This window comes from Halococcus dombrowskii (assembly GCF_022870485.1).
GTDB classification, from domain to species: Archaea; Halobacteriota; Halobacteria; order Halobacteriales; family Halococcaceae; genus Halococcus; species Halococcus morrhuae.
Genome location: NZ_CP095005.1, coordinates 944,343 through 1,167,803 on the forward strand (window position 1 = coordinate 944,343; position 223,461 = coordinate 1,167,803).

The 223,461-nt window shown below is 65.6% G+C and carries 234 protein-coding genes, 4 tRNA genes and 3 pseudogenes (1 of these 241 cut by a window edge); 133 read left to right on the forward strand and 108 right to left on the reverse strand.

All coding sequences use genetic code 11. From position 1 onward, the window contains the following. A protein-coding gene (locus MUK72_RS05080) for a glycosyltransferase family 2 protein (protein ID WP_004051081.1) crosses the window boundary here: on the reverse strand, positions 1-337 show its 5' portion. It extends 650 nt beyond the left edge of the window; only the first 337 of its 987 coding nucleotides appear in the window; the start codon lies at positions 335-337; its stop codon lies beyond the left edge, outside the window. 165 nt (positions 338-502) lie between these two features. Further along, positions 503-1,216 carry a class I SAM-dependent methyltransferase gene (locus MUK72_RS05085; RefSeq protein WP_244704509.1) on the reverse strand — a complete coding sequence of 238 codons (714 nt, stop codon included), beginning with the start codon at positions 1,214-1,216 and terminating at the stop codon, positions 503-505. Between the two features lie 240 nt (positions 1,217-1,456). On the opposite strand from MUK72_RS05085, the gene MUK72_RS05090 reads away from it, so the two are divergent. The 3 genes from MUK72_RS05090 to MUK72_RS05100 are packed head-to-tail and all read left to right on the forward strand — an operon-like array spanning position 1,457 to position 3,227. Beyond that, positions 1,457-1,729 (forward strand): MarR family transcriptional regulator, encoded by a 273-nt coding sequence (locus MUK72_RS05090; protein WP_004051079.1) that lies wholly within the window; start codon positions 1,457-1,459, stop codon positions 1,727-1,729. A gap of 34 nt (positions 1,730-1,763) precedes the next feature. After that, complete coding sequence (locus MUK72_RS05095; RefSeq protein ID WP_244704511.1) at positions 1,764-2,525, forward strand: MBL fold metallo-hydrolase; 762 nt, start codon at positions 1,764-1,766, stop codon at positions 2,523-2,525. A 36-nt stretch (positions 2,526-2,561) separates the two neighbouring features. Then, the gene (locus tag MUK72_RS05100) at positions 2,562-3,227 is read left to right on the forward strand and encodes a YkgJ family cysteine cluster protein (protein ID WP_244704513.1); all 666 of its coding nucleotides are present in this window, start codon (positions 2,562-2,564) and stop codon (positions 3,225-3,227) included. A gap of 593 nt (positions 3,228-3,820) precedes the next feature. On the opposite strand, the gene MUK72_RS05105 is transcribed toward MUK72_RS05100, so the two are convergent. Then, positions 3,821-4,219 (reverse strand): TRAM domain-containing protein, encoded by a 399-nt coding sequence (locus MUK72_RS05105; protein WP_004051076.1) that lies wholly within the window; start codon positions 4,217-4,219, stop codon positions 3,821-3,823. A gap of 215 nt (positions 4,220-4,434) precedes the next feature. Between MUK72_RS05105 and MUK72_RS05110 the strand changes: the two genes are divergently transcribed. Further along, positions 4,435-4,674, forward strand: a complete 240-nt coding sequence (locus MUK72_RS05110) for a DUF7123 family protein (RefSeq protein WP_049915992.1) — start codon at positions 4,435-4,437, stop codon at positions 4,672-4,674. Here the strand turns inward: MUK72_RS05110 and MUK72_RS05115 are convergent, their stop codons facing one another. The 8 genes from MUK72_RS05115 to ppsA all read right to left on the reverse strand — a co-directional run bounded on the left by MUK72_RS05115 (position 4,675) and on the right by ppsA (position 13,607). Further along, on the reverse strand, positions 4,675-5,268 hold the full coding sequence (locus tag MUK72_RS05115; protein ID WP_244704515.1) for a winged helix-turn-helix transcriptional regulator: 594 nt from the start codon (positions 5,266-5,268) through the stop codon (positions 4,675-4,677). Positions 5,269-5,343: 75 nt separating this feature from the next. Next, positions 5,344-6,528, reverse strand: coding sequence for an SPFH domain-containing protein (locus MUK72_RS05120; protein ID WP_244704517.1), 1,185 nt, complete (start codon positions 6,526-6,528; stop codon positions 5,344-5,346). 52 nt (positions 6,529-6,580) lie between these two features. Continuing rightward, on the reverse strand, positions 6,581-7,183 hold the full coding sequence (locus MUK72_RS05125) for an NfeD family protein (protein WP_244704519.1): 603 nt from the start codon (positions 7,181-7,183) through the stop codon (positions 6,581-6,583). Between the two features lie 41 nt (positions 7,184-7,224). Further along, positions 7,225-7,419 (reverse strand): DUF7312 domain-containing protein, encoded by a 195-nt coding sequence (locus MUK72_RS05130; protein ID WP_244704521.1) that lies wholly within the window; start codon positions 7,417-7,419, stop codon positions 7,225-7,227. 41 nt (positions 7,420-7,460) lie between these two features. Then, positions 7,461-9,521 (reverse strand): methionine--tRNA ligase, encoded by a 2,061-nt coding sequence (gene metG / locus MUK72_RS05135; RefSeq protein WP_244704523.1) that lies wholly within the window; start codon positions 9,519-9,521, stop codon positions 7,461-7,463. Positions 9,522-9,584: 63 nt separating this feature from the next. After that, entirely contained in the window at positions 9,585-10,166 is a 582-nt protein-coding gene (locus tag MUK72_RS05140; RefSeq protein ID WP_425311079.1) for a YqaA family protein, read from the reverse strand. Positions 10,167-10,202: 36 nt separating this feature from the next. Beyond that, positions 10,203-11,258, reverse strand: a complete 1,056-nt coding sequence (gene mfnA / locus MUK72_RS05145) for a tyrosine decarboxylase MfnA (RefSeq protein WP_244704525.1) — start codon at positions 11,256-11,258, stop codon at positions 10,203-10,205. 81 nt (positions 11,259-11,339) lie between these two features. Further along, positions 11,340-13,607 (reverse strand): pyruvate, water dikinase, encoded by a 2,268-nt coding sequence (gene ppsA, locus MUK72_RS05150; protein WP_244704528.1) that lies wholly within the window; start codon positions 13,605-13,607, stop codon positions 11,340-11,342. 217 nt (positions 13,608-13,824) lie between these two features. Here ppsA and MUK72_RS05155 point away from each other — a divergent pair, with 217 nt between their 5' ends. The 3 genes from MUK72_RS05155 to mtnP all read left to right on the forward strand — a co-directional run bounded on the left by MUK72_RS05155 (position 13,825) and on the right by mtnP (position 16,239). Continuing rightward, a complete protein-coding gene (locus tag MUK72_RS05155) occupies positions 13,825-14,580 on the forward strand; it encodes an SDR family NAD(P)-dependent oxidoreductase (protein WP_244704530.1) in 756 nt (251 codons plus the stop codon). Between the two features lie 94 nt (positions 14,581-14,674). Beyond that, positions 14,675-15,364 (forward strand): phosphoribosyltransferase, encoded by a 690-nt coding sequence (locus MUK72_RS05160; protein WP_244704532.1) that lies wholly within the window; start codon positions 14,675-14,677, stop codon positions 15,362-15,364. Next, a complete protein-coding gene (mtnP, locus tag MUK72_RS05165) occupies positions 15,361-16,239 on the forward strand; it encodes an S-methyl-5'-thioadenosine phosphorylase (RefSeq protein WP_244704535.1) in 879 nt (292 codons plus the stop codon). Before MUK72_RS05160 ends, mtnP begins: the two co-directional genes overlap by 4 nt. A 352-nt stretch (positions 16,240-16,591) precedes the next feature. Here the strand turns inward: mtnP and MUK72_RS05170 are convergent, their stop codons facing one another. The 4 genes from MUK72_RS05170 to MUK72_RS05185 form a co-directional block, all read right to left on the reverse strand. Continuing rightward, entirely contained in the window at positions 16,592-17,308 is a 717-nt protein-coding gene (locus tag MUK72_RS05170; protein WP_244704537.1) for a class I SAM-dependent methyltransferase, read from the reverse strand. Positions 17,309-17,369: 61 nt separating this feature from the next. Next, entirely contained in the window at positions 17,370-18,188 is an 819-nt protein-coding gene (locus tag MUK72_RS05175) for a segregation and condensation protein A (RefSeq protein ID WP_244704538.1), read from the reverse strand. Beyond that, positions 18,181-21,753, reverse strand: a complete 3,573-nt coding sequence (gene smc, locus MUK72_RS05180) for a chromosome segregation protein SMC (protein ID WP_244704540.1) — start codon at positions 21,751-21,753, stop codon at positions 18,181-18,183. The genes MUK72_RS05175 and smc overlap by 8 nt, the downstream gene beginning before the upstream one ends. Before the next feature lie 18 nt (positions 21,754-21,771). Continuing rightward, positions 21,772-22,032 carry a DUF7518 family protein gene (locus tag MUK72_RS05185; RefSeq protein WP_004051059.1) on the reverse strand — a complete coding sequence of 87 codons (261 nt, stop codon included), beginning with the start codon at positions 22,030-22,032 and terminating at the stop codon, positions 21,772-21,774. A 130-nt stretch (positions 22,033-22,162) separates the two neighbouring features. On the opposite strand from MUK72_RS05185, the gene gatB reads away from it, so the two are divergent. From gatB to MUK72_RS05245, 12 genes are all read left to right on the forward strand, one after another. Then, positions 22,163-23,656, forward strand: a complete 1,494-nt coding sequence (gene gatB, locus MUK72_RS05190) for an Asp-tRNA(Asn)/Glu-tRNA(Gln) amidotransferase subunit GatB (RefSeq protein WP_244704542.1) — start codon at positions 22,163-22,165, stop codon at positions 23,654-23,656. Between the two features lie 64 nt (positions 23,657-23,720). Further along, a complete protein-coding gene (gene trpB / locus MUK72_RS05195; protein ID WP_244704544.1) occupies positions 23,721-24,887 on the forward strand; it encodes a tryptophan synthase subunit beta in 1,167 nt (388 codons plus the stop codon). A gap of 70 nt (positions 24,888-24,957) precedes the next feature. Next, a complete protein-coding gene (locus MUK72_RS05200; RefSeq protein WP_244704546.1) occupies positions 24,958-27,441 on the forward strand; it encodes a DNA topoisomerase I in 2,484 nt (827 codons plus the stop codon). Between the two features lie 54 nt (positions 27,442-27,495). Beyond that, a complete protein-coding gene (locus MUK72_RS05205; protein ID WP_244704548.1) occupies positions 27,496-28,200 on the forward strand; it encodes a phosphoglycerol geranylgeranyltransferase in 705 nt (234 codons plus the stop codon). 54 nt (positions 28,201-28,254) lie between these two features. After that, positions 28,255-29,556 (forward strand): aspartate--tRNA(Asn) ligase, encoded by a 1,302-nt coding sequence (gene aspS, locus MUK72_RS05210; RefSeq protein ID WP_244704550.1) that lies wholly within the window; start codon positions 28,255-28,257, stop codon positions 29,554-29,556. Between the two features lie 183 nt (positions 29,557-29,739). After that, positions 29,740-30,930: an inorganic phosphate transporter gene (locus MUK72_RS05215; protein ID WP_244704552.1), complete on the forward strand. Its 1,191-nt coding sequence runs from the start codon at positions 29,740-29,742 to the stop codon at positions 30,928-30,930. Between the two features lie 151 nt (positions 30,931-31,081). Continuing rightward, complete coding sequence (locus tag MUK72_RS05220) at positions 31,082-31,939, forward strand: pantoate kinase (RefSeq protein ID WP_244704554.1); 858 nt, start codon at positions 31,082-31,084, stop codon at positions 31,937-31,939. Between the two features lie 32 nt (positions 31,940-31,971). After that, complete coding sequence (locus MUK72_RS05225; protein WP_244704556.1) at positions 31,972-32,718, forward strand: 4-phosphopantoate--beta-alanine ligase; 747 nt, start codon at positions 31,972-31,974, stop codon at positions 32,716-32,718. A 181-nt stretch (positions 32,719-32,899) separates the two neighbouring features. Continuing rightward, positions 32,900-34,120, forward strand: coding sequence for an ABC transporter substrate-binding protein (locus MUK72_RS05230; RefSeq protein ID WP_244704558.1), 1,221 nt, complete (start codon positions 32,900-32,902; stop codon positions 34,118-34,120). Then, positions 34,117-34,965, forward strand: a complete 849-nt coding sequence (locus MUK72_RS05235; protein ID WP_244704560.1) for an ABC transporter permease — start codon at positions 34,117-34,119, stop codon at positions 34,963-34,965. The genes MUK72_RS05230 and MUK72_RS05235 overlap by 4 nt, the downstream gene beginning before the upstream one ends. Before the next feature lie 3 nt (positions 34,966-34,968). Beyond that, entirely contained in the window at positions 34,969-35,841 is an 873-nt protein-coding gene (locus MUK72_RS05240; protein ID WP_004051372.1) for an ABC transporter ATP-binding protein, read from the forward strand. Beyond that, positions 35,841-36,596, forward strand: coding sequence for an ABC transporter permease (locus MUK72_RS05245; RefSeq protein ID WP_244704562.1), 756 nt, complete (start codon positions 35,841-35,843; stop codon positions 36,594-36,596). The genes MUK72_RS05240 and MUK72_RS05245 overlap by 1 nt, the downstream gene beginning before the upstream one ends. A 6-nt stretch (positions 36,597-36,602) precedes the next feature. On the opposite strand, the gene MUK72_RS05250 is transcribed toward MUK72_RS05245, so the two are convergent. Beyond that, complete coding sequence (locus MUK72_RS05250; protein WP_244704564.1) at positions 36,603-38,912, reverse strand: DUF2298 domain-containing protein; 2,310 nt, start codon at positions 38,910-38,912, stop codon at positions 36,603-36,605. Positions 38,913-39,015: 103 nt separating this feature from the next. Between MUK72_RS05250 and MUK72_RS05255 the strand changes: the two genes are divergently transcribed. Continuing rightward, positions 39,016-39,432: a VanZ family protein gene (locus tag MUK72_RS05255; protein WP_244704566.1), complete on the forward strand. Its 417-nt coding sequence runs from the start codon at positions 39,016-39,018 to the stop codon at positions 39,430-39,432. A 51-nt stretch (positions 39,433-39,483) separates the two neighbouring features. Here the strand turns inward: MUK72_RS05255 and MUK72_RS05260 are convergent, their stop codons facing one another. Genes MUK72_RS05260 through gvpA form a run of 5 tightly spaced genes read right to left on the reverse strand, consistent with a single transcriptional unit; the run spans position 39,484 to position 42,707 of the window. Further along, a complete protein-coding gene (locus tag MUK72_RS05260) occupies positions 39,484-40,182 on the reverse strand; it encodes a class I SAM-dependent methyltransferase (RefSeq protein ID WP_244704569.1) in 699 nt (232 codons plus the stop codon). Between the two features lie 2 nt (positions 40,183-40,184). Beyond that, a complete protein-coding gene (locus MUK72_RS05265; protein WP_244704571.1) occupies positions 40,185-41,072 on the reverse strand; it encodes a thiamine-phosphate synthase family protein in 888 nt (295 codons plus the stop codon). After that, positions 41,069-41,728 (reverse strand): dCTP deaminase, encoded by a 660-nt coding sequence (gene dcd / locus MUK72_RS05270; RefSeq protein ID WP_244704574.1) that lies wholly within the window; start codon positions 41,726-41,728, stop codon positions 41,069-41,071. Before dcd ends, MUK72_RS05265 begins: the two co-directional genes overlap by 4 nt. Before the next feature lie 53 nt (positions 41,729-41,781). Continuing rightward, positions 41,782-42,342 (reverse strand): gas vesicle protein GvpO, encoded by a 561-nt coding sequence (locus MUK72_RS05275; RefSeq protein ID WP_244704576.1) that lies wholly within the window; start codon positions 42,340-42,342, stop codon positions 41,782-41,784. Positions 42,343-42,398: 56 nt separating this feature from the next. Then, positions 42,399-42,707 carry a gas vesicle protein GvpA gene (gvpA, locus tag MUK72_RS05280; protein WP_244704578.1) on the reverse strand — a complete coding sequence of 103 codons (309 nt, stop codon included), beginning with the start codon at positions 42,705-42,707 and terminating at the stop codon, positions 42,399-42,401. A gap of 178 nt (positions 42,708-42,885) precedes the next feature. On the opposite strand from gvpA, the gene MUK72_RS05285 reads away from it, so the two are divergent. From MUK72_RS05285 to MUK72_RS05375, 19 genes are all read left to right on the forward strand, one after another. Further along, positions 42,886-43,515, forward strand: coding sequence for a GvpL/GvpF family gas vesicle protein (locus tag MUK72_RS05285; RefSeq protein WP_244704580.1), 630 nt, complete (start codon positions 42,886-42,888; stop codon positions 43,513-43,515). After that, positions 43,515-43,766, forward strand: coding sequence for a gas vesicle protein GvpG (gene gvpG, locus MUK72_RS05290; RefSeq protein ID WP_007739250.1), 252 nt, complete (start codon positions 43,515-43,517; stop codon positions 43,764-43,766). Before MUK72_RS05285 ends, gvpG begins: the two co-directional genes overlap by 1 nt. After that, entirely contained in the window at positions 43,763-44,239 is a 477-nt protein-coding gene (gvpH, locus tag MUK72_RS05295; protein ID WP_244704582.1) for a gas vesicle protein GvpH, read from the forward strand. The genes gvpG and gvpH overlap by 4 nt, the downstream gene beginning before the upstream one ends. Then, entirely contained in the window at positions 44,232-45,206 is a 975-nt protein-coding gene (locus MUK72_RS05300; protein WP_244704584.1) for a hypothetical protein, read from the forward strand. Before gvpH ends, MUK72_RS05300 begins: the two co-directional genes overlap by 8 nt. Beyond that, positions 45,199-45,741, forward strand: coding sequence for a gas vesicle protein GvpJ (gvpJ, locus tag MUK72_RS05305; protein ID WP_244704585.1), 543 nt, complete (start codon positions 45,199-45,201; stop codon positions 45,739-45,741). Before MUK72_RS05300 ends, gvpJ begins: the two co-directional genes overlap by 8 nt. Then, positions 45,728-46,045, forward strand: coding sequence for a gas vesicle protein GvpK (gene gvpK, locus MUK72_RS05310; protein WP_244704587.1), 318 nt, complete (start codon positions 45,728-45,730; stop codon positions 46,043-46,045). The genes gvpJ and gvpK overlap by 14 nt, the downstream gene beginning before the upstream one ends. Then, positions 46,045-46,872 carry a gas vesicle protein GvpL gene (gvpL, locus tag MUK72_RS05315; RefSeq protein WP_244704590.1) on the forward strand — a complete coding sequence of 276 codons (828 nt, stop codon included), beginning with the start codon at positions 46,045-46,047 and terminating at the stop codon, positions 46,870-46,872. The genes gvpK and gvpL overlap by 1 nt, the downstream gene beginning before the upstream one ends. Further along, positions 46,850-47,137, forward strand: a complete 288-nt coding sequence (gvpM, locus tag MUK72_RS05320) for a gas vesicle protein GvpM (protein WP_004051399.1) — start codon at positions 46,850-46,852, stop codon at positions 47,135-47,137. Before gvpL ends, gvpM begins: the two co-directional genes overlap by 23 nt. Positions 47,138-47,278: 141 nt before the next feature. Continuing rightward, on the forward strand, positions 47,279-47,692 hold the full coding sequence (locus MUK72_RS05325) for a hypothetical protein (protein ID WP_244704592.1): 414 nt from the start codon (positions 47,279-47,281) through the stop codon (positions 47,690-47,692). A 77-nt stretch (positions 47,693-47,769) separates the two neighbouring features. Next, positions 47,770-48,108: a peptidyl-tRNA hydrolase Pth2 gene (gene pth2 / locus MUK72_RS05330; RefSeq protein ID WP_004051403.1), complete on the forward strand. Its 339-nt coding sequence runs from the start codon at positions 47,770-47,772 to the stop codon at positions 48,106-48,108. Positions 48,109-48,454: 346 nt separating this feature from the next. Then, positions 48,455-49,786 (forward strand): Trk system potassium transporter TrkA, encoded by a 1,332-nt coding sequence (gene trkA, locus MUK72_RS05335; protein WP_244704595.1) that lies wholly within the window; start codon positions 48,455-48,457, stop codon positions 49,784-49,786. Between the two features lie 43 nt (positions 49,787-49,829). Then, a complete protein-coding gene (truD, locus tag MUK72_RS05340) occupies positions 49,830-51,212 on the forward strand; it encodes a tRNA pseudouridine(13) synthase TruD (RefSeq protein WP_244704596.1) in 1,383 nt (460 codons plus the stop codon). Positions 51,213-51,293: 81 nt separating this feature from the next. Beyond that, a complete protein-coding gene (locus MUK72_RS05345) occupies positions 51,294-52,019 on the forward strand; it encodes a DUF2103 domain-containing protein (RefSeq protein WP_244704598.1) in 726 nt (241 codons plus the stop codon). A 44-nt stretch (positions 52,020-52,063) separates the two neighbouring features. Next, positions 52,064-52,342, forward strand: coding sequence for a 50S ribosomal protein L37ae (locus tag MUK72_RS05350; protein ID WP_004051413.1), 279 nt, complete (start codon positions 52,064-52,066; stop codon positions 52,340-52,342). Further along, positions 52,339-52,473, forward strand: a complete 135-nt coding sequence (locus MUK72_RS05355) for a DNA-directed RNA polymerase subunit P (RefSeq protein WP_004051415.1) — start codon at positions 52,339-52,341, stop codon at positions 52,471-52,473. Before MUK72_RS05350 ends, MUK72_RS05355 begins: the two co-directional genes overlap by 4 nt. Continuing rightward, positions 52,473-52,769 carry a KEOPS complex subunit Pcc1 gene (locus MUK72_RS05360; RefSeq protein ID WP_244704600.1) on the forward strand — a complete coding sequence of 99 codons (297 nt, stop codon included), beginning with the start codon at positions 52,473-52,475 and terminating at the stop codon, positions 52,767-52,769. Before MUK72_RS05355 ends, MUK72_RS05360 begins: the two co-directional genes overlap by 1 nt. Before the next feature lie 58 nt (positions 52,770-52,827). Further along, positions 52,828-54,207 (forward strand): TIGR00341 family protein, encoded by a 1,380-nt coding sequence (locus MUK72_RS05365; RefSeq protein ID WP_244704602.1) that lies wholly within the window; start codon positions 52,828-52,830, stop codon positions 54,205-54,207. A gap of 71 nt (positions 54,208-54,278) precedes the next feature. Next, positions 54,279-54,689, forward strand: coding sequence for a prefoldin subunit beta (locus tag MUK72_RS05370; protein WP_244704604.1), 411 nt, complete (start codon positions 54,279-54,281; stop codon positions 54,687-54,689). Continuing rightward, positions 54,690-54,926, forward strand: a complete 237-nt coding sequence (locus MUK72_RS05375) for a DUF3194 domain-containing protein (RefSeq protein ID WP_004051423.1) — start codon at positions 54,690-54,692, stop codon at positions 54,924-54,926. A 320-nt stretch (positions 54,927-55,246) separates the two neighbouring features. On the opposite strand, the gene engB is transcribed toward MUK72_RS05375, so the two are convergent. Continuing rightward, a complete protein-coding gene (gene engB / locus MUK72_RS05380) occupies positions 55,247-55,864 on the reverse strand; it encodes a GTP-binding protein EngB (RefSeq protein ID WP_244704606.1) in 618 nt (205 codons plus the stop codon). Between the two features lie 119 nt (positions 55,865-55,983). On the opposite strand from engB, the gene MUK72_RS05385 reads away from it, so the two are divergent. Continuing rightward, a complete protein-coding gene (locus MUK72_RS05385; RefSeq protein ID WP_244704608.1) occupies positions 55,984-57,309 on the forward strand; it encodes a TIGR00341 family protein in 1,326 nt (441 codons plus the stop codon). A 34-nt stretch (positions 57,310-57,343) separates the two neighbouring features. Here MUK72_RS05385 and MUK72_RS05390 read toward each other — a convergent pair whose 3' ends face one another. Next, positions 57,344-57,493, reverse strand: coding sequence for a hypothetical protein (locus MUK72_RS05390; RefSeq protein ID WP_244704610.1), 150 nt, complete (start codon positions 57,491-57,493; stop codon positions 57,344-57,346). A gap of 127 nt (positions 57,494-57,620) precedes the next feature. Here MUK72_RS05390 and MUK72_RS05395 point away from each other — a divergent pair, with 127 nt between their 5' ends. After that, the gene (locus MUK72_RS05395) at positions 57,621-58,613 is read left to right on the forward strand and encodes a PrsW family intramembrane metalloprotease (RefSeq protein WP_244704612.1); all 993 of its coding nucleotides are present in this window, start codon (positions 57,621-57,623) and stop codon (positions 58,611-58,613) included. Positions 58,614-58,699: 86 nt separating this feature from the next. Then, positions 58,700-61,144, forward strand: coding sequence for an amino acid permease (locus tag MUK72_RS05400; protein WP_244704614.1), 2,445 nt, complete (start codon positions 58,700-58,702; stop codon positions 61,142-61,144). 23 nt (positions 61,145-61,167) lie between these two features. On the opposite strand, the gene uvrA is transcribed toward MUK72_RS05400, so the two are convergent. Beyond that, entirely contained in the window at positions 61,168-64,107 is a 2,940-nt protein-coding gene (gene uvrA, locus MUK72_RS05405; protein ID WP_244704616.1) for an excinuclease ABC subunit UvrA, read from the reverse strand. Between the two features lie 539 nt (positions 64,108-64,646). Between uvrA and MUK72_RS05410 the strand changes: the two genes are divergently transcribed. Genes MUK72_RS05410 through MUK72_RS05420 form a run of 3 tightly spaced genes read left to right on the forward strand, consistent with a single transcriptional unit; the run spans position 64,647 to position 67,214 of the window. Next, positions 64,647-66,155, forward strand: a complete 1,509-nt coding sequence (locus MUK72_RS05410; protein ID WP_244704618.1) for an alpha,alpha-trehalose-phosphate synthase (UDP-forming) — start codon at positions 64,647-64,649, stop codon at positions 66,153-66,155. Then, positions 66,145-66,957, forward strand: coding sequence for a trehalose-phosphatase (otsB, locus tag MUK72_RS05415; RefSeq protein WP_244704620.1), 813 nt, complete (start codon positions 66,145-66,147; stop codon positions 66,955-66,957). Before MUK72_RS05410 ends, otsB begins: the two co-directional genes overlap by 11 nt. A gap of 53 nt (positions 66,958-67,010) precedes the next feature. Further along, positions 67,011-67,214, forward strand: a complete 204-nt coding sequence (locus MUK72_RS05420; protein WP_004051436.1) for a hypothetical protein — start codon at positions 67,011-67,013, stop codon at positions 67,212-67,214. A gap of 135 nt (positions 67,215-67,349) precedes the next feature. On the opposite strand, the gene trxA is transcribed toward MUK72_RS05420, so the two are convergent. Next, the gene (gene trxA, locus MUK72_RS05425) at positions 67,350-67,619 is read right to left on the reverse strand and encodes a thioredoxin (protein WP_244704622.1); all 270 of its coding nucleotides are present in this window, start codon (positions 67,617-67,619) and stop codon (positions 67,350-67,352) included. Positions 67,620-67,713: 94 nt separating this feature from the next. Here trxA and MUK72_RS05430 point away from each other — a divergent pair, with 94 nt between their 5' ends. Genes MUK72_RS05430 through hisE form a run of 4 tightly spaced genes read left to right on the forward strand, consistent with a single transcriptional unit; the run spans position 67,714 to position 69,300 of the window. Continuing rightward, complete coding sequence (locus tag MUK72_RS05430) at positions 67,714-67,872, forward strand: preprotein translocase subunit Sec61beta (RefSeq protein WP_049916018.1); 159 nt, start codon at positions 67,714-67,716, stop codon at positions 67,870-67,872. Positions 67,873-67,908: 36 nt separating this feature from the next. After that, entirely contained in the window at positions 67,909-68,499 is a 591-nt protein-coding gene (gene pdxT, locus MUK72_RS05435) for a pyridoxal 5'-phosphate synthase glutaminase subunit PdxT (RefSeq protein ID WP_244704625.1), read from the forward strand. A 37-nt stretch (positions 68,500-68,536) separates the two neighbouring features. Further along, a complete protein-coding gene (locus tag MUK72_RS05440) occupies positions 68,537-68,995 on the forward strand; it encodes a bifunctional nuclease family protein (protein ID WP_244704627.1) in 459 nt (152 codons plus the stop codon). Further along, complete coding sequence (gene hisE, locus MUK72_RS05445; protein ID WP_244704629.1) at positions 68,992-69,300, forward strand: phosphoribosyl-ATP diphosphatase; 309 nt, start codon at positions 68,992-68,994, stop codon at positions 69,298-69,300. The genes MUK72_RS05440 and hisE overlap by 4 nt, the downstream gene beginning before the upstream one ends. Positions 69,301-69,304: 4 nt before the next feature. On the opposite strand, the gene MUK72_RS05450 is transcribed toward hisE, so the two are convergent. Further along, positions 69,305-69,655 (reverse strand): DUF5518 domain-containing protein, encoded by a 351-nt coding sequence (locus MUK72_RS05450; protein ID WP_244704631.1) that lies wholly within the window; start codon positions 69,653-69,655, stop codon positions 69,305-69,307. A 94-nt stretch (positions 69,656-69,749) separates the two neighbouring features. Between MUK72_RS05450 and MUK72_RS05455 the strand changes: the two genes are divergently transcribed. The 3 genes from MUK72_RS05455 (at position 69,750) to MUK72_RS05465 (ending at position 72,504) form a co-directional block, all read left to right on the forward strand. Next, entirely contained in the window at positions 69,750-70,697 is a 948-nt protein-coding gene (locus MUK72_RS05455) for an NOG1 family protein (protein WP_244704632.1), read from the forward strand. A gap of 74 nt (positions 70,698-70,771) precedes the next feature. Further along, the gene (locus tag MUK72_RS05460) at positions 70,772-72,076 is read left to right on the forward strand and encodes an APC family permease (RefSeq protein WP_244704634.1); all 1,305 of its coding nucleotides are present in this window, start codon (positions 70,772-70,774) and stop codon (positions 72,074-72,076) included. Positions 72,077-72,126: 50 nt separating this feature from the next. Further along, positions 72,127-72,504, forward strand: coding sequence for a DUF7532 family protein (locus tag MUK72_RS05465; RefSeq protein WP_244704636.1), 378 nt, complete (start codon positions 72,127-72,129; stop codon positions 72,502-72,504). A gap of 45 nt (positions 72,505-72,549) precedes the next feature. Here the strand turns inward: MUK72_RS05465 and MUK72_RS05470 are convergent, their stop codons facing one another. After that, positions 72,550-73,515, reverse strand: a complete 966-nt coding sequence (locus MUK72_RS05470) for an ROK family protein (protein ID WP_244704638.1) — start codon at positions 73,513-73,515, stop codon at positions 72,550-72,552. 88 nt (positions 73,516-73,603) lie between these two features. Between MUK72_RS05470 and MUK72_RS05475 the strand changes: the two genes are divergently transcribed. Beyond that, entirely contained in the window at positions 73,604-74,341 is a 738-nt protein-coding gene (locus tag MUK72_RS05475; RefSeq protein WP_244704640.1) for an SDR family NAD(P)-dependent oxidoreductase, read from the forward strand. Here MUK72_RS05475 and MUK72_RS05480 read toward each other — a convergent pair whose 3' ends face one another. The 4 genes from MUK72_RS05480 to MUK72_RS05495 form a co-directional block, all read right to left on the reverse strand. Beyond that, complete coding sequence (locus tag MUK72_RS05480; protein WP_244704642.1) at positions 74,342-74,497, reverse strand: hypothetical protein; 156 nt, start codon at positions 74,495-74,497, stop codon at positions 74,342-74,344. It lies immediately after the preceding gene. A 358-nt stretch (positions 74,498-74,855) separates the two neighbouring features. Continuing rightward, complete coding sequence (gene npdG / locus MUK72_RS05485; RefSeq protein ID WP_244704644.1) at positions 74,856-75,521, reverse strand: NADPH-dependent F420 reductase; 666 nt, start codon at positions 75,519-75,521, stop codon at positions 74,856-74,858. 42 nt (positions 75,522-75,563) lie between these two features. After that, positions 75,564-76,439 carry a TIGR01548 family HAD-type hydrolase gene (locus MUK72_RS05490; protein WP_244704646.1) on the reverse strand — a complete coding sequence of 292 codons (876 nt, stop codon included), beginning with the start codon at positions 76,437-76,439 and terminating at the stop codon, positions 75,564-75,566. Next, positions 76,436-76,837, reverse strand: a complete 402-nt coding sequence (locus MUK72_RS05495) for a UPF0146 family protein (RefSeq protein ID WP_244704648.1) — start codon at positions 76,835-76,837, stop codon at positions 76,436-76,438. Before MUK72_RS05495 ends, MUK72_RS05490 begins: the two co-directional genes overlap by 4 nt. A 66-nt stretch (positions 76,838-76,903) precedes the next feature. On the opposite strand from MUK72_RS05495, the gene MUK72_RS05500 reads away from it, so the two are divergent. Then, positions 76,904-77,422 carry an archaemetzincin family Zn-dependent metalloprotease gene (locus tag MUK72_RS05500; RefSeq protein ID WP_244704649.1) on the forward strand — a complete coding sequence of 173 codons (519 nt, stop codon included), beginning with the start codon at positions 76,904-76,906 and terminating at the stop codon, positions 77,420-77,422. 31 nt (positions 77,423-77,453) lie between these two features. On the opposite strand, the gene MUK72_RS05505 is transcribed toward MUK72_RS05500, so the two are convergent. Genes MUK72_RS05505 through MUK72_RS05515 form a run of 3 tightly spaced genes read right to left on the reverse strand, consistent with a single transcriptional unit; the run spans position 77,454 to position 80,873 of the window. Continuing rightward, on the reverse strand, positions 77,454-78,746 hold the full coding sequence (locus MUK72_RS05505; RefSeq protein WP_244704651.1) for a hypothetical protein: 1,293 nt from the start codon (positions 78,744-78,746) through the stop codon (positions 77,454-77,456). A 1-nt stretch (position 78,747) separates the two neighbouring features. Then, positions 78,748-80,571, reverse strand: a complete 1,824-nt coding sequence (locus MUK72_RS05510) for a ribosome biogenesis/translation initiation ATPase RLI (RefSeq protein WP_244704654.1) — start codon at positions 80,569-80,571, stop codon at positions 78,748-78,750. Beyond that, positions 80,571-80,873, reverse strand: coding sequence for an EMC6-like membrane protein (locus tag MUK72_RS05515; protein WP_004051485.1), 303 nt, complete (start codon positions 80,871-80,873; stop codon positions 80,571-80,573). Before MUK72_RS05515 ends, MUK72_RS05510 begins: the two co-directional genes overlap by 1 nt. Before the next feature lie 166 nt (positions 80,874-81,039). On the opposite strand from MUK72_RS05515, the gene MUK72_RS05520 reads away from it, so the two are divergent. Next, complete coding sequence (locus tag MUK72_RS05520) at positions 81,040-81,312, forward strand: winged helix-turn-helix domain-containing protein (RefSeq protein WP_004051487.1); 273 nt, start codon at positions 81,040-81,042, stop codon at positions 81,310-81,312. Between the two features lie 41 nt (positions 81,313-81,353). Here the strand turns inward: MUK72_RS05520 and MUK72_RS05525 are convergent, their stop codons facing one another. From MUK72_RS05525 to MUK72_RS05535, 3 genes are read right to left on the reverse strand one after another with little or no spacing between them, the layout of a single operon-like run. After that, complete coding sequence (locus MUK72_RS05525; protein WP_004051490.1) at positions 81,354-82,346, reverse strand: mechanosensitive ion channel family protein; 993 nt, start codon at positions 82,344-82,346, stop codon at positions 81,354-81,356. Then, a complete protein-coding gene (locus MUK72_RS05530) occupies positions 82,346-82,594 on the reverse strand; it encodes a YhbY family RNA-binding protein (RefSeq protein WP_004051491.1) in 249 nt (82 codons plus the stop codon). The genes MUK72_RS05525 and MUK72_RS05530 overlap by 1 nt, the downstream gene beginning before the upstream one ends. Before the next feature lie 31 nt (positions 82,595-82,625). After that, the gene (locus tag MUK72_RS05535) at positions 82,626-82,901 is read right to left on the reverse strand and encodes a ribonuclease P protein component 4 (RefSeq protein WP_244704655.1); all 276 of its coding nucleotides are present in this window, start codon (positions 82,899-82,901) and stop codon (positions 82,626-82,628) included. 88 nt (positions 82,902-82,989) lie between these two features. Here MUK72_RS05535 and MUK72_RS05540 point away from each other — a divergent pair, with 88 nt between their 5' ends. The 4 genes from MUK72_RS05540 (at position 82,990) to MUK72_RS05555 (ending at position 86,155) form a co-directional block, all read left to right on the forward strand. Then, positions 82,990-84,036 (forward strand): glycosyltransferase family 4 protein, encoded by a 1,047-nt coding sequence (locus MUK72_RS05540; RefSeq protein ID WP_244704657.1) that lies wholly within the window; start codon positions 82,990-82,992, stop codon positions 84,034-84,036. A 162-nt stretch (positions 84,037-84,198) separates the two neighbouring features. Next, positions 84,199-84,519 (forward strand): toxin-antitoxin system TumE family protein, encoded by a 321-nt coding sequence (locus MUK72_RS05545; protein ID WP_244704659.1) that lies wholly within the window; start codon positions 84,199-84,201, stop codon positions 84,517-84,519. Next, positions 84,500-84,928: an HVO_A0114 family putative DNA-binding protein gene (locus MUK72_RS05550; RefSeq protein WP_244704661.1), complete on the forward strand. Its 429-nt coding sequence runs from the start codon at positions 84,500-84,502 to the stop codon at positions 84,926-84,928. Before MUK72_RS05545 ends, MUK72_RS05550 begins: the two co-directional genes overlap by 20 nt. A gap of 135 nt (positions 84,929-85,063) precedes the next feature. Continuing rightward, complete coding sequence (locus MUK72_RS05555) at positions 85,064-86,155, forward strand: glycosyltransferase (RefSeq protein ID WP_244704663.1); 1,092 nt, start codon at positions 85,064-85,066, stop codon at positions 86,153-86,155. A gap of 23 nt (positions 86,156-86,178) precedes the next feature. Here the strand turns inward: MUK72_RS05555 and MUK72_RS05560 are convergent, their stop codons facing one another. The 4 genes from MUK72_RS05560 to MUK72_RS05575 all read right to left on the reverse strand — a co-directional run bounded on the left by MUK72_RS05560 (position 86,179) and on the right by MUK72_RS05575 (position 90,447). Then, positions 86,179-86,922 (reverse strand): hypothetical protein, encoded by a 744-nt coding sequence (locus MUK72_RS05560; RefSeq protein ID WP_244704665.1) that lies wholly within the window; start codon positions 86,920-86,922, stop codon positions 86,179-86,181. Between the two features lie 45 nt (positions 86,923-86,967). Continuing rightward, the gene (locus MUK72_RS05565; protein WP_244704667.1) at positions 86,968-87,828 is read right to left on the reverse strand and encodes a 3-hydroxyacyl-CoA dehydrogenase family protein; all 861 of its coding nucleotides are present in this window, start codon (positions 87,826-87,828) and stop codon (positions 86,968-86,970) included. A gap of 177 nt (positions 87,829-88,005) precedes the next feature. Beyond that, positions 88,006-89,514, reverse strand: a complete 1,509-nt coding sequence (locus MUK72_RS05570) for a 2-isopropylmalate synthase (protein ID WP_244704669.1) — start codon at positions 89,512-89,514, stop codon at positions 88,006-88,008. A 168-nt stretch (positions 89,515-89,682) separates the two neighbouring features. Continuing rightward, entirely contained in the window at positions 89,683-90,447 is a 765-nt protein-coding gene (locus MUK72_RS05575; protein WP_244704670.1) for a PGF-CTERM sorting domain-containing protein, read from the reverse strand. A gap of 188 nt (positions 90,448-90,635) precedes the next feature. On the opposite strand from MUK72_RS05575, the gene tnpC reads away from it, so the two are divergent. From tnpC to MUK72_RS05615, 8 genes are all read left to right on the forward strand, one after another. After that, positions 90,636-92,054, forward strand: a complete 1,419-nt coding sequence (tnpC, locus tag MUK72_RS05580; protein WP_244699194.1) for an IS66 family transposase — start codon at positions 90,636-90,638, stop codon at positions 92,052-92,054. 198 nt (positions 92,055-92,252) lie between these two features. After that, the gene (locus MUK72_RS05585) at positions 92,253-92,417 is read left to right on the forward strand and encodes a hypothetical protein (protein ID WP_244704671.1); all 165 of its coding nucleotides are present in this window, start codon (positions 92,253-92,255) and stop codon (positions 92,415-92,417) included. A gap of 25 nt (positions 92,418-92,442) precedes the next feature. After that, a complete protein-coding gene (locus MUK72_RS05590) occupies positions 92,443-92,967 on the forward strand; it encodes a DUF7097 family protein (RefSeq protein ID WP_244704673.1) in 525 nt (174 codons plus the stop codon). A gap of 54 nt (positions 92,968-93,021) precedes the next feature. After that, positions 93,022-93,579 (forward strand): GMP synthase subunit A, encoded by a 558-nt coding sequence (locus tag MUK72_RS05595; protein WP_244704675.1) that lies wholly within the window; start codon positions 93,022-93,024, stop codon positions 93,577-93,579. 36 nt (positions 93,580-93,615) lie between these two features. Then, entirely contained in the window at positions 93,616-95,472 is a 1,857-nt protein-coding gene (locus MUK72_RS05600) for a DUF2070 family protein (RefSeq protein ID WP_244704677.1), read from the forward strand. Positions 95,473-95,619: 147 nt separating this feature from the next. Then, positions 95,620-95,775 (forward strand): 60S ribosomal export protein NMD3, encoded by a 156-nt coding sequence (locus tag MUK72_RS05605; RefSeq protein WP_244704679.1) that lies wholly within the window; start codon positions 95,620-95,622, stop codon positions 95,773-95,775. 119 nt (positions 95,776-95,894) lie between these two features. Beyond that, entirely contained in the window at positions 95,895-96,152 is a 258-nt protein-coding gene (locus tag MUK72_RS05610; RefSeq protein ID WP_244704681.1) for a DUF8081 domain-containing protein, read from the forward strand. A gap of 41 nt (positions 96,153-96,193) precedes the next feature. Further along, a complete protein-coding gene (locus MUK72_RS05615; protein ID WP_244704683.1) occupies positions 96,194-96,427 on the forward strand; it encodes a DUF8142 family protein in 234 nt (77 codons plus the stop codon). 249 nt (positions 96,428-96,676) lie between these two features. On the opposite strand, the gene MUK72_RS05620 is transcribed toward MUK72_RS05615, so the two are convergent. Next, positions 96,677-96,761, reverse strand: a tRNA-Ser gene (locus tag MUK72_RS05620). An 84-nt stretch (positions 96,762-96,845) separates the two neighbouring features. On the opposite strand from MUK72_RS05620, the gene MUK72_RS05625 reads away from it, so the two are divergent. Next, positions 96,846-97,793, forward strand: coding sequence for an AAA family ATPase (locus tag MUK72_RS05625; protein WP_244704685.1), 948 nt, complete (start codon positions 96,846-96,848; stop codon positions 97,791-97,793). Position 97,794: 1 nt separating this feature from the next. Here the strand turns inward: MUK72_RS05625 and MUK72_RS05630 are convergent, their stop codons facing one another. From MUK72_RS05630 to MUK72_RS05660, 7 genes are all read right to left on the reverse strand, one after another. Next, complete coding sequence (locus MUK72_RS05630; protein ID WP_244704687.1) at positions 97,795-97,986, reverse strand: hypothetical protein; 192 nt, start codon at positions 97,984-97,986, stop codon at positions 97,795-97,797. 143 nt (positions 97,987-98,129) lie between these two features. Further along, positions 98,130-98,627, reverse strand: coding sequence for a DUF7519 family protein (locus tag MUK72_RS05635; RefSeq protein WP_244704689.1), 498 nt, complete (start codon positions 98,625-98,627; stop codon positions 98,130-98,132). Continuing rightward, positions 98,624-99,931, reverse strand: a complete 1,308-nt coding sequence (locus MUK72_RS05640; RefSeq protein WP_244704692.1) for a DUF58 domain-containing protein — start codon at positions 99,929-99,931, stop codon at positions 98,624-98,626. The genes MUK72_RS05635 and MUK72_RS05640 overlap by 4 nt, the downstream gene beginning before the upstream one ends. Next, the gene (locus MUK72_RS05645) at positions 99,928-100,503 is read right to left on the reverse strand and encodes a DUF7269 family protein (RefSeq protein WP_244704694.1); all 576 of its coding nucleotides are present in this window, start codon (positions 100,501-100,503) and stop codon (positions 99,928-99,930) included. The genes MUK72_RS05640 and MUK72_RS05645 overlap by 4 nt, the downstream gene beginning before the upstream one ends. Beyond that, positions 100,500-101,432: a DUF4129 domain-containing protein gene (locus MUK72_RS05650; protein WP_244704696.1), complete on the reverse strand. Its 933-nt coding sequence runs from the start codon at positions 101,430-101,432 to the stop codon at positions 100,500-100,502. The genes MUK72_RS05645 and MUK72_RS05650 overlap by 4 nt, the downstream gene beginning before the upstream one ends. Before the next feature lie 96 nt (positions 101,433-101,528). Further along, a complete protein-coding gene (locus tag MUK72_RS05655) occupies positions 101,529-101,879 on the reverse strand; it encodes a DUF5789 family protein (RefSeq protein ID WP_244704698.1) in 351 nt (116 codons plus the stop codon). 99 nt (positions 101,880-101,978) lie between these two features. After that, positions 101,979-102,052 (reverse strand) — tRNA-Tyr (locus tag MUK72_RS05660). Positions 102,053-102,247: 195 nt separating this feature from the next. On the opposite strand from MUK72_RS05660, the gene MUK72_RS05665 reads away from it, so the two are divergent. From MUK72_RS05665 to MUK72_RS05680, 4 genes are all read left to right on the forward strand, one after another. After that, positions 102,248-102,748, forward strand: a complete 501-nt coding sequence (locus MUK72_RS05665; protein ID WP_004055849.1) for a zinc ribbon domain-containing protein — start codon at positions 102,248-102,250, stop codon at positions 102,746-102,748. A gap of 197 nt (positions 102,749-102,945) precedes the next feature. Then, positions 102,946-103,119, forward strand: a complete 174-nt coding sequence (locus MUK72_RS05670) for a ribbon-helix-helix domain-containing protein (RefSeq protein WP_004055850.1) — start codon at positions 102,946-102,948, stop codon at positions 103,117-103,119. A gap of 1 nt (position 103,120) precedes the next feature. Then, positions 103,121-104,260 carry a cell division protein FtsZ gene (gene ftsZ, locus MUK72_RS05675; protein WP_244704700.1) on the forward strand — a complete coding sequence of 380 codons (1,140 nt, stop codon included), beginning with the start codon at positions 103,121-103,123 and terminating at the stop codon, positions 104,258-104,260. Between the two features lie 247 nt (positions 104,261-104,507). After that, entirely contained in the window at positions 104,508-105,500 is a 993-nt protein-coding gene (locus tag MUK72_RS05680; protein WP_244704702.1) for a hypothetical protein, read from the forward strand. Positions 105,501-105,539: 39 nt separating this feature from the next. On the opposite strand, the gene ncsA is transcribed toward MUK72_RS05680, so the two are convergent. Both ncsA and MUK72_RS05690 read right to left on the reverse strand, forming a co-directional pair. Beyond that, complete coding sequence (gene ncsA / locus MUK72_RS05685) at positions 105,540-106,502, reverse strand: tRNA 2-thiolation protein NcsA (RefSeq protein ID WP_244705278.1); 963 nt, start codon at positions 106,500-106,502, stop codon at positions 105,540-105,542. Positions 106,503-106,586: 84 nt separating this feature from the next. Then, on the reverse strand, positions 106,587-106,769 hold the full coding sequence (locus MUK72_RS05690) for a DUF7576 family protein (protein WP_244704705.1): 183 nt from the start codon (positions 106,767-106,769) through the stop codon (positions 106,587-106,589). Between the two features lie 112 nt (positions 106,770-106,881). On the opposite strand from MUK72_RS05690, the gene MUK72_RS05695 reads away from it, so the two are divergent. Next, positions 106,882-107,658: an SDR family NAD(P)-dependent oxidoreductase gene (locus MUK72_RS05695; protein ID WP_244704706.1), complete on the forward strand. Its 777-nt coding sequence runs from the start codon at positions 106,882-106,884 to the stop codon at positions 107,656-107,658. 6 nt (positions 107,659-107,664) lie between these two features. Here the strand turns inward: MUK72_RS05695 and MUK72_RS05700 are convergent, their stop codons facing one another. Continuing rightward, positions 107,665-108,201: an SCP2 sterol-binding domain-containing protein gene (locus MUK72_RS05700; protein ID WP_244704708.1), complete on the reverse strand. Its 537-nt coding sequence runs from the start codon at positions 108,199-108,201 to the stop codon at positions 107,665-107,667. A gap of 123 nt (positions 108,202-108,324) precedes the next feature. Here MUK72_RS05700 and MUK72_RS05705 point away from each other — a divergent pair, with 123 nt between their 5' ends. After that, positions 108,325-108,975 carry a helix-turn-helix domain-containing protein gene (locus MUK72_RS05705; RefSeq protein ID WP_244704710.1) on the forward strand — a complete coding sequence of 217 codons (651 nt, stop codon included), beginning with the start codon at positions 108,325-108,327 and terminating at the stop codon, positions 108,973-108,975. Between the two features lie 68 nt (positions 108,976-109,043). On the opposite strand, the pseudogene MUK72_RS05710 reads toward MUK72_RS05705, so the two are convergent. After that, positions 109,044-109,652 (reverse strand): annotated as a pseudogene (locus MUK72_RS05710) (LLM class flavin-dependent oxidoreductase); the annotation flags it as partial. 68 nt (positions 109,653-109,720) lie between these two features. Between MUK72_RS05710 and MUK72_RS05715 the strand changes: the two are divergent. Beyond that, positions 109,721-111,097 (forward strand): IS4 family transposase, encoded by a 1,377-nt coding sequence (locus tag MUK72_RS05715; protein WP_244698251.1) that lies wholly within the window; start codon positions 109,721-109,723, stop codon positions 111,095-111,097. Positions 111,098-111,308: 211 nt separating this feature from the next. On the opposite strand, the pseudogene MUK72_RS05720 reads toward MUK72_RS05715, so the two are convergent. Further along, positions 111,309-111,737 (reverse strand): annotated as a pseudogene (locus MUK72_RS05720) (MsnO8 family LLM class oxidoreductase); the annotation flags it as partial. A gap of 400 nt (positions 111,738-112,137) precedes the next feature. Here MUK72_RS05720 and gdhB point away from each other — a divergent pair. Further along, positions 112,138-113,436 carry a glutamate dehydrogenase GdhB gene (gdhB, locus tag MUK72_RS05725; RefSeq protein WP_244704712.1) on the forward strand — a complete coding sequence of 433 codons (1,299 nt, stop codon included), beginning with the start codon at positions 112,138-112,140 and terminating at the stop codon, positions 113,434-113,436. Positions 113,437-113,549: 113 nt separating this feature from the next. Here the strand turns inward: gdhB and MUK72_RS05730 are convergent, their stop codons facing one another. The 5 genes from MUK72_RS05730 to MUK72_RS05750 form a co-directional block, all read right to left on the reverse strand. Continuing rightward, positions 113,550-115,943 (reverse strand): amino acid permease, encoded by a 2,394-nt coding sequence (locus MUK72_RS05730; protein WP_342346233.1) that lies wholly within the window; start codon positions 115,941-115,943, stop codon positions 113,550-113,552. A 140-nt stretch (positions 115,944-116,083) separates the two neighbouring features. Continuing rightward, positions 116,084-117,538 (reverse strand): Kelch repeat-containing protein, encoded by a 1,455-nt coding sequence (locus MUK72_RS05735; RefSeq protein WP_244704715.1) that lies wholly within the window; start codon positions 117,536-117,538, stop codon positions 116,084-116,086. A gap of 2 nt (positions 117,539-117,540) precedes the next feature. Then, positions 117,541-118,131, reverse strand: a complete 591-nt coding sequence (locus MUK72_RS05740; protein WP_244704717.1) for a DUF2150 family protein — start codon at positions 118,129-118,131, stop codon at positions 117,541-117,543. Between the two features lie 38 nt (positions 118,132-118,169). Further along, positions 118,170-118,997, reverse strand: coding sequence for a TatD family hydrolase (locus MUK72_RS05745; protein WP_244704719.1), 828 nt, complete (start codon positions 118,995-118,997; stop codon positions 118,170-118,172). Between the two features lie 125 nt (positions 118,998-119,122). Then, positions 119,123-120,391 (reverse strand): RNA-guided endonuclease InsQ/TnpB family protein, encoded by a 1,269-nt coding sequence (locus tag MUK72_RS05750; RefSeq protein WP_244704721.1) that lies wholly within the window; start codon positions 120,389-120,391, stop codon positions 119,123-119,125. A gap of 56 nt (positions 120,392-120,447) precedes the next feature. On the opposite strand from MUK72_RS05750, the gene MUK72_RS20180 reads away from it, so the two are divergent. Next, positions 120,448-120,576: a hypothetical protein gene (locus tag MUK72_RS20180; protein WP_275039136.1), complete on the forward strand. Its 129-nt coding sequence runs from the start codon at positions 120,448-120,450 to the stop codon at positions 120,574-120,576. 69 nt (positions 120,577-120,645) lie between these two features. Here the strand turns inward: MUK72_RS20180 and MUK72_RS05755 are convergent, their stop codons facing one another. After that, entirely contained in the window at positions 120,646-121,092 is a 447-nt protein-coding gene (locus tag MUK72_RS05755; protein WP_004055864.1) for an NYN domain-containing protein, read from the reverse strand. A 105-nt stretch (positions 121,093-121,197) separates the two neighbouring features. Between MUK72_RS05755 and MUK72_RS05760 the strand changes: the two genes are divergently transcribed. After that, the gene (locus MUK72_RS05760) at positions 121,198-121,428 is read left to right on the forward strand and encodes a hypothetical protein (RefSeq protein WP_244704723.1); all 231 of its coding nucleotides are present in this window, start codon (positions 121,198-121,200) and stop codon (positions 121,426-121,428) included. 25 nt (positions 121,429-121,453) lie between these two features. Here MUK72_RS05760 and MUK72_RS05765 read toward each other — a convergent pair whose 3' ends face one another. Then, positions 121,454-122,233, reverse strand: a complete 780-nt coding sequence (locus tag MUK72_RS05765) for an inositol monophosphatase family protein (RefSeq protein WP_244704725.1) — start codon at positions 122,231-122,233, stop codon at positions 121,454-121,456. Positions 122,234-122,311: 78 nt separating this feature from the next. Between MUK72_RS05765 and gcvT the strand changes: the two genes are divergently transcribed. From gcvT to MUK72_RS20185, 7 genes are all read left to right on the forward strand, one after another. Then, positions 122,312-123,406: a glycine cleavage system aminomethyltransferase GcvT gene (gcvT, locus tag MUK72_RS05770; protein ID WP_244704727.1), complete on the forward strand. Its 1,095-nt coding sequence runs from the start codon at positions 122,312-122,314 to the stop codon at positions 123,404-123,406. Then, complete coding sequence (gene gcvH, locus MUK72_RS05775; RefSeq protein WP_244704729.1) at positions 123,403-123,786, forward strand: glycine cleavage system protein GcvH; 384 nt, start codon at positions 123,403-123,405, stop codon at positions 123,784-123,786. The genes gcvT and gcvH overlap by 4 nt, the downstream gene beginning before the upstream one ends. An 84-nt stretch (positions 123,787-123,870) precedes the next feature. Beyond that, positions 123,871-125,199, forward strand: coding sequence for an aminomethyl-transferring glycine dehydrogenase subunit GcvPA (gene gcvPA / locus MUK72_RS05780; protein ID WP_244704731.1), 1,329 nt, complete (start codon positions 123,871-123,873; stop codon positions 125,197-125,199). Next, positions 125,196-126,623, forward strand: a complete 1,428-nt coding sequence (gene gcvPB / locus MUK72_RS05785; protein ID WP_244704732.1) for an aminomethyl-transferring glycine dehydrogenase subunit GcvPB — start codon at positions 125,196-125,198, stop codon at positions 126,621-126,623. The genes gcvPA and gcvPB overlap by 4 nt, the downstream gene beginning before the upstream one ends. 70 nt (positions 126,624-126,693) lie before the next feature. Next, on the forward strand, positions 126,694-127,125 hold the full coding sequence (locus MUK72_RS05790; RefSeq protein WP_244704734.1) for a CopG family ribbon-helix-helix protein: 432 nt from the start codon (positions 126,694-126,696) through the stop codon (positions 127,123-127,125). 83 nt (positions 127,126-127,208) lie between these two features. After that, entirely contained in the window at positions 127,209-127,400 is a 192-nt protein-coding gene (locus tag MUK72_RS05795) for a hypothetical protein (RefSeq protein WP_244704736.1), read from the forward strand. Between the two features lie 269 nt (positions 127,401-127,669). After that, the gene (locus tag MUK72_RS20185) at positions 127,670-127,801 is read left to right on the forward strand and encodes a DUF7503 family protein (protein ID WP_280518316.1); all 132 of its coding nucleotides are present in this window, start codon (positions 127,670-127,672) and stop codon (positions 127,799-127,801) included. 1 nt (position 127,802) lies between these two features. On the opposite strand, the gene MUK72_RS05800 is transcribed toward MUK72_RS20185, so the two are convergent. From MUK72_RS05800 to MUK72_RS05815, 4 genes are all read right to left on the reverse strand, one after another. Beyond that, positions 127,803-129,842 (reverse strand): hypothetical protein, encoded by a 2,040-nt coding sequence (locus MUK72_RS05800; RefSeq protein WP_244704738.1) that lies wholly within the window; start codon positions 129,840-129,842, stop codon positions 127,803-127,805. Between the two features lie 106 nt (positions 129,843-129,948). After that, positions 129,949-130,119, reverse strand: coding sequence for a DUF7838 family putative zinc beta-ribbon protein (locus MUK72_RS05805; protein ID WP_244704740.1), 171 nt, complete (start codon positions 130,117-130,119; stop codon positions 129,949-129,951). Positions 130,120-130,171: 52 nt separating this feature from the next. Further along, positions 130,172-130,312: a rubrerythrin-like domain-containing protein gene (locus MUK72_RS05810; RefSeq protein ID WP_004055875.1), complete on the reverse strand. Its 141-nt coding sequence runs from the start codon at positions 130,310-130,312 to the stop codon at positions 130,172-130,174. 132 nt (positions 130,313-130,444) lie between these two features. After that, positions 130,445-131,257: a helix-turn-helix transcriptional regulator gene (locus tag MUK72_RS05815; RefSeq protein ID WP_244704742.1), complete on the reverse strand. Its 813-nt coding sequence runs from the start codon at positions 131,255-131,257 to the stop codon at positions 130,445-130,447. 208 nt (positions 131,258-131,465) lie between these two features. On the opposite strand from MUK72_RS05815, the gene MUK72_RS05820 reads away from it, so the two are divergent. The 8 genes from MUK72_RS05820 to MUK72_RS05855 all read left to right on the forward strand — a co-directional run bounded on the left by MUK72_RS05820 (position 131,466) and on the right by MUK72_RS05855 (position 139,563). After that, a complete protein-coding gene (locus tag MUK72_RS05820) occupies positions 131,466-131,627 on the forward strand; it encodes a hypothetical protein (protein ID WP_244704744.1) in 162 nt (53 codons plus the stop codon). Then, a complete protein-coding gene (locus tag MUK72_RS05825) occupies positions 131,621-132,625 on the forward strand; it encodes a YeiH family protein (RefSeq protein WP_244704746.1) in 1,005 nt (334 codons plus the stop codon). The genes MUK72_RS05820 and MUK72_RS05825 overlap by 7 nt, the downstream gene beginning before the upstream one ends. A gap of 51 nt (positions 132,626-132,676) precedes the next feature. Beyond that, positions 132,677-133,414, forward strand: coding sequence for a helix-turn-helix domain-containing protein (locus MUK72_RS05830; RefSeq protein ID WP_244704748.1), 738 nt, complete (start codon positions 132,677-132,679; stop codon positions 133,412-133,414). Positions 133,415-133,510: 96 nt separating this feature from the next. After that, positions 133,511-134,380: a sulfurtransferase gene (locus MUK72_RS05835; RefSeq protein WP_244704750.1), complete on the forward strand. Its 870-nt coding sequence runs from the start codon at positions 133,511-133,513 to the stop codon at positions 134,378-134,380. A 134-nt stretch (positions 134,381-134,514) separates the two neighbouring features. Beyond that, the gene (locus tag MUK72_RS05840; protein ID WP_244704752.1) at positions 134,515-135,057 is read left to right on the forward strand and encodes a plastocyanin/azurin family copper-binding protein; all 543 of its coding nucleotides are present in this window, start codon (positions 134,515-134,517) and stop codon (positions 135,055-135,057) included. A 79-nt stretch (positions 135,058-135,136) separates the two neighbouring features. Beyond that, positions 135,137-136,471, forward strand: coding sequence for a Trk system potassium transporter TrkA (trkA, locus tag MUK72_RS05845; RefSeq protein ID WP_244704754.1), 1,335 nt, complete (start codon positions 135,137-135,139; stop codon positions 136,469-136,471). After that, complete coding sequence (locus tag MUK72_RS05850) at positions 136,471-137,961, forward strand: TrkH family potassium uptake protein (protein WP_244704756.1); 1,491 nt, start codon at positions 136,471-136,473, stop codon at positions 137,959-137,961. Before trkA (MUK72_RS05845) ends, MUK72_RS05850 begins: the two co-directional genes overlap by 1 nt. A gap of 39 nt (positions 137,962-138,000) precedes the next feature. Further along, positions 138,001-139,563, forward strand: a complete 1,563-nt coding sequence (locus MUK72_RS05855) for a TrkH family potassium uptake protein (RefSeq protein ID WP_244704758.1) — start codon at positions 138,001-138,003, stop codon at positions 139,561-139,563. 331 nt (positions 139,564-139,894) lie between these two features. Here MUK72_RS05855 and MUK72_RS05860 read toward each other — a convergent pair whose 3' ends face one another. Beyond that, positions 139,895-141,772, reverse strand: a complete 1,878-nt coding sequence (locus MUK72_RS05860) for a PINc/VapC family ATPase (RefSeq protein ID WP_244704760.1) — start codon at positions 141,770-141,772, stop codon at positions 139,895-139,897. An 81-nt stretch (positions 141,773-141,853) separates the two neighbouring features. On the opposite strand from MUK72_RS05860, the gene MUK72_RS05865 reads away from it, so the two are divergent. From MUK72_RS05865 to MUK72_RS05880, 4 genes are all read left to right on the forward strand, one after another. Continuing rightward, positions 141,854-142,972: a M20 family metallopeptidase gene (locus tag MUK72_RS05865; RefSeq protein ID WP_244704762.1), complete on the forward strand. Its 1,119-nt coding sequence runs from the start codon at positions 141,854-141,856 to the stop codon at positions 142,970-142,972. Between the two features lie 25 nt (positions 142,973-142,997). Next, positions 142,998-144,503 (forward strand): carboxypeptidase M32, encoded by a 1,506-nt coding sequence (locus MUK72_RS05870; protein ID WP_244704765.1) that lies wholly within the window; start codon positions 142,998-143,000, stop codon positions 144,501-144,503. A gap of 104 nt (positions 144,504-144,607) precedes the next feature. Next, positions 144,608-144,787 carry an HVO_0416 family zinc finger protein gene (locus MUK72_RS05875; protein ID WP_004055889.1) on the forward strand — a complete coding sequence of 60 codons (180 nt, stop codon included), beginning with the start codon at positions 144,608-144,610 and terminating at the stop codon, positions 144,785-144,787. A 49-nt stretch (positions 144,788-144,836) separates the two neighbouring features. Further along, positions 144,837-145,067: a DUF7533 family protein gene (locus MUK72_RS05880; RefSeq protein WP_244704767.1), complete on the forward strand. Its 231-nt coding sequence runs from the start codon at positions 144,837-144,839 to the stop codon at positions 145,065-145,067. Here the strand turns inward: MUK72_RS05880 and MUK72_RS05885 are convergent. Then, positions 145,064-146,890: a UvrD-helicase domain-containing protein gene (locus tag MUK72_RS05885; protein ID WP_244704769.1), complete on the reverse strand. Its 1,827-nt coding sequence runs from the start codon at positions 146,888-146,890 to the stop codon at positions 145,064-145,066. The genes MUK72_RS05880 and MUK72_RS05885 overlap by 4 nt on opposite strands. 82 nt (positions 146,891-146,972) lie before the next feature. On the opposite strand from MUK72_RS05885, the gene MUK72_RS05890 reads away from it, so the two are divergent. The 4 genes from MUK72_RS05890 (at position 146,973) to MUK72_RS05905 (ending at position 150,167) form a co-directional block, all read left to right on the forward strand. After that, positions 146,973-147,557, forward strand: a complete 585-nt coding sequence (locus tag MUK72_RS05890) for a riboflavin synthase (protein WP_244704771.1) — start codon at positions 146,973-146,975, stop codon at positions 147,555-147,557. Positions 147,558-147,882: 325 nt separating this feature from the next. After that, a complete protein-coding gene (locus tag MUK72_RS05895; protein WP_244704773.1) occupies positions 147,883-148,395 on the forward strand; it encodes a helix-turn-helix domain-containing protein in 513 nt (170 codons plus the stop codon). A gap of 55 nt (positions 148,396-148,450) precedes the next feature. Beyond that, entirely contained in the window at positions 148,451-149,578 is a 1,128-nt protein-coding gene (locus MUK72_RS05900) for an acyl-CoA dehydrogenase family protein (protein WP_244704775.1), read from the forward strand. A 37-nt stretch (positions 149,579-149,615) separates the two neighbouring features. Further along, the gene (locus MUK72_RS05905; RefSeq protein ID WP_244704777.1) at positions 149,616-150,167 is read left to right on the forward strand and encodes an HAD family hydrolase; all 552 of its coding nucleotides are present in this window, start codon (positions 149,616-149,618) and stop codon (positions 150,165-150,167) included. Here MUK72_RS05905 and MUK72_RS05910 read toward each other — a convergent pair. From MUK72_RS05910 to psmA, 4 genes are all read right to left on the reverse strand, one after another. Then, the gene (locus MUK72_RS05910) at positions 150,161-150,397 is read right to left on the reverse strand and encodes a DUF5822 domain-containing protein (RefSeq protein WP_004055896.1); all 237 of its coding nucleotides are present in this window, start codon (positions 150,395-150,397) and stop codon (positions 150,161-150,163) included. The two genes, MUK72_RS05905 and MUK72_RS05910, sit on opposite strands and share 7 nt — an antisense overlap. A 104-nt stretch (positions 150,398-150,501) precedes the next feature. Next, on the reverse strand, positions 150,502-151,536 hold the full coding sequence (locus MUK72_RS05915) for an LLM class flavin-dependent oxidoreductase (RefSeq protein WP_244704779.1): 1,035 nt from the start codon (positions 151,534-151,536) through the stop codon (positions 150,502-150,504). Between the two features lie 79 nt (positions 151,537-151,615). After that, positions 151,616-152,290, reverse strand: a complete 675-nt coding sequence (locus MUK72_RS05920) for an Ntn hydrolase family protein (RefSeq protein WP_244704781.1) — start codon at positions 152,288-152,290, stop codon at positions 151,616-151,618. 13 nt (positions 152,291-152,303) lie between these two features. Next, positions 152,304-153,041, reverse strand: coding sequence for an archaeal proteasome endopeptidase complex subunit alpha (psmA, locus tag MUK72_RS05925; RefSeq protein WP_244704783.1), 738 nt, complete (start codon positions 153,039-153,041; stop codon positions 152,304-152,306). A 154-nt stretch (positions 153,042-153,195) separates the two neighbouring features. On the opposite strand from psmA, the gene panB reads away from it, so the two are divergent. Then, positions 153,196-154,005, forward strand: coding sequence for a 3-methyl-2-oxobutanoate hydroxymethyltransferase (panB, locus tag MUK72_RS05930; protein ID WP_244704785.1), 810 nt, complete (start codon positions 153,196-153,198; stop codon positions 154,003-154,005). A gap of 334 nt (positions 154,006-154,339) precedes the next feature. Here the strand turns inward: panB and MUK72_RS05935 are convergent, their stop codons facing one another. From MUK72_RS05935 to MUK72_RS05975, 9 genes are all read right to left on the reverse strand, one after another. Continuing rightward, positions 154,340-155,311 carry a phosphoadenosine phosphosulfate reductase family protein gene (locus MUK72_RS05935; protein WP_004055901.1) on the reverse strand — a complete coding sequence of 324 codons (972 nt, stop codon included), beginning with the start codon at positions 155,309-155,311 and terminating at the stop codon, positions 154,340-154,342. Positions 155,312-155,383: 72 nt separating this feature from the next. Continuing rightward, complete coding sequence (locus MUK72_RS05940) at positions 155,384-155,569, reverse strand: DUF7333 family protein (RefSeq protein WP_004055902.1); 186 nt, start codon at positions 155,567-155,569, stop codon at positions 155,384-155,386. 63 nt (positions 155,570-155,632) lie between these two features. Continuing rightward, the gene (locus tag MUK72_RS05945) at positions 155,633-156,463 is read right to left on the reverse strand and encodes an aldo/keto reductase (RefSeq protein ID WP_343750012.1); all 831 of its coding nucleotides are present in this window, start codon (positions 156,461-156,463) and stop codon (positions 155,633-155,635) included. A gap of 80 nt (positions 156,464-156,543) precedes the next feature. Further along, positions 156,544-157,188, reverse strand: a complete 645-nt coding sequence (locus MUK72_RS05950; protein WP_244704787.1) for an SdpI family protein — start codon at positions 157,186-157,188, stop codon at positions 156,544-156,546. A gap of 85 nt (positions 157,189-157,273) precedes the next feature. Continuing rightward, positions 157,274-158,200, reverse strand: a complete 927-nt coding sequence (locus MUK72_RS05955) for a PLP-dependent cysteine synthase family protein (protein ID WP_244704789.1) — start codon at positions 158,198-158,200, stop codon at positions 157,274-157,276. Positions 158,201-158,241: 41 nt separating this feature from the next. Then, on the reverse strand, positions 158,242-159,276 hold the full coding sequence (locus MUK72_RS05960; RefSeq protein ID WP_004055906.1) for a phosphate signaling complex PhoU family protein: 1,035 nt from the start codon (positions 159,274-159,276) through the stop codon (positions 158,242-158,244). Positions 159,277-159,355: 79 nt separating this feature from the next. Further along, positions 159,356-160,432 (reverse strand): ATP-NAD kinase family protein, encoded by a 1,077-nt coding sequence (locus MUK72_RS05965; RefSeq protein WP_244704791.1) that lies wholly within the window; start codon positions 160,430-160,432, stop codon positions 159,356-159,358. A gap of 185 nt (positions 160,433-160,617) precedes the next feature. After that, on the reverse strand, positions 160,618-161,316 hold the full coding sequence (locus MUK72_RS05970; RefSeq protein ID WP_244704793.1) for a competence/damage-inducible protein A: 699 nt from the start codon (positions 161,314-161,316) through the stop codon (positions 160,618-160,620). A gap of 51 nt (positions 161,317-161,367) precedes the next feature. Continuing rightward, positions 161,368-162,522, reverse strand: coding sequence for an NAD(P)/FAD-dependent oxidoreductase (locus MUK72_RS05975; protein WP_004055909.1), 1,155 nt, complete (start codon positions 162,520-162,522; stop codon positions 161,368-161,370). Between the two features lie 141 nt (positions 162,523-162,663). Here MUK72_RS05975 and MUK72_RS05980 point away from each other — a divergent pair, with 141 nt between their 5' ends. From MUK72_RS05980 to acs, 4 genes are all read left to right on the forward strand, one after another. Then, positions 162,664-164,133, forward strand: a complete 1,470-nt coding sequence (locus tag MUK72_RS05980) for a DHH family phosphoesterase (protein WP_244704796.1) — start codon at positions 162,664-162,666, stop codon at positions 164,131-164,133. Positions 164,134-164,171: 38 nt separating this feature from the next. Next, on the forward strand, positions 164,172-164,975 hold the full coding sequence (locus tag MUK72_RS05985; protein ID WP_244704798.1) for a CBS pair associated ParBc domain-containing protein: 804 nt from the start codon (positions 164,172-164,174) through the stop codon (positions 164,973-164,975). Between the two features lie 56 nt (positions 164,976-165,031). Further along, entirely contained in the window at positions 165,032-166,732 is a 1,701-nt protein-coding gene (locus MUK72_RS05990) for an acyl-CoA mutase large subunit family protein (RefSeq protein ID WP_244704800.1), read from the forward strand. Positions 166,733-166,843: 111 nt separating this feature from the next. Next, positions 166,844-168,823 (forward strand): acetate--CoA ligase, encoded by a 1,980-nt coding sequence (acs, locus tag MUK72_RS05995; RefSeq protein ID WP_244704802.1) that lies wholly within the window; start codon positions 166,844-166,846, stop codon positions 168,821-168,823. A 174-nt stretch (positions 168,824-168,997) separates the two neighbouring features. On the opposite strand, the gene MUK72_RS06000 is transcribed toward acs, so the two are convergent. The 5 genes from MUK72_RS06000 to MUK72_RS06020 form a co-directional block, all read right to left on the reverse strand. Next, on the reverse strand, positions 168,998-169,369 hold the full coding sequence (locus tag MUK72_RS06000; RefSeq protein WP_244704804.1) for a universal stress protein: 372 nt from the start codon (positions 169,367-169,369) through the stop codon (positions 168,998-169,000). A gap of 24 nt (positions 169,370-169,393) precedes the next feature. Further along, positions 169,394-169,678, reverse strand: a complete 285-nt coding sequence (locus MUK72_RS06005) for a DUF7520 family protein (RefSeq protein ID WP_049916382.1) — start codon at positions 169,676-169,678, stop codon at positions 169,394-169,396. A 346-nt stretch (positions 169,679-170,024) separates the two neighbouring features. After that, the gene (locus tag MUK72_RS06010) at positions 170,025-171,806 is read right to left on the reverse strand and encodes a cbb3-type cytochrome c oxidase subunit I (protein WP_004055916.1); all 1,782 of its coding nucleotides are present in this window, start codon (positions 171,804-171,806) and stop codon (positions 170,025-170,027) included. Positions 171,807-171,936: 130 nt separating this feature from the next. Further along, positions 171,937-172,323, reverse strand: a complete 387-nt coding sequence (locus MUK72_RS06015) for a DUF6684 family protein (RefSeq protein WP_244704806.1) — start codon at positions 172,321-172,323, stop codon at positions 171,937-171,939. Between the two features lie 69 nt (positions 172,324-172,392). After that, entirely contained in the window at positions 172,393-172,797 is a 405-nt protein-coding gene (locus MUK72_RS06020) for a DUF7541 family protein (RefSeq protein ID WP_004055918.1), read from the reverse strand. A gap of 124 nt (positions 172,798-172,921) precedes the next feature. Here MUK72_RS06020 and MUK72_RS06025 point away from each other — a divergent pair, with 124 nt between their 5' ends. After that, on the forward strand, positions 172,922-173,773 hold the full coding sequence (locus tag MUK72_RS06025) for a cytochrome c oxidase subunit 3 (protein ID WP_004055919.1): 852 nt from the start codon (positions 172,922-172,924) through the stop codon (positions 173,771-173,773). Positions 173,774-173,869: 96 nt separating this feature from the next. On the opposite strand, the gene MUK72_RS06030 is transcribed toward MUK72_RS06025, so the two are convergent. Continuing rightward, complete coding sequence (locus MUK72_RS06030) at positions 173,870-175,012, reverse strand: CBS domain-containing protein (RefSeq protein WP_244704808.1); 1,143 nt, start codon at positions 175,010-175,012, stop codon at positions 173,870-173,872. 137 nt (positions 175,013-175,149) lie between these two features. On the opposite strand from MUK72_RS06030, the gene MUK72_RS06035 reads away from it, so the two are divergent. After that, positions 175,150-175,503, forward strand: coding sequence for a lycopene cyclase domain-containing protein (locus MUK72_RS06035; protein WP_244705284.1), 354 nt, complete (start codon positions 175,150-175,152; stop codon positions 175,501-175,503). A gap of 40 nt (positions 175,504-175,543) precedes the next feature. On the opposite strand, the gene MUK72_RS06040 is transcribed toward MUK72_RS06035, so the two are convergent. From MUK72_RS06040 to lplB, 4 genes are all read right to left on the reverse strand, one after another. Next, positions 175,544-176,791 (reverse strand): iron-containing alcohol dehydrogenase family protein, encoded by a 1,248-nt coding sequence (locus tag MUK72_RS06040; protein ID WP_244704811.1) that lies wholly within the window; start codon positions 176,789-176,791, stop codon positions 175,544-175,546. Positions 176,792-176,893: 102 nt separating this feature from the next. Continuing rightward, a complete protein-coding gene (locus MUK72_RS06045; protein ID WP_244704813.1) occupies positions 176,894-178,258 on the reverse strand; it encodes a uracil-xanthine permease family protein in 1,365 nt (454 codons plus the stop codon). 276 nt (positions 178,259-178,534) lie between these two features. Then, positions 178,535-179,308, reverse strand: coding sequence for a lipoate--protein ligase family protein (locus MUK72_RS06050; protein WP_244704815.1), 774 nt, complete (start codon positions 179,306-179,308; stop codon positions 178,535-178,537). After that, the gene (lplB, locus tag MUK72_RS06055; protein ID WP_244704816.1) at positions 179,305-179,577 is read right to left on the reverse strand and encodes a lipoate-protein ligase small subunit; all 273 of its coding nucleotides are present in this window, start codon (positions 179,575-179,577) and stop codon (positions 179,305-179,307) included. Before lplB ends, MUK72_RS06050 begins: the two co-directional genes overlap by 4 nt. A gap of 234 nt (positions 179,578-179,811) precedes the next feature. Between lplB and MUK72_RS06060 the strand changes: the two genes are divergently transcribed. After that, positions 179,812-179,991 (forward strand): cold-shock protein, encoded by a 180-nt coding sequence (locus MUK72_RS06060; RefSeq protein ID WP_244704818.1) that lies wholly within the window; start codon positions 179,812-179,814, stop codon positions 179,989-179,991. 134 nt (positions 179,992-180,125) lie between these two features. Next, the gene (locus MUK72_RS06065) at positions 180,126-181,343 is read left to right on the forward strand and encodes an acyl-CoA dehydrogenase family protein (RefSeq protein WP_244704820.1); all 1,218 of its coding nucleotides are present in this window, start codon (positions 180,126-180,128) and stop codon (positions 181,341-181,343) included. A gap of 111 nt (positions 181,344-181,454) precedes the next feature. On the opposite strand, the gene MUK72_RS06070 is transcribed toward MUK72_RS06065, so the two are convergent. The 3 genes from MUK72_RS06070 to MUK72_RS06080 all read right to left on the reverse strand — a co-directional run bounded on the left by MUK72_RS06070 (position 181,455) and on the right by MUK72_RS06080 (position 182,910). Next, positions 181,455-182,606 (reverse strand): thiolase family protein, encoded by a 1,152-nt coding sequence (locus tag MUK72_RS06070; RefSeq protein WP_244704822.1) that lies wholly within the window; start codon positions 182,604-182,606, stop codon positions 181,455-181,457. A gap of 47 nt (positions 182,607-182,653) precedes the next feature. Beyond that, positions 182,654-182,872 (reverse strand): hypothetical protein, encoded by a 219-nt coding sequence (locus MUK72_RS06075; RefSeq protein ID WP_244704825.1) that lies wholly within the window; start codon positions 182,870-182,872, stop codon positions 182,654-182,656. Beyond that, positions 182,836-182,910, reverse strand: a tRNA-Val gene (locus MUK72_RS06080). Before MUK72_RS06080 ends, MUK72_RS06075 begins: the two co-directional genes overlap by 37 nt. A 132-nt stretch (positions 182,911-183,042) precedes the next feature. Here MUK72_RS06080 and trpD point away from each other — a divergent pair. From trpD to MUK72_RS06110, 6 genes are all read left to right on the forward strand, one after another. Beyond that, positions 183,043-184,062 carry an anthranilate phosphoribosyltransferase gene (gene trpD, locus MUK72_RS06085; protein ID WP_244704827.1) on the forward strand — a complete coding sequence of 340 codons (1,020 nt, stop codon included), beginning with the start codon at positions 183,043-183,045 and terminating at the stop codon, positions 184,060-184,062. After that, positions 184,059-184,703, forward strand: a complete 645-nt coding sequence (locus MUK72_RS06090) for a phosphoribosylanthranilate isomerase (protein ID WP_244704828.1) — start codon at positions 184,059-184,061, stop codon at positions 184,701-184,703. Before trpD ends, MUK72_RS06090 begins: the two co-directional genes overlap by 4 nt. Continuing rightward, positions 184,700-186,292, forward strand: a complete 1,593-nt coding sequence (gene trpE, locus MUK72_RS06095) for an anthranilate synthase component I (protein ID WP_244704830.1) — start codon at positions 184,700-184,702, stop codon at positions 186,290-186,292. Before MUK72_RS06090 ends, trpE begins: the two co-directional genes overlap by 4 nt. After that, a complete protein-coding gene (gene trpG, locus MUK72_RS06100) occupies positions 186,289-186,924 on the forward strand; it encodes an anthranilate synthase component II (RefSeq protein ID WP_244704832.1) in 636 nt (211 codons plus the stop codon). The genes trpE and trpG overlap by 4 nt, the downstream gene beginning before the upstream one ends. Positions 186,925-186,959: 35 nt before the next feature. Beyond that, positions 186,960-188,273 carry an NHL repeat-containing protein gene (locus MUK72_RS06105; RefSeq protein ID WP_244704834.1) on the forward strand — a complete coding sequence of 438 codons (1,314 nt, stop codon included), beginning with the start codon at positions 186,960-186,962 and terminating at the stop codon, positions 188,271-188,273. 1,017 nt (positions 188,274-189,290) lie between these two features. Next, positions 189,291-192,362 (forward strand): adenosylcobalamin-dependent ribonucleoside-diphosphate reductase, encoded by a 3,072-nt coding sequence (locus MUK72_RS06110; protein WP_244704836.1) that lies wholly within the window; start codon positions 189,291-189,293, stop codon positions 192,360-192,362. Between the two features lie 26 nt (positions 192,363-192,388). Here MUK72_RS06110 and MUK72_RS06115 read toward each other — a convergent pair whose 3' ends face one another. Then, entirely contained in the window at positions 192,389-193,975 is a 1,587-nt protein-coding gene (locus MUK72_RS06115) for a molybdopterin-dependent oxidoreductase (RefSeq protein ID WP_244704839.1), read from the reverse strand. Positions 193,976-194,074: 99 nt separating this feature from the next. On the opposite strand from MUK72_RS06115, the gene MUK72_RS20190 reads away from it, so the two are divergent. Next, positions 194,075-194,197, forward strand: a complete 123-nt coding sequence (locus MUK72_RS20190; protein WP_275039137.1) for an HVO_2523 family zinc finger protein — start codon at positions 194,075-194,077, stop codon at positions 194,195-194,197. On the opposite strand, the gene MUK72_RS06120 is transcribed toward MUK72_RS20190, so the two are convergent. Next, a complete protein-coding gene (locus tag MUK72_RS06120) occupies positions 194,170-194,838 on the reverse strand; it encodes a TVP38/TMEM64 family protein (protein WP_244704841.1) in 669 nt (222 codons plus the stop codon). The two genes, MUK72_RS20190 and MUK72_RS06120, sit on opposite strands and share 28 nt — an antisense overlap. An 80-nt stretch (positions 194,839-194,918) precedes the next feature. Between MUK72_RS06120 and MUK72_RS06125 the strand changes: the two genes are divergently transcribed. Beyond that, positions 194,919-195,272, forward strand: a complete 354-nt coding sequence (locus MUK72_RS06125; RefSeq protein WP_244704844.1) for a DUF5830 family protein — start codon at positions 194,919-194,921, stop codon at positions 195,270-195,272. Here MUK72_RS06125 and MUK72_RS06130 read toward each other — a convergent pair. Further along, on the reverse strand, positions 195,256-196,431 hold the full coding sequence (locus MUK72_RS06130; RefSeq protein ID WP_244704846.1) for a DUF7115 domain-containing protein: 1,176 nt from the start codon (positions 196,429-196,431) through the stop codon (positions 195,256-195,258). The two genes, MUK72_RS06125 and MUK72_RS06130, sit on opposite strands and share 17 nt — an antisense overlap. 84 nt (positions 196,432-196,515) lie before the next feature. On the opposite strand from MUK72_RS06130, the gene MUK72_RS06135 reads away from it, so the two are divergent. Continuing rightward, positions 196,516-196,638: transfer RNA gene (locus MUK72_RS06135), tRNA-Met, on the forward strand. Between the two features lie 161 nt (positions 196,639-196,799). Here the strand turns inward: MUK72_RS06135 and MUK72_RS06140 are convergent. From MUK72_RS06140 to MUK72_RS06150, 3 genes are all read right to left on the reverse strand, one after another. Then, positions 196,800-197,669, reverse strand: a complete 870-nt coding sequence (locus MUK72_RS06140) for an FxLYD domain-containing protein (protein WP_160162799.1) — start codon at positions 197,667-197,669, stop codon at positions 196,800-196,802. A 105-nt stretch (positions 197,670-197,774) separates the two neighbouring features. Continuing rightward, positions 197,775-199,982 carry an LUD domain-containing protein gene (locus tag MUK72_RS06145; RefSeq protein WP_244704851.1) on the reverse strand — a complete coding sequence of 736 codons (2,208 nt, stop codon included), beginning with the start codon at positions 199,980-199,982 and terminating at the stop codon, positions 197,775-197,777. Beyond that, positions 199,979-200,482 (reverse strand): LUD domain-containing protein, encoded by a 504-nt coding sequence (locus MUK72_RS06150; protein WP_244704853.1) that lies wholly within the window; start codon positions 200,480-200,482, stop codon positions 199,979-199,981. Before MUK72_RS06150 ends, MUK72_RS06145 begins: the two co-directional genes overlap by 4 nt. 168 nt (positions 200,483-200,650) lie before the next feature. Between MUK72_RS06150 and MUK72_RS06155 the strand changes: the two genes are divergently transcribed. From MUK72_RS06155 to MUK72_RS06170, 4 genes are all read left to right on the forward strand, one after another. Then, a complete protein-coding gene (locus tag MUK72_RS06155) occupies positions 200,651-203,779 on the forward strand; it encodes an FAD-binding and (Fe-S)-binding domain-containing protein (protein WP_244704856.1) in 3,129 nt (1,042 codons plus the stop codon). Between the two features lie 147 nt (positions 203,780-203,926). Next, positions 203,927-205,672, forward strand: coding sequence for an Nramp family divalent metal transporter (locus tag MUK72_RS06160; RefSeq protein WP_244704859.1), 1,746 nt, complete (start codon positions 203,927-203,929; stop codon positions 205,670-205,672). Positions 205,673-205,711: 39 nt separating this feature from the next. Beyond that, positions 205,712-206,125, forward strand: coding sequence for a hypothetical protein (locus MUK72_RS06165; RefSeq protein ID WP_244704862.1), 414 nt, complete (start codon positions 205,712-205,714; stop codon positions 206,123-206,125). After that, positions 206,122-206,634, forward strand: coding sequence for a hypothetical protein (locus MUK72_RS06170; protein ID WP_244704864.1), 513 nt, complete (start codon positions 206,122-206,124; stop codon positions 206,632-206,634). Before MUK72_RS06165 ends, MUK72_RS06170 begins: the two co-directional genes overlap by 4 nt. Here MUK72_RS06170 and MUK72_RS06175 read toward each other — a convergent pair. Both MUK72_RS06175 and MUK72_RS06180 read right to left on the reverse strand, forming a co-directional pair. Beyond that, complete coding sequence (locus tag MUK72_RS06175) at positions 206,631-207,266, reverse strand: FUSC family protein (RefSeq protein ID WP_244704865.1); 636 nt, start codon at positions 207,264-207,266, stop codon at positions 206,631-206,633. The genes MUK72_RS06170 and MUK72_RS06175 overlap by 4 nt on opposite strands. 106 nt (positions 207,267-207,372) lie before the next feature. After that, the gene (locus MUK72_RS06180; protein ID WP_244704866.1) at positions 207,373-207,567 is read right to left on the reverse strand and encodes a hypothetical protein; all 195 of its coding nucleotides are present in this window, start codon (positions 207,565-207,567) and stop codon (positions 207,373-207,375) included. 113 nt (positions 207,568-207,680) lie between these two features. On the opposite strand from MUK72_RS06180, the gene MUK72_RS06185 reads away from it, so the two are divergent. The 5 genes from MUK72_RS06185 to MUK72_RS06205 all read left to right on the forward strand — a co-directional run bounded on the left by MUK72_RS06185 (position 207,681) and on the right by MUK72_RS06205 (position 213,614). Beyond that, positions 207,681-208,382: an SDR family oxidoreductase gene (locus tag MUK72_RS06185; RefSeq protein WP_244704868.1), complete on the forward strand. Its 702-nt coding sequence runs from the start codon at positions 207,681-207,683 to the stop codon at positions 208,380-208,382. Positions 208,383-208,447: 65 nt separating this feature from the next. Continuing rightward, positions 208,448-209,806 carry a sodium-dependent transporter gene (locus MUK72_RS06190; RefSeq protein ID WP_244704870.1) on the forward strand — a complete coding sequence of 453 codons (1,359 nt, stop codon included), beginning with the start codon at positions 208,448-208,450 and terminating at the stop codon, positions 209,804-209,806. Between the two features lie 72 nt (positions 209,807-209,878). Beyond that, positions 209,879-211,438 carry an acyl-CoA carboxylase subunit beta gene (locus MUK72_RS06195; protein ID WP_244704872.1) on the forward strand — a complete coding sequence of 520 codons (1,560 nt, stop codon included), beginning with the start codon at positions 209,879-209,881 and terminating at the stop codon, positions 211,436-211,438. Continuing rightward, entirely contained in the window at positions 211,438-211,710 is a 273-nt protein-coding gene (locus tag MUK72_RS06200; RefSeq protein WP_244704874.1) for a DUF8022 family protein, read from the forward strand. Before MUK72_RS06195 ends, MUK72_RS06200 begins: the two co-directional genes overlap by 1 nt. Positions 211,711-211,775: 65 nt before the next feature. Further along, the gene (locus tag MUK72_RS06205) at positions 211,776-213,614 is read left to right on the forward strand and encodes an acetyl-CoA carboxylase biotin carboxylase subunit (RefSeq protein ID WP_244704876.1); all 1,839 of its coding nucleotides are present in this window, start codon (positions 211,776-211,778) and stop codon (positions 213,612-213,614) included. Between the two features lie 48 nt (positions 213,615-213,662). Here MUK72_RS06205 and MUK72_RS06210 read toward each other — a convergent pair whose 3' ends face one another. Both MUK72_RS06210 and MUK72_RS06215 read right to left on the reverse strand, forming a co-directional pair. Further along, positions 213,663-215,927: an NADP-dependent malic enzyme gene (locus tag MUK72_RS06210; RefSeq protein ID WP_244704878.1), complete on the reverse strand. Its 2,265-nt coding sequence runs from the start codon at positions 215,925-215,927 to the stop codon at positions 213,663-213,665. 71 nt (positions 215,928-215,998) lie between these two features. Beyond that, positions 215,999-217,072 carry a M24 family metallopeptidase gene (locus tag MUK72_RS06215; protein WP_244704880.1) on the reverse strand — a complete coding sequence of 358 codons (1,074 nt, stop codon included), beginning with the start codon at positions 217,070-217,072 and terminating at the stop codon, positions 215,999-216,001. Positions 217,073-217,158: 86 nt separating this feature from the next. On the opposite strand from MUK72_RS06215, the gene MUK72_RS06220 reads away from it, so the two are divergent. Next, positions 217,159-217,638: a COX15/CtaA family protein gene (locus tag MUK72_RS06220; RefSeq protein ID WP_244704882.1), complete on the forward strand. Its 480-nt coding sequence runs from the start codon at positions 217,159-217,161 to the stop codon at positions 217,636-217,638. Between the two features lie 121 nt (positions 217,639-217,759). Here the strand turns inward: MUK72_RS06220 and MUK72_RS06225 are convergent, their stop codons facing one another. From MUK72_RS06225 to MUK72_RS06235, 3 genes are all read right to left on the reverse strand, one after another. Further along, positions 217,760-219,229, reverse strand: a complete 1,470-nt coding sequence (locus MUK72_RS06225; RefSeq protein ID WP_244704885.1) for a replication factor C large subunit — start codon at positions 219,227-219,229, stop codon at positions 217,760-217,762. A 63-nt stretch (positions 219,230-219,292) separates the two neighbouring features. Next, a complete protein-coding gene (locus MUK72_RS06230; protein WP_244704889.1) occupies positions 219,293-219,598 on the reverse strand; it encodes a DUF5615 family PIN-like protein in 306 nt (101 codons plus the stop codon). Between the two features lie 19 nt (positions 219,599-219,617). Then, positions 219,618-219,926 carry a DUF433 domain-containing protein gene (locus MUK72_RS06235; protein ID WP_244704891.1) on the reverse strand — a complete coding sequence of 103 codons (309 nt, stop codon included), beginning with the start codon at positions 219,924-219,926 and terminating at the stop codon, positions 219,618-219,620. A gap of 92 nt (positions 219,927-220,018) precedes the next feature. Between MUK72_RS06235 and MUK72_RS06240 the strand changes: the two genes are divergently transcribed. Further along, entirely contained in the window at positions 220,019-220,618 is a 600-nt protein-coding gene (locus MUK72_RS06240) for a GNAT family N-acetyltransferase (protein ID WP_244704893.1), read from the forward strand. Between the two features lie 55 nt (positions 220,619-220,673). After that, the gene (locus tag MUK72_RS06245) at positions 220,674-221,288 is read left to right on the forward strand and encodes a DUF7978 family protein (protein WP_244704895.1); all 615 of its coding nucleotides are present in this window, start codon (positions 220,674-220,676) and stop codon (positions 221,286-221,288) included. Here MUK72_RS06245 and MUK72_RS06250 read toward each other — a convergent pair. Both MUK72_RS06250 and MUK72_RS06255 read right to left on the reverse strand, forming a co-directional pair. Beyond that, on the reverse strand, positions 221,243-221,728 hold the full coding sequence (locus MUK72_RS06250) for a GNAT family N-acetyltransferase (RefSeq protein ID WP_244704897.1): 486 nt from the start codon (positions 221,726-221,728) through the stop codon (positions 221,243-221,245). The two genes, MUK72_RS06245 and MUK72_RS06250, sit on opposite strands and share 46 nt — an antisense overlap. A 65-nt stretch (positions 221,729-221,793) precedes the next feature. After that, on the reverse strand, positions 221,794-222,426 hold the full coding sequence (locus MUK72_RS06255) for a metal-dependent hydrolase (RefSeq protein ID WP_244704899.1): 633 nt from the start codon (positions 222,424-222,426) through the stop codon (positions 221,794-221,796). Positions 222,427-222,505: 79 nt separating this feature from the next. Here MUK72_RS06255 and MUK72_RS06260 point away from each other — a divergent pair, with 79 nt between their 5' ends. Next, positions 222,506-223,213, forward strand: coding sequence for a helix-turn-helix domain-containing protein (locus tag MUK72_RS06260; RefSeq protein ID WP_244704902.1), 708 nt, complete (start codon positions 222,506-222,508; stop codon positions 223,211-223,213). A gap of 54 nt (positions 223,214-223,267) precedes the next feature. Then, positions 223,268-223,369, forward strand: a pseudogene (locus tag MUK72_RS06265) (maltose acetyltransferase domain-containing protein); the annotation flags it as partial. Positions 223,370-223,461 lie beyond the last annotated feature (92 nt).

Consider the following 223,461-nt stretch of genomic DNA (forward strand, 5'->3'; position numbering starts at 1 on the left):
CGTGCGCACGCCCGTCGCCGTGGCTGTCGGTGTCGAAGCCCGCCGCGAGCGCGTCCTCCCAGCCCGGCTCCACGGTTCGATCGTAGCCGACGAACGCGACGTGCTCGCCGGTCGTGTGTTCGATCCCGGCGTTGCGCGCGACGTTCAGGTTGCGGTCGGCGACCTCGACGAGCACGTCGACGTCGTCGCGTTCGCTGACCATGCCGGTGGTACCGTCCGCGGAGGGGCCGTTGACGACGACCACCTCACTCTCGGGGGCCACCGCCGCGAGCGCGTCGAGACACGCCACGAGTTGGGTTCGGCCGTTGAGGGTCGGCACGACCACCGAGAGCTGCATACCGACCGAATAGCGCCGCTCGACATAAAAACAACCGCTTTATCGCCGAGCCGCTGCCGATCCTCCCGACGACCGACGAAACGGTCGCTCGCGGACGATCGTGCGCCAGTCAGTTCATTACCAACGAAAGCTCGCCCCAGCGGGCGACAGCACGGCGACCGGTTCTCACTCCTCTTGCAACCGTGCGTCCCAGTACGACACCGACGCCACGTACTCGCCGATCGGCGAGTCCATGATCACGTCGTCGAGTTCGCGCACGCGGGTGGCCATCGCGTCGGGGAGCTGGCGATAGAGGCCGTACGGGAAGAAGAAGTCGTGTTCCTCGCCGACCAGCTGCAGTCCGGCTCCGTCGAGCAGCTCCTCGATCTCAGCGCGGGCGTACAGCCGCGAGCCCATCGGCAGCAGCCAGTTGTAGATGCTGCGGGTGCTGAACCGACGGAAGGTGTCGAAAACGACCTGCTTGCGGGCGACGCGGCGTAGCTCGGCGAGAAACGAGGCGGGCGTATCTGCGAGATGGAAAAACCGCATCGCGATGACGGTCTCGAAGTGGTCGTCGGGGAAGGGCAGGCGGGCGGCGTCGCCGCGCATGAACTCCAGATGGTCGTCGACGCCCGCTGCGCGCGCCTTTTTGCGACCCTCTTGGAGCATCGCGGGCGAGATATCGAGGCCGACGATATCAGCGCCACGCTGGGCGAGCATCGTCGTGAATCGCCCCGTTCCGCAGGCGATCTCCAGGACGCGTTTGTCGTCGACGGGGCCGACTGCCGAGAGCACGGCCTCCTTCTCCCGCTCGTCGATGAGCCGGCCGCCGTCGGAGAACCGCTTGGTGTCGTACTCCTCGGCGACCTCGGCGGTCTGGTACCACTCCTGTCCCTTCACGCTACCCGTGGTTTTCGGTCGAGGAATAAAACCGTACGGATATGGCGCGCTGCCCGTCAGTGGCGACCGTCGAGCGCACCGACCGTGGCACGATCCAACTGCTCACCGCCATCCGTGGCCCGGCCATGCGGTGCGCGCCACACCACGAAATATAAGGACAAGGGTATTCATTCATGCGGTAGTAGTATACATTCCCATATATGGGCAAGTTTTACCATAGCCCGTCGAAGAGTGGTGGGCATGAGCGCCACCACGGACCGCACACAGCCCGACGACCCGTTGACCGAGACCGAGTTCCGCGATCGCCTGCGCGAGCTCCCCCCGAGCGCGAAGCTCGTCGCCAAAGTGCTCGAATCGGAGACGCCGCTCTCGCAGGGCCAGCTCGCCGACGAATCGCTGCTGCCCGATCGTACCGTCCGCTACGCGCTGAACCGCCTCGAAGACGACGATCTCGTCGGCTCGCGCTACAGCTTTCGCGACGCCAGAAAGCAGGTCTACTTCCTGAACCAATAACTGGCCTTTTGGGCCGCGAGCGTCACCACTCGTCGTGAGTCCGACCCGTGTTCCGATTCCTGTCGAGACGGCCGCACCCGGCGGCAAGACGAACGCCTATCTCGTCGGGAGCGAGCGGGCGTTGCTCGTCGATCCGGCAGCCGCGACGCCCCGCCTCGACGACGTGATCGACGGCGTCGCAAACCTGCTCGTGACCCACACCCACCCCGATCACGTGGGCGGCGTCGAAGCGTATGCCGATCGGACGACCGTCTGGGCGCGCGCCGGCTACGCGGACCGATTCGAGCGCGCGACCGGCATCACGCCCGATCGCGTGTTCGGCCCGGGAACGCGCATCGACACCGACGCGGGGACCGTCGAGCTGCTCGCGACGCCGGGACACGCCCCCGACCACGTCGCGCTCGCCATCGACGACGAGCTGCTGGTCGGCGATCTCGCCGTCGCGAGCGGCAGCGTCGTCGTGGGCAACGAAGACGGCGACATGCGTGGCTATCTCACCGCGCTTCGGCGGCTCCACGCTCGGAACCCGGCACGGCTGTATCCGGGTCACGGACCGGTCGTCGAGGAGCCACGGGCGGTGATCGAACGACTCATTTCCCATCGACTGCGCCGCGAGCGAGCGGTTCTGCGGGCGGTGCGCGATGGCGCGCGGACGGTCGCCGCGGTGACCGACGCGGCCTACGAGAAGGAGCTTGCGGGAGTGCGAGGGCTGGCCGAGCGCACGGTGGCGGCCCATCTCGACAAACTCGCCGTCGAGGGACACGTCGAGTGGGACGGCGAACGGGTCCGTTCCTGACGACGGTCTTTTTGCGCGGCGGCGGGAAGGGGGCGTGTGAGTTTCGAGGACGAACTCGTCCGTGCGCGCGATCTCGATGTCGAGGTGCTGGCCGACGCCATCGAGGAAATCGGCTTCGAGTGTACGCGCTGTGGGGCCTGCTGCAAGGCGGCGACGGGTCCGGACGGGCGCGAGGAGCACACCGCGACGATATTCCCCGACGAGATACGCGAGCTGCAGGACTCCACCGAGTACGATCACCGGGACGTCGCCCGGCCGATGCCCTACGGACTCAGCGAGGGAGAGGACGGATTGGAGGGCGAGACCTTCGAGTGGGCGCTCGAAACGACCGACTGTGGCGACTGTACTTTCTACGCTGAGGAGGACGGTGTCGGGGCGTGTACCGTCCACGAGGATCGGCCACTCATCTGTCGCACCTATCCGTTCAGTGTCGCTCTCGACGGGTCGAGCCAGCCGATGGGCGCGGCCGTCGACCAGGTCGGCGACGTGCGCGCCCACGAGTGCGAGGGGCTCGGGCGCGACATCGACCGCGAGCACGCCGAAGAACTGGCCGGTGCGCTCAAAGAACGCGCGATCCGCGAACTCGAAGAGGCCATCGCCGTCAGCGAACGCTACGAATCGGCAAATCCCGATTCCGGCGAAGTCGTCGTTCACGACTCCGAGGGTGCGAAACGGCCGGACGGAACCCCGATAGACGGGTAGTCGCCGGCCCTGCCGGCGGTGCGGTTGCGGTGCGGCGACGGTTTGCGGTCCTGGTGTCTCGGCGAGTCAAGCGAGCCGAGGCTCAGGAGAGTGGTTCGAAAGACGCGAAGCGTCTTTCGTCATTGTCGAGCAAAGCTCGACTTGCAGTCAGAACGTATCACGTTCTGACGACATCACGAGAGAGCTTCGCTCTCTTGAACGACTATGCTCTCCTGGTGGATGAAGGGCGAGTAGCGAGGGACCGGAGGTCCCTCGTACCGTGCGAGCGGGCCTCCGGCCCGCGAGCAGACGACCGGAGGGAGCGAGGGCTTCTGCCGTGCTGTGCAGTTGGAGGGTGGTGTAGAGAGTCCGCGCGAGTGAAACGAGCGCGGTTCACGAGAGACGCGAAGCGTCTCTCTGGCTCTCGTTCACTCCCTGCGGTCGTTCACGAGAACACCGCTCGCGCGGTTTGCGAGCGGGAGTTTTTAGCGTAGCTTTTTGCGAGCCGAGCGGGACCGAAGGTCCCGCTGGCCGTGCGAACGGGCGGCTTCGCCGCCCGTGAGCAGAGAGAGGTGGCCGACCGCAGGGAGGCCACCCGACGAAGTAAAAAGGTACTAATCGATGATTTCGCCGACGGCGAAGTTCGATTTCACCTCGGTGATCTCGACTTTGACGCGTTCGCCGATCTCGGCACCGGGGACGATGATAACGTAGCCACGTTCGACGCGGGCGATGCCGTCGCCCTGCTTGCCGATGTCCTCGACCTCGACGTAGCGCATCTCGCCGACGTCGACGGGCGGCTGTGGTTCCGAGGAGGGTGTGCTCGACCGCGAGCGCGAACTGCTCGATGATTCCTCGGTCGGTTCGCGCGAGACGAGTGCCACACGATAGGTATCGCCGGGCTCGATCGACCCGTTCTCGACCTCGCGGCGCGGTATCTCGACGGTGTAGCTGTCTTCGGATTCGGTGACGTCGGCGTTGAACAGACACAGGAGTTTATCAGATATTTCCATCGCGTAGTCCTCCATCCGCCGCTACCGTGGCCGAGAAATAAAGAACTACCGCCCGCTCGCGCCGTACCCGTCCGTACCACCCCCGACTCGAACGGGCGTCGACGAGCCACGATGGGCCCGATCGACATGGTGAATACGACCGAAATCGCCCGATAGCGCCCGGATTAGCCCATCGCACCAAACCCGCTATGTGTGACGCGCCGTTCGGATCGTGTATGGCCGCACGCAGCGCACCGATGCAGACACTCAGTGAGAAACAGCGCCGCATCCTCTCGTATCTCCGCGAGCACGCCGACAGCAAGACCTACTTCAAATCCCGCCTCATCGGCGACGCACTCGGACTGTCGCCGAAGGAGGTCGGCACGAACATGAACGCCATCCGCAAGACCGATGGCGTGCTCTCGGTCGAGAAGTGGGGCTACTCTTCGAGCACGACCTGGAAAGTCACTCAGTAATCAGGCGTCGACGCTGATGAACTGGTCGGCCTCGCGGGCGAACCGGACCGTCGCGGCGTCGAAGGAGTCGGCGTAGCTCACCAGCAGCGTCAGCAGTCGTTCCGGGCGGACGAGCGAGTAGCCGTCCTCACGCGAGAGCAGGCCCGCCGCGTCGAGATCGGCGGCGTGATTGCTTATCGTCGGCCGTGACACGCCCACGTCCGCTGCGAGATCGCTCGCGGTCGCGTCGCCGTCGCGCAACAGCGCGATAACCATCCCGCGCGGTGTCTCGCGGCGAAGGAAGCCGAGCGCCGTGCGCTCGAACGCGTCGAACTCGCGGGCGGGGAAGTAGCGTCGGTAGTCGCCGTCGCGGTGGCTCTCGACCGTGCCGTCCCGTTCGAGTCGTTTGAGGTGATGCTGTGTCTCGCCGGTGGCCAGATCGAGATCGTCACGGATCTTCGAGAAGTGTGCGCCCGGCGTCGTCGCGAGATAGCCAGCGATCGTCTCGCGGATCCCGCTATCGTCCTCTGCGAGGCCGGCGAACGGTCCGACGGCACCCAGCGCGGCGACTCGCCGGAGCGTCGCCCGTCGTCCCTCGTCGACCCCGTCGCCCATTGCTCCCTCTGGGGCAAACGCAGGTAAAACCCCTTCGGCCCGGTCAGCTCGTCGCTCGTTCGGGCCGTCGCTCGTTCAGTTCGTCTCCGGTTCGAGTTCGTCCTCTCCGTCGGTGGCCGACGTTTCCGTCGTCGACGTGCTTCCGTCGATGGTTTCGTCGGCATCCATCTCGGTGATGACCTCGTCGGGATCCTGAATGTCGGTCGTCGCCTCGCCGGTCTTGATGGCTTCGGCCTCCTGTTCCATCTCCTCGACGTCGATCTCGGCCTCCTCGTCGATGTTGCCGAGGATCTCGTCGATGTTGTCGAGCCCGATGAGCTCGCGCGTCTCCTCGTCGAAATCGAGACTCTCCAGGTCGTGGCCGTCCTCCTTGATGTCGCTGCCCGTGAGGTGCTTGCCGTACCGGCCGAGCATCGACGACAGCTCCTGGGGGAGGACGAACGTCGTCGACTCGCCCTGACCGATGGATTCGAGCGTGTCCATCCCGCGCTCGATGACCGCGCGCTCGCCCATCGATTCGGCGGATTTCGCTCGCAGCACCGTCGAAACGGCGTCACCCTGCGATTCGAGGATCTGACTCTGCTTTTCACCCTGTGCGCGGATGATGTTCGACCGTTTCTCACCCTCCGCTGCCTCGACCGCGCTCCGCCGTTCACCCTGCGCTTCGAGGATCATCGCGCGGCGTTTGCGCTCGGCGGAGGTCTGCTGCTCCATCGCCTGCTGGACGTCGGGCGAGGGGTTGACCTCGCGGACCTCAACGGACTCGACGCGGATCCCCCACTCGTCGGTCGGCTCGTCGAGCTCCTTGCGGATGCGCTCGTTTATCTCCTGGCGTTTGCTCAGCGTGTCGTCGAGATCCATGTCGCCGAGCACGGCACGGAGCGTGGTCTGTGCGAGGTTCGAGACCGCGCGCTTGTAGTCGTCGACCTCCAGAAATGCCTTTTTGGCGTCCATCACTTTGATGTAGACCACCGCATCCGCCGTCACGGGCGAGTTGTCCCGCGTGATGGCTTCCTGGCGCGCGACATCGAGCGTCTGGGTCCGCATGTCGAACGGATAGGTCTTGTTGACGAACGGCGGGACGAAGTTGATGCCCGGTTCGAGCAGTTTGCGGTAGTCGCCGAAGACGGTGAGCGCACGCTTCTCGTACGCGTTGACGATTTCGATGGCGCTATAGACGGTGATGATCGCGACGGCCAGCACCAACAGCACGACGATGGCCGGCGCGAGCGTGAGCGCCTGGAGCGGAACGAGTGTCATCTATCGAGAGTTCGGATGTTGGGAACATAAGGCTTCGGTCGAGTGGGTTCCGTCACGCGGTTTCGCGCTCGCGATCGTCGGTGTCGCGCCCGCGGGCGAGCGCGCGGTCGATGTCGTCCTCCACGGCCGAGAGCGCCTCGACGGTGAGGACGTTGCCGCCGCCGGGGTCGGTCACCACTATCGGCTCCTCTTCGGGGATCTCGCCGTCGAGCGTGCGGGCGCTGTAGTTGGGGTTGAAGCCGCCACCGTCGAGTTTCACCTTCCCGTTCGTCGGCGTCACGCGCTCGGTGACGCGTCCAGTCGTCCCCTTGAGCGAGGCCGAGTCGCTCGTCCTGCCGGCTCCCTTCCCGCCGTAGAAATCGAACTGTCGGTAGGCGTAGAGCGTTCCCGCACCGCTGGCGAGCACGAGCACCGAGAGAACGACGGCGAGCACGATCGGGCCGAGAAAACTCCCGATCAACAAACCGACCAGCCCGGCGAACAGCAGCGCGACCCCCAGAACGATGAAGTGCGCGCCGGGCGCGAGCGCCTCGGCACCCATCAGTCCGAGCCCGGCGACCACGAGCACCAGCGGGAGCTGCTCCAGCAGGAGATCGCTCATCTGGAGGGCCGGGAGCGCGGCCGCAATCGGCGCGCCACCGAGTGCCAGCGTCATGGTCGTATGTTAGCCCGCAGCGGGATTAACTGTTGGGTCTGCTAGATCCCGAGGACGACCACCAGCGCGATGGCGACGCCGAGCAGAACGAAGACGACGTTCTCGAACGACGGCGATCCCGGTTCGAGGTCTCCCGGCTCGTCCTCCCCGAAGACGTCGGTCGCGCGTGCGCCGTCCGCACTCTCGTCGCCGTCGTCTTCGAGATCCTCGACGGCGTATTTCCAGTCGTCCGCCATACCCCATCGTGGGCGTCCAGCCAGAAATGGCTGCCGCTCGGTCAGCGCACCCTCGTTCCCGGCGGGCTGTCGCCGTGGGTGGTCAGCAGATCGGCCTCCTCGCCGGCCGCGAGCACCATCCCGTTGCTCTCGACGCCGAACAGCTCCGTCTTCTCGATGTTCGCCAACACGACCACCCGCTCGCCCGGGAGCTCGTCGAGATCGTGGAGCTGTTTGATCCCGGCGACGATCTGGCGCGTCTCGACGCCGAGATCGACCTCCAGACGAGCCAGATCGTCGGCCCCGTCGATCCCCTCGGCGGCGAGTACCTCGCCAACTCGTACGTCGAGCTCCTGGAACCCCTCGAAGCCGATACGGTCGTCGGCGAGCGCTTCGAGGTCGGCCTCCACGGCCTCGGCAGCGTCATCCTCCGTGGCCGCGCTGCTCTCACCGCCCTCGCTCGCGGCGGCGATCTGCGCCTCCAGTTTCTCGTTCAGCTCGGCGACGCGCTCGTCCTCGATGCCCTCGAACGGTTCGTCGGGCGCGTCGAACTCGGCGGACGGTGCGTCGAGTGCCGCGTTCAGGAGAACCTCGTGGACCGAACCCGTTTCGTCGAGCTGGCTCCAGAGCCGTTCGGCCATGCCGGGCATGATGGGCTCGGCGAGCACCGTGACCGCCTTCGAGAGCTGCACGCAGTCGCGGATGACCGCTGCCCGCTTGGGGTCCTCGGCGTTCCACGGCTCGTGGCGCTGGATGTACTCGTTGCCGAACTGGGCGAGTTCGACGGCCGACTCCCCGACCGCCCGCACGGAGTAGTCGTTGACGCCGTCCTGGAACTCGTCGATCGCTTGCTCGATGCGCTCGCGGACCTCCTGAGAGACCTCGCCGTCGGGCGTTCCCCCGTAGTTGCGGTGGGCGAACAGCAGCGATCGGTAGAGGAAGTTCCCTACCGTGCCGACGAGTTCGCCGTTGACGCGCTTGGCGAACCGTTCCCATGAGAAGTCGATGTCCTGCTGGAAACCGGTACCCGTCGTGATGTAGTAGCGATAGAGATCCGGATCGAACCCCTCGTCGAGATAGTCGTCGACCCACACCGCGCGATCGCGGCTGGTCGAAAAGCCCTTGCCGTCGAGGTTGACGAACCCGCTCGCGAGCACCGCCCGCGGCTCCTGATAGTCCACCCCGTGGAGCATCGCGGGCCAGAACACGGTGTGATGCTGGATGATGTCCCGCCCGATGACGTGGACGAGCTCGCCCGACTCCTGCCACGCCTGCTCCCAGTCGAATCCGTCCTGTCCGACGCGCTCGCTGTACTGCTTCGTGCTCGAAACGTACTCGATCGGCGCGTCGACCCAGACGTAGAGCACGAGCTCCTCGTCGCCGGGATACTCGATCCCCCAGTCCAAATCTCGCGTAATGCACCAGTCCTGAAGCTCGCCTTCGATCCATTCACGGGGCTGGTTGCGCGCGTTCGCCGTCCCATCCATCCGATCGATGAACTCACCGAGGTAGTCCTGGAACTCCGAGAGATGCAGGAACTCGTGCTCCCGGGTGCGGTACTCGGCGGGGTTGCCCGTGATCACGCTCGTGGGTTCCTCGATCTCGCCCGGTTCGAGGTGGCGGCCACAGCCCTCGTCGCACTCGTCGCCGCGGGCGTGCTCGCCGCAGTACGGACAGGTCCCCTCGACGTATCTGTCGGGCAGGGCCTGTCCCTCCTCGGGGTCCCATGCGACCTCGATCTCCTGCTCGTAGACGTACCCCTTCTCGTCGAGTTCGCGGACGAACTGCTGGGTGAGTTCGACGTTCTGCTCTTCGGCCGTGTGGCCGTAGTTGTCGAACTCGATATCGAACGTCGGGAACGTTTCTTCATACTTCTCGTGGTGGCGCAGCGCGAACTCCTCGGGTGTGACGCCCTCTTCCCAGGCGTTGACCGCGACGGGCGTGCCGTGCATGTCCGACCCCGAGACGAACGCCGTCTCCTGGCCGAGCTTGCGGAGCGCACGCGTGAACGCGTCGCCGCCGACGTAGGTCCGGAGATGGCCCACGTGCAGGTCGCCGTTGGCGTACGGCAGCCCGCAGGTGACGACCGCCGGGTTCTCCGTGGGGAACTCCTCGTGGCTCATGGCCATCGCTACCGGGATGGGAGCCTAAAGCCCGCCGCTTTCCGCTCGCGGGTAGCCGTCCCGTCAGAGCCCGAACAGCGAGGTGACCGGCGCGAAGACGCCAGCGACGACCAGCAGCCGCCCGGCGCTGCCGACGAACGTCGCCGCGGCGAACTTCAGGTAGTCCTCCTCCAGAATGGTGAAGGCGTAGATCGACAGCGTGTCCGGGAAGAACGGCACCGAGAGTGCGATCGCCAGCCCGATGTAGCCGTATCGGCGCGCGAGCTGTATCGTCCGCCGTTCGGACCATTCGACGATGTCGAACTGCGAGTCGCGCAGCCATTCGACGAGTCGCCCGGACCGGTGTCTGGCCTCGTGACCGAGGCGGAAGGCGACGACGCTACCGGCGGCCTTTCCGATGCCGCTGACGAGCGTGATCAGGACGAAATCACCCGTCTCGGAGATTCCGAGATCCAGCGGCGCGACGAGGACGATCTCGCTCGGCAGCGGCAGCGCGATCGCGATGAGAAACGAGTAGCCCGCGATGATGAGCAGCCCGAGCGGCCCGGTCGCCGTCTCGACGAGACTTTCGAGCGTGTCGAGCTGCAGCGGCGCAGACACGGTTCCGACCGTCCCCGCGACGAGGGCCGACAGAAGCGGCGTCACTGCCGGAAATCGCTGCGTCGCACGCCTAAGTGTTGTCTATTCCAGTCGGTCGAGATCGTCGACGAACGCCTGAAGCGTCTCGCGGGTGACGTGTGGCATACAGACGACGCGGAGCGCACCGTTTCCCGTTCGAGAGATCCGCCAGTCCATCCCCCTCAGTGCCTCGAACGTCTTCTCGGGGACCTCGGCGGCGACGAGCGGGAGTTCGGGTTCGACGACCGAATAGCCCCGGTCTTCGAGCGCGGCGGCGAGCCAGTCGGCGTTCGCCTGGCCGCGCTCGGCCTGGTCGCGATAGCCGTCGGGCCACAGCGCATCGAGCGCGGCGCGGGCGCTCGCCACGCCCGCCCCGCTTCGCGTGCCCGTCAGCGTCGCCTGCGAGCGTGATTCGAGATACGGCGTCTCGACCGCGAGCGCGTCGAGCAGTTCGTCCGAACGGGCGAGCAGCCCGCCGGCGGGCACGACTGCCCGCCCGAGCTTGTGCGGGTCGATCGTCATCGTGTCGATCGGCGCGTCGGCGAAATCCCACTCGTGATCGGTGAACGGCAGATGGAAGCCGCCCCACGCGGCGTCGACGTGGCAGAGTGCGCTCACCTCGTCGGCGATGGCGGCGATCTCGGGGATCGGATCGACGCGCCCGTGTTCGGTGGTGCCGGCGACGCCGACGACCGCGACGGTGTCCTCGTCGGCCAGTTCGACCATCGCCGTCGTGTTCGCCTGATATTCGTCGTCGAGCGGTGCGGTACGGAGTTCGAGCCCGAGCATGCCGGCGGCCTTGTGGAAACTGAAGTGGGCGCTCGCGGGCGCGACCACGTTCGGCTCGTCCGTGTCGGCGCGGTTGCGCGCGATGCGCAGCGCCTGGATGTTCGCCTCGCTGCCGCCGCTGGTGACGTAGCCCGCCGGTTCCGGCAGCGAGACCATCTCTCCCAGTTGTGCGACGACCTCGTGCTCGATGTCGGCGATCGTCTCGTACGTCCCTGGATCGCCGGGGTTGGTCGCGAGAAAGCGCTCGGCGGCCGCACGTGCGTCGGGATGTGGCTCCGTACACATCGAGGAGAGAACGCGGGAGAACTCCTGTGGCGTGGCCCGCTGCATGATCAGAACTGAGCACTCACGCTGTTAGCCGTTGTGCATCTCCCCGCAGATCGCGTGCGATCGTGATTGAGCATCGGAGCCCTACCTGACAGTATCGAGGACGAGTTTCTGTTCGACGCGCTTGACCTCGTGCTGGACGTCGCGCACGGCGTCGATGTTCGCCGAGATCGAGGAGATGCCCTCGTTGACGAGGAACTGCACCATCTGTGGTTTCGAGCCGGCCTGCCCGCAGATGCTGGTCGCGACGTCGTTCTCGCGGCAGGTCTCGATCGTCTGCCCGATGAGTTCGAGGACGGCGGGATGGAGTTCGTCGAAGCGATCGGCGACCTGGCCGTTGTTTCGGTCGACGGCGAGGGTGTACTGGGTGAGATCGTTCGTCCCGAAGGAGGCGAAGTCGATGCCCGCGTCGGCCATCTCCTCGATGCGCAGCGCCGAGGCGGGCGTCTCGACCATCACGCCCCAGGAGCGCTTGTCGGGATCGATGCCGGCGTCCTGCATGAGATTCTTGGCCTGGAGGACGTCCTCGACGTCGTTGACGAGCGGCAGCATGATCTCGACGTTGTCGTAACCCATCCCGTAGAGCTGGCGGAAGGCTTCGAGCTCGTGGACGAACACGTCGGGACGGTCGAGGCTGCGCCGGATGCCACGGTAGCCGAGCATCGGGTTGTGTTCGTCGGGTTCGCTCTCGCCGCCCTCCAGCTGGCGGAACTCGTCGGTGGGGGCGTCGAGCGTGCGCACGCGCACCGGTCGTGGGTAGAACTCCTCGGCGACGTTTCTGACTCCCTCGACGATCTCCTCGATGTAGGCGTCCTCGCCGTGGTCGTCGATGTACTTCTCGGGGGTCTTGTTCGTCGAGAGGATCATGTGCTCCATCCGGAGCAGTCCCACGCCATCCGCGCCGGTCGCGGCGGCGCGTTCGGCGGCCTCGGGGATCGAGACGTTGACCTTCACCTCGGTGGCGGTCATCGGCTTGACGGGCGACTGCGGGCGGACTTCCTCGACGGCGTCGCGCTCGCCGTCGTCGGCCTCGCCCTCGCGGATCGTCCCCTTGTCGCCGTCGATGGTGATGTGCCGCCCGTCGGCGAGCGTGCTGGTCGCACTCTGCGAGCCGACCACGGCCGGGACACCCAGTTCCCTGGAGACGATCGCCGCGTGGGAGGTCATCCCGCCCTCGTCGGTGACGATGCCGCTCGCGCGCTTCATCGCCGGCACCATGTCCGGCGTCGTCATCTCGGTGACGATGACGTCACCCTCCTCCACTTTGTCGAGCTGGTCGAGCTTGCCGACGATCGCCACCGCGCCGCTGGCGATGCCCGGGCTCGCGCCGAGCCCCGTGAGCAGCACGTCGTCGCTCGCTCCGGACTCGTCGCCGCCGTTGGCGACGCTTGCCTGCTCGCCCCCGTCGTCGGCGATCGTCGTGATGGGGCGCGATTGGAGCATGTAGACGTCGCCCTCGAAGATCGCCCACTCGACGTCTTGGGGCTCGCCGTAGTGCTCCTCGACCTGCTCGCCGATCTCGACTAAACTGTCGAGTTCGTCCTCGTCGAGCACCTGTGCCTCGCGTTTCTCGCCCGGGACGTCGACCATCGTCGTCTCGCCCGTCTCGGGCTCCTTGACGCACATCGTCTTCTTGTCGGCCACGGTGACGGAGTCGAGTTCGTGGCTGTCGCGGTCGACGACGTAGTTGTCGGGCGAGACTTCGCCGGCGACGACCGCCTCGCCGAGCCCCCACGCGGCCTCGACGATGAGCTCCGGCGCGCCCGTCGAGGGATGGGAGGTGAACATCACGCCCGATTTCTCGGCGTCGACCATCCGCTGGACGACGACCGCGATGTCGACGCTCCGGTGGTCGAACCCCTGCTGTTCGCGGTAGTAGATCGCTCGCTGGGTGAAGAGCGAGGCCCAACACTCCTTGACGCGCTGGACGAGGTTTTCTCCTGTGACGTTGAGGAACGTCTCCTGCTGGCCGGCAAACGAGGCGTCTGGCAGGTCCTCGGCGGTCGCCGACGAGCGTACCGCGACGAACGCTTCGCCGTCGTCGAGGTTCCCGTAGGTTTCGAGGATCTCCTCACGCAGCTCGTCGGGCATCTCCGTCCCCAGAATGAGGTCCTCGGCTTCGGCCGTGGCGGCGGCGAGCGCGCTCGAATCGTCGGGATCGACATCGACGGCGTCGAACAGCGCTTCGTCGATGCCGGTTTCCTCGATGAACGAGCGGTACGTTCCGGCCGTGACGACGAACGCCGGCGGGACGGGCAGGCCGGCACCAGCGAGTTCGCCCAACGACGCGCCCTTGCCGCCGACGGCGTCGATGTCGTCCTTGCCTACATCGTCCAGCCAGAGTACAGCCATCGTGGACGTATAATCACGAACGTCAATAAAGAAGGTTCCGAACCGACCGGCTTCGTGCGGTAGCGTCACAGTCAGCCACGCCAAACCGACCGCTGTCACGCGGTTTCGCTTGCCGAAGCACCGTCCGAAACGAAACGGTTATGCGTCGGGCTGAACAAATATTCAGTGTTCGCACGAGGCGGGACGACGCTCGCCCCGCGACGGACGGAAAACCACTATGAACGGACTCAACGACAAAACGGTAGCCGTTACGGGTGCCGGCGCGGGCATCGGTCGTGCGTCGGCGCTGCGTTTCGCCGAGGAAGGGGCCAACGTCATCGTCACGGACATCGCCGAGGATGCCGGCCGGGAGACCGTCGAACTGATCGAGGACGACGGCGGCGAGGCGCTGTTCCTCACCGTCGACATCACCAGCCAGTCGGACATCACCGCGATGATCGAGGAAGCGGTCGACAGCTACGGCGGCCTCGACATCGCTCACAACAACGCCGCCGGTGCCGCGGGCGAGATGGTGCCGACGGCGGAGGTCTCCGAGGACGACTGGGACAAGGAACTCGACATCACGCTCAAATCCACGTGGCGGTGCATGCGCCACGAGATCGACGCGATGCTCGAACAGGGCGGCGGTGCGATCGTCAACACCTCCTCCGGCGCGGGCCTGAAGGGCCAGCGCAACGTCGCGCCCTATTCGGCGGGCAAACACGGCGTCGTCGGCCTCACACGGACCGCCGCGCTCGAATACGCCGAGGACGGCATCCGCATCAACGCCGTCTGCCCCGGGCCGGTCGACACGCCCGGCTACAGCCAGATGCCCGACGAGATGCGCGAGAAACTCAAATCGAGCGTTCCGATGCGGCGGCTCGGGGACCCCGAGGAGATGGCCAACGCGGCCGTCTGGCTCTGTTCGGACGACGCCTCGTACGTCACCGGCATGCCGCTCTCGGTCGACGGCGGCATCATGGCCGGTCGCTGATCGGAAACTGACCCTTCGTTCTCACTGATCACTGCTCCGCCGACCGGAGAGACACAACGACTTAACGCATGCCGCCATCCCACACAACTGAGCCATGACCGAGCGCGACGATTTCACCTGCACCGTCACCAACTGGGAGTACATCTACGGCCGCTGTCGGTCGGTCGCCGATCAGGTCAGACGCACCGAGTTCGAGCCGGAGGTCGTCGTCGCGCTCGCGCGCGGCGGCTGGTTCGCCGGGCGCTGTCTCTGTGACTTCCTGGGGCTCGACGATCTCACGAGCCTGAAGATGGAACATTACGTGGGAACCGCGGCGAAGACTGGCGAGCCGGAGATCCGCTATCCGATGCCCGAGGGGAGCGTCGAGGGCAAGGACGTCCTCATCATCGACGACATCGCCGACACCGGGGGGAGCATCGAGCGTGCCCACGAATACGTCACCGACCGCGATCCGAACGACGTCCGCACCGCGACCGTCCAACTGCTCGGGACGAGCGAGTTCGAACCCGACTACCTCGGCGAGCATCTCGACAGCTGGACGTGGGTGATCTACCCCTGGAACTTCATCGAGGACATGACCGATCTCGTGAGCGGCGTCCTGGAGCCCGACACGACGATGACGATGGAGGAGATCCGCCATCTGCTCGCCGAGCATCACGGCATCGACCGCATCGAGATGGAGATCGCCCAACCCGATCGGATGGACGAAGTGCTCGCTGAGATGGAACGGCGAGGGATCGTCGCACGCGAGGGCGAGGGCTGGATGCTGCTGGAGGAACCATGATCGGTCTCATCGGCGGCAGCGGCATCTACGAGGCGCTCGATCTCGACGCGGGCCACGAGGAGACCGTCGAGACGCCGTTCGGCGCGCCGAGCGGTTCCGTCACGGTCGGCGAACTCGATGGCCGGGAGATCGCCTTCCTCCCGCGACACGGGCCGGACCACGAGCTCTCGCCGACGGAGGTGCCCTACCGGGCGAACATCTACGCGCTGAAGCAGCTCGGTGTCGATCGCGTTCTCGCGACCAACGCGGTCGGGAGCCTGCGTGAGGAGCTCCCGCCGCAGACGCTCGTCGTCCCCGACCAGCTGTTCGATCGGACGCGCCACCGGACGACCTCGTTCTTCGGCGACGGGATGGTCGTCCACATGGGCTTCGCCGAGCCGTACTGCCCCCATATGACCAGCCATCTCGCCGCTGCGGCCGAGACGGTCGACGATGGGGCGGGTGCGGGTAGCGGGGCAGAAGCGGGCGTCGAGGAGGGCGGCACCTACGTCTGCATCGAGGGACCACAGTATTCCACCCGAGCGGAAAGCGAGTTCTACCGCGCACAGGGCTGGGATATCGTCGGGATGACCGCCGTGCCGGAGGCGAAACTCGCCCGCGAAGCCGAACTCTGCTACGCGACCGTCGCCGGCGTCACCGACTACGACGTCTGGAAGGAAGACAGCGAGGTGAGCCTCCAGGAGGTGCTCGACAACGCCGCCGCGAACGAGGAGCGCATCAACGCGACGATCCGGCGTGCCATCGAGACGATGCCCGACGAGCGCGACTGTGACTGCGCGCACGCGCTCGACGGGACGATCAACACCGCGGCCGAGGCGATCCCCGACGAGACCCGCGAGCGCCTCACATTGCTGGCTGGCGACTATCTCGACTGAATCGTTGCGAGAACACGCCGACGATTTATCAAAACAGCGACGACTTCCGAGCGACGCTCACGAACCGGTTTTCACGTGCGACTCTCCGACCCCGCCGAACCGATACTGACCCGCGTACTTCTCGCGCGTGGACGCCGCGGGCTATCGTCTCACCGTCGCCCGTCGTCGCGGACGTATTCGAGCGCGCTGACGAACGCCTCGACATCGACTCGTCCTTCGGTCTCCTCCAGCCGCTCCCTGATGCGTTCCGGTGTCATGGTACGAGATACCATACATCACGACATGGTATCAACCTTTCGGCGAGCGGAAACACTTGCCGGCGGACGATCGCGCGGTGACGATCCGCAGCAGGCTACGCCTTCGTCAGCGCTGCCTGGTAGTGAGCCGACTCCGCGGCATCGTAGCTGTGGGCAGCGACTTCCCAGTCGGTCTCGGCTGCGGCCTCGCGCAGTCGATCGGGGCCGAACAGTCGGAACAGGAGCGTCTCGCCGACATCACCCTCGTATTCGAACTGCATCACGCGGTGGGCGAGTCCGGGTGTCGGGTCGGCCCGATAGCCGAGCATCTCGTCCGCCACGATCCGCTCCGGATCGTGACAGTCGAGCGTCGCCGCTCCGTCGGGCGCGGTGACGAACGCGAGGTCGTCGAGGAACTCCCGGAGTCCCCGCATCGAGGCCGCGAGCTCGACCTGTGTCCCCCACGCGAACGCCGACTGGAACCGATCGCGCTCGAACGACTCCCGAAGTGCGAACATGTCTGCACGACGCGCGTCCTGGACACCGCGCTCGCGCATCGTCTCGATGAGATGGTCGCTCACTTCGATGGCGACCGTCTCGAACTGATCCTGGAAGTAGAGCGTGTCGCGACCCGCGCCCGCACCCATATCGAGCAGCGGGCCATCGACCCAGGACGTGAGGAACTCGCCACGATCACTGTCAGGGTCGAAATCGCCGAAATAGAACGCCTCGATCGGGTGTTCGCGCGCCCATTCACCGTCACGCTGGATGAGGGGTGCGTCCTGTTCGCCCTGATGGAAGTCGCGGACCGCGCGGCCGAACGGATCGGTCATGGACTATCGTTCGTTCCGAGCGCAATAATGTTGGTCCGAACCACGATAGCACGTCCCGGCCTCAGTCAGCGATCGCTTCGGTCGAGGCCGACTCCGTGTTCGGGTTCTGCACCCAGAGATCGCCGAACAGCTCGTCCTGCTGGAGGCGGATGTGGCCGCGGTGTGAGAGAAAGAGAACTGCGAGGAATGTCTCGACGCGCGAGCCGCCCGCCGTGTCGATCTCGGCGTAGAGCACCTCCTCGCGCCCGGCGTCGTACTGCTTGCGGAGTACCCGTTGAACGTCCGCGATGATGGCCTCGATGTCCTCGCCGTGGGCCGTGCCCGTCACGTCGGCCTCGGTCGGCTCGTCGTCGACGCGCAGATCGTCGCCCGAGCGGTAATCCAGGGTTTGCGTTCCCCGCTGGAACCCCTTCGGCGAGCCGCTCGTGTCGTAGGTCCTGGACTCCTTCCACCACGAATCGCGCTCTGCCTCGCGGAGTTCGCGCACGAGTTCGTCGAGCGTCTCCGGCGTGCCGCGCGCGCCCTTCCGGTCGAGCCGGCGATCCATCTCGTCTTCGAGCGCCGCCACCGGATCCGGCCCGAACTCATCGGGCGGTTGCTCGTAGCCTTCCTCCCAGGGTTCGGGGTCGGGTTCCGGTTCTTCCTCGGGTTCGAGCAGCGCCTCGCTCTTCATTCGGAGGAGTACGCTCGCGTAGAAGAGCGCCCGACCCGAAGTGCGCAGATCCGCCGCGTCGAGCCGTTCGAGGAAGGCGTCGGTCACGTCGACGACGTCAATATCCCAGGGCTCGATCTCGCCCTCTTCGGCGAGCCTCACGAGTAGTTCGACCGGCTCGACCTCATCGTCCTCCCCGTTTGCCGTTGCACCATCTGCCTCAGTCATCGGCGGGCACCTCCTGTGCTCCGAGATCGATCCCCGTGACCGCCGAGACGTTGTCGCCCTGCATCGTGACGCCGATCGCGCGCTCGGAGCGTTCGAGCATCGCCGAGCGATGACTGACGACGATGAACTGCGCGTCGGCGGCGAGTTCGTCGACCAGCTCGCCCACCCGCTCGGCGTTGGCCGCATCGAGGAAGGCGTCCACCTCGTCGAGTGCGTAGAACGGCGCAGGGTTGTGGCGCTGGATGGCGAAAATAAAGGCGAGCGCCGTCAGTGACTTCTCGCCGCCGCTCATCGCGTCCAGCCGCTGGATCGGCTTGTCGCCCGGCTGGGCCTTCATCGTCAGCCCGCCCTCGAAGGGGTCCTCGGGGTCCTCCAGATGGAGCGTTCCCGACCCCGCGGAGAGGCGCTCGAAGATGGACTCGAACTGCTCGTTGATCGTCTCGTAGGAGTCCATGAACGTCTCCTTTTTCTGAGCCTCGTAGGAGTCGATGCGCTCCTCGATGCCGTCGCGCTCGTCGACGAGGGTCGCCCGCTTGTCGGTGAGATCGTCGAGATCCGCCTCGACCGTGTCGCACTCCTCGATGGCGAGCATGTTGACCGGCTCCAGCTCCTCCATCTCCCCCTCCAATCGCGCGATCTCGTCTTCGACCTCGTCGTGATCGGGAATCTCGTCGGGGTCGTACTCGCCGACGACCGATTCGAGCTCGTCGATCTCCCACTCCAGCCGTTCCCGGCGCTCGCGGCGGCTCTCCAGTTCGCTTTCGGTCTCGTTCACCCGCTCGCGCTGCTCGTCGCGTGACTCTTTCGCGGCGGCGAGTTCCTCCTTCAGATCCGTGCGTTCATCCTTGAGATCGGCGAGTTCGTCCTCGAGATCGGCGACGGCCGCCTCGCGCTCGTCGAGTTTTTCCTCCTGTTCGTCGATCTTCCCGTCGAACTCCTCGATGCGCTCCTCGCCCTCCGCCTTGCGATTTTGGGCGCTTTCGAGCGTCTCGTGGAGTTCGTCGATCGACTCCTCGGCGTACTGTTTTTCGAGCTGGAGCTCGTTCAGCTCGCCGTCGAGATCGTCCATCCGGTCGTCGAGTTCGTCGATATCGTCCTGAATCGCGTCGGCCTCGTTCGTGAGCTCCGGGATGGCCGAGTCCGCGAGTTCGTCCTCCAGCGCTTCGATATCGGCCTCGATGGCTGCGGTCTCGTCGTCGTGGTCGGAAATCTCGGTCTCCAGGCTCTGCATCTCCGCGTCGACCTCCTCGCGGGCCGCCTCGATCTCCGCGATATCCGCTTCGAGCTCGTCGATGCGCTCGTCGATCTCCTCGCGCTCGCGCTCTTTCTGCTCGATATCGTTCTCGATGTCGCGGACCTGCTCGGCGGCCGCCGACCGACGCTCGCGCGCGTCGTCGAGGCGCTCCTCGATCTCCCGAACGTCCTCCTGAACCTCGCGCCGGCGCTCTTCGAGCTCGGTGATGCGATCGGCGACGCGTTCTAGCTGGCCCGCGCTCGACTCGAAGGAGTAGCGCGACCCGCTGCGCGACCCACCTGTCATCGCGCCGCTTTTCTCGACGAGTTCGCCCTCCAGGGTGACGAGCCGGTAGTCACCCATCAGTTCGCGGGCAGTCTCCATTTCCTCGACGACGAGGGTGCTGCCGAGCACGTACGAGAAGACGCCCGCGTATTTCTCGGGGAAGTCCACGAGATTGTAGGCGAAATCCACGACGCCCGTCTCGTTGGGCCGGTTCGGCACCGACCGGCGCTGCATCTTCGTCATCGGCAGGAAGGTCGCCCGCCCCGCGTTCCTGGATTTCAGATACTCGATGGCCTGCTGGCCTACCCCGTCGTCGCCGACGACGACGTGGGCGAGCCGTCCGCCCGCCGCCGTCTCGCACGCCGTCGCGTACTCGCTCGCCACGCCTCCCAACTGCGCGATCGTGCCGTGCACCCCGTCGAGATCGGCGTTCAAAACTGTCGAAACCGCTCGCCCGTACGACGAGCCGCTGTCGTCGGTTTTGGCTTCGAGGCTCGCGTACTCGTCCTTCGCGGCGCGGAGCTCCTCCTCGATCTCGTCGAGCTCCTCGGTCCGTTCGCGCTTGTCGGCCTTGAGGTCCGAGACGACGTCCTCGATGTTCGCCTCGTTCTGCTCGGCCTTCGCCAACTCGTCCTCCAGATCCTCGATCGCGGCCTCGATCTCGGGGATCCGCTCGCGGGTCTCGTCGAGATCGCTCTCTTTCTCGCTCTGTTCGGTCGAGCGCCGCCGGGCCGCGTCCAGTAGCCTGTCCTGCTCGCGCTGTTTCTCGTTTTTCGCGCTCTTTTCGGCTTCGAGCGCCTCCCGCCGCTCTTCGAGGTCGGCTTTCACCTCGTCGTACTCCGTGTCGCTCGCCTCGATCTCCGCCTCGACCTCGGCCAGTTCGTCCTCCTGGTCCTCGATATCAGCAGTGATGGAGGACTTCTCGACTTTCACGCTCCGAATGTCGCCGTCGAGATCGTCGACGGTCTCCTGTTTCTTGTCGAGTTCGACGAACGCCTGCCGGCGCTCGTTTTCGGCTTCGTCGATGCGCTCCTCGGTGTTCTCGATCTTGTCTTCGAGCCGACTCTTCTCACCTTTGATCTCCTCGATCTCGCGCTTGATGGCGAGCTGTTCGTCCTCGCCCTTGCGCTCGATCTCGTCGTTGAGTTCGTCGAGATCGGTTTCGAGTCGCGAGACCTTGCCCTGGCGTTCGTCGAGTTCGCGCTGACGTTCGTCGAGTTCGTCGTCGAGCTCGTCGATCTTCTCGACTGCCGATGTGAGGCTCGCGCGCTTGTCCTCCAGCTCGGCGGCCTTGCGGTAGGTCTCGTACTCTTCCTTGTCCTCGCGCAGCGACTGATATTCGAGCGCCGTCTCGCGCTCGTCGTTCAACTGTTCGAGCCGCTCTTCTTTCTCCTCGATGCGGAGTTCGGCCTCGTCGATGCGCTCCTCGACGACTTCGAGCTCCTCGAAGGCGTCCTCCTTCTTCGCGTCGAAGGCGGCCACGCCGGCGATCTCGTCGATGATCTCGCGGCGCTCGCCCGCAGTCATGTTGATGATCCCCGTGACGTCGCCCTGCATCACGACGTTGTAGCCCTCGGGCGTGACGCCCGCCCCCGCGAGCAGATCCTGAATATCGGAGAGGTTGACCGAGCGCTCGTTGAGATAGTAGTAGGAGTAGTAGTTGTCCTCGGTCTGTTTGACCCGGCGTTTGATGACGATCTCGTCGACGTCGCCGACGTTCTCGGTGCCGGCGGCGCTCTCGATCTCGGCGCGCGGGAGCGTCCGTTCGGCGTTGTCGAGCACCACTTCGACGCTCGCCTCCCGGACACCGCCGCCGGCCGATTCGCCACCCTCCTCGTGACCGGGATTGTAGATAAGGTCGGTGAGCTTTCTGGCGCGGATCCCGCGCGTGCGGGCGAGCCCGAGACAGAACAGGATCGCGTCGATGATGTTCGACTTGCCGGAGCCGTTCGGCCCGCTCACGGTCGTGAAATCCTCGTAGAACGGGATCTCCGTTCGACGGCCGAAACTCTTGAAGTTCTCTAGGACGAGCGATTTGATATGCATGGGGTGCTCGTGGACGGCCTACGCGACGATGATGTCGTCGGCCGATGAATCGTCAGTAGAATCGTCCTCGTCCGGGTTAGCTTCTTCGTTTGCGCTCGATTCCTCGGTCCCGTCGTCGGTGACGGCCCCGACGCCGGCCTCGATATACTCGTCCGAGGATTCGTCTTCGAGTTCGGCGAGTCGAGCTTTCGTCTCCATCAGTTCGTCGGTCAGGCCGGAGAGGGAGGCTTCGAGTTCTTCGACGCGCGATTCGAGCTCCTCGACGCGGTTGCCGCTCATGGCTGATGGCGGCGTTCCGCGGACATAAACGTGCGTCAGACACGTTTCCGAGAGTTGGTAGGTGTGGCCACCGTGCCGTGCGACGGCGATGGCGTCATGTTTTAGCGGTCGCGGCCGGATAGAGGCGACAATGAGCGCCCGCGCCGTCAGTGCCAGCGACCACCGCGTCGTCATCGGGCTGGAGGTCCACGTCCAGCTCGAAACCGAGACCAAGGTGTTCTGTGGCTGTAGTACGGATTTCGAGGACAGCGAGCCGAACTCCCATACGTGTCCGACCTGTCTCGGCCTGCCGGGTGCGCTCCCGACGCTGAACGAGGCGGCCGTCGAGGGCGCGCTCAAGCTCGCGGCGGCGATCGACGCCGACGTGCCCGACGAGAGCCACTTCCACCGGAAGAACTACTACTATCCCGATCTCCCGAAGAACTTCCAGATCACCCAGTACGACTCGCCGCTCTGTCAGGATGGCGAACTCACGGTCACGGTCGAAAACGACGAACGGACCATCGCCATCGAGCGCGCCCATCTGGAGGAAGATCCCGGCAGCCTCCAGCACGCCGGCGGGGGTGGCGGCATCGACAGCGCCGAATACACCAGAGTCGACTACAACCGCGCGGGCGTTCCGCTGATGGAGATCGTCACCGAACCCGACTTCAGGAGTCCCGACGAGGTCCGCGCCTTCCTCGCCAAACTGGAGGAGGTGCTCGACTATCTCGGCATCTTCGACAGTTCCAGAGATGGGTCGCTGCGCATCGACGCGAACATCTCGCTCGTGCCCGAGGCGGAAGTCGACGCCGACGGGAGAATCGGCCCGGACGCGCTCGCGGCCGCCAACCGTACCGAGGTGAAGAACATCTCCAGTCACAAGGGGGCCGAGCAGGCGCTCGCCTACGAGGTGACGCGACAGAAAAACGCCCTCCAGCGCGATCGGACGATCGAACAGGAGACCCGCCACTGGGACGAGTCCAGGGGTGTGACCGTCTCGATGCGCTCGAAGGAAGAGGAGAAGGACTATCGGTACTTCTCCGAGGCAGACCTCCCCGTGCTCCGCGTCAGCGACTGGGCCGAGGCAATCGAGATCCCCGAACTCCCCGACGCCCGCCGCGAGCGCTTCGCCGAGGAGTACGGCCTGAGTTCGTCCGAAGCCCGCAAACTCACCTCCACCCGTGAGATCGCGGATTTCTACGAGCAGGTGGCCGACCGCTTCGATCCCGACGTGGCGGCGTCGTGGGTCGCCGACAGCCTCCTCGGCGAACTCAACTACCGCGACATGGCCATCGCTGACGTCGAGGATCGACTCGACGAGTTCCTCCATCTCATCGAACTCGCCGAGACGGACGAGATCACCGCAAAGAACGCCGAGGAGATCGTCCTGCGCGCGATGCTCGACGACGGACGCTCGCCGGACGAGGTGGTCGAGTGCGAGGGGCTCGGCACCACGGGCGAGGACGAGATCGAGAGCGCGGTCGCGACCGCGATCGACGAGAATCCGGACGCGGTCGAGGATTACCATACGGGCGAGGACGGCGCACTCAACTTCCTCGTCGGACAGGTGATGCAGTCCACAGGGGGAAGTGCCGACCCTGGAACGGTGAACGAACTGCTCCGGGCGGCACTCGACGGCTGACCAGGGGGCCGACTGCCGAACAGTCGGTACACATTTGTGCGTTACTGCGTACTGTTGAGACACGATGAGCAACGATGACGCGGAGCACGCCGGCGAGTTCGAGGGCTACGGAGGCCGACACGTGCCCGAGCCGCTCGTGGAACCGCTCCAAGAGCTCGCCGACGCGTTCGACAACATCGCCACGTCCGACGACTTCCGCGCGGAGTTCCGCTCGATCCTCGAAAAGTTCGCGGGGCGACCGACACCGCTCTTCCACGCCGAGCGTCTCTCGGAGCGCTACGGAACCGAGATCTATCTCAAGCGTGAGGACCTCCTGCACGGCGGTGCGCACAAGATCAACAACGCCGTCGGCCAGGCGCTGCTCGCCGAGCGGGCGGGCAAGTCCCGACTGATCGCCGAGACCGGCGCGGGCCAGCACGGCACCGCGACCGCGATGGTCGGTGCGCTGTTCGATATGGACACCGAGATCTACATGGGCGAAAAGGACATCGAGCGCCAGCGGATGAACGTCTTCAGGATGCGGCTGATGGGCGCGGAGGTCAACGAGGTCACGCGCGGCGGGGCCGGCCTCGCGGACGCGGTCGATGCCGCCCTGGAGGATTTCGCCGCGAACGTCGACGACACCCACTACCTGGTTGGATCGGTCGTCGGCCCGGACCCGTTCCCAAGGATGGTGCGGGAGTTCCAGTCGATCATCGGCCGCGAGGCACGCGACCAGTTCCGCGAGCGAACGGGCGAACTGCCGGACGCGGCGGTCGCCTGCGTCGGCGGCGGATCGAACGCGATGGGACTGTTCGACGCCTTCCGTGACGATCCCGTGCAGTTCTACGGTGCGGAGGGCGGTGGCGAGGGCAGTGACTCGACCCGTCACGCCGCACCGCTCGCGGCGGGCACCGACGGCTCGCTCCACGGGATGGAGACGAGAATACTCGATGACGAGACGGAGGTCCACTCGATCTCTGCCGGACTCGACTACCCCGGTGTCGGCCCCGAACACGCGATGTTCCGCGCGGTCGGGCGTTGCGAGTATCGCGCGATCCCCGACGAGGACGCGCTCGCTGCCTTTCGCGAGTTGAGCGAGACTGAAGGAATCATCCCGGCGCTCGAAACCGCTCACGCGCTCGCGCTCACACGGGAAGTCGCCGACGACCACGATTCGATCCTGGTGAATCTGAGCGGGCGCGGCGACAAGGACATGCGAACGGCGGCCGAGCAGTTCGACCTCGGCTGACGCCGGACGGCTGCGAAAGGTTTAGAAGCCGTATCGACCTACCGCGGCCAATGAAGATGGGTGGTGTCCGGTGGAGCTGTTGATAACCGAGAAGGAGACCGCCGCGAGCAACATCGCCGAGATCCTGAGCGAGGGCAGCGCCGACGTCGAGCGACGAAACGGCGTCAACGTCTACAAGTGGGGTGGACGACGCTGTGTCGGCCTCTCGGGCCACGTCGTCGAGAACGACTTCCCGCCCGAATACGCGAACTGGCGCGACGTCGAACCGGTCGAACTGCTCGATGCCGACGTGGTGGTCGAGCCACACGAGAGCCGCGAGAACATCGTCCGCACGCTCAGGCTGCTCGCGAGGGATGCCAACGGCGTCATCATCGCCACCGACTACGACCGCGAGGGCGAACTGATCGGCAAGGAGGCCGCCGACATCGTTCGCGAGGTCTCCGACGCGCCGATCAAGCGTGCACGGTTTTCGTCCTTTGCCGAGCGCGAGGTGCGCGAGGCGTTCCACAATCTCGACGACCTGGATTACGACCTCGCGGCGGCGGGCGAAGCCCGCCAGGAGATCGACCTCGTGTGGGGCGCGGCGCTGACCCGATTCCTCTCGTTGACCGCCAAACAGCGCGGCAACGACTTCATCAGCGTCGGCCGGGTCCAGTCGCCGACCCTCAAACTCATCGTCGATCGCGAGCGGAAGATCCAGGCGTTCGATCCCGAGACCTACTGGGAACTGTTCAGCGACCTTCTCAAGGACGAAACCACCTTCGAGGTCCAGTATTTCGACCGCGAGGACGGTCGCGGTACCGACCGCCTCTGGGACGAATCGGTTGCGGCGGAGGTCTACGACGCTCTCGGCGAGGCGAGTGCGGCGACGGTCCAAGAGGTCAGCCGGCGCACCCGTGCCGACGACCCGCCCCATCCGTTCAACACGACCCAGTACATCCGTGCGGCGAGTTCACTCGGCTACTCCGCACAGCGCGCGATGAGCCTCGCCGAGGAGCTCTACACGGCGGGCTACATCACCTATCCGCGAACCGATAATACCGTCTACCCCGACGATCTCGACATCGAGGAGCTCTTAGAGGAGTTCACGAACCACCGCGAGTTCGGCGACGATGCAGAGGCCCTGCTGGAAGCCGAGGAGCTTTCGGCCACCGAGGGCGACGAGGAGACGACTGACCACCCGCCGATCCATCCAACGGGCGAGCTCCCGTCGGCGTCCGAACTCGGCGACGACGAACGCGAGATCTACGAGCTGGTCGTCAGGCGCTTTTTCGCGACGGTGGCCGATCCCGCCAAGTGGGAGCATCTCCGCGTGACCGCCGCCATCGACGAGCACCACCTGAAGGCCAACGGCAAGCGACTCGTCGATCCGGGCTACCACGCCGTCTATCCGTATTTCAATACCTCGGAGAACCACGTGCCGGAACTCGACGAGGGCGAGGAGCTCCCGATCGAGGACGTGCGCTCCGAGGAGAAGGAGACCCAGCCACCGCGTCGGCGCGGCCAGTCCAGACTCATCGAGCGCATGGAGACGATGGGCATCGGCACGAAGGCGACCCGTCACAACACGATCGAGAAGCTCTACGATCGGGGCTACATCGAGAGCGACCCGCCCCGCCCGACGAAACTCGCCGAGGCGGTCGTCGAGGCGGCCGAGCAGTACGCCGACCGCGTGGTGAGCGAGGAGATGACGAGCCAGCTCGAAACCGACATGGCCGCCATCGCCGACGGTGAGACGGCTCTCGACGACGTCACCCAGGAATCGCGCGAGATGCTCGAAACCGTGTTCGACACGCTCCGCGACTCGCGCGAGGAGGTCGGCGAACATCTCCGCAAGTCGCTCAAAGCCGACAAAACGCTGGGGCCGTGTCCCGACTGTGGCGCGGACCTGCTCGTGCGAAAGAGTCGTCACGGCTCCTCGTTCGTCGGCTGTGACGGCTATCCCGACTGCGAGTTCACGCTGCCGCTCCCCTCGGCTGGCGAGCCGCTGATCCTCGACGAAACCTGCGACGAGCACGACCTGCGGAACGTGAAGATGCTCGACGGTCGGAGCACGTTCGTGCATGGCTGTCCGCTCTGTGCCGCCGAGGAGGCCGACGCCGAGGCCGACCGCGTCATCGGGGACTGCCCCGAGTGCGGCTCGGAGCACGGTGGCGAACTCGCGATCAAGACCCTCAGGACCGGTTCGCGGCTCGTCGGCTGCACGCGCTACCCCGACTGCGAGTATTCGCTCCCGCTCCCGCGCCGGGGCGAGATCGAGGTCACCGACGAGTTCTGCGACGAGCACGACCTGCCCGAACTCGTCGTCCACAGCGGCGACGAGCCCTGGGAGCTCGGCTGTCCGATCTGTAACTACCACGAGTATCAGGCCCGGCAGTCGGTCGGCGACCTCGTGGATCTCGATGGGGTCGGCGAGAAGACCGTCGAGAAACTGGCGGCGGTCGGCGTCGAGAGCCTCGACGATCTGCGCGAAAGCGAGGCCGATTCGATCGCCGAATCGGTCCAGGGCGTGAGCGCCGAGAACGTCCGTAGCTGGCAAGCGAAGGCCGACTGACGGAAATCGACCGATTACGGAAGACGTTTAGGCGGCGCTCGGATTCCTGTTGCTATGAGCGCGCCGTGGACCGAGTGGGATCACATCGTGAAAATCGACCCGGACAAAAGCCTCGTCGACGGCGAGAGCTACGAGGACGTCTGCCGGACGGGCACGGACGCCATCGAGGTCGGCGGGACGACCGGGATGACCGAGGAGAAGATGCAGGCGGTCGTCGATGCGTGCAGCGAGCACGATGTCCCCCTCTACATCGAACCCGGCGTCGACGCGACCGTCGTCCACACCGACTCGCTCGACGGCTATCTCATCCCGATCGTGTTCAACGCCGGTGACGTCTCCTGGATGACCGGCGCACACAAGGAGTGGGTGCGCATCGACGACGGCATCGACTGGGCGCGCACCAACACCGAGGCGTACATCGTTCTCAACCCCGATTCGTCGGTGGCGACGTACACGCAGGCGAACTGCGATCTCGACGCCGAGGACGTCGCGGCCTACGCCACGATCGCCGAGCGGATGTTCGGCCAGGAGATCGTCTACGTCGAATACTCGGGCACGTTCGGCGATCCCGAGATCGTGGCCGCTGCCGGCGACGCGCTCGACGAGGCGACCCTCTTCTACGGTGGCGGCATCCACGACTACGATTCGGCCCACGAGATGGGCGAACGGGCAGACACGGTCGTCGTCGGCGATCTCGTCCACGACGAGGGCGTCGATGCGGTCCGGGAGACCGTTCGCGGCGCGACGGACGCGAACTGAGTCGCCGACGCGCGAAACGACGGCGTTTAAGACCGCCGCTCTACATCGTCGTGTATGAACGATCGCACGACCACTGCGAGCGCCGAACCGGGCGACGACGTCACGGTCGCCGGCTGGGCACACGAGATCCGCGATCTGGGTGGAATTGCCTTCCTCATCGTCCGCGACAGGACTGGGAAGATCCAAGTCAAGTTCGAGAAGGACGCGATGGATGACGAACTCGTCGAAACCGGCACCGAAGTGGCCCGCGAGAGCGTCGTGTCGGTCTCCGGCGCGGTCGAGGAGGAGGAGCGTGCTCCGACTGGCGTCGAGATCGTTCCCGATAGTGTTGAGGTGATCGCACCCGCCGATCCCGAACTCCCGCTCGATCCGTCCGGCAAGGTCGACGCCGAGCTTCCGACCCGGCTCGACAACCGCACGCTCGATCTCCGGCGCGAGGAGGCGAAGGCGATCTTCGAGATCCGCGCCGAGGTCCTCCGGAGCGCGCGCGAGGCGTTCCGCGAACTCGGATCGACGGAGATCACGACGCCGAAGATCGTCGCCACGGGCACCGAGGGTGGGACCGAGCTGTTCCCGATCACCTACTTCGGTCAGGAGGCGTTCATGAACCAGTCACCGCAGCTGTTCAAGCAGCTGATGGTCGGCAGCGGGCTCGAACGTGTCTTCGAGATCGGCCCGATCTTCCGTGCCGAGGAGCACAACACGCCCCGTCACCTGAACGAGGCGACCTCGATCGACTTCGAGAGCGCGTTCATCGACCACGAGGAGGCGATGGACGCCTGCGAACGGGTCGTCCAAGCGGCCTACGAGGGCGTCGCCGGGAACTGCGCCGACCAGCTCGACACTCTCGGCTACGACGACTTCGAAGTGCCCGACGAGGCGTTCCCGCGACTCACCTACGAGGAGGCGATCGAGCGGATCAACGCCACCGGCGAGCTAGACACCCAGCTCGTCTGGGGCGACGATCTGCCGACCGAGGGCGAGAAAGCGCTCGGTGACGACGTCGGCGGTCACTATTTCGTCACCGACTGGCCGAGCGAGATCAAGCCGTTCTACATCAAAGATTACGACGACGATGCGGAGCTCTCGACGGGCTTCGACCTGATGGCCCCCGACATGGAGCTCGTCTCGGGCGGCCAGCGTGAACACCGCTACGACCAGCTCGTCGAGGGGTTCGAAGCGCAGGGACTCGATCCCGAGGCGTTCGACTACTACACGAAGATGTTCAGATACGGGATGCCGCCCCACGCCGGCTGGGCGATCGGTGGCGAGCGCCTCGTGATGACGATGCTCGATCTACCGAACATCCGTGAAGCCGTTCTGTTCCCGCGAGACAGGCAACGCCTGTCGCCGTAGGCGACGACGTTTCTATCGATCGCTTGTGGGAAACGGAACCGCTCCGATCGAGAGCAGGCGTGTGCCGGACGCAACCGTTTATCCGATGGGGTCGTGGAGGGATGGTATGATCACCATGTACGCCGGCGGAAAACGGTTGCATCGACGGAAGACAGCGCCTCGCAGGCGGTGGATCGCTGACTGATGGTGGCGTTCGGAACGCTCGCGATCCTCATCGTCGCGACGCTCGCGAGCCTGTTCATGGCCTGGACGATCGGTGCCGGCTCGTCGGGCTCGACGCCGTTCGCGCCCGCAGTCGGTGCGCGCGCGATCTCTGTGATGCGTGCGGGCTTTCTCGTCGGTATTCTCGGGCTGCTCGGCGCGATCCTCCAGGGCGCGAACGTCGCCGACGCGGTGGGGACGGGACTCGTGGGCGGGCTCACGCTCTCGCCGACTGCGGCCACGGTACTGCTGCTGCTCGCGGCCGGACTGGTCGCGGTCGGCATCTTCACCGGCTATCCGATCGCGACGGCGTTCACGGTGACGGGCGCGGTCGTCGGCGTCGGGCTCGGACTCGGCGGCAGCCCGGTCTGGCCGAAATACGCCGAAATCGGTACGCTGTGGCTGCTCGTCCCGTTCGTCGGCGGCGGCATCGCGTACGTCACCGCGCGTGTCCTCCGTCACGAGTCGATCCCCGAGCGATACACGATCCCGGCGCTCGGGGCCATCATCGGCCTCATCGTCGCCAACATCCCGTTCACGCTGCTCGGGTCGGGTTCGAGCGGCGCGTCGATCGCCGCGGCAGCGACGGCGGAGCTGCCCCTTCCGTCGGCAATCGGCCAGGCGCTCGTCTCGCTGCTCGTCGCCGTGGCGGCCGCGGGCGCGCTCGTCTGGGATCTCGATTCGAGCGTCGAGGGGGCCGAACGCCACTTCCTGCTCGCGCTCGGCGGTCTGGTGGCGTTTTCGGCCGGCGGGAGTCAGGTCGGACTGGCCGTCGGACCGCTGCTCGCGGCGGTCAACGGGATCGCGCTTCCGATCACGATATCGCTGTTCGCACTGCTCGTCTTCGGCGGGATCGGCCTGCTCGCGGGTTCTTGGATGGGTGCGCCGCGGATGATCAAGGCGATCGCCCAGGACTACTCCTCGCTCGGCCCGCGGCGGTCGATCGCGGCACTTATTCCGTCGTTTGCCATCGCCCAGACCGCCGTCGTCTTCGGCATTCCCGTCTCGTTCAACGAGATCATCGTCAGCGCGGTCGTCGGCAGCGGCTTTGCGGCCGGCGGGGCCGGCGTCAGCACGCGCAAGATGGCGAACACGGTGCTCGCGTGGATCGGCTCGCTCGCGCTGGCACTCGCGCTCGGCTACGGACTGATAACCGTCATTCAACTGTTCTGATCGATCGTTCGCCGGGGCAGCCGGACAGTCGGGCGAACACGCCGTTCTGGGGTGGGGATGGATGGTTCGGCACGACGGCGCTGGCGGTTTTTTCTCACCGACGCGGACCCCGAACGGCCGGGTTTATGTTGTCGGTCGCCGAGAAACCCGTATGGCGTCTCCTGAACGCCGACGGGGATCGAACGCCGAGCCGCAGGCATTCGTTCCGGGGCACGTCACGGGGCTGTTCAGCGTCCATCCAGCCGACGATCCCCGAAAGGCGGGATCGCGGGGTGCGGGTCTCGCACTGTCGGCGGGGGTGACGGTGACGGTCGCGCCGGCCGACGAGCCCACCGTCGAACTCGATGGCGAGACAGTCGGGATGGAGGCCGTGACGGGCATGCTCGATCGGCTCGACGTGAGTGCTGCGGTGCGCGTCGAGAGCGACCTCCCGGTGAGCGCCGGCTTCGGCGTCTCGGGCGGGGCGGCGCTCGGCACGGCGCTTACAGCGAACGAACGGTTCGATCTCGGCCACACGGAAAACGAACTCGTCAGCGTCGCCCACGCCGCGGAGGTCGAAGCGGGGACCGGTCTCGGCGACGTGGTTGCCCAGGCCCGTGGCGGCGTGGCGCTCAGATACGAACCGGGCGCACCAGGCTACGGAGAACTCGACGGGATTTCTACACCACCGACACGCATCGAGTACGTCTCCTTCGGCGGGCGCTCGACGGGCGAGATCATCGGCGGCGATGTCGAGACGCTCACGCAGGCCGGCGAGCGGGCACTCGCGGAGCTGTGCGACGCACCGACGCTCCCGAAACTGTTCGCCTGCTCACGGGCGTTCGCCGCGGATGCCGATCTACTCACCCCGCCCGTCGAGCAGGCTATCGACGCCGTCCGGGAGGCGGGCGGTGAGGCGGCGATGGCGATGCTCGGCGAGACGGTGATCGCCCTCGGCGACGGGCTGACGCGGGCCGGCTATGAGCCCGCGATCTGCGAGATCGATCGCGCGGGCGCGAGACTGGTGTAAGGTTTTTCCCGGATGGCCGCACAGTGGTGGCCATGACGATCGAGGTGCCAGACGATCACCCTCGCAGCGAATCCCTCCACACGCGCCACCGGATCGAGGACGGCGTCGATGCCGGCCTCACCCACAAGCAGGGACTCATCGCCGAGGGTCGCGGCGAGGCCTTCGACTATCTGCTGGGCGAACGGACGATCCCGAGCGCCGACCGTGCCGAGCGCGCCGCCGCCGCCCACCTCCTCCGCGCCGACCACCCTGTGCTCTCGATCAACGGCAACGCCGCGGCGCTCGTTCCCGACGAGATCGTCGCCCTCGCCGACGCGACCGGTGCGGCAATCGAGGTCAACCTGTTCAATCGCACCGACGAGCGCATCGCCGCCATCGCTGATCATCTCCACGATCACGGGGCCACGGACGTCAAGGGCCGGACGGCCGACGCCCGGATCCCGGGTCTCACGAGCGAGCGTGCGAAGGTCGCCGCCGACGGCATCCACGCCGCCGACGTCGTGCTCGTCCCGCTGGAGGACGGCGACCGTGCCGAGGCGCTCGGTGAGATGGGAAAGACGGAGATCGTCGTCGACCTCAACCCGCTCTCGCGCTCGCCACAGGTGGCCGCCGTCCCCGTCGTCGACAACCTCGTCCGCGCGATCCCGAACATCACCGCCCACGCCCACGATCTCGCCGACCGCTCCGACGACGAACGCGAGCAGTCCATCGATGCGTTCGATCGTGAGACGGCGCTCGACGCGGCGGAAACGGCGATCCGCTCCGGCGAACTCGACTGAGCGAGGACGGCGTTTCAGTTTTGATATCTTGCATACGAAAGCAACAGCTTCAGGGGCGGTCAACTGAATAATATCACATAGATAACTTACGAGGCGTGGTGGGTCGGTTCTTTCCCACTCGACACGAGCCGGCACGAATGCCGGCGACGGCGTATCGGGGCGCGAACGACGACGATGAATCATGAATCGGAACCAACAACGACGACGACCAGAGGCATCGACGACCAGCTCTCGGCGGCGGTTCCTCGGGACGGCGGCCATCGGTACCACCGGGCTGCTGGCCGGCTGTCTCGGTTCGGCCAGCGGCACCACGATGACGCTGACGATGGGCTATCAGCCGTTCTCGGCGCACGCCTGGGAGGCGCTGGTGATGAAACACAGCGACATCCCCGGGAAGTATCTCCCGGACGGCTACTCGCTGGAGTGGCAGTCGGCGCTTCAGGGGGCGGTCATCGGCAACCGGATCAGCGTCGGCAAGAACCAGGCCGGCTGGATGGGCGACATGCCGGCGTTGACGACGATCGCCCAGACGGAGACCCCCGCGAGCCTCGTCGGGCTCGCTAACTGGTCGCACGGCCAGCAGTGCAACCTCCTCATCGTGCCGAAGGATTCGGATATCCAGCAGATTTCCGACATCGCCGGCAAATCCGTCGGCGTCACCAAGGGGTCGTGCACACATCGCTATCTCCTCCGGCTGCTCGACGCCGAGGGGATCGACACGAACACGGTCGAGATGGTCGATACGGGGATCTCGACCATCCTCGCGAACCTCCGGGAGGGGCGCATCGCGGCGGGGCTCGGCTGGGAACCCTCGATCGCGAAGTCGGTCTTCGAGGACGATCTCACCAAGTACGTCTCGACCGGCGCGGAGTACGACATCATCGACGCCGGCGGCCTTCCGATGACCGATACCCTCATCGAGAACCACCGCGAGGCGGCGAAGGCGATCCTGAAGGCCGAGCTCGAAGCGACGCGCGTCTTCGAGCGCAACCCCGAACGAACGCTCGATCTGGTCGAACAGGAACAGGACCTGCGCTACTTCGACCGCTCGACGCTGCGCTGGGGTGCCTACCGCGATCCGCCGATCGGCGAGGACGTCCAGCGACTCGAGTTCGCGACCGACTACGAGCGAGCCAAAGAGCCGGGCAAGCTGATGAAGGAGACCGGACCGAAGTTCCTCACGCGTCAGGGCGCGCTCGAATCGCCACCGTCGGCGGATCGCTACAAACCCGAAATCCTCGACGAGGCGGCGGCCGAGCTCGGTGACAGCGTCGGGTGGGCACCGCGCTCGGCCGGCGGCTCCGGTAACGGCTCCGCGAACGGTTCCGGCGGAAACGCATCGGCTGCGAACGCCTCGACCGGAAATGGCTCGACCGGCAACGGCTCGGGAGGCACACGATGAGCACCGGCTCGATGAGCGACCGGCTCGTCGAGGGGTTCACCGGGAGCCTGCCGTCACCGACGCGCGGCGTTCGAAAGCTCGTCTCGCTGGTCGGCTTCGTCGCGGTCTGGTGGCTGTTCTACGAGTTCGGCGTGCTCAACTTCGAGCACTTCGTCAGCCCCGTGACGACGATCGTCGAGTTCGCCGGCGCGCTCGCCGGCCAGCCGCTGACCGAGGGTGGCGACACGATCTATCTCCACGCCGTCTACTCTGGCGCGCGGGTCGCGGTCGGAGTCGTCGCGGCGGCGCTGCTGGCCATCCCGCTCGGGCTCGTCGTCGGGACGAGCGATCGCTGGGAGAACCTCCTCTATCCGGCGCTCGAAGCGCTGCGCCCGATCCCGCCGATCGCGTGGCTGCCGATCGCCATCATCGTCTTTCCGGCGCTCGCGCTCGGCTCGGTGTCGGTACCGCTGCCAGCGCTGTTCGTCGTGTTCATCGGGTCGTTCTTCCCGATCTTCACGAACACGATCGAGGGCGCACGCACCATCGAGACGGAGTACGGCCAGGCCGCCCGCTCGCTCGGGGCCGGTTCGGGCGACGTCTTCCGGCACGTCGTGCTGCCGGCGACGCTCCCCTCGATCATCACCGGGCTGTCGCTCGGCGTCGGTCTCGGCTGGATCACGGTCGTCGCCGCCGAACTGCTCACCGGCGGCCCCGGACTCGGCTACATCATCATCCAGGGGTCGCGACTGCTACAGAACCAGGTCGTCGTCATCGGCATGCTCGCCGTCGGCGCGCTCGGCTACGCCACCTCGGCGCTCGTCGAGGCGCTCGGCAACTGGCTGATGCCCTGGTCCACGGAGTAATCCATGAGTGAACCCAACACAGACACCACGACGCGTTCCGACATCGACGAACAGTCCGACGAACAGTTCCGCTCGTGGACCGAATCGAGCGGCACCGGTACGGTCAACATCCAGGACCTGAGGAAGGTCTACGGCGACGACGGGGACGAACTGGTCGCCGTCGACGGGATGGATCTCCACATCGAGGCCGAGGAGTTCGTCACCGTGCTCGGTCCCTCGGGCTGTGGGAAGTCCACCGTGATGGAATGCATCGCGGGCTATCTCGATCCCACCGAGGGCGAGGTGCTGGTCAACGACGAACCGGTCGAGGGGCCCGATCCCTCGCGCGGCGTCGTCTTCCAGGAGAACCGACTGTTCCCCTGGAAGACGATCAGCGAGAACGTCCGCTTCGGCCCGCAGATGCGCGACGACGTCGACGAGAGCCGCGTCGCGTCGCTGTTCGATCAGATGGGACTCGAAGGATTTGAAGACGCGTACCCGAACGAGCTCTCCGGCGGGATGCAACAGCGTGCCGAGCTCGCCAGGCTGCTCGCGAACGATCCGGACATCATGCTGATGGACGAGCCGTTCAGCGGGCTCGACGCGATGACCAAGGAGCTGATGCAGGAGAAACTGCTCGACGTCTGGGAGGACGACGACAGGACCGTGCTCTTCATCACCCACGACGTCGAGGAGGCCATCCTGCTCGCCGACCGCGTCGTCGTGATGACCGCCCGCCCGGGCCAGGTCAAGGACGTCATCGACGTCGATCTCGAACGGCCGCGAAGCACCGACATGGTCACGACCGATCGGTTCAACGAGCTCCAGCGCCGCGCCAGCGAGAGCATCCACGACGAGGCCGAGCGCGCGATGGAGCAGGCGGAGGGTCGTGCCTGATGGCGTACGCACAGCGACTCGAACAGTCGGCGTCGCTGCTGGCGGTGCTCGCCATCTGGGCGGTCGCGACGATGTTCGTCGGGGCGGTCCCGAGCCTCCCCTCGCCGGTCGAAGTGGCGGTCGCGTTCGTCGACGCGGCCGCGAGCAGTTCCTTCTGGCAGGAGGTCGGCCGGAGCACGTTCCGGGTGTATCTCTCCTTCGCCATCGCGACGGTCGTCGCGATCCCGCTCGGGCTGCTCATCGGTCGGAGCGAGGTTTTCTCGGATCTGACGTTTCCGGCGCTCGAAGTGCTGCGCCCGATCCCGCCGATCGCGTGGTATCCCGCGCTGACGATCATCCTGCTGACGCCCGCGAACATCGTCCGGTTCATCATCTTCCTGGCGGCGTTCTTCCCAATCTTGCTCAACACCATCGAGGGCGTTCGCGGCGTCGAGGAGGAGTATCCGCAGGCGGCGCGCTCGCTCGGTGCCAGCCCGTTCCAGACGATGCGACACGTGGTGTTGCCCGGCGCGCTACCGTCGATCTATACCGGACTCGTCAACGCGATGGGGCTCGCGTGGGTGAGCCTCGTCGCCGCCGAGCTGCTGTCGAGCAGCGGGCTCGGCTACTTCATCTGGAACGCCTTCACCGCCGGCGAGTATCCCAACATCGTCGTCGGGATGATCGCGGTCGGCGTGCTGGGTTACGGCTCCTCGGCACTGCTCCGCCGTCTCGGCGCGCGTGCCATCCCGTGGCTGTCGGCCGCCAACGCCTGAACCGACTCACGTCTCTTCCGGGGGCGCTTCCAACCGTTCCTGATCGACCGCGTAGATCGTCACGTTGTCGGCGGCGAACGCCACAGTAACGCCTTGCAGCTCGGAGAACGGGCGGATGTCGCCGTATCGATCGCGCTCTGTCGGCCCCACGTAGACGTATCTCGCGTCGTATCGTTCGAGCAGCGCGGCGCGGCGCTCGGCCGAGCCGAGATAGATGGTGTTGACGGCGTACACCCGGTCGAGATACGTCTGCCGGCCGCGATACTGCGCCTCGTGAGAGACGCCGACGACCGTCGGGACGCCCGTGAGGCTGGCGGCCGGGCTCGCGCTCCAGCGATAGACGTAGCGGCTGGGTGCCGAGACGATCGCCGGCCGGCCGGACCGGTTGTCGAGCCAGCGGATGGCCGCGACCTGGCCCGGAACGTTCTCCTCGGCGGCGGCCAGCCCGTCGAGCGTCGGTTCCTCGACGTTCGGGTCAGCGAAATGGCGCTGGACGGCGACGCCGCCGAACGCGGCCGTCGAGAGCACGAGCACGGCGGCGAGAACGCCCGCGACCTGTTGGCGGCGCGTCCAGTTCCACGGGCCGCGACCGCGGACGAGTCGCGGGAGGACGACGCCGGCGGCGCTCGCCCAGAGGATCCACGTCGGCATGTACGTCTTCACGACGGTGTTGAACCGCCCGTCGCCGCCCTCGGCGAGAAAGCCGAGTTCGGGGAGCACGAGCAGTCCGAACCCGGCGACGACGAGGACGCCCACGAAGCCGATGCGGTCGGTCGCGAGGAGATACCAGCAGAGCACGAGCGGCACCGCGAACAGCGCGATCGGCGCGAGCGTGCTCGGGACAAGCGCGACGAGGGCGACGAACCCGAGCCCGCCGGCGACGGCGACGGTCGACGACCAGCGCCGGCGACTGCGGGCGAGCAGGAGAGTGAGGAAGATCGCGAGGAACGCGCCGTGGACGAGCAGCAACGAGCCGATCGAACTGCGTGCGGCGGCGTCGAGAACCGTCAGCGACGTGCTCGGTCCGGCTTGCACCGGTCCGAGAAAGAAGGGGAGCGCGGCGAGAACGCCGATCACGCCGACGACCGCCGAGAGTCCGGCCGCGCCGGCCGTTCGCACGAGCGCACCCCGCGGCCTGTCGGTCGTTGGGTGGCCCACGACGTGGTCGATGCGGGCGGCGAGACGGGCCGGGACGAGCGAGCGCAGATCGGTGGGGGCGAACGTCAGCGTCAGCCACGTCACCCCGAGGACGATGGCCAGACTCCAGGTGTTGACGAGCGCCATGAACCCGCCGACGACCGGTACGGCACCGAAGACGAGCGCGCGCCGGCGACGGACTGACGCGGCGGGCGAGCGGTAGTAGGCGTAACACAGCCCGACCACGCAGAGCAGGAACGGCGTGCTCGTGAAGTACGGGCGGATGTCGCCCCGAATCGCGCCGAACAGCGGGAACGGGTCGTACGTTTCGGGGATGATGCGCCCGGCGACCTTGTACTGGTAGTCCCTCGGGATCGGCCGGAGCACCTGATAGTCCGGAAGCTTGGAGTGTGCCGCCGCGAACGCGTCGGCGGCTCCCTCGCCGACCGACGCCGGCAGTCGCCTGATGAGGAGGCGCACCGCCGTCGAGGGGTTGCTCGCGAAGATCGTGAAGAAGACCGCTGTCGCGCCGGCGATCCGGCGTGTTCGAGCGCTGTACGAGCGGACCGTCCGGCGGGCGCGTCGCCCGACCGCGACCGCGCCGGCGAGTTCGTACGCACCGGCCGCGAGCGATCCGAACAGTCCCGCCATCGCGAGGTTGAACGCCGTCCACGGGACCGTATCGGTCAGGCGGGCCAGCAGCGTGACGACGAAGTGGCCGCCGTAGTAGTAGATCATCGACTCGCCGGCGAACCAGAAGTCCTCGATCGGCAGGCTCCCGGCACGATGCAGCGACGCCACCAGGCCGAAATCGAGGAACTTCTCGCCGCCCGGCGTGATGCCCGGCTCGACCGATCGGAGCGCGATGACGAACAGGTAGACGAGCGTGAACACCGCCACTGCCTCGACGGTCGCCCGCCGATCGATCTCGACGCCCGACCGGGCCGCGAGCACCGCACAGATCGCGAGCGCGCCGAGCCCCGCGAACAGGGCGACCCAGCCGAGCGAGAGGAAGCCGACCCAGAAGGCGACGAGGGTCATGATCGTCAGCGAGATGGCGAACGAAAAGCCCGCACCGCGGCCCGGCAGCGACGAGCACAGCCGCGCGGCCACCGGCAGGCCGAACAGCGCGAGACCGACGAACGTCAGCCACCACAGTGCGACGAGACCGTACTCCATCCGTTGATTTTTCCGAGAACATCCGTTATACACCTTTGGATGTCCGATCGCACGACTCGACCGCCATCGCACCGCTTTTGACGCCGGTCGCCGATCCCGTCCCATGAGGCCGTCCGTCCCGCTCGTCGATCGCCGGGTTCGCTACGCGCTCGTCGTACTGGTCGCCGGGATCGTCCTCGTCGCCTCGGTCGTCGAGACGAGCGGGACGCCGACCGTCGGGCCGTTCGGACTCGTCGGGATGGATAAGTGGACGCACGCGCTCGCCTACGCAGGGGTGACGGCAACGCTCGCGTACGCCTCGATCGAGAACGGTCACGCCCGGCTGGCGCTCGCGGTCGGGCTGGCCATCGCCTTTGGCATCGGTATCGAGATCGTTCAGTGGCCGATCGTCTATCGGACTGCGAGCGTCGCCGACGCGCTCGCCGATGCGGTCGGGGCCTGTCTGCTCGCACTCGGCTGGCGCACATTCTCGCGCTACGTACGGTTCGTCCCCACCGACGAGCCGGGAACCGTGCGCTGACCGTGATCGAACCGGGACGAACCCGAACGAGAATTGGCGGGGTGTGGAATATCAGGGAACGCGACCGCTCGCCAGACGGACGAAGCCGAGCGCGAACTCCGTACTGTCGTAGTCCTCGGCACGCTCTTCGAGCGGCCGGCGAGCAGCAGTGACGCGCTCGTCGAGCGGTTTCCACGGCGGCGTCGAATAGTGCAACTGTCGGGTCGGCGGCGCGCTCGCGGCGACGAACAGGCGAAAGGCGGCGTCGAGCGGTTTCGCGCTCGTGCGGGTGCTGCGCGTGGCGTCGAGCAGCGCGACGCGTCCGTCCGAGCGCACGAGGGCGAGCCAGTCCTCGACGACCGCGGCCGGGTCGGCGAGCATGCCGACGACGAAGCTCGCGAGCACCGCGTCGGCGCGCTCGATCGGCGGTGCGGTGGCGTCACCGTGGACGAGATGCACGTTCGTCCAGCCGGCGGCCGCGATGCGTTTGCGAGCGCGATCAAGCATCCCACGCGTGAAGTCGACGCCGACGATCGTTCCCTCGGAGCCGACCGCTTCGCGCAGATACGGGAGATTTGCGCCCGTTCCACAGCCCATCTCGACGACCGTATCGCCGGGCGAGAGTGCCAAACCCTCGATGGCGCGTTCGCGCCACGATCCGATTCCTGGAAGGGTGGCGATGGTGTCGTAGAGGCGTGCCCAGCGGCCGTAGAAATTCTGTGCCTCGCTCGCGCCATCTCCTCCCTCCCCGCTTGCGCGCTCATCGGTCATCGTCAGAGGAGATCGCGGACGCGTGCGGCGGCGTCGGCGGCGCTCGGCGCGAGCAGGTAGACGTTGGCCTCGACACCGAACCCGCCGGTGTGATAGAGTGCGTCGGCATCCGCGGCGTCGACGGCGGCGATCGCCTCGTCGGTGTCGCGTTCGCCGTCGAACTCCACCGTCGAGAGATCGAACGATTCGAGCCGATCGACGAGGTCTGCGTCGTAGGCGAGGTTGAGTGCGGCGAGCGCGTCGTTGCCGTTGTCGCGCGCGGCGAGCAGGACGCCGGCGACGTGGCCCGAGACGCCGAACTCGGGATCGCCGGGCACAGTCGTGCGTCCCTTGACGTCGAAGATGCGACCGGGGACGCCCGCCACGTCGTCGATATCGGTGGCGTCGGGAACGCACTCGACGAGGTTCGAGCCGACGTTCGGAATCAGTCCGGCGAAACCGCTCGTGGCTTCGAGCGTGCCGATCCCGCGGCGCACGGACGAGCGGGCGCGCTCGGCCGCCCGGAGGCTGCTGTCCGGATCGTGGACGTCGAAGCCGTCGTATTCGTTGAGGCCGGGCATCGCCGCGGCGTGGAGCTCCGAGAGCAGGTCGTCGCGTTCGAGCTGACGGATCAGGATCTCGCTCTCGACGAGCGCGCCGACGCTCGTCAGTTCGTCGTTGGCGAGCCCCTCGGCGAGGTCTTCAGCGAGCCCGGCGACGCGCTCGTCGTCGAGCACGCGCTCGTTGCGCGCGACCTCGCCGTGGGCGTATTTCGACACCGCCGATTGGCTGATGCCGAGGATGTCGGCGACCTCGCTCTGGGTGAGATCGCGCTCGCGCAGGCGCTCGGCCAGCAGCGAGCGGAACGTGGGCAGGAACTCGTCGACGACGATCTCCTCGATGAATCTCATCGCTCGTCCTCCTTCTCGTTTGCCCGATCTGCCTCGCCCGAGCGCCGGTCAGGGTTCCCCCGCTCGGGTCGCTGGCTGCCGCCGAACTCGTCGTCGTTGCCGATCTTCGAGGCCTGCGGGCCGACCTGACCCTGGTATTTCGAGCCGCGCTCGTCGCCGTAGGGCACTTCGGCGGCGTTTTTGAGTTCGGTGAAGATGACCTGCGAGATGCGCATTCCCGGAGTGAGCGCGACGGGTGCGGTGCCGAGATTCGAGAGTTCGAGCGTGACCTGGCCCTGATAGCCGGGATCGACGATGCCCGCCGTCGCGTGGATGACGATCGCGAGCCGCCCGAGCGACGACCGGCCCTCGACGCGCGCGATGAGATCGTCGGGCACCCCGACGTGCTCGACGGTCGTCCCGAGCACGAAATCACCGGGATGTAGAATGAACTCCCCGCCCTCGTCGACCACCGTCTCGGTGACGTATTCGTCGACTTCGTTTTCCGAATTGGGATGGATACAGGGAATGTTCGTCCGCTGGAATTCGAGGAACTCGCGGCCGAGCCGGAGATCGACGCTCGCTGGTTGGATCTGGAGCTCGGGGTCCGCGAGCGGCTCGATGACCAACTCGCCCGCATCGAGCCGCCGCCGGATGTCCCCATCGGCGAGTATCATACCCGTTCGTGCCGGCGATTCGCCTAAAACCCACGGTTCCACATCGACGGCGGTCAGCGACCGCCCGCGGGCGCTTCTTCGTCGCGTTTGGTGTCGCCGCGGCGATAGCGCTCCAGTCGCCGATAGCCGGTGATGTGTCCCGCGTCGTCGAGTTCGAGCGCGTAGCGCCCGAGGATGTCCTGAGTGTCGGGCACCGAGCGTCGCTCGATGATCTCGGTCAGCGCGCGCCAGCCGTCGTCGTTGCGCTCGATCTCGACGATGCCGTCGAGCGGGCGACCGATGAGGTCGCTGGCGTTCTGTTGGACGTGATCGCGGATGTCGACGATGCCGACCGTGTCGCCGTCTTGCTCGCCTCCCGTATTCTCGTCGCCCTCGCTCTCCTCGTCCTCATCGCTCCCGTCGTCGCCGCTCTCGCTTCCGTCTCCGTCGTCACCGTTGCCGTCGTCGTCGGTAACGGTATCGAGGCGCTCGTCGATGGCCTCTTTCGCGCCGGCGCGGTCCTCGCCGTCGGTTTCGGCCTCGCGAAGCTCTTCGAGCGTCTCGGGGTCGTCGATATCGTCGAGTTCGTCGCGCAGTTCGTCTATCGTGTGTTCGCCTGGATCGAGATCGGCCATGATGTCCTACGTATTCGGCGTCGTGAATAAATTACCGCTCGGTGCCCCGGGCGCGACTACTGCTCGGCGTCCTCTTCGATGCGGACCTCCGGCTCGTCGGGTTCGGGCTGGGTCATCGGCGACGTGCCGAACTCGAGGTCCTGAAGGTCCTCCAGGTCGCCCGACTCGGTCGCCATCTCCAACTTCGATATCTCCTTTGCGTAGTGGAGGAACGTGTCGACGGATGCGGCGACGATCCGTGCCTCGACGGTGAGGATCTCGATCCCGACGACGGACACCCGTGCCCAGATGTCGATGACGATCCCCTTGTCGAGGATGCGGTCGAGCACTTCGGCCAGACTGTCGCTTGAGGGTCGTGCGCTCATCGTGTTTTCCCACACTCCGCCCGGTATAATATCCTTTGGGCCAGCAGAGGCAGGCAACCCAGGTGTGAGCCGGAGAGCGGGGTGGTCGGGGAGGGGTTGGCTGCGTGTGCCGGCGACACGCCTATTAGCGCGACCACCGAACCCGGGCCACGACGCGCAGTACGTCCATACTCAGATCATGAGCGATCATCTCTACGCCTACGGCGTCGTCGAGGACGCCGATATCGAACTCGCTGTCGAGGGTGTTGATGGAGCGACGCACGCATACACGGTGAGTCACGGGCCGTTCGCGGCCGTCGTGACCGATATCGACACGCTCGAACCCGAGCTCACCGACGAGAACGCCCGCGCGCACGACGACGTGCTCCAGGACGTGCTGCTCGATGCGGGCGGCCGAACCGTGGTCCCGATGCAGTTCGGTTCGGTGTTCAAGAACGCGCGCACGCTCAAGAACGTCCTCCGAGGCGGGCGGCGCGCGTTCACGAAGTCGTTGCGCGAGATCGAAGGACTGGCCGAGTTCGGCGTCAAACTCGTCGTCGACGAGGACGCGACGGTCGACGCCGACGAGATCCGCGAAACGGCGGGCGAACGTCTCGCTGCCGCGAGCGTCCAGGAAGAGGAGAACGATCGCTTCAGCGACCGACTCGTGATGAACCGCTCGTATCTCATCGACCGCGACGAACGAGCCGCCTTCGACGAGGCGGTCGATGCCGTCACCGACGACTACGGCGATGTCCTCACGGTCCAGTATACGGGGCCGTGGCCGCCGTACAACTTCGTGGACATCGAGATCGGCACCCAACAGTAATGTTCATCATCGACGATCTACTGCTCCGGCCGATCGTCGCGGTCGGCAACGTCATCCACTCGATGGCCGTCGAGGAGCTGTATGACGTCGAAGCGATCCGCGACGAGATCAAGGAGAACCGACTGCTGTTCGAGATCGGCGACCGCTCGGAAGAGGAGTACGAGCGTCGCCGCGAGGAACTGCGGACGCAACTGGACGTGGCGCGCGAGGCGCGCGAGACGCTGACGAACAAAGTGGAGGTCAAACAATGACAGACAAGAAGGACACCGGCGTCGTTCGGACGATCCTCTCGGGGCTGTTCGAGACCCTCGCCGAGATGGACGAGAACGACCGACGCCAGCGATCGAGAACCGGGAGCGCACGCAGCGGGCGGAAACGACTCGACTACGGTCTCAGCGTCGGCATCGGTCCGCAGTCCGGGATCGACGGGCGCGACGGAACCGAGGTCGGGGACGACGACAGCGTCGAGCCCATCACGGGAACCGATCACGCTGCGACCGTCAGCCCGACCGAGGAGGGACAGGTCGTGACGATCGATCTGTCCGACGTCGATCCGCGCGAGCTCTCGGCGGGCGTCGGCGGGGACGGACGAACGCTCCTGGTCGCCGACGACGAGGGCGTCGTCGAGCGCGTCCCGCTCCCGCAGGCGGGGCTCGCCGTCGCCGACGCGTCGTTCAACAACGGAATTTTGGACGTGTGGCTGCAGGGAGAACGGGATGAGTGACGATAGCGAACCGATGGCCGAGGCCGCCGACAAGCTCGATTCGGCGCTCGAAAGCTCACAGTCCACGGATGAGGGCGAGAACGGTAGCGACGGCAGCAACGGGAACGACGGCGATGGCGGGGACGATGGGGGTAGCGGACTCGTCGACTCCGACGACGAGATGCCGGCGCTGCTCGACCGTGCCGAGGGCGACATCGACTCGCTGCTCGGCGTGTTGAGCGGTGAGGAGAGCTACGCGGATGCCAAGGAGGAGATCAACGACCTCGTCGACGTCATCGAGGAAACCGAGGAACTGCTCGACACCGTCGATCTCTCTGAGCTCCCCGAGGCGGTAGAGCTGAGCGAACTGCCGAGCGCCATCGAGGGCGAGGACGTACCCGAAGCGATCGCGAACGCCGAACCGAGGCGGGCGATCGACCTCACACAGCTGGCGTCGCTCGTCGAGTTCAGCGAACTCTGGGACGCCGTCGCCGTCCGCTCGTTCATGCAGAACAAGGACGAGCTCGAAGCGGCGACCGACGACGTCACCGACGACGAGGGTAGTGACGGCGAGAACGGCGACGATTCCGGTCTCGTGGACTCGTTCGACATGTCCGATTCGAGCGACGCGAACGGTGGCGAGGAGTCGATCCTCGACGACGGACAGGCCAAACAGCTCGCCATCCAGTCACAGCTCCGCGATGCCGTCGAGGAGTTCCGCGAGAGCGCCCTCGACGCGCGCGATCAGCTGAAGGAAGCGCGCGACACGGCCCAGGAGAAAGTCGAGGAGAAGACCGGCGGCGGGACGGGCCAGCCCTCCTCGCGGAACCCGACGGCCTACTCGACGATGGTCGCCGGCTGGAAGGCGGGCGGCTGGTCGTCGGCGAGTTTCTCGACCGTACCGAAGCAGACACAGCATTCGAGCGCGCCCGGCCACTATCGCATCTACGGTCGGCGATTCGACGAACGGGAGGGAAACGATGAGTAACAGCGGCGGGCCGACGCGCCAGTCCGACAGCCTCGCCGATGTCGTCGAGATGCTGCTCGACAAGGGCGTCGTGATCAACGCCGATATCGTCGTCTCGATCGGCGACACCGAACTGCTCGGTGTGCAGCTTCGGGCGGCGATCGCCTCGTTCGAGACGGCCGCCGAGTACGGGCTCGAGTTCCCGGATGGCACCGACATGCGCCGCGTCGAGCAGGCATCGGATCGAAGCGAGCTCGAAGACGACGACACCGTTACTGTCGAGGGCTCGGAGGAGGACGACGCGGCGCTCGACGACGGTGAGGAATCCGATACTGAGCGCCAATCTGCACCGGAGCTCAGCACGCGGCCGAACGACGGCGCGCGTGCGGAACCAGCGGAGGGCGGTGGCGACGTGGCCGACGGCGACGAAGGCGGTAGCGAGGGCGGTGACGACGAGGATGCCAGCGGCGAGGACGCCGACGGGGAATCGGTGGCGGAGATGGAACAGGCCGAAGAAGACGACGCCGCGGCGGAGGAGGCAGATGACGACGATTGACGTCGACGGCGACGAGGCGCGCGACGGGCTGATGACGCTCGTCGTCACGGTCGTCGAGCTGCTGGTCGACGCGATGGAGCGTGAGGCCATCCGCCGGATGGAGTCGGGCGAGCTCACCGACGAGGAAATCGAGCGGCTCGGCTCGCAGCTCGCCGCGCTCGAAGAGGAGATCGAGGGGATCAAACAGGACGAAGACATCGAGAAGCCGGTCGACGATCTCCGTGGCGATCTCGACGGACTGGTCCGCGATCTCGTCGAACGTGCCGATCAGCCGCAGCGCGACGACAGAGGAGTGATCGAATAATGGCCGACGATACCGACACCGAGTTCGAGGAGGGACGCTATCTCTACTGTGCGGTCGCCGTCGACGACGGGGCCGATCTGGACACCGAGGGCGTCGACGACGAGCCCGTCAGACTGCTCGCGGTCGACGACATCGGCGTCGTGCTCCACGACTGCGAGTCGTTGTACGACACCGCCAACATGGACGAGCTCCGCAAGTGGGTGCTCCAGCATCAGAACGTCGTCGACGCGGCGGGCGAGGTGTTCGGCACGCCGATCCCGTTCCAGTTCGACACCGTTCTCACGGGCGACGACGACCGCGTGCGCGAGTGGGTCGGCGAGGAGCGCGGGACGCTCGCCGACTACCTCGATCAGCTCGCGGGCCACTGGGAGTACCGCGTCGAACTCCGGCGCGAGGAAGAGGCACTGCGCGAGGATCTCGTCGCGAGCGACGACCGACTCGCCGAACTCGACGAGGAGATCGAGGCGGCGGGCTCGGGGACGGCGTTCATGCTCGAAAAGCAGTACGACCAGCGCCTCCGCGAGCTGCGTCGCGAGCGCCGTGGCGAACGCGCGGCGGCGCTACGCGACCGGCTCGACGAGTTCGCACGCACCGTGGACGAGCTCGGCGAGCGGACGACGCTCGACGACGAGGGGGGCGACGACGGCATGGAGACCCAGGCGCGGTTCACCGTGCTCGCGACTGACGACAACGAAGAGGAAATGGGTGAAATGCTCGACGAGGTGGCGGCCGAGACGGGCGTCGAGGTCCGGTTCACCGGGCCGTGGCCGCCGTACTCGTTCGTACCGGCGATCGGGGGTGAGGATGGAACCGAAACGGGCGGATGACGACGTCATCGTCGATCTGATCGACGTCATCCTCCGGGACGGGGCGGTCATCGAGGCCGACGCGATCATCTCGGTCGCCGACATCCCGCTTGTCGGGCTAAAACTCCGAGCGGCGCTGGCCGGCATGGCGACGATGACCGAGTACGGCATCTTCGAGGAGTGGGATCGAGTGCAGCGCCAGCGCGCGCTCGACGACAGTAGCGACGGGGACGATAGCGACGACCTGGCGAGCAGTTCGACCGACCGCCGCATCCCGAAGGAGTAACCATGGCAGGCAGCCGCAAGCATCGGGATTATTACCGACGGCCGAGCGTCTGTTCAGCACGAGCGGCACGGAGGATCAGTTAGATGTACACCGAAACAACAGCACGAACGACGGCGCGACGAATCGGCGGAGGATACTGAGATGGGCATCGTCAGCACCATACTGCGCTTCGTCGGCGGGTTCATTGGCCAGCGCCTCGGCAGTTCGCTCGGCAGCCGACTCGAAGGGGCGCTGCTCGCGGGCGGGAAGGCGGACGAATCCGAAGACGAGTCGGACGACGAGGACGAAACCGAATCCGGAGACGGGGCGGACGACGGCGATGGCGACGAGGAAAGCGAGGAAGCGGCGGAGTCCGACGACGACTCCGAGAGCGCCGACGACGAATCGACTGGCCCGCCGGTCATCGAGCAGGTGACCGCCGCGCTCGACTCGATCGGCAACGATTCGGAGGAATCGAGCGGCGGGTTCGGCGATCTCGACGCCCTCTCGGACGAGGAACTCGAGGAGCTGGCCGGGACGCTCGTCGACGAGCTCAACAAGCGGAGCGAGCAGTAGGGCGATCCGCGAACGGCTCCACCCCCGCCGTCACGGCGAGTAGTCAGTCATATACCGACACCGCCCCGCAGGCAGGCATGAAACAGGCCATCGTCGCGCGGACCGACATCGGGATGGGGACGGGCAAACTCGCCGCACAGGTCGCCCATGCCTCGCTGTCGGCCTACGAGGACACCGGCTCGCGCGCGCGAACCGAGTGGAAGGGATCGGGCCAGAAGAAAGTCGTTCTCAAGGGCGATAGCGAGCGAACGCTGTTCGAACTCGCCGATCGCGCCGAACGCGACGGTCTCCCCCACGCCATCATCCGCGATGCGGGCCACACGCAGCTCGATCCCGGCACGGTGACGGCGCTCGCGGTCGGCCCCGGCTCCGAGGAAACCGTCGACCGAATTACCGGCGACCTCCCACTGTTTTAGACGGGGTCCTCGGCTCGCTCACTCCGTTCGCTCGCCTCGAACCCCGTCCAAAAACCTGGACTAAAAAGAGCCGCTCGCTCGGCCGTTGGCCTCGCTCGCGGTACGACAACTATCCTTCCGCCACCGCCCCGCACAGCCCACACACCTCCCCAACCGATTCACTCCGCTCGTTTCACTCGCTCCGCTCATCCCTCGCACGCTCTCCGGCCTCCGGCCGGATTCACCGCGCGCCACCGCCTCTGCTTCGGTTCTGTCCGGCGATTTCGACCAAGAGCTATCGGTTCTTTGGCGACCACAACGCACTTACTGATACCCGTCGGAACGCGGCCATGAGGAGGATTCGCCGATGCGGGTAGTCATTGTCGGGGCGGGTGACGTCGGCACGTACATCGCCGAGGATCTCGCCGAGAGCCACGAGATCGCGGTCGTCGACACGGACGGCGAACGCGTCGCCGAACTCGAATCCACGCTCGGCGTGACGGCCATCGAGGGCGACGGGCGCTCGCTCGATGCGCTGGAGGCGGCGGGCATCGACGAGGCCGAGATCGTCATCGCCAGCACGGACGACGACGCGGTCAACGTCATGGTCTGTGGCGCGGTCAGGAACAGTACGGACGCCTATACGATCGCGCGGGCGAAATCGGCCGACCTCTACGAGACCTGGGAGACGTTTGACGACGCGCTCGGTATCGACCTGCTGCTGCCGGTCGATCGACTGACCGCCGCGGCGCTCGTCCGGACGGTCGCGCTGCCCGGTGCGCTCGCGGTCAGCACGTTCGTCGACGGCGAGGTCGAGATGGCGGAGTTCGAGCTCGCTGCCGACGCCGATCTCGTCGGCAAGAGCGTCGCCGAGGCCGACGAGTTCCCGTCGCTGACGTTCGCCGGTGTAATCCGCGACGGCACGGTCCACATCCCGAGCGGTGAGACGGTCTTCGCGGCCGACGACCGGGTCGTGGTCATCGGCAGTCCCTCCAGCGTCAGGCGGTTTGCGCGACGGCTCACACCGGGCGCATCGCTCGATCCGGACGACGACGTGGTGATCGTCGGCGGCGGGACGGTCGGCACGCGTATCGCCCGACTGCTCGAACAGGGTGGCTACACACCCCGACTGGTCGAACACGACCCCGAGCGTGTCGCCGTGCTCGACGAGGAGCTTCCGGAGACGACGGTCATCGAGGGCGACGTGACGACCGCCGGCTTCCTCACCGAGGCGAGCATCGATGAAGCCGACCTGCTCGTCGGGACGCTCGACGACGAGACGAACTACGTGCTGGCGCTGCTCGCGAAGAACGTCGGCGCTGGCCACACCGCCGCCGTGGTGAACGACTCGGAGTACGTCGATCTGTTCGAGGCGGCCGGTGTCGACGTGACCGTCGAGCCACGGGCGGTCGTCGCCAACGAGACGACGCGTGCGACCCAGGACTACGCCGACGAGGCCGCGACGCTCGAACGCGACAGCGCCGAAGTGCTCGAGATCACCGTCGACGGCGACAGCGTTCTCGCCGGCGAGTCGATCGTCGACGTGGCACACGACCTGCCCGACGGATTCGTCGTCGGCGCGGTCGTCCGCGACGGCTCGCTCAAGACGCCCCGCGGCGGCACCGTCGTCCAGGTCGGCGACCACGTCGTCGCGTTCGTCGATACGGACGCGCTGGACGAGGTCGCGGCAGCGCTGTGAACAGCAACTCCGACCGCGAACCGACGGCTGGCGGGAGACAGTGATGCGCGAGGCCCATCCGAGCGAACGGGCAGTCGGCATCGACCACTACGTCAGCGATGGCGACGGTACGGGTGGGAAATTCCGTACGCGCCCAGAGGATTTCCGCGTACGTGAACTCGAAACGGGTGAGTTCGAACCGCTCGACGCCGATCCGAACGCCTATCCCCATCTCGTCTTTCGAGCGACGCTCGAGAACTGGGACACGAACGATTTCGCGAGCGCGCTCTCCAGTCAGTTGGAAATGAGCCGCGAGCGGATCGACTGGGCGGGCACGAAGGACAAGCGCGCCGTCAGCACCCAACTGTTCTCCGTGCGTGCTGGAAGCGACGCGCTCGACGACATCGATCTCCGCGGAGCGACGATCGACCTGGTTGGGCGCGCCGGGCGCGGACTGCGCTTCGGCGATCTCGCTGGCAACGCCTTCGAGATCGTCGTCCGCGAGGCCGACACCGAATCGGTCGAGCGAATAACGGAATCGCTCCGATCGTTCGCCGGCAACGAGGACGGGAACGCGGGCGACACAAACGGTGAAGACGGTACGACGGTGGGCGTGCCGAACTACTTCGGCCAGCAGCGGTTCGGTTCCTATCGCCCGGTGACACACGAGGTCGGGCTCGCGGTCGTCCGCGACGACTGGCGAGAAGCGGTGCTCGCCTACGTCGGCCGTCCACACGAGTCGGAGCCGGAAGCGACCCGCGAGGCGCGCGCGTTCGTCGATAGCGAGGCCACGGCAGCGGGGACGGCGGACTGGGAAGCGGCGCTCGACCGCTATCCGCGGCAGTTGGGCTTCGAGCGCTCGATGCTCCACCGGCTGGTCGAGAACGGTGGCGAGAGTTCGGACGATTTCCGTGCGGCGCTCGAAACCGTCCCGTCGAACCTCCAGCGGCTGTTCGTCAACGCCGCTCAGTCCTACTTGTACAATCGGATTCTCTCCGCACGCCTCGATCAGGGGCTGCCGTTCGATCGTGCGGTCGCGGGCGACGTGGTCTGCTTCGCCGATAGTGAGGCTCCCGATGGACTCGCTCTGCCCGATCCCGATAGAAGCCAACGAGTGCCCGAAAACCGGGTCGAGACGGTCAATCGACACACTGCACGTGGGCGGGCGTTCGTCACCGCGCCGCTGGTCGGCACCGAAACGGAGCTCGCAAACGGCGAGCCGGGTGCCATCGAGCGCGCAATACTCGACGAGGAAGGGATCGAGCCCTCGCTGTTCGATCTGCCGGGGGAGTTTCACTCGACGGGCACCCGACGGGCGATACTGCTCACGACCGATCTGTCGATCGAGGACGATCCGCTCACGTTCGCCTTCCAGTTGCCGAAGGGATCGTATGCAACCGTGCTCCTTCGGGAATACCTGAAGAGTGAGCCGACCGCGATGCGCTGACGCCGTGTTGGTCGAAATGGATCTCCAGATACACGACTGAGAAATCGACCGGCTTATCCGCCGGCACGCTCGAATCGTGGCATGGAGTGTCGGCGGTGTGGATCGCGTCTCGATCGGGCCGGCGATTTCTGTCTCGTCTGTCGCCATCCGAACGTCGACACCGTGGTCTGCGAACTAGGTCGCGAACGAGCGAGCGTCACAGGATTATTCGAGGGCGAGCGCGTCGGAACCTGGACGGTGACGACGATCCAGGAGACGGGTGAAGACGAAAAGCGCGAGCGCCGAAACTTCACGGGGAGGGTTGCCGACGAGATCCATCGCAAGCGACCAGAGGAGGTGTACGCCACCGGCGAGCGCGACGTGCTCGGGACGCTTCGTGGGCAGCTCCACTACGATCTCCGCCGCGTCGCGGACCCGGGTGAAGACGCCGTCGAGACGGTGCTCGCCAGAAGTGAGGAGTCACCGCTTGCGGTCGTCGAGACACCACCGCGGGAGAAACTCGGCGGGAGCCACTCGACGCTCGTCGGCGGGCGTGCGGGTCAAGCAATCGTGGCGATCGCGACCGATCACCCACACGTGAAGAAGGTGATTCCGGGCCCCATCGAGTCGGGTGGACGTGGTTCTCGGACGGGCGTACGGGCGAAGGCGACCCGTGCCGACGGACGAGGAAACGTCAGACTGTTGGTGCGCGACGGATCGAGTGTTCAGGAGGTGCGAGTCGTGACGACCGCCGCCGACCGCGAGCAGGGTGAGCGCGTCCGCGAGGACCTCAATCGTGCGCTCGATGAAGAGGGGTTTCGGGAGTAACAACACGAAGGGTTTTACTCGCCCGCTGGCATAGCAGGCGTACTATGGGTAATCAAGAGGTCGGTAGCGCCGGACGGTTCGGTGCACGCTACGGCCGTGTCGCCCGCCGACGCGTCGCCGAGATCGAGGCCGACATGCAGGACGACCACACCTGCCCCGAATGTGACGAGCCGGACGTCGACCGGACGGACACGGGCATCTGGGAGTGTGGCAACTGCGGGCACACCTTCGCTGGCGGTGCGTACCAGCCTGAGACGCCCGGCGGGCGCACCGTCGAGCGCTCGATTCGGGCGGCGCTCGCGGAGGACGGCGACGAACAGTGAGTTACAAATGCTCGCGGTGTAAGCGTGACGTCGAACTCGACGAGTACGGGGGCGTTCGCTGTCCGTACTGTGGCCACCGCGTGCTGCTCAAGGAGCGCAGCCGCGACGTCAAAGAGATCGACGTCGAGTAGTGCGCCACGAGAGTTCCTTCGCGCTCGAATACGAGACCGAAAGCGCCGCGGCCGCCGTCGAGCGCAGCCTCCGGCCCGAGATCGGCGATATCGAGGGTGATCGCACGACGGCGTCGCTGTCGCGCGACGGGGCCACGGTCGGAATCGACGTCGCGGCGGCGGACCTCGTCGCGCTGCGCGCGGGCCAGAACACCTGGCTCTCGCTGACCGGCGTAGCCGAGCGAACGCTGACTGCCGGAGCGGACGCGGCCAACGAGGCGGATACGACAGATAGATTGGATACTGTCGACGGATAGCGCCTCACGCGGGTTTCGAATGGTGGGCGTTTATCAGTCAGTGCGCTGAGGTGCGTGTATGCGATTCGTCGAACTGTCGATCCCCGCGGCGAAGCGTCAGGTAATCCTCGGGATCCTCGACGACGAGGGGATCGACTACGCGATCACCGACGACTCCGACGGCGAGCGCTACGCAGCGGTGGCGTCGTTCCCGCTCGCACAGGACGATGTCGAGGGGCTGCTCGATCGCCTCCGCGACCAGAATCTCAGCGAGGACGCCTGGACGGTCGTACTCGACGCCCGGACGGTCGTCTCCGACCGGTTCGACGCCGAGGAGGACGCGGACGAGGACGGATCCGAGCGCCGGGGGCGGATCGCGCGCGACGAGCTTCGGACGGCGGCCGCCGATCTCGCGCCCGATCGCAGCGAGCGCTGGTCGTACGTGGCGATGACGGTCGTCAGCGCCGCCGTCGCCGTCGTCGGCCTGCTTCAAGATTCGGCGGCCGTCGTCGTCGGGTCGATGGTCATCGCACCCCTGATCGGGCCGGCGATGGCTGCCGCCACGGGCACGGTCGTCGACGACCGTGAACTGACGGCCCGTGGCGTCGCGCTCCAGGTGCTCGGACTTGGGCTTGCGGTGGCGAGCGCGGCTGTCTTCGCCGCGGCCATGCGGTTCGTCGGGCTGGTTCCCCCGGGGACCGACATCGCCACGATTCCGGAGGTACAGAGCCGTCTCGCACCGGATTTCCTCTCGCTGATGGTGGCGCTTGGAGCGGGCATCGCCGGGGCAATCAGCCTCGCGACGGGAGCCGGGGCGGCGCTCGTCGGCGTGATGATCGCGGTCGCGCTCATCCCGCCGGCCGCGACGGTCGGGCTCGGTATCGCGTGGGGGCAGCCGTTCTTGAGCCTCGGTGCCGGGGTGTTGGTGCTCGTCAACGTGCTCTCGATCAATCTCGCCGCGCTGATCGTCCTCTGGGTCGTCGGCTATCGCCCACAGGACGCGCTCGAACTCGATCTGGTGCGCGAACGGATCCGCAAGCGCATCGGCGTGCTCGTGCTCGCGCTCGTCGTGCTCTCGGTCTTTCTCGGCGGCGTCACCTATCTCAGTTACCAGTCGGCACAGTTCGATCAGCAGGTCGAAACCGAGGTCGAGGGGATGATCGACGGGCAGCCCTACGCGGATCTCGAACTGCTCGACACGTCGGCCGGGCCGAGTGAGACGGCGATCGCCTTCGACGAGGCCGGACTCGCCGCCGGCGGGCCGATCAACGTCTCGGTGACGCTCGATCGACCGGCGGGCACCACCCAGCCCCGGTTCGCCGCGGCGCTCGATCGCCGCCTCAGCCGGACCACCGGGCGCAACGTGACCGTCGAAGCACGGTTCGTCGATGCCGCCCGGACCGATTCGATCCGATCACTGGCGAACGCGATGGGACGAACCCCGCTCGTGCCGGCCTGATGGGGGTTCGGTGATCGGCGAACTCGGGAGAGAAACGGGGGTTTTTCCCTGCGGACACCAAGAACGCGGGTATGCAGGGAAACCTTCCGCCGGAAGCCCAAGAGAAAATCGAGGAGCTACAGGATCTCCAGGACAGCGCCCAGCAGGTCGCTGCCCAGAAGCAGCAGGCCGAAAGCCAGCTCACTGACTCGCAGACTGCGCTCGACGAGCTCGACGAGATCGACACCGAGACGACGATGTACCGCGAGGTCGGCGAGCTCCTGATCGAGACCGAGTACGACGAGGCCCAAGACGACCTCGAAGACAAGGTTTCGAGCCTCGAAGTACGCGTCGAGACGCTCGAAAAACAGGAGAGTCGCGTTCAGGAGCAGTTCGAGGAGCTCCAGAGCGAGCTGCAGGAGATGCTGAGCGGCGGTGGCGGTCCCGGTGGTGCCGGCGGCCCGGGCGGTATGGGACCGGGCGGCCCGAGCGCTGGCGGGTAGATGCCGACCGACGAGGAAGTCGTCGAAACGGCAAGCGAAGCAGCCGAAGGCCTCGTTTTCTCGCGCTACAAAAGTTCCGAGATCGAGGATCTCGATGTCACCGTGCACTTCGAGGACGGCGTGCTCGATCTCGACGTCTATCTGAACGCGCCGGATGATCCCGACCCGGAGATCGTCGCCGACGAGGCCGTACTGGCGGCCGAATCGGCCGTCGATGATCTGTTTGCCGACGAATAGTGCTGCGGTGGCGGCCGCTGTGCGGCGGTGCGGTCGGTTCCTGGCGGATGAAGGGCGAAGTCGCTCGAAACGGCTCTGCCGTTTCGTGATGACGAGAGAGCTTTGCTCTCTCGGACCACCGCGAGTGGAACGAGCGGCTGAGGGCTTCGGCGGTGCTGTGCGGTCGCAGTACGGTAGCTGTCGATGTCCGCGCGAGCGAAGCGAGCGCGGTTCACTGCTCGCGCGGTTTGCGAGCAGGAGTTTTTGGAGCAGATTTTTGCAAGCGGGGGTGCGCGACCGAGCAACGCGAGGGAGCGCACCCCTCGCAGTAAAAAGGTGCGTCAGAAAAATTTGAACAGGTCGTCGCGGTGCTGGTCGTGGAGATGGCTGCGGATGGCGTCGGTCAGCGGGCCGATCGAGCCGCGTTTGGCGCTGACGGGGGCGATGGTGTCCTGCCATTGCTGCCACGGCGAGGGGAGGCCGAGGCGGTCGCAGAGCGCGTCGAGTCGCTCGTCGCGGTCGTCGACCTTGTCCATCTTGTTGACCGCGACCACGGTGGGGATGTCGATGTCGGCGAGGAAGCCGAACAGTTCGACGTCGTGGGGAATTTCGTCGCGTTCGGTGTGGCGGTCGATGATGTCGACGGCGCTGTTGGCGTCGATGACGAGCACGCCGACGAGGATCTTCTCGCTGTTCGTTTCGAGATAGCGGACGATGTCGGTCTTGATCGCCTCGCGGTGCTCCTCCTCGACGCCGGACATGAAGCCGAAGCCCGGTAGGTCGGTGAGGACGAAGTCCTCGGCCACCCAGTCGTAGTGTCCCGGCGAGCGGGTCACGCCGGGTTTCTTACCGGTCTCGAAATCGTGGCCGGTGAGCTCCCGGAGAATGGTGGATTTTCCCACGTTCGAGCGGCCACAGAAGACGACTTCCGCGTCCCGGTCGGGACGTCCATCGAACATGGGTTGCCCTCTCGGGCGAACGGGTTTATACTGCCCGACGGGAGCTTCGGCCCGATCGTGGATGGTGCCGTTCGATGGCCGACCACGGGGTATTTGGCCGCCGGCCGAGACCGTCGGATGTGCGACTCGTTCAGGTGACGATCCCGGCGGGCAAGCGCGAGACGGTGCTCTCGGAGCTCGACGACGAGGGGATCGACTACGTGCTGACCGAGGAGACGAGCGGCCGGGAGTTCACGGGCGTCGTCTCGTTCCCGCTGCCGACGACTGCCGTCGAGCCAGTGCTCGACCGCCTGCGCGAGACCGGTATCGACGAGGACGCCTACACGATCGTCGTCGATGCCGAAACCGTCGTTTCGCGGCGGTTCGAGCAGTTGGAAGAGCGGTACGACGAAGACGAGGAGACCGACAAACGCATCGCCCGCGAGGAGATCCACGCCCGTGCCCGGGAACTCGCGCCGGATTTCTGGCCGTATCTCGTCATGACGGTCGTGAGCGCGGTCGTCGCCACCGCCGGACTCCTCCTCGATGACGCGGCCGTCGTCGTCGGCTCGATGGTCATCGCTCCCTTGATCGGGCCAGCGATGGCGACCTCCGTGGGAACGGTCGTCGACGACCAGGGGATGTTCCGTCGCGGGGTGAAGCTTCAGGCGCTCGGTCTCGCCGTCGCGGTCGTCGCCGCGACGCTGTTCGCCGCCCTCATGCGCGTGACGAACACGGTGCCACCGGGCACCGACGTATTCATGATCGGACAGATCAATATCCGACTCGCGCCTGACTTTCTGGCCTTGGTGGTGGCGCTCGGAGCCGGCGTCGCCGGCGGAGTGAGCCTCGCCACCGGTGTCTCGGCGACGCTCGTCGGCGTGATGATCGCCGCCGCGCTCGTCCCGCCCCTTGGAGTCATCGGCATCGCCATCGCGTGGGGCCGGCCGGCACCGGTGTTCAGCGCGTCGGTACTCGTGCTCGTGAATACGCTCTCGATCAACCTCACGGCGCTCATTGTTCTGTGGTATATGGGCTATCGGCCCGATCACTGGTTTCGCGAGGACGACGCCCGGCTGGCGACGCGAAAGCGCATCGTCGCGCTCGCCGCCGCCATCCTGGTGCTGTCGGCGTTTCTCGGCGTCGTCACCTACGACTCCTACCGGACGGCGTCGTTCGAGCAGGAGGTCCGCGGCGACATCGACGCGCTGCTCGATCAGCCCGAGTACGATCGGCTCACGCTGCTCGACGTGCGCTTTCGTTACGACGACCCCGTCCCGCCGCGCCAGCCGACCCGTGTCACCATCGTCGCCGGCGGGACGGGGGACGGTAGCAATCCGAACCTCGCTCGCCCGCTCGAACGCCGTATCGACGAGGCGCTCGGCGATCTCGCGCTGCCCGAACCGCTCGGCTCGCCGAACGACGTTCAGGTACGCGTGCGCTACGTCGAGATGGAGACCGCGTGACTGTGACTCACCGCTCGATCGCGTGACTACCGGACTAGTCGTCCGCGACGGCGCTGGCGTGATTCGTTCCGTCTGAATCAGCCGTCATCGTCGACGTACTCTCATCCGATCGTTCGTCCACTCGTTCCTCGTCGTCGGTCGGCGGTGCTGTGTACAGCAGTCCGCGCGTCGTGCTGCGTGCCATGCCGTGACAGTCGTTCGTGGGGACGTATCAAGCTATGCCTAATGCTAGTAATGGTGTATGATTCCATATTAATATTGGTCGTCAGGTGAGGGGACAACGGTTAGGTCCCGGCGGTCGAGAGTCGGGTATGGCGCGCAGTCAGGACCCGATTCAGTCCCGCGACGACGGGTCCCGCGACCGCTACGACGTCACGACGTGGGAGGTGCGGACGCCGCTCGACAGGGTGGCGACCTGGCTCTACTGGGTCTTGGACGTGATCGCGCGATGGGTGCTGGTGCTACTCGCGGGCGCGATCCTCGTGGCGATCGTCGTGACCAGCGACCTGCCACGTATCCTGAACCCCGTCGTGAGCGCGTTCACGGTGCTGTCGCTCGTGCCGGCGCTCGCGCTCGTCGCCTACGTCTGGTGGACCGACAGCACGACCGCCGAACCGCTCTCCTTGCTCGCGGTGACGTTCGCCCTCGGCGTGCTCTTCGCGAGCTTCGCCGCGATCATCAACGGGCTCGGCAGCGTTCTCCAGCTCGTCCCGATCGTCGGCCCGGTCTGGTTTTTCTACCTCGTCGTCGGCCCGATCGAGGAGACGATGAAGTGGCTCGCCGTCCGGATCTACGCCTACCGCAGCCCGCGATTCGACGCCGTCATCGACGGTGCCGTCTACGGCGCGGTCGCGGGACTCGGCTTCGCCACCATCGAGAACGCCATCTACATCACCGACGCGGTGGCCAACCCCGTCATCGGCAACGTGTTGGGCGCTGGTGGCGGCGTCACGCCCGCGCGGGCGATCGCCGGCCCCGGCCACGTCATCTACTCGGCCTTCGCGGGCTACTATCTCGGCTTGGCGAAGTTCAACCGCGATCGTGCCGGCCCGATCATCGTCAAGGGGCTCCTGATCGCGGCGCTCATCCACGCGACCTACAACACGCTCACGTTCATCCCTGCCGCTGCGGCCTTCGTGCTTGGCATCCCGAACTTCGTCACTCTCCTGGCGTTCGTCATCATCTACGACAGCTTCTTCGGCTACTTCCTCTACCGAAAACTCGCACGCTATCGGCGGCAGTACCGCGCTACCCGTCAGGACGGGGCGCTCGTCCCCGTCGAGCGCACCGAGTTCGAGGAATGACAGCCGGAGGTCACGCGTCCCCGTGTTCCGCCATCGTTGGATGGTGCATGTGAACATTTTTCACTCCGACGGGTAAGTGGCGGTACATGAGCGACGGGACCGGCGTCGAGACGGAGCTCGACCGCGACATCGGCTTCGTGGGTGCGGTCGCCCTCGGCGTCGGGACGATGATCGCCGCGGGAATCTTCGTGCTCTCGGGGCTCGCGGTCTCGAACGTCGGCGTGGTCGCCATCGGTTCGTTCCTGATCGCAGCAATCGTCGCCGCCTTCACCGCCTTCGCCTACGCCGAGTTCGCCTCGCTCTACCCCGAAAGCGGGGGTGGCTACGCCTACGTCGCCAACACGTTCGACCGCGACTGGACGTATATCGTCGGCTGGTCGATGATCCTCGGCTATCCCGCGAGCGCCGCCTTCTACCTCGCGAGTTTCGGCGACTGGTTCTACCGGTTCATCTATCCGCTGTTGTCGATTCCCGCGGCCGTTCCGTACTGGCTCTCGTCGATCGGGGTTCTGGTGGTGCTCATCGGGATCAATCTCAAGGGTACCGAGGAAACCGGGCTCTTCCAGATCGTCGTCACCGCGCTCAAGGTCGCGCTCATCTTCCTTTTCCTCTACGGCGGTCTGCAGGCGTTCGACACCGAGGTCGTCATGAGCTCGATCGCCGAGAACACGCAGGGTTTCGCCGATCTCCGTGATATTGGCGTGACGAGTGCGCTCGTGTTCATCACCTTCTTCGGGTTCGAGGCGATCGCGACCAACGCCGAGGAGATCGAGAACCCCGGCCGAACGATCCCGCGGGCGATCTTCGTCAGCATGGGCTTCGTCACCGTCGTCTACGCGTTCGTCGTGCTCGTCATCGTCTTCGCCGTCAACGACGCCCGGTTCCTCCAGTTTCTCGCGGCGAACGTCGACCTCGGCGGGGTTTCGGCCCGACAGTTCATCGCCAACAGCGGCGAGGTGTCGATGGCCTACGCCGCCCAATACTACCTCGGTCCCGTGGGATTTTACGTCATCATCGTCGGCGCGCTTCTCTCGATGGTCGCGGCGGCCAACGCTACCATTCTCGCCGGATCACGTGTCAAACTCGCGATGAGTCGCCGCGACCATCTGCCCGCGCGCTTCGAGAAACTCCACTCCTCGTTCAACACGCCCTATCTGTCGGTGTTCCTCACGGGCGGGCTCATCTTGCTCTACGTCTTCCTCTTTACCGTCGTCTTCGGTGGCGGTCCCGAGAGTGAGGCAGTTCTCCAACTCCCGTTCGCCCTGCCGCTCGTGGGCGCGGAGCTTCACCTCGGTATCGAGGCGATCACCCACTTCGCGGATTTCATGCTGCTCACCGGGCTGATCGTCGTCAACGTCGCGGTCGTCCGCTCGCGCCGGAAGTTCCCCGATCTCGATCGGGGGTTCACCGTACCGGCGGTGCCGTGGGTGCCGGCGCTCGCGGTGATCGCGAACTTCGTCCTGCTCGCGAACGTCGAACCGTCGAGCCTCGTGCTCGGTCTGCTCGCCGAGGTCGTCGGCGTCGGCTTCTGGTTCGCGTGGAAGGCGCGTGCACCTTCGACGGCGGCCATCGAGCGCGAGACGCCCACGGCGGTGGCCGAGCGCAACCCGTCGGGCCGCGAGCGCGACTACCGCATCGTGGTCCCGATCGCCAACCCCGATCACGTCGAACAGCTGCTGACGACCGCGATCGACATGGCTCGGGAGAGAAACGGCGAGATACTCGCGCTCTCGGTCGTTGACCTGCCCGACCAGACGCCGCTCTCGGAGGGTCGCCAGTACGTCGACGAGCGCCGTGACGTGCTCGATCGCGCGATGGCGTTCGCCGAGACGGGCGGCCAACTCTCGTCCGATGGAAGTGGCACCGTCGAGGAAAGCAGCGATGCGGAGACGGGGGAGGTCGGCGTGCCCGTCAGCGGGACGGTTCGCATCGCGCACGACGTCGACGACGCCATACTACACACCATCGAGCAGTACGACGCCGACGCGGTCCTGCTCGGCTGGGGTGGCTGGCGGGCGCGCCGCCGCGACGTCGTCCTCGGTAGCACGGTCGATACGGTCGTCACGGACGCTGACTGTGACGTGCTCGTCGAGCGGATCGATCCCGACACGCCGGTCGCGGTGGGATCGGTACTGCTCCCCACCGCCGGCGGCCCACACACTGAACTGGCCGGCGAGGTCGCCCGATCGATCGCCCATGCGACCGGCGCGCACGTCGAACTACTCCGCGTGATCGCTGCCGAGAGCGAACGCGACAGCGCCGAGTCCGCGCTCGAAGGGATGCTCGAAGACTTCCCCGACACCGATGCCGAGGTGACGGTCGTCGCCAACGACGACGTCGTCGACGCCATCACCGCACGCTCGGCCGACCACGACGTCACCGTGATCGGCGCGACGCGCGAGGGACTGCTCCAGCGCGTGGTCTTCGGCACGATCCCCGAGCGAGTCGGTGAAGAAGCCGAAAGCACGGTCGTCCTCGCCAGGCGAAACCTGGGCATCCCGTCACGCCTGCGACGGCTGTTCGATCGCTAACGACTCGGTCGGGACGCGCCGCGTCAGTCGTCGTCGGCGGCGACGCGCCGGTCGGTCCGGGGCCCTTCCAGTTCGACGCCGGGCAGCAGGTCACGGAGATAGCGACCCGTGTGTGACTCCTCGATGCCGGCGACCGCTTCGGGCGTGTCGGCCGCGACGATCTCGCCGCCGTTCTCGCCGCCCTCTGGACCGAGGTCGACGACGTGGTCGGCGTTCTTCACGAGATCGAGTTCGTGTTCGACGACCACGACGGTGTTGCCGTTGTCGACGAGACGCTGGAGCACGGTGATCAGCTTGCGCTCGTCGGCCGAGTGGAGCCCGGTGGTGGGCTCGTCGAGCAGGTAGAGCGTCTCGCCGGTCTGTTTCTTGCCCAACTCTTCGGCGAGTTTGACGCGCTGGGCCTCCCCGCCCGAAAGGGTGGTCGAGGGCTGGCCGAGTCGCATGTAGTCGAGCCCGACGTCGCGGAGGAGTTGGAGACGGCGCTTCAGTCGGGTGTCCGCCTCGAAGAACTCGTAGGCCTCCTCGATGCTCATGTCGAGCACGTCGGCGATCGTCTCGCCCTTGTAGGTGACGTCGAGGGTCTCGTCGTTGTAGCGCGCGCCACCACATTCCTCACAGGGAACGTGGACGTCCGAGAGGAAGTTCATCTCGATCTTCACCGTGCCCTGCCCGCCACAGGCCTCACAGCGCCCGCCCTTCACGTTGAACGAGAAGCGGCCCTTCTCGTAGCCGCGCTGTTTGGCGAGTTTCGTCTCGGCGAAGAGTTCTCGAACGTGATCGAACACGCCGGTGTACGTGGCGGGGTTCGATCGCGGCGTCCGACCGATCGGCGACTGATTGATCAGCCGCACGGTCTCGATCCCCTCGTGCTCGATGGCGTCGTGCTCGCCGGGGTCCACAGTCCGGTTGTCGTTCATCTCGCGGACGAGACCCTTGTAGAGCACGTCGTGCATCAGGGTGGACTTACCCGACCCCGAAACGCCGGTGATGGCGGTGAAACAGCCCAGCGGGATCGACACGTCGAGATTGGCGAGGTTGTGCTGGCGCGCACCCCGGACCGTGAGCTCGCCGTCGGCCTCGCGTCGCGTCTCGGGGACGGGGATTTCCTTCCGGCCGCTGAGATACGCACCGGTGATCGATCCCTCCGTCGCTTCGATCTCGTCGATCGATCCCTGCGCGACGACCTCGCCGCCGCGCTTGCCGGGGCCGGGCCCCATGTCGATGACCTCGTCGGCGCGGCGCATCGTCGCCTCGTCGTGTTCGACGACGAGGAGCGTGTTGCCGAGATCGCGCAGCTCTTCGAGCGTGTTCAGCAGTCGGTCGTTGTCGCGCTGGTGGAGCCCGATCGAGGGCTCGTCGAGCACGTAGAGCACGCCGACGAGGCCGGAGCCGATCTGGGTGGCCAGTCGAATCCGCTGGCTCTCGCCACCCGAAAGCGTCGCCGCCTGCCGGTCGAGCGTCAGATATTCGAGACCGACCTCACACATGAAGCCGAGCCGAGCGCGGATCTCCTTGAGGATCTCCTCGGCGATCGTCAGATCGCGTTCGCTCATCCCGTCTTCCATCCCCTCGAAGTGCGCGAGCGCGTCGCCGATCGACATCCGGTTGACGGCGGTGATGGCGGTGTCGTCGACGAGCACCGCGCGGCTCTCGGGCTTCAGGCGCGTCCCGTCACAGGCCGGGCAGGTGGTGACGGCCATGAACTTCTCGATGTGATCGCGCGTGCTCGAACTCTCGGTCTCGACGTGGCGGCGTTCGAGATTCGGGATGACGCCCTCGAAGCGCTTCTCCTTGCGCCGCGTGCCGTTCTTCGTCCGACGCTCGAAGACGACCTGCTCGCTCGTCCCGTAGAGAAACGCCTCCCGGACATCGTCGTCGAGCTCCTCGAACGGCGTATCGAGCGAGACGTCGAAGTGGGCCGCCACGGCGTCGAGCCGGGTCTGATAGTACGATCGCGAGTAGCTCCACGGCTCGAACACCTCGCGGAGCGGCTTTCCGGGGTCCTGGACAACGAGCTCCTCGTCGACCTCCTTCGTCTCGCCGATCCCCTCACACTCCGGGCAGGCCCCGTGCGGACTGTTGAACGAGAACGAGCGGGTCTCGATCTCAGAGATATCGATGCCGCAGTGGGTACACGCGAGCGCCTCGGAGAACTCGACGACCGCGCGGTCGGTCTCCTCACCAGCCAAATCGCCCGTCGCGCGCGCGGTCGCGCCGCCGAGGTCGGCGTCCGCGGGCGGATCGGGAAGGATCAGTTTGAGAACACCATCGGCCTCTTCCAGGGCCGTTTCGACGCTGTCGGTGATGCGCGAGCGCGCCTCCCCGGAAACCTTCACCCGATCGACCACCACGTCGACGGTGTGGTCGTAGTTCTCGTCGAGTTCGGGGCGGTCGGTCGCCAGATCGAACTCCTCGCCGTCGACCTCGACGCGCGAGTAGCCCTCGCTCACGAGATCGTCGAACAGCTCCTCGAAGGCCCCCTTCTGGTCGCGCACCACGGGTGCGGCGATCTTCGCTCTCGTCCCCTCGGGCAGCTCCAGGATCCGGCGCACCATCTGTTGGGCGGACTGCTCGCCAACCTCGCGCCCGCACTCGGGGCAGTGAGGCGTGCCGACGCGCGCATACAGCAGTCTGAGGTAGTCGTGAAGCTCCGTGACCGTTCCCACAGTGGAACGGGGGTTGTTGGCGGCGTTCTTCTGATCGATCGAGATCGCCGGCGAGAGTCCCTCGACGGTCTCGACCTGTGGCTTGTCCATCTGGCCGAGGAAGTTCCGGGCGTAGGCCGACAGGCTCTCGATGTAGCGGCGCTGGCCCTCGGCGTAGATCGTCTCGAAGGCCAGCGAGGATTTCCCCGATCCCGACAACCCTGTGACGACGGTGAACGCTTCGCGCGGAACGGTGACGTCGAGGTCCTTCAAATTGTGTTCTTCGGCTCCACGGACCTCGATCTCGTCCTTACTCATTGATGCCTAGTCGGGAGCGCGGGCCGTGAAACCCTGTCGATTCCCCACTTTTTTACTCCTCGGGTGCGCGCTCCGCGCGCACCACTCGTCGCAAAAACCTGGACTAAAAACACCTGCTCACTCGCGCTCCGCGCTCGTTCGCAGTGAACCGCGCTCACTACTCACGGCTCACTGCGTTCGCCGTTCGCTTCCGAGGTTCTCCCTTCGATCGAACCTCGCTACGTTCGCGCGGACATCGACGCTTTCCGCACAGCATCGCGACCACTACTGCCTCCGCACAGCACCGCCTCCGCCGAAGCCCTCGCATCCCTTCGGGATGCTCGCCCTTCATCCACCAGGATCGTGTGCTCGGCCATCCGGTTACAGCAGCTGCCATCCTCCAACGATACTATGATCGCGACACAGCTCCCGATTGCGGCGACCAGTATTGATAAAAGCCGGCGACGGCAAGCCGGGGACACACCCCACTCAAGCCCATGAATTATAAGAGATGCGACTGAATGGGGAGACACGGCTGATAGCCACAGCGAGCACTCTCTATGGGAGTTGACAACAGCGCAACGGACGACGGAATCGTGCCGGCAGTCGACGACGGCGAACTGATCGTCGTCTCGAACCGCCAGCCGTATACGCATAGCTACGACCACGGCGACGGCGGGCGCTCGATAACCGTCAACCGGCCGGCCGGCGGGCTGACGGCGGGACTCGATCCGGTGATGCAGGAAACCGACGGGACGTGGATCGCGTGGGGCGACGGCGAGGCCGATGCCGACGTGACCGACGACAACGGGACGGTGCGGATGCCGCCCGAATCGGAGGCCTACACGCTCAAACGGCTCTGGCTCACCGACGAGGAGGTCGAGGGCTACTACTACGGCTACTCCAATCGCGTTCTCTGGCCGCTCTGTCACGGCGGGACGATGAAGACCGACTACGTCGAGCGCTACTGGCAGCGCTACCAGCAGGTCAACGAGACCTTCGCCGATGCGGTCGTCGAGACTGCCGGCGCGGACTCGCTGATCTGGTTTCAGGACTACCACTTCACGCTCGCGCCGCGCTGGGTGCGCGATTCGCTGCCCGACAGCGCATTCCTCACACATTTCTGGCATATCACCTGGCCCGGCTGGGACACCTTTCGGGCCTGTCCCCAGCACGAGCAACTGCTCGAAGGGCTGCTCGGCAACGATCTCCTGGGCTTTCACGTCGAGCGCTACTGTCGGAACTTCCTCGACTGCGTCGACGAGGCGCTCGACGACGCCTTCATCGATCCCGAGGGCGGGCGCGTCAACTACGAGGGGCACACGACGGTCGTGAAGGCCTTTCCAATGGGGATCGACGCCGATTCGATCCGCGAGCACGCCGAGGCCGCCGACGACGATTTCTGGCGGGAGTTCCAGTCGTCCCACGGGATCGACGCGGAGACGAGCGTCATCGTCGGCGTCGACCGACTCGACTACACGAAGGGGATCGTCGAGCGCCTCGACGCGCTCGAACGCCTCTTGGAAACCCGTCCCGAGTACCGTGGCGAGGTCTGTTACGTCCAGAAGGCGAACGAGAGCCGTTCACTCATCCCGGACTATCAGGACCTCCAGACCGAGGTTCAGGAGTCGATCGACCGCATCAACGAGCGGTTCGGCACCGACGACTGGCAGCCGGTCATCTACATCAACGAGTTCATTCCCCAGCGCGAGCTCTGTGGGCTCTATCGCTACGCCGACGTCATGCTCGTGAGCGCCGTCCGCGACGGGATGAACCTCGTCTCCAAGGAGTACGTCGCCGCGCAGGTCGACGACGACGGCGTACTCGTGCTCTCGGATCAGGCCGGTGCCCACGAGGAGCTCGGCGACCGAGCACTCACGATCAACCCCTACGACACCGACGCCTTCGCCGACACGATCGAGCGCGCGCTGACGATGGACGGCGAGGAGCGCGCCGAGCGGATGGTCGCCCTGCGCGAACGGGTCGAATCGAACGATCTCTACGCGTGGATGGAGGGTATCTTCGATACGATCGACGAACTCCGAGCGAAAGACGCCGATGACGACTGACACCCCGCCGACGCTGTGGGACTCCCTCCCGGCGCTCCGCGACCGTCTGGCGGACGCGAACGGACTCCTGTTCTGTACGGATTTCGACGGCACGCTCGCGGGTATCGAGATCAACCCTGACGCACCCGCACTCGGCGAGGAAAACCGCGTCGCGCTCGAACGCCTCCGCGATCACGACCGGGTGGACGTGGCCGTCATCAGTGGGCGCGAGCTCGCCGATCTCCGCGAGCGCGTCGCCATCGACGGGATCGACTACGCCGGCAATCACGGGCTCGAACTCCACAGAGATGGCGAGAGCACGACTCACCCGATCGCCAGACGTCGGCGGCGCGATCTCGACACGATCGTCGCCGACATCGAGGAACGCCTCGACGACACGGACTGTTTCGTCGAGGACAAATCCGTGAGTGCGACCGTCCACTACCGGACGGCTCCCGAGCGCGAGAGTGAGGTCCACGATGCCGTCGAGACGGCCGTCGAGCGGGTCGCTGAGGGTGGCTTCGAACTCTCGACGGGCAAGGAGATCGTCGAACTCACGCCGACGGTCGCCTGGGACAAGGGCGACGCCGTCTCGCTGCTCGTGGCCGATCACGACGGTTGGCTGCCGATCTACATCGGTGACGACACGACCGACGAGGCGGCCTTTCGCGAACTCTCGGAAATCGGGCTCGGCGTCCACGTCGGTACCGACTCGGAGACGGCGGCGGACTACCGCATCGACGACCCCGACTCCGTCACGCGATTTCTCGACTGGCTCGCCGACGAGGGGCTCGCCGCGCTCGATTCTCGGGGAGCGGCGTAGCTCCCGGCGCTCGCTGCCCGCGTGCTTATCCGTCCCGCTCCCCTCGCGCGGGCATGGGACTCGCGAACGCGTTCAAATCGAAACAGGCGGGACAGATCAGCGCCGTCTCGATGCTCGTCGAGGCCGGGCTCGCGCTCTATCGTGGCGAGAAGAAGATCGCTGCGCTTCTCCTGGGTGCGGCCGCCCTCTCCTATCGCTGGAGCATCGTCGGCATCGTCGCCGAGGCGCTCATCCGGATCTATCAGCGCGTTCGCTAGGCCGTTCCGACCGGCTCTCGTGGCGATGGTTTCGCGCAGTCAGCGCTTCCGGTCGTGGTCATGATCGTGAAATAACTGCTGCATGATGAAAACGTGGGCCGACGACTGCTGATCCCGAACCAGTCGTGTCCTGAGTTACGCGCCGGCCTGTTCGAGCGCGCTCTCGATCTCCTCGCGCTGGGTGACGCCGATGAATCGCTCGACGACGCCGTCGTCGTTCTCGACGACGAGCGTGGGGATCGACCGCACCTGGTACTCGTTGGCGATCTCCTGCTCCTCGTCGACGTCGATCTTCTCGAACTCGACGTTGCCGTCCATGTCCTCTTCCAGCTCCTCGAGAATGGGGTCTTGGGTCTTGCAGGGACCGCACCAATCCGCGTAGAAGTCTTTCAGTCGAACACTCATGTTCCGGCCAGAGGTAGGCGCGTGGCGCTGATAAGGGTTTCCCACCCCGTAGCCACGACGAAAGGTTTAGGCCTGCAGCAGCCACACAGGAGCCATGAGCAGCGATAACTCCGGCGGGCTGATGTCGAGCGCCGGACTGGTGCGCTATTTCGACGCCGAGGATCAGAACGCCATCCGACTCGACCCGAAGACGATCGTGGCCTTCGGCGTCGCGTTCGGCATCATGATCATCGTCCTCCGAATCGCGCTGTAACACCGCACTTTTTTCGCCGGGCGGCGTAGCCACGACATGAGTCTCACGGCCGGCATCGTCGCTGTCCAGGGTGATTTCAGGGAGCACGCGGCAGCGATCGAGCGGGCGGCCCGTGCCCACGGCGAGCGTGCCGACCCGATCGAGATCCGATCGTCGGGAACGATCCCCGACTGCGATCTCCTCCTGTTGCCCGGCGGCGAATCGACGGCGATCTCGACGCATCTCCAGCGCGAGGGGCTCGCCGACGAAATCGTCGCTCACGTCGACGCGGGCAAGCCCCTGCTCGCGACCTGTGCCGGCCTCATCGTCGCCTGTGCGGACGCCGGCGACGAGCGCGTCGAGAATTTGGGGTTGATCGACGCGACCGTCGAGCGCAACGCCTTCGGCCGCCAGCGCGACAGTTTCGAGACCGACCTCGACATCGAAAATCTCGACGAACCGTTCCCGGCGGTGTTCATCCGCGCGCCGCACATCGACGAGGCGGGCGACTGTGAGGTGCTGGCGACGTTCGACGGGCAGCCGGTCGCGGTGCGTGATGGTCCCGTCGTCGGAACGGCGTTCCATCCCGAACTCACCGACGACGCACGGGTTCACGGGCTAGCTTTTTTCGATCGGACGAACGGGTAGTGACAGGGCTTTTGATCGCTCGCGCCCTCCAGCGGGTATGAACGCCCACATCGACGCTGTCCGCATCGCGGGCACGCCCTCCGGCCCCGTGCCGGTGGTTCTCCTCGCTGTGGACGGCGAGGCCGACTACCTGCCGATCTTCATCGGCTTCGACGAGGCGTCGGCCATCGCCCGCGGGATGGACGCCGTCGACATCGGCCGGCCGCTCACCCACGATCTCCTGCTCGATATCGTCGAGGAGCTCGGTGGCCGGGTCGACAGCGTGGTCGTCGACGCCATCGAGGAGAGCGAGGGCGGCGGAACGTACACCGCCGACCTCCACGTCGAGACGCCCCGCGGCGAGCGCGTCATCGATGCGCGCCCGAGCGACTCGCTCGCGCTCGCCGCCCGCACGAACGCCCCGATTGAGGTCGATCCCGCCGTCTACGAGGAGGGTCGCCGCGAGCGTGAGGCGTTCGACGAACTCGACGACATCCGCGAGGTGGCCGACCTGTGAGCGAAGAGCATGCCGAACAGCGATCGGAGAACGTCCTCGACGAGCTCGCGGCGGTCATCGCCGACCGACAGGCGGAGCTGCCCGAAGATTCCTACACCGCGTCGCTGTTCACTCACGAGAAGGGCGAGAACGCCGTGCTCGAAAAGATCGGCGAGGAGAGCACGGAGGTCGTGCTCGCGGCCAAGGACGAGGACGACGCGCTCGTCGCCGAGAGCGCCGATCTGGTCTATCACCTGCTCGTCCTGCTGGCGATGGAAGACGTCAGTCTCGACGAGCTGCGTGCGGAACTGCGCGAACGGCGCTGAGCCTTTAGAGCGCGCCGCCGAGCGCCCCCGCGAGCGCGCTCGGGAGGGCGAGCACGAGCGCGAGAGTCATACCGATGACGAGTACGCTACCGCCAAGCAGGCCGGCGAAGCCGAGCGTGGCGTCGAACACGCCGACGAGTGCCGTCACGAGTACCGCGACGATGATCCCGCCGAGCGCGCCCGCGAGCAGACCGTGCCAGAACCCGCGACCGAACCCGCCGCCGGCGATGTAGCCTGCAGTAAACCCACCGACGACGGCGGCGAACAGCTGGCCGATGATCGGGACGATCCCGCCGATGATGCTGAGCACGAGTTCGATGAGGAAGCCGATTCCCACGGCGCGCCAGTTGGTCATACCCATGCGTACTCCGGGCGATGATAAATCCGTGTCGACGGCGACCTCGGCGACCGACTGACGCGCTTTTACGTCCGTGCGCAGTACAGCCCTCATGATTTTCGAAGACATCCCGACCACGCCCACCGACGAGGAGCTGGTCGACCGGGCGTTCTCGCGGGCGACCCGTGCCGGGCGGGCCCAGTCCGGGATCGACGCCCAGGTGTCGATGCTCCAGACCGCGGGCAACATCCTCTCGGACAACCTCGAAAACGTCGTGACGAGCTGGCCGGATTTCGACACGCTCGATCCGTTCTACTACGAACTCGCCGACGCGATCGTCGACGTCGACGCGGTGCGACAGAGCCTCTCGAACGTCGGCTGGGCGAGCAACCAGACCGACGCGATCAAGCGCGAGTACCAGGGCCGACTGCACGGTGACGTCGAGACGGCGCGCAAACTCAGAAAACAGGCGTTCGCCCGGCTCGCGGACATCGTCGACGATGTAGAGGAGGACCTCGAACGACTCGGCGCGGCCCGTGACGAGCTCAAAGTGCTCCCCGACATCAGGCCCGACGAGCCGACGATCGTCGTCGCGGGCTTTCCGAACGTCGGGAAGTCGACGTTCGTCAACCACGTCACGAACGCGCGCCACGAGACCGCCTCGTACCCGTTCACCACGACGCGGATCGGCGTCGGCCACTTCACGCGCGAGCATATCCGATATCAGTTAGTCGACACTCCAGGATTGCTCGATCGCGAGCACGAGGAGCGCAACGGGATCGAGCTCCAAGCCGAGAGCGCGCTGGCTCACGCCGCCGACGCCGTACTCGTCTTCGTCGACGCGAGCGCGGCCTGTGGCTACCCGCTCGACGACCAGCTCGCACTCCGTGACGCCGTCCACGAACGCTTCGACACGCCGATTGCGACCGTCTGTACGAAGGCCGATCGCTCGCGCGATCTCGACGCCGATCACTACCTGAGCGTCGAAGACGACGAAGGGATCGAGGAACTCCTCGACGCGGCGGTCGAGATGGTGGGCTACGAGCCCGAACTGCCCTGAATCGGCCATCGACCGAGTAAGATATCGGACGCATCGATCCCAACCGACAAGCGCGCCGCCCGCCACCGTCCGGCATGGCAGACGAGATCGGGTTCGTCGAGTCGTTGTCGATGGCGGTCGGCGGCATGGTCGGCGGTGGTATCTTCGCGGCGCTCGGCGTCGTCGCGATCACGGCCGACACCCTCGCGTGGCTCGCGTTCGTCGTAGCGGGGGTCATCGCGCTCTGTGCGGGCTACTCGTTCGTCCGACTGAACGGTCTCGTCGACGGCCACGCGGGACCGATGACCTACGTCGAGCGGTTCACCGGCAACACGACGCTCGCGGGCATGCTCGGCTGGACGTTCATCATCGGCTACGTCGGCACGATGGCGCTCTACTCCTACTCCTTCGGCGGCTATTTCGCCGATCTCGTCGGCGTCGAGTCGTTGTTCGGCGTGCCGCTACGGCCGCTGATCACGCTCGCGGCGATCGCGGTCTTCGTCGGGCTGAACACCGCCGGCGCGCACGCTTCAGGACGCTCCGAAGAGGTGCTCGTCGGCCTCAAGGTACTGATCCTCCTGGTGTTCGGCGTCGGCGGCATCTACTACGGGTTCGCCAACGGCGAGTTGAGTTCCGGCCTCTCGAACGTCGGTGCCGGGCCGGTCATCGCCGCCGGCGTCGCGTTCGTCGCCTTCGAGGGCTGGGAGCTCCTGCTGTTCGATCAGGAGAGCATCGCGAACCCGGAGAAAACCGTCCGCAACGCGATCTACGTCTCGATCGTCGGGGCGACGCTGCTGTACGTCCTGGTCGCGATCGTCACCACCAATCTCGTGCCTCCCGCGACGATCCAACAGCAGCCCGATACGGCGCTGGCGATCGCCGCCAGGCCTTTCTTCGGGGCGGCCGGCTTCGTGTTGATCTCGGTCGCGGCGCTGTTCTCGACGGGGAGTGCTCTCAACGCGACGCTGTTCAGCGCCGCGCGTCTCTCGAAGAAGATGGTCGCCGATGACTTCCTCCCGAACCAGCTCCGGGGCGATGCGGACGGCGAACCGATTCGCCCGCTGCTGGTCGTCGGCGTGCTCACGGCGGGGCTGGCGGTTCTCGGCAGCCTGAACGCCATCAGCTCGTTCGCGTCGCTATCGTTCATCGTCATCTTCGGCTCGATCAGCGCGCTCGCGGTAACACAGCGCGAATCCGTGCTGACGACGGTCGTCCCCGCGGTCGGCGCGATCGGTGCGGGGGCGGCCGCCACGGCACTGCTCTACCATCTCTTCACCAGCGAGTTCGATACGTTCGTCGTCGTGTGCGCCCTCGCAATCGGCGTGATCGCCGTCGAGCTGCTCTACTTCGAGCGTGATCGGATCGAACGCGAGGTCAACAGCGCCGAGCAACGACTGTAATCGAACCCCGCGATCGGTGGGTTTTCGGCCCGGAACCGCCAACTGCGGGCATGCACTTCGACCAGCGAACGCAGCACGCGCTTTCGGAGGCGGGGCTCTCGACCGACGAGATCGCGGCGGTTTCGGACGCCGTGGTCGAAGCGACCGATCGCGACGCCGACCGCTTGGAAGAATTTTTCGCCGGGCTCGACGTCGCGTACTCCGACATGGATCGAGCCCATAGCGCGAACGAGTTTCCCGAACACGCCGTCGACTATCTCGATCTGTTCACCCACGCCGACGACATCCGGGGCTATCTCCGCTTCGATACGTGGGGTGTCCCGGTCGAGGGCGGGCGCGTCCTCTCAGAGGAGGTCGTCGAGCTCTCGCTCGGTCCCACGGTCGACGGTCGCGTGCGCTTCGCCGCCGATCGCGAGGCGCTGCGGTGAGCGGTTCGGCATCGAAGATGGACGAGGAGTGTCGGAGGAAGAGATTCACTCGTGGCGGTCGATGTCGCCGGTGCCGCCGGTAAGCGCGCTCGCGAGCGCCCCCTGGACGACCACGTCGTCGCCGAACTCGGTGAGGCGGATCTCGGGAACGTTCGTCATCACCAGTCCGTCGAGTCTCTCGCGGATCGGATCGACGACGAGTTCCTCGTTGTTGAGCGCGACCGCGCCGCCGATCGAGATCACCAGCGGCGCGTAGGAATGGACGAGGTTCGCCACTCCGAGTGAGTTCCAGTCGGCGAGGCGATCGACGACGTGCTCGGCGAACGAGTCCTCCTCGGCGTGGGCGAACACGTCGACGGCGGTGAAATCGTCGCTCTCGATCGGGACGGCGGTTGCGGGGCGATCGGCTTTCGTCCAGAGTCGGCGGGCGTAGGCGGGGATGTTCGCGCCCGAGCAGTACCCTTCCCAGTGGCCGTCGTGGCCGCAGCCACAGGTCATCTCGCCCGTGGCGTCGATCGTCAGATGGCCGACTTCGCCGGCATTGCCGTCCCAGCCCGAGAGGATCGAGCCGTCGACGGCGATGCCCGCGCCGATGCCCGACGAGATGGTGAGATAGGCCATGTCGTCGGGGTTGCGCTCGGCGTGATAGCGCTCGCCGATGACGCCGGCGGCGACGTCCTTGTGCAGACGGATCTCGTCGGTTTCGAGGAGGTTCGAGACGGGCCCGCGCAGCGGCACCTCGCCCACGGGGATGTTCGTCGGTTCGACAAGTCCCTCGGTGAGATCGAGCCGTCCGGCGGCGGCGATGGCGGCCGCCTTCGTACTCCGTGGTTCGACACCCGCCGCCGCCGACGCCTCGCGGAGGCAGTCCAGGATCGCCTCGGTGACGGCCAGCCCGTTCGGGCCGCGCGGGGCCGATTGCCTGTGGCTGCCCATTACGTTGCCATCGGCGTCGGCGACGACCGCCCGGACGTTCGTCCCGCCGAGGTCGACGCCGGCGTAGGTCGCCATACACGCACAACTGGGGCCGTCGGCTTAGTCGCCCTGATTTCCTCGTCATGAGCGGCGATGCTAAACCTCCGGGACGCGAAGCGAGCGCGTGATAACACCGGATCTCTCGGGGCGGACGGCGCTGGTGACGGGCAGCGCGAAGGGCGTCGGTCGCGAACTCCTGCTCTCGCTGGCCGACTGTGGCGCGTCGGTCGCCGTCCACTACAACACGAGCGACGAGGAAGCGCAGTTGGTCGCCGAGCAAGCCCGTGACTCCGGGGTCGAGGCCACGACCGTTCAGGGCGATGTGACCGATCCCGACGCAGTCGACGAGCTGTTCGACGCGGTGGAAAACGAACTGGGTGATGTCGACGTCCTCGTGAACAACGTCGGCGCGTTCGCGCCGAGCCACTGGGAAGAAATCTCGTTCGAGACGTGGAATCGTGTACTCGAAACGAACCTCAACGGAACCTACCTCTGTTCGAAGCGCGCGCTGCCGGGCATGCGAGAACGTGAGTGGGGTCGCATCGTCAACATCGGCTATGCGAGCGCCGACCGTCTGCTCGTCAGTCCGAAGAACTTCCCCTATTTCGTCGCCAAGGCGGGCGTCGTGATGTTCACGCGGATGCTCGCGGCCGACACGCAGGACGACGGGATCACCGTTAACGCGGTCTCACCGTACGTCGTCGAGAACTCCGACGAGTTCCCTGACGAACTCCCGCGCGGGCGGCCGGCGAACTTCGACGACATGGCGCAGGCGCTTCGATTCTTCCTCGACGAGGACAGCGACTACCTGAGTGGCCAGAACGTCGCGGTCGACGGTGGCTGGCGACCCGAACGGGTCTGACTACTGGTCGCTTTCTTCGTCGAAGCGCGTGCTCGCGCCGTCGTCGGTCCGGCGGCGCATTCCGATCCAGAGCCCGATAGCGAAGGTGGCGATCGCGGCGACGACGAGCACGATCGGCTGTGCGTGACTGAACCCCAGATGGAGCAGTGCGTCCATGTCGCGCACGTCGGCGCTGTGTGCAAAAAGTCGTCCGGTCGGTTGGTTGCTGGCGGCCGCCGGCCGCGGTGCGGCGCGGTCTGCGGTGCGGTCCCGCCGCTGCGGTCGCGGAGCGGGTGCAGACTCGGGAATGGACGCTTGCCTGGTGGATGAAGGGCGAACGAGCGAACGTAGTGAGCGAGTGAGGGCTTCTGCGGTGCTGTGCGGAGGTCGTATGTCCGCGCGAACGGAGCGAGCGCGGTTCACCGTGAACGAGGCCGTAGGCCGAGTGAGCGGGGATTTTTAGTCCAGGTTTTTGCGAGGAGCGGTAGCCGACCGTAGGGAGACTACCCGACGAGCAAAAAAGTGGAGGTCTTTTTCAGTTGAATGAGACGCCGAGATCGGCGAGGGCGTCGTTGTTCGCCGCGACGTTGATGAGCAGCGGCGTGAGGCTCTCGACCTCGCTGGCAGCCGCGAGCGGGCCGGCGTCGAGCGCGCGGATCCCGTCGATGCCGTCGGCGAGGCGCTCGACCGTGGTTTTCGCGTCGGCATCGTCACCGACGACGAGCACGTCCCAGTCGAGGCTGGCGTCGAGATCGGCGAGGCGGCCGGCCGCGAGGTTGTGGAAGGCTCCCACCACAGGAGTGCCGTCGGGGGCGGCCGCGGCGGCGAGTGCGGTCACGCTGCCCGCGCTGGGTGGGTTGTAGTTCATCGTCCCCTCCTCGCGGCGCATGCCGACGGCGGGGCTCACGAGCACCGTGTCGTCGAGGCTTCCCTCGATCGCGTCGATCGTATCTGAGAGGTGGTAGGCCGGCACGCAGAGGACGACGACGTCGGCGCGGTCGGCGGCCATCGCGTTGTCGAAACCGTTGATGTCGCCCTCGACGTCGTGACTACCGAGTTCGTCCTCGTATTCGGCCGCGTGTTCGCGTGCTTTCTCGGGATCGCGCGAGCCGACGACGACCTCGTGATCGGTGTCGCGAATCAGCCGGAGGGCGAGCCCTCTCCCGAGATCGCCCGTGCCGCCACAGAGTGCGATGCGCATACCCGATGCTCGCCCGAACGTCGAATAAACGTTTGTGTCCCGTCACTCGTCGACCAGGATCTCGGGGAGGGCGTTGATATCGTCGAGCACTGCGTCCGCGCCAACGCGGGCGAACTTCTCGCGGCCGTCGTCGCCGTCGAGACCGCCGGTGAGAACGCCGATCCCGCGATACTCACGGTCGGGATCGTTGTCGGCGGCGTTACGCGCCGTGCGGACGTCGTCGAGCGTGTCGCCGGCGAAGACGACGCTCGTCGCGTCTAGGCGGTCAGCGAGCGTCACGAGCGCCGCCGGATCGGGCTTGCCCGGAACGGGACTGTCCATCGTGAAGCGATGCTCGTCGGGGACGTCGAGCCCCACTCGCGAGAGGGCGATGTCGGCCTCGGCGGCCGGCCGGCCGGTCACGACGCCGATGGAGAAATTTTCGACGAGGAAATCGAGCGTCGATCGGTCGGCGAGCACTTGCTCGTCATGGATGAAGCCGTCGCCCGCGATGGCGGGATCGGGCTCGCCGTCTTCGAGGTCCGTGTACAGGTCGGCACCGAGGTAGCGTTGCTGGAAGACGTCGCGCAGTCGCTCACGATCCCAGGCCGCGAACGTGCGCTCGAACTCGTCGGGTGCGAGCGCGTTCCTGACGACCGTCTCGGCCCCGGCGAGCCCGCCGCCGGTCGCCGTGATCTCGTCGGTGAACTGCTCGATGGAGTGATCGAGCCCTTCGCGCCGGGCGAGCAGGTATAGTGCTGCCGCGCTCGTGAGTTCCCAGTCGTCGTTGAACCCGCCGGCCTCCTTGAATAACTGTATATCACCCCGATCCAGGAACCTCTCGTGGACCGTTTCGAGGGTTTCGACGATCGCCCGCCGGTAGGAGTCGGCGACGTCGACGAGCACGCCGTCGATGTCGAGCACGACCGTGTCCGTCACGCGGGTTCGCCTCCCCGATTCGTGGCGCAAAAGAGCGTCTCGCCGGCCGGCAGCGTTTCCGATTCGGCCGCCACGGCCGGGAACTCGCCGCCCAGGGTGGTGAACTGAAACGCGGCCCCGACTGACCGCGCGACCGACCGGCATGGATGGTGGAGTTCTCGCGGGAGGTTCAGCGCGTAGAGCGCGTCGGCGTCGGCGTAGACGTCCATCGTGGGATCGGTGATATCGTCCTGGACGAACGTGACGTCGTCGGGCACGGTGCAGGGGCGAACGTCGGTCGCCGTCACAGGTGTATCGTCGGCGAGACGTGCGGCGACGCCGGTCCGTGCGCCGATGCCGACCTCGACGGGCGAGGCGAAGTCGGCGAGGCGGTCGGCGAGCGCGTCCGCACGGGCCACGCTCGGGGGCCGATTTCGGGGGTTCACGTCGGGACGTTTATGATTGCGGCGTCCTAATCCCTTCGCATGCATGTCGACATCGTGCCGGTCGGCGACGTCCCCGTTCCGATCAAACGGGCGGCCTCGGCCGGACTGCGATCGGTCTACGACTGCGACGTCATGCTCCACGATGCCAGTTCGCTTCCGGACGACGCCTACGACGAGAGTCGCGGCCAGTACCGCGCCGAGGCGTTCATCGAACTCGCCGGCCACGTCGGCTCCGCGGAGAAAAACATCGCCCTCACGACCGAGGACCTCTTCTACCGCCGACGCAACTACGTCTTCGGGCTGGCCTACCTCTCCGGCAACGGCAGCGTCGTCTCGACCTATCGCCTCCAGACCGCCGCCGACGGCGGCAGCCTCAACCGCTCGGACGACGACGTGTTCTCCGAGCGCGTCCGCAAGGAGGTCGTCCACGAGATCGGCCACACCCTCGGCCTCGAACACTGCGACGACGAACGCTGCGTGATGAACTTCTCGCCGACCGTGCGTGAGGTCGACGTCAAGAACCAGCAGCTCTGCGCCGACTGTTCGACGCTCGTCTGACCCGGTCGCTCGGTACTCATCTCGCGCAGTTCTACCGACCCAGTCGCCGACCCTCGACGACCGCAGCGACGCCACAGAGCAGTCCGCCGACGAGCAGCCCCCACGTGTCGACCCAGTTCGGAATCGAGTAGCGCAACAGCGTCAGCCCGTAGGCAACCGTGTCGCGAAGGGAACTCGTCTCGTTCGTTCCTGGATCGAACCCCTGCGCGTCGGCGGTCGGTTCGCTGCGACTCCCCTCGCCCGACCCATTTCGGGGAATTCGATCGGCATCATAAGGGAGTCGTCCGGTCTCGACCGCCCAGACCGCTTCGCCCGAGCCGTCGAGTTCGACGATGCGGTCGTTGTACGAGTCGACGACGAGCGTGTTGCCGGTCGCGAGGCGGTCGGCGTCCCGTGGCCAGTCGAGACGGGCGCTCCCGCCGGCCGTCCATACTGGGGTTCCGTTCTCGAACTCCACGATGCGATCGTTCTCCGAGTCCGCAACGAGGAGATGGCCGTCGGCGAGGCGGTCGGGGTTGTGCTGGGCGAACAGTGGTCCGGCACTACTGTTCGGCGTGAAGCGGTTCGGGCCGACGAGCGGCTCGACCGCTACCGTGCCGTCGTTCCCGACGCGCAGTTCGACGACCGTATCGAAGTTCCGCAGGCTCACCTGAAATCGTCCCTCCCCGACTTTGTCGACGTCGTTCAGATGTGTCCAGTCGTCCTCCGGACCCACGTCGGCGGGTGGGTCGTAGGTCGCATTCGCGTTCCACTGCCATTGGATCGCCCCGCTGCGATTCACCGCGAACACGCGGTCGTTGCCCATGTCGGCGAGCACCCAGCGTGCCTCGCCGTCGGCCGTGTACCGATCGACGTCGTGGAGTTCGTGTTCGTGACGCTCGACGTCGTACCAGCCGTATTGCCACTGTGTCTCGTTGGTCTCCTGATTCACGATGCGGACGGTGTTGTGGACACAGCCCCGAGTGCCGTCGTCACGGTAGCGTGCGGGACACTGTTCGTCAGGAACGGCGTCCGCACCGGCGATCTGCACACGATCCGGCCCGAGTGACTCGACGTCGAAGACGTTCTCGACGGCCGTGTACTCCCAGACCACGGTCCCATCCGGTGCGAGCTCCAGTACGCGACCCTCGTCATGGTATCCTTGGAGACCGACGAGCGTGTTCCGTTCCGGCGTGCGCTCGTCGATCGTCACCGTCGACTCGTTCGCGCTCACGAAGCCGACGAGTGCGACCGTGACCAGCACCAGACTGAGCGCGGCGAGAGCCGCGGCGCGTCGCTTCGAGGGGGTTTCGAGCCGCCTGCGGAGCCGTGAGAAGGGTCGCACGTCAGGCCGTGTAGTAGTATTCGCCGGCGCGCTTCTGCTCGCGGTCGAGCTGGCTGCCGGGTTTGTTGATGCGCGGGCGACCGACGCGCTCGTCGCGGCGGAAGGTCACGTCGAGATCCGCGAGGAAGCGATTCATCCCCTCGCGCATGCCGACGGGCGGGCTCGCGTGGCCCGACTGGGCGGGTTCGCCGTCGAACACCAGCAGGCGGTCGGCGAGCAGGTCGATCATGTACGTATCGTGATCGATGACCAGCGCCGTCGCGTCGTGGTTCTCGGCGTACCGGCGGATCGCCGTGGTGGCCCGGACGCGCTGTTCGACGTCGATGTGGGCCGAGGGCTCGTCGAGCACGTAGAGATCGGCGTCCTCGGAGAGACAGGCCGCGATGGCGACGCGCTGGCGCTCCCCGCCCGAGAGATCGGTCAGGTTCTGCTCCATGACCGAATCGAGCTGGAGCGGCTGGGCGATCTCGGTGTCCCAGTACGACGAACCGAAATCGTTCGTGATCGACGAGAGGAAGGCGTCGACGCGCATCGGCTGGTCGATCTCGATGTACTGGGGCTTGTACGAGACGTCGAGGTTCGCGTCGAGGCTGCCCGAATCGGGGTCGAGATTGCCCGCCAGCAGTTCGGCGAACGTCGACTTCCCGATGCCGTTGGGGCCGACGACGCCGAGCACCTCGTTTTCGTGGATGGTGCCCCCCTCCACGGTCAGGGAGAACTCGCCGTCGCCGTAGGACTTCTCGATGGCGGGATACTCGACGAGCGCGTCGCCCGCCGCGACGCTCCGCGGTGCGTGCTCCTCGAACTCGATGGCGCTCGGGCGGATGCGCATGTTCTCGTTTTCGAGATAGCCCGAGAGATATTCGTTAATGCCGTTTTTGACCGACTTCGGTGGCGTGATGACGCCGTACGCGCCGGGTTCGCCGTAGGCGACGTGGAGGCTATCGGCGAGCAGATCCAGGATCGCCAGATCGTGTTCGACGACGAGCATCGAGCGGTCGTCGCCCGTGAGCTCGCCGATGAGTCGTGCGGCGGTCATGCGCTGGCCGATGTCGAGATACGGCGTGATCTCGTCGAGGAAGTAGAAGTCGGCGTCGCGGGCGAGCGTCGCCGCCAGCGCCACGCGCTGGAGCTCGCCGCCGGAGATCGAGTCGATCGGCTGGTCCATCACCGGGCCGATCGAGAGCCGCTCGATCAGTTCGTCGAGCACGCCGCGCTCGTCGGTTTGAGCGAGCAGCTCGCGCGTGTTGCCGTCGAACCGTTTCGGGATCTGGTCGACGTACTGGGGTTTCCGTGCGACCGTTATCGCGTCCTCCTGGAGCCCTTCGAGGAAGCTCTGGAGCTCCGTGCCGCGGAACTCGTCGAGCACGGGCTCCCAGCCAGCAGCGCCGTCCCAGTCGCCGAGGTTCGGCGTGATCTCGTTGGCGAGGATCTTGACGGCGGTCGTCTTGCCGATGCCGTTCGGGCCGAGGATGCCCGTCACCTTCCCGGCTTCCGGTGCCGGGAGGCCGTAGAGCGAGAAGGCGTTCTCGCCGTAGCGGTGGACGGGCTCCTCGTCGAGCTCCTGCGGGAGGTTGATGATCTCGATGGCGTCGAACGGGCATTTCTCGACGCAGATGCCGCAGCTCTCGCCCAGACAGAGCTCCTCGGAGATGGAGATCTGGTCCGGATCGCCGTCGTAGCGGTCGTCGTCGTAGCGCTCCTCGCGGGTGACGATACACTCCTCGCCCGTCCGATTGGGCGGGCAGAAGTTCGCACACTCGTAGTTGCAGCGATCGGGCTGACAGCGGTCGAGATCGACGACCGCGATGGAATCGTCGGCCATCAGAAGCTGGTACCGGTGGTGAGGAGGATCGTCCAGGTCACGAACCAGAGCGCGAAGGTCATGAACGCGATGTAGACGTTGTCCTTGATCGAGAAGTCATCGACCTCAACCCCCAGCAGCCCGAGAAGCGGCAGCTGGACAAGGATAGCGCCGGCGAGCGGGTAGAGGCCGGCGGTGTCGGTCGCCCCGCTTGCGACCACTGCGGAGATGAGTCCGGCCGCAATGCCCGAAAGCGACGTGACCGAGGAGACCGTCAGACTCCGGAGATGGTCGGCCCGCGCGTCGGCTGTCTCGGTCGCCATACGAACGCTACCGACCACGCGCTCAAAAGCCGTTCGCTCTCGGCGCTGGTTGCGCCTCACTGACCGCTCGGACGCCCGCTTGCCGTCGTCCCGACACGCCCACAGACCGCCGAGCGTGCAGGGGCAGACCACGGTTTTATGTCTTTCGCGCACATCCACTCGGACGATGAGTGACTCCGACGAAGAGCGCCTCGTGGATCTGCCGCCGAGCGCGAAACTCGTGTTCAAGGTGCTCGAATACAACGGCACGCTCACCCAGAAGGGGATCGTCGAGGAGTCGATGCTGTCGGCACGGACGGTCCGCTACGCGCTCGAACGGTTGGAGGAGATCGAGGTCATCGACGAGGACGTCTACTTCGCCGACGCCCGTCAGAACCTCTACGAGATCACGGCCGCGCCGACCGTCGAGGGCGAGACCGACGCGCTCGCCGACGACTGAGCGCCACAGTACGAACCGTTCGTTGCCGACCGTCTCGTCGGCTATCGATCGACCGATTCGATCCTGACCGCCGGGTTCTGGCCGTACTGCCCCGAGAGGTCGATCTGCGGGTCGGGCATGTCGATTCCCACAGCGTCGAAGCGATTCTTGACGGCCGTCACGTACTCACCGCGCGTTTTCAGATAGTCGCCGCGGTTCGGGTCGGCGATCCAGAAGCGCGAGGTGAGCCCGACGTACGAGTCGGCGAGCGCGCCGCGGTCGGATTCCGACGATTCGGTCATCCGCACTGTCGGTGCGGGATCGTCGAGGATATCGGGGTGGTCTTCAGCCTCTTCGAGGATGATGTCGGTCGCCTCCTCGATGTCGTCGTCGTAGCCGATGCCGAAGTTGAACTGCAGGCGGAGCTCGTCCTTCGCGACGGGGTTCTTGATGACGTCGCCGGTGAGCACCGAGTTCGGCACCGTGAGCAGCTCGTTGTCGAAGGTGCGCACCCGCGTGACTCGGAAGGTGATGTCCTCGACGATGCCGGCGTAGGTGCCGGTGTCCCACTCGATCCAGTCGCCGATGCGGAACGGCCGATCGATGTAGATGAACATGCCGGCGACGAAGTTCGAGATGCTGTCCTGGAGCGCGAAGCCGATCGCGAGCGTCGCCGCGGCACCGATGGCCGCGAGCGAGGTGAGTAGCTGTCCGTAGCCCGCGATGTTCAGTGATGCGGCGATCGCGAGAAAGCCCATGACCAGCTTCGTCAGCCGGAGCAGCGGCGTTTTCTCGTGTTTGTCCAGATTGCGCCGGTTCAACAGCCGGCTCACGAACGGGACGATCGTCGCCCGTCCGAGCGTGTACAGCACGAACAGCGCAATGATGAACGTGATGATCGCACCGAGGACGTCGGAGTAGGGGATGCCGAACTCGTGGAGTAGTTCTCCAATGGGCCCCTGTTCGGGGTTCGAGATGACCTCGGAGACGTTCGAACCGTTCGGCGTCTCCACCGGGACCTGCTGGGCGACCCAACCAGTATAGCCGACGGCCATTAGTGGTAGGTCGCCGTGTTCCCGCGCGTTTCCACGAGCTCAGCGCCGACCCGCTCGCCGAGCGAGCTGGCGAGTTCGTCGGTCGTCGTCCCGCCACGGGCCGCCCGGAGGAACTTCACCTTCACCAGCTCGCGGTCGTCGAGCTGGCTGTCGAGTTCGTCGGCGATGCTTTCGATACCGCCCTTTCCAACGCGCAGCGTGGCGTCGACGCCGTGGGCGCGCTCCCTGTGCGTTCGGTCGTCGGTCATGGCCAGTCGTCCTCGCGCGGCGCGGGTAAGCCTATTCATACGGATAGCGCGCCTGCGTGCCACACCCGCAGGTAATCACGACGTGGCCGTCCTGCGTTCGGACCCGACAGTTCCGGCCCGGCTGGAGATAGCTGTCGCAGTCGTCGCAGGTGAACCGTTCGAACCGCCGGGGTAGCGATCGGCGATTGCGCTCGGCGATCCGGCGGGCGAGCCTGACGCACTCGCGGGCGCGATCGTCGTGACCCGCGCGCGCTGCCTCCCGAGCGAGAGCGTGCAGACGGTCGATGCGTTCGTCGGCGAGCGTCATGGCGGATTGTGAAAACTTCACCGGCGAGCGGTATGCGTTTTGCCTTCCGTTTCGGTGGGCTTTTTCTCCCGGCCGACGCGCTCCCGGTGTGCGCGCGCTCAACTACCTCGAACTCGAAGGCCCCCTCCAGCGCAGCGGCTGGGGCACCGCCGCTGCCCAGCAGCGCGCGGCGCTCGCCGACACCGATATCGATGTCGTAACCTCACCGTGGCGTGACGATCTCCTCTCGACCGCTCGTTCGATCGCGGCGGGCGACGGAGCGTTTCGGGATTTCGATCTCGCACACTGCAACGCTCCGGGTCCTGGCAGTCTGGCGGTCGCGCGCCACGCCCATCGGAACGACATTCCGCTCGTGCTCCACGCCCACATGACCGCCGAGGACTTCGGCGAATCGTTTCGCTTTTCCTCGGAGATCGCCCCGCTGCTCAAGCGCTATCTCCGGTGGTTCTACTCGCAGGCCGATCTCGTGCTCTGCCCGAGTCAGTACACCAAGGACCTGCTCGAAGCCTATCCTGTCGATGCGCCGATCGAAACGATCACCAACGGCGTGGATCTCGACTCGCTTGCGGGCCACGAAAAACTCCGCGGGGAGTACCGCGAGCGCTACGATCTCGACGGGATGGTCGTCTTCGCGCTCGGCAACGTCTTCGAGCGCAAGGGTCTCACCGATTTCTGTCGACTCGCCGAGAGCACGAGCTACGATTTTGCCTGGTTCGGACCCTACGACACCGGCCCGCAGGCCTCATCAGTGGTGAAACGCTGGACGCAGAACCCGCCACAGAACGTCACCTTCACCGGGTGGGTCGACGACAAGCGCGGCGCGTTCGGGGCCGGCGACGTCTATCTGTTCCCGACGAAAAACGAGAACCAGGGGATCGCGGTGCTCGAAGCGATGGCCTGTGGCAAAGCTGTAGTCATCAGCGATATTCCTGTCTTTGAGGAGTTCTTCACCCATGGTGAGGACTGTCTGAAATGCTCCAGTCGTGCCGAGTTCCGCGAGGCGCTCGATCGACTGTCGGACGATCCCGCCCTCCGCGAACGGTTGGGGAAGAATGCACGTGAAACCGCGGCCGAACACAGCCTCGAACGGGTGGGTGCGGAGCTTTCGCGCATCTATCGCGACGTCACCGTCTAACTTCACCCGTCGAAGCGGCGAGAACTGTTCATGTATGCCTTGTCTCGCCAATCTCCAACCGTCATCGAACGAACAGTCCAACTCGCTGTTCGGCGGTGCGACCAGAATCTGTTGGAGGGAACAGCAACACGCTTATTTCGTTGTAGTCTATAACAACGGACGATGGACGGGGAGGACGGAGCGACGCAGGTCCTCGACGTGAAAGAGCGATTTCCGGAAAACGGGACGCTCGCTGCCGTCACCGCGTGGCGTGTGCCCGACTCCGATCGCTATCCCAACGGGGTGCGCTACTCCATGCAGTACGGTCGGATCGAGGGCGAAACCATCGTCCGGTACGACAACTTTCCGGATCACCCTGGCGCGGCGAAGCACCACAAACACATCGGCGAGGAAGAAGTCGAAGACGTCGAGTTTCGCGGGCTGTCCTCGCTCTTCCGGCGATTCAAACAGGAGGTACGCACTCATGGCGAACACTGGCCCTAACGACGACGAACCGACGCGCACGATGCACATTCGCTTCGGGCGTGGGAACGCCGACCGCGTCGAGGAGACGCTGAAAGCCCTGGATCGGGGCGAGATGCCTGATCCCTACTTCGAGCGCGTCTACCGCGACGAGGAGAACCTGCATCGTGTGACGCGCCCGCGAAACCTCGAACTGCTCCGGACGCTCGCCAACGAACAACCCGAGAGCATCCGTGAGACGGCGCGGCTCGTCGAACGCGACGTCCGGCAGGTGCATCGCAATCTGACGGAACTCGAAGAGCTCGGGCTCGTCGAGTTCGACGACGACGGGCGCTCGAAGCAGCCGAGCGTCTGGTACGACGAGATCGCCGTCAAGCTGGAACTGACGACGAACGACGAGACGAACTCGAACGGTGTCGTCGAAGCCTGACGTTTCGTCTTTTCATTACCCTGTGCTTCGGTTGCAAAACGGCCAGAACGACGGCCAAGGCGGGTCGATCAGCGGTCATCGACGAGCTATCGCGAAGTCACAACCGATTAATCCCCGCTGCTGAAATCACGGACGATGCCGCCACACGTCGCCGCCTTCACCGACACCTATCTGCCGACGGTGAACGGCGTCACCTACACCATCCGGACGTGGCACGAGCGCTGGCAGCGCCGCGACGGACGGATGGACGTCGTCTATCCGGGTGCCGACGGGCACGAACCCACACCGGACGAGCATCCCGTCCGGAGCCTCCCGTTTCCGTTCTACGAGAATTTCCGCGTCGGCGTGCCGTCGGTGCCCGATGCGGTCGCGAACGCCGATATCGTCCACGCGCACACACCGTTCGGGCTCGGCCTCGGCGGTCTGCGCCTCGCGCACGATATCGACCAGCCGCTCGTCGCCTCCTACCACACGCCGACGGCGGAGTACGCCGGCTATCTCGCCGAGGGCTGGCTACTCGACGCAGTCGCTCGCGTGGGAAATGCCTACGAACGCTGGTTTCTCGGTCGTGCCGATCACATCGTCGTCCCGAGCGAGACGGTCCGCACGGCGCTCGTGAACCGTGGCATCGGGCCGGTGTCGGTCGTCTCGAACGGCGTCGACACCGATCGGTTCGCGCCGACCAACGCTGCTGATTTTCGCGCCCGTCACGACCTCCCGGACGGGCCGCTCGTCGGCTACACCGGCCGACACGGGTTCGAGAAGGAGCTCGCCGATCTCGTGGCGGCCGCCGAAGGGATGGACGCCACGTTCGTGCTGGCTGGCGACGGTCCCGCGCGCAAGACGCTTCAGGAAGAGGCCGACGAGATCGATGCGGACGTCCGCTTTCTCGGCTTTCTCGACCGTGAGGAACTCCCCGCCTTCTACTCGGCGCTCGACGTCTTCGGCTTTCCGAGCCCCGTCGAAACGCAGGGTTTGGTCGCGCTCGAAGCGATGGCCTGTGGAACGCCCGTCGTCGGCGTCGACAGCGGTGCACTCACCGAAACGATCGAGGACGGCGAAACGGGATATCACTACGAACGAGGCGATATCGACGCGTTTCGGGACGCGCTCGGGCGCGCGCTCGCCGACGACGAACTCCCGGCGACCTGTCGTTCGCGGCGCGAGTCGATGAGCGTCGAGCACTCGGTCGACGCGCTTGCCAGCGTCTACGATACCGTCTTGTAGTCTCCCGATCGTCGAATCGCCGATCAGGCGGCCGTCGGTTCGAGGTGGTCGTATGCGCGGGCGATCGCGATCCAGAGGAAGACGCTGCCGAGCCCGCTGACGATCGTGACGACGAGCGGGCCGACGACCCCGATCGAGGCGACCGCATCGGTGACGACGCCGCCGAGCGCCTGGAGCAGTGCGTTCACGATGACGAGCGCAAGCAGGAGCGCGGCGACCCGTCCCGGCGAGCGCCGTAGCACGCCGAAGCTCTTGCGGAACGCCGTGAGGATGTCGTCGTCCTCGACGGCGACGAACGCCGGGGCGAAGAACGACGCCGCCAGCAGCACGAGAAAGAGGACGACCCAGAGCGCGATGCCGACGAGCCCGAGGGCGATGGCGAGGAACGCGCCGACGCCCAGCCCGATCGCGAGCACGACGGAGACGCCGAGCAGGTTCGCCACGCCGAAGCCCACCCGATGGGTGAGATGGTCGCGCTCGACGATCCCCCACTGGCCGGCGAAGACGCGGATGGTGACGAGCGCGAGATAGACGCCGACGACGGCGACGACGAAGCTCGCGAGTAGCGGCAGCGGGTTTCCGGTGATCACGACCGGTGCGCCACCGCCGCCGGCACCGATGATGCCGGGCGTGGTGCGGGCGAACTCGCCGGGGACGAATCTCGCGATCGCCTGGACGACGGCGAGTGCCACCAACACGAGCAACGCGGGCCCCGTCGCCAGCCGCCGGAGCGACTGGCGGAGCACGGTGAGAACGCTGAATGCCATGTTCGACCGGATTCGAGCGCGAATACTGTGTCTTGCGGTTCGGGCTCAGTCGTACTCGTAGAAGCCGGCACCGGTCTTCTTGCCGAGATCGCCCGCCTCGACCGTTCGCTTCAGGAGATACGCCGGCGTGTAGCGGTCGCCGAGCTCCTCGTGGAGGGTTCGGGTGGCGTCGAGACAGATGTCCAGCCCGATGTGGTCGGCGAGTTCGAGCGGCCCCATCGGGACGTTGGTGCCGAGTTTCATCCCGCGATCGATGTCTTCCTTCGTCGCCACACCCTCATCGAAGGTTCTGATACCCTCATTGATCCATGGCATCAGGATGCGGTTCGAGACGAACCCGGGTTTGTCGTCGGATTCCCAGGTTTCCTTGCCCAGCTCCGCAGCGAAGTCGTGGGCGAGCGCCGTGGTTTCGTCGGCGGTATGCTCGCCGACGACCAACTCGACGCCCTTCATGACGGGGACGGGGTTCATGAAGTGTAATCCGACGACGAGCTCGGGGCGTTCGGTCGCACTCGCGATCGACGTGACCGAGAGCGTGCTGGTGTTGGTCGCGAGCACGACGTCCTCCGGCACAGTGCTATCGAGATCGGCGAAGATGTCCTGTTTGATCTCCATCTCCTCGACGGCCGCCTCGACGACGAGATCGCAGTCGGCGAGCTCGTCGAGATCGGTCGTGCCCGTGACCTGGTCGCGTGCCGCCCCGGCCTCGTCCTCGGTGAGTTTCTCGCTGTCGACGAGCCGATCCAGGCTGTCGTCGATCGCGTCGAGCCCGTTCTCGACGAACGACGTCTCGATGTCGCGCATGACGACGTCGTAGCCCGCGGTTGCGGCGACCTGTGCGATGCCGTTGCCCATCGTCCCAGCGCCGACGACGCCCACCCGTTCGACCGCATCGAGTTCGCGCATGTCTCGACTCGCCGTGGCGCGATGGTAATACTGTCGGACAGCAATCGATAAAGAACCGTTCCGTGGCAATCGTCTGTCGCAGTAGATCCCGAACTTCGATTGCAACCCATTTCTGTTCGACAGTAACCCCTACTGGGTGTTGCGGTAGCGATGGTGACGAAAGAGCGAGGGCAGGCCTCAGTTCGCGAGCAGTCGATCGAGTGCGTCGACCATCGCCTCGACGCTCGCCCGGGTGATGTCGGCGTGGCTCGCGGCGACCGAGACCGACTGTGCGTCGCGGCTCATTTCCACTTCGACAGTGACGAGCGCGTCGGTTCCGCCGGTGATGGCATCGACGTGGTAGGAGTCGAGCGTCGCGTCGCGACCGGAACCGAGCGCCTCCCGGACGGCCGCCACGGCGGCGTCGACGGGCCCGCTGCCGGTGCCGCTGGCGGTGCGTTCGTCGCCATCGACGCGGAGCCTGACGCTCGCCGTCGGGGTGGCATTGCCGCTGGCCGCCGTGAGATCTTCGAGTTCGACCCGGCGCTCACGTTCGCGGCCCTGCACCGTCTCGGCGAGCGCGAGCACGTCAGCGTCGGTCACGCGCTTGCCCTGATCGCCCAGATCGGTCACGCGATCGGTGATCTCGGCGACATCGGCGTCGCTCGCCTCGACGTCGTGCTCGGCGAGCGTCGCCGCGACGCCAGCGCGGCCGGTGTGCTTGCCGAGGGCGAGCCGGCGCTCGCGACCCACCCGCTCGGGCGGATAGGGTTCGTACATCGCGTCGTCCTTCAGCTGGCCGTCGGTGTGGATGCCCGATTCGTGCGTGAAGGCGTTCTCACCCACGACCGCTTTGTTCGGTGCGAGCGCGATGCCCGTCGCGTCGGCGACGGTCCTCCCGAGATCGTAGAGGCCTCTGGTATCGACGGTCTCGTTGTCGTAGCCCTCGGCGAGCGCGATGGCGACCTCTTCGAGCGCGACGTTGCCCGCGCGCTCGCCGATCCCGTTGATCGTGGCGTGGACGAGGTCCGCGCCCGCCCGGATCGACGCGAACGCGTTCGCCACCGCCAGCCCGAGATCGTCGTGGGTGTGGGTGCTCGTCGGGCCGAGGTCGGCGAGTTCGGCGACGACGTCTCCCGTGTGCTCGGGCGTGGCGTAGCCGACGGTATCACAGTAACAGATCCGGTCCGCGCCGGCGTCGACGGCCGCGCCCAGCAGCTCGGTGAGGAACTCGGGGTCGGCCCGACTGCCATCCTCGCCGAGCACCTCGACCCAGAGTCCGTGCTCGCGGGCGTACTCGACGAGCTCGACGGTGGTCTCGACGACGCCGCCGCGGCTCGTGCCGACCTTGCCCTCGATGTGGCGCTCGCTGGCGGGTACGACGAGGTTGATCCCGTCGACGTCACAGTCGAGCGCGAGATCGATGTCGCCTCTGATGCCGCGACAGAAGCTCGTCACCCGCGCGTCGAGCCCCTCGCTCGTCACCCGCGAGATGGTCTCGCGCTCGCCCGCGCCGGTGCAGGCGCTGCCGGCCTCGATCGTCGAGACGCCGGCCGTGTCGAGTTTGCGGGCGATGTCGACCTTCTCGCTCGGCGTGAGCGACACGCCGGGGGCTTGCTCGCCGTCGCGGAGCGTTGTATCGAGAAACTGTACGTCAGTGTCAGACAGCGGGGTAGTTTCGGGGGAGCCCCCGAATAAAACGTTCACCGGTCATGATAGCCACTCGCAGCGCAGCGCGGGCGGTATTTAAAAGAGTGCGTTCCGACAGATGTTGCGACTCGACGTTCTCGTTGTGAGCAGCGGTGGCGCGTATTCGTGCTCGTGTGTGATCAAAGATAGGTAACCGATGCACTGCACGGCGACAGCGACGGTCGATCAGCGCTGTCGAACTCCGATGAAGACGAGTGCCAACAGAGCGACGACCGCACTCAGAACACCGAATCCAGGACCGGACGTGCTGCTCCCGTCGCTCTGATTCCCGGTCGTGGACTGATTCACGGCGGTACCGTTCGTCCCATCATCCATCCCCGTCGATGACTGTGTCGTCGATTTCACGACCGTCGTCGTGGCAGTCGGCGTCGGTGTACTGGTTGCCGTTGGCGTTGCGGTCGGCGTCGCCGTTGGAGTCGCTGTCGCGGGAGGCGTTGGCGTTGCAGTGGCTGTTGCGGTCGGCGTCGCCGTCTCAAGTTCCTTGGTCTCCGGCGACTCCTTCGTCACCGTGTACGCGGCCGGTTCGTCGAGATCGGCGAACCCCGTGAAGCTCACCTTCGTGTAGTACGTCCCCGTCCGCTCGGCGGTGGCCGTTATCTGTGCGCGGCCGCCCTCGGATTCGAGGTATGCGTCGTCGATCGTCTCCTCGTCGGGACCGACGAGATCGACGGACAGTATCCCGTTGGGCGTCCCGCCGGTGTAGACGAGCGAGATGCTGTCACCCTCTTCGACGTCGAACTCGTACCAGTCTTCGTCACCTGTCACTTCGATCTCACCGCCCGTCTCGTCGTCTTCGAGCGGTGTTGCGGCTCCATTGTCGTCGTTGGGCTCGTCCTCTTGCAGTTGCGCTTGCGCGACACCGATGGTTGAAGCACCTGCGATAAGCAGACAAACCAGTCCGACAACCAGCGATGTGTTTGACAGTTTCATTTTCTCTACGGCTCAAAAATACGCCTGACCGACAATAATAGCCTTCTCATATCGTAGGTGTTTAGCGGAACAGTCGAGTCGAAACCGTAGCTCTCAGGGAAGAGCAGGACGAACAGCCGCTAATCGTGCTTTCCGGGCCTGACGGATCGCCGGGTCGTTCGACCCCGGCGATCCGTTCTGTGGGTCGAATGATCCTTCCCCAACGAGATCTCGCTCTTCTCGCTGAGAACGCGTTTCTTCGCCAGCAAAACGCCGAGCAGAACGAACGAATCGAAGAGCTCGAAAACCGCCTCAAGAAGTACGAAAACGCCCACACACCGTCCAGCAAGCAGGGCGGTGCTGGACAACAGCCACAGGACGACGATTCCGAGCAAAACGACGAGAACGACGAAGCTGGCGGCGACGCAGACGCCGCCAGCGACTCCTCGTCCGGACCCGGACGCAACTCCGGTCACGACGGAACGACCCGGCCACCACCCGAACCGGACAGGACCGTCCGGGTCGGGGAGGCGTACTGTCCCGATTGCGACTGCGTTCTCACCGATCCCGATGAGTACGTCTCCCGCGTCATCGTCGATATTCCGCTTCCCATCCCGACCGAAGTCACGAAATACGAGCTCGGAAAGCAGGAGTGCTCCTGTGGCAACGAAGTTGTCGCCGAACATCCTGATTGCCCGGAGACCGGGCGGTTTGGGCCACGCTTGCTGGCCCAAACCGCTCTCCTCCGCTATCACGGCCGGCTTCCGCACCGGAAGCAGGCCGAACTGTTCGACTGGCAGCTCGACCATCCGGTTTCACCGGCAACGATCTACAACATGACCGAGCGGGTCGCAGACCGGCTGCGACCCGCGTACGAGGACGTTCGAGCCAGCGTCCGTGACAGCGACGTCATCTACTGCGATGAAACTGGCTTTCCGGTCGACGGCGACCAGCACTGGGTCTGGACGTTCGTGACCGACGAGGACGTCTTCTATACGATCGACGAGAGCCGCGGAAGTCAGGTACTGGAGGACGTCCTCGGCGACGAACTCGCCGAGGACGCCACTTTGAGCTGTGACGGCTGGTCGGCGTATCCGAGCTATCACGGCAAACTCCAGCGGTGCTGGGCGCACCTTCTACGAGAGGCGAAGTACGTAGCTGAACGGCACGAGGAAGCAGAGCCGATCTCGGAGGTACTACACGACCTCCACGAGGATTTGACCGCGTTCGACGAAGAGGACCCGCCCGCCTCCGTCCGCGAGCGGAGGCGGGCACAGGCCTCGCTGTGTCTGGAGGAGTTAATCAGAGCGGGCTACGAGACCGAGGAAGTGACGCAACTAGTCGAGAAGATCAGGAACGGGCTGGGAAGTTGGCTGACGTTCGTCACGGAACCGGACGTTGATTCGACGAATAATCGCGCAGAGCGCGCTCTACGCGAGCAGGTAGTGATGCGGAAGATGTTCGGCGGACTCCGGTCGGAAACCGGAGTCCGCATCCACGAAACGCTCTCGACGATGGTAGCGACGTGGGAACGACAGGGACTCGATCCGCCGGATCAACTGATGTCGATACTCGGAGGAGAGGAACCAGAATCACGTGCAGAGGCATCTACGAACGGACTGCGCTAAACACATACCTCATATCTTCGCAAACATGATCATTCAATATTCGTTCGTTTTCATACACCAAAAAATCCGATTGAAATATTTCTGTTCGTCTTCAGTCAGGCGAAACCGTCGGATCGGCCGGTGACGAACGGAGCGATCGGATACGACCAACCGTTTCGAGTACGTGATTATTTGTGGTTCTGCCGAGTCGACACAGCTATGGACACGTACAATCGGGGCACGATCGCCATCGCGGTGGGACTCGCGATCGGTGCATGGCTCACCGCAGCATCATCGGCGGGGCTCGTGTCCAGACTCGGCACCGCCGCGATCGCCGGGTTGGCTGGGTTCGTCGGTGCGGTGCTGCTGAAAGGCTGGCATTGACGTCGATTCGGAACGAGGGTCGGGTATGGAGAAGACGCCCGCCGGCAGTTCGGTCGGCGTCGAGGACCCCTACGCGTTCGTCGAGCGGTGCGATCATCTCACCGACGACGGGCGCTGTCGGTACGCGCTCGAACACGACCGCCACGACCCTGCGTTCGCCCGCGAGCGCCGCGCCGACGACTTCGCCTGTCCGGTCGTTACCGACGCCGGTCCCGACTGGGACTGGGCCGACTGTCCGCACTTTCGCGCGCGAAATCGCTCGCGCGAGTGCGTCCGCTGCGGGCTCGACGAGCGCCGACAGGCCCACTCGGACGAACGACCGCTGCTCGAAGAGCATCATCTCTCCTACGCCGACGACGAGCACACGAGCCACGAGATCACCGTCTTCCTCTGTCGGTGGTGTCACGCCAAGATCCACGAGTCGTGGGCGCGCATCGACGACGACGCCAGCCCCGACACCGAGGCGCTCGCCGTCAGGGAGGGTCGACGAAGTCGTGAACACGCCGAACTCGATTTCTCGTCGGCCGCCGAGCGCCGGGACGACGGCTGAGACACCCGACCGTGTTTTCGGGAGTCTTTAGCCGATTCGTCGCCACGACCTAGTATGACTACAATCGTCGTCGTCGACAACGGCGGCCAGTTCACCCATCTGGAGGGCCGTGCGCTGGACGACATCGGCGTCGAGACCGGCATCGTCGAGAACGCGACGCCGCCCGACGGGATCGACGCTGACGGGATCGTGCTCTCGGGTGGGCCGGACATCGACGAGCGCGGGCGCTCCGGCGAGTATCTCGACGCGGACGTTCCCGTATTAGGCATCTGTCTCGGCATGCAGATCATCGCCGACGAGTACGGCGGCGCGGTCGGCGCTGGCGAGTACGGAGGCTACGCCGACGTCACAGTCGATATCGACGACGAGACGGACCCGCTCGTTGGCTCGCTCGCGCCGGAGACGCGCGTCTGGGCGAGCCATGCCGACCAGGTGACGGCGCTGCCCGACGGGTTCGACCGCACCGCCACGAGCGACGTCTGCGGGATCGAGGCGATGAGCGACACCGAACGCGGCCTGTATGGCGTCCAGTGGCATCCGGAGGTCGCTCACACCGAACGGGGCGAGGAGCTGTTCGCGAACTTCCGGGCGATCTGCGAGAGCGACGATTGAGGTGGATTTAACCACGCTCGGGTTGTCGGAGCAACAATGAGCACCACGCAGGGCGATCTCGCAGCCCTCTCGCGGTTCATCTTCCGCGCGCCCCAGTGGTACGCGAGCCTCGGCTTCGCGCTGCTGGTCGCCGCCGTCGCCGGCGTCGCCGCCTTCGACTCGCGCTTCATCCTCGAAGACGCCTGGGAGGGGGTCTTCTTCATCGGGGTTCCCACGATCGTCGCGAGCGTCGTCACCCCGCCGGTCGATCGGGCTCTCGACGGCCAGCTCACGCCGAACCGAGCCTCGCTGCTCGCGCTCGTCAGCGAACTGATCCTCGTCGCCTTCCTCGTCGGCGCGGGCATCGTTGCCGTGGTCACCCCGCTCGCCCAGCGATTCGTCTTCGACGTGCTCACCGTGGGACTGGCGTCGGTGTTCGCGCTGCGGCTGCTCGTCGTCCTCGCCGTCTCCCGGAAGTCGCTGTTCATCGCGGCGATACCGGCGGGGATCCAGACCGCGACGGTCGCGCTGCTCGTCTTCGTCTACAGCGGGATGATGCGTTTCTTCGAGGTCGGCGGCCCGCTCGTGCTCTCCTTTCTCTCGCGGCCGAACCGCGGGCCGGCGGAGTTCGCCGCCGTCGAGCCGCTCGATTTCGCCCTGCTCGCCCTTCTCTGTCTGCTCTACGCCGTCGGGGTCTGGGCGTTCGTGACCGTCATCGACCAGCCGTGGCGACGGAGCCTCGGCGTGAGCGTGCTCGACTTCCTCCGGGGGTTCATCGGTCACATCGCCGACGGGACGCGCGAGATCGAGGAGTTCTTCGCGTCGCTCGGCGAGGAGGCGCTCGTTCCCGTCACCGTGCTCGCGGCGCGTCGCCCCGACGGCACCGAGAAGGCACGGTTCGTCCTCCCGATGATCCATCCCGGCCCGATGGGTGAGATCGGCGGCGGCGATCTCCCCAAGCGTGTCGCCGAAAGCACCGACGGGCTCGGGTTTCCGCCACACGCGACCGCCGGTCACGACTTCAACCTCGTCACCGAGCGCGAGGTCGATACCGTTCTCGACGCGGTCGCGCGGGCGAGCGAGCGCATCGAATACACCGAGACGGGTTCGGCGAGTCGGCGTGCGACCGTCGGTGAGGCGACGGTCACGGGCCATGCCGTCGGCGACGGCGCGCTGTTCGTGGCGACCTACGCACCGAACTTCGCCGACGACATCGATTACTCGGTGGGTCTATCGGCGGCCGCCGAGGCGCGTGCGCACGGACTCTCCAACGCGATGCTCGTCGATGCACACAACTCGAACAACGGGCTCGACGGCCCGGATCTGGGCCACGTCGTCCCGGGCAGCCAGCGCTCGTTCGATCTCATCGAGGCGGTCGGCGAGGTGGCCGGCGATCTCACGGGCGCGCCGCGCGAACCGCTCTCGCTCGGCGTCGCGTGGGACGAGACGCCCTGGACGCCGGCGGAGGGGATCGGCCCGCTCGGCATCCGTGTCGCGGTGTTCGCCGCCGGCGACGAGACCACCGCCTACGTGCTCGTCGACGGCAACAACATGGAGCCCGGTCTGCGCGAGGCGATCGTCGGCCGGCTCGACGCCGTCGATACCGCCGAGGTGATGACGAGCGACACCCACGTCGTGAACACGCTCGAATCGACGAACCAGGTCGGCGGCGCGATCCCACACGACGAGCTGATCGACCGGATCACGTCGCTGGTCGAAGAAGCGCTCGCCGACTGCGAGCCGATCGAGGCCGGGATGGCGACCGAGCGTGCCCGCGTCAACGTCTTCGGCAACGACCGAACCGAGACGCTCGCCAGCCACGCCAACGCGATGGTGACGATGGGCGGCGCGCTCGCCGGCGCGGTCACGCTCGCGCTCTTCACGATCAGCGTGCTCGTTTTCCTGCTCACTTAACGTCGGACAAATTACATTCCGTGGAAACAGTTACGGTGCCGCCCGTGGTAGCTGGCAGTATGCCACGAGCAGTCCACGGCAATGGCGGCTCGGGATCGGTGAGTACGGCGTCGCGGGAACGTGTGCGGACGGCCGCGTCGTGTGATCATGAGTGAATCGATGAAGCGGCCGTCGCTGTGTCTGAACTGTGGGTTCGAGGCCATGCCCGGCGACGACCAGTGGGAGACGGTCGAATCCCCGCCGCTCGGGGTTCTCACGCAGTGTCCGGACTGCGGGAGCACGGACGTCACGAACCGCTGGTAGCGATCGCGGGATGACGACGTGGTCGGCATCGCAGCCTCGTCGTCGCATCCACCGCCGCAGCCCCGTCACCGGCGGCCGCGACCCACAATCAAAAGAGTGGCAAGCACGTTCGTCGAGTCGTGAGCGAGGGATACGTTCTGGAGATCAAACCCTCGGCGCGGCGACAGAGCTCGCGGGCCGGCGAGTGGGTCCACGAAGAGGGTCCGCGACGGCTGTTCGAATCGAAGGCGCTCGCACGCGAGTGGGCGAGCGAGCGCCGCGTCGGAGTGTGGGTGCAGGACGCTGCCCCGCACGACACGAGCGGGGTCGACGGCTATCTCGTCGGTGGCCAGCGCGCCGGCGCCGCCCGACGCACGGGCCGGCAGACTTCGCTCTGAGCGAGCGGACTCCTTTTGCCCATTGGCCTCCACGGCGACATATGGGTAACTCCGAGGACGACGGGAAGCCGAACCGCAAGCGCGCGGCGCTCGCCGTGCTGCCGTTTCTCGCGCTCGGACTGGCCTCCGTCGCGTTCGTCGTGCTCTGGGGCCTCAAACCGATCATGGGGCTCGCCGTTCTCCCGCCGATCCTGTTCGTGAGCGCGCTCGCGTGGGTCGCCTTCCGCGGCGGGTTCATCAACAGTCGCCTCGACGACCCGGACGATGTGGCCTGAGCAGCCGCTCGGAAGCCAACGAACCGGAAATTACTGTACGGCCGTGCGACTGTGTGAGTTAGAGAACTCTCCCGCCGTCATCGTTTTTGGAAAAGCGCCGGGGGTAAGATGTGACCCACGTGCGGACGTTCCTGCTCGCTCGTTGTACTCGCTCGCGGGCTGCGTCCGCTCTCGTTCAAATCTCACGCCATCGCATCTGCTCGACTGTGGAAGACGAAGTTCCGTCTTGGATCGCTGGTTGCAGGAAAGCGCCGGGGGTGAGATTTGAACTCACGAGTCCGTGAGGACAGTTGCTTTCGAGGCAACCGCCTTGGCCAGGCTAGGCTACCCCGGCTCCGTTAACCCGTTCGCCCGAGACCACTTTATGGATTTCGATCGCCATCGCCACACCTAAGCGCCTCGACACACCCGAACGATCATGGAGATCGACGCGGCCCACGGCGAGATCGAGCGGGTTCTCGACGCGCTCGATGCGACCGTGATCGCCGAGCGCTCGCTGCTCGAAACGATCCTCATGGGCGTGCTCGCGCGCGGCCACGTGCTCATCGAGGACGTTCCGGGCACGGGCAAGACGCTCATCGCCCGCAACATCGCCCGCGCGCTCGGGCTCTCCTTCTCGCGCGTGCAGTTCACACCAGACCTCTTGCCGTCGGACGTGACCGGTACGCACGTCTACGACGAGAGCACGGGCGAGTTCTCGTTCTCGCAGGGACCGATCTTCGCGAACGTCGTGCTCGCCGACGAGATCAATCGTGCGCCGCCGAAGACGCAGGCCGCCCTTCTAGAGGCGATGGAGGAGCGCCAGGTCACCGTCGACGGCGAGACCCACGATCTTCCCGACCCCTTCGTCGTCATCGCGACGCAGAACCCCGTCGAGATGGCGGGCACGTTCGAGCTTCCCGAGGCACAGGTCGATCGTTTTCTCGTCGAAACGGCGATCGGTTATCCCGACGAGAGCGGCGAGATCGAACTCCTCCGGCGGCGCGCCGAGCGCGACGAGCGAAGCCCGCGAACGGAACGAGTGCTTTCGGCCGATCGGGTGCGCGCGCTGCAGGAGGTTCCGGAATCGGTGCGCGTCGACGAGGATCTGCTGGCCTACGCGGTCGCCATCGCGCGGACCACCCGCCAGCGCTCGGCGTGTTCGGTTGGTGTCTCGCCGCGGGGCACGCAGCGACTGTTCGAGGCTGCCCGTGCCCGTGCGGTGCTGTCTGGCCGTGCGTTCGTCACGCCCGAGGACGTGAAACGCATCGCGCCCGCGGTGCTCGCCCATCGGCTGGTGCTCACGCCCGATGCCGCCGTCGAGGACGTCGAAAAACGAGCGATCGTCGAGAGTGTACTCGATGAACTGCCGGTGCCGACGGTCTGAGCTATTCCTCGTGCTGAAGCGTCTGGTAGATCGCGAAGCCGATCATCGTCGGCGGCCAAAGGCCGATGAACATCCCGCGCTGCTTGTTGCCGCGGGCGTAGTATTCGTACAGTGCGAGCGCCACGGAGCCGAGCGCGCCGAAGGCGAGATACGGCGCACCCGACTCGTCCGGCATGGTGTCTGATTCCGACATTGCGTCCATTCTCGCAGCGCTGTGGGAATAAACGTCAGGGAAGGAACGGTTCGTTCCGGCTCGCACACCTTCATACTGGTTCGCAATGACATGGTTCGGATCACGTCGGTACCGGGAATCGTTTCGCGCCCACACGGCCGCGCTCAGGGCCGTAGCGTGAGGACGAGCACCACCGCGCCGAACAGCAGCGCGATCGGGACGAGCGCCGGCCCGCCGCCGGCCAGCCGATAGACGGCGAATCCGCCGCCGGCCCCGATCAGTGCCAGCGCACCGCTCGTGCCTGCGTGGACGAGTTCCGCCCGACGTGTCGTGGCCGCCCTGCCGACCGTCTCGCCGAGGCCGATGCCGAACTCGGCGACGTCCCACGCGACGACCGTAGCGGCGGTCGCCGCCAGCAGGAGTGGGGATGGCGCGCCGGCGAGCCCCGCGAGTAGCGTTCCGCAGAACAGTCCCGTGGCCCCGAGCGTAACGGCCGCTCGCGACGACGAGCGCAGCCCGACCGCGAGACCGACGACGCCGACCGCGCCGACGACGGCCGCGGGTCCCGAGAGTGCCAGCGACAGCGTCCCGATGGCTGCGACGCCGATCGCGATGGCGGTGCTCGCCCGTGGCGGCGCGTCGTCGATCGCCGCGGTGCTCATCGCGAGCCCTCCGCCCGAGCGAGCGCGACGGCGAGCGATTCGGCTCCCCAGTCGACGACCGGGATCCCAGCCGCGCGCAGCGTCGACAGGCGGAGGGCGCGTTCGGTGCGAGCCACCCGCTGGCCGGGCGTTTCGTCGCTCGTGGGATCGGGACTGAGAACGGTCACGCGATGACCGCTGGCGTCCAGTCGCTGGAGGAGCCCCACGATGTAGTCGTCGCACAGCGGCGAGCAGACCACCAACTGCGCCTCGGACGGCAGCCGACGGCGCAGTCGTCGCAGCCGGATCGACGGGAAGAACGGTTCGTCCGGTGGTGTCGGCGCGAGCGCCGGATGAGTCGCGAGCAGTTCGCGGGCACGGGCGCGATGGCTCGCCCCGAGCCCCGGCGCGAGCCAACAGGATTCGGGCGCGAGCGCGGCGATCCCGACCGGGTTCTCCGCGTCCGTCAGCGCGGCGTACAGCGCTCCGCTGGCCGCGACGCTCCGCTCGACCGCGCTGTCACGATCCCCGTCCGGCGCGCGATAGGAACCCTCGCGCGCGTCGACGAGCAATACGACCGCGGCAGCGCGCTCCTCGCGGAAGTCCACGGTCGAAAGGTCGCCGGTCTTCGCCTTTCGGTTCCAGTCGATGCGCGAGAGCGGGTCGCCCGGGCGGTACTCGCGGGTGGTGTGGAAGGCAACGCCCGACCCGCCGATGTCGGTGAGCACGCGCCCGGGCTGGCCGATCGTCTGCTGGCGAAGCCCGATCGTCACCTGTGCATCGAGTGCCGGCACGCAGGTGATCGGTGTCTCGTCGATCGCCACCACCTCGTGCCGTCGCTCGACCGCCCCGCTCGCGTCGCGGGCGATGGCGAACGCTGGCTCGAAAGCGTGTCGACCGCGAGCAGCGCTCACGTCGTAGGAGAATGTCGTCGTTTCACCCGGTCTGAGTGCGGTCGCTAGCCGTGGCGATCCCGATTCGACGGCGAGTGCGGGCGGCACGCCATCGATGATCCGGAGATCGGACAGGAAGGAGTCGCCGGTGTTTTCGATCGTCACCGTGACCGTCACCTCTTGTTCGGAAGCCGGTTCGGCGTCGCTCACCGATCGCTCGATGGAGAGATCGACGGTCGGTGGCTGTGCGGCCCGTGCGAACCCGGCGAAGACGATACCGACGACGCCGACGAGCACGAGACCGGCGCTGTCGGCGAGGATGCCGACCGCTCCGGCGACCAGCGCGAGTGCGCTCACTCCCCGCCAGCGGCTCGTTCGACGCACACGTCCATCGTCCGCGCTCGCGCTCCGCTCCCGTTCGGAACGACTCACTGCTCGCGCTCCCGATTCGCGACGGTGGCAAGCGCGTCGGCCGCGTGGCGTGCCCGCCGGCGCTCGCTCGGCTCGCCGCTGAACGCCGCACGCAGGCGTTCTTCGAGAGGAACGTCCGAGGCGCGTGCCTCGGCGAAAAACGCCGCCGCATAGGGGTCATCGGTCCACGCCCCCTCCGCGAGCTGTTCGCGGGCAGCCTGCTCGCTGGCTCCCTGCTGAATCAGTATTCTGATGGCGAGTTCGTCCAGCCGGTCGCGTATCGTGCGGCGCTGGCTGGCTCCCCGCATCCGCCCGCCGGGCGCGAGTTCGGCGACGGCGTCATCGAACCCCCCGCCCGGTGTCGAGAACTCGCCCGCGGATTCGGGCGTCGGCAGCTCGTACTCCGTCTCCTCGGCTCGAAATCGCGAGCGGACGGCCGCAGCGCCGCCGGCGAGCGCGACGATCGCGACCGCGCCGAGCAGTTCGGTCGTCAGCGTGATGCCACCGGCGAACCCCGGCACGCTCGCGACGGCCAACCCCCAGAGGACGAGTGCGACGCCGACCGCGACGGCCAGCGATCGTCCGCGACTCATCGCTCCTCCGCGTCGTCCTCGATGCGCCGCAGTGCGGCCACCGCCCGCGCTTCGCGTTCCGCAGTAGCGTCGGTGCCGCCGTAGCGCACGGCTCTGAAGACGTCGGTGAGTTCGGTGACGTTTTCGCGGGCCATGCCGGCGTCGGTCGCGGCGCGGGCGAACTCCTCCGGGGTCCGTGAGCGCGGGTTTCCCATGTTCAACTGCTCGATCATCTCCCGCCACGCACGGTAGATCTCGTTGTCGGTACTCGTGTCGTCGGCGATGCGGTCGGCCGCGTTTCCGGCCGCACGCCCGAGTTCGGCCGCACTGGGGGACGACGAGTTCGACGCCGCCGGTGTTGATTCTCCATCATTTTCGTTCTCGTCGGTCGTCCGCCGGGAACGAACGAGGAGCCCGATCCCGACGAGAAGTACGGCGGCGACGGCGAGCACGAGCAGCGGATCGGTCGAAACGGTCTGAGCAACGCTGTCGGCCGCCCCGTCGCTGCCACCGCCCGGAAACACGGGTGTTCGCCTGCCGGCGACACCACTCCCGTTCGCCGCGTCGTTGTTACCGAGGAAACCGAGGAGGCGGTATAGCCCGAACAGCAGGCCAGCCAGAACGACCGATCCGAGCGCGACGATGCCGAGATCGCGGAGACCGAGTTCGTCGCGCAGGACGTACAGACCGACGAGAAACCCACCGACGAGCACGATGACGAGTAGCTGGAGAAGGGCCTCGATCGCTCCCGAGCCACCCGACGGATCGATCTGAGCCTGCTGGCCGAGGTCGAACGTCTGCCCCTCGCCGAGGAGGCCGCCGCTCCCGCCACCGCTCCCCGTGGCGCTCCCGGCCGCTTGCGTCGGTGCGTCGATGGCGGCGGCCCCGACGGCGATTGCGAGGATCGCCAGTACGGCGAGTAAGACGACGCCGAGCGCGTCGCGATTCACGACCTACCTGCGGGACGGGGCCGTCATGAGTGTTATCCCGCGGGCGGCGAATCGACGGCCTCTGGCTATTTTGAATCGATTCCCGACCTCGATCGACTACGCTCGATCCGACTCCGCGGCCTCGTCGAGCGCCTCCAGGTCGCGCTCGTCGTTGTACTCGTTCGCCTCGCCCGCCTCCCCCGTGAGCTCGCCGTAGAGCGCCTCGCGAACCTCCTCGGGCGTGTCGTACTCGTCGTCGAGCCGATCGAAGACGCTGCCCATCGATTCGGTTTCGTTCGGCATATCGATCGGCTGATCGGCGTACTCGGTGGCGAGCTCCTCGCTTCTGACAGGGTACTGTCGATCGCTGACGTCGGCTTCGACGTCGTCGAGGATGCTCTCGACGTGTTCGGCGCGGTCGTGCTGGCGCTCCCGTGCGCGGTCGGTGTTCCGTCCCTCGTCGGGCATACGCAGCGTACGACGCCCGGCGGAAAAAGTATGTCACCGGCAACTGCAACCCGCACTCGTCGGTCGTCCGACTCGACTTCGATTCGTTTGGCGAGGAAATCCGCCCTCCCCGAATTGAACGGGGGACAAGCCGATCTACAGTCGGCTGCTCTACCAGGCTGAGCTAAGGGCGGACAGTACGAACAATCGGACTATCGAACTTAACGGTTGCCATTCGATCGCCGACCATCGACTGGTCCGATGACTGTCCAACAGAGCCTCCTGTCGAACTGTCGGTCGATCCTGGATCGCCGATTGGACGGTGTTCTCGGCCCGTGAGCGGCCATCCGACAGTATGAAGTGTTGTGACCTCGTCGCCCCGATCGAGGATGAGCAAGATCACGTTCCGTGCCGACGACGAGCTCATCGAGGAGCTCGAAACCCTGGAGCTCTCAAAGAGCGAGGCGATGCGGGAGGCGCTCCGATCCTATCTCGCACGGAACGAGACGGCGACCGACAGCCTCGACGCCGTCGTCGCCGACCGCGTCGATGCACTCATCGACGAGCGGCTGGACGCGTTTACGCCGTCAGAGCCACAGGACGTGAACGTAAACATCACGCTCGACGGCGTTTCCGAGCGGACGACCGCGGACGACGCGACCGAGCGTAAGACGAACGACGCGACGGCGCAAACGCCGTCGGACGCGCGTAAAACGTGCGCGCAGTGTGGCGAGGACATCGACGACGAGAACGTCTACTGCCCGAACTGCGGCGAAAAGGCATCCCATCGCGTGTTCTGCGACTGCGGCGACGAACTCCGCTCGGACTGGGGGTTCTGTCCGAGCTGTGGCCGACGCACGCCCGCAGCCGACGTCCTGGATCAGCCGTAGGAGAACACTGCCCATCGCATACGCGGCATCCGGCGTCTCACGACGCGTGTCTTACGCGAGCCGGTAGTTTTATTACACCTGCCATGATTGCATACTTTGCGTAAGACGACCGTCTTACAGACGTCGTGGACGGGAGTGATATGGCTCCCGTCACGCGATTTCGGTGTGTAAGACGCGTCGCAAAAGGGAGCAACAAAATGGAGCGTGTGACACTGCGAATTCCGAAACAGCAGATCGAGGAGGTCGAACGGATGGTCGAACTCGGCGAGTATCCGAACCGGAGCGAGGCGATCCGGGCGGCGGTCAGGGAGATGGTCGCCGAGGAACGGTCGGACGATCGTCCGACGGAACGACCGTTCGCGAGGGCCTGAGATGCAGGACATCGTCGAGTCGGCGCTCGAAAACGCCGAACTCGAGAAACAGCGGCGCGACGAGACCGAACTGGAGGAGTTCGGCGACCCGCGGATCGTCGTCGTCGGCTGTGGCGGTGCCGGCAACAACACCGTCAACAGGCTCTACAACATCGGCGTCGAGGGTGCCGAGACGATCGCCATCAACACCGACAAACAGCATCTCCAGATGATCGAGGCCGACACCCGCGTGCTCGTCGGCAAGTCCCTCACGCAGGGGCTCGGCGCGGGCGGCGATCCGGAGATGGGTCAGCGCGCGACCGAGATGGCCCAGAGCACCATCAAGGAGGTGCTCACCGGAGCCGATCTCGTGTTCGTCACCGCGGGGATGGGTGGCGGGACGGGCACGGGGGCAGCACCGGTCGTCTCGGAGATCGCCAGCGACGAGGGGGCGATCGTCGTCGGGATGGTCTCCACACCGTTCAACGTCGAACGCGCCAGAACTGTCAAGGCCGAGGAGGGGCTCGAAGAGCTCCGCAACGCGGCCGACTCGATCATCGTGCTCGACAACAACCGCCTGCTCGACTACGTCCCCAACCTCCCCGTCGGCAAGGCGTTCTCGGTGATGGACCAGCTGATCGCCGAGACCGTCAAGGGTATCTCCGAGACGATCACTCAGCCGTCGCTCATCAACCTCGACTACGCCGACATGACCTCCATCATGAACCAGGGCGGCGTCGCGGTGATGCTCGTCGGCGAGACCCAGGACAAGAACAAGACCGAGGAGGTCGTCAAGGACGCGATGACCCACCCCCTGCTCGACGTCGATTACCGGGGTGCCTCGGGCGGACTGGTCCACATCACCGGCGGCCCGGATCTCACCCTGAAGGAGGCCGAGGAGATCGCCGAGCGGATCACCGACCGACTCGACCCGAGCGCGAACGTCATCTGGGGCTCGCGCATCCGCGAGGAGTACAAGGGGAAGGTCCGCGTGATGGCGATCATGACCGGCGTCCAGAGCGCGCAGGTGCTCGGTCCCGACGCCCAGGGGCAGGCCGACCGCTCGCGCGCGGCACTCGACGAGGAGTTCGAACTCCCCGCCCAGAGCGACGGCGGTCACGACGAACCCGACCGACAGAACGATCTCGACGTCATCCGATAGGTCCCGCTTTCGGCCCTCCACATCGCCTCTCGAATGCGAAGATGAACGAACGTTATTTCCCCACGTCTCCTTGGCCATCGAGTACGGCGCTCGTGACGAACCTCTCCTGACAGAATTCGATGGATCGCCGTTCATTTACTTGTCTGATACCTTTTCAGGTTATGTTGAACTCTTAACCAATTACATAAAATTCATTGGCTGGAATTGATCTGCGAAAATTTTTATCGATTAGAATCAAACTGCACTCATGCCAACATTCAGAAACTGGAAAACGAAGTCGGGCTATGGTATCGTTGCTAACCTTCCGAATGCACCTCATCCGTTCACATATCAACTCAAACCACGAGCGGTTGAATTCTATAAGAAACTAGGATATGAAAATTATGATAGTGTCGATGGTCGATTAGTTTGGCCTTTGAGAAAACTCGGTGATTTGTACATTGACGGCGAAGAACAATCTCCCGATGATGAAATCAGAGAACTTCCGACTCTTGATGATTTAGACAAATTTAGTTTCACGGATTCAGAGAAGCATGCGTTAGCCCAATATGTCCGTGATCATCCTCGATCTACAGAGATTATCAAAGATAATCTCAATGAACGATTTTTCAATGGTGAATTCGATTTCACCGGCAAAGATATCGACATACGGAGTAAATCGGAGGGAAAAGACAGCAGTCAGGGCAGTATCGAAGGTACTTATCCACTTCCTACAGATGTTGTCGAACATATAGATAATTGGGTCAATTGGGAAAGGCGTGAAAAAATATCACTCCATCCACTAACTCGAACAGATTTCCTTAAAAACACTGCTGAGGTCCCGGGAGCAGTAGAGTCAGTGCATGATTTTGCCACCCATCCATGCACTATTCAATCATTTTCTCTATCAGAAGAGACCCTTTCGTATCGACTCCCACTCGAACGAGATACGTTGTCTGATTGTACGTGTAGGGACCATCGGTTCAATGATGACAACATTGACTTCAGTATTGATTTCTGGTTAGAAAATCACCCTATCAAAGAAAGTTATGGAACCATCCTACAACGATTTAATATTGTAAATGGATACACCTTCGATTGGGAGGTACATTCTGACTATGGCTGTGAAGTTGAGGTGGAGAGCTTATCTCCTGTCGAATGGCACAACGTAGTTCACGACCGAGCCAGTATTTTGGAAATAATTGAACCGTTCTTCCAGGAATTTCCGGAATACGAACTAAAAAACCCACGCAAACTATAGTCAAAAGTATCTGTCCTGTAACCATTCCGGTTTTTGATATCAGACCGCGTGAACCGCCTCGGTGAGCTGGCACGTCCGGCAGACCTCGCGCGTGGTGGCGTTGCCACAGCGCTCGCATTCCCCGAGATCGGCACCGTCCTCACCGTAGGCGCTGGCGGCCAGTTTCGCCATCTCCTCGTAGCCGGCCATGATCGAGTGGCGCGTCCCGGGATGGCGCTCCTCCATGTCGAGCAGGAGCTCCTGGATCTCGCCACGATAGGCCTCCGTCGAGTGCGGACATTCGGCCATGTGGACGGGCAGATCGGCGAGATGGGCGTAGAGCGCGACCTCCTTTTCGGGGACGTCCCGCAGCGGTTTCGCACGCGGGACGAACTCGTCGGTCTCGGTACGCTCGTCGAACGGCCCGAGGCTCGCGTCGAAGTGTTTGGCCATCTGGGCGACGTCACCCTCGAAGAAATTCATCAGCGCGGTCTGGGCCTCGTCGTCGAGGTTGTGGCCCGTCAGGAGTTTGTCCGCGCCGAACGACTCGGCATGATCGGCGAGCAGATCACGCCGGAAGACGCCACAGTACGCACACGCGGCCATTCCTTCGGGGTCCTTCTCGACGACGTCGTCCATCTCCAGATCGAACTCGTCGGTGTAGCTCACGACCTCGTGGTGGATATCGAGCCCGTCGGCGAGCGCGCTCGCGGCGTCAAGGCTCTCGTCGCGATAACCCTCGATCCCCTCGTGGATGGTGAGCGCGACCAGTTCGATGCGCGGATCCTCGGCGAACGTCTCTTCGAGAATCGAGGTGAGCACGACGCTGTCCTTCCCGCCCGAGAGCCCGATGAGCCACGTCTCGGGGCTCTCGGGGGTCGCGTCGTCGCCAATCAGTCCGTCCTGTCTGATCCGCCGGCGAACGCGCTTTTCGACCGACGCCCGGAGATGGTGCTCGCAGAGATGCGCCCCGGAGTACGCCGCGTGAACCACCGCGTCGCGGTCGCACTTGGTGCAGTTCATGGAAATTCTACTCACGGCCCACTTTTTTACTCGTCGGGTAACCTCCCTCCGGTCGGCTACCACTCTCTGCTCGCGACCACCGAATCACTGCTCGTCTCGCCATTCCTCGATGCACTCCTCGTCACAGAAATGTAGATCTTCGTTGGCTTCCGCATCGTCGCCAAGGGCCTTCCATTCGAGCGGATCGAGGCGCGCGCCGCAGTTCTCACAGGTCGCGCTCTCGGTCTCACGACCGGGGTTCGGTGTCGTGTCGCTTGGCTCTTCCATCGATCAAGAATGGACCTCGACGCACTCCAGTCCATCGGCCATCGCGCTCGCTGATAAACGGCCGCGCATCCGGGGACAAAGGGATTTGTCGGCGGGAGGCGATCACACCGGCATGGACCTGGGACTCGGCGATAAGACGGCGCTCGTCACCGGCGGCGGCGGACGCATCGGCAGCGAGGACTGCGAGACGCTCGCCGCGGAGGGCGCGGAGATCGTCGTCCTCGACGTTGACGAAGACGGCGCTGAGACCGTCGCCGACGGGATCGAAGACGATGGCGGCACGGCCCACGCCGTCGGGTGCGACCTGACCGACCGCGAGGACGTCGCCGCGACGATCGAGGCGATCCGCGAGGAGACGGGCGGGATCGACGTGCTCGTGAACAACGCCGGGATGGTCGACGCGCGCGCACGGGTCGAGAACTTCGAGGACGACATCTGGGAGCGCGACATCGCCGTGAACCTCACGGGCTCGTACAACGTCACTCGCGAGGTGTTCCCCGCGATGTGCGAGCGCGGCTGGGGACGGATCGTCACCATGTCCTCGATGGCCGGCTGGCAGGGTGGGTTCGGCCAGCTTTCCTACTCGGCGACCAAGGCTGCGCTCATCGGCTTCGGCAAGACGCTCGCGCTGGAGGGTGCACAGTCCGGCGTCACCTCGAACGTCGTCGCGCCGAGCATCGTCGTCGGCGCGCTCGCCGACCTCCCGCCCGAACAGTTAGAGGAGGTCGACGAACATTTCGCGCGCATCGCCAAGGCCACGCCGATGCGTCAGCTCGGCCGCGAGGAGGACGTCGCCAATCTCGTCGCCTATCTCGCGAGCGAACAGTCGAGCTACATCACCGGCCAGGTCGTCGGCGTCACCGGCGGCATCGATCTCTTCTCGTTCTGAAAGCAGTCAGTTCGCGTACTTCTCGTCGGCGAACTCGTGATCCGGTTCGCCAGCGAGCTCGGTCAGTTTGACGGCGGCGTCGGAATACTGGAGGATCTTCTGCATGTCGCCGTCGAGCTCGAAATCGCCGCCCATCAGCCCGTCGATGACGCCCATCTCCTGTTCCAGCAGCGCCTTCCAGTTCTCCGTTGTCGCCGAGAGCAGAAAGCCCTCGTCGACCTCGTCGGGGCTTTCGATGAGATACGCGCCGGTACATGTCCCGTCTTCGAGCCCACAGAAGGCGTGGCCGACGTAGCCCCGATCGTCGGTCTCCTCGAGATACGTATCGAGCTCCTCCTGGAGGTAGTCGGGCATCGCCTCCACGTCGAGCTCGTCGACGGGCATCTCGGTCATCTCGAAGACGAAGTGGCCGTTGAAATCGACGCCCCAGCCTTCGCTCACGTCGGCGTACTCCTCGTCGCCGTTGATCTCCTCTTCATACGCGGCGAACCACGCCTGACTCGGAAAGAGCAACGGGTCCGGTTCGTAATCGACATCAGCCATTGTATGACACCGACTAACGATTCGCAGCCACACCAATGAACGTTCATCGGCGTATCCGCGGTCATTTATACGCTGTGTCGCGGTGCGGGAAAAGTATATGCGCCCGCTCCGCCCATCCCGGCTATGCGGTATGTCACCTTCGTTCTCATTCCGCCCGACGGCGGCCTCCATCCCTCCGACCGGCGACTGGCCGAGGATTCGGACGTGACGCGCACGGCGCTACACGACATCAACCGCCTCGACGACGGCACCGCCGTCACGCTCTACCGACTCGACGGCACCGTCGAGCGCGTCGAGGAAATCCTCGACGACTGCGCGGACGTCCTCGCGCACAACGTCTCGGCGACCGGCGACAGCGTCCACGCCTACGTCCATTTCGAGACCAACGACGTCGTCGCGGGGCTGCTCGCCGTCCCCCACGCCCACGGAATCATTCTCGACACGCCCATCGAGTTCACTCCCCGTGGCGGGCTCCGGATAACCGTCGTCGGCGAGGAGACGACGATCCGCGAGACGATCGGCACCGTCCCCGATGGGGTCGGTCTCAAGCTCGAAGAGACCGGCGAGTACGAACCGAGCGCCCAGCGGCTGTTCGCCAGGCTCACCACCCGCCAGCAGGAAACCCTCAAGGCGGCCATCGAGGCGGGCTACTACGAGGTTCCCCGCCGGGCGACACACGCCGACATCGCCGAGCGCCTCGACCGGACCGGCGGCACCGTCGGCGAACATCTCCGCAAGATCGAGGCGGCGGTGCTCACCGCGATCGTTCCCTGATCAGCGATCGACCGTGTGCGTCGACCGGCCTGTGAGGGATCGTCGACTGTCGGGCAGCTGGCTGTGAATCACGAGTCTCCGGCGGAGAGTCCGACCCCGTCGGCGATCAGTTCGTACGAGCGAACCCGGTCGTCGGGATCCGGAATCATGTTCTGAACGACGACTTCGTCGACGCCGACCTGCTCGGTCATCTGTTCGAGGAGATCTCGTACTGTCGCGGGGCTTCCGGAGATCTGCTGTGGCCAGTCGCCCGGTTCGATCGACTGTGGCGTCGGATCGGGAACGCCACCGAGTTCGTCGATCGCATCGTCGACGGCCGGAGGTGTGCCGACCTCGCCACGGTCGAGTCGCTGGTAGTACGCCTCGACCGAGGCACGGAGACGCGCGGCTTCCTCGTCGGTGTCGCCACAGCTGACGTTCACCCCGATCATCCCCGCCGGTTCGTCCGGAGCGGCCTCGAACGGAGCGGGTTCGAAGTTCTCTCGATAGGCCTCGAACGCCTGTGGGGCGACGTCGGGCCGAATGAACGCGGCAAAGCAGTACGGGAGCCCCAACTTGCCGGCGATCGCGGCGCTGTTCGGGCTGGATCCGAGCACCCATGTCTCGGGGACGGCCTCGCCCGAACGGGCTAGCTGCAGTTGGCTGTAGGGATGGTCGTCCGGAAAGCCATTATAAAGCACTCGTTATCGCTTTAGGATTTGTCTGAATCAGCAGGCGCTACTGTCTCCCGCGTCAGTCGGGACTCATGGATCGATGGCTCAATATTCTCGGTCAAGAGCTTCGATATCTGCTCCCGCCACGGTCGGTGCGCGAGCACGCTCGCGCTACCGACCTCGTTGAACGCAACCGGCACATCGATGCGTTCGCGTTCTTCTGGTCGTTCACGATTGGCACTACCCAATCCAACGGGTCTCTTGCTGCTGCTCAAGACCTCTACAAGGCGTTCACCAGCGATTCCGTTGCGTATTCATCCGTCCAACAGTGGGTCACTCCTGATCTCACCGAACTACTTACCGACATCTGCGGCTACATCAGCGTTGAGCTTGGACGGACAGAATCAGCGCTCGAAGGCCGCTTCGAGCGCTTCCGAGATGTCTTCGTCTCAGATGGGACCATCTGTACGCTCTCGGCGGAATCATTCGATGAGTTCCCCGGATTAAGCGACGATCACGCTGGAGCAAAGCTCCACGTGATCGAATCACTTGCTTCGCGGGCTCCGATCTACTCATCGATCACCGACGCTCGTACCCAAGAAACCACGCAGCTCCAGATCGGTGACTGGGTCGAAGATTCCTTGGTCCTGTTCGATCTTGGCTACCTCGACTACGCGAGGTTAGCACGGATCGACCGCAATGGCGGCTGGTTCGTGAGCCGACTTAACGTCGACGCAAACCCTGAGATCATCGACGAACTCCGAACCTGGTGTGGTGATACGATCGATCTGGAGGGCAGGCACCTCCAAGAGGTGCTGCCCGACCTTTATCGGCAGATCATCGATGTGACGGGGACGGTCGGTGCGGATCAGAACGATCCGCGCCTTCCTTACGATGTCCGAGTCGTCGGCGTCCGCCATGAGGACGACGAGGATGATCACCGAACGGAGGAAGTCGAAGCCGATCACGATTACCACCTGTATGCGACGAATCTCCCGGCAGATGCGTTCGCGCCGCGAGAACTCGCGGCGCTGTACAGCAACCGCTGGAGCGTCGAAACAGTCATTGATGAACTGAAGTCGGTGTTCGAGTTGGACGAGATGTCGGTACGGCGGGAGGCAGCGGTGAAGTGTTTCATGATGGCGGCGCTGTTGATGGTGCTGGTGAGTCGGTACTTGCTGCGGCGGGTACGAGCACGGCTCGGACCCGCCTCACAGCGATCAGTCGAGGAAGAAGACCGAATCGAGCCGATCCGTTTTTCGAAGCGAATCCAGCTGTTCAGCGGTGATTTGCTGCGGATATTGGCTGAACAGCTCGGGTATGGGTGGGACGGCGTCGGGATCGTGATCATCGAAGGAGCAATCGATCCGAACGTGGCTCGCCACGCGCTTACGGAGCGAGTGGCTCACGGAAGTGTCGATCCGAACCTGCAAAACGCGGGTGAACTGGCGACGATCCGGCCCGGCTGACGACTGTCAGCCGAGCCGGGAAAGCTTCGCGTTGAGTGGCAACGCTCTCGATTAGGCGCGTTTCTGAACGGAAACGAATCTGTGATTGGTCGATTCCAGCAATATCGATCTCTACTCGGCGGTTCATGCTCTACTTCTGAGAAATCCCACAGCACTCAGCAAACCAGCTTCCGCGCTCACCGCTCATTCTGGGCTTAAGCGATAACCAGTGATTATAAAGATGTTTGACTGCTTCCTCGATCTTGTCGGCGTGGTCGTCCTGCTGCTGGTTTTGGTTGTACTGGAGCGCGTGATCGGCGGCTGGCTGCCCCGACGCTCGCCCGAGCCCCATATCGATCCGCCCGGGCGCGAGCGCGTCGAGCGCGCTGAACGTCTCGGCCACCTTGTACGGGCTGTAGTGGTTGAGCAGAACAGTACCGGAGCCGAGGCGAATGTCGGACGTCTTGGCCGCGAGATGGGCGATCAGCACCTCCGGGGTCGTGCTCGCCGTCGAATCACCGCCACCGTGATGCTCGGCCAGCCAGAACCGCGAGTAGCCGAGTTCCTCGGCCCGTTGGGCCAGCTCGATGGTGTTGTCGTACGCATCCGTCGCCGTACCACCCTCGGGGACCGTCCCGAGGCTGACGATCGACAGCTCCATGCAAGGGCTACCCCCTCACGCCTGAATAGCCGTTCGGCTCTCGACCCAGGACAACGATCGGAACCGCGAAATCGCGCCGTCAGCGCTCGCAGCGTCGATCACGCGCCGACGAAGACGTGAGATAGCCATCGAATCGAGAGCAGGATGCGGAAAGAAGGGATCGAGGGGTGGCCACCGAGACATATTATGTGGTAATATAACAATCAAACATAAGTATTATTAATACTGGAAGCGGAGACGGAGGCGTGTTCGGTCGTATGACTGGTGAGTGAACGCGAACGGATGACACGGGTCACCGCGACCGTGGTCGGTGTCGTCGTTCGCAGTCGGCTTCGACCGGCATCGCAGTCGGGAGAACCGCCCGCACCAGCATGCGCCCCTCAGCACACCGCATCAGTCAATGTCTTCAGACACACCACCCCAGACCGATCGCACCGAATCGAGAGACCAGTCGGACGATTCCGAATCGGCCCTGCAGACGGTCGTCGATCAGCTTTCGGAGGTGGCAGAGCAGATCGATCTCGATCCGAACGTCGTCGAGCGACTGTCCCATCCCAACAGCGTCTACGAGGTCACGGTTCCGATCGAGCGAGACGACGGCTCGATCGAGGTGTTCACCGGCTATCGTGCACAACACGACAGCGTTCGCGGTCCGTACAAGGGCGGGGTGCGCTACAACCCGTCGATCACGAGGGACGAATGCGTGGCCCTCTCGATGGCGATGACGTGGAAGTGTGCGGTGATGGATATCCCGTTCGGCGGGGCGAAAGGTGGCGTGCAGGCGAACCCGAAGGAGTTGAGCGAGCGCGAGCACGAACGGCTCACCCGACGGTTCACCCACGAGATCGGCGATATCATCGGGCCGATGACGGACATCCCCGCACCGGATATGGGAACCGACGCCCAGACGATGGCGTGGATCATGGACGCGTACAGTACCAACGTCGGCGAAACCAAGCCCGGTGTCGTGACCGGGAAGCCGATGTCGATCGGTGGCAGCGAGGGGCGTGAGGGTGCACCGGGACGCAGCGTCGCGCTGATCGCTCGGAAGGCCGCCGAATACTACGACTGGTCGCTCGACGACACGACGATCGCCGTGCAGGGGTTCGGCAGCGTCGGGGCCAAAGCAGCCCGATTGCTCGACGACTGGGGTGCTGACATCGTCGCGGTCAGCGACGTGAAAGGCGTTCGGTACGAACCGGACGGGATCGACACCATGGCGGTCCCGTCGTTCGAGGAGGAGCCGGAGGCCGTGACCGACGATGCCGACGAGGTGCTGGCACCCGAGCAGCTGTTCGAACTCGACGTCGACATGCTCGTCCCGGCAGCGATCGGGAACGTCATCACGAAACAGAACGTCCACGATATCACGGCCGACCTCATCGTCGAGGGGGCAAACGGGCCAACGACCCACGCGGCCGATGCGATCCTCGAAGAGCGCGACATCCCCGTACTCCCGGATATTCTGGCGAACGCCGGCGGGGTGACGGTGAGCTACTTCGAGTGGCTGCAGGACATCAATCGACGGGCGTGGTCGAGCGAGCGCGTCAACAACGAACTCGATCAGGAGATGCACGCGGCGTGGGACGACGTCCGAACGGAGTTCGAACAGCGATCCGTCTCGTGGCGTGACGCCGCCTACATCGTCGCGCTCTCGCGAATCGGTGCCGCGTACGATGCGCGCGGACTGTGGCCGTAGAACCGGTAAATAACTGTTGCGAGCCACGAACGGTAGCTCTCGCGGACCGTTCCGCGAACGATGGTCCGGCCTCGATTCGCCGGACAACGATGCCGCCAGGAGTATCCTGATTCTCAGCCACCGAAACCGAGGTATCGACGGACCCAACCGGTGATCCCGAGGTTTCGCTTGGCCATGATGATCGTCCCGTCCGCGCGGCGGGCGACCTCCTCGGGGATCGCACCGAAGACGAGCTGCTGGAGCAAGCTCTCCCGCGTCGCGCCGACGATCGTCAGGTCGTGCCCGCCCGAGCGGTCGACGATCTCCTCGACGACGTCATCGCCATCGAGCAGCTGCGAGGAGATCGAGTCGTGCTCGCCGACCGACTCCGCAGCCTGTGCAAGCAGCTCCTCGGCCTCCGTACGGGCGTCGCTGTCGGCATCGCTCCCGACGACGTAGGCGATTTCGACGTGAGCATCGTTCGCCCGTGCGATCGAACCGGCGACCTCGGCGGCGTACTCCGCGTGAGGGCCACCCGCTGTCGGCACGAGGATCGATTCGACGTCGCCGGGTTCGCCGATGCGCTCGACGAGGACGTCACAGCGAGCGTCCCTGACGACGTCGTCGACGTTGCTGCCGAGCACGATATCCCGGCGACGGCGACCCTGACCGTGCCAACCCATCAGCACGGTATCGCTGTCGTACTGCTCGACGGTGTTGATGATCGCCGTGGCGGGATCGTGACCGAGCCGCACCGTCCCCTGTGTCGGGACGCCACCCTCCTCCCCGATCGCTATCGCTCGCGAGAGCAGCTCGCGGCGTTCGCCGACGTGTTGGCGACCCTCCGCCAGGGGCGTCTGGGGCGCGACGGTGACGACGCTGATGACGTGGATCTCCGCGTCCCGCTCGCGGGCGACGTCCACGGCGGCCCGCATGAGCTGCTCGGCGCTCTCGGGATCGGCGATCGGTACGAGCAGCTGTGAGTCGCGTGATTCGGTCGCTCGCTCGGCGACCACGGTCGGCGTCTCCTCTTCGAGCACCTCTTCTTCGCGCTCGCTCGAATAGCCGAGATAGACGACGACGCCGAGCGCGAACCACAGCACGATCGTCACCAATGCGACGAACCCCTTCGATTCCTCGCCGAAACCGATCGCGAGCCCCTGCGATTCGAGCAAGAACGGCGCGAGGATCAACTGAAACACGATCCCGAGGATCGGAATCACCGGCATGTACGGGATTTTGAACGGCCGTTCGAGATCCGGACGGTTGCGCCGCATGGCGATCGCCGCGACGTTGACCATCGAGAACAGCAGGAGGAACATGACGGCCGAGGAGGAGGCGACGATCTCGATGGGCAGTGCGATCGCCATGATCCCGACGATCGTCGTCGAGGCGATGATCGACAGATAGGGCGAGCGCGTCTCCTCGCTGAGTTCGGAGAGCTCGGTCGGCAGGAGTCGATCCCGACTCATCGAGAAGGCGATCCGGCTGGAGGCGAACAGCGTCGCGTTGAGCGCGCTCACGGTTGCGGCCAGTCCCGCGATGATGAGGAGGAAAAAGCCGAAGGGGACGAACTGCGCCGCCGCACGGATGATGCCCAGCTCGCCGAGATCCCCGAGGAGTTTCCACGTCTCGATCGAGGTCGACGCACCCTCCATCCCGGCGAACTCGAGCAGCCGTGGGGTGACGTCGATGCCGCCGATGGCCGCAAAGGAGACGAACAGATAGATCGGGACGGCGACGAGCAGCGAGTAGAAGATCGCTCGTGGGATGTTGCGCCCCGGGTTCTTGATCTCCTCGCCGGACTGGACGATGATGTCGTAGCCCTCGAAGGCCACGTAGACGAACCCCATCGCGCCGAGGACGCCGGTGACGCCGTTCGGCGCGAACTCGGAAACCGACGTGTAGTTCGCCGCCCAGTCGGCGTGGCCGAGCGTCGCGATCACGCCGAAGATCACGAAGACGGCGAGGATCACGATCTTGATCGAGGTCACGATCACACCGATCGAACCCGTCTCCTCGGCCCCACGGTAGTTGATGTAGCCAAAGAGGATCACGACGAGCGCGGTGATGATCTTCTCCGGCGTCAGAAAGCCAAGGACCGCGAATTCGAGGCCGATATCGGAATATTCGGTGACGAGCGTCACGAAAAAGCTCCCGAACGTCGCCGCGTACAGCGCGCACGTCACCGCCTGCGCGAACCAGTTCGCCCAGCCGGTGTAGAAGCCATACGGGCTCGGCAACGCCTCCCGCACCCAGCTGTACGCACCACCGGCCTCGGGAAACGCCGCCCCGAGTTCGGCGTAGGACGCAGCGGTGAAGGCCGCGATGATCCCGTTGAGCAGGAAGGCGAGCAAAAGCGCGGGCCCGGCGAGTCCGGCCGCGAAGCCCGTCAGCGCGAACACACCGGCACCGATCATGGCACCGATGCCGATCATCGTGACTTCGAGCAGACCGAGATTCCGAGAGAGTTCCGTGCTGACGTCGCCGCTGGCGTCCCCCTCGGTTCCGGACGGTGAATCAGCCATTCGCCGTCTGTACAGAGTCACACCCCCTAAGTCATGCGATCACGATTCCACTGGCGGGGCGAACGATGTGACAGACCCGTTTCGTCGGTCGCTCCGACTGACCGAGACGCCCGGTGGAGATCGATACTGTGCGACAACCGCTACTCGCGGGCTGGCGTGTACGCCTCGTTGTAATCGACGCAGTCGTGGAGGTCGTTCTCGTCGAAGCGCTTGATGTGGCCACCGACGACGTAGAGCGTGCCGTCGACGACGCCGGAGGTCGCCCCGCCGCGGAGATGGGTCGGCTTCGGGAGGTCAGTCTCGAAGCGATCGGCGGCGGGATCGTAGCGGTGGGCGATCGGCTTGTAGCGGTCGATCGTCGATTCACCCTCCCAGAACATGCCGTGGGTGAGGTAGGCCTGGCCGTCGATGACCGGGTTCGAGTGGGTCGCGTAGGTGCCCGACCGTGGCAACGGCTGCGCGCGCTCGAACTCGCCGGCCGCGACATCGTATCTGAAGTTCGAGTCGGTCGGCCCGGTCGTCCCCGACAGCCCGCCGATGGCGTGGAGATACTGGTCGCCATCGACCGAGAACAGCGCGACCGTCGGCCAGCGCTTGGCTTCGGGCATCCGTGCGAGGTCCGCGTCGGCCACCTGCTCCGCCTCGGGATCGAACGTCCAGAGTCGGCTCTCGTCGTAGGTCCCCGGAACGCCCTCGCCGTCGAAGCCGTGGTCGGTCGCCGTTTCGGCGTCGTGATCGCCGGTGCCGCCGCCCACGCAGTAGATCAACCCGTCCTGTGGGTTGTAGAGCCCGCCCATCACCCAGTTCGGATACGGACAGCTGGCCGCGAGCTCCGTCCAGCCGTCGCCGGGCCGGTAGCGGAAGATCGCGTCCGACGGCGGGCCGCCCTCGTAGGGCGCGTCGGTCGGTGCGCCGCCGAAACTGTACAGCGCGTCGTCGGTCGCGACGCCACAGAGCCCCCACAGTTCTCGCGGGAGATCGGGCAGGCGCTCCCACTCTCCCCCCGACCCCGCGCTCGGGTCGTACGCGAAGGTCCGTGCGACTGCTTCGAGCCGAACGCCGGTCTCGATGCCGCCGAAGAAATGGAGTTTGCCGTCGAGCACGCCGCCGCCCGCGTCGCTCCCGACGACCGGCAATGGAGTCCGTTCGGTCCAGCCGGTGTCGAGATCCGCTGCTTCCGCGTCGGTCGTCGACCCCGACGTTCGGTTCGTGCTCGCCGTCGACCCGGTTCGCGTCGTGTTCGTCGTTCGATCGGCCGTCGCACCGGTCGCGGTGCGGTTCGTCGCCTGTCCACTCGTCGTTCGTCCACTTGTCGTCGGCTCGTCCCCTGTCGGCCCATCCGTCATCCGCTCCGACGCGTCGGTTTTCGGTGGTGTCGCCGCCGGTGCGGTCGTGATGATCGACTGTTCCTGTGTCGGGCGGTGCGTTCGGTCGTCGTCCACAGTCGTCTCGGGGGCTGTTTCGGAGCCGTTCTCGGTATCGGAACCGTTCGATCCGCCGTCGAACGCACAGCCGGCGCTCGCCACGAGCGCGCCAGCGCCGAGCGCACGCAGCGCCGCCCGGCGAGAGCGGCGCTGGTCGTCCCGGTCGACCATGCTCAGGCGACGTCCTCGTCCTCTTCGATGAGTTCGGGATCGCTCAGCGCGCTTTCGAGGCTACCGAGCCCGTTGATCCACTCGGCGACGGGACCGTAGCCGACGTCCTCGACGAGTGCCGGATCGATCGTCGCGCCGTCGACGATGCGCGTGCCGGCGCGTGCACAGTGATCGAGTGCGTCGTCGAACTCCTCGTCGGCCTCGGCATCGCTCGCGGCGTCGAGATGCGTTTCGATATCTCCGTCGTCGGGACCCTCGACGACGTACAGCTCGGCGGTGTAGAAGACACAGACGAGTGACGTCTGGACGCCGTCGACCAGCAGCAGCGTCTCCTCGTCCTCGATGTCGACGTCGGCGAGGACGATCTCGCGGGCGTCGGCGAGCTCCTTGAGCGCCATCTCCTCGTTGAGCTCCTCGTCGTCGAAGGCGGTGATGATCTTCGTGACGGCGATGGCGGCGTCCTCCTGGAGGTTCCAGAGCAGTCGGGCGGCGTCCTCGTCGTCGGGATCGAGATCGGTCTCGCGCAGTCGATCGAGCCAGTTCTGCCAACGCTCCTCCGTGTAGAACTCGTCGGGGGGTGTACTGCTGCTCATACCCGCTTCGAGCGCTTTGCTGTTGATAGGCCTTTTCGTTAGCCGAGCGTCTCGATCCCGTACACTCGACGGGGCGTCTCGACGTGGGCGGTTCGCACGGCATCGTCGAACCCCTCGTCGAGCAGCCACCGCACGCGCCGCGGCACCGTCTTCGGCCCCAGCACGGCCCCCGGGCGCTCGGGATCGTCGATGAAATCGGTCTCCATCAGGAAGGGGTCGTCCCGCTCGGCGGCCTCTGCCAACCGATCCTTCTCGCTCATCACGCTCGGCATCGGTCCGGTGAGTCGCCCGCCGGCATAGTGTTTGACGACGCGGTGAGCTGGCAGATCGCGCTCGATGGCCCAGTCGGTGATCTCGGTGAGGTCCTCGCTCGCTTCGGTGTGGAGCTGGACGGCACAGTCGTTCTCAGCCCCGAGCGCGAGCGCGTGTTGCAGGACCCGGTTCGACGCGTCCCAGACGTCCGCCGAAACGTCGTAGTGCGGCCGGCCGGATTTCAGCGCGAGCGCCTCCTCAGAAACGTATTCGGCGGCGATATCGAGCCCGGCTTGCATCAGTTCGCCGGCTTCGTCGGGGGTGAATCCGCGCTCGATGAGGTGACTGACGAGCCCCGGATGCACGCCGAGGACGGGCCACGCACGGCCGTCGAGCAACTCGCTCGCCTCGTCGACGATATCGATGGTGGTCTCGAAGGCCGCTCGAAAGTCCGCGGGTTCCTCGACATCGACCCCAAGTGTCCAGGAGGGTTTGTTGACGACGAGCAGATGCGTCCCGCCCGATCGGGCGAAGTCCTGCACCGCCTCCATCCCTCGTCCGTTCTCGGGGTCGAGATGGAGGTGGTTGTCGAGAACCGGCGTGTCGAACTCCATGTCCACTCTACGCGCGTGCCGCCCCAAAGCGGTTGTTGACATCCTCCCCGCCCTGAAGGGCGGAGATTCCTTCGCTGGGGTCTCGGTCGGGCATTAGCGCCCCACCCCACGAAGGCAATTTTCTCCTACGCTAGGATACTCCGGTTTGTGCGCACTTCTTTGGGACTTTCGTGAGAGTGTGGTATCTCCAACCAGTCGTGGTTGTCCCACTCGAATCGCACGGGCCGTGCCATCGGCCGTGATACCGCTGTTTGGCGTCGCAGGAACGTTTCGCTGGCTACGAGGTCCGCGTGCCCCTCGAAGCCACATTCGCAGGTGAGTGTGTCCTTGTGCCGTGTGGTTCGGTCGGTTGAACCGCACTGCGGACATTCCTGCGAGGTCCACGCTTCAGAACGCACCTCTATCGAGAGACCGTATTCTTCGGCGGTGTGTGCTAGCCGTTCCACGAATCGGCGAAACGCCCAGAAGTTGTGCGTTTTCGCGTTTGCTTCCACCGACCACGACGTTTCGAGCACGTCGGTGAGCGCACCGACGTACACGGTTGCCACGCCGTCGGCGTGCAGCCGTTCGATAAGGCCTCTGGCGAGCGCGTCCATCGCATGGTTTCGGCGGTTCGTTCGCCGCCGGTACAGTCGCCGTATGCGGTGGCTGCTGTACCGTCCGTTGCGAAGTTTTGACTGAAGACGCGCTATCTCTCGCGTGGTCTCGCGGAACCTCGCAAAGAGATCGCGCCCCTCGTAGAGATACTGTTTGCCGGTACTCGTACTCGCCGCCACGATGTTGTTCGCGCCGATGTCCAAAGCAGCCGTTTCGTCGGCTAGTGGTGAATCCTGTCGAGAACCGTCCGTTGTGACAGGTTGAATGGCTTTGAACGAATCGGTGCGGTCGTCGTGGTAGAGTTCGAGACGGCCGTTCTTGCCGGACCACTTCGGTTTGCCCCGTACTTCGAGGCGAAGGCGTTCCTGATACCCGAAACCGTATTCGTCCTTGAGGTCCGAACCGATGGGTATCTCTAGACGCGACCGTTCGCCCGTTTCGAGCGTGTACTGGTCGCACCGACCGTACCATCGCAGGGTACGGCCGTCCTCTTCGTTGCCCCAGTATCCGGGTGGACCGGTCGGTTCGCCGTTCTCTTTTGCCGCGAAGAACGATTTCCACGATTCGTCGCTCTTGCGCTGCATTTCCTTCGCGGCGGCCGAACCGAGTACGCCTTTGTACCGGCCACGGATGCTGGCAACGTCGACGTCCCAAACACTCTCGCCGTCGGCGAGGTTCTGCCGACGAGCGTAGGTGAGTGCGTTCCACAGCGACGCCGAAGCGTCCAACACGCGGTGTAGCAACTCCGCGTCCTCGGATGAACGGGGAGCTACGTCGAAGGTGTTGGAACGCTTCATCGCCGGTTTTAGATGTAGTCAGAACATCCATTAGTGTTGTCTTTGTGGATGTGGGCATGGGGCGCTCCCTACACATCGAAGTGACCGACGAGCAGTACGAGCGACTGAATACAGCAAAGGAGAACCACGGGTTGACGTGGCGCGGGATGCTGATTCTCGCGGCTGAAGAGCTTGAAAACGATTGAGATCCGGCCATGTAGCCGCTAGTGGGCTTACACCCCGCCCTGAAGGGCGAGGGTTCCGCTTGCTAAACCTCATTCGAGCGTTACGTCGTCGTGGGCGGCGTTGCGCAGCGCGTCCGAGCGCCCGTGTTCGCCGGGGGCGATGGCGAACGTCTCGACGCCCCGGCGGGCGGCGTGTTCGAGCACCGGTTTGAAATCCGTATCGCGTGAGGCGATCGTCAGCAGCGAGAGATCGTCGATCGCGGCGGTCGCGTCGACGGCGAGTTTGACGTCGACGTCGCCGCTGGTGATGCAGACCTCGAACCCGCGCGCCTCGGCGGCCTGGATCAGCCCCGGCGTGGCGTGCTCGTCGAGATAGAGCCGAGCAACCGAGAGGCGACCGCGCTCGTCGGCGAGCGCGCGGACGTCGTCGAGATCGACGTCGAACTCGTTTCTGAGGACATTCGGACCGTCGACGAACAGGCCGACCGCTGGCTCGTCGCTCGATCCCGACACCGCCTCACGAAGCCGCTCGCGCATGCACCGACTTCCGTGAGGACGGACAAAGCCGTGGCGGTGTCGGCGTCACGTCACCCATCACAGGCAGGACGGAGACTGAAGTGCGCAACGAACCGGCGGCCACGTATGAGCGAGAACAGCCCCCACGAGCGCGACGTCACGCTCGCGAAGGAGAAAGAAGACCCCGAGGACGACGTGAGCGAGAAAGCAAGACGGAAACGCAAAGAGGAAGCGGAGCAGGCTCGCGAGGAAGCCGCCGAGGGCGAGGTAGACGTCGAGTCCGAAAAGCGCGAGGCGGCCGCCCGCGAGGCCGAAAACCCGGACAACCACCGCGACGAACCGCCGCACAGCAGCTAACGACCCGGCGCGGGCGGCACGGTTGCTACGAGTTTTCTGCAGCGTCACGCAGCGTGACGAGAAGCTCCTCGTGTGCTTCGCCGTTCGAGGCGATCAGTTCGTCGCTGTCGTGCTGCCAGCGCTCGCCCGCGAGATCGGTCACCGTCCCGCCGGCACACCGGATCATGTGCACGCCCGCGACCGTATCCCAGGGGCTCAGGCGCGCGGTGGCGACGGCGGCGTCGAGCGAGCCGCCGGCGACCGCCGCGAGCGTCGCCTGTGAGCAACCGAACCGACGGACGTCGCCGAAGCGCTCGGCGAGCGCACCCACCGTGGCTCCGAACTCGCCGCCGAGGAGAATCGGCGTGATCACGAACGTCTCCGGATCCTCGCGCGCGCTCACGCGTATCGGCTCGCCGTTGAGCGTCGCCTCATCCTCGTCGGCGAGATAGTTGTCGCCGAGAACGGGCAATATCGTGGCCGCGGCGACCGTCTGTCCGTCCTCGACGGCGGCGACGACCGTCCCCCAGATGCCGAGCCCGCGCACGAAGTTGTTCGTCCCGTCGATGGGATCGACGATCCAGGCCGCGCCCGATTCGGGCACGGTCTTTCTGGTGTCCGCCTCCTCGCCGACGATGGCGTCGTCGGGGAACGCCTCGTGGATGCACTCGATCGTGCGGCGCTGGGCGGCACGATCGGTCTCGGTGACGAGATCGGTCTTGGTCGACTTGGTCTCGACGGCGAGTTCGCCGCGGAACGATTCGAGCGCGACGCTCGCGCCGACGTCGGCCGCTCGTGCTGCGCGCTCGGCCCGGGTCTCTGTCATGACGAACGCGACGACGCCGGGGTGTAAAAATCGGTCGCCGGAAGCAAGCCATTAGACCCCGCGGCGTGAGGTGGCGGTATGGCGCTTCGTACACCACCACTGGGTGCGGCCCACGAGAGCCGCGGCGCGAAAACGACGGCGTTCGGCGGCTGGGAGATGCCCGTCGAGTTCGACTCGATCCGTACCGAACACGAGAGCGTTCGCGAGGGAGTCGGCAAGTTCGACGTCTCGCACATGGGCGAGATCGTCGTCTCCGGCCCCGACGCCGACGAACTGATGAACCGACTCACCAGCAACGACGTGCGAACGGTCGACGCCGGCACGGCCCAGTACGCGGCGATCACCGATGCCGACGGGGTGATCCTCGACGACACGATGCTGTATCGACTGCCCGAGAGCCACAGTGATGAATTCCTGTTCGTTCCGAATGCGGGCAACGACGTCACGATGGAGGAGCGCTGGGAGTCCCACCGCGACGAGTGGGACCTCGACGCCACGGTCGAGAACCGCACCGAGGAGTACGCGATGATCGCGGTTCAAGGGCCCGACTCGGCCGACCTCGTCGCCGAGGCGACCGGCGACGATGCGCTCGCGGAGCTCCCGACGTTCGCGGCGACCGATGCGACGATCGCCGGGAGCGAAGGGTTGCTCGCGCGCACGGGCTACACCGGCGAGGACGGCTTCGAGGTGATCTTCCCGTCGGCGGACGCCGAGGCGGTCTGGGAGGCGTTCGACTGCCAGCCCTGCGGGCTCGGCGCTCGCGACACGCTGCGCATGGAGGCCGGCCTCCTGCTCGCCGGCCAGGACTTCGATAGCGAGGAGAACCCCCGGAATCCCTACGAGGCGGGCATCAGTTTCGCGGTCGACACCGATACCGAGTTCGTCGGCCGGGACGCGCTCGCCGCGGTCGAGGAGTCGGGGCCCGACGAGCGGCTCGCGGGCTTCGAACTCGACGAGCGCGCGGTGCCCCGCCACGGCTACGATATTCAGAACGGCGACGGGGAGACGATCGGCACGGTGACGAGCGGAACGATGGCCCCCACCCTCGGGGTGCCGATTGGGCTCGGTTACGTGCCCGCCGATCACGCCGATCCAGGAACCGAGGTCGGCATCGTCGTCCGCGGCGAGGCGAAAGATGCACATATCACGGCGCTCCCGTTCTACGAACGATGAGCTTCGACGTTCCCGACGACCGCGGCTACATGGAGAGTCACGAATGGGCCAGCGAGGACGGCGGCACCGCACGGGTGGGGATCTCCGACTTCGCCCAGGACGAGCTCGGCGACATCGTCTTCGTTGAGTTCCCCGACGAAGGCGAGGAGATCGCCCACGACGAACAGCTGGGCGTCGTCGAGTCGATCAAGGCCGTCTCGGATCTCTACTCGCCGGTGACGGGCACCGTGACGGCGACGAACGACGAGCTGCTCGACGCGCCGGAACTGCTCAACGACGATCCCTACGGTGAGGGCTGGCTCGTCGAGGTCGATCTCGCCGACGAGAGCGGTCTCGACGAACTGCTGAGCGCGGACGAATACCGCGACCAGATCGAGTAACGCGTCACCGAGACCGACGGTCTGATATGGACTGCGACCCGACGCCCGGTATCGAATGTCCCCACTTGTCACGGGAGGGCGGCGATGAGCGATACCGGCCGTGGAAGCCCGTTCGCGCCACATACCGACGCCGAGACGGCGGCGATGCTGGACGCGATCGGCGTCGAGAGTCAGGAAGCGCTGTTCGACATTCCGGAAGACGTTCGCTTCGACGGTGAGTTCGGTATCGCACCGCGCAGCGAGCGCGAGATCCGCCACGAGATACAGCTCCACCTCGACCGCGACGACGATCTCACGGCGTTTCTCGGCCGCGGTCATTACGACCACTACGTGCCGTCGATGGTCGACCACCTTGCGGACAGGTCGGAGTTCCTCTCCTCGTACACGCAGTACCAGCCCGAGGTCGCACAGGGGTTCCTCCAGGCGCTGTTCGAGTATCAGTCGATGTTGGTCGAGCTCACGGGATTGGAGATCGCGAACTGCTCGATGTACGACGGTGCGAGCGCGCTCGGCGAGGCCGCGACGCTCGCGCTCCGAGCACGCTCGATCGACGGAACGCGGGTGCTGATTCCCGAACTGCTCGCCGATGGGCGGCGCGCGGTGCTCGAGAACTATCTCGCCGGCACCGACGCGACGATCGAGCGCTACCCGATGGCCGACGGCAACGCCGACCGCGACGCGCTCGCCGACGCGCTCGACGACGACTGTGCGATGGTGTACGCCGAAAATCCCACTGTGAGAGGTACCATCGAGGAAGGCCTGAGCGAGATCGGCGAACTCGCCGACGAGCACGGCGCGCTGTTCTGTCTCGGCACGGACGGGGTTGCGCTGTCGCTGCTCGAAAAACCCGCAAGCGTCGGGGCCGACGTGGTGGTCGGCGACGCGGCGCTCGGGCTCGGCGCGAGCGGCGGGCTCGGACTCGGCCTGTTCGCGACACACGAGGATTTCCTTCGGCAGGTGCCGGGACGACTGGTCGGTGTGGGCGAGGACAGCGACGAGAACCGGGCGTACACGCTCACCCTCCAGACCAGGGAACAGCACATCCGCCGCGAGCGCGCGACGTCCAACATCTGTACGAACCAGGCGTGGGTCGCACTTAGAGCCGCGATGCACGCCGCGTGGCTCGGTGCCGATGGACTCGTCGGGCTCGCCGAGGACTGCGTGACGAACGCACGCGATCTCGCCGACCGGCTCGACGACATCGACGGCGTCGAGGCACCGGCCCACGACCGTCACCACTTCCGGGAGTTCACCGTCCGGACCGACCGATCGGCCGCCGATATGCGCGAGGAGCTCGAAGACGAAGGGTTCGCGGTGCACGCCATCGACGACCAGCTCCTCCAGATCTGTGTCACCGAGACGAACGCCGGACAGATCGAGGATCTCGCCGCGGCCGTCGAGGTGGTCGCATGAGATACGATCAGGCCACGTGGACGCGCGAGGACGGCGACGAGAACGCGGGCAGCTACGAACCGCTGCTCGCCGAGAAGCGCTCGACGGAGGTCACGGTCGACGAGTCGCCGCTGCCCGACGACCTCACTCGTGAGTCGGTCGAACTACCGGACCCCTCGGAGCCGGAGCTCGCCCGCCACTACACGCGCCTCTCGCAGATGAACTACGGCGTGGAGAGCGGGCCGTTCCCGCTTGGCAGCTGTACGATGAAGTACAACCCGAAGTTCACCGAGGACGTGGCGGCGCTGCCGGGAGCCGGAACCCATCCCGCGCGCTCGGCGGCGAGCACGCAGGGGACGCTCGAACTCCGCCATCACCTCCAGACGTATCTCGCGCGCATCGGCGGCATGCACAGTGTGACGCTCCAGCCGCCCGCCGGGGCCGCCGGCGAGTTCACGGGCATCCTGGTCGCGAAGGCCTACCACGAGGAGCATGGCAACGATCGCAACGAGATTATCGTCCCCGAGAGCGCTCACGGCACGAACTTCGCCAGCGCGGCGCTCGCGGGCTACGAGGTCGTCTCGCTGCCGAGCGCCGAGGACGGACGGGTCGACGTCGACGCGCTCGAAGCGGCGGTGAGCGACGACACGGCAGCGCTGATGCTCACCAATCCCAACACCCTGGGTCTGTTCGAGCGCGACATCGAGGAGATCGCCGAGATCGTCCACGGGGCGGGCGGGCTGCTCTACTACGACGGCGCGAACCTCAACGCGCTGCTCGGGCGCGTGCGACCGGGCGACATGGGCTTCGACGTGATGCACTACAACGTCCACAAGACGTTCGCGACGCCCCACGGCGGTGGCGGCCCCGGAGCCGGGCCGGTCGGCGTCGTCGAGGAGCTCGCGCCCTACCTCCCGTCACCACAGATCGAGGAGCGCGACGGCGAGTACGAACGGGTCGAGCCGGAGCACACGATCGGCAAGGTCCACGGGTTCGCGGGCAACTGGCTCGTGCTGCTCAAGACCTATGCCTACATCGCCAGACTCGGCGACAGCGGGCTCACGGACACGAGCGCGAAAGCCGTGCTGAACGCGAACTACCTCGCCAGTCAGATAGAGTACGAGATCCCATTCTCACCCTTCCACCACGAGTTCGTCGCGAGTGCCGACCGCGACGCAGCCGACGTCGCGAAACGGATGCTCGACTACGGCGTCCATCCGCCGACGACGAAGTGGCCCGAGATCGTCGACGAAGCGCTGATGACCGAGCCGACTGAGGCCGAGACCCAAGCGGCGCTCGACCAACTCGCGCGCGCGTTCAACCACGCAGCCGACGATGGCGACGAGGCGCTCGAAACCGCGCCCGAACGGACCGCAGCAGGTCGCATCGATCAGGCCGACGCCGCACGGAACCCGCGGCTGTCCTGGCAGGCGCTCGACGACTGATTCACAACGCAGCCTCTGTTATCGCGCTGTGTTGCTAAGGTTTAGTAGTGCAGCCGACGAGGGTTGACACATGACCGTCGTCAGCGTTTCGATGCCCGAGGAGTTACTGAACCGGATCGACGAGTTCGCCGACGATCACGGCTACACCGGGCGCAGCGAGGTGGTTCGTGACGCCGCACGCGACCTCCTCGGCGAGTTCGAGGACGCCCGGCTGGAGGATCGCGAACTCATGGGCGTCGTCACGGTGTTGTTCAACTACGAGACCACGAGCGTCGAGGAGCGGTTGATGGGGCTGCGCCACGAACACGAGGGGCTCGTCGCCGCGAACTTCCACAGCCACGTCGGCAACCGCTACTGCATGGAGCTGTTCATCCTCGATGGCTCGCTGGAGGCGATTTCGGCGTTCGTCGGACAGATCCGCGCGACGAAGAACACCCTCACCGTCGACTATTCGGTGATGCCGGTCGACGATTTCGCCGGCCCGCTCGCCGACAGCGGATAGAACGGTCGGGGTTCGTCCGACGGAAGGATATCTTCGGTGATAGCTAGATAGATTTATGTGCTCGTATCACAAAGGGATACTGCATGGCAGCGTGTCCACTCTGTGGCGCGGGCGTCTCGGAGGAACGACCCCGCCACTGCGTGACCCTCGAAATCGAGGACACGACACGGTCGACGAAGCAGTTCATGGGCGACGAAGCCGAGATCAAGCGCTACTGCGTCGATCGACAGGTCTGTCCCGACTGTTGGGACGATCTGCGTACGAAACTCTCGTAAGCGTTCTTTGCCGCGTCGATCAGCACCCCTGACAGCCGCACGAGCGATGACTGTGCTGTTCGTCCTCGCTACGACCTGCATTGGTAACTGGTAACAACGCAAATACGCCATCCCCTCAAAGCCGTTGCCACGACTGCTCACCGGTACTATCGGCCGAATCGGAAAACATAATTGTATTTAGTATATGGGAGCAGAAATAATATTTTTATTATTCTTGTAGGATACATTCGGAAATATTCATATCCGGGGCATGTATGGGTGAGAATGTCATGTCCGATGACCAACTCCGAACGTACCTGTACCGTCATCCGAAAACGCTCGCCGCGCTGTTCAGTCTGACCGTGCTGCTGTCACAGATGGGAGCCGTGGCGGCCAATCACACCGGAATAGTTGGCCCCTAACTCATACGGATTCGCTATCAACACTCCGGCTCCAGTTCAGTTTCTCCCGCACTATCACGGGAATGTCCTCAAGCGACAGAAATTCGAGGAGTTCCTCTTCCGTAACATCGAAAGATTCCACGTCACCCGACGAAATATAATGATCCGTGTTATCTCCGATCTCCGGCCGGACAACGGTTCCAATGCCGTCCCAGGATGTGGGAAACGTCTTGTATGTTGCCCGAAATGAGTTGTCACTGCGCTCGATTTCACAGAGATTGGGTTGTAGATGAGCAGCCTGCGCGATCGCTATCTCGCCATCCCCCACGACCAGATATTCATCACCCATAATACTCTCACTACGTGCGATTTCGAGTGCAGAGCCCAGTGGAAACCCAGCATTGAGCAGACGTGCAAGCGCTCGACCCATCTTGGCACCCTCGCTGTTGAGAATATCTGAAATCGTGACGATTCCACCGATGGCACCGGCTTCGATCAGCGCCATCCCCTGCCGATACGACTGGCAGGCGTTGAGCAGGAAGGCGTCGACACCAACGGAATCGAGTTGTCGGGCGTCGAGACGGCCGTCCGCGCACGCGAACCCCTCGTCGTCGACGTGGCCGATGTAGTGGAGGAAGTCCGTCCGGGCGGCGAGTACGTCCGCCAACTCGTCGGTGGTGAGATCGTGGGCGACAGTCACGTCGAAGGGGAGATCGGCCCGCTCGCCGTAACTCGCCTCGACGACGCGCTCGTCATCCATCGCCGCGTCGTTGCAGACGACCGTGATCTCGATGTCACCCTCCGCCGGCGTCCGCTCCAGCCGGTTCCGATAGGCCGCGAGCGACGCCTTGCTCGCCCCCAGCGGCGTTCCCTCGCCGATCCACGTTTGCTCCAGCGAATCGACCGGCTCGGGCCGCACGAACGGCTCTTGGATATCGATGGCGGCCGGTCCGTCGACGAACCGACCGCCCTCGTTGGTCGCTCTCTCGACAGCGGACGCCATCTCCCCCGGGCTGGTCGCCGGATTCACCGACCGAACGACGGCGAGATCGGCGACGACGAACGGCAGGTGCTCGATGCTCGCTGGCGTCGCCGCGACGTTCGCGGTGAGCTTCCAGGTCGGCAGGTGCTCGGCGATCGTCCGGTAGGGGATCGAGAGATACGTTTCGAGCTGGGCCGCCAGCGGTTGCTCGTAGAGTGTCGGGAAATCGAGTCCCAGCTCGCCCTCCAGCACCCGTCGCTCGTGAAGATCGACCGGATACAGCCCCTCGGTCCGGGTGAGACAGTCCAAAAAGAAGGTCTGCTTGAGCGTCCGCGCGACCGTTTGCTCGAACCCCTGCGAACCGGCGAGCGACTGCTCGAACCCGCGATCGGTCCGCAGCAGTGGGTCCGCACCCGACTCGACGGTCGCACCAAGATAGTACGCGAGCGGCGCAATCGCGTAGATCGATTCGTATTCGGGAGGGACCTCGATGGTCACGCCGGTGTCGGGCGGTTCGAGTCCCGCTAGATCCAGGGAATCACCGAGTTCGACCGTCGGCGGATGGCCCCGCAGGGTCGGATACGATCGCTCGGGCGTCGTCGTCTTCAGGGCCGACCCGAACGTCGAAATCGCCTCCATCATCGCCTCGGGGTCGGCCGGCGTTTGCACCGTCGTCGCCGGTCGCTCGTGGTGCGAGCGCGCGCCGATCAGCACCTCGCGCTCGCCCTCGAACTCGATCGCCATTCCCTTCGCGTCGGCAGTAATGCCGAGCGCGGCTTCCACGCGGAAATACAGCTTTACCGGTGCGCTCACTTCGACGATATACTCGCCAGCGGGGAGCTGTTCTTCCGCGTGATGTTCGGCACGGGCGACCACTACGCCCGACTCATCGCGGACGTGTACCGACACCACGCTCGGCAGCGTGATCTTGTCAGTCCGGACCGACACCGCGCTCTCGACGGGAAACAGGAATCGTGATGGCTCGACTGCCGTCGGCCGCGTTGCACCCGTCGCCAGTTCGTATCGATGGCGCTCGACTGGATCCACGACCGCCAGCCCACCCTCCGTTTGCTCGAACATGGGCTGTGTCATCGGCACGCAGCCGTTCGGTTCGTCATCTCATCGACCCATCCAGTTGGCTATGATGAGTCGTCGCGACAGCAAAAGCGTATGGGCGTCGATCGAACTACGCCGATGCGCTGGAGTCGACGTCCTCGCCGATGGTGACGAACCCGTAGTCACAGTCGGGACAGCGCCACTTCGTCTTCTCGCCGAGATGCATCATCGTGCTCGCCGCGCGGTAGAACACCTGTTGATCGTCACACACCGGACAGTGCTGTTCGCGTTCGAGGCTCATATCGTCGGATAACGGTCGGCGGCCCTCAATCTACTGGTTTCGCGATCCGACCCTATTCGAGCGACATCGCTCGGTTCTGGAAACTCCCACCACAGGAACACGCACCCGGATGCGTCGTTCGCTCGACGATCTTCCCACACTGGAGGCACTCGTATGTCGACTCGCGTGCGGACTCCTCGACGACATCGTACATACACAGCCATAGACAGTCAGTATTAATAATACTTATGCAGCTATGTTATATAACCACTATGCCCTATGCGGACGCGATGGGCGTCCGTATGTATGCCACAGACCGGACGCCCCCGGCGAGTGGCCGATGGGGTTACTCGTTCTCACCGACGGTCATGCCCGGGTGGAGCCGTGCGAGATCGGGGTGTTCGCCCAGTGGGATCGCGGCGTCGCGGTAGTCGTCGTAGACCGCCTCGGCCCACTCGCGGGCGGCGGGCGCGTCGGTATCGGCATACGTTCGCAGCAGCCCGGTGTCGTCGTCGTAGCTGCCGACACCGACGCGCTCGGCACAGAGCGTCAACCCGAAGGGGAGCTCGTCGTGGACCAGGATCGAGAAGTTGCCGCTCGCGAACGTCCGCTCGGCGCGGTCGGGGTTCGTTTCGAGCAGCTCCGCGACGACGCTCGTCGGGAAGACGACCTCGGTCACCATCCCGCCGACGATGCGCTCGTGGAGAGCGTCGATATGCAGCGGGTTGATGATCGCCGGATCGAGCCCACGGAGTTCGTCGGTCGCGTCGACGAGCGTCATGAACCGCTCGACCGGCCGGTACGGGTTGCCGGGCGCGGCAGTCGTCACGGTCGCGTCGGCGAACGCCGCCATATCGAAGGCGACGTCGTGGGCGTTGGCGGCGGCCAGCACCGGCGCGAGCTCCCACGCCGTCTCGACGGTCGCCGTGAACGACGCGACCTCGCGGGCGCACGCCCGCCCCAGCGGCGTGAGCACGAACGCACCCGCCTCGCGCTCGATGAGCCCGTGCTCGCGGAGCGAGCGCGTGAGGCGATGAACCGTCGACTTCGAGACGTCGAGCTCCGCTTCGAGGTCGCGCCGGTCCATCGATTCAGCGTCTTGCAACGCCGCGAGCACCGGCGCACGCCTGATCAGTTCGACGAGGCGCTCGGTGTTCATCGTTCGTGTGCTATTGTTCAACATCGGTAATAAACGTATCTCCGAAAGTGGGTCGATCGACTCGACCTCATTGGAGCGCAGACGTGAGAGCGAAATTTGGCGTGCGCCAAACGAAGGGCTATGATTGCCATCGCCGGACGGACAAGCAAGATGCGACGTATTGATCGAACGGGTCGAAACGGGATCGATCGCGACGAACGGGGAACCGATGAGTAACGAACAGCAGAGCGGCGGCACGGTGGGTGGCGAATCGAGCGCAACGAGGGCGGTGGCCAGCTACTGGACGGAGCTCCCGCACGACTGGCAGGCGGTGGTGCTCGGCGCGCTCGTCCTGGTGATCGTCGCCGCCGGCGTGCAGATCCCGTGGTGAACGTCCGCGAGTCGGTGCTACCGGGCATCGGCGTGCTCGTCGTCATCGGGCTGGCCGCGCGGGCGCTCGCGACGGTCGTCCCGACGAGCCACCTGATCCTCGCCATCGTCATCGGGCTGGTCGTCGGCAACCTCTACGGCGTGCCCGACTGGGCGAGCGCCGGCGTCGGAACGAACAAGCTCTGGCTCGAAGGCGGGATCGTCCTGATGGGCGCGAGCGTCGCCCTCGATCGCGTCGTCGACGCCGGCCCGACGATTCTCCTCCTCGTGATCGCCACGGTGATGACGACCATCCTCACCGTCGAGGCGCTCGCACGCGGCGCGTTCGGCATCCGCGAACAGATCGGCTCGCTGCTCGCCGCCGGGTCGAGCATCTGTGGCGTCTCGGCGGTCGTCGCGACGGCCGGTAGCATCGAGGCCGACGAGGACCAGATCGCCTACGCGGCCGCCACAGTATTGTTGTTCGACGCCGTGACGCTGCTGGCCTATCCGGCGCTCGGCCACCTCTTCGGGCTCTCGGACAAGGTCTTCGGTGTCTGGGCAGGACTGACGATGTTCAGTACCGGTCCTGTGACCGCCGCCGGGTTCGCCTTCTCGCAGGCAGCCGGCCAGTGGGCGCTGCTGGTCAAGCTCACGCGCAACGCGCTCATCGGCCTCGCGGCCATCGCCTACGCGCTCTACTACATCCGCCGCTCGGGCGGGGAGCGCGAGGACGCCGTTCCCGGTGGCGTGGGCTATCTCTGGCACTCGTTCCCCAAGTTCGTGCTCGGTTTTCTGGGACTGATGCTGGTCGCGAACACCGGCGTGCTCGGCGGGGCCCAGCTCGCCTCGCTCGAACACGCCGCCGACTGGCTGTTCCTGTTCGCCTTCGCCGGCCTCGGGCTCGACATCCGCCTCGACGAACTCCGCTCGACGGGGGTCAAGCCGGTCCTCGTCGTGCTCGTGAGCCTCATCTGCGTGAGCACGGTCTGTCTGGTCGTCCTCACGACGCTGTTTTAGACGGCTGCCGAAACGGCATGTTCTTTTCGCGCGCGCCGAACGGTGGGATGGATGCGGGAGTTCACGTTCACCATCGAGTACGAGCGCGGGACCGACCCCATCATGGACGCCTTCATCGACGATCCCGACGCGGTGGCGCGCTCGCTCGACGGTTTCGTGACCGAGGAGCGGTTCTGGCGCATCGAGCGCATCGCCGGCTCGCCGGCGACGCTCGACCGCATCGAGGCGATCCGCTTCGACGACGACACCTGCGGGGAGTCGCTCACCGAACGCGATTGTGATGCGACACGCTATCACGACGTGCTCGAACGCGGCGAGGACCGACTCGTCATCTACACCTATCTCGACGGGATCAGCGCCTGCGAATCCGTCCACACTCTCTCGGGAAAACATCTCCCGCCCGGACTCGTTTTCGAAACCCTCCGAAGCGAAAACCGTCACTCCTGGCGCGTGCTGATGCGCTCGGACGCGAAGGTGGGTGTACTCTACGACGAGATCGCCGCCCGCTTGCGCGAGGGGCTCTCCTTTCGGATGGGGCATCTCCGCGACGCCGACGGCTGGCAGCGCGACTCGCTGGCGTCGGTCTCGGTGGCGGCCGAACAGCGCGCGGCGCTCCAGGCGGCCGTCGAGGATGGTTACTACGAGACGCCCCGAGAGACGACGCTCGACGAGCTCGCCGACGCGCTTGACATCCCCCGCTCGACGCTCTCCTACCGGCTCCGGCAGGCCGAGAGCCAGCTCGCGCGTCGCTACGTCGCCGACGACGAGCGCGATCGCTGGCTCCGATAGCCTCGTTTCCAGGATGTCACCCGGAAGCGATCGGCACGTCATCGGTAGCCGACAGCACGGGTTTAATAGCCATTGCGACCTAGCGGACGGTAAGCGATGACCGACCACGCGACGGACGTGCTCGTTCCGCCGGAGTGGGTCGAGGCGCGCCTCGACGAGTTCGTGGCCGACGACCCTGCCGCCCGCCTGCTCGAAGTCGACCTCGATCCGAGCAGCTACGAGACGGGCCACATCCCGGGGGCGACGAAGCTCGACTGGAAGGAGGACCTCCAGGACTCGACGGCGTTCGACATCCCGTCGGTCGCCGACTTCGAGGCACTGCTCGCCGAGATCGGCATTACCCCTGACTCGACCGTCGTCGTCTATGGCGACATGATGAACTGGTTCGCCGGCTACGGCTACTGGCTGCTCAGCTACTACGGCCACGCCGACGTCCGCCTGCTCGACGGCGGGCGCGACGGCTGGCTCGCCGCGGACTACGAGCTCACCGACGAGATACCCGAATTCAGCCCGCAGTCGTACGCCGGCGCGAGCCCGAACGAAGCGATTCGAGTTGACCGCACGGAGGTCGAGACGGCGATGGAACGCGGCACGTCGCTGGTCGACGTCAGAACCCCCGAGGAGTACCGCGGCGAGGTGCTCGCACCGCCGGGCTGGAACGAGGGCGTCCAGCGCGGCGGCCACATCCCCGGCGCGGTGAACGTTCCCTGGAGCCAGGTCGTCGACGCCGACGGCCGTTTCAAATCCGAAGAAACCATCCGCGGGATCTATCGCGAGGCGGGCATCGACGAGGAGGTGGTCGTCTACTGTCGCATCGGCGAGCGCTCGGCGCTGACCTGGTTCGTCCTCCACGAACTGCTCGGCTACGAGAGCGTGCGCAACTACTACGGCTCGTGGGTCGAGTGGGGCAACACCGTCGGCGCGCCGATCGAGCGCGGCCGGCGGGCGGGCATCCGCGGCGAGTAGCTCACTCACTCTCTCCCGACACGACGACGGCACGCAGGGAATCGTGCTGCGGGATCGTGCTCATCGGTAGCGCAGGCCGCCGAACACGACGATATCCAACGTCTTTTGTCCGTCCTCGTGGAAGCTCTCGGCGAATGCAACGAACGAATCGGCGGCGGTTCCTCGCCGGCATCGCCACGACCGGTACCGTGCTCGCGGCGGGCTGTAGCAGCAGCGGTTCCGCCGGTGACGGCGGCGATGGCAGCAACGGGACGGCGAGCGGGGGGAGCGGTGACGAAACCGCGACCGGTGGGAACGCCACGAGCGAGAGCGGCGGATCGACGAGCGGTACGAGCGGCAACAGTAGCGCGAGCGGTGGCGAGACGACCACGGTAGCGTCCGGCCCGGACGGACGGCTCGTCTTCGACCCGGAAGCGGTCGAAGTATCGGTCGGCGACACGGTGGCGTGGGAGTTCGAGAGCGCCGGCCACAACGTCAGCGGAGTGCCGGAGGACAACGAAGAGGTGAGCATTCCGGATGGGGCGGAGCCGTTCTCGTCGTACGACGGCGACCCCTACGCCGTGGTCGAGGAGGGCAAAACCTACGAACACACCTTCGAGACGGCCGGCGAGTACACCTACGTCTGCATCCCACACGTGAGTTCGGGGATGGTCGGCACGGTCACGGTCTCGGAGTGAGGCTCGGCGAACCGACGCTGAAAGGGAAATCCACTTACTCGCCGCTACGAACTGTCGGTATGGTCAGAGGGCGATCCCCGTGCGCGTGATCATCGTCGGGGCCGGACAGGTCGGCTCCTCGATCGCCGAGAGCCTCGACGACGACCACGAGGTCGTCGTGATCGACACCGACGATAGCCGCGTCGAATCGCTCACCTACTCGCTCGACGTGCTCGCCATCGAGGGCGACGGCACGTCGCTCGCGACGCTGCGGGAGGCCAACGTCGGCGCGGCCGACCTGTTCATCGCGAGCACCGACGACGACGAGACGAACATCGTCACCTGCGCGACGGCCAAAACCGCCAGCGACGCGTTCACCATCGCCCGCGTCAGATCGACGAACTACCTCCAGACGTGGGAGGAGTCCGGCGGTGCCTTCGGCGTCGACTTCATGGTCTCGACGAACCTGCTGGCCGCCGAGACCATCACCCGCATCATCGGGCTGCCGGCCGCCCAGAACGTCGACGTCTTCGCCGAGGGGAGCGTCCTGTTGGCGGAGTTCTGTATTCCCACGAACAGCCCGATCGCGGGCCAGACGGTCGCCGAGGCCGACGACCAGTTCAACGAGCTCACCGTCGCGGCCGTGCTCCACGAGGACGGATTGATCGTCCCCGACGGCGAGACGAAACTGGCGACCGGCGACGAGATCGTCGTCATCGGCAGCGCCGAGAGCACGCGCGCGTTCGCCGCCGATCTCGCGACCGACCGCGACGAGAACCGTGACGTCGTCATCATCGGTGGCAGCGAGATCGCCGTCCAGACGGCCGAACTGCTCGAAGATCGGGGGCTGCAGCCGCGCCTCATCGAAAACGACCCCGACCGTGCTCGCGAGCTCGCCGAACGCCTCCCGCAGACGACGGTGATGTCGAGCGATGCGACCGACCGGGAGTTCCTCACGCGCGAACACGTCGGCGACGCGGACGTGGCGATCGCCGCGCTCGGCTCCGACGAGAAGAACCTGCTCGCCTCGCTGCTCGCCGATCGCGTCGGCGTCGATCGGACGATCGCCGTCGTCGAAAGCGGCGAATACACCGATCTGTTCGAGGCGGTCGGCGTCGACGCAGCTATCAACCCGCGCGATGCGACCGCCGAGGAGATCATCCGGTTCACGCTCGACGGCCGCATGGAGAACGTCGCCATCATCGACCACGACCGCGCCGAAGTGCTCGAGATCCAGATCGACGACGACAGCGCGCTCGCCGGGCGGCCGATCACCGACGCCACCGACGATCTCCCGGCCCGCGTGACGATCGGCGCGATCACGCGTGACGGCGAGTTCATCACGCCTCGGGGCGATACGGTCGTCGAAGTCGGCGACCACGTCGTCGTCTTCGTCGAAACCGAGGCCGTCGACGCGGTCGCGAGCCGGCTTTGATGGCGGTTCGGGTCGACGTCCGCACGAGCGCGAGCCTTCTCGGCACCGTGCTCCAGGCGCTTGCCGTCCCGCTCGCCGTGCTCGTCGGCGTGGCCGCCCTCTACGGCGACTCGCTGCTCCCGTTCGTCGTGCCGACGCTGCTTTCGCTCGCGGTCGGCACCGGTCTGCAACGCTTCGAACGCTCGGCTCCCGGCCCGCGCGAGGCATTCTTGCTGGTCGCGCTCGCCTGGCTCGCGGTCGCTCTCGTCGGCACCGTTCCCTTCGTTCTCACCGGTGCGGGAGTGTTCGCCAGCCCGGTGAACGCCCTCTTCGAGTCGATGAGCGGCATCACGACCACCGGCGCGACCGTCATCACCGATTTCGGCCTGCACTCGCGATCGATACTGCTCTGGCGCAGCGTCCTCCAGTGGCTCGGCGGTCTCGGCATCCTGGTGCTCGCCGTCGGGCTGCTCTCGGAGCTGTCGGTCAGCGGCGCACAGCTGATGGAGACCGAAACCCAGACCCAGGACGTCACCAAGCTCGCGCCGAAGATCGCCGAGACCGCACGCCTGCTCGGCGGCATCTACACCGGACTCACGGGACTGATGGTCGTCGTCCTGCTCGTGCTGGCGTTCGGCGGCCTCGCACCGGCGCTGTCGCTGTACGACGCGGTCGCACACGCACTCACCGCCGTCTCGACGGCCGGCTTCTCGCCGGAGGCCGCGAGCATCGGCGCGTTCTCGCCGGCCGTCCAGTGGGCGACGATCCCCTTCATGTTCGTCGGCGCGACCAACTTCGTCCTGCTCTACTATCTCCTGCAGGGCGATCCGAGCCGCCTGCGAGCGAGCGAGGAGTTCCGGTTCTATCTCGCGATCGTCCTCGGCGCGACCGCGCTGGTGGCCATCTCGCTGTTCGTCAACGATCGCTTCGGGACCGTCGAGACGACGCTGCGCCACGCGCTCTTTCAGGTGGTCTCGATCGTCACGACGACGGGCTATGCGACGGTCGATTTCGACCTGTGGTCGCCGCTGTCGCGCCACGTCCTCTTCGTCGGGATGTTCGTCGGCGGGATGGCCGGCTCGACGACCTGCTCGATCAAGACCGTGCGCTGGCTGGTCGTCCTGAAGGCGTTCCGACGCGATCTCTTCACCGCCATCCATCCGGAGGCGATCCGACCGGTACGGCTGACCGGATCGCCGGTCGAGGAGAGCACCATCCGCGATATCTACACCTACACGCTCGTGAGCGTCGTGATCTTTTCGCTGCTGACGGTGTTCATCGTCGTCGATACCACGTGGTCCGCCGTCGCTCTCAGCGAGTTCGAGGCGATGGGTGCGGCAGCCTCGACGTTTCTCAACATCGGCCCGGCCTTCGGCTTCGCCGGCCCCTACGGTAGCTACGCGGGCTTTCCCGTCGCGACGAAGCTCGTCATGACGATACTGATGTGGATCGGGCGCATCGAGATCGTCCCCGTGCTCGTGCTCTTTACGCGCGCGTTCTGGCGATCGTAGAGCGATAGATTGATCCCGGCGACAGCCGCCAACGCGAACGTGGCTTCGAAGTGGTCGTCGAGTCGGCTGCGCGTCGATTGGCGGACGAGTATCGGTCTCGTCGGCACGGTCGTGAAATATCTCTCGGCGACCCTGCTCGTCCCGCTCGCGGTGGCGCTTTTCTACGGCCGTGACGTGCTGACGTTCGCCATCGCGTTCCTCATCACCGTGATCGTCGGACTGGCGCTCGAACGCGTCGAACCCGATCCCGATCTCGGCACGCGCGAGGGGTTCCTGATGGTCGCGCTCACCTGGCTCGTCGTCGCGCTCGTCGGCACCGTCCCCTATCTCCTCGCGGGGATGGGCACCGGATCGACGCTCGCCCACCCGATCAACGCCCTCTTCGAGTCGATGAGTGGGTTCACGACGACCGGCGCGACGATGATGGGCGAGATCTCGTTCGCCCAGCACTCACACGCCCTCCTGCTCTGGCGACAGCTCACCCAGTGGCTCGGCGGCATGGGGATCGTCGTGCTCGCGGTCGCGATCCTCCCCGAACTCTCGGTCGGTGGCGCACAGCTGATGGACGCCGAAGCGCCCGGCCCGGGCATCGAGAAGCTCACCCCACGCATCGCCGAGACCGCGCGCGTTCTCTGGCTGGTCTATCTCGGCTTCACCGTCCTCGAAATGGTGCTGCTCTACGGGCTCCATCTCGGCGGTCTCGCGCCGAACATGGAGCTGTACAACGCCGTCTCGCACGCGCTGACGACGCTTCCCACGGGCGGGTTCTCGCCGGAAGCCCGCTCGATCGAAGCGTTCTCGGCGGCCGTCCAGTGGCTCATCATCCCGTTCATGATCGCCGCCGGTGCCAACTTCGCGCTGTTCTGGCACGCGCTCACCGGCAACCCGGAGAAACTGACACAGGACACCGAGTTCCGGTCGTACGTCGGCATCATCGGGGTGCTGACCGCCGTCATCGCGGGCCTCCTCTTCACCGGTGCCGGCATCGAAACCGTCACCGACGCCGTTCCGCCCATCATCGGACAGGTCGAGGACGCGCTGCGTCACGCCCTGTTCAACATCGTCTCCATCATCACGACCACCGGCTTCGCCAACATGGACTTCACCACGTGGAGCGCACCCGCGAAGACGATCCTCCTCTTCGCGATGTTCATCGGCGGCTCGGCCGGCTCGACCGGCAGTGCGGTCAAGATCATCCGCTGGGTGGTCATCGTCAAATCCCTCCGGCGCGAACTCTTCACGACCGTCCACCCCGAAGCGGTGTCGCCCGTCCGACTCGCCGGCCGCGTCATCGACGAGCGCGCCATCCGCGGCATCTACGCCTTCACGCTACTCTACGTCGCCCTCTTCGCCCTCGCCAGTCTCCTGATCGTCATCGACTCCTGGCGCGTCGGCTACACCATCTCCACACTCGAAGCCACGAGCGCCATCGCCTCGACCCTCGGCAACGTCGGCCCCGGCTTCGGCGCTGTCGGCCCGATGAACAACTACCTCGCCTTCCCGGCCACCTCGAAACTGCTCATGACCTTCCTGATGTGGATCGGCCGGCTCGAAATCCTGCCCGTGCTCGTGCTGCTCACACCGTCCTACTGGCGCACCTGAAAGCCCTCGGCGCGCCTTCGCGGCGCGCCTCGCCCTTTTCATGTCCACCAGGCCGCAACCGCAACGCATTGCGCGTGCCGGGCGCGTGGCCCGGCCCGCGCTGAGTCCGCTATCTGCCGCTTCTGCACCGCAGGCCTACTTTTCCCGTCGGAGCGCGCCCGGCTGACGCCGGACGCGCTCCAGCCGACAGCTCCACAACCACACAGCACCGCCTCCGCCGAAGCCCTCGCGCTCCCTCCGGTCGCGCTCGCCCTTCATCCACCAGGGACCGCCAGCCGCACCGCGGCTGCTGCACCGCGCGAATCGCAGAAAATCAGCCGACTGTGGTCGTCTACGACGGCGCGACCGTGACCTGCCGCCCGCGATCGATGGCCTGCTCCAGCTCCTCGGCGATGGCGCTCCCGCGCGAGACCTGCACCTCACCGCCGCGCGAGACCGTCGCCGTGAACAGATACTCGCCATCGGCCTGGACTTCGACCGTCTCGCCCGCGTGCCCCTCCATCGGGATGACGACGTGTCGAGCGGTGATCTCGGGCGTGACGATATCGCCCGCACCGTTGCCACCGCCCACCGAGCCGCCCGTGCTGCCGCTCGACCCGCCAGCAGCACCGCCGCCGGATCGTCCGCCCGGTCGCTCGTCGAACGTTCGCACGTCGATATCGATCCCCAGTCTGTTCTCGATGTCGGTGATGCGCCCGCCGCCCTTGCCGATCACCGTCGAGATGTCGGCGTCCTCGACGTAGACCACGGCGGTGTTCGCACTTTTCAGATCGACCTCGCAGCTCCCGTGCGCGACCGACCGGATCTCCCGCTCGATCTCCTGTTTCGCGATCTTGTCGACGCCGCTGTCCTCGCTCTCGGCGTCGCCGACCGGCACGGTGACGACCTGCCGGTTGAAGCTGTAGATCTCGTACTCCGGACGACCCGTCTCGAAGTCACGAACCTGGATGACGGGTCGTGCGAGGTCCTCCTCCATCAGCCCCTCGGGGACCTTGACCTCGGTTTCGACGTCGTAGACGGTGGCGATCTCGCCGGCCTCGACGAACACCACGGTGTCGACGACCTGCGGGATCATGCCCAGCTCGACGCGACCCACGAGTCGCCCGAGCGCGTCGATGGCCCGCGTCGCGTGGACGACACCGACCATCCCGACGCCCGCGAGGCGCATGTCGGAGAACACCGAGAAATCCTCGGTCTTTCTCACTTCGTCGTAGATGGTGTAGTCCGGCCGGACCATCAGCAGCGAATCGGCCGTGTTCTCCATCTTCCCGTCGAGCTCGGTGTACTGGGTCACCTCGGCGTCGACCTGCAGATCGCGCGGTTTCTCCATCGTCTTCACCGAGAAGTCCGAATCGGCGAGGAACTCGGCGATCGCCCCCGCGAGAGTGGATTTGCCCGCTCCGGGCGCGCCAGCGACGAGCACGCCGCGCTGGTGATCGAGCAGGCGCTCGCGGAGGTCCTCGGCGTAGTCGTAGTCCGCCAGCTCGGTCTCGGCGATCGGCCGGACCGCCGTGATCTCCAGCCCGTCGGCGAACGGCGGTCGCGCGAGCGCGATCCGGTACTCGCCGAACTGGACGATCGTCATGCCATGTTTGTCGAGTTCGACGAACCCCTCGCTGGAGGCGTGTGTCGCGCTCTCGATCTCGTCGATCCACTCGCGGAGCTCGCCCTCGGTGAGTTCGTCGTCGCCGATTGCCTCGAAACGCATTTCCCCAACTGTCCCACGCTTTGCCATCGGGGGCACGCCCGTCTTGAGGTGGACGCTCATCGTCTCGTCGTCGAAGAACTCCTCGATCGCCAACGTCTCGACCTCGCGGACCTCGGGATCGACGTACTCGACGGCAAGCCCGGTGGCACGGGCGACCTCGCTCTGAACCTCGTCGCTCGTGAGCAGCGTCGCCTCGTGGTCGGCCGCGAGGTCGCGGATGAGCGCGTCGACGCTCCCCTCGTCGGCGCTGTGGCGCTCGCTCGCTTCGGGTCGCCGGCCGATGTAGTCGATCTCGATCTCGCCATCGTCGGCGAGATCGGCGAGCCGCTGGAGCTCGTCGAGACCCTCCCAGCCGGTCTCCTGGCCGTCGTTGGCCTGCGCTTCGAGCTCGGCGACGACCGCCTCGGGGATCGCGACCGTCTCGCCGGAGAGCCCACCGCTCGCCGCTCGTTCGGACACGCGACCGTCGATGACCGCGCTCGTGTCCGGGACGATAGTCATACCATCACTGGGCCGGCGAGCGGCATAAGGATGTTCAAGCGCGGGCGAAAGCGCTTATGCGCCGCTGCCCGACCGCCCGCCATGTCCACCGTCACGGAACTCACTCGCGACCTCGTTGCGATCCCGAGCCACGACGACGAGACCGAAGCGGGCGATTTCATCGAGAGTTGGCTCCGCCGCGAGACTGACGCCGCCGTCACCCGCGACGAGGTCGGCAACGTCATCGCTCGGCGCGAGAGTGGTGAGGAGTCGCTCGCGCTCGTCGGCCATCACGACGTGGTACCGCCGGACGATTTGCAGGTCGAGGACGGCGAATACGTCGTCGAGGAGCGCGATGGGCGACTCCACGGCCGCGGGACGGCGGATATGAAGGGCGCTGTCGCAGCTGCGATGTGCGCCTTTCGGGATAGCGAGGTGCCACGCACCTCGAAGAGTCGGGCACAGCCCGACGGCGCGGATCCCACTATCGAACTCGTCTTTGCCAGTTTCGTCGGCGAGGAGATCGGTGGCGAGGGTGCACGCTACGCCATTGATCAGGGATTCGCGCCCGACTGCGCAATCGTCGGCGAAGGCTCGACGGGGTATTCGGCAGCCGGCGTGACCGACGTCGCCATCGCGCACAAGGGCCGGCGCGCAAGCACCATCACCGCCCACGGAACGGCCGCGCACGCAAGCGAACCCGAGGCCGGCGAGAACGCCATCTATCGGGCTGGCGAGGCGGTCGACGCGATCCGAGGGATGGACGGGCCGAGTGCCGAGGTGTTCGGCGAGGACGTGGAGGGGAGCGTCGTCGTCACCGAGATCGAGGGCGGGTCGGCGTGGAACGTGCTCCCCGAATCCTGTTCGGTGACGGTCGACGAGCGCACAGTCCCTGGCGAGCGCGCGCCGCTCTCGCGAGTCGAAAACGAGAGTACTGAGTGGGTCGTCGATCAGGACCTCCCACCGATGGCCTGCAACGACGAGGCGTTCGCCCAGCGGGTGCTCTCGGCCGCTGACGGCGCACAGAGCGGCGACCCCGAACTGGTGACGAAGCCACACGCGACCGACGCAGGCTGGCTCGCCGAGGCAGGGGTGACGTGTGTGGTCTGTGGTCCTGCCGAACCGGGCGAGGCCCACACGAGCGAGGAGAGCGTCTCGCTCGACGTGCTGGATCGGTGCTACGACATCTACCGGGGCGCGGCGTCGGGAGGCGAGAATTGATAGGCCACCGCCCCGGGATTCGGGTATGGCAACCGACGCCACGCAGACCGCTGCCTACGAGGAACTTCTCGACCGCTACGAGCGCATCTCGAACATCGAGGGTGCGGCGGGGATCCTCAACTGGGACCAGGAGGTGATGATGCCCGAGGGCGGCACGCCCGCGCGCTCGGCGCAGCTCTCGGCGCTGTCGGCGACGAGCCACGAACTCCTCACGGAGGAAGCGATGGGCGACGCGCTCGATGCCGCCGAGAGCGCGGACCTCACGGACGAGGAAGCCGCCGCCGTCCGCGAGATCCGTCGCCAGTACGAGCGCGCGACGCGCGTGCCGACGGAGTTGGTCGAGGATATCTCGCGGACCACGAGCGAGGCGCTGCCGGTCTGGAAGGAGGCCAAAGCCGAGGACGACTTCTCGAAATTCGCACCCGTTCTTGAGAAGCTCATCGACCTCAAGCGCGACTACGCCGAGCAGATCGACCCCGACCGCCCGGCCTACGAAGTGCTGTTCGAGGACTACGAACCCTATCTCGGGCTCGATACTGCCGAGCGAATCCTGGAACGTCTGCGCGAGGAACTCGTCCCGCTCATCGACGCGGTGGGTGAGAGCGATGTCGAACTCGCGAGTCCGTTCGCTGGCGAGTTCGATCCCGAGACGCAGGAGGAGCTCACGCGCGACGCGCTCGACACCTTGGGCTACGACTGGGATCGGGGCCGTCTCGACACCGCGCCACATCCCTTCTCGATGGGCACCACCTTCGACGCGCGCGTGACGACGCGCTACGAGGACGACGACATGCTCGGCGCGCTCACGAGCACGATCCACGAGTTCGGTCACGCGACCTACACGCAGGGGTTACCCGACGAGAAACACGGGAGTCCGCTCGGCGAGAACCGGAACCTCTCGGTCCACGAATCCCAGTCCAGATTCTGGGAGAACCACGTCGGACGCTCGGAGCCGTTCTGGTCGCTGTTCGTGCCCCATGTCCGCGAGCGGTTCCCAGAACTCGACGGCGTGACACCCCGTGACGCCTACGAAGCTGCCAATCGGGTGTACGACGACAACCCCATCCGGATCGAGGCCGACGAACTGACCTACCACATGCATATCGTCCTCCGGTTCGAGATCGAGCGCGAGCTCATCGAAGGCGATCTCAACGTGGCCGAGGTCCCCCAGGTCTGGAACGACAAGATGGAGGAGTATCTCGGGGTTCGGCCCGACACCGACGCCGAGGGCTGTCTGCAGGACATCCACTGGTCGCACGGCTCCTTCGGATACTTCCCGACGTACTCGCTCGGCAGCGTGCTCGCGGCTCAGCTGTACGCGAGCGCCGACGAGGCCATCGACGATCTCGACGGACACGTCGAGGCGGGCGAATTCGGCCCGCTCCACGAGTGGCTCACGGAGAACGTCCATCAGCACGGCAAGCGCTACACGACACCCGACCTCATCGAGGAGGCCACCGGCGAGGCGTTCACCGCCGACTACTTCCTCGACTACACGAGCGAAAAATACGGCGCGCTGTACGATCTCTGAGGACGGATTCAGCGATTCGCCCTCGATATCTCTCGGTCCGCTTCCGGCAGAGGTGTGGGTCAACCACCAGAGCTATATGAGTGGTGTGCCATGACGTAACACGCATGGCAACCGCATCGAACGAGAACGACATCGACGATTTTCTCTCGGGACGTGGTCACGACACCGACTCGCCGGGGTGGGAGGAGAGCTACAACAAGAAGCAGTGTCCCGACTGCGGCGGCCTTCACGAAACGGACGCGAGCACGTGTTCGGTCTGTGGCTGGTCGCCGCGAGCCGATTAACGTTAGACCGGGGCGAAGCCGGTAAGTGTCGTCCCTGCCCAGCGCGCACGTGGGCATCCTCAACACGCTCGGCCTCGTGGTGACGCTCGCCTTCGCGCTCCCGGTCGCGTTACTCGGCGTCAATCTCGTCATTTCGGGGCGCACAGCAACCGGAATCGCGCTCTGTGTCGTCGCCGTCCTGATGGTCGCGCTGAAACAGTACGTCACGACGCCCGACGACGTGCCGACGGCGGCAGCCGAAAAGACCGTGAACGCGGTCGTGAAGGACGATGAGAACTAGTCGGCAGCGGGCGCTTCGGTTTCGGCGAGCACGTCCTCGACCGTGACGCCGCTCGGTTCGTTGTCGAGCAGCACGTCGACCGGGAGCGTCGGCGCGCCGCTCACGAGGTCTTCGAGGAGGACGAGTCGCTCGCGCGCGCGGCTCATCCCGACGTAGAACACGCGGCGCTCGTTGTCGGTGAGCATCGGCACCGGGTCGGTGCCCTTGTCGAACTCCCCGCCCGGCACGCCCGCCGTGTCGTCGACCGAGGCGGCCATCTGCTCGACGACCTTCTCGGTGAGATCCGTCGCGACGAAGACGTGATCGGCCTCGCGGCCCTTCGCCGAGTGGATGGTTCCGACGCGAACGCGATCACGCTCGACATCCTGGTAATCGCCCGCGAAGTAGGCCTTTACCGACTTCTTCTGGAACTGCGAGGTCTTTCTGAGCATGTCCTCGGCCGACGCCGGCCCGGGCATGAACGGTGCGTGTTCTTTGACCAGATCGGGATCGATGACGAGATCGGTGAGATCCTCGACACCCGCTTCCTCCTGTCGCTCGTCGATCGCGTCGTAGAGCGCGTCGCGGTTGTTCGTCCCGAACGCCGTGTCGGCGAGCATGTCGGCGAGTCGGCGGGCTTCGAGCCCCGTGATCGATTCGCCGGCGGCGGATTTCTCGACGGCGTTGACGTAGTCGGCCAGTCGGTCGGTCCACATCCGCTGGTCGGTGAGCGCGCGGAAGGGAATGCCCTCGCCGATGAACTCGTCCATGAACTGGAAGAGCTGGTAGCGCGCGCGGAAGAGTATCATCGCCGTCTCGTCGGTGTTCTCGACCGTCGAACGCACGTTGCGAACGAGATCGAGCATCGACGGCGTCTCGACGGCCTCGACGCTCCCGCCCTCGATCCGTGGTCTGAGGTTCTTCTCCTGACGGTTCTCGATGTGGCGGATCTCCCGGTTGACGACGTTGAGCACGCGCGAGGGGAGTCGGTAGGAGGTATCGAGGATGACGTCCTCGCCACCCTCTTCGAGCAGGAGCTGTGGGTCAGCGCCCTGCCAGGCGTAGACGACCTGATCGTCGTCGCCGGCGATGAGCGCGCGCTCGACGTGTGGTTTCCACTCCTCGTAGACCGAATACTGGAGGGTGGTGATGTCCTGAAACTCGTCGATGACGAGGTAGTCGACGCTTGGCAGTAGCGAGCGCTGCTCGACCCGTTCGAGCATGTCCGCGAAGCCGACCTTGCCCGCCTCGCCCTTGTGTGTTCGCCACGCACGGATCGCCTCGGGGACGTCGATGCGGTCGTCGTCGCTCGGCCACGTCGGGGTGTACTTGTTGCCCTGCTGGGCGTTCTCGTCGATTTCCGGCGGGAGGCGCACCTCCTCGTCGTTCCACTGGAAGGGGACGTCGTACCAGTCGGCGACGTCCTTGGTGGTGCGCTGGAGCCACTGGCTCGTGGCGATGATCTTGTTACCGATGGTCGTCGAGCGCGCGCTCCGGCGGCGCGAGCCCTCGTACTCGTCCTCGAAATCGAGGCCGTAGGACTCGCAGAACTCCTTTTTATCCGTCTCGCCGACGACATCGCCGCTCGAAAGGTCGAGCAGGCTGTACGCTTTCGCGTGCATCGTCGAGACGTTGCCCTTGAGCGAGCGCGGACTCACGTCGAGGCGCTCGGCGAGACGCTCGCGGATCTCGGTGGCAGCCGCTCGGGTGTACGATACCACCAGGACGTCGTCGATGGTCACGCCGGGGTGATCGAGGATCTCCTCGACGCGATCGAGCAGCGCCGTCGTCTTCCCGCTGCCCGGCCCGCCGAACAGCCGGGTGACGTGCGAATCGGTGGACATTGGCCACAACAGGAACTCGCCCACTATAAGCGGCGTGGCTCCCGAACGCCACACTCATGCCACGACGGGAAGTAGAAACGCCATGTTCACCGGCATCGTCGAGACGACGGGCGAGGTACGGGACGTGCACGAGGCAGAGAGCGGGCGGCGCATCCACGTCGCGACCGATCTCTCGGGGCTCGAACACGGCGACTCGATCGCCGTCGACGGCACCTGTCTCACCGTCGAGGAGACGGGCGAAACCATCGAACTGTTCTGCTCGGCCGAGACGCTCGCGCGGACGACGCTCTCGGCGATCGAGTCGGGCGACGCGCTCAATCTCGAACGCCCGCTCGCCGCCGACGGACGCCTCGACGGCCACTTCGTCCAGGGCCACGTCGATGCGACCGCCGAACTCATCGACGTCGAACAGGTCGGCGAGGACTGGGAGTTCACGTTCTCGCTGCCCGACGATGTCGCACACTACGTCGTCGAAAAAGGGTCGATCACCGTTGATGGAATCAGCCTCACCGTGGCCGAGCTCGACGAGGACCGCTTCTCGGTGGCCGTGATCCCGACGACCTACGAGCTGACGACGATGAACGAGTTGGCACCCGGCGACGGCGTGAACATCGAAGTCGACGTGATCGCGAAATACGTCGAACGATTGCTCGACGGACATCGCTGATACCGCTGAAAACGGCGGTCGGCGCGCGCTCGCGCTCGTGTGCGAGCAACGCGAGCACCGAGCGCGAACACTGCGCGAGGGATGAGCGAACGAGCGCAGCGAGTGAGCGAATCGGTTGGGGAGGAATGTGGGCTGTTGTGGTGCTGGTGCAGGAAGTAGTGGTGTCCGCGCGAGTGCAGCGAGCGCGGTTCGCCGCGAGCGAACGTAGTGGGCGAGCGGATGTTTTTAGTCCAGGTTTTTGCGACGAGTGGTTCGCCGGAGGCGAATCCGAGTCGTAAAAAAGTGGAGGCGTAGCATTATACCGTCCACGCGCGAAAGAGCGGGCATGCCCAAATACTCCACCGGCGACGCGTCCGGGGGTGGCGGGAGCTGCGAGCTCTGCGGGACCGCGAGCGACGATCTGACGACGGCGATGGTCTCCGGGGCCGAGCTCGATCTCTGTCCCGACTGCGTCCCCCATGGCGAGCAGGATCGACGGTCGAGCCGAGACACCGGGGGCCGTGACGGCGGCTCCAGCGGTCGTGGCGATCGCCAGCGAGCGGCCAGCAACGTCGCGAAATTCGGGGATGCCACCACGGGCGATTCGAGCCACTGGGAGCGCGAGGGGACGAACTACGACCGCGATCAGCTGCCGTATCTCGTCTCCGAGTATGGCGATCGGGCACGGAGCGCGCGCGAGGAGGCAAACCTCGATATCGCGGCGCTGGCCGACGAGCTCGACGCCGATCCGAAACAGCTCGCTGCGATCGAGGAGGGGCGTGCTGCCCGTGCCGGCGTCGGCGGCTCGCTCGTCGAGGCACTCGAAGAGCGGCTCGACGTGGTGCTCGTCGACGACTGAGACGAGGAGTCTCCGGAACGGGTAATTTTTGCGCGCCCGGAGCTAGTGGCATGGTATGGACCTCACTGCCGAACAGCGCGCCATCCGCGACACCGTCCGGGAGTTCGCTCGCGAGGAGATCAGGCCCGAGGCCGAGCGGGCCGATCGCGAGGAGCGCTTCCCGGAGGACGTCTGGGACGGTCTCGCCGACCTCGATATGACTGGGTTGACGACGCCCGAGGCCTATGGGGGATTCGACGCCGATTCGCTCACCTATAGTTTGGTGAACGAGGAGCTCGCCGGCGGAATGTTGGCGGTGGCGACGGCGCTATCGGTCCACTGTCTTGCCACCTCCTGTATCGCCGAGTTCGGCGACGAGCGCCACCGCGAGCGCTGGCTGCCCGAGATGGTCGACGGTCGCCCCGTGGGCGCGTTCGCGCTCTCGGAGCCCCACGCCGGCTCGAACCCCGCCGCGATGAGCACCGAGGCACGACGCGAGGGGGATTCCTATGTCATCAACGGCGACAAGCAGTGGATCACGAATGGCGAGCGCTCCGGGGTGATCGTCCTCTTCGCGAAGACCGATCGCGAGGACGACCGAAGCATCACGCAGTTCCTCGTGCCGAAGGATACCGAGGGCCTGGAGGTGGGTCCCACAGAGGACAAACTCGGCCTGCGCGCGAGCGACACGACGAGCCTGACCTTCGACGACGCGCGGATTCCGGTCGAAAACCGACTGACGGAGGAGGGACGAGGACTGTCGGCGGCGCTGTCGATCCTCACCGGGGGGCGCATCGCCATCGCCTCGCAGGCGGTGGGGCTCGCCCAGCACGCTCTCGACGAGTCGCTTGCCTACGCTCAGGACCGCGAGCAGTTCGGCGACGCCATCGGCGAGATCCAGACGATCCGCCACAAGCTCGCCGAGATGCGGACGAAGACGCAAGCTGGTCGGCTGCTGACGCGGGATGCGGCCCGGCGCGCCGATCGTGGCGAGGAGCACCGCGAGGCCGCGAGCATGGCGAAATACGTCGCCAGCGAGAACGCTGTCGACGTGGCCAGCGAAGCGGTCCAGATCCACGGCGGTTACGGCTACACCACCGAGGGTGGCGTCGAGCGCCTCTACCGTGACGCGAAGATCACCACCATCTACGAGGGCACGAGCAACATCCAGAAGAACGTCATCGCCCGCGAGCTGCTCGACTGATCGAAGCCGACTTCCCCCGTCCTGTTCTTGCTCCGGTATGACCGTTACCGTCCCCGACGACGTCGACGCCGTCGTCTACGACCTCGACGGCACGCTCGTACGCCTCACCGTCGACTGGCGGACCGTCGAGAGCGAGATCGCCGCGGTGCTCCGCGATGCGGACGTCGATCCATCGGGCCTCGACGCCTGGGCGATGCTCGACGCTGCCGAGGACGCGGGCGTCGGGAGCGAAGTCGAGTCGCTCATCGCTGCGGCCGAACGCGACGGTGCACGCGACGCGCGCCGGCTGCCGTTCGCCGACGAGATCGAGACCCGACTCCCGATCGGGATCTGTTCGCTCAACTGCGAGCAATCCTGCCATATCGCGCTCGAAAAACACGACCTCGCCGAGCGGATGGGGAGCGTCGTCGGTCGCGATTCGGTTCCCGAGCGCAAGCCTGCGCCCGAACCGCTGCTGGCTGCCGCCGAGGAGCTCGGTGCAACTCCCGAGCGGACGCTGTTCGTGGGTGATTCAGCCGGCGACGAGGAGGCCGCCGAACGAGCCGGCACGCAGTTTGCGTACGTCGGCGACGGTCCGACGAGCTACTGATCGTCCATCCGGCGCGCGTAGCCGTAGACGCCGAGCGCGACGACGATCCAGACGACCGCACCGACCCGGACGGCGAAGGAGACGCGCGCGTTCCAGGAGTCGAGCGGGGTGCCCGCCGAGAGCAGCGCGACGATCGGCGCGCCGACGACGATCGTGAGGACGAACGTCACCTGCATCACCCAGCCGTAGTCGACGCCCTCGGGATCGCTCGTCTCGACGGGTTCGGGCACGGTGAGAGTTCTCGCGTACGGCGATAAGCCTTTCTCGCCGGGTCGTGGCCGCCGGCGTGGTGACACGCGCGATCGCCGGTTGTCGGAATCGAACCGATCGCCCGCTATCGCGGGGTGAGATCGGCCGCGTCGGCGAGCAGTTCGTGTGTTTCCAGCATCTTCTCGTGATCGCCCATCTGGTTCTGGACCACGACCTCGTCGACGCCGACCTGATCAGTGATCGTCTCCAGCAGCTCGCGGACCGTCGACGGGCTCCCCGAAATCTGGCGGGGCCATTGGCCCGGTTCGAGCGGGGTCGGCGTCGGGTCGGGCACGTAGCCGAGCTCTTCGATCGCCTCGTCGACCGACCGGATCGGGTCCTCGTTGATCGCGCCGCGCTGGATCCGTTGCCGCGACGCCTCGACGGTCGCACGCCGCCGGGCCGCCTCCTCGTCCGTCTCGGCACAGGTGACGTTGACCGCGATCGCTCCCTTCGAGTGCTCCGGCCCGGCCCCGTACGACGAGGGCTGGAACCGGTCGTGGTAGGTCTCGAACGCCTCGACGGCGGGGCCGGGTCTGAGAAATGCCGCGAAGCAGTAGGGTAGTCCCAGTTCGCCCGCGATCGCGGCGCTCGACGGGCTCGCCCCGAGCACCCATACCTCCGGAACGCTGTCGCGCGAGCGGGCGAGGCTCAGATCGTCGAACGGGTGATCGTCGTCGAACCCGTCGTAGAGGTGGGACGCGACCTCGTCGATCTTCTCGGCGTGGTCGTCGCTTCGGTGTTGTTCGCTCCGATCTTCCTGCAATGCGAGGTTACTGACTGGACCGCCTGTCGCGCGCCCGAGCCCCACGTCGATGCGGTCGGGTGCGAGCGCATCGAGCACGCCGAACGATTCGGCCACCTTGTACGGGCTGTAGTGGTTGAGCAGCACAGTACCGGACCCCACTCGAATGTCGTCGGTTTTCGCGGCGATGTGTGGGATGAGCACCTCCGGTGTGCTGCTGGCGAGCCGCTTGGGGAAATCGTGATGTTCGGCCACCCAGTAGCGCGAGTAGCCGCATTCTTCCGCGTGCTGGGCGCGCTCGACGGCGTTCTCGAACGCTTCGGTCGCCGTGCCGTTCTCCGGAATCGGTACGAGATCGACGATCGAGAGATCCATCTGTCGTGGTCACTCCTGCATCAACAGTCGATTGCTTCGAGCGCTGCGACGAGATCCGCTACCGTTGACGACGAGTCGGTCACAGGGCGTTCTCGACGCGATCGTAGCTGTCGATATCGACGCCCTCCTCGGTGATCGTCGCGAGCGAGAGGCCGTTGCCGCTGGCGGTGTCGCGTTCGGTCGCGCTCTGGACCGCTCGGGCCGCGGTGGTTCGGGCATCGTCGACGCTCGCGCCCTCGTCGTACTCCCCTTCGAGGACGCCGAGCGCGAACGGCGAGCCCGACCCGCTCGCGGCGTACGTCTCCTCCATGACGCTCCCGCCGGGGCCGATGCTGTAGATGTGAGTGCCCTCGTCGTCGACGCCGCCGAGCACCGGCTGGACGATCTGGAAGTTCCCGCTCCGCAGGCGGTTCGCGGTGACGTTCGCGAGCGCGTTCAGACTCATCGTCGTATCGCGGCGGGTCTCGTAGAGACGGACCTCCGCACGCAGCGATTCAACTAGCGACTGGGCCGCGCTCACGCTCCCGGAGATGGTGAGTGCGGCCGACGAGTGAATCTGGAGGATCTTTCGGGCGTTCTTGCTCGCAACCATGTTCCCGGCGCTCGCGCGCATATCCGCGGCGAGCACGACGCCCTCCGCAGCCGTGAGACCGACGGTCGTCGTTCCCGTTTTCAACTCCGTCGTTCCGTCGCCTCCCGATCCACCACCGAACTCGGGCGTGGTGGCGCGCGCTTCGCTGTTGCGTCCGCCCATACGGTGACTGTCCTTACTCATCGTCGGCTTCGAAATCGATCTCGTCGAGCTGTGCTTCGATCTCGTCGTCGTCGAGCGTCCGGTACTGTTCGGTCTCGGTGTCGATCGTCGATATCGCCACCTCGCTCGGCTCGAACGCGTCCCGCACGGACGCGAGCGCTTGGAGCGCGATCTGGATGCCGCCGTCGAGGTCCGCGTCCGGCCGATAGTTCGTTTCGAGGTCATCGAGAATCGCGTCGCGGTCGGCACCGACGGCGCTTGCCGACCAGCCGGTCGCGGTGCCGGACGGGTCGGTCTCGAACAGTCGCGGCTCGCCGTCCTCGATGCCGGCGACGAGCAGCGCGACGCCGAACGGTCGCGCACCGCCGGTCTGGGTGTACTCCTGGATGTGGTCGGTGAGTTCCCCGGCGAGCGTTTCGACGCCGATCGGTTCGCCATAGCGCAGTCGCTCGACCTGTGCCTGCTCGCGGGCGAAGTCGACCAACTGTCGCGCATCGGCGACGTGCCCGGCCGAGCCGACGGCGATGTGGTCGTCGACCTTGTGGAGTTTCTCGATGCTCGATCCCTCCATCAGCGGCGATCGGACCCGCTGTTCGGCGACGAGAACGACGCCGTCGGCGGTCCGGACGCCGAGACTCGTGCTTCCCCGCTCGACCGCCTCGCGGGCGTACTCCACCTGATAGAGCCGGCCGTCGGGCGAGAAGATAGTGGTACCGCGATCGTAGGCTTGCTGTTGGTTTTGTCCTTGCATAGCGTGAGACGTCTCCGTTCGAATTCACCCGAAGTTAGGACTTCTTTTATATATAGGGTTTGGTTTCGCCGCATATCTTATGGCGCCATTTTGCGCTGCGTGGTCATAGCATGGAGTCGGAGCCGTTTACTCCCGTCGCGTGTGAGGGTCGCCCATGCCAACCACGGTCGGTGAGTTCCGTGCCGACGGCGAGACGCCGCTGACGATGTTGACCGCCTACGACGCGCCGACGGCGGCGGCCTGCGAGCGGGCGGGGATCGACGCGATCCTCGTCGGCGACAGCATGGGCAACGCGGCGCTGGGCTACGATTCGACGCTCCCGGTCACGGTCGACGAGGTCGCCAGCCGGACCGGCGCGGTCGCGCGCGCGACCGACGAGACGCTCGTGATCGCCGACATGCCGTTCCTCAGTTTCGGCGTCGACGAGGCCGAGAGCCTCCACAACGCCGGAAAGATGCTGAAGGAGGCGGGCGCACACGCCGTCAAACTCGAAAGCGGATCGCACACGATCGAGCTCACCGAACGCCTCGCCGAACTCGGCATCCCGGTGATGGCCCATCTCGGACTCACGCCACAGAAGGTCAATCAACTGGGCTACGCACGACAGGGGACCAGTCGGGAGGCCGCCAGCGAGATCGCCGACCTCGCCGTCGCCCACGAGGAGGCCGGTGCGTTCGCGCTCGTGCTCGAACACGTGCCGGCGAACCTCGCCGCCCAGATCACCGACGATCTCTCGATCCCCACCATCGGCATCGGCGCAGGGAAAAACTGTGACGGCCAGGTGCTCGTCGCCAACGACGTGCTCGGCCTCGGCGAGCGCATCCCGCCGTTTGCCGAATCGTTCGGTGATCTCCGCGGCGAGATGGAGAACGCGATCTCGGACTACGTCGATGCTGTCGAAGACGAGGAGTTTCCGGCCGACGAGCACAGCCACGTCGAATCGGATCTCGACGATCTCTACTGAGGCGGCTGGCGGAGCGGCCGTGCGGCCGCTGGGCGGCGGCGGGGCGGTTGCGGAGCGGTCCCCTGATGTCCTGGTGGATGAAGGGCGAGCGCGACCGAAGGGAGCGCGAGGGCTTCTGCGGTACTGTGCGGGTGCGGGAAGCGGAGAACGATAGCGTCCGCGCGAACGGAGTGAGAGCGGTTCACGAGAGACGCTTCGCGCCTCTCTGGCTCTCGTTCACTCCCTGCGGTCGTTCACGAGAACACCGCGAGCGCCGTCAGGCGCGAGCGGTCTTTTTTGGTGGAGATTTTTTGGCCGAGTGGTCCGCGAAGCGGACCCGAGGTCAAAAAAGGTCCTACATGTAGCCGAGATCGCGCAGGCGCTCCATCAGGTCTTCTTTGTCCTGGGCGCGGCCGGCGCGCTCGGTCGTGCCTTCGAGGTCCTGGAGCCAGGCGGGCTCCTCGTCTGCCTTTTCGGTGCTGACTTCGCTGCCGAGTGAGCGGAAGCCGGCGAAGTACTTCGGGCTGATCGGGATGTCCTCGTTCGTGAGGCCGTTCGGGAGATCGTCGGCGCTCTGGGGGACGTAGCCCTCGTCGGGGTACTCGGCGACCGTCTCGGGCACCGCGAAGTTCCAGAAGGCGTCCCAGACGTCGCGTTCCTCGAACTGCAGGATCGGCTGAATGCGGTCGTGGGGTGGGTAGATTTCGGGGTCGTGACGCGGGCTGAAGAAGGTCTCGTCGGCGCGGGCCTCCTGTTCGTCCCAGCGCACGCCCGAGATGACGCCGTCGACGTCGTACTCTTTGAGGGCGTCGTTGAGCGCGACCGTTTTCAGGAGGTGGTTGCCGACGTAGGTGTCGAGCAGGAAGTCGAACGTTTCTTCTTCGTATTCGAGGATCTCGCGGACGTGATGGCGGTTGTGCTCGGAGAGCTCTGAAATCTCGATGTCGTCGCCCGGTTCGAGCCCGTGCTCGTCGACGTAGTTGCCGACGTCCTCGTTTCGCGCGTAGCGCACCTCGAGATCCCACTCGTCGGCCCATTTGTCGACGAAGTCGTGGATCTCGTCGAAGTGCTGGTAGTGATCGATGAAGATCGCGGGCGGGACGTCGAGATCGAAGCGCTCGGCGACCTCCTTGATGAAGTAGAGCGTGAGCGTCGAGTCCTTGCCGCCGGTCCACATCACTGCGGGGTTGTCGTACTGTTCGAGCCCCGTCTTCGTGACCTGGATCGCCTTCTCGATCTTGTCTTCGATGCTCGGGTAGTCCTCGGGGTCTTCGCCCTCGCCGTCGGTGTAGTCGACGTCGAGGTAGTCGGGAAAGTCCTGTGGCATCTCGTAATGAGATATAATTAGGACAGTAAAAGCGTTTGTGGCTTCGCGTCGGGGTGGTGTGCTATCGCATACTTAGCGCAGCGCGCGGTACTCGCCGTGCTGGATGCCGATGAACAGCGTCAGTACGCCGAAGACGAGCAGGCCACCGAGCACCATCATCACGGTGCTCGTTGCCATCGGGCTCATGAACGTGCCGATGGCGATGATGGCGAACAGCACCACGAACGCCCCGACCGTCTTTCCGAGGTCGAACTCCATATCGATTCTCGGAGTGCTGTGAGAATAAGGGTTGGCAAACCGTTCAGTCGCCGCGACCGGTTCTCACCAGGGTGCGAAGTCGGGATCGACCTGCCGCTCGCGTTCGTCGATGGCGTCGATCTTTGCGATGTCCTCGTCGTCGAGGTCGACGCCGAGCGACGCCCAGTTGTCCTCGATGTGATCGGCGCTCGTCGCCTTCGGGATCACGGTCACGTCTTTCTCGCGGAGCCATGCGAGGCTGACCTGTGCCTCGCTGACGTCGTGTTTCTCGGCGATCTCGCCGAGTTCGTCGATCTCGAAGACCTTCCCGCGCGCGAGCGGCGAGTAGGCGACGAACTCGATGTCGTGGTCGTCACAGTATCCCCGGAGTTCGTCCTGGGGCAGAAGGGGATGGCATTCGGCCTGTTCGGCGAAGAGCGGCTCGTCGAGCACCTCACGGGCGGTGTCGAGATGGTCGAGTTCGAAGTTGGAGACGCCGATGTGATCGATCGCGCCGCGATCCTTCAGTTCGGCGAACGCCGATAGCGTGTCCTCGGGATCGTACTCGCCGGACGGCCAGTGGGTGTAGAGCAGATCGAGCGAGTTCACCCCGAGATCGTCGAGGCTCTCGGTCGTGGAGTGGATCACGTCGTCGTAGCCCAGATTCGAGATCCAGACCTTGGTGGCGAGGAAGACGTCCTCGCGCGGGACGTCCGCTCGCTCGATCCCCTCGCCGACGCTCTCCTCGTTGCCGTAGGCCTGTGCGGTGTCGACGTGTCGGTAGCCCGTGTCGAGCGCCGTGCGGACGCTCTCGGTACACTGTTCGGGGTCCTCGTTCTCCCAGGTTCCGAACCCGAGCATCGGCATCCCCTTCGCACGCTCGACGCTGTCGGGACTGAACTGCTCTGAAGACATGCACTCATTCGAAGGACCGACAACCGAAAAGCCGTTTGGGAAGCGGCGAATCGGACGATCCCACGCTGGAGCGCGAACGATCACGTCGTTCCGCGGCGTCGGTACACGACGTAGGAGTAGACGGTGACGTACGCGACGGCGAGCAGCGCCGGGACGACGACGAACGCGATGGCGGCGTCGGGGACGAGGAGGCCGCCGAGCGCGGCGATCCCGGCGATTTTCAGCGCGAGCGCCGCCCGGCGGTTCGTTCGCTCCCACACGACATCGTCGTCGAGCGTCCACGGCGTCCGGATCCCGGCGATCCAGTTCGGCTCGGCGCGTTCGACGAGCAGCCCGGCCCCGTAGAGAACGGCTCCGATCGCCGGCGCGAGCGCGGCCCCGATCGGCGGTCGAACGCCGAGGTTCCAGAGCAGCACGAGCGCGTGAACGTAGCCCAGAAACCACATCATCCCGGCGGCGAACCACTCGTAGATGCCGCGGAACGCCTCGATGTTTCGCTTTCGCGGGTCGAACCGTGGCGAGATGAGCATGAAGAGATAGACGCCAGCAGCGAGCGCCGGCAGGAAAAACGCACCCAACGGACGGGTCATCGTGCCGTTGACGCCCCCGTCGAGACCCCAGTTGGTCGCCAGTTGGGCCGGCAGGTCCGGGTAGACGACGGCGCTGGCGATCCCGGCGAGCGCGATGGCCGCGATACCCAGAGCACGTGGACGACGGTACCGCATGACGTATTCTACGAGCGAACGTGTCGTAAGTTTTGGGTCCGTTTCGGTGACTGTCCGGCGGCCGCGGTGCGCCTGTCGCCGCGGATCAGTCGAACATGCCGGTCGACATGTAGCGCTCGCCGCTGTCCCAGAAGACGGTGATGACGAGCGGATCGTCGGTGGTATCCGTGCCGTCGGTCGCGCTGCCGTCGTCGGCGAGGCGCTCGGCGACCCGGCGGGCGGCGAGGTTCGACGCGCCGCTCGACTGGCCCACCAGAACCCCCTCCTCGCGGGCAAGCCGTCGGCATTCGTCTTCGGCGGCGTCGAGGGCGACCGTCTCGACCGAATCCAGCAGGTCGGTGTCGAGAACTTCGCTCACGAACCCCGGCCCCATCCCCTCGAACTCGTCGACGCCGGCCTCGCCGGTCGAGAGCACGGCGTTGGTGTCGGGTTCGACCGCGACGACCTCCATCTCGGGAAACTCCTCGCGCAGTCGGCTGCCGATACCAGTGATCGTCCCGCCGGTGCCGACCCCGGCGACGAGCGCGTCCACGGTGCGCCCCTCGATCTGGTCGAGGATCTCCTCGGCGGTCGTCTCGTAGTGGGCGCGCGCGTTGGCGGGGTTCTCGAACTGGCGGAGCTGGACCATTCCCTCGGCTTCGAGTTCGTCGGCGCGTTCCCTCGCTTCCTCCATCTCCCCGTCGACGAGGTCGACGTCCGCGCCGTAGGCGCGCATGAGGTTGCGCCGCTCCTCGGATTTCGAGGCCGGCATCACGACCGTGAGATCGTAGCCTTTCGCCGCCGCGACGACCGCGAGCCCGATGCCCGTGTTGCCGCTCGTCGGCTCGACCATGCGGTCGCCGGGTTCCAATAGATCCTCTTCCTCGGCGGCCGCGACCATCGCCAGTGCCGGGCGGTCCTTCGCCGACCCGCCCGGGTTCTTCGATTCGATCTTCGCGGCGACGGTCGCGCCGGCCGGCGCGGCGACGGCCACCAGCGGCGATCCGATGGCGTCGAGAACGCTGTCGTCCATCGGCCCGCGATACGATGCGGGAGCCTAAACCGGTGACGGGACTACTCGATCGTCGTGTGGATCGATTCCTCGTCGAGCGCGAGGTTGGTGACGATCTCGGCGTTGCGGACGGCGTACTCGGCGGTCTTGGCGAGGCTGACGAGCACCTCGCGCACGCGCAGTAATGCCTCGTTGCCCATCTGTGGCAGGTCGTCCAGGATATCGCTCTCGCGATCGTTGAGCTCGGCGAACCGTTCGCGCACTTCGACGGTGCGTTCGAAGTCGCGTTCGACGGCTGCTCGCACCGCCAGTTCGGAGATCTCGTCGACGTCGTCGGTGAACTCCCTGATGCGCCGCATCGTCGCGTCGTCGATATCGAGCGTGTGGCCCGGCGACTCCATCGCGATCGTGGCGATGTCCTCGGCGTTGTCGGCGGTCAGCTCCAGGTTTTTCGCGATCGAGCGGTAGCCGATGAGCGGGAAGCCGTCGTCCAGCCCCACCGCCCGCGCGAGCGTCGGGTTCTGGTAGGCGGTGAAGATCAGCCGCAGGAGGAGGACGAAGATCTTGTTCGCCTGGCGCTCGCGATTCAGCGCTCGCTCGGCGAAATCGGGGTTGCCGAGCGCGAGCGCCTTCATCGCCTCGTCGCGCATCGTACTCCCCGTGGATTCGAGCCGTTCGAGCAGGTTGTCGAGCGTGAAGTCCTCCGGATCGACCGAACACCGGATGGCGATCCGTTCGGGCGTCTCCTCGATGACGCCGAGCCCCATCAGCTGCGTCTCGGCGTTGTAGACGGCGTTGATGTGGGCCGAATCGAGCGTTCCCTCCTCGACCTCGACGTGGATGACCCGCCGGCCGAGGACGTACTGAGCGACGATGGCGCGTTCGAGCACGTCCGCGTCCATGTTCTCGGCGTGGATCGTCGCCCGCGACTCCTCGGTCTGTGAGGATTCGGGCATCACGGTGAGCGTCCCCTTTCCCCCGGCGCGCAGCGATACCTCGTCGCCCTTCTCGACGTCGTGTGAGCGCGCCCACTCGGCGGGCAGCGTCATCGCCAGCGTCGACGGACCGAGCCGCTGGACTTTTCGCGTTTCGACCATGCGGTCATGGTGTCCTCAATCACCTTAATCTTCACCATACCCCACTAAACAGCCCGCCGAGCGTACTAGCGATACGCCCTTACACGATCTCCAGCAATCGCTGCTCGACGCGTCCGATCCTGACCTTTTGCCAGCCTCGCAGCTCCTCGTCGAGCTCCCTGTCACCGGTGTCGACACGCAATACGCCGATATCGTCGAGTTTGGCCCGCGAGGCGACGATCTCGATCTCGGACGCCCGGAGCACGGCCGGCGAGAGCTGCTGGTTGCCCCGCCCGAAGACGAACCCCTGACCGCCGATCGGCGAGACCATCACGACGTTCCGCTCGCCGAGATTCCCCTCGATCTCGTCGGCGCTGCCGTCGCGGACGAGCAGTTCGCCGCCTTCTTCATTCGCTTGCCAGACGTCGACACCGAGCGGGCTGCCGTCGAAGCCGAGTTCATGCTTGATCGCGCCGAGCGTGCTCCCCGGTCCGAGCACGTAGGTCGTGCCCGTATCGACGTCGGCGGCGACGCCCGCCGCGAGCGTCTCGACGCTCCCGCCCGAGAGCTGCTTGCTCGACTGGAGCTCCTCGGCGACGGGAACCTCGGCGAGCCCCTTCAGTTCACTCGTCACCTCGCCCGCGCGGTAGGCCTCCTCGTCGATGTCGTTGACCTCGCGGGTTTCGGTGCGCTCGAAGCTCGCCGCGATCCGTCCGGCCGCGCGCGGCGAGACCGCAAATACTGACGAATAGATCTTGACGCCGGCGGGCACGCCGAGCATCGGGATCTCGTCGTCGTGCTCGTCGAGCGTCTCGGCGACGTCGACCGCAGTGCCGTCGCCGCCGACGAAGAGAACGAGATCGACGCCCGCGTCGGCGAACGCCGCGACGGCAGCACGCGTGTCCGCGGCGCTCGTCTCTCCCGACGACTGGGTACGGACGTCCGGCTCGAACCCGGCATCGGTGGCGACCGTCTCACCCATCTTGCCACCGGCGACGAGGAGTTCGACGTCCGGATCGGTGGCCAGCAGTCCGTCGAGCGCCTCGCGGGCGCGTTCCGGAGCCCGCTGTTCCGCCCCACGCTCGCGTGCCTCCTCGACCTTGCCGTCGGTGCCCTTCAGTCCGACTCGACCGCCCATTCCGGCGATCGGGTTCACCACGAAGCCGACACGTCGCATACCGTCTTCAGTGGGGTCACCGGCAAAAGCCGTCCGACTCGAACGACCTATAGGGGGCGGGCCGGAAACACGGCCATGAACGCGGTGCTCCTTCAGGAAGGCGTGCAGACGGGTATCATCAACGGGGCCGGCGCACTCGTCACGATCGCGAGCCTGGCCGTCGTCGCCGCGTGGTGGGCGTATCTCTACCGCTGATCCTCGACGAGCGTGACGTGCTCGGCGAGCCAGTCGGCCGCCGCCGTGACCTCTTCCTGACTCGCGCTCTGGACCTTCAGACGGACGTGTTCGCCGGGATAGCTCCCCACGCTCACGTCGAAACGCTCGCGCACTCCCTCGATCCTGTCGAGCAGCGCGCTTTCGGGCTCGTCGGCGTAGACGAACTCGACGGCCTCGACGGTGCCCGTGAACTCCTCGGCAACTGACTCGAACATCGCCTTCATCTCGTCGGGCACGCCCGGGAACACGTACACCCCGTCGACGACACAGCCCGGCGCGACACCCTCCTCGTTGTGCAGCACGCGCGCACCGCTCGGGAGATCGGTCGTGCCGGTCGCGAGGTCGTCACGCTCGTACCCGCCGTGCGCTTCGAGCCACTCGACGGCCTCGTCGCTCTCTGTGAGTTCGCGGTCGAACGCCCGTGCGACGGCGTCCATCGTCATGTCGTCGTGGGTCGGTCCGAGCCCGCCGGTGACGAGAACGGCGTCGTAGCGGTCGTGGAGGCTGGCGATGGTGTCAGCGATCTCGTCGATATCGTCGGGAACGACGACCGCGCGCTCGACGTCGGCCCCTCGCTCGGTGAGGCGCGTGCCGAGCCACGAGGCGTTGGTGTTGACCGTATCGCCGGCCAGCAGTTCGTCACCGACGGAAACCAGCGCGACGCGCATACCGCAGGCTGGGTGGCGCGCAGTGAAAAACAGTCGGTTAGTCGCCGATAGCTACATGTTCGGCCACGCGCGCGCCGCACGCAGCGTGCCGCCGACGTCGCGGATCCAGCGCGTGGCGATCCCCTTCTTCAGGATCTCCGCCGCCGGCCCGCCGAAGGTGTTCATCGGAACGCCGACGACGTCGTGGGCGACGGCCTTGTCGCCGACCGAGACGACCGTGCCCTTGCTCTCGTGGGTCCACTCGGCCAGCGGCTGGCCGTGGAGCGCACGGGCGACGTTCTCGCCGGCGACCTCGGCGGCCTGCCAGGCGGCCTGTGCGGTCGGCGGACACGGTCCATCAGGCTGATCGACGATCGCCGAGTCGCCGAGTGCGAACACGCGGTCGTCGCTCGTCTCGAAGGTTGCGTCGGCGTTGACGCGGTTGTGTTCGTCGTCGAGGCTCGCATCGCCCATCGCGTCCTGACCGGTGATCCCACCGGTCCAGACGAACACGTCGTGGGCGAGCGACTCGCCGGATTCGAAGTGGATCTCGCCCGCTTCGGCCTGAGTGATCGGATCGCCGGTCGCGATCTCGATGTCGAGATCGAGCAGGCGCTTTCTGAGCGCCCCCTGGAGCTCGGGATCGTTACCCGGGAAGATCTCGTCGAGCGCCTCGACGAGCGTGATCTCGATCGGTGCGTGATGCATGTCGCGGAACTCGGCGACCTCGCCGGCGGTCTGGATGCCGGAGAGCCCGGCCCCGCCGATGGCGACCTGTGCGGGATCGTCCTCTGTCGCCTCGCGAGCGGCCTCCTTGACCTGATCGTGGATCTCGAAGGCGTCGTCGAGGCCCTTGAGCGTCAGCGAGTGCTCTTCGAGCCCCTCGATGCCGTAGTAGGCGGTCTGGGAGCCGAGCGTGACGAGCGCGTAGTCGTAGGAAACCGTCGACCCGTCGTCGAGGGAAACCTCCTGGTCGTCGCAGTCGAGACCCGTGACTTCGCCCTGGATGAAGCGCGTGCTGGGCGATTTGATCGAATCGACGGGGATCGTCACGTTCTGTTGGACGCTCGGATCACGGATACAGCGATGGCTCTCGTGAAGAACGAGATGGTAATCGTTGTCGGAGACCCACACGAGATCGGTCTCCTCGTCGAGGGCGTCTTCGAGGCTCAGTATCGCGCCGGCCCCGGCATACCCAGCGCCGAGGACGACGACGGTTGCCGTCATACCCATAATTCCGCGGTCGATCGTTACAAAGGCTTTGAAACACGATGCGACGGTGAATGGGTGTCATATGCCGGCGTCCCGTCCGACAGTGTATCATCCCGCTTGCGGGGGTTTTAATCGTCGTGGCACCCAGCGGTGGGCATGGTCTCGCGGCTCGTGCTCGGTTGCGGCTCCGTCGGTCGGACGCTCGTGAGCGAGCTCGCCGACCGGCCGGGGACGGTGCTGGTCTGCTGTGCGGACGAACATCGCATCGAAACCCTCCGCAGCGACCGCGTCACGGCCCGCCTGGCCGACCCGACCGACCCCGAAACCCTCGCGGCGGTCGAACGCTCGATCGACATCGTCGTCGTGGCCGACGACGACCCGGCCACCAACCGTGCGGCCGCCGAACTCGCCCGTGAACACCATCCCGATGCCTTCGTCCTCGCGTATGCGGGCGAGGAACCCGCTGTCGAAACACGGCTGCAGATCGAGTCGATCGCCGACCGACTCGTCGACAGGGAGGCGACCGTCGCCGGCGATCTCGTCGAACGCATCGGCGAGGCGAGCATGCGTCCCCGACGGCTCCGGCGTGTGCTCCGCTCGATCGACGGGCCGCTCGCGGTCGTCACCCACGACAACCCCGACCCCGACGCGATCGCGAGTGCACTCGCGCTCTGTAAGGTCGCACGGACGGTCGGCCGCGAGGCGGAGATCTGCTATTTCGGCGAGATCACCCATCAGGAAAATCGCGCGCTGATCAACGTCCTGGACGTCGAGCTCCGCGAGCTCGAACCGGGCGACATCGACGAATACGACGGGATCGCGCTCGTCGATCACTCCCGGCCGGGCGTCAACGACCAACTGCCCGAGAACACCCCCGTGGACGTGCTGATCGACCACCATCCACCGCGCGCGCCGGTCGAGGCGCGGTTCGTCGATCTCCGGAGCGACGTGGGCGCGACGAGCACGCTGCTCGTCGAATATCTCCGCCAGCTCGGCATCGAGATCGACGAGACCGTCGCGACCGCGCTGCTCTACGGGATCCGCGTCGACACGGACGACTTCCGACGCGAGGCTTCGACGGTGGATTTCGACGCTGCAGCCTACCTGCTCCCCTTCACCGACGAGTCGGTGCTCGAACGGATCGCGACGCCGAGCATGAGCGCCGAGACGCTCGAAACGATGGCGCGGGCGATCACCAACCGTGAGGTCCACGGCTCGGTGCTCGTGAGCCATATCGAGGAGCTCCACGAACGCGACGCGCTCGCCCAGTCGGCCGACCAGCTGCTCGATATCGAGGGCGTGCGGACCACACTGGTGTACGGCATCATCGACGGGACGGTCTACTGCTCGGGGCGGACCCGCGGGGCGACACTCGACATCGGCGAAACCCTGCGCGACGCCTTCGATCGGATCGGCAGCGGCGGCGGTCACGCCGACATGGCCGGCGCACAGATCCCGCTCGGGCTGCTCGGCGAGAACGAGGAGGCGGCGCTCTCGGAGATCGTTCACGATCTCATCGTCGAGCGCTTCTTCACGGCCATCGACTCGCGCCCCGACGCGCGCTCGGTCGGTCCGTTCGCCGACGAGGGTGGCGACGCTGACGATGAGGGGTCGCCACGCGACTGAACGAGACGCTTTTGTCCGCCCGCGGCGACGGCCTAGCAATGACCGAAGGCAGCGACAAGCCACGGGTCGCCGACTACATGACCCGCGATGTCGCCACCGTCTCGCCCGACGACACGGTCGCGGCGGTCGCCAGCCGCATCGCCGAAACCGAGGAACACAGCGGTCTGCCGGTCTGCGAGGGGCGCAACTGCATCGGCTTCGTCAGCGCCCGCGACCTCCTGCTCGCCGACGACAGCGCGCTCGTCTTCACCGTCATGAGCGACGATCTCGTCGTCGCACACCCCGACATGGCGCTCTCGGACGCCGCGCGCGTCATCCTGCGCTCGGGCATCCAGAAACTCCCGGTCGTCGACGACGCCGGCAATCTCACGGGGATCATCGCCAACACCGACGTCGTCCGCAGCCAGATCGAGCGCGCCACGCCCGAGAAAGTGGGCAAGCTCTCGCGCACGCTCGAAAACATCCACGGCGTCGAGACGGCCGAGGAGCGCCGGCGCGTCGCGCTCGCAGACCTGACGCCCACCCAGTCGAAGGTGTACGGCGACGAGCTCGAAGGGCGGCGCTACGAACTCGAACACGGGCTGACCGAACCGCTCGTCGTCATCGACAACGGGGGTGCGAAACTGCTGCTCGCCGACGGCCACCATCGGGTGAAGGCTGCCGCCCAGTCGGGCATCGAGGAGATGGACGCCTACGTCATCGTGGTCGACGAACGCGTCGAGCTCGGGATGGCACAGACCGCGCGCAACGAGGGGCTCTCGACGATCGACGACATCGCGGTCGTCGACTACGCCCACCATCCGCTCATCGAGAGCGTCGAACGTCTCCAGAACCCCGAGTGAGGGCACATCTCACTGCCCCGGAACCTTCATTGACGACCCACGCAAAAACTGCGCGCATGTACGACGAGGAGGACCTCGAAGCGATACGCGAGGGGAAGGAACGGTGGGCCGAGGAGACCCTCGACCCCGTTCTGGAGCGCCACGGTGAACGCCAAGAGAACTTCGCCACGGTTTCGAACCTCGACGTCGACCGACTCTACACGCCCGACGACGTCGCCGACATCGACTACGACGAGGATCTGGGGTTCCCCGGCGAGGAGCCGTACACGCGCGGAGTCTACCCGACGATGTATCGCGGGCGGACGTGGACGATGCGCCAGTTCGCCGGCTTCGGCACCGCCGAGGAGACCAACGAGCGCTTCCACTACCTCGTCGACGAGGGTCAAACGGGATTGTCGACGGCGTTCGACATGCCGACGCTGATGGGGATCGACTCGGACGACGCGATGGCCGACGGCGAGGTCGGGAAGGAGGGCGTCGCGGTCGACACGCTCAGAGACATGGAGATCCTCTTCGACGGTATCGATTTGGAAGAAGTTTCGACCTCATTCACGATCAACCCGAGCGCGCCGGTGATCTTCGCGATGTACGTCGCCCTCGCCGACGAGCGCGGGGTACCCAGGAAAAAACTCCGGGGGACGATGCAGAACGACATGCTGAAGGAGTTCATCGCGCAGAAGGAGTGGGTCATCCCGCCCGATCCGTCGCTCGATCTCGTCACCGACACGATCGAGTTCGCCGTCGCGGAGACCCCGAAGATCAAACCCGTCTCGATCTCGGGCTATCACATCCGCGAGGCGGGCTCGACGGCGATCCAGGAGCTCGCCTTTACCCTGGCCGACGGGTTCGCCTACGTCGAGGACGCACTCGATCGCGGGCTCGATATCGACGAGTTCGCACCACAGCTCTCCTTTTTCTTCAACTCGCACAACTCGCTGTTCGAGGAGGTGGCGAAGTTCCGGGCCGCGCGGCGCATCTACGCGAACGTAATGGACGAGTGGTACGACGCCGCGGATCCGAAATCGAAACAGCTCAAGTTCCACACCCAGACCGCCGGCCAGAGCCTCACCGCCCAGCAACCCCTGAACAACGTCGCGCGCGTGACGGTCCAGGCGCTCGCGGGGGTGTTGGGCGGAACGCAGAGCCTCCACACCAACAGCTACGACGAGGCGCTCGCGCTTCCCTCCGAGAAGGCGGTGCGAGTGGCACTCAGAACCCAGCAGATCATCGCCGAGGAGTCGGGCGCGGCGGACATCGTCGATCCCCTCGGCGGGAGTTTCGCGGTCGAGAGCCTCACCGACGAAACGGAAGAAAAGGCGATGGCCTACATCGAGGAGATCCGCGAGATGGGTGACGGCTCGGTGCGCGACGGCGTACTCGCGGGTATCGAACAGGGCTACTTCCATCGCGAGATCCAGGACGCCTCCTTCGAGTATCAAGAACGCGTCGAGACGGGCGAGGAGACGGTCGTCGGGGTCAACGCCTACGAGTCCGACGAGGACACCAAACCAGAGATGCTCCACGTCGACGACGAGGTGCAGGAACGTCAGCGCGATCGCCTCGCCGAAGTAAAAGACGAACGCGACGACGCGGCCGTCAAGGACGCACTCGAAACGCTCGGCGAAGCGGTCGAGAACGGTGACAACACCATGCCAGCCATCGTCGAAGCGGTAAAGGTGGGAACGACGATGGGCGAGATCATGGAGCTGTTCGAGCGCCGCCACGGCTCCTACCGCGAGACCGTCGGCGTGGCCTGATCCCGTCGCCCGATCGTCTCGCCGGCATTCGATCCGCAGACGTCGTTCGGAATCGCCGGGATAACAATTATGTGCCACCGCGCCGTCGGCCACATTTGGGTACGACAATTCATGACAACCGATGACGAGTTGACGATCGAATCACGACTGGCCGAACAGGAGTATTTCGAACCGCCGACCGAGTTCGTCGGGCAGGCCAACATGACCGACCCCGGGGTCTACGACCGGTTCGACGAGTTCCCCGAGGGGTTCGAGGAGTACGCCGCAATGCTCGACTGGGACGAGCACTGGGACGAGGTGCTCGACGACTCGAACCCGCCCTTCTACGAGTGGTTCGTCGGCGGGAAACTGAACGCTAGCCACAACTGCATCGACCGCCATCTCGACGAGCGCAAGAACCAGACCGCGCTGCTCTGGGAGGGCGAGGACGGCGAGCAGCGCAACGTCAGCTACCAGGACCTCTATCGCGAGGTCAACGAGATGGCCGCCGCGCTGCGCTCGGCCGGCGTCGGGGAGGACGACATCGTCACGATCCATCTCCCGATGGTGCCGGCGCTGCCGATCACGATGCTCGCGTGCGCGCGCATCGGTGCGCCCCACAGCGTCGTCTTCGCCGGTTTCTCGGCGAGCGCGCTCGCCGAACGGGTCGACGACGCCGACTCCGATCACGTCGTCACCATCGACGGCTACTATCGCCGTGGCGACTTCCTCGAACACATCGAGAAGGCCGACGAGGCGATGGCCGAGGTCGACGTCGATCCCGACGTGCTCGCGTGGACGCGCCACGACGAGCCACAGGTCGAGGTCAGCGACGACTACACGCTGGTTTCGGAACTCCTCGCCGACCACCGGGGCGAGCGCGTCGCACCGGTCAGCCGCGACGCCGAGGACCCGCTCTTTCTCATGTACACCTCGGGGACGACGGGCCAGCCGAAGGGCTGCCAGCACCGGACGGGTGGCTATCTCGCCTACGCGACGGGCACCGCCAAGTACGACGAGGACATCAAGCCGAGCGACACCTACTGGTGTTCGGCGGATATCGGCTGGATCACCGGCCACAGCTACATCGTCTACGGGCCGCTCTCGCTCGGCACCACCTCGGTGATGTACGAGGGGACGCCCGACTATCCGCACAGGGGACGGACCTGGGAGATCGCCGAGAAGTACGACGTCGACATCTTCCACACCTCGCCGACGGCAGTCCGCCAGTTCATGAAGTGGGGCGAGGAGGAGCTGGAGGGCTACGACTTCGACTTCCGGCACATGACGACCGTCGGCGAGCCGATCCAGCCCGAGGCCTGGCTCTGGTACTACAAACACGTCGGCGACGAGAGCGCCGTCATCGTCGACACCTGGTGGCAGACCGAAAACGGTGGACACATGATCACGAACCTGCCGGCGATTCAGGACATGAAACCCGGCAGCGCCGGCCATCCGGCCCCCGGAATCGAGCCGGCCATTCTCGACGACGCGGGCGAGGAGATCGCGCCCGAGTCCGGCGAGGCGGGCAACCTCGCCATCACGCGGCCGTGGCCGGGCATGCTTCAAACCGTCCACGGCGACGACGAACGGTTCATCGACGAATACTGGGAGCGGTTTTCGGATACCGACTCCGACGACTCCGTGGACTGGATCTACGAGGCGGGCGATGCGGCCGTCCAGGGAACAGATGGCTACTACCGGATCCTCGGCCGGCTCGACGACGTGATGAACGTCGCCGGCCACCGTCTCGGAACGATGGAGCTCGAAAGCGCGATCGCGGAGGTCGAGGACGTCGCCGAAGCGGCCGTCGCCGCGCGCGACGACGCCGAGAAAGGTGAGGTGCCGGACGTCTACGTCACCGTCAGGGAGGGCGTCGAGGAAACCGAGGAGCTGCGCGAGCGCATCGTCGAATCCGTCGAGGAGGGGATCGGCAAGTTCGCCCGGCCGTCGAACGTGCTGTTCGTCGACGAACTGCCGAAGACCCGCTCGGGGAAGATCATGCGCCGACTCCTGGAGGACATCTCCAACGACGAGGAACTCGGCAACACGAGCACGCTCGCCGACCCGAGCGTGCCCGAGACGATCCGCGATCAGCTTCAGGCCGACTAGAACGACGCCACGCCACCCGATAGAGAGCGGGAATCCGGCACCGCTCGATATCGCGGGATTCGGCCTCACGATCGACCTCCTGACTCTCGTCGACGCTGACCTCCTTCCGGGCGAAGGCGAGGCGGCCGTACTGTCGCTCGTGTTCGCGTTCGGCGTCCGTGACGCGCGATTGGATCAGTGATCCGGCTCGCCCGCGACCAGCACCGGACGATCGGCGTTGACGATCACCGACTGTGCACCGCTACGCAGCTGTGCCTTCCCGGCCGGCGAGCGCGTCCGACCACCGACGCAGATGAGATCGGCCTCGCGCTCGGCCGCCACTTCGACGAGCGCGGTTGGTGGATCGCTGCTCACGGTTTCGACGGTGGTGTCGATATCGTGTTCGTCGAAGAATGCGGTGATCTCCGACGGGTCGGCGGAGCCGTTGCCTGCCCGCACTAGCACGACAGCGAGGGAGTCCGTGGCCGCGGGCAGATCGACGATCGCGCGAGCTTTCCGCAGCGTGCGTTCGTGGTCCGTACCGGCACCCACGACAACGGTGTACATGATTCGTGAACGGGCCGCGCCGTCTTACCGGTCCCGGTCGCCGTAGCGGCGGGAGACGAACCGGACCGCGAGCAAGAGCACGCCGAGGATGGTCGCGAGCGTCACCATTCCGTAGACCGCAAGCCCGAGCGGCGTCGGTGGCATCTCGATGAGGAAAAACAGCTTCACCGAGCGGAGCGCGTCCGGCCCGATCATTCCGAGGAGAAAGCCCATCACTCCGGCGACGCCGATAGCGACGCAATAGATGCCGAACACGACGCTGCGGCCGCTGTAATCCGCTTGCCGTCCGCGCGTTGGGGTCTCGGACACACGACTACTACCGCTCGCCGGAAGATTAGCCTTTTGTCCGCGTGTCCGCTATGTGTGCCATGAGCGAAAAGGAGATCCTGCTGGCGGTCCTCTCGGGCATCGCACTGTTGATGGCGGTCATGGCCGTCGTTCTCGTCGCCACCAGTTGAGCCGCTCCGAGCTGTCGTAGACCTCTTTTCCACGCCCCAGTACCATCTCGAAAAACGGTATCTCAGACGTCGTCGGTAGTGCCAGCAGACGGCAGCGGCGATAGCGGATCTCTCGATCGATAGCCGGACCTATCCAACCGTTCTGTGACAGCGAAAATCGCGACAACAGTCGAACGTTCGGTCGGCGTGTCGAACGCCTACTCGGCGTCGGCCGACCCGTCGACGGGGTCGCCGCCGTCGGTCATCGTTGCCTCCTCTTCCTCGCCGCCGTCGGCGATGGCCGTCTCGAGGCGGCGTTCGTTCCAGCCCCACTCGTTGGTGAACTGGCCGGTCTCCTTGAGATCCCAGGGGTCGTTGTCCTGGAGCGTCGGCGCTTCGTACCACGACTGGATCATGTTCCAGACCCAGATGATCTGGCCGACCAGCAGGATGAACGCCCCGAGCGTCGTCACCTGGTGGAGGACCTCGATTATCTGCTGGGGACCGACGCCGAAGGTGTAGGTCGCGTACCGGCGGGGCATGCCGAGATAGCCGAGCAGGAGCATGGCGAAGAACGTGATGTTCGTCCCGATCATCGTCAGCCAGAAGTGCCACTTCGCGAGGCGCTTCTGGTACATCTTGCCGGTGATGATGGGGAACCAGTAGTAGATCCCGGCGAACACCGTGAAGGCGAGCAGTCCCATGAGGATGTAGTGGAAGTGACCGACGATGTAGTAGGTGTCGTGCAACACGAGGTCGATCGGGATCGCTGCCGTGAACACGCCGGTGACGCCGCCGAAGATGAAGTTCGAGACCGCACCGACACAGAACAGCATCGGCGCGGTGAGCCTGAGATTCCCGCCCCAGAGCGTCGTCGTCCAGTTGAACACCTTCACGGCGCTCGGGATGGCGATCGCGAGCGAGACGGCCTCGAAGCTCGCGCGGATGCGCGGGTCGATGCCGGTCGCGAACATGTGGTGTGCCCAGACGCCAAAGGAGAGCACGCCGATGGCCAGCGTCGAGTAGACGACGAACTTGAAGCCGAACAGCTTGCGTCCGGAGAACTTCGGGAGGATGAAACTGACCAGCCCCATCGGCGGGAGCGCGAGGATATAGACCTCCGGATGGCCGAAGAACCAGAACAGATGTTGCCAGAGGATCGGCCCACCACCCTCCGCGAGGAAGAACGTCGTCCCGAAGTTACGGTCGAGCAGCAGCATGATGAGCGCGCTGCCCAGCAGCGGGAACGCGAAGAGGATCAGTCCCGACTGGGTGAGCATCGTCCAGCTGAAGATATCGAGATTCGCCCAGTTGACGTCGCTGCCGCGGTCGGTGAAGATGGTCGCGATGAAGTTGATCGCACCCATCGTCGCCGACAGACCGGTGAAATGCAGTCCCAACAGCATGAAGTCGATGCCGAGCCCGGAGACGCCGGCCTGCGTACCGGTGCCGACACCGGCCGATAGCGGCGTGTACAGCGTCCAGGCGGTCTGTGCGGGCTGAATATCGGTAAACGGAACGACGAGGAAGCCGGCCCAGACCAGCAGCGCCCCCGGCGGCAGCATCCAGAACGCGATGGCGTTGATGCGTGGGAACGCCATGTCCTCGGCGTTGACGAGCAGCGGAATGAAGTAGTTCCCGAAGGCCGCGATCATCGGCGTGCCGAACAGGAACAGCATCGTGATGCCGTGACTGGTCAGCAGTGAGTTGTAGAACTGCGAGCCGATGATGGCCTCGTCGGGCGTGAGAAGCTCGGTCCGCATCAGAATGACCATGATGCCACCGACGGCGAACGCGATGATGGAGTAGACCCCGTAGAGAATCCCGATGTCCTTGTGATCGACGGTCGTCAGCCATCGGATGAGACCACTCGGCTTTTCGTTGTGCGCGTAGCCGCTCTCCTCGCCGACGGCACCACCGCCGCCGGCAAGCGGCGTGTACGAACGCCAGTCCTCGATGCGGCTGAGCCAGACGGCCACGCCCGCCAGGAACAGCCCCATCAACGCTGTCAACACCAACTGCGCTTCTACCATGTCCGACCCTGTGACCTACGGGGTAAAGAATCCTTAGATTCCGGTTGCCCACACGCCGATCGCAGGACGTAAGCGGCGTCCCTCGCCGACGATGGCGTCAGTTCTCGTCGTCCTCGTCGCCGCCAGCGTCGTCGCGCTCGGTATCGTTGCTCTCGTCGGTTTCGGCATCGCTTTCGGGGTGATCGTCGTTCACCGGCTCCTCTTCGACACCGCTATCGAGAGTTGCGTCGCTCGCCGAGAGTTCGCCGGCGGTTGCAGCGCTCTGTTCGTCCTGTGCGACCGCCCGCCCGGAGACGAACGTGACCAGAACGAGGACGGCGAACGGAACGACCAACAGCCCGATGCTGATGGCGGTCACGAACGGGTCGAGCTCCCACGGGCTGGCGAACAGGAAGACGAGGATGAAGAACGTGAGGATCCCGAGCGGAACGATGTTGACCGTGAGGTCGAGGAGCGTCTCGCGGTCGAACGTGCGCTCTGACATGATTGGCCCCTTCACCCGGCCGGATAAATAGGTTGTCGGTTCCCCGGTGTCTCGTTCGATTCCGGACCGTCAGATGGACTCGCTCTCGGCGACGCGCCCGCCCGCCCCGATGACGACCGAGACGATACCCGCGATCAGCAGCTCGACGCCACGGCCGACGATCCCGTTGGGTTGGCCGACGACGGTGGTGATCGCATCGAGCGTGACGCTGTCGAGTTGGGTCACCGTGACGAGCGCGCCGAGCACACAGAGCGCGACGCCGAGTCCCGCGAGCAGGTTCCACGGCCGGTCGGCGTAGCCCGATTCGAGCACGATGCCGGCGATGGCTCCGACGAACAGCAAGAGCCCGCCGACGGCGACTGGAAACACGTTGAACAACAGACCGAGCTCCGAAAACAGGAGGCCGAGCACGACGATGAGCGGCCACGGACTCGACATCCGATACTGGTCGCTCAACCCTGGCTGGTCGTCCATACCGATCCATGGGCTGCGAGCGTAACAAACCCATCGAAACGACCACCATCCGTGGCGAGCAGCCGGCGGCTGGCTGCCGAGCGGTGTAAGAGGGTTTTTAATCATCGGTGTGCAACCGGCGCGTATGGGAACCGCCGACGACACGAGTGAGGGGGAGGGACACAACCTTCCGGCGACCGAGGACTGGCCGCGCGGGTTCGGCGAGGCGAGCTGGTGGCCGTTCATCAGCGCTGCGGGCGCTGCCGGGCTCTATCTCGGCGCGGCGCTGTTCTTCCTGGGACACGGCGATATCGAACTCGTCCCGCCATCGGCCGGCCCGATCGTCTTCATCGCCAGCGCCGGCCTCTTCCTTCTCGGACTGTTCGGCTGGCTCTATCACGCCTACGTCGCCGACTACTGGTCGCGCGGCTCGGACAGCCGCGATTCGGGATCGCTTCGGTTCGGCATGCTGCTGTTTCTGGGCACCGAGATCGCCACCTTCGGTGCCGGCTTCATCTACTTCTTCTTCATCCGCGTGGGCACGTGGCCGCCCGGTGAACTGCCCCATCTCCTCAGCTCGTTGGTACTGATCAACACGGGGCTGCTGGTCGCCAGCAGTTTCACTGTCCACTTCGCCGAGATCTCGCTGCGCAAGGACAATCGCAAGGGGTTCCTCGGGCTGCTCGGCGTCACCCTTCTCCTGGGGATCGTCTTCATCGGTGGTCAGGTCTTCGAGTACTACACCTTCATCATCGAGGAAGGGTTCACCCTCACCGACGGCATCTTCGCCAGCGCCTTCTTCAGCCTCACCGGACTGCACGGCCTCCACGTCACGCTGGGTGCGATCCTCCTCGGGATCGTCTTCGTGCGCGGACTCGCTGGCCAGTACACCGCCGAGCGCCACACCTCCGTGAGCACCGTCTCGATGTACTGGCACTTCGTCGACGTCGTGTGGCTGTTCCTCGTCGTCGTGCTGTACGTCGGCGGCGCGGCCTGATCCGAGGCGCGTCCACACCGAAACACGACGCGATACGGCCGAACCATTGCTTGCCCGGTTCGATGGAAAAATGTCGCACCGTCCGCGAGCCTCCGATCAGATCTCGTTGAGCTTTCTGAGGATCTGCCCGCGGCGCTGCTCGTCGGCCCTGATCCCCTTTCGTTCGAGGACGTTGCGTTCGAGTTTGTCGAGTGCGACCCGGAAGGCGCTCTCCGCGCCGTAGCCCTCGCCGGTGCCGGCGACCTGGCCCTGGCTCGTGCGCAGGCGGATCTGACACTGGATCAGCGGCGTGCCACGGAGTTTCTCCTTGTGTTTGTGGAATCGCACGTGGGCGTGGTGGACCTGCATCTCCTGGAACTTGTCGGCGACCTTCGTCACCGACTCGCGGAGCCCCTCACGAGTGATCGTGTCGAGCAGGTCGATGTTGGTGATCTGGACGTCCATGTGGTCCTCCTCGGTGAACGTCAGCGCCCGGAGCACGTCGGTTTTGGTGAGCACGCCGTCGATGGTGCGATCGTCCTCGGGCGGTGTGACGACCAGCCCGTTGTAGTCGTTGTCGAGCATCCGCGACACCGCCTCGCGCACGGATTCGTCGCCCGAGATCGTCTCGACGGGCGCGCTCATCAGGTCGTAGACGGGGATATCGAGCATGCGATCGGAGTCGCCCGAGCGCTCGCCCTCGGTCGGCTGATCCATGTTGCGCACGACGAAATCGACGAGATCGTGGGTCGTCGCCACGCCCGTGAGGTAGCCCGCCTCGTTCTCGACGGGAAGCCGGGAGACGCCGTGTTCGCGCAGGAGGTTGATCGCCTGGCCGACGCTGGCGTCCTCGGCGATGGTGATGACGTCGTCGGTGTGGATCTGCGAGACGACGAGCGCGTCGAGGTTGTCGAGAACGGCTTCCAGGATGGCGTCGGCGGTGACGATCCCCCAGAGGCCGTCGCCCTCGACGACCGGCGCGACTTTCGTGTTGCCCTCGACGAGCATCCGCGCGACGTCCCGCACGTCGCTCGTCCGCTTGACCTGTGGGGCCGAGCTCATCAGCGCGTTCGCCTTCGTCGAGTCCTCGACGTGTGACTGCATCAGCGAGCGCTGGGTGATCACGCCGGCGTACTCGCCATCGTTGGTGACGATGAGCCCACGCGGGTTCTCCTCCTCGAAGAGCGCTCGAACCTTCCCGAGGCGCTGGTCGGCGCTCACTTCGGCGTGGTCGGTGGTTGCGATGTCGGCGATGTTCATGCTCTCACCCTCACCAGTTCAACGGCGGGGCTAATCAACACTTTGCTCATTCTCACGATTTCGTATCGTCGCCGACCACGCCACCGACCTCGGCAGCCCGATAGTTCTTGTCCCCCGCGCACGTAGTGCATGGAATGATGCTCCCGGACATCGGCGTGTTCGGCCCGTACACCTATCTCGTGACCGAGGTGGTCTTCGGATCGGCCGCGCTCGCGCTGCTGGCCTACACCGGGTCGCTCAAACGGGCCGCACGAACGGTGCTAGCGCTCTACCCGATCGCGTACGTCTGGGACTGGTACACCCTCCGTGTGGGTGTCTTCGAGATACAACTCCGCACCGGCGTCGATCTGCTGGGCATCCCGATCGAGGAGCACATCTTCATGATCGTCGTGCCGGCGCTCGTCGTCGGCATCCACGAACTCGTCAACGGGGTAGCGACGGCCGAAGAGGCGACGGTGTCGGACGGGCAGCGAACCGATCGGGCCGATTGAGAACGAGACCACGGCGGCGGTCACGATATACGAACCCTCTCTACCACGCCGCCGCCAGCACCGCCTCGATCCCCTCGCTCGTCGGGTTCAGATCGGCGGGCACGTTCGCCATGAAGCTATCGGCGAGAACGGTCTCGGCGACCGCCGGGAACTCGTCCGGTTCGGGACCATCGACGTCACGGAGTCGAGTCGGAAGCCCGAGCGCGTCCCGGACGTCCGCGACGGCAGTCGTGACCGCGTCGGCCGCATCGTCGGCATCGGCTACGCCGAGCGCGTCGGCCAGCAGATCCCGCCGGCCGTCGACGTGCTCGAAGAGATAGTCGAGGGCGTGGGGCGCGACGATGCCGTGGGCCGTCCCCTGCTGGGTGGGATGGCCTCGTGTCAGGCCGTGGCTGAGCGAATGGATCAGCGAGAGCGTGCCCGCATCCGGCCGCGAGATGCCGTACTGGACGAGCAGGCTGCCACGAGCGAGCGCGTCGAAGACCCAGGGCTCGCGTATCCCGTCGCCGAACGCGAGCAGCCCGTCCTGATAGAGCGAGAGCCCCCGGACGGCGGTGGCATCGGTCACCGGCGTCGCCGTGCTGGCGTACAGCGTCTCGATACCCTTGTCGAACCCGTTCATCGCCGAGGCAGCGAGCACGTCGTCGGGCGTCGTGGCGAACAGCGCGGCATCGGCGACGACGGCCACCGGCAGCAGAGCGGGGTCCGAGAGACCACCGGACACCGATTCGTCGACGAATCCACCCTCGGGCGTCGCGGCGACCCCGCCGCCCTGCGAGACGTCCGCACCCGCGAGCGTCGTCGGCACCGCGACGATCGGAACGACCGTTTCGGGCACGGTGAGCGTCCCCGTCTCGGCGAGTTCCGTCCCTGCGGCGTCGTAGACGGTCGCCGGATCGTCGTCCGCTGCGGCCGCGCGTGCGGCGAGAACGCTCACCTGTTTGGCAGCGTCGAGGCTGCTCCCCCCGCCGAGTGCGACGATACAGTCGGCATCCAGATCGCGCACTCGCTCGGCCCCAGCCGCGGCCGTCGACAGCCGTTTTTCGGCCGTCGTTTCGGCGAAAACGCCCGCGAGGCGCTCGTCCAGCCCCGATCGAACGGGATCGATGACCGCCGGCGTCGAGCCGACGGTTTGCCCGCTGATGACGAGCGCGCGTTCGAGACCCCGGGCGGCGAGCTCCTCGCCCAGCTCGCCGGCGCTGTGGCGGCCACACCGGAGCGTCGGTGCGTCGTACGCGAAGCGAAACGGCTCGGTAACGCGCGATGGAACCGCGTTGTCATCGTCCATCCCCGACTCCTCGCGAAGCTGGCCAGTTGAAACGTTCGTTTGTTGGAGCTGTGCAGCATCCACCGTTTGACAGTATCGCCGGAGTCACGTGTTCCTCGGCCCTCAATCGTCGGTCTCCGCGGGATCGGATCGTCCGATGTCTCGATCGACGCTGCCGGTGTCGTCTCTCTTGGGGACGAGATTGTCGAGAACGAGCGCCACTACCGCCGTCATCACGACCGCGTTGCCGAGGAACGTTTGGGCCTGCTGCGGGAGCTGACTCAGTACGTCGGGACGGACGGTGACACCGAGGCCGAGGCTGATCGCGGCCGCGATGATCACCATGTTCCGGCGGTTGATCGGCACGTCGTCGTTGAGGATCGAGAACCCGCTCGACAGGATCATCCCGAACATCACGAGCGTTGCACCGCCGAGGACGGGATACGGGATCGTGGAGATGAGCGCGCCGACTTTGGGGACCAGTCCGAGCAACACGAGTATCACGCCCGCGATCGTGACGACGAACCGACTCATGACGCCGGTGAACGTGACGACGCCGATGTTCTGCGCGAACGACGTGTTCGGGAACGCGCCGAAGACGCCGGCGATCGTGCTCATCACGCCGTCGGCGAGCAACCCACCTTTGAGTTCGTCCACGTTCGGATTCCGGTTCTCGACGGTAGTCAGCGCCGAGATGTGGCCAACGGTTTCCATCGTGGTGGTGATGTAGATCAACCCCATGATGAGGATCGGTACCGGCTCGAACGCGACGCCGAACCGCAGCGGGACGGGAACCGCGACCCACGCCGCCTCCCCGATCGGCGAGAGATCGACCATACCGACGGCGAGAGCCACGACGTAGCCACCCACGATAGCGATCGCGAGGCTCAGGATGCGCAAGACACCGGAGAAGAGCTGGTTCAACAGGATCGCGACGACGAAAACGAGGCTCCCGACGCCGAGGTTGATCAACGCCCCGTAGTTCGCGGCGTCGGCACCGCCGGCGAGATAGTCCATCCCGGTCGGGATGAGATAGAGCCCGGTGATCACGACGATCAGTCCGTTGACCAGGGGCGTGAAATACGAGCGGAACCACTCGAACTTCCAGCCGATGGCGATCTCGACGAACGCTCCCACGATCGCCGCACCGAACGCCGTCGCGAGTCCGTACTGCGTTCCGATGGCGATGAGTCCGCCGACGAACGTGAAGCTGGTCCCCATCACGATCGGGAGCCGTGCCCCGACTGGCCCGATCGGGGACGTCTGGACGACCGTCGCCAGTCCCGCGAACAGCAGCGCCATCTGGACCAGAAACGTGGTCTGGCCCGTTGCAAGCCCGATACCTCCGGCGATGATCAGCGGTGGTGCGATGTTCGGCAGCAACATCGCGAGCACGTGCTGGATGCCCAACAGCACGGACTCCCCCATTGGCGGCTTCTCATCGATACCGTAGAGCTCGCCGAAATCACTTTGTCCATCGCGTGCCATTATCTATCACTACTGTCAGAACTGACCGCTCCCATATATCATTTTTGTCCATCGTATGATAGCGTTGTCCAAACGAACTGTGAAAATAATTTGATTATATAGAAAACCGAAACCTACCCACTACAGTCCGAGAAACGGCGATCAAAAGCACAGTGAACTGTGGAATCTCTATCGACAGATGGTGAGAGTGGTGTTCCCGTTATATGGTCGAACGCCTCGGATTTTGCTATCCGATCCAGAAAGCCACGGCGGTGCTCCGATTCCGCGCTACGAGGCCTACAGACGCTTGTTCCACTCGTCCGTCCGGAACGTCGTCTCGGCACGTCGCTCCGCCGTCGTCAGCTCGTCGTCGGTCAACGATCCCGCTTCGCCACCGTAGGTGGTGCGGAACTCGTCTTTGAGGCGGTCGATGACGGCTTCACGATCCTCGGCAACGTAGTCCGCGATGCGGGTGACGCGCTTCTCGGCGGACGTGACTGCCTTGTCCGAGAGTTTCTCTTCACCGATACGAAGCGTTCGGAGCATCGCCTCGATATCGAGCGCGTAGCTCATCGTGACGTGGTGGAGCACCGCGTTCGAGCGCCGGAGCTGGGCTGCACCGCCGATCTTGCCGTCCTCGTGGGCGATATCGTTGAGCGGTTCGTGAACGGCCGCCAGTCCGAGATCACGGAGCGCGTCGATCGCCCATCGGTTGAGTCGTTCGTAGCTCCGTTCGATATCGTCCGCGACTGCCGCGCGCGGGAGATAGATCGAGTAAGTGATCACCGCGCCGGGTTCGGCGTACATCGCACCGCCGCCGGTGATCCGTCGCACGACGTCGATATCGTGGTCGCGGACGTACTCGTCCGCCACTTCGTCGGCATAGGCCTGGAATCGACCGATCGGCACCGCCGGTCCCGTCCGATACCAGAAGCGGATCGTCGGTGCCATCTCGCCGTCGTCGAGGCGATCGATCAACACGTCATCGAGCGCGTGGTGGACCGGTTCGTCGTGCACACCGTCGTCGATGATCCGCCAGTTTTCGTCGGATGTGACTCCGGGATCGGTCATCGGTCGATCGCCTCCCGGACCGCCTCGGCGAGATGGGCGGCCGAAAAGCCGATCAGCTCTGCGTCGACCGTTTCAATCGCGTCGACCAGTTCCTGCTTCGAGACGTCCGTCGGTCGTCCCTCGATCACCCGTTCGAGCCTCTCCCGTGCCTCGGGCGGTTCGAGGAAGAAATCCCCGGTGATCGTGACCGATTCGATCGTATCCTCGTAGGTCGCGGTCACGGTGACGAGCTTGCCGTCCGGCACTTTCACTGATCCGGTCTGCTCCATGGTTGCTCGTACGGTTGGGTATGCCGAATATCTGACCCTGATCGACGCTCCACGTTCAGAGCGGGCTGTATCGGGTCCACTGCTTCCGATGTTTGCCGGGTCGAACTCGTCATTTCCGTTCTGTCACTCAGCATCTATTTCCTCCATCATTCTTCATTACACCAACATCTATTTGAGGGTCGGTACCATGGCTATGTACAACCAATGAATCACGAATCACTGACAAAAGGAACGGTGAGTCACGTGAATGCCGCCAGTCAGTCGGGGTTCATCGAAACCGAGGCGACAGCGAAGGACGTCCTGTTCCTTCCGAACGCTGTGCGGGATCACCTGCCCGAACTCGGGGAGGAGGTCACGTTCGAGATGGTCGAAACGAGAAACGGACCGCGTGCAGCAAAGCTTTCGCGGACGTAGTTCGTTCACCGTTCCGGATCGCACGAGTTCGTTGCCGACACCGTCGGACGGACGTCCGTGTAGATCGCGCTTCGAGCAGTGAGGCGTCGGTAGCAAGGTCTTATGTAGGATGTCGACGAACCGCATGGATACTCATGGGACGATCAGCGAACGATTCCGGTGTCGCGTTCGATATCGACGAGGAAACCCAGCTCATCCTTCGGAGTCTCGACGAGTTCGTGGAACAGGAGGTCGAACCGATCGCCGCGGAACTCGGGGAAACGCTCACGAACCCACGACTCGGCCACGAACCCGATGGGCGATTGACCGACGAGGTTCTCGATGCGATCGGGCGCGTCCGCAAACGGAGCGCCGAGGCGGGCTACTACGCGATGAACATGCCGAGCGACGTCGGCGGCGAGGACGTGTCGGCGGTGACGTGGTATCGGGCGAACAAACGCCTCGCCACATCCGCCGTCCCCCTGTCGAACGAAGTCCTCGCGGGGCCGGCGGGCCCGAAGCCGCTGCTCGCGGCGGCCGAGAGTGACCAGATCGAAAACTATCTCGAACCGGCGATGCGCGCCGAGAAGACGACCGCGTTCGCCCAGACCGAGCCCGGGGTGGGCTCCGATTCGCCGAACATGGACACCCACGCCGAGAAGGACGGTAACGAGTGGGTTCTCGACGGCACGAAACAGTGGATCACGAACGCACCCTACGCCGATTTCATTCAGGTCTTTGCACGGACCACCCCACAGGCGGAAGCGGGCCGTCACGGCGGGATCACCTGTTTCATCGTCGAAGACGACGAGTTCGAGCTCGGATCGCTCAACAACGCCGTCGGATCGGTGGGCCGACAGGCCGAGGTCCGGCTCGACGACGTTCGAGTCCCTGCCGATCGCGTGCTCGGCGATGTCGATGCGGCCTTTTACGATGCAATGGGATTTCTCGGCCTCGGCCGGCTCGAGATCGGTGCCCAAGCGATCGGCAGCGCCGAGTGGCTGCTCGATCGTGCCACCGAGTTCGCCACCGACCGCGAGGCGTTCGACCGCTCGATCGGCGATTTTCAGGCGATCTCGCACAAGATCGCTCGCGGGCGCGCCAACGTCTACGCCGCCGACGCCGCCGGATTGCGATGTGCGTGGACGCTCGATGGGGGCGATCCCGCCATCGCCGAGTCGTCGATCCTGAAGTGGTTCGCGACCAACACGTTCTGGGAGGTCGCCGACGACGTGATACAGGTCCACGGCAGCAGCGGTCTCGCGGAAGAGAACCCGTTCATGGATCGTCTCCACCAGGCACGGATCTTCCGAATCGTCGAGGGAACCGACGAGATTCAGCTCAACACCATCGCGAGCCAGTACGGCCTCTGAATCTCCGAACGGATTCGTGATTTCGGGCCGACTGTAAACACTCGGCTCGACGCTATCTCACGGGCGTCATCGACTGTTGCCGCGTCTTCGGCCTCGGTTGAAATGGTCATCTCAGACCCGCTCGATGAGCGTGGCGATCCCTTGGCCGAAGCCGATACACATCGTACACAGTCCGTACCGGCCGCCACACGCGTCGAGTTGGTAGGGCAGCTTTCCGAGGAGTGCCGCACCGGTCGCACCGAGCGGATGACCGTGGGCGATCGCGCCGCCCCAGACGTTCGTTCGGTTCCAATCGGCACCCGTCTCGTCGAGCCACGCCGCGACGACCGACGCGAACGCCTCGTTGACCTCGAAGCGGTCGATGTCGGACACCGCCATGTCGTTCGCGTCGAGCAGTTCGTTCGTGGCCGGGATCGGTCCCGTGAGCATCGTCACGGGATCGACGCCGACGACGTGGCTGTCGACGATTCTGGCCATCGGCTCCCAGCCGAACCGCTCACACGCCTCGCCGCTTGCGACCAACGTCGCCGCCGCACCATCGACGATCCCCGAGGAGTTGCCGGCGTGGATCACTCCCTCGCCCTCCTCGCGAAACGCCAGCGGGAGATCGCCGAGCGTCTCGATGTCCGTCCCCGGACGCGGGTGTTCGTCCGTCTCGACGTGGGTCGTCCCGCCATCGAGCTCCACGTCGGTAGGCACCACCTGGTCGTCGTAACGGCCGGCATCCGCGGCGTCGGCCCAGCGGTTCTGCGAATCGACGGCGATCCCGTCGAGATCGCTTCGGGAGAACCCCCACTCCTCGGCGATCCGTTCGGCACCCTCGCCCTGGGTGGTGAGCTCGTCGAAATGCTCGAAGTAGCTGTCGGTGAGACTACTGCCGGCCGAACCCATCGGAACCCGGGTCATGTGCTCGACACCGCCTGCGACGAGAACGTCGTGGAAGCCCGCACGGATCTGTCCCGCCGCGAAGTTGATCGACTGCTGGCCCGACCCGCACATCCGGTCGAGCTGCACGCCCGGCACGTCGTCGCCCCAGCCAGCCACCATCGGCGCGATCCGTGCGATGTTGTTGGCCTGTTCGTCCACCGGGTCCACACAGCCGTAGATCACGTCCTCGATGTCGTCGGATCCGGAGAACCCGTTGCGCTCTTCGAGCCGTTCCAGCGGCATCGCCGCGAGATCCTGTGGATGGGTGTCCCGAAACGACCCGCCGTGCTTGCCGAACGGGGTCCGCACCGCGTCGACGATGTACGCGTCTGGCATGGTCTCCAGTCGTCCCAGACGGGCTTATTCTTTTGCCCGATCGATCGTTATATTCTGGGGTGTACTCGCGTCTGTCTCGATTGGGCGTCAAACACTACGCCGTCGAAACGCTCGTGCAACGCCATCTCGTCGAACTTCGCGGCCGAGATCCGCGGGACCGTTGAGGTACTCGAAATCACCGGGAAGCTACCAGCTAGGAAATCACTTGTCGAGATACTCGGAAAATCAGTGGGTTCGGGCGGATTTGAACCGCCGGCCTCCTCCATGTCAAGGAGGTGTCATAACCAGCCTAGACCACGAACCCTTGCTCTACCCACTATTCCGCCGTGGGCCTAATTGAAGGTTTCGGAACGAGGGCACGGTGTGGAATCGCTGACGGTAGATTTAACCCGATGTACGATCTTGTGCATTACAACGCGAATCAGTACATCCCAACATGCAAGAGTACATCGCACGGGTGGCCGACGGCGAGGATCTCTCGCGGTCGGCCGCGCGCACGGCGGCCACGGAGATCTTCGAAGGGGCGACCGAGGCACAGATGGGAGCGCTGCTCGCGGCGCTGCGGACGAAAGGCGAGACCGAGACCGAGATCGCCGGCTTCGCCCAGGGCATGAGCGCGGCCGCACGCACGATCGAACCTGACTGCCGGCCGCTCGTCGACACCTGCGGGACGGGCGGCGACGATCACGACACGATCAACGTCTCGACGGCGAGCGCGGTCGTCGCCGCCGGTGCGGGCGTCAACGTCGCCAAGCACGGCAACTACTCGGTTTCCTCCTCGTCGGGCAGCGCCGACGTGCTCCGCGAGCTCGGCGTGGACATCGACGCCGAGCCCACGGATGTCGAGGCGGCCATCGAGCGCCAGGGGATCGGGTTCATGCTCGCGCCGGTGTTCCACCCCGCGATGAAGGCGGTCATCGGCCCGCGCAAGGAGCTCGGCACGCGGACGATCTTCAACGTACTCGGCCCGCTGACGAACCCGGCGAGCGCGGACGCGCAGGTCGTCGGCGTCTACGATCCCGATCTCGTGCCCGTGCTCGCCCGCGCGCTCGCCCAGCTCGGTGTCGACCGCGCGCTCGTGGTGCACGGCTCCGGCATGGACGAGATCTGTATCCACGGCGAGACGCGCGTCGCCGAGGTCCGCGGCACGGAGATCGAGGCGTACACGCTGACGCCCGAGAAGTTGGGTCTCGACGCGGCCCCCGTCGCGGCGGTCGCGGGCGGCACGCCCACCGAGAACGCCGCCGACCTCCGGGGGATCGTCACCGGCGAGATCGAGGGCCCCAAGTGCGACATCGTGCACGCGAACGCCGGCGCGGCGGTGTACGTCGCCGGTATCGCCGACAGTATCCAGGATGGCGTCGAACATGCCCGCGAAGCTATCGACGCCGGTCGTGCCCGCGAGAAACTCGCCGCGCTGCGCACGGCCGAGGCGGTCGCGGGTGAGGGACGATGACCCGCACGAAGCTCTGCGGGCTGACCCGCGAGTGCGATCTCGACGCCGCCGTCGACGCCGGCGCGGACATGGTCGGGGTCGTCTCGCGAGTGCCGATCGAGACGCCGCGTGAACTCGCGCCCGATCGTGCTGCCGAGCTCGTCGATCGGGTTCCCGAGAGGGTCACGAGCGTACTCGTCACGATGCCCGAAACGCCAGAAGAGGGAGCAGCACTCGTCGATCGAGTCGCGCCCGATGCGGTCCAGGTCCATGGCTGCTCGCCGAATGAGGTCAGGGAGCTTACCGAATGCATCACCGTCCCGGTGATCGCCGGTGTCGATGCGGCCGACGACGATCTCGACGAGTACGCGACCGTCGCCGACGCGCTCGTGCTCGACTCGACAGACGAACAGGGTGCGGGCGGCACCGGCGAGACGCACGACTGGATGCGTGCCCGGGAGATCGTCGCCGACCTCGACGCGCCCGTCCTGCTCGCCGGCGGCCTCACGCCCGAGAACGTCGCCAGTGCGGTCGAGACGGTTGCACCGTTCGGCGTGGACGTATCGAGCGGGATCGAGGACGAGCGAGGCACGGGCACCAAAGACCACGCGAAGCTCCAGAGATTCGTCGCGCGTGTCAGCGGGGAGCCGTTGCGCGCATGAGCGATGCCACTCTGTCGCCGAGTCGCGAGCGGTTCGTCGATCTGGCGAGCGATCGGGACCGTCCGGCGGTCGTGCGCGCGGTCGCTCGGCTCGACGTCGACAGCGAACCGCTCGCGGCGTATGCGACGCTCGCCGACGACGCGGACCACACCTTCCTGCTCGAAAGCGCCGAGAAGGTCGCCTCCAGCGACCCCGACGGGGCGTTCGCGCCCACCGAGGCCGACGGCCACGCGCGCTACTCGTTCGTCGGCTACGATCCGGCGGCGCTCGTCACCGTCGGTCCGGACGGCACCGACATCGAGTGTTTCGCCGAGCGATATCGAGGAGCGTTCGACAGCGACACGGGCGACGTTCTCGACCGGCTTCGCGGCGCGCTACCCGATGCCGATCGAGTGAATTTCCCCGACACCGATCGCCAGCAGCTCGACGGCGGGCTCGTGGGCTACCTGGCCTACGATTCGGTTTACGATCTACAGCTCGACGAGGTCGGGATCGATCGGCCCGATTCATCGGTGCCCGACGCGCAGTTCGTCCTGACCACGAAGACCGTGGCATTCGATCACGCATCCGAGGAAGTCTCGCTCGTGTTCACGCCGCTCGTCCGCCCCGACGACGATCCCACCGCGATCCACGATGCGATGGCCGCCGAGGTCGCGCGCGTCCGCGAGGAACTCACTACTGCGACGGTCGACGTGGGCGGGTTCGAGCGCCGCGGGGGGACCGCTGGCTCGCGTGAAGAGTATGAGGAGTCCGTCCGGCGAGCCAAGGAACACGTCCTCGATGGCGATAGCTATCAGGTGGTGCTCTCGCGCGCCCGCGAACTCGTCGGCGAGGTCGATCCACGCGGGCTGTACGCCGCCCTCCGCGAGATCAACCCCTCGCCGTACATGTATCTGCTCGAATACGGCGATCGCTCGGTGGTGGGTGCGAGTCCCGAGACACTCGTCTCCGTTCGTGGTAACGAGGTCGTCTCGAACCCGCTCGCGGGCACCTGTCCCCGGGGATCGAGCCCGGTCGAGGATCGCCGGCTCGCGGGCGAACTGCTCGCCGACGAGAAGGAACGCGCCGAGCACACGATGCTCGTCGATCTGGCGCGCAACGACGTGCGACGGGTGAGTCAGCCCGGCTCCGTGCGTGTCGCGGAGTTCATGACTGTGCTGAAATACTCCCACGTCCAGCACATCGAATCCACGGTCACGGGAGGATTGACGGAGGAACACGATGCATTCGACGCGGTGCGTGCGGCCTTTCCGATGGGCACCCTCTCGGGCGCGCCGAAGGTCCGCGCGATGGAGCTCATCGATGATCTCGAAACCTCCCCACGGGGACTGTACGGCGGCGGCGTCGGCTACTTCTCGTGGGACGGCGACGCCGACATCGCCATCACGATCCGGACGGCGCTGATCGAGCACGCCACGGGGTCGTCGGGAACGAACGAGGATCGGATCACCGTACGGGCTGGCGCGGGCGTCGTCGCCGATTCGGAGCCAGCGAGCGAGTACGACGAGACCGAACAGAAGATCGAGGGCGTGCTCGCCGCGCTCGAACGCATCGAACGGCCGTCGATGACGCCGGAGCCCTCCCGATGAGCGACTCGACGAGCCCCATCGATGCCGCCGACCGCCCTGAGGTCCTGTTCGTCGACAACTTCGATTCGTTCACCTACAACCTCGTCGAGTACGTGAGCGAACACGCGAACACTCACGTCGTGCGCAACACGGTTTCACTCGACGAAATCCGCGCTGCCGACCCGGACGGGATCGTCATCAGTCCCGGGCCGGGCCACCCGGAAAACGACCGCGACGTGGGCGTCACGCTCGACGTACTCCGTGAAGTGAGCTCCGGAATTCCGACGCTCGGCGTCTGTCTCGGGCTGGAAGCGGCGGTCTACGCGTATGGAGGATCGGTCGGGCGCGCGCCGGAGCCAGTACATGGAAAGGCCGTCTCGATCGATCACGACGGTCGCGGCGTGTTCGCCGATCTCGATCAGGGGTTCCAGGCAGGGCGCTATCATTCGCTGATCGCCACCGACGTGCCCGCCTGTTTCACCGTGAGTGCGCGCACGGCCGACGGGCTCGTGATGGGGATCCGCCACAGTAAGTATCCGATCGAGTGCGTACAGTTCCACCCGGAAAGCGTGCTCACGAGTGTCGGCCACGACGTCCTTCGGAACTTCGTTTCTGCGCTCGATGGCGAGCGCGTCCCGAGCGCGAATCAGTAGCGTTAACCCGACCAGCCACGCAGTCGGCACAACCAATGCGTTCGCCCTCTCGCCAGCGCCTCGGTGCGCTCCTGGTGGTTCTGGCCGTCATCGTCGTCGTCGGGCCACTCGCCGTGAGCGCGGCGACCACACCGACTGCCAGCGCGGCCGACAACGATTCGACGCGCGGTGCGACGCTCGTCGGAATGCAGTCCGAAGGAGCGGTCACACAGTACGACGCGAACGGCGACGAGGTCTGGACCGAGCGCGGCGAGAACGTCGACTACTTCGACGTGACGAAACTCGATAACGGGACGGTGCTCGCGGGCTTCATCGTCGAGGGCGAGCAGTCCTGTGGCGAGTACGAAGCGCCCTGCTCGCGGACGGGCTATCGTCTCATCGAGCCCCAGCCGGAGCCACACGTCGTCAACGAGTGGTCGTTCCCCGTGGCGACGAAACTCAACAGCGAGGTCCACGACGCGAACATCCTGTCCTCGGGCGAGGTGATCATGACCGACATGGACGCCGAGCGCGTGTTCACCATCGCGCCCAACGGCACGACCACCTGGCAGTGGAACGCCAGCAACTTCTACGACGCACCGCCGGACGCCACCCAGACCGACTGGCTTCACATCAACGACGTCGACCCGATCGGCGGCGATCGATACATGGTCTCGGTCCGAAACGCGAACCAGCTGCTCGTCATCGAGCGCGGTGAGGGCGTCGTCGACGTGATCAACGAGGACACCGAGCGCGGCAACGACCAGAACTGCAAGGCGAACAACGGGCTGGCCGACTACAGCAACGACAGCGGTGGCGACGTGCGCTGTGGCGATCCGGAGATCCTGAACCATCAGCACAACCCGCAGTATCTCGGGCCGGACGCGATCCTCGTTGCCGATAGCGAGAACGACCGTGTGGTCGAACTCCACGAGCAAAACGGGAGCTGGGAGGTCACATGGGGCGTCGACTCGTCCAATGGCGTCCGCTTCGACTGGCCGCGTGACGCCGACCGCCTGCCCAACGGCAACACGCTCATCACCGACAGCCGCAACAACCGCGTCGTCGAGGTCACGCCCGAAGGCGAGACCGTCTGGAACACCGACACCGGGATCTGGCCCTACGAGGCCGAACGGCTGCCCTACAACGAGATCCTCAACGACGACCAACTCCCGCGGATGAACGGCACCGGCGACACACCGACGACGAGCGGGGAATCGCTCCCGCTGCTCGGACAGGCCCACGCCGGCCTCTCCTACGTGGTGTCGCTGCCGGTCTGGTTCCAGCCCTGGCATATCGGCGCGCTCGCCCTCGGCGTGATCTTTGCGCTCGTCGGCGGCGTGCTGGTCTGGAGCGGTCGGCGGCGGTAACGCTCGCGCCCCGCTTTCGAACGAACCCCTTCACGCTTCGTCTGCAACCCACCTTCCATCGGCCGATTTTTCACGGCACGATTACTTCCACTCCGTTCTGGATACGTTTATAACTCTTTGGGGATTATCTAAGGAAACAACCCACGGATAGTGATATTCGAGTCGTCTCAACAGTATATTCAAATGAAATTGCAAAAAATCAAATGAAGACGGATAATTTATTTGGATGGCCATTGAACAAGGGATTCGTCACCGAATGACCGACGGATGATCGGACGCCTACGCCAGCCCTAGCATCTGGCTCTGCTCCGCGATTCCACGCACCCAAAATCACCATGATGCGCAAACCGACACAAGGAGATGAATCTCCGACTTCACGAAATAAGGTAGAGCAGATGGGAGCAGTTGCGATTGTTGTTAGTGCCGCCTACGTAGCAGCACGCTCCATCGTCCGGTATCTGATGACATTAGCATCGCTGGAGCAAATCATTGCGGGACTGCTAACTGTTGGTATTACCCTCATAATACTCGCAGTGCTGTGGCTGCTCTCGATTGTGACATCAGGTTAGCGTGATCCCGGCATGCTTGCCGGAGACCCACGCCAGCCCTAGCAAAGACTCAATTCGAGGGCATCAACTTAAAGATTGATTTTCGTCTGTTGTTTGTGAGTCTATTGATTATACAAATGTCTAATAGATAGGGCCATTAGAAAATACAGTCGCTTCCTCTGGATCATCAAGCGCAGTCGTGTGGTTTTTCGTCAGACAAATCACTTTCACTCCAGACAGGGTATGTTTATACTGCTCCAGCGGGTACCTTCGGAAGCAACCGCGATCAGTGAAAGCCGCATAGTACCAACAGCATAATCAACTAAACTTGCAAAAAATCAAATGAAGACGGATAATTTATTTGGGTGGCCATTGAACAGGGAGTTCGTCACCGAATGACCGATTTTACACCACACCGAAAGGGGAGTTTTGCCCGTCAGCGCCCGCACGCTGCCGGAGGGGACGGTCGATGAGCCGCGCGGACCGCTCGGCCGACGAGGTCGTCCTTCCCGTGAAGCGCACCGACGGCGACACGCTCGACGAGCGTCTGACCGCGAACGCCTACGAGAACATCCTGCCGGCGCGCTATCTCCGGAAGGACTCCGATGGGGAGCTCGTCGAGACCCAGGAGGATCTCTTCGTGCGCGTCGCGAAGAACGTCGCGCTGGCCGAGGCGGTCTTCGAGGCCGAGCGCAACGACGTCGAAATCAGCGTCACGCCCGACCAGCTGAAGCCCGACCACCCGCGCCGCGACGATCTCGCGAGCGAAGTGTTCGGGAAGGGGACGACGGCCGACGACGAGGTCGAGACGGCGCTGTCGGCGTACAACGTCAACAAGTTCGCCTACGAGACCGTGGTGCCCGAGCTGCCGGGGGAGATCCGGGAGCACGTCGAGGCGACCGCGCAGTCGTTCCAGGAGTCGATGGAGGAGCTGTCGTTCATCCCGAACTCGCCGACGCTGATGAACGCCGGCGACGAGCTCCAGCAGCTCTCGGCGTGTTTCGTCGATTCTCCGGCTGACGACATCGACGATATCCACGAGACCGCCAAGGAGGCCGCGCAGGTCTTCCAGTCCGGCGGTGGGATGGGCTACGCGTTCTGGAAGCTTCGTCCGTACGGCGACGCCGTGGGCTCCACGGGCGGGATCGCCTCGGGACCGATCACGTTCATGCGTACGTACGACCAGATGTGCGAGACGATCGCGCAGGGTGGCGCGCGTCGCGGGGCCCAGATGGGCGTCATGCGCGTCTCGCATCCCGACGTGATCCAGTTCATCCACGCGAAGAACAAGGACGTCTCGCTGGCGCACTCGCTGCGACTCAACGATCCCGACGACTTCACGCACACCCAGTTCGTCGACGCGCTGGAGGAGGCCCGCGAGCTCATCGACGACGAGGGGAAGGTGCCCGAGCACCTGCGCAACGCCGTCGAGGGTCACCTCTCGAACTTCAACATCTCCGTGGGCGTCACCGACGACTTCATGGCGGCGCTCGAAAACGGCGAGGAGTTCACCTTCACCAATCCACGTACCGAGGAACCGCACATCGCCACCGCCGAGACGAAGGAGCTCTACGACTGCTACGATCTCGGCGAGCACGTCGAGGTCGGCGAAGAGCTGTCGATCCCGGCCGCCGACCTCTGGGAGCATATCGTCGATGGTGCCTACCAGAACGGCGAGCCCGGTGTCATCTATCTCGAACGAGTGAACAAGGAGCACTCCTTCGACGTCGAGGAACATCCCGACCACGAGATCCTGGCCACGAACCCCTGTGGCGAGCAGCCCCTGGAGGAGTACGAAGCCTGCAATCTCGGCCACATCAACCTCTCGACGCTCGCCGCGACCGATGCACCCGACTGGCGGGTCTGGTCCGACGAGCACGCCGACGAGTACGACAGTCGGGAAGCAGCGATGGACGCTTACCTCGACGAGGCCATCGACTTCGAGGCGTTCGATCACCGCATCGAACTCGGTACGCGCTTCCTCGAAAACGTCGTCACGATGTCCGACTTCCCGGTCGAGAAGATCGAGCAGAAGGTGCGAGAGATGCGGAAGATCGGGCTCGGCATCATGGGGCTCGCCCAGCTCTACATCCAGTTGGGCGTGCGCTACGGCTCCGAGGAGGGCAACGAGATCGCCCGCCAGCTGATGGAGCATATCAACCACGGCTCGAAGTCCACCTCCCACGAACTCGCCGAGCAGCGCGGGAGTTTCGAGGACTGGGCGGACTCGAAGTACGCCGATCCCACCGCCTACCGCGAGTGGTTCGAGGCCCAAACCGGTGAGTCGGCCGACGACTGGGCCGACGGCTACCCCATTCGCAACCACAACACGACGACGATCGCCCCGACGGGGACGACCTCGATGGTCGGCAACACGACGGGCGGCTGTGAGCCCATCTACAACGTCGCCTACTACAAGAATGTCTCCGACGACGTGCAGGGCGACGAGATGCTCGTCGAGTTCGACGACTACTTCCTCCGGGTGCTGGAGGCCAACGACATCGACGTCGACGCGGTGAAGCGCGAGGCCCAGGACCAGATGAGTAGCAATGAGTTCGACGGCGTCGAGGGGCTCGAAACGGTGCCCGCGGCCATCGGCGAACTGTTCGTCGTCACCTCGGATCTCTCGGGGATCGAGCACGCGGGCGTCCAGGTGGCCTGTCAGGCCGGTGTCGACAGCGCCATCTCGAAGACCTGCAACTTCCCGAACAGCGCCACGAAGGCAGACATGGACGAGGTCTACCGCTACATCTACGACAACGGCGGCAAGGGCGTCACGGTCTACCGTGACGGCACGCGCTCGAAGCAGGTTCTGACCACTCGGGCGGACAACGCCGAGTTCGCCGACGACGAGGAGGCCGCGGCGGTCATCGCCGAGCAGATCGAGGAGGTCTTCGGCGGGCTCGCCGAGTTCCTCGACCACGAGGACGTTCGCGGGACGCTCGCGACCGAGGAGGCGTTCGACGAGCCGGTCTACGCGGCGAAACAGCCCCGGCCGGACGTGCTCCACGGGATGACCCAGCGCATCGATACGGGCTACGGCAAGCTCTACGTCAACATCAACGAGGACGAACAGGGCCGGCCGTTCGAACTGTTCGCCAACATCGGCCACTCGGGCGGGTTCACCAACTCCTTCACCGAGGCCTTGGCCAAAGTGATCTCGACCGCGCTGCGCTCGGGCGTCGCGCCCAAGGAGATCGTCGACGAGCTCGACGGCACCCGCAGTCCGAAGGTCGCCTGGGACAAGGGCGAGCAGATCCAGTCGATCCCGGACGCGATCGGCACCGCGATGCGCCGGTATCTCGACGACGAGATCGAGAAGACCTATCCCCAACAGCGCAACCTCGCCGAGATCGCCGACGACGAGGGCGCTGAACCGGAGGCCGACGGCGGCGTCGCAACCGAATCGGACACGACCGACGACGTCCAAGAACTCATCGACAACGGCGAGAGCCCCGAATGTCCCTCCTGTGGGGCGTTCACGCTGTACTACTCCGAGGGCTGCAAGACCTGCGAGTCCTGTGGCTGGTCGGAGTGCTGAACTGAACGCCGAACACCGACGAACCGTTATTTGACCGTTTTCGAGACCCAGCCGCTCGCGCCGCGTGGGTAGGGGCCACTGTTTTTCTTCGGCTGCGTCGTTCCGGTTCCGTCGATCGCCCGAACGACGACCTCGTGTTTGCCGCCCGGTGGCTCGTAGCTGTACGCCCACTGCTGCCAGACGTCGCCCCCGAGATTCGGTTCGAGGACATCGGAGAGCCGCGCCTCGTTCCACGAGGAGCCGCCGTCGGTCGAGACCTCCACCTTTCGAATGCCCCGAGTGCCGGCGTTCGCGTGGCCGGCGACCGTGATCTCGCTATCGCCCTTGTTCGTCGCGTGGAGTTTGGCGACCGTGTTGGCGGGGCCGGTGCCGTGCCAGCCACGTTTCTCCCAGAACCCCTTCGCCGGGCGCTCCAAGATCTCGAGCTCGTCGATCCACTTGACGTTGATCTCACCCCAGTGGCCCGGCACCAGCAGCCGGACCGGGTGGCCGTGCTTGCGCGGGAGAGGGTTACCGTCCTTGCCGTAGGCGAGCATGCCGGTTGTCAGTGCCTCGACCGGGAACTCCTCGGCGTAGCCGTCGACCGAGCGGGCCATGACGTACTTGCCCTGGAGGTTCGCCGTGTCGAGGAGCTTCGACACCGGCACGCCCTCCCAGAGCGCGTTGTCCATCTTGTCGCCGTTGAGTGGGTCGCTGACGCAGCGCAGCGTCATGAATCGGAGCTCGCTCGCCATCGACGTGAGCTGATCGTAGTCGACGGTCCGCTCGTTTCCGACTGCGCCGGTCAGCGACAGCGACCAGTCGTTCGCGTTCACGTCGGGGTTGACGTTCGCCGTGTCGACCTCGTAGAAGTCCTCGCCGCTGACCAGTCCTTCGAGCCCCGAGATGCCGAGCGAGGCTGATTCGGCCTTCGAGAGGAGCTGGCCGGCAGATGGTCCTCCGCCACCCCCGCCACCACCGCTGGCGTTGGCCCCACCGCTCGCGTTCCCACCTGCGCTCGCACCGCCGGCAGCGCCCGCACTCGCTGCTGCGGAGTCGCCCGCCTCCCCGTTGCTGCCGAGCGTATAGCCGAGCACGCCGATCCCGAGCGTGCCGGCGAGGCTTCCGAGCATCGAGCGCCGCCCCGTCGACACCCCTTCCCGCCGTTCCGTGCCGGTCGTCGTAGCGATCGCGATAGCGACCACGAGCGCGCTGGCGACGCCGGCCCCGAGCGCGGGCACGATCGCACCGGCCACGATCACCGTCGCGAGCGAGACGAGGACGCCCGTCAGTCCGATCGAGAGGGTGGCTGTGCCGAACTGGCGACCGGTGGCGAGCGCCGCGAGCGTGAGACAGGCGAACAGCCCGGTTCCGATGGCGAGCGCGAGCAGGAGGTTCACCTGCTGGCCGAGATGTTCGATCCCGAACGCCTGGCCGAACTGGGTGAGCGGCCCCTTGGCGAACGTCAGCAGCGCGGCCGGGACGTTCTGTGCGAGAACGGCGGTGATCGGTGCGACGACGAACGAGGGCGTGTAGCCCGCGAGCGCGTACGATCCGACGATGCCGGCGATGCCCGCGAACACCGCCGTCACGATCGCCGGGGCGAACGATCCGTTCGTGGAGACGTGGCTCATGCCAACGCGAGGGACGACGGGCGGATGAATCTTGACCGAACTCCGACCCAATTTCGCCCGACGGCCAAAGGTTCACCTGCGCGCCGACGAACCTCTCGTATGAACGACTCCGCCAACGGCCGCCCCTGCCCGGCGTGTGGCACCGGCATGCAGCGCCGCCACTGCAAGTACGTCTGTCCGCGCCACGGCGTCGTCTACGACTGTTCCGATACGTTCTGGTGAGCGCGACGATCCCTGAGGTACTCGTAGGCTGGGCCGGCGAGCGCGAGAACTGCGATGGCACCCGCCGCGAGCCCGAGTTCCACGCTCGCGCTCTCCAGACCGGCGACGGCGAGCGTCGAGAGCGAACTGCCCGCGAACACCGCCGCGACCGTCCACGGCACCTCGCCGACGAGCGTGCCGAGGAGATATCTCCGGAGTCCTACCCCTGACAGCCCCGCGCCGACGGAGATGGGATCGGCCGGCAGCGGCGCGAGCCGGGCGGCGGCCACGCCACGAGCGCCGCCGGTCCGCGCGAAGAACCGCTCGCCGGCGTGGCCGATCCGGCCGAGTGCGCTCGCGTCGCCCGCGTAGCGGCCGAGCACGTATGGCGGCAGACAGGTGAGAAGCACGCCGGCGAGGGCGAACGGCGTCCCGACGAGCCCGTAGCCGTAGCCGACCACCGCCGAGCAGAGGCTCATCGGCCACGCGACGAGCGGGCGACCGAGATAGAGCCCGACGACGACCAGCACGAAGACGAACGGGCGCGAGCGGAGGCCGGCGATCCGATCGAGCAGCGCGCTCGGCGAGATCGTGAGTGCGGCGAGCGCCACCACACCCACGATGGCCGCGACCCCCGCGAGACGTCGACGAGCGCGTGACACACCCGACACTGTGGCGTGGGCGAGAAGCCGGTTTCGATCCGTTTCGCACGACGTTTAGGCGTCGGCGACCGATCGCCGCCGTGAGCGATGCCGTCGAACTCGGCGTGAGCCTCCTCGCGAACCTGGACGACGACGAACTCGCGCTCGCCACGGCGATCGACCGGCTCGAAACCGTCACGAGCGATCCACATACTACGCGTACGATCCTCGACACGGCTGAAAAACGCGGCATCATCGAGCGCGCGGACGGACGTATCCGAGTTCGCTCGGGTGGCTTCGTCCGATTCGAGCGCGACGTCATCACCAGGGAAGGCGAGTTCACCTGCCGGCGCTGTGGTGCGTCGATCACGACGGGCTACTTCATCCAGTTCGACGCCGGCGAGCACGGCCCCTTCGGCTCGTCGTGTATCAGGAAGGTTATCGGTCGTCGTTGAGATCGGCGATCTCGGCCAGCCGTTCGAGGGTTTCCTGCTGTCGTTCGAGCAGTTCCGTCTGGCGCTCGACGTGATCGCGCAGTGCGTCGACCTCGTCGGTCAGTTGGTCCACGTCCGTGGTTCCGCTCTCGCCCTTGCCTTCCGCACTGGCGGGCCTGCTGTCCGGCTCGTCGTCCGAATCGCTCGATCCACGGCGCGGCTCGGATGGCTCCCGACGCGGCTCGACCGACCGCTGATCGGGTTCGTTCGGCTGGTTCGGCTCGGCCGGTTCGTGGCTCGATTCGGACGCTTCGGGGATCAGCGGCTCCGTCGACTCGTCGGGCTCGAAACGGGATCGCGATGGCTGCTCCGTCGGCTGGCCGTCGGCTTCGTCGCCGTTGCGGTCGGCGGGTTCGTGCCGCGCGTCGTCGGGGTCACGAGCAGGCGTTCGATCGGCCGACTCGGCCGGTGTCGGGTCTTCGGTCGTTCGATCGGCTGTCTGGTCGGTGGGCGTCCGGTCGGTAGCCGTCGGCTCCGTCGTGCGTTCGGTGGCAGTCGATTCGGCCGTGCGATCCGCGAGCTGATCGATGCTGGCGACGCCGTGGTATGCACAGAGCGCGTCTTCGAGGGTTTCGTAGGCTTCACGTCGGCCATCGCCCGTGAGATCGATATATCTGGGTCGGCCGTCGACGTCGATGCGGAGATCGTCCTCGAAGCGGAGGTCGGTGATCCGATCGTAGTCGTAGCTATCGTGTTCGCGGTCCCAGACGGCCTCACCGACGGCGGTGAGCAGCTGTCGGTCGGTGACGATGAGCGTTCGATCGCCGAAGCGATAGCTCTCCTCGATCTCCTCGTCGGGCTCGATGCGGTCGGTGGTCCGGAGCACGCCCGCGAGCACCGGCGGGAGGATCGTCTCGATGCGCTCGCGCGGGGCCGAGAACGCCTCGACGCCGTGTTCGTATTCGAAGGCGAACGTCGCCTCGCGGCGGTCGGCCGAGACGTCGAAACGACTGACGTCGTGGGGGAACTCTTCGATCGATTCGCTGCTGAACAGACCCGCGGCGCGGTAGACGAGCGTCTTCGGTGGCGTGACGTAGACCCGGTCGTCGCCGCCGACGTTCACACTGGTCATCCGTCGCTCGTCGGCGAGGCGCTCGCGGACGATCCCGGGAACGTCCATGGTGCGACTGTGCTATCGATCGTCAAAAGACTGCCGAAGCCGAGATGGGAAGGTTAATGAACGCGAGTCCAGTACCGATCGGTAGCCCGGGTGGCTTAGCTGGACATAGCGCCGCACTCATAGGGTTTCGAGAGCGGTTTTCCCCCGAGGCTGTCGCCTCGGACCTGGGATATGCGGAGATCGTGGGTTCGGAGCCCACCCCGGGCACTTACCTTTCGTTTCTCATGCCCACAGTGACACGGCTAACCACGAGATAGTTGCCGATGAAATCCTCTGACGAGCCCAAAACACGAAGACAAAAAACTGCTAACCGCGGCTGATCTCACCCCTCATTAATTGTACTGTCCGATATCTGTTTACTTCATTCTCTACAACGTGGTCGCATAGAGGTCGTAATCCGAGATGCGAGTTGCATCCTGTGTACTGTATGCTATGTATTCGAGCGAGGTTTGCCATGATTCGCCTGCCGGAAGTTGCTCAAGGCTGTCGAGTCCATCGCCCAACGCGATGCCATCACCATCGTAAAACACACAGAATGCCGATGGCGAGACTGCACTGTCCGATGTGTTTTCGATACGAAGTGAGAGTGTTGGCTCCTCACCGCTATTCAGGTTCTCCTCAGCAACCTTGAGCGAATCCGGAATCCCGAGTTCAGTTTGGAACGTGTCGGCACTCGTAATCTCAATCTCGCCACGTGCCGGCTCTTTTTCATCGAGATACGGTGCGTGGATCTCCCACTGTGTTCCGGGTTTGAGGAACGCAATACTCGTCGTCGTGCTGGTGAGAATTGAATCCTCGCTATCGTAGAATGACACTCTCGCTTCGGGGAGTCGGAGAACGTCGTTGCCTGTATTTTCAACCAGGCCACTCATGTAAACATCGGTTCCATACTGACCTTCTTCGACGACGAGTTCAGTGTCGGTAACGTTGGTACTTCCCGATCCACCGCCACCAGAGGGTGTGAGAGTGTCGGCTTCACTCATTTCGGTTCCTCCAGCGGTTGTTGGCTCCGTCGTATCTGCAGCCTCTTTCGACGTCGCTTCAGACCCACCTCCCGTTGCTGCAGTATCCGTGCCTTCACTAGTATTGCCGTCGGTACTAGCACCGCTGCTATCGTTTGTTGCTTCACTACTTCCGTTTCCACTACTGCTGTTGTTGCCGCTTCCGCCACCGCTACAGCCGGCGAGACCGAGGCTCGTTGCAGCACCAACCATCGCTAAATACTTCCGTCGATCCATTCTCAACGGAAAAACACGTTGGGTTGTGATAATGGTTTCGTTCGCATCAATACAGAAGAGTCTCAAAGAGCGAGAAAGCTACCGTCTCGACGGGTAGGTCGAGAGCTATTGGTCGGGATCGAGCAACTGCACCGGATGCCGGCTCGGCCGTTCCAGCAGCGAGTCGAGCTGTTCGAGACAGGAGGTGCCGCTCGCGACCACGGTCCGATCGCGTGCCGCCTCGTCTTGGAACTGGGTTTCGAGCTCGCTGCCGACGTCCATGCTCAGTTCGTAGTATTCGCGCTTGTAGCCGAACGAGCCGGCCATCCCGCAGCATTCGGTCTCGGAGGTGAGCACGTCGTAACCACGGTCTTCGAGAACGGCCACGGTGTGGGCTTCGAGCCCCAGGGTCCGCTGCTGGCAGTGGCTGTGGTAGGCCACGCGCTCGCCGTCGCCCGCCGGCAGTTCCCCACCATCGGCCCCGTTTTCGAGCAGGCCGTAGACGTACTCCATGATCTCGTAGCTGTTGTCGTCGAGGCGTTCGGCCGATCGGTCGGGCAGGAACTTCTCGTACTCGCCGGCGAACATCGCGAGATCGGAGGGTTCGATGACGACGATATCCCGCCCCGCGTCGATCTGTTCGGCGAGATCGGCGTAGACCTCGTGGGCGTGGCGCTCGGCCGTCGCGAGCATCCCCTGCGAGAGCGGTGCGCGCCCGCTCGATGCGACGTCGGGAATCTCGACTGCGACCCCGAGCGCTTCGAGCACCCTGACGGCGGCCTTCCCGCGCTCGACTTCAATGTGGTTCGTGTAGGCATCGGGGTAGAGCACCGCCTCGCGGTCGGCGTCGGCTGGCGACACGCGCGACCCGCCGCGTGCGGCGAACCACTTCCGCAATGTTTCGCGCTCGAATTCCGGGAGGGAGCGCCGGCGGTCGATGCCCAGCACGCGCTCCATGAGCGCCCGCGCGGGTGCGGTCCCCGCGATCCAGTTCGACAGCGGTGCGGTGGCGCTCCCGACCTTCGCCAGATCGGCGTAGTTGCCGAAGAACCGTTTCTGGAGGTCCACGCCACCCGGTTCTTCGTCGGGCGTCAGCCCTTCGACGAGGAAATCGAACTCCGTGGACTCGTCGTGGTTGATGCGATCCCGAACCACCTCGTTGATCCAGGGGATGTCGATTTTCACCGGGCAGTTGTTGACACAGCGCGAACAGCCTGTACAGAGGTCGTTGAACTCCGCCGCACTCTCCTGTCCGTGAACACCGGCCTCCCAGCCCGTGGCGATCCCGCCCGAGTAGGTCTCGCCGCCGAAGGCGTGGCCGCCGACGTGCTGGAAGTTCGCACACGAGTTCGCACACGCGCCACAGCGGATGCAGTAGAGCGTCTCGCGCAGCTGCTCGTCCTCGCGCATCGCCGTCCGGCCGTTGTCGAGCAGGACGAGATGGAACTCGCGGTCGCCATCCGACTCCGAAAGGGGTGTCTCGGGCTCGTCGAACTCCAGCGTCGGCGTCTCCACGGGTGGCGAGAGCATCGTGACGTACTGCGTGATCGGCTGGCCGGTCGCCGAGCGCGCGATGAGCTCGACGAACGGCTGGAGGTCAGAAAGCGTGGGAATCAGTTTCTCCACTCCGGCGACCGCTACGTGCGTGTCCGGCGTCACGGCCGACTTCCGGGCGTTGCCCTCGTTGGTAACGAGCGTGATCGTCCCGCTGTCGGCGACGACGAAGTTCGCACCGGTCATCCCGACGTCCGCATCCCGAATTCGCTCGCCGAGGTAGTCCCGGGCGAACTCGGTGAGCTCCTCGGGCGTCTCCAGGGGTTCCTCGGGATCGAACTGCTCGTTGAACAGCTCGGCGATGCCCTCGCGTGATTTGTGGATTGACGGGCCGACGATATGTGATGGCGTCTCGTCGGCCACCTGCAACACGAACTCGCCGAGATCGGTCTCGTAGACGTCCACACCAGCGGTTTCGAGGTGGTCGTTGACGTCGATCTCCTCGGTCGTCATCGACTTCGATTTCACGAGCGTCTCGGCGTCGCCCGCCACGTTTTCGATATACTGGTTCGCGTCGGCGGCGTCCTCGGCGAGATAAACGTGGCCGCCGTTGGCCTCGACGCTCTCGGTGACCGTGTCGATCAGTTCGGGCAGTCGCTCGATGGCGTCTTCCTTGATCTCTCGGACTGTGGTTCGGAGCTCCTCGTACTCGTCGAACTCGTCGATGGCGTCGTACCGGTTCTCGTTGAAGTGGCTCGCGTTCTCGCGGACGTTTTCGCCCTCGGTGTCGAGCAGGTGACGGATCTGCTCGGCTTTCTCCCGTCTGGTTTCCGCACTCATCGTTCGAGTACGACGACGTGCACTTCGGCAGGGCCGTGGACGCCCTCGACCATCTCGCCCATGTCGGCGGTCGCGCTCGCGCCGGTGGCGAAGACGTAACTGTCTCGCCCGGCGGCGAACTCCTCGCCGAGCCACGCGAACGCCTCGTCCATGTCGGCGTGGAGCTCCTCCTCGCGCAGGATGGCGACGTGACGCTCGGGGTAGAGACTCACCGGCTCGCTGCCCGCCGCGTCGGATGCAACCGCGAGCGAGCCGTAGGTGGCGATGCCCGCTTCGACGGGGGTGACGCCCGTCCGTGCCGATTCGAGCGCTGCGGCCGTGGGATCGACCGTCACCGCGGTGTCGGCGAGCGAAACGTCGTCGAGACCCAGCGGAATGCCGACGGCCGGCTCCTGGATCGCGTCGTCGAGCGCCTCGGCGAACCCGTCGACGTCAGTTCGTGTCGTGGCGACGTCCAACCCGTCGAGCGACGATTCGAACGTCGTGAGAACGTCACTCATCGTCCACCGTTCGGAACTGAGCTATATCCGCCTTTCGCGGAACCGTCGTCATGCGATCCGATCCAGACAGCGTACGCCCGTGTCTCGATCGACTGCCACCGAGACGAATCGATCGATGGTGAATTCTCCGATGCCTGTTTACCGTCCGGGGACGAACCGTGTGCCATCGTGACGACCGACTTCGCGCAGCGATCGGCCGACGACCCAGCGGACGACGCGAACTACGACTATCGCGGCGGCGCGGTCGCCCGCCCGGCGCTCGTCGACGAGCTCGAAGCGCGTGTCGACGGCGACGTCCGCTTCGACGAGTATTCGCGCAACCTCTACGCGACCGACGCGAGCGCCTACGAGATACCACCCATCGGCGTCGTCTTCCCCGAGTCGACCGCCGACGTCGCCGCCGTGGCCGACTACTGTGCCGACCAGGGGATCCCGGTACTCCCACGTGGCGGCGGGACGAGCCTCGCCGGACAGGCCGTCAACGAGGCGGTCGTGCTCGATTTCACCCGCAACATGGACGAGCTGCTCGCCGTCGACCCCGAAGCCCGGACGGCCACCGCCCAGCCGGGGATCTATCTCGCCGATATCGACGAGGCGCTCGCACCCCACGACCTCAAGTTCGCGCCCGACCCGGCCTGGGGCGACAAGAGCGCGCTGGGTGGAGCGATCGGCAACAACAGCACCGGTGCGCACTCGCTGAAATACGGAAAGACCGACGCCTACATCGAGTCCTGCGAGGTCGTGCTCGCCGACGGTACTGTCACCGAGTTCGGCGAACTCACGATCGAGGAACTCCGCGAGCGCGCCGACCCCGAGGGTAATCTCGAAGCGCGCATCCACGCCGAAGTCGCGCGCATCATCGACGAGGAGAGCGACACGATCGAGGAGGTCTACCCCGACCTGAAGCGCAACGTTTCGGGCTACGATCTCGACATGCTCGTCTCGGATGCAGCGGACGGCACGGTGAACCTCGCACGCCTACTCGCCGGCAGCGAGGGCACGCTCGCGATCGTCACGGCGGCGACCGTCGCGCTCGAACCCGTCCCCGAGACGAAAGCCATCGGCCTCCTGACCTACGACTCGCTCGGCGACGCGATGGAGGACGTCGAGCCCATCCTCGAACACGAGCCCGCGGCCGTCGAGGTGATGGATTCCGTTCTCCTGGATCTCGCACGCGATACCAGCGAGTTCGCCGACGTGGTGGGGTTGCTGCCCGATGGAACTGATTCGGTGCTCCTCGTCGAATTCTACGCCGATTCGGACGCGGACGGCAAACAGCAGGTCGCGGATCTCGTCGCCGATCGCGTGGGCAGCGAATCGGACGCCGAGCCGAGCGACGGTGCGGACGATATGACGGAAAAACGACGGTACGCGAACGCGGCGATGGAGGCCCACGACGCCGATACGCGCGCACAGTTCTGGAAGATGCGCAAGTCCGGACTCCCGATCCTCCTCTCGCGCACGACCGACGAAAAGCACATCTCGTTCATCGAGGACTGTGCCGTGCCGGCCGAACACCTCCCGGAGTACGTCGCCGACTTCCAAGAAATTCTCGACGAACAGGACACGTTCGCGAGCTTCTACGCCCACGCCGGACCCGGCGTGCTCCACGTCCGACCGCTGATCGATACGAAGACCGTCGAGGGGCGCGAGCGGATGGACGCCATCGCCGAGGCCGTGACCGATCTGGTGGTCGAATATGGAGGAAGTGTCTCGGGCGAACACGGCGATGGCCGCGCGCGCACGACGTGGAACCGGAGGCTCTACGGCGACCATCTCTGGGATGCTTTCCGCGGTCTCAAGTCGACGTTCGATCCCGACTGGCTCCTCAATCCGGGACAGGTCTGTGGACTGCCCGACGATGCCGGCGATGGCGATGCACCCAGTCCGACGGCGGATCTCCGCTTCGATTCGGAGTACGAGTTCGACGCGGGTTTCGAGACCGAACTCCAGTGGCAGAACGAGAACGGCTTTCGGGGGATGGCCGAGCTCTGTCACGGCTGTGGTGGCTGCCGCGGTCACCAGTCGACCACGGGCGGAACGATGTGTCCGACCTACCGCGCCGCCGAGGAGGAAATCCTCAGCACGCGCGGGCGGGCGAACCTGCTGCGAGATGCGATGAGCGGCGACCTTGATCGTGGGGGTGATGCAGTCGACGTCGAGTTCATGAACGAGGTGATGGACCTCTGTATCGGCTGCAAGGGCTGTGCGAACGACTGCCCGAGCGAGGTCGACATGGCGAAGATGAAGGCCGAAGTCACCAACGAGTACCACGAGCGCCACGGTGCGAGCCTCCGTGATCACCTCTTCGCGAACATCGACTCGCTCTCGGCATTCGCCAGCCGGCTCGCGCCGCTGTCGAACTGGGGGATCGAACTGCCGGGCGCGCGTAAGGTGCTGGAGAAGGCGGTCGGTATCGCCACGGACCGAACGTTGCCGACCTTCCACGCCGAGAGTTTCGAGGAGTGGTTCGAGGCACGCGGCGGCGCGCAAGTGTCGGCGGACGATGCCGACAGAAAGGTCCTGCTCTTCCCCGATACCTACACGAACTACAACCATCCGGAGGCTGGCAAAGCTGCGGTTCGGGTACTCGAAGCCGCCGATGTCCACGTCGAACTACCCCTTGGTGTCACCGATAGCGGTCGGCCCGCCTACTCGAAGGGGTTCATCGGGCAAGCGCGTGCGGCTGCTGAGCGGAACGTCGCCGCCCTCGCGCCGCTCGTCCGCCGAGGCTGGGACGTCGTCGTAGTCGAACCCTCCGACGCCGTCATGGTCCAGTACGACTATCCGGACCTGATCCCGGCCACCGATCGGAGCGTGCCGACGGGTACCGTCGCCGCCGGCGGTGATGGGCAAAAGCCGGCCGCCGATGGGGGCGAAAGCGATGTCGAAACCATTGCCGACAACACCTACGGCGTCTGCGAGTATCTCGATCGGTTCCGACTCGACGAGGCGCTGGGGTTCGGCGAGCGGGACGAATCGCTCACCTACCACGGCCACTGCCATCAGAAGGCCACGAAGAAGGACCACCACGCCGTTGGCGTTCTCCGGCGGGCGGGCTACGCGGTCGACGCGCTCGATTCGGGCTGCTGCGGCATGGCCGGTTCGTTCGGCTACGAATCGAAGCATCTCTCGATGAGTCGCGCCATCGCCGACGTGCTCTACGAGCAGGTCGACGAGAGCGACGGTGATCGGGTCGTCGCGCCCGGTGCGTCCTGTCGGAGCCAGCTCGGCGAACACGAGGGTCAAGAACCGCCACATCCGATCGAGATGGTCGACGACGCGCTCGCCGACTGAACCGCCGGCGATCGCCGCGATAATCGTATAGAATTACTTATATTTTCCGGAACGTTTTTGCAGTATCGAGTCTCTTGTTGACTAGTACCATGCGGCAAATACTGCCACCCGGCGTGCGGAGCAGGCAACCGTCGACGGAGGGGACGAATGACTGACGACGAGGACGAACCGGTAGCGGAGCCCGAAACCGACGGCGGTGTCGCCGATGCGGATGTCTACGCTTCGGAATCGGAGGGCAGGGAGTACCGCGAATCGGTCTATACGCCCGTCGACGACGATTCGTTGGAGGAGGCTCCGGCGACCAGCGAGTATCCGAAGTCGGATGGCGGTGGCGGGTTCCGTATCGCCGACCTCCCGAAGGTGCCGAAGGTCTCGCACATCGTCGGGCCGAGCGCCATCATGCTCGGCGCGTCGCTCGGCTCGGGCGAGACGATGTTCTGGCCGACGATCGTCGCCGAGGGAAGCTGGGGGCTCTACTGGGCGTTCTGGGTCGGCGTCATCACCCAGTTCTTCATCAACACCGAGCTCCAGCGGTGGGCGATCGCCACCGGCGAGAGCATCTTCCAGGGGTTCAACCGGCTCAACCGCATCTGGCCGCTCTTTTTCCTCGTCTTCGGCTTCTTCCAGATCGGCTGGCCGGGCTGGGCCGCGACCGGTTCCGAGGTGTTCGCGGCCTGGACCGGGATCGTCCCGCGGGCGGACTGGTATCTCATCGGCGTCGTCTCGATGGTGGTCATCTGGCTCTCCTATCAGGCCGGCCCGCTGGTCTACAACGTCATCGAGCGCGCACAGATCGCGCTGATGCTTCTCGCGGTGTTCATCGGCATCGTCCTCATGTTCACGCTCAACACGTTCGGCGAGTTCGCCAACCTCCCGGCCGGCGCGGTCAACTTCGGCGCGCTGCCGTCGGACGCGGACTTCGACATCGCCACCTTCCTCGGCGGGCTCGCCTATGCCGGTGCTGGCGGCTATACGAACCTCTCGCAGGGTGTGTGGGCACGCGAGAAAGGCTACGGGATGGGTGCCTATCAGGGCCGGATCAAGAACCCGCTCCGTGGCTCCGGCGAGACGGAAAGTCAGGACGGCAGCTACACCTTCGAACCGACCGACACCAACATGAAGCGCTGGCGGGCGTGGTGGAAGGTCACCCAACGTGAACACTTCCTCACCTTCGTCGTCGGCGTGATCGTCGTCGCGACGATCGTCATGTCGATCGCCGCCCAGTACGCCGGTGGTGGCGAGTTCGGCGGCAGCGGCGTGGCGATGTGGCTCGACACCATCATCCCCGGTCTCGGCGGCGGTATCAGCGCGTGGCTGCTCTACGCACTGCTGTTCATCGCGCTGTTTAGCACGCAGTACGCCCAGATCGAGGTGTTCGTCCGCAACAGCGCCGACATCGTCTACCAGAAGATCGGTCGCAGCCGTGGCTGGGACATGAGCTACATCTTCCTCGGGCTGCTCACCGTGTTCACGCTCTGGGGGATGGCGATCATCGGCTTCCAGGTCGCCCAGCCCTGGATCATTCTCGTCATCGGCGCGGCCGCCGCCGGCGTGATGATGTGGCCGTACAACGCGCTCACGATCATCCTCAACACGACGCGGATGCCCGAACACACCCAGCCCGGTTGGGCCAGGGTCCTCGCCATGTGGTGGGCGACGGCCTTCTTCGGCTTCTTCAGCATCCTTCTCATAGGCGAGACGCTCGTCACGCGCTTCGGTCTCGACGCCTTCGCCACGACCGTCACCGTCATGGGCAGCGCACCCGGTGGCTACGCACTCTGGCTGTTCGCGCTCGCCGTCCAGATATACACGATGTATCGCTCCGCACGCGCGAAGATCGACGCCAGCGGCACCGTCGAGGACGCCGACGAGGCGTCGGGCTTTCTCGCCTGAGTGCCCCGACGTTTTTCCCGCTGGTCGCGTAGAGCACGCATGGCCGATACCGAAACGAGCGAACTCGACGCCCTGTTCGGCGTGCTCGTCGCCTACCGACTGCTGATCTACTTCGGCGGCTTGCTCGTCATCGGCTCGCCGCTGCTGTTCGGGGCGCTCGGCATCGAACTCGCCGGGACCGTGCGGGTCGTCCTCGTCGTCGTGACGCTCGCGGTGATGATCCTCACCTACATCGGCGAGCGTCGCGTCGGCTTCGAGGGTGCGCAGGCCGCGCCCGCCGGCGAGACGTATTCGCTACGGATGCGCCTCGCGCTCTCGCTCGCCGTCGCCGGCATTGCGATCGGCGTCTACGTCGCTCTCGAAGTGAACACGGTCGCGGGGCTGCTGTTCATCGCTGGGGCGTACTTCTTCGGCTATCTCGGCTACCGCGGCGGGCTCGGGGAGGAGGCGTGAGCGACGAGATCGACCCGACGGTCTTCGAGGAGCTCCCGAGCACGGACATCGCGGTCCACTACCACGTCCACTACGGGATGGCCGGCTCGTTCCCGCTGCGTCTCGCGGACCTCTTCTTCGCCGACGACGGGCTGCACATCGCCGAATACGCCTACATCACGCCGCTGTTCGGGCTCGGCACCAGAAAACACCGCCGCGAGTCGCGGGGCATGCAGGCGATCTACGACCATCACGGCCTCGACGAGGTGCTCCTCCAGGCGGATTCGGTCACGTGGCTCGCCTACGACGCCATCGAGCATGTTCGCCTCCACGACGGCGGCCGGCTCGGCCGCCCGAAGCTCACCGTCTCGACCGACGAGGACTCCTACGCCTACCGTATCCACGACGAGGACTCAGCAGAACTCGCCGCCGAGATCGAGACGTGTGCCGACCGCCACGGCTTCCGCATCGAGACGGTCGCCGGCGTGGGTTTCTCGCCGATCGAGAACGTCAGACGATTTCTCCCCTAACGGCGCTCGCGCAGTCGGATGGCGAGATGGCCGATTGCGGCCACGGCGACCCCGACGACGTACAGCGCGACCAGCGCTCCGGTGAGGGCCGCCCGCCTGACAGGGGAAGCACGCGTTCGTCGGCGGGCGAGCACGCCACACCGCTGAACCAGCCAAGCCACCAGCCGTGTCGTCCGTGCTCCAGGATGGCGCGCGAGCGTGGCCGCGATCGGCGGGCTCACCGTGTCGTAGGTCGCGACGAGTGCCCGCCCGGGGAGTGACCGCGCGAGCGCGTCGTCGCGGAACCCGCGCAGCGCGTCGAGCGCCGGCCCCTCGCCGGCGGTCGCCGTCGTGATGAAACACATCGAATGGTGTTGGGTCACTGCGACGCGACTGAGATCGTCCTTGGCGTAGCGCGTCGTCATCCCATCGGGAAACGACGATTCCGGTGAGACGAGAAACGCCACCGAGGACTGCTTGAGGTAGACATCGCCGTGATCGTGATACTCGTCGGCCCGGGTGCGGACGCTGACGTGCTTCTTTCGGCCGTCGCCCACCGCGGTCGGTCCCGTTTCGACGGCTGCGGATTCGTCGCTGGGCGACGTGTCGTCAGCCGAACTGTCGGCGGCTTGCTCCGCGTCACCGTCGCTCATGTGTCGGGTTCGTCACGGATCCGCAAATCGTTTCGGGCGTATTCCAGCACGACCAAGACAGTCGGTCGGCGATTCGCTCGATCGTCCACGCCGATGGCAGTTGCCGTCAGGGACGGCGCGGCGGGGCGAACAGCCGCTCCTCGATCGGCCGACCGCCCCAGCGAGCGAGATAGCCGTAGGCGAGCAACGCGAGCGCGATGCCGGCCGCGAGCGGGTAGACGCCCGCGATGGCGAGTTTTCCCGTCAGCAACACTGCTGCGCCGAGGATGAGATACACGAGTATCTCGGGTGGAGACAACATTGCGAGCGCTCGGACACAGAGCCGTAAAACGACGCCGTCTTCGAGCGTCCACCGCCGTCGCTCGGCACGGCCGCTGGCATAGATTTATGTAATTTGCGATTCATCTCATGGGCATGTCGACCGACTTCGATTTCGACGGAGAGGTAGTGCTTGTCACCGGCGCGAGCGGGGCGCTCGGCAGCGGCATCTGCGCGGCGTTCGAGAGCGCGGGTGCGACCGTCCACGCGACCGATCTCGTCACACCCGACGATGACGACTCGCTGCTCGACGCCGACTGTGAGTTCCACGAGGCCGATCTCACCGACGAGGACGACGTCGAACGCGTCGTGAACGACGTCGTCGAGGCAGAGGGGCGACTCGACGCGCTCTGTAACATTGCCGGCACCTGGCAGGGGGGCCAGCCGATCGACGAGACGAGTAATGATGAATTCGAGATGCTGTTCGACGTCAACCTCCGGACGATGTTCCTCGCGTCGAAACACGCCATCCCGCAGCTCCGCGAGACCGAGGGCGCGATCGTCTCGGTGTCGGCGAAGTCGTCGCTGGAGGGTGGCGAGGGCGACGGCCCGTATCGTGCGGCGAAGGCCGGCGTGCGCCTGTTGACGGAGACGATCGCCGCGGAGAACCGTGGCGAACTGCGTGCGAACGCGATCATGCCGAAGACGATCGATACGCCCGCCAACCGCGAGATGCTCTCGGGCGATCCCGACGACTGGCCGACACCTGAGGAGATCGCCCCGGTCGTCTGTGCTCTCTGTAGCGACGCCACGGGCGTCACGAGCGGCGCGGCCGTGCCCGTCTACGGCGAGGCCTGATTGGAGAGCCGGTCACACGCGAGCGTTTCACGAAGGTTTTTAACTGGGGCGGAACCCCCTCAGCTATGGCAGAACGTGAAACATGGGCCACGAGGGTGGGATTCATCCTCGCGGCCATCGGTAGTGCCGTCGGACTGGGCAATATCTGGCGCTTTCCGTTCCAGACGTCGGCGAACGGCGGCGCGGCGTTCCTGGTCGTCTATTTGCTCGCCGTGTTGCTCATCGGGATCCCCGTGCTCCTCGCGGAGTTCGTCATCGGCCGGCGGGCCAACACCAGCGCCATCGGCGCGTTCCGGAAGCTCGGTCGCCCGGGCTGGTGGTTCGTCGGTGCCGTCGGCGTCATCGCGGCCTTCTGGACGCTCTCGTACTACAGCGTGATCGGCGGCTGGGTGATCCGATACATCGGCGGGAGCATCACCGGCGGTGCGCTCGCCGCGCCCGAATCGTACTTCGGCGCGATCTCGGTCGGGCTCCCCTCGGTCGGCACCCACGCGATCTTCATGCTGATCACCATCGGCATCGTCGCGCTCGGCATCGAGGACGGTATCGAGCTCGCGACGAAGGTAATGGTGCCGGCCGTCGTCGTCATGCTCGTCGGCCTCGCGGCCTTCGCGGCGACGCTGCCCGGCGCGAGCGAGGGGTACGCCTTCTTCCTCAACCCGAACCTCGACACCATCATCGCCAACGCCGGCACCGTCCTGCCCGCGGCGTTCGGCCAGGCCTTTTTCTCGCTGTCGGTCGGGTTCAGCGTGATGATCACCTACGCCTCCTATCTCGGCAAGAACGACAGCCTGCCGGTCGATGGCGTCACGATCGGCATCTCGAACACCATCATCGGCGTCCTCGCGGGACTGGTCGTCCTCCCGTTGCTGTTCGCTCAGGGTGTCGAGCCCGGTTCGGGCGGGCCCGGTGCGGTGTTCGTCGCCATCCCGACGGCGCTCGCCGAGCTGCCCGGTGGCGGTCTCGTCGGACAGGCGGTCGGCGTCGTCTTCTTCGGCGTCATCCTGATCGCGGCGCTGTCGTCGGCGATCAGCCTGCTCGAAGTCGTCGTCGCCTACCTCGTCGACAACTACGGCTTCTCGCGGCTGCCGACGGCGGCGGGGATCGGCGCGGCCATCTTCCTCCTCGGGATCCCCTCGGCGTGGGAGACCGCGTGGCTCGACTGGTTCGACGGGATCGGCGTCACCCTCCTGCTGCCGATCACCGTGCTGTTCGTCGTGCTGTTCGTCGGCTGGATCCTCGGCCAGGACGCGATCGACGAACTCACCGACGGGTCGGGCATCGGCTCGCTCGCCCCGATCTGGCTGTGGGGGATTCGGACGTTCATCCTCGCCGTGGTCGTCATCGTCGTCGCGATCAATCTCTGGGATCTGCTGGCCACGCCCGACACGGGCTACTACATCGTTCCAGGTCCCTTACGGTAATCATCGTTCATCGGAAGACCCTTTTTCGCTGCCCGACCACGCCCGGTATGCACGGTCACGGGGGGACGACTCATGACTGACGATACCGACACCGATCCCATCGCCGACCTCCGCGAGCGCAAGCGCGCTGCCGAGCTCGGCGGTGGCGAGGAACGCATCGAGTCCCAACACGAGAAGGGGAAGCTGACCGCCCGCGAGCGCATCGACTACTTCCTCGACGAGAACACGTTCCACGAGTTCGATCAGCTCCGCACCCATCGGAGCACGAACTTCGACATGGACGAACGGGAAGTGCCGGGCGACGGCGTCGTCACGGGCTACGGCGAGGTCGACGGCCGGACGGTGTTCGTGTTCGCCCACGACTTCACCGTCTTCGGTGGCTCCCTGGGCGAAGTGTTCGCCCAGAAGGTCTGCAAGGTGATGGACGAGGCGATGGAGGTGGGCGCGCCGATCATCGGACTCAACGATTCGGCAGGTGCGCGCATCCAGGAAGGCATCGACTCGCTGGCGGGCTACGCCGAGGTCTTCCACCGGAATCAGCAGGCCTCCGGCGTCGTCCCGCAGATCTCGGCGATCATGGGTCCCTGTGCGGGCGGCGCGGTCTACTCGCCGGCGATCACCGACTTCATCTTCATGGTCGAGGAGACCAGCCACATGATGATCACCGGACCGTCGGTCATCGAGACCGTCACCGGCGAGGAGGTCTCCTTCGAGGAGCTCGGCGGGGCGGCGGCCCACACCTCCGAGAGCGGCGTCGCCCACTTCGCCGAGAGCGACGAGAAGGAAGCGCTCGACGACATCAAGCGGCTGCTCTCCTATCTCCCGCAGAACAACGTCGAGGACCCGCCGCGCGTCGAACCGTGGGACGATCCCGACCGCGAGGACGAGGAGCTGCTCGATCTCGTCCCGGACTCGCCGCGCAAACCCTACGACATGACCGACGTCATCGAGCGCATCGTCGACGAGGGTTCGTTCTTCTCGGTCGCCGAGTCCTATGCCCGCAATCTCGTGACGGCCTTCGCGCGCCTCGACGGCCGATCGGTCGGCGTGGTCGCCAATCAGCCCCGGTTCAACGCCGGTACGCTCGACATCGATGCCTCGCTCAAGGGCTCGCGGTTCGTCCGCTTCTGTGATGCGTTCAACATCCCGATTCTCACCTTCGTCGACGTGCCCGGGTTCATGCCCGGCAAGGAACAGGAATCGGGCGGCATCATCAAACACGGCGCGAAGCTGTTGTACGCCTTCTCCGAGGCGTCGGTGCCGCTGCTGACGACGATCACGCGGAAGGCCTACGGCGGTGCGTACGACGTGATGGCATCCAAACATATCGATGCGGACGTGAACTACGCGTGGCCCACGGCCGAGATCGCCGTCATGGGGCCGAAGGGAGCGGTCAACGTCCTCTACGACGACGAACTCGCTGCGGCCGACGACACCGATGCCCGCCGCGACGAGCTGATCGACGAGTACCGCGATACCTTCGCCAACCCGTACACGGCCGCCGAGCGTGGCTTCGTCGACGACGTGATCGAACCCCAGGAAACGCGCCCGACGCTCATCGAGGACCTCGAAATGCTGTCGAGCAAACGCAAACAGACGCCGGAGCGCAAACACGGCAACATCCCGCTGTGATGGCATCGAACCCGTCCCGCGACGAACTCGCGGCGGCGATCCCCGACGACGCCGCCGACGACGAGGCCGCCGCCATCGCCGCCGCGATGAGCGCCCACCTCGCCGACCGCGAGCGCGCGGCGCTCGCCGACGAGGACGAGACACCGTCGTGGGCGGGCGAGCGCTGGGGGTTCGCCGGTCGCCTCCATGCACTCGGCGGGCGCTCCGCCCGGGTGACGCTCGGCGCGCCGACCGATCCCTGGAGCGCGGCCGGCCGGGCCGACCGACTGTAAGCTCGCCGACCGCTGTGAGTTCATGCGGATAGATTTATCACGGAAGTCCCGGTATTGTCGATAGAATGTTCGAGAAGGTCCTCGTCGCCAACCGCGGGGAGATCGCCGTGCGCGTGATGCGCGCCTGTGAGGAACTCGGCGTCGGCACCGTCGCCGTCTACTCCGAGGCCGACAAGAACGCCGGCCACGCTCGCTACGCCGACGAAGCGTACAACGTCGGCCCGGCGCGGGCCGCCGACTCCTACCTGGACGGCGAAGCGATCGTCGAGGCGGGCGAGAAGGCCGGTGCGGACGCCGTCCATCCGGGTTACGGCTTCCTCGCCGAGAACGCCGACTTCGCCGCCCGCGTCGAAGACAGCGCAATGACGTGGGTCGGCCCGTCGAGCGGATCGATGGAGCAACTCGGCGAGAAGACGAGCGCGCGAAAGGAGATGGCCGCCGCCGACGTCCCCACGGTTCCCGGCACCGAGGACCCGGTCGAGTCGGCCGACGAAATAACGGAGTTCGCCGACGAGGCGGGCTATCCGGTCGCGATCAAGGCCGAGGGCGGTGGTGGCGGGCGCGGGCTGAAGGTCGTCGAGAGCGAAGAGGAGATCGAAGACCAGTTCGAGAGCGCCCAACGCGAGGGCGAGGCGTATTTCGACAACTCCTCGGTCTACGTCGAGAAATTCCTCGAATCGCCGCGCCACATCGAAGTCCAGATCATCGCCGACCACCACGGCAACGTCCGCCACATCGGTGAACGGGACTGTTCGCTCCAGCGCCGCCAGCAGAAAGTCATCGAGGAGGGCCCGAGTCCCGCGCTCACCGACGACCTGCGCGCGGAGATACAGGAGGCTGCCCGGCGCGGGGCCGACGCCGCCGACTACTACAACGCCGGCACCTTCGAGTTCCTGGTCGAGGACGAGGGCCGCAACGAGGACGGACTGCTCGACGAGGGCAGTAACTTCTATTTCCTCGAAGTCAACACACGAATTCAGGTCGAACACACCGTCTCCGAGGAGCTGACGGGTATCGACATCGTGAAACAGCAGCTCCGGGTCGCGGCCGATGCGGAGCTCCCCTTCGCCCAGGAGGACGTCGAACTCGACGGCCACGCGATCGAGTTCCGCATCAACGCCGAGAACGCGGCCGAGGAGTTCGCGCCCGCGACGGGCACGCTCGAAACGTACGATCCGCCCGGCGGCATCGGCGTTCGCCTCGACGACGCGCTCCGACAGGGCGACGACATCGGCGGCGATTACGACTCGATGATCGCCAAGCTGATCGTCTGGGGTCAGGATCGCGAGGAATGTCTCATTCGGAGTCGGCGCGCGCTCGCGGAGTTCGGCATCGAGGGGATCACCACCATCATCCCGTTCCACCGGCTGATGCTCGACGACGAGGCGTTCACCGCCGGCGAGCACACGACGAACTACCTCGACGAGGAGCTCGATCCCGAACGCATCGACGAGGCTCAGGAGAAGTGGGGCGCGGACGAGACCGACGGCGACGATGACGAGGAGGTCACCAAGCGTGACTTCGTCGTCGAGGTCAACGACAAGCGCTTCGAGGTCAACCTCGAAGAGCGCGGCGCGCCGCCGATCCAAGCGAGCTCCGGCGGCAGCGGTGGCAACACCCAACAGCTCAGCTCTGCCGGCCCGAGCGGTGGGGGTGACGACGGCGGGAGCAGTAGCGCGAGCACCGCCGAGGGCGAGCAGGTCACCGCGGAGATGCAGGGGACGATTTTGAACGTGAACGTCGACGCGGGCGACGAGGTCGCCGCCGGTGACGTGCTCTGCGTGCTCGAAGCGATGAAGATGGAAAACGACGTCGTCGCCTCCCACGGCGGCGAGGTCGTCGAGGTCACCGCAACCGAGGGCGAATCAGTCGACATGGGCGACGTGCTGGTCGTTCTCGACTGAATCCGATCGAAACCCGTTTCGGCGGCGAAAAAACCCGCTACCGGCGGATCAGTTCTCGATGCCGTTCTCTTGGGCGTCGACGACGGCGACGCTGGCGAGATTGACGATGTCCTTGACCTCGTCGCCTCGCTGGAGGACGTGAACGGGTTTGTCCATGCCGACGAGCATGGGGCCGATGGCCTCGGCACCACCCAACCGCTGGAGCAGTTTGTAGCCGATGTTGCCAGCCTCCAAGTTCGGGAAGACGAGGACGTTGGCGGGTTCGTCGAGTTCGGAGAAGTCGTAGGTGCCCTCCAACATCTCTTCGACGACGGCGGTATCGGCCTGCATCTCTCCATCGACGGGGAACTCCACAGCCGAATCTTCACGAAGTTTCTGTGCGGCCTCACGGGGCTTGCGGGTACCCTCGTTGTCGACGCTGCCGAAGTCCGAATAGGACAGCAGGGCCGCCCGCGGTTCGACGTTGAACCGCCGGGCCAGCTCCGCGGTGTGTTGTGCGGTTTCGGCGAGGACGTCGGTGTCAGGGTCCTGGTTGACGGTCGCGTCGGCGCAGAAAATCACCCGGTTTTTGAACGCGAGCATGTAGACGCCGGCCGCGTAGTTCGCGTCGTCGGCGGTACCGACGATCTGGAGCGGCGGGCGGAGCGCGGATGGGTAGTCGTGCATCAATCCGGTGAGCATGGCATCGGCGTCGCCCATCTCGACCATCACGCTGCCGAGGTAGTTCTTCTCGCGAGCGAAGTCCGCGGCTTCAGTTCTGGTGATCCCCTTGCGCTGGCGCAGCTCGTGGATCCGATCGGCGTAGGGCTCGAGGTTTGCCTCGTCGGGATCGACGATCTCGGGATCGAACGCCAATCCGAGCGAATCCATCGTCTCCCAGATGCGTTCGCGATCGCCGATGAGAACGGGGTGGGCGATGCCCTGGTCGTCGATCTGGTGGGCGGCACGGATCATCTTCTCGTCGTCGCCTTCGGCGAGCACCAAGCGCTTTGGCTCGGATTTCGCTTTGTTCAACACAACACGCATCATCTCGCGGGATTTACCGAGGCGGGCTTCGAGCTCCTCGGTGTAGTGGTCGATATCGACGTCGTCGCGCGCAGCGCCACTGTCGATGGCAGCCTGCGCGACGGCGGGCGTGATCTCGAAGAGCACGCGGGGGTCGACGGGTTTTGGGATGATGTATTCGGGGCCGTACTGCAGGGGTTGGTCGCCGTAGGCTTTCACGACGGCATCGGGAACGTCCTTGCGAGCGAGCTCGGCGATCGCACGGGCGGCGGCGACTTTCATCTCCTCGTTGATCTCGCTGGCGCGGACGTCGAGCGCGCCCCGGAAGATGAACGGGAATCCGAGGACGTTGTTGACCATGTTGGGGTAGTCCGATCGGCCGGTGGCCATGATCACGGTGTCGTCGCGGGCGTCTTTGGCGTCCTCGTAGTTGATTTCGGGGTCGGGGTTGGCCATCGCGAAGATGATGGGATCGTCGTTCATCGAGCGGACCATCTCCTGGGAGACGATGCCCCCAACGGAGAGTCCGACGAAGACGTCGGCGTCCTCAATGGCGTCCTCCAAACTTCCTTCGGGAACGTCGCGAGCGAACTCGGTTTTGAACTCGTTGACGTCACCACGAGAAGCGCGCTCCTCGGTGATGATGCCTGAGGAGTCGCACATCGTGATGTTCTCTTTTCGTGCACCGAGCGAGAGGTAGAAGCGTGCGGTGGCGATCGCGCTCGCACCCGCGCCCGAGAAGACGATCTCCAACTCGTCGAGGTCTTTCTCGGCGATGTCGCTGGCATTGAGTAGTGCGGCCCCACTGATGATGGCGGTCCCATGTTGATCGTCGTGGAAGACGGGGATCGACATCGACTCGCGGAGCTGCTCCTCGATCTCGAAGCACTCTGGGGCTTTGATGTCTTCCAGATTGATGCCGCCGAAGGTGGGCTCCATCGCTTCGACAGTCCGGATGATCTCCTGGGGATCGTCCTCGTCGAGTTCGATGTCGAAGACGTCGATGTCGGCGAACCGTTTGAACAGGACGCCTTTGCCCTCCATAACTGGTTTGGAGGCCTGTGCGCCGATATCACCCAATCCGAGAACGGCTGACCCATTGGAGACGACACCGACCATATTCCCTTTGGCGGTGTAGGTGTAGGCGTCGTCGGGATCGTCGTGAATGTGATTACATGGAGTGGCGACACCCGGAGAATAAGCCAGCGAGAGATCGCGCTGGGTGCTGGTGGGTTTGGTCGTCGAGATCTCGATCTTGCCGGGCGGGTCCTCACGGTGGTAGTCGAGTGCGTCTTCGTCCAGTCCCATGTCTACCGTCACGGCCGACACCACTAAAAAACCAACCGAAACCGATATTCGACGACTGACGAACTCGGTCGTTACGGGCCGAGGTCGTGGCGGACGATCGTTTCGCCATCGACCTCGATCTCGCGAGTCGGCCAGTCGCCGGTCGCCGTCAGCGTCTCCAGCCCTTCGTCGATCAGAACGGTATCCTCGCTTTTCGCGCCCTGTACCGTCGGATTCCACGCGTACGCCATCGGGGCCTCGATCGCTGCATCGCTGTCGGGCGTCGCCCGCCACTTCCGACCCGCAAAACCGGTAGCACCGCCCTGATGATGGCGTTCCCACTCGTCGGGGTGGCCGACGGCCGCGTAGGCGTCCTGTATTTCTCGGAAGACATCGCTGGCGGTGCCACCTTCTTCGACGAGTCGTTTCGTCGCCGCGATCGCAGCCGCCTCGACCTGCATGGCGGCCTCGTGGCGCGCAGCGAGCCAGTCAGGTGGATCGAGGGCGATCGTTCGCGTCGCGCTCGCGTGGAGGCCATCGCGCTGTGCGGTGATCGATACCAGCGCGTAGCCGCCGATCTCGCCCTTCGTCGGCGGGAAATGGCGATAGCTCGGCGCGCGCTCCTCGCCGCCGACGAGGAGGACCGGCGTCTCGATCCCGCTGGCGACCAGTCTTTCTCTGAGCCGTGCGGCGACCGATCGCTCGGTATCGGATCGCTCGACGGTTCGACAGACGTCTTCGAGGGCGGTCGCGGCCTCGTACCCAAGCGCACGATACCGCTCGATATCGGTTTCCGTGAGCGGCGTGCGGAGTCGAGTGGCGGCCACCCGCTCGGCCCCCGGAACCGCGAAGTCGGCCTCGATCGGGGCCGACGAGCGCTCGGCAACGGCTTCGCCGAGCGAGCGATCGTACCACGGAAACGTCTCGACGGGAACGTCATTGAGCGCCTCGTTTCTGAACCGCGATGCCTCGTTGTTGCTGGTGAGCACTCGTAGAGAGCCGTCGTAGCCGGCCGCCGCGACGCCCACGCGCGCCTCGCGGTCGACGACGTTGCTCGCACCGGTGAGCCACGCGAAGTTCGACGGGCGGGCGAACCAGACCGCTTCGCAGTCGGTTCCGGCGAGATACTCGTCGAGACGGGCGACCTTTTTCGGGTCAGTAGTCACGGATGTCCATCGGGCGAGCGACCCAAAACGGTCGCGGCCGCGGCGAGTCGAACAGACGTAAGTACCACCGCCCCCAACCCTCGGCGATGGTTCGATTCCGCCACCTCGCTGCCGTCACCACGGGGATGACGTTCGCGCTCATCCTCCTCGGCGTGTACACCGCCGCCGCGGGCGCGGGTCTGTCCTGTGGGGCCAACTGGCCGCTCTGTAACGGCGGCGTCTTCGGGCTGTTCCCGGCGAACTGGCCGAGCTTCATCGAGTGGTTCCACCGACTCGTCGCGATGATCACCGGCTTCATGATCCTCGGAACGACCTACGCCGCCTGGCGCGGTCACAAGAGCCGCAGAACTCGCCTCGCCAGCACGGTCGCGCTGGTCGTCCTCCCCGTCCAGATACTGCTCGGCGGGGCGACCGTCACGACCTACACGGCGCTCGTCCAGGTGACCCACCACGCCGCCGCACTCGTCATCTTCGCCGCGCTCGTGGCGACCACCGTCTGGGCCTACGAATCGCCCGACGAGGCCCATACGAGCAGCGATACTGCCGCCGCGACGACCGCCGACTGACAACGTTCGTTTCGTACTGTCAGTCCAGATTTCGTGTCGTCAGATCTCTCACCGGGATCGAAATGTCCGTACACCGACTATGTACAGTTGTTCTTCGTAAAAACCTCCGATAGCTCCGGGATCAGGAGAAATCGCCGAGATCGGATTGGGAATCGTCGGACTCCTCGGGATCGTCCGCGCTCTCCTCGTCGGTCGAATCTTCGTCGCCAGCCGTGCTCTCTCCGTCCGTCACACCACTTTCGGATTCATCGGAGTCGTCCGACTCGTCGCTCGTGGTTCGCGTCGCACCCTCGAATGCGCCTTCCGAGCCCGCGACGGCGGCCTCCTCGCCGCGCTTCGTGGCATCCTCGACGATCGACTGGACCTTGTTGGTGTCCTCGCCGCTGCCGGTGACGAAGGCGACGTGTTCGGCGTCCATGTCGTAGCGGGCGGCCATCGACACCGTGAGTTCGCGGTTCGTGCAGTGGTGGGTCATCGTCGCGAGGAACGGCATGATCTCGCGACGGGCATTCGCCATGCTCGTGCCGCTCGTCGCGGCGATCTTCCGGGCGATGTAGTCGCGTTTGTCGCGAGTGGCCCGCGAGCGCCCGAGTTTCGACCAGTAGCTCGGCGGGCCGTAGCGCGTCCAGCCGCCCTTCGACTCCCGGCGCGAGGCGGCGACGCCGGCTGTCATCGCGTCGCCCGCGTACCGCCAGTACGAGTAGTTCTGTGTGGCTCGCACGCGCCCGAGCCAGCGATCGGCGTTCGCCAGGTTATCGAAGGCGTCGGCGAGCTCCGCCCCCGCGTAGTCCTTGGGGACGTTGTCCTCGATCCAGTTGATGAGATCGTCGGGCGTCTCGTCGACATCGTAGGACGACCGGAGCGCACCCTCTGCGTCCTCCTCCTTGATGAGCGCGTCCAGGAAGTCGAAGATGCCGGTGGTTTTGTCGCGATCGCTCGTCACCACGTCGTCGACGGTGAGTGTCTCGGCGCTCTCGGCGAGTGCCTGGAGGTCGTTGACAGCACCCCGCAGGTCACCGCTGTTGCGCTCGGCAATGGCGTCGAGCGCATCGTCGTCGTACGCTACCTCCTCGCGCCGGCAGATGTCCCGGAGCACGGGGAGGATCGAGCGCGCGGAGACGTCGCGGAACTCGATCGTCTCGCAGGCGTTGCGGAGGCTCTTCGACATGTCGTAGAACTCGTTGGCGATCAGAACCATCGGCTGGCTGGCCTCCTTCACCAGCGCCGTGATGGCTCGCGAGCCGCCGCGATCGACGTTTCCGTGGAGGTTGTCGGCCTCGTCCATGATCACGAGCCGCCGGCCGGCGCTCCCGCCCGTCAGCGTTCCCGATTTCGCCGCCTCGCCCGCCACGCGCTCAATGACGGATTTCGTGCGCTGGTTCGAGGCGTTGAGCTCGATCGTCGGCCAGTCCATGTCGGCCGCGAGCGCGTGCGCCGCCGAGGTCTTGCCGACGCCGGGCGCGCCGTGGAGAACGACCGCCTCCCGATGCTCGTCCCACGTCTCGGCCCACTCGGCGAGCGCGTCGCGAGCCTTGTTGTTGCCTCGGACCTCGGAGAGCGTCGATGGACGATACTTCTCGGTCCAATCCATTGCCGGCGCTACGGACGAGTCGCGTTTAGTGGTTGCGAACGGTCTCCCGAAGATCGGCCCGGATTACAGCGAGGACAGCCAGATCGGATCGGCATCGGCCGGATCGAACGCCATCGATTCGATGCGAGAGATGGCCGCTCGAACCTCGTCACCGGTCATGTCCTGTGGGGCGACGAACACCGGAGCGCCGACATCCCGACCGCTGAAATCCTTCACGTCGGTCGAGAGAACTGCAACGCCCTCGCGCTCGACATATTCGACGATCTCGGCGTCGGTAGCCGTCGGTCCGAGGCGTTCCACGTTTCGGCTGTACGTGACGCCGTGGCCGTCGCCGCGGAGCGCCGAGACGTACGCGTTCGGTACGTTCACGTCGGCGAGAACCGCACGATCAGTCGGCTCGCTTGCCGGCCTCTTCGCTGTGATCACCGTATTCGAGCAGCTCGCGCGTTCGGCGCTCACCGTCGCGGCGGGCGGTTGCAGCCTCGCGTTCGCGCTCGCGGAACCGCTCGCGATGGTCGTAGTAGTACGCGAGCGCGTGAAAGACGTCGGCGATCGGAACGTCGTACTCGCCGGCGACGACGTGTGCGCTCTCGCCGGCGTCGATGACGCGCCGCTTGAGATCGACGACGGTGATGCGCGTCCCCTCGATGCGGGGATCGCCCGAACGGACGGCATCGTCGCTGACGATGGTCGTCATGGCCTCCCGTACACGATGTGCGCTGTTAAGCGCTTGGCCCGCCCGATCCGACCATGGCGAACGCTTTTGTCCACATGCTTGCTGTCGGACGTATGTTCCTCGAACGCATCGAGACCGACAGATTGGCTCTCGAACGGTTCTCACACGAGAGCCTCGATCTGTTCGAGTTCTACGAGACCTGTTCCGACGCCGATGGCGAGGAGGCGATGGCCGAAGTCACCGAATACATGCCGTGGGACCCTCACGAGACGGTCGCCGAGTCGAAGGAGTTCATCGATCGCTGTGAGAAACAGTGGGACGAGGGCGAGGCCGCGACCTACGCCATCCGCCCGCGCGAGAGCGAGGATGGTGCCGGTGCGTTCGCCGGCGCTGGCGGGCTCACGATCGACTGGGATCGGCGCACGGGAACGCTCGGCATGTGGCTCCGCAAGCGCTTCTGGGGGCGTGGCTACTCCGGCGAGCGCGCCGCGGCACTCATCGAACTCGCCTTCGACCGACTGGATCTAGAGGTCGTCGCGATCACTCACCATGTGAACAACGAGAAATCCCAACGAGCCATCGAGAAGTACGTCGAGGCCCACGGTGGACGTCGCGAGGGACTGCTCAGAAATTGGCTCCCATACGACGAGGATGTCGCCGACGAGTACCGCTACACCATCACGCAGGACGAGTACCAGGACGCGACGGGATAAAGCGCCCGTTCGACCCGCCGGAAGCTACTTTCCACGGGGCTTCGAGAGGTGGACGATGACCGGCGCGAGCGGTCGACTGATCGCCCGGCTCCCGTTCAGGGCGGGCGCGCTCGCCGGCGCTGCGGCCTACCTGCTCGGCTATCTACTCACCTATTTGCTGACGATTTCGCGCGTTCGCTCCGAGCTCTCGCGAATGAACGTCGATGCGACGCTCTCGCTACTCGGGGGGAGCGGCGTCGCACCCTGGAAGGTCACGGGCTGGTTCTTCTACGGCGCACACTTCGTCGATGTCTCGGTCACGAGTAGCGCGATGGACCTCTCGACGGACGTCGTCGAGGTGAGCGCCGGCGGCTGGCGCACGCTGCTCTTCGCCCTTCCGCCGCTGCTCTTGCTCGTCGCGGGCGCGCTCGCCGCCCACCGCGCCGGTGCGAGGCGCGTGTCGATCGCTGCGGCCGCGGGCGGGACGATCCTGCCGGGCTACTTCGCGCTCGCGTTCGTCGGCGTCTTCCTCACACAGGTCACGGTGCTCATCGCGGCCGTCGGCCCGAATCTCACGCCCGCGCTCGTGGCGGGAGTCGTCTATCCGCTCGTCTTCGGCCCGCTCGGTGGTGCCCTTGTCGCCGTTCAGAGATCGCGGGCGCGTAGCTCGCCCCACGACTCGAACCCGTGACGGGCGTAGAGTCCACCAGCGGGACCGTTCTCGCGATCGACGTCGAGCATGATGCGATCGAGCGGCAGCTCCTGATCACGGGCGCAGTCGTAGGCCGCCGCCATGAGTTCGTCAGCGAGATCGGTTCCGCGGGAGGACTCGCGCACGTAGAGTTCGTTCAGGACCGCCGCGTCCCAGATCATCGCCAGCTCTTCGGGCAGGACGAAGACGTAGCCCGCGAGGTCGGTTCCATCAGCCGCGACCGTGACGCTGTCCGGGTCGCGCTCGACACACTGCGCGACCCAGTCGAGATAGCGCTCACGGTAGTCGTCGGTGAGTTTCCCGCCGTAGCTGTCGGCCTTCTCCTCACCGCCGAGCGCCCCGAGTTCGTGCTCGAACCGTTCTTTGAGCTCCCACAGCCCTGCGGCATCCGTTTCCGGGTCGTACGGTCGCGTCTCCATGAGAGCGCTTCGCCCACCGAGAAATTATGTGTTCCGTCGGCCCCATGTCCACGAACCGGATCGAGTCAGCGCGTCTCCCACAGCCGCACCGTGAGAACGAAACCGCTCGTCAGGAGCAACAGTAGCTGCCAGCCCGACTGTGCAACGGGAAAGATCCGCTCGACGGTCTTCGATTCCGCCCCTCTCGTGGGATCGACGCCGCTGTTGATGTGGACCTGCTCCGTCGAGCCGCGTGCGGCCTCGCCCCCGCCATCCCCACCGAACTCGACGAACGTCTGGACGAGCCCTCGATCGTTCGAGAGGACGAGCTCGCCCGACAGCTCGTAGAACTGGTCGTGGAACGGGTAGAAGAGGTTCACGCCGCCGGCGACGAGATCGAGCCCGATCGACGCGAACGCGACGGCGGCGATCGAGACCCAGGCGACCCGCACCCCGCGGGCGTGCCAGCGCTGGCGAACGAACGATCGTTTCCGTATCCGGGTGTCGTAGGCGAGCAGCGCCGCGCCGGCCAGCGGCAGGAGGAGGGTGTGGAGCACCGACCGATGACCGCCCGGGATCAGGAAGCCGGCGACGACGTCGAGATCGGGCACGATCGTGGCCGCGAGCACGATCGCCACCGCGCGGCCGTCGAACCGATCGCCGAGCAGCCCCGCCGCGAGCAATCCAGCGAGCGCGCAGTGGACGACCGTCGATGGCACAGGATCGGTTCGACGCACCGGGGAATAGCCCTTGCGGCGATGCCAGCAGGCTTTTGCGCGAAACGGGCGAGACACGGCCATGACCGAGCGCACGCGGCGGGATCTCGCCGGGAAGATCGCCGGCGATGTCGTCCTGAGCGACGACCCCGGCGCGACGATCCGCAAGTGGCGAACGGACTTCGACGTCGCCCAGACGAGACTCGCCGACGAGCTCGACGTCTCGGCGTCCGTCGTGTCGGATTACGAGAGCGGGCGGCGTCAGAGCCCCGGCATCGCGATCGTCCGTCGCGTCATCGAGGCGCTGCTCGACATCGACGAGTCACGCGGCGGCGAACACCTCCGCCAGTACGCCCGCGTTCTCTCGGCGGGCTTCGAGGGCGACATCGTCCGCGACCTCCGGGAGTACCCCACGGCGCTCGACACCGGGGAGTTCTACGACGCCATCGACGCGACAGAGATCGTCGCGGGCACCCAGCAAAGCGTCGCCGGCCACACCGTCATCAACTCCATCGAGGCGATCACGCGACTCTCTTCCGAGGAGTTCTATCGCCTCTATGGCCAGAGCACGAATCGTGCACTCGTGTTCACTGGCGTCACTCACGGCGAGGGCGCGCTGGTCGCGCTGCGGGTGGTGACGCCGACGCCGAGCGCGGTCGTGCTGCACGGGCTCGATCGCGACGATCTCTGGGAGCACGCGCCGACGCTCGCTCGTGCCGACGGCTTCTCGCTCGCGGTCGCCGACGGCGAACTGGAGGCGATGCTCGAAACGATGGGCGACCTTCCATAGCGCTCCATTATAGACAGTCGTGTTTTATTACCGAACCGTAACAACCGGCGACGGATGACCACCGAGAGAACGAAGATGCGAAACGGAGACCCGTACGATCCCAGCGATCCGGAACTCGTTGCCGAACGAGAGCGTGCGCGAAGACTCACTCGGCGATCACTGGTTATCGCTTAAGCCCAGAATGAGCGGTGAGCGCGGAAGCTGGTTTGCTGAGTGCTGTGGGATTTCTCAGAAGTAGAGCATGAACC

Bases quoted from the DNA above. Each gene is read 5' to 3' on its own strand.
- MUK72_RS05090 (WP_004051079.1), top strand. From the start codon at position 1,457: ATGAGCGCCACCACGGACCGCACACAGCCCGACGACCCGTTGACCGAG.
- MUK72_RS05105 (WP_004051076.1), bottom strand. From the start codon at position 4,219: ATGGAAATATCTGATAAACTCCTGTGTCTGTTCAACGCCGACGTCACC.
- MUK72_RS05110 (WP_049915992.1), top strand. From the start codon at position 4,435: ATGGCCGCACGCAGCGCACCGATGCAGACACTCAGTGAGAAACAGCGC.
- MUK72_RS05115 (WP_244704515.1), bottom strand. From the start codon at position 5,268: ATGGGCGACGGGGTCGACGAGGGACGACGGGCGACGCTCCGGCGAGTC.
- MUK72_RS05120 (WP_244704517.1), bottom strand. From the start codon at position 6,528: ATGACACTCGTTCCGCTCCAGGCGCTCACGCTCGCGCCGGCCATCGTC.
- MUK72_RS05125 (WP_244704519.1), bottom strand. From the start codon at position 7,183: ATGACGCTGGCACTCGGTGGCGCGCCGATTGCGGCCGCGCTCCCGGCC.
- MUK72_RS05130 (WP_244704521.1), bottom strand. From the start codon at position 7,419: ATGGCGGACGACTGGAAATACGCCGTCGAGGATCTCGAAGACGACGGC.
- metG (WP_244704523.1), bottom strand. From the start codon at position 9,521: ATGAGCCACGAGGAGTTCCCCACGGAGAACCCGGCGGTCGTCACCTGC.
- mfnA (WP_244704525.1), bottom strand. From the start codon at position 11,258: ATGCAGCGGGCCACGCCACAGGAGTTCTCCCGCGTTCTCTCCTCGATG.
- ppsA (WP_244704528.1), bottom strand. From the start codon at position 13,607: ATGGCTGTACTCTGGCTGGACGATGTAGGCAAGGACGACATCGACGCC.
- MUK72_RS05155 (WP_244704530.1), top strand. From the start codon at position 13,825: ATGAACGGACTCAACGACAAAACGGTAGCCGTTACGGGTGCCGGCGCG.
- MUK72_RS05160 (WP_244704532.1), top strand. From the start codon at position 14,675: ATGACCGAGCGCGACGATTTCACCTGCACCGTCACCAACTGGGAGTAC.
- mtnP (WP_244704535.1), top strand. From the start codon at position 15,361: ATGATCGGTCTCATCGGCGGCAGCGGCATCTACGAGGCGCTCGATCTC.
- MUK72_RS05170 (WP_244704537.1), bottom strand. From the start codon at position 17,308: ATGACCGATCCGTTCGGCCGCGCGGTCCGCGACTTCCATCAGGGCGAA.
- MUK72_RS05175 (WP_244704538.1), bottom strand. From the start codon at position 18,188: ATGACTGAGGCAGATGGTGCAACGGCAAACGGGGAGGACGATGAGGTC.
- smc (WP_244704540.1), bottom strand. From the start codon at position 21,753: ATGCATATCAAATCGCTCGTCCTAGAGAACTTCAAGAGTTTCGGCCGT.
- MUK72_RS05185 (WP_004051059.1), bottom strand. From the start codon at position 22,032: ATGAGCGGCAACCGCGTCGAGGAGCTCGAATCGCGCGTCGAAGAACTC.
- gatB (WP_244704542.1), top strand. From the start codon at position 22,163: ATGAGCGCCCGCGCCGTCAGTGCCAGCGACCACCGCGTCGTCATCGGG.
- trpB (WP_244704544.1), top strand. From the start codon at position 23,721: ATGAGCAACGATGACGCGGAGCACGCCGGCGAGTTCGAGGGCTACGGA.
- MUK72_RS05205 (WP_244704548.1), top strand. From the start codon at position 27,496: ATGAGCGCGCCGTGGACCGAGTGGGATCACATCGTGAAAATCGACCCG.
- aspS (WP_244704550.1), top strand. From the start codon at position 28,255: ATGAACGATCGCACGACCACTGCGAGCGCCGAACCGGGCGACGACGTC.
- MUK72_RS05215 (WP_244704552.1), top strand. From the start codon at position 29,740: ATGGTGGCGTTCGGAACGCTCGCGATCCTCATCGTCGCGACGCTCGCG.
- MUK72_RS05220 (WP_244704554.1), top strand. From the start codon at position 31,082: ATGGCGTCTCCTGAACGCCGACGGGGATCGAACGCCGAGCCGCAGGCA.
- MUK72_RS05225 (WP_244704556.1), top strand. From the start codon at position 31,972: ATGACGATCGAGGTGCCAGACGATCACCCTCGCAGCGAATCCCTCCAC.
- MUK72_RS05230 (WP_244704558.1), top strand. From the start codon at position 32,900: ATGAATCGGAACCAACAACGACGACGACCAGAGGCATCGACGACCAGC.
- MUK72_RS05235 (WP_244704560.1), top strand. From the start codon at position 34,117: ATGAGCACCGGCTCGATGAGCGACCGGCTCGTCGAGGGGTTCACCGGG.
- MUK72_RS05240 (WP_004051372.1), top strand. From the start codon at position 34,969: ATGAGTGAACCCAACACAGACACCACGACGCGTTCCGACATCGACGAA.
- MUK72_RS05245 (WP_244704562.1), top strand. From the start codon at position 35,841: ATGGCGTACGCACAGCGACTCGAACAGTCGGCGTCGCTGCTGGCGGTG.
- MUK72_RS05250 (WP_244704564.1), bottom strand. From the start codon at position 38,912: ATGGAGTACGGTCTCGTCGCACTGTGGTGGCTGACGTTCGTCGGTCTC.
- MUK72_RS05255 (WP_244704566.1), top strand. From the start codon at position 39,016: ATGAGGCCGTCCGTCCCGCTCGTCGATCGCCGGGTTCGCTACGCGCTC.
- MUK72_RS05260 (WP_244704569.1), bottom strand. From the start codon at position 40,182: ATGACCGATGAGCGCGCAAGCGGGGAGGGAGGAGATGGCGCGAGCGAG.
- MUK72_RS05265 (WP_244704571.1), bottom strand. From the start codon at position 41,072: ATGAGATTCATCGAGGAGATCGTCGTCGACGAGTTCCTGCCCACGTTC.
- dcd (WP_244704574.1), bottom strand. From the start codon at position 41,728: ATGATACTCGCCGATGGGGACATCCGGCGGCGGCTCGATGCGGGCGAG.
- MUK72_RS05275 (WP_244704576.1), bottom strand. From the start codon at position 42,342: ATGGCCGATCTCGATCCAGGCGAACACACGATAGACGAACTGCGCGAC.
- gvpA (WP_244704578.1), bottom strand. From the start codon at position 42,707: ATGAGCGCACGACCCTCAAGCGACAGTCTGGCCGAAGTGCTCGACCGC.
- MUK72_RS05285 (WP_244704580.1), top strand. From the start codon at position 42,886: ATGAGCGATCATCTCTACGCCTACGGCGTCGTCGAGGACGCCGATATC.
- gvpG (WP_007739250.1), top strand. From the start codon at position 43,515: ATGTTCATCATCGACGATCTACTGCTCCGGCCGATCGTCGCGGTCGGC.
- gvpH (WP_244704582.1), top strand. From the start codon at position 43,763: ATGACAGACAAGAAGGACACCGGCGTCGTTCGGACGATCCTCTCGGGG.
- MUK72_RS05300 (WP_244704584.1), top strand. From the start codon at position 44,232: ATGAGTGACGATAGCGAACCGATGGCCGAGGCCGCCGACAAGCTCGAT.
- gvpJ (WP_244704585.1), top strand. From the start codon at position 45,199: ATGAGTAACAGCGGCGGGCCGACGCGCCAGTCCGACAGCCTCGCCGAT.
- gvpK (WP_244704587.1), top strand. From the start codon at position 45,728: ATGACGACGATTGACGTCGACGGCGACGAGGCGCGCGACGGGCTGATG.
- gvpL (WP_244704590.1), top strand. From the start codon at position 46,045: ATGGCCGACGATACCGACACCGAGTTCGAGGAGGGACGCTATCTCTAC.
- gvpM (WP_004051399.1), top strand. From the start codon at position 46,850: ATGGAACCGAAACGGGCGGATGACGACGTCATCGTCGATCTGATCGAC.
- MUK72_RS05325 (WP_244704592.1), top strand. From the start codon at position 47,279: ATGGGCATCGTCAGCACCATACTGCGCTTCGTCGGCGGGTTCATTGGC.
- pth2 (WP_004051403.1), top strand. From the start codon at position 47,770: ATGAAACAGGCCATCGTCGCGCGGACCGACATCGGGATGGGGACGGGC.
- trkA (WP_244704595.1), top strand. From the start codon at position 48,455: ATGCGGGTAGTCATTGTCGGGGCGGGTGACGTCGGCACGTACATCGCC.
- truD (WP_244704596.1), top strand. From the start codon at position 49,830: ATGCGCGAGGCCCATCCGAGCGAACGGGCAGTCGGCATCGACCACTAC.
- MUK72_RS05345 (WP_244704598.1), top strand. From the start codon at position 51,294: ATGGAGTGTCGGCGGTGTGGATCGCGTCTCGATCGGGCCGGCGATTTC.
- MUK72_RS05350 (WP_004051413.1), top strand. From the start codon at position 52,064: ATGGGTAATCAAGAGGTCGGTAGCGCCGGACGGTTCGGTGCACGCTAC.
- MUK72_RS05365 (WP_244704602.1), top strand. From the start codon at position 52,828: ATGCGATTCGTCGAACTGTCGATCCCCGCGGCGAAGCGTCAGGTAATC.
- MUK72_RS05370 (WP_244704604.1), top strand. From the start codon at position 54,279: ATGCAGGGAAACCTTCCGCCGGAAGCCCAAGAGAAAATCGAGGAGCTA.
- MUK72_RS05375 (WP_004051423.1), top strand. From the start codon at position 54,690: ATGCCGACCGACGAGGAAGTCGTCGAAACGGCAAGCGAAGCAGCCGAA.
- engB (WP_244704606.1), bottom strand. From the start codon at position 55,864: ATGTTCGATGGACGTCCCGACCGGGACGCGGAAGTCGTCTTCTGTGGC.
- MUK72_RS05390 (WP_244704610.1), bottom strand. From the start codon at position 57,493: ATGGCACGCAGCACGACGCGCGGACTGCTGTACACAGCACCGCCGACC.
- MUK72_RS05395 (WP_244704612.1), top strand. From the start codon at position 57,621: ATGGCGCGCAGTCAGGACCCGATTCAGTCCCGCGACGACGGGTCCCGC.
- MUK72_RS05400 (WP_244704614.1), top strand. From the start codon at position 58,700: ATGAGCGACGGGACCGGCGTCGAGACGGAGCTCGACCGCGACATCGGC.
- uvrA (WP_244704616.1), bottom strand. From the start codon at position 64,107: ATGAGTAAGGACGAGATCGAGGTCCGTGGAGCCGAAGAACACAATTTG.
- MUK72_RS05410 (WP_244704618.1), top strand. From the start codon at position 64,647: ATGGGAGTTGACAACAGCGCAACGGACGACGGAATCGTGCCGGCAGTC.
- otsB (WP_244704620.1), top strand. From the start codon at position 66,145: ATGACGACTGACACCCCGCCGACGCTGTGGGACTCCCTCCCGGCGCTC.
- MUK72_RS05420 (WP_004051436.1), top strand. From the start codon at position 67,011: ATGGGACTCGCGAACGCGTTCAAATCGAAACAGGCGGGACAGATCAGC.
- trxA (WP_244704622.1), bottom strand. From the start codon at position 67,619: ATGAGTGTTCGACTGAAAGACTTCTACGCGGATTGGTGCGGTCCCTGC.
- MUK72_RS05430 (WP_049916018.1), top strand. From the start codon at position 67,714: ATGAGCAGCGATAACTCCGGCGGGCTGATGTCGAGCGCCGGACTGGTG.
- pdxT (WP_244704625.1), top strand. From the start codon at position 67,909: ATGAGTCTCACGGCCGGCATCGTCGCTGTCCAGGGTGATTTCAGGGAG.
- MUK72_RS05440 (WP_244704627.1), top strand. From the start codon at position 68,537: ATGAACGCCCACATCGACGCTGTCCGCATCGCGGGCACGCCCTCCGGC.
- MUK72_RS05450 (WP_244704631.1), bottom strand. From the start codon at position 69,655: ATGACCAACTGGCGCGCCGTGGGAATCGGCTTCCTCATCGAACTCGTG.
- MUK72_RS05455 (WP_244704632.1), top strand. From the start codon at position 69,750: ATGATTTTCGAAGACATCCCGACCACGCCCACCGACGAGGAGCTGGTC.
- MUK72_RS05460 (WP_244704634.1), top strand. From the start codon at position 70,772: ATGGCAGACGAGATCGGGTTCGTCGAGTCGTTGTCGATGGCGGTCGGC.
- MUK72_RS05465 (WP_244704636.1), top strand. From the start codon at position 72,127: ATGCACTTCGACCAGCGAACGCAGCACGCGCTTTCGGAGGCGGGGCTC.
- MUK72_RS05470 (WP_244704638.1), bottom strand. From the start codon at position 73,515: ATGGCGACCTACGCCGGCGTCGACCTCGGCGGGACGAACGTCCGGGCG.
- MUK72_RS05480 (WP_244704642.1), bottom strand. From the start codon at position 74,497: ATGGACGCACTGCTCCATCTGGGGTTCAGTCACGCACAGCCGATCGTG.
- npdG (WP_244704644.1), bottom strand. From the start codon at position 75,521: ATGCGCATCGCACTCTGTGGCGGCACGGGCGATCTCGGGAGAGGGCTC.
- MUK72_RS05500 (WP_244704649.1), top strand. From the start codon at position 76,904: ATGCATGTCGACATCGTGCCGGTCGGCGACGTCCCCGTTCCGATCAAA.
- MUK72_RS05510 (WP_244704654.1), bottom strand. From the start codon at position 80,571: ATGGCCGACGATTCCATCGCGGTCGTCGATCTCGACCGCTGTCAGCCC.
- MUK72_RS05515 (WP_004051485.1), bottom strand. From the start codon at position 80,873: ATGGCGACCGAGACAGCCGACGCGCGGGCCGACCATCTCCGGAGTCTG.
- MUK72_RS05520 (WP_004051487.1), top strand. From the start codon at position 81,040: ATGAGTGACTCCGACGAAGAGCGCCTCGTGGATCTGCCGCCGAGCGCG.
- MUK72_RS05525 (WP_004051490.1), bottom strand. From the start codon at position 82,346: ATGGCCGTCGGCTATACTGGTTGGGTCGCCCAGCAGGTCCCGGTGGAG.
- MUK72_RS05530 (WP_004051491.1), bottom strand. From the start codon at position 82,594: ATGACCGACGACCGAACGCACAGGGAGCGCGCCCACGGCGTCGACGCC.
- MUK72_RS05535 (WP_244704655.1), bottom strand. From the start codon at position 82,901: ATGACGCTCGCCGACGAACGCATCGACCGTCTGCACGCTCTCGCTCGG.
- MUK72_RS05545 (WP_244704659.1), top strand. From the start codon at position 84,199: ATGGACGGGGAGGACGGAGCGACGCAGGTCCTCGACGTGAAAGAGCGA.
- MUK72_RS05550 (WP_244704661.1), top strand. From the start codon at position 84,500: ATGGCGAACACTGGCCCTAACGACGACGAACCGACGCGCACGATGCAC.
- MUK72_RS05555 (WP_244704663.1), top strand. From the start codon at position 85,064: ATGCCGCCACACGTCGCCGCCTTCACCGACACCTATCTGCCGACGGTG.
- MUK72_RS05560 (WP_244704665.1), bottom strand. From the start codon at position 86,922: ATGGCATTCAGCGTTCTCACCGTGCTCCGCCAGTCGCTCCGGCGGCTG.
- MUK72_RS05565 (WP_244704667.1), bottom strand. From the start codon at position 87,828: ATGCGCGAACTCGATGCGGTCGAACGGGTGGGCGTCGTCGGCGCTGGG.
- MUK72_RS05575 (WP_244704670.1), bottom strand. From the start codon at position 90,447: ATGAAACTGTCAAACACATCGCTGGTTGTCGGACTGGTTTGTCTGCTT.
- tnpC (WP_244699194.1), top strand. From the start codon at position 90,636: ATGATCCTTCCCCAACGAGATCTCGCTCTTCTCGCTGAGAACGCGTTT.
- MUK72_RS05585 (WP_244704671.1), top strand. From the start codon at position 92,253: ATGGACACGTACAATCGGGGCACGATCGCCATCGCGGTGGGACTCGCG.
- MUK72_RS05590 (WP_244704673.1), top strand. From the start codon at position 92,443: ATGGAGAAGACGCCCGCCGGCAGTTCGGTCGGCGTCGAGGACCCCTAC.
- MUK72_RS05595 (WP_244704675.1), top strand. From the start codon at position 93,022: ATGACTACAATCGTCGTCGTCGACAACGGCGGCCAGTTCACCCATCTG.
- MUK72_RS05600 (WP_244704677.1), top strand. From the start codon at position 93,616: ATGAGCACCACGCAGGGCGATCTCGCAGCCCTCTCGCGGTTCATCTTC.
- MUK72_RS05605 (WP_244704679.1), top strand. From the start codon at position 95,620: ATGAGTGAATCGATGAAGCGGCCGTCGCTGTGTCTGAACTGTGGGTTC.
- MUK72_RS05615 (WP_244704683.1), top strand. From the start codon at position 96,194: ATGGGTAACTCCGAGGACGACGGGAAGCCGAACCGCAAGCGCGCGGCG.
- MUK72_RS05625 (WP_244704685.1), top strand. From the start codon at position 96,846: ATGGAGATCGACGCGGCCCACGGCGAGATCGAGCGGGTTCTCGACGCG.
- MUK72_RS05630 (WP_244704687.1), bottom strand. From the start codon at position 97,986: ATGTCGGAATCAGACACCATGCCGGACGAGTCGGGTGCGCCGTATCTC.
- MUK72_RS05635 (WP_244704689.1), bottom strand. From the start codon at position 98,627: ATGAGCACCGCGGCGATCGACGACGCGCCGCCACGGGCGAGCACCGCC.
- MUK72_RS05645 (WP_244704694.1), bottom strand. From the start codon at position 100,503: ATGAGTCGCGGACGATCGCTGGCCGTCGCGGTCGGCGTCGCACTCGTC.
- MUK72_RS05655 (WP_244704698.1), bottom strand. From the start codon at position 101,879: ATGCCCGACGAGGGACGGAACACCGACCGCGCACGGGAGCGCCAGCAC.
- MUK72_RS05665 (WP_004055849.1), top strand. From the start codon at position 102,248: ATGAGCAAGATCACGTTCCGTGCCGACGACGAGCTCATCGAGGAGCTC.
- MUK72_RS05670 (WP_004055850.1), top strand. From the start codon at position 102,946: ATGGAGCGTGTGACACTGCGAATTCCGAAACAGCAGATCGAGGAGGTC.
- ftsZ (WP_244704700.1), top strand. From the start codon at position 103,121: ATGCAGGACATCGTCGAGTCGGCGCTCGAAAACGCCGAACTCGAGAAA.
- MUK72_RS05680 (WP_244704702.1), top strand. From the start codon at position 104,508: ATGCCAACATTCAGAAACTGGAAAACGAAGTCGGGCTATGGTATCGTT.
- ncsA (WP_244705278.1), bottom strand. From the start codon at position 106,502: ATGAACTGCACCAAGTGCGACCGCGACGCGGTGGTTCACGCGGCGTAC.
- MUK72_RS05690 (WP_244704705.1), bottom strand. From the start codon at position 106,769: ATGGAAGAGCCAAGCGACACGACACCGAACCCCGGTCGTGAGACCGAG.
- MUK72_RS05695 (WP_244704706.1), top strand. From the start codon at position 106,882: ATGGACCTGGGACTCGGCGATAAGACGGCGCTCGTCACCGGCGGCGGC.
- MUK72_RS05700 (WP_244704708.1), bottom strand. From the start codon at position 108,201: ATGGCTGATGTCGATTACGAACCGGACCCGTTGCTCTTTCCGAGTCAG.
- MUK72_RS05705 (WP_244704710.1), top strand. From the start codon at position 108,325: ATGCGGTATGTCACCTTCGTTCTCATTCCGCCCGACGGCGGCCTCCAT.
- MUK72_RS05715 (WP_244698251.1), top strand. From the start codon at position 109,721: ATGGATCGATGGCTCAATATTCTCGGTCAAGAGCTTCGATATCTGCTC.
- gdhB (WP_244704712.1), top strand. From the start codon at position 112,138: ATGTCTTCAGACACACCACCCCAGACCGATCGCACCGAATCGAGAGAC.
- MUK72_RS05730 (WP_342346233.1), bottom strand. From the start codon at position 115,943: ATGGCTGATTCACCGTCCGGAACCGAGGGGGACGCCAGCGGCGACGTC.
- MUK72_RS05735 (WP_244704715.1), bottom strand. From the start codon at position 117,538: ATGGTCGACCGGGACGACCAGCGCCGCTCTCGCCGGGCGGCGCTGCGT.
- MUK72_RS05740 (WP_244704717.1), bottom strand. From the start codon at position 118,131: ATGAGCAGCAGTACACCCCCCGACGAGTTCTACACGGAGGAGCGTTGG.
- MUK72_RS05745 (WP_244704719.1), bottom strand. From the start codon at position 118,997: ATGGAGTTCGACACGCCGGTTCTCGACAACCACCTCCATCTCGACCCC.
- MUK72_RS05750 (WP_244704721.1), bottom strand. From the start codon at position 120,391: ATGAAGCGTTCCAACACCTTCGACGTAGCTCCCCGTTCATCCGAGGAC.
- MUK72_RS20180 (WP_275039136.1), top strand. From the start codon at position 120,448: ATGGGGCGCTCCCTACACATCGAAGTGACCGACGAGCAGTACGAGCGA.
- MUK72_RS05755 (WP_004055864.1), bottom strand. From the start codon at position 121,092: ATGCGCGAGCGGCTTCGTGAGGCGGTGTCGGGATCGAGCGACGAGCCA.
- MUK72_RS05760 (WP_244704723.1), top strand. From the start codon at position 121,198: ATGAGCGAGAACAGCCCCCACGAGCGCGACGTCACGCTCGCGAAGGAG.
- MUK72_RS05765 (WP_244704725.1), bottom strand. From the start codon at position 122,233: ATGACAGAGACCCGGGCCGAGCGCGCAGCACGAGCGGCCGACGTCGGC.
- gcvT (WP_244704727.1), top strand. From the start codon at position 122,312: ATGGCGCTTCGTACACCACCACTGGGTGCGGCCCACGAGAGCCGCGGC.
- gcvH (WP_244704729.1), top strand. From the start codon at position 123,403: ATGAGCTTCGACGTTCCCGACGACCGCGGCTACATGGAGAGTCACGAA.
- gcvPA (WP_244704731.1), top strand. From the start codon at position 123,871: ATGAGCGATACCGGCCGTGGAAGCCCGTTCGCGCCACATACCGACGCC.
- gcvPB (WP_244704732.1), top strand. From the start codon at position 125,196: ATGAGATACGATCAGGCCACGTGGACGCGCGAGGACGGCGACGAGAAC.
- MUK72_RS05790 (WP_244704734.1), top strand. From the start codon at position 126,694: ATGACCGTCGTCAGCGTTTCGATGCCCGAGGAGTTACTGAACCGGATC.
- MUK72_RS05795 (WP_244704736.1), top strand. From the start codon at position 127,209: ATGGCAGCGTGTCCACTCTGTGGCGCGGGCGTCTCGGAGGAACGACCC.
- MUK72_RS20185 (WP_280518316.1), top strand. From the start codon at position 127,670: ATGTCCGATGACCAACTCCGAACGTACCTGTACCGTCATCCGAAAACG.
- MUK72_RS05800 (WP_244704738.1), bottom strand. From the start codon at position 129,842: ATGTTCGAGCAAACGGAGGGTGGGCTGGCGGTCGTGGATCCAGTCGAG.
- MUK72_RS05805 (WP_244704740.1), bottom strand. From the start codon at position 130,119: ATGAGCCTCGAACGCGAACAGCACTGTCCGGTGTGTGACGATCAACAG.
- MUK72_RS05810 (WP_004055875.1), bottom strand. From the start codon at position 130,312: ATGTACGATGTCGTCGAGGAGTCCGCACGCGAGTCGACATACGAGTGC.
- MUK72_RS05815 (WP_244704742.1), bottom strand. From the start codon at position 131,257: ATGAACACCGAGCGCCTCGTCGAACTGATCAGGCGTGCGCCGGTGCTC.
- MUK72_RS05820 (WP_244704744.1), top strand. From the start codon at position 131,466: ATGAGTAACGAACAGCAGAGCGGCGGCACGGTGGGTGGCGAATCGAGC.
- MUK72_RS05830 (WP_244704748.1), top strand. From the start codon at position 132,677: ATGCGGGAGTTCACGTTCACCATCGAGTACGAGCGCGGGACCGACCCC.
- MUK72_RS05835 (WP_244704750.1), top strand. From the start codon at position 133,511: ATGACCGACCACGCGACGGACGTGCTCGTTCCGCCGGAGTGGGTCGAG.
- MUK72_RS05840 (WP_244704752.1), top strand. From the start codon at position 134,515: ATGCAACGAACGAATCGGCGGCGGTTCCTCGCCGGCATCGCCACGACC.
- MUK72_RS05850 (WP_244704756.1), top strand. From the start codon at position 136,471: ATGGCGGTTCGGGTCGACGTCCGCACGAGCGCGAGCCTTCTCGGCACC.
- MUK72_RS05860 (WP_244704760.1), bottom strand. From the start codon at position 141,772: ATGACTATCGTCCCGGACACGAGCGCGGTCATCGACGGTCGCGTGTCC.
- MUK72_RS05865 (WP_244704762.1), top strand. From the start codon at position 141,854: ATGTCCACCGTCACGGAACTCACTCGCGACCTCGTTGCGATCCCGAGC.
- MUK72_RS05870 (WP_244704765.1), top strand. From the start codon at position 142,998: ATGGCAACCGACGCCACGCAGACCGCTGCCTACGAGGAACTTCTCGAC.
- MUK72_RS05875 (WP_004055889.1), top strand. From the start codon at position 144,608: ATGGCAACCGCATCGAACGAGAACGACATCGACGATTTTCTCTCGGGA.
- MUK72_RS05885 (WP_244704769.1), bottom strand. From the start codon at position 146,890: ATGTCCACCGATTCGCACGTCACCCGGCTGTTCGGCGGGCCGGGCAGC.
- MUK72_RS05890 (WP_244704771.1), top strand. From the start codon at position 146,973: ATGTTCACCGGCATCGTCGAGACGACGGGCGAGGTACGGGACGTGCAC.
- MUK72_RS05895 (WP_244704773.1), top strand. From the start codon at position 147,883: ATGCCCAAATACTCCACCGGCGACGCGTCCGGGGGTGGCGGGAGCTGC.
- MUK72_RS05900 (WP_244704775.1), top strand. From the start codon at position 148,451: ATGGACCTCACTGCCGAACAGCGCGCCATCCGCGACACCGTCCGGGAG.
- MUK72_RS05905 (WP_244704777.1), top strand. From the start codon at position 149,616: ATGACCGTTACCGTCCCCGACGACGTCGACGCCGTCGTCTACGACCTC.
- MUK72_RS05915 (WP_244704779.1), bottom strand. From the start codon at position 151,536: ATGGATCTCTCGATCGTCGATCTCGTACCGATTCCGGAGAACGGCACG.
- MUK72_RS05920 (WP_244704781.1), bottom strand. From the start codon at position 152,290: ATGGGCGGACGCAACAGCGAAGCGCGCGCCACCACGCCCGAGTTCGGT.
- psmA (WP_244704783.1), bottom strand. From the start codon at position 153,041: ATGCAAGGACAAAACCAACAGCAAGCCTACGATCGCGGTACCACTATC.
- panB (WP_244704785.1), top strand. From the start codon at position 153,196: ATGCCAACCACGGTCGGTGAGTTCCGTGCCGACGGCGAGACGCCGCTG.
- MUK72_RS05935 (WP_004055901.1), bottom strand. From the start codon at position 155,311: ATGCCACAGGACTTTCCCGACTACCTCGACGTCGACTACACCGACGGC.
- MUK72_RS05940 (WP_004055902.1), bottom strand. From the start codon at position 155,569: ATGGAGTTCGACCTCGGAAAGACGGTCGGGGCGTTCGTGGTGCTGTTC.
- MUK72_RS05945 (WP_343750012.1), bottom strand. From the start codon at position 156,463: ATGTCTTCAGAGCAGTTCAGTCCCGACAGCGTCGAGCGTGCGAAGGGG.
- MUK72_RS05950 (WP_244704787.1), bottom strand. From the start codon at position 157,188: ATGCGGTACCGTCGTCCACGTGCTCTGGGTATCGCGGCCATCGCGCTC.
- MUK72_RS05955 (WP_244704789.1), bottom strand. From the start codon at position 158,200: ATGGACGACAGCGTTCTCGACGCCATCGGATCGCCGCTGGTGGCCGTC.
- MUK72_RS05960 (WP_004055906.1), bottom strand. From the start codon at position 159,276: ATGGTCGAAACGCGAAAAGTCCAGCGGCTCGGTCCGTCGACGCTGGCG.
- MUK72_RS05965 (WP_244704791.1), bottom strand. From the start codon at position 160,432: ATGCGACGTGTCGGCTTCGTGGTGAACCCGATCGCCGGAATGGGCGGT.
- MUK72_RS05970 (WP_244704793.1), bottom strand. From the start codon at position 161,316: ATGCGCGTCGCGCTGGTTTCCGTCGGTGACGAACTGCTGGCCGGCGAT.
- MUK72_RS05975 (WP_004055909.1), bottom strand. From the start codon at position 162,522: ATGACGGCAACCGTCGTCGTCCTCGGCGCTGGGTATGCCGGGGCCGGC.
- MUK72_RS05980 (WP_244704796.1), top strand. From the start codon at position 162,664: ATGGTCTCGCGGCTCGTGCTCGGTTGCGGCTCCGTCGGTCGGACGCTC.
- MUK72_RS05985 (WP_244704798.1), top strand. From the start codon at position 164,172: ATGACCGAAGGCAGCGACAAGCCACGGGTCGCCGACTACATGACCCGC.
- MUK72_RS05990 (WP_244704800.1), top strand. From the start codon at position 165,032: ATGTACGACGAGGAGGACCTCGAAGCGATACGCGAGGGGAAGGAACGG.
- acs (WP_244704802.1), top strand. From the start codon at position 166,844: ATGACAACCGATGACGAGTTGACGATCGAATCACGACTGGCCGAACAG.
- MUK72_RS06000 (WP_244704804.1), bottom strand. From the start codon at position 169,369: ATGTACACCGTTGTCGTGGGTGCCGGTACGGACCACGAACGCACGCTG.
- MUK72_RS06010 (WP_004055916.1), bottom strand. From the start codon at position 171,806: ATGGGGCTGTTCCTGGCGGGCGTGGCCGTCTGGCTCAGCCGCATCGAG.
- MUK72_RS06015 (WP_244704806.1), bottom strand. From the start codon at position 172,323: ATGTCAGAGCGCACGTTCGACCGCGAGACGCTCCTCGACCTCACGGTC.
- MUK72_RS06020 (WP_004055918.1), bottom strand. From the start codon at position 172,797: ATGGACGACCAGCCAGGGTTGAGCGACCAGTATCGGATGTCGAGTCCG.
- MUK72_RS06025 (WP_004055919.1), top strand. From the start codon at position 172,922: ATGGGAACCGCCGACGACACGAGTGAGGGGGAGGGACACAACCTTCCG.
- MUK72_RS06030 (WP_244704808.1), bottom strand. From the start codon at position 175,012: ATGAACATCGCCGACATCGCAACCACCGACCACGCCGAAGTGAGCGCC.
- MUK72_RS06035 (WP_244705284.1), top strand. From the start codon at position 175,150: ATGCTCCCGGACATCGGCGTGTTCGGCCCGTACACCTATCTCGTGACC.
- MUK72_RS06040 (WP_244704811.1), bottom strand. From the start codon at position 176,791: ATGGACGATGACAACGCGGTTCCATCGCGCGTTACCGAGCCGTTTCGC.
- MUK72_RS06045 (WP_244704813.1), bottom strand. From the start codon at position 178,258: ATGGCACGCGATGGACAAAGTGATTTCGGCGAGCTCTACGGTATCGAT.
- MUK72_RS06050 (WP_244704815.1), bottom strand. From the start codon at position 179,308: ATGACCGATCCCGGAGTCACATCCGACGAAAACTGGCGGATCATCGAC.
- lplB (WP_244704816.1), bottom strand. From the start codon at position 179,577: ATGGAGCAGACCGGATCAGTGAAAGTGCCGGACGGCAAGCTCGTCACC.
- MUK72_RS06065 (WP_244704820.1), top strand. From the start codon at position 180,126: ATGGGACGATCAGCGAACGATTCCGGTGTCGCGTTCGATATCGACGAG.
- MUK72_RS06070 (WP_244704822.1), bottom strand. From the start codon at position 182,606: ATGCCAGACGCGTACATCGTCGACGCGGTGCGGACCCCGTTCGGCAAG.
- MUK72_RS06075 (WP_244704825.1), bottom strand. From the start codon at position 182,872: ATGGAGGAGGCCGGCGGTTCAAATCCGCCCGAACCCACTGATTTTCCG.
- trpD (WP_244704827.1), top strand. From the start codon at position 183,043: ATGCAAGAGTACATCGCACGGGTGGCCGACGGCGAGGATCTCTCGCGG.
- MUK72_RS06090 (WP_244704828.1), top strand. From the start codon at position 184,059: ATGACCCGCACGAAGCTCTGCGGGCTGACCCGCGAGTGCGATCTCGAC.
- trpE (WP_244704830.1), top strand. From the start codon at position 184,700: ATGAGCGATGCCACTCTGTCGCCGAGTCGCGAGCGGTTCGTCGATCTG.
- trpG (WP_244704832.1), top strand. From the start codon at position 186,289: ATGAGCGACTCGACGAGCCCCATCGATGCCGCCGACCGCCCTGAGGTC.
- MUK72_RS06105 (WP_244704834.1), top strand. From the start codon at position 186,960: ATGCGTTCGCCCTCTCGCCAGCGCCTCGGTGCGCTCCTGGTGGTTCTG.
- MUK72_RS06110 (WP_244704836.1), top strand. From the start codon at position 189,291: ATGAGCCGCGCGGACCGCTCGGCCGACGAGGTCGTCCTTCCCGTGAAG.
- MUK72_RS06115 (WP_244704839.1), bottom strand. From the start codon at position 193,975: ATGAGCCACGTCTCCACGAACGGATCGTTCGCCCCGGCGATCGTGACG.
- MUK72_RS20190 (WP_275039137.1), top strand. From the start codon at position 194,075: ATGAACGACTCCGCCAACGGCCGCCCCTGCCCGGCGTGTGGCACCGGC.
- MUK72_RS06130 (WP_244704846.1), bottom strand. From the start codon at position 196,431: ATGGACGTTCCCGGGATCGTCCGCGAGCGCCTCGCCGACGAGCGACGG.
- MUK72_RS06140 (WP_160162799.1), bottom strand. From the start codon at position 197,669: ATGGATCGACGGAAGTATTTAGCGATGGTTGGTGCTGCAACGAGCCTC.
- MUK72_RS06145 (WP_244704851.1), bottom strand. From the start codon at position 199,982: ATGAGTGCGGAAACCAGACGGGAGAAAGCCGAGCAGATCCGTCACCTG.
- MUK72_RS06150 (WP_244704853.1), bottom strand. From the start codon at position 200,482: ATGAGTGACGTTCTCACGACGTTCGAATCGTCGCTCGACGGGTTGGAC.
- MUK72_RS06160 (WP_244704859.1), top strand. From the start codon at position 203,927: ATGACTGACGACGAGGACGAACCGGTAGCGGAGCCCGAAACCGACGGC.
- MUK72_RS06165 (WP_244704862.1), top strand. From the start codon at position 205,712: ATGGCCGATACCGAAACGAGCGAACTCGACGCCCTGTTCGGCGTGCTC.
- MUK72_RS06175 (WP_244704865.1), bottom strand. From the start codon at position 207,266: ATGAGCGACGGTGACGCGGAGCAAGCCGCCGACAGTTCGGCTGACGAC.
- MUK72_RS06180 (WP_244704866.1), bottom strand. From the start codon at position 207,567: ATGTTGTCTCCACCCGAGATACTCGTGTATCTCATCCTCGGCGCAGCA.
- MUK72_RS06185 (WP_244704868.1), top strand. From the start codon at position 207,681: ATGTCGACCGACTTCGATTTCGACGGAGAGGTAGTGCTTGTCACCGGC.
- MUK72_RS06190 (WP_244704870.1), top strand. From the start codon at position 208,448: ATGGCAGAACGTGAAACATGGGCCACGAGGGTGGGATTCATCCTCGCG.
- MUK72_RS06195 (WP_244704872.1), top strand. From the start codon at position 209,879: ATGACTGACGATACCGACACCGATCCCATCGCCGACCTCCGCGAGCGC.
- MUK72_RS06200 (WP_244704874.1), top strand. From the start codon at position 211,438: ATGGCATCGAACCCGTCCCGCGACGAACTCGCGGCGGCGATCCCCGAC.
- MUK72_RS06205 (WP_244704876.1), top strand. From the start codon at position 211,776: ATGTTCGAGAAGGTCCTCGTCGCCAACCGCGGGGAGATCGCCGTGCGC.
- MUK72_RS06210 (WP_244704878.1), bottom strand. From the start codon at position 215,927: ATGGGACTGGACGAAGACGCACTCGACTACCACCGTGAGGACCCGCCC.
- MUK72_RS06220 (WP_244704882.1), top strand. From the start codon at position 217,159: ATGGTTCGATTCCGCCACCTCGCTGCCGTCACCACGGGGATGACGTTC.
- MUK72_RS06225 (WP_244704885.1), bottom strand. From the start codon at position 219,229: ATGGATTGGACCGAGAAGTATCGTCCATCGACGCTCTCCGAGGTCCGA.
- MUK72_RS06235 (WP_244704891.1), bottom strand. From the start codon at position 219,926: ATGACGACCATCGTCAGCGACGATGCCGTCCGTTCGGGCGATCCCCGC.
- MUK72_RS06240 (WP_244704893.1), top strand. From the start codon at position 220,019: ATGTTCCTCGAACGCATCGAGACCGACAGATTGGCTCTCGAACGGTTC.
- MUK72_RS06245 (WP_244704895.1), top strand. From the start codon at position 220,674: ATGACCGGCGCGAGCGGTCGACTGATCGCCCGGCTCCCGTTCAGGGCG.
- MUK72_RS06250 (WP_244704897.1), bottom strand. From the start codon at position 221,728: ATGGAGACGCGACCGTACGACCCGGAAACGGATGCCGCAGGGCTGTGG.
- MUK72_RS06260 (WP_244704902.1), top strand. From the start codon at position 222,506: ATGACCGAGCGCACGCGGCGGGATCTCGCCGGGAAGATCGCCGGCGAT.